The sequence below is a fragment of the Reyranella sp. genome, assembly GCF_052439685.1.
Lineage (GTDB): Bacteria > Pseudomonadota > Alphaproteobacteria > Reyranellales > Reyranellaceae > Reyranella.
The window spans coordinates 1-223,583 of sequence record NZ_JBQVQG010000001.1; the positions used below are offsets into that span (position 1 = coordinate 1).

220 protein-coding genes, 1 tRNA gene and 1 riboswitch (1 of these 222 running past the window's edge) are annotated in these 223,583 nt (G+C 65.9%); of the genes, 99 read left to right on the plus strand and 122 right to left on the minus strand.

Going from position 1 to position 223,583, the window contains the following annotated elements; all coding sequences use genetic code 11:
- The coding region (locus ACT6UX_RS00005) for a TonB family protein (protein ID WP_444773088.1) at positions 1–543 on the plus strand (543 nt) is incomplete at its 5' end.
- Positions 544–681: 138 nt separating this feature from the next.
- Here ACT6UX_RS00005 and ACT6UX_RS00010 read toward each other — a convergent pair.
- Complete coding sequence (locus ACT6UX_RS00010; RefSeq protein ID WP_444773089.1) at positions 682–1,407, minus strand: hypothetical protein; 726 nt, start codon at positions 1,405–1,407, stop codon at positions 682–684.
- A 91-nt stretch (positions 1,408–1,498) separates the two neighbouring features.
- Here ACT6UX_RS00010 and ACT6UX_RS00015 point away from each other — a divergent pair, with 91 nt between their 5' ends.
- From ACT6UX_RS00015 to ACT6UX_RS00025, 3 genes are all read left to right on the plus strand, one after another.
- The gene (locus ACT6UX_RS00015; protein ID WP_444773090.1) at positions 1,499–2,254 is read left to right on the plus strand and encodes a hypothetical protein; all 756 of its coding nucleotides are present in this window, start codon (positions 1,499–1,501) and stop codon (positions 2,252–2,254) included.
- 265 nt (positions 2,255–2,519) lie between these two features.
- Positions 2,520–2,720 (plus strand): hypothetical protein, encoded by a 201-nt coding sequence (locus tag ACT6UX_RS00020; RefSeq protein ID WP_444773091.1) that lies wholly within the window; start codon positions 2,520–2,522, stop codon positions 2,718–2,720.
- 255 nt (positions 2,721–2,975) lie between these two features.
- Positions 2,976–3,542, plus strand: coding sequence for a tyrosine-type recombinase/integrase (locus ACT6UX_RS00025; protein ID WP_444773092.1), 567 nt, complete (start codon positions 2,976–2,978; stop codon positions 3,540–3,542).
- Between the two features lie 27 nt (positions 3,543–3,569).
- Here the strand turns inward: ACT6UX_RS00025 and ACT6UX_RS00030 are convergent, their stop codons facing one another.
- Together ACT6UX_RS00030 and ACT6UX_RS00035 are read right to left on the minus strand one after the other, a co-directional pair.
- Complete coding sequence (locus tag ACT6UX_RS00030; RefSeq protein WP_444773093.1) at positions 3,570–4,580, minus strand: HNH endonuclease; 1,011 nt, start codon at positions 4,578–4,580, stop codon at positions 3,570–3,572.
- Between the two features lie 29 nt (positions 4,581–4,609).
- Positions 4,610–4,891, minus strand: a complete 282-nt coding sequence (locus tag ACT6UX_RS00035; RefSeq protein WP_444773094.1) for a hypothetical protein — start codon at positions 4,889–4,891, stop codon at positions 4,610–4,612.
- Between the two features lie 397 nt (positions 4,892–5,288).
- On the opposite strand from ACT6UX_RS00035, the gene ACT6UX_RS00040 reads away from it, so the two are divergent.
- Positions 5,289–5,732 carry a hypothetical protein gene (locus ACT6UX_RS00040; RefSeq protein WP_444773095.1) on the plus strand — a complete coding sequence of 148 codons (444 nt, stop codon included), beginning with the start codon at positions 5,289–5,291 and terminating at the stop codon, positions 5,730–5,732.
- Between the two features lie 49 nt (positions 5,733–5,781).
- Positions 5,782–6,066, plus strand: coding sequence for a tyrosine-type recombinase/integrase (locus ACT6UX_RS00045; RefSeq protein WP_444773096.1), 285 nt, complete (start codon positions 5,782–5,784; stop codon positions 6,064–6,066).
- A gap of 77 nt (positions 6,067–6,143) precedes the next feature.
- On the opposite strand, the gene ACT6UX_RS00050 is transcribed toward ACT6UX_RS00045, so the two are convergent.
- From ACT6UX_RS00050 to ACT6UX_RS00100, 11 genes are all read right to left on the minus strand, one after another.
- Positions 6,144–8,717, minus strand: coding sequence for an AAA-like domain-containing protein (locus ACT6UX_RS00050; RefSeq protein ID WP_444773097.1), 2,574 nt, complete (start codon positions 8,715–8,717; stop codon positions 6,144–6,146).
- A gap of 1 nt (position 8,718) precedes the next feature.
- Entirely contained in the window at positions 8,719–10,260 is a 1,542-nt protein-coding gene (locus ACT6UX_RS00055; protein ID WP_444773098.1) for an esterase/lipase family protein, read from the minus strand.
- A gap of 631 nt (positions 10,261–10,891) precedes the next feature.
- A complete protein-coding gene (locus ACT6UX_RS00060) occupies positions 10,892–12,334 on the minus strand; it encodes a homospermidine synthase (protein WP_444773099.1) in 1,443 nt (480 codons plus the stop codon).
- 95 nt (positions 12,335–12,429) lie between these two features.
- Entirely contained in the window at positions 12,430–13,560 is a 1,131-nt protein-coding gene (locus tag ACT6UX_RS00065) for a type III PLP-dependent enzyme (protein ID WP_444773100.1), read from the minus strand.
- A 428-nt stretch (positions 13,561–13,988) separates the two neighbouring features.
- Positions 13,989–15,251 carry an MFS transporter gene (locus tag ACT6UX_RS00070; RefSeq protein ID WP_444773101.1) on the minus strand — a complete coding sequence of 421 codons (1,263 nt, stop codon included), beginning with the start codon at positions 15,249–15,251 and terminating at the stop codon, positions 13,989–13,991.
- The gene (locus ACT6UX_RS00075) at positions 15,248–16,399 is read right to left on the minus strand and encodes a dATP pyrophosphohydrolase (protein WP_444773102.1); all 1,152 of its coding nucleotides are present in this window, start codon (positions 16,397–16,399) and stop codon (positions 15,248–15,250) included. Before ACT6UX_RS00075 ends, ACT6UX_RS00070 begins: the two co-directional genes overlap by 4 nt.
- Before the next feature lie 7 nt (positions 16,400–16,406).
- Positions 16,407–17,327 (minus strand): metallophosphoesterase family protein, encoded by a 921-nt coding sequence (locus tag ACT6UX_RS00080; RefSeq protein WP_444773103.1) that lies wholly within the window; start codon positions 17,325–17,327, stop codon positions 16,407–16,409.
- Positions 17,328–17,340: 13 nt separating this feature from the next.
- Complete coding sequence (gene spt, locus ACT6UX_RS00085) at positions 17,341–18,567, minus strand: serine palmitoyltransferase (protein ID WP_444773104.1); 1,227 nt, start codon at positions 18,565–18,567, stop codon at positions 17,341–17,343.
- Between the two features lie 2 nt (positions 18,568–18,569).
- A complete protein-coding gene (locus ACT6UX_RS00090) occupies positions 18,570–18,851 on the minus strand; it encodes an acyl carrier protein (protein WP_296329749.1) in 282 nt (93 codons plus the stop codon).
- 134 nt (positions 18,852–18,985) lie between these two features.
- Positions 18,986–19,906: an NAD-dependent epimerase/dehydratase family protein gene (locus ACT6UX_RS00095; protein WP_444773105.1), complete on the minus strand. Its 921-nt coding sequence runs from the start codon at positions 19,904–19,906 to the stop codon at positions 18,986–18,988.
- A gap of 9 nt (positions 19,907–19,915) precedes the next feature.
- Positions 19,916–21,655, minus strand: coding sequence for a fatty acyl-AMP ligase (locus ACT6UX_RS00100; RefSeq protein WP_444773106.1), 1,740 nt, complete (start codon positions 21,653–21,655; stop codon positions 19,916–19,918).
- A 197-nt stretch (positions 21,656–21,852) separates the two neighbouring features.
- Here ACT6UX_RS00100 and ACT6UX_RS00105 point away from each other — a divergent pair, with 197 nt between their 5' ends.
- The 3 genes from ACT6UX_RS00105 to hslO are packed head-to-tail and all read left to right on the plus strand — an operon-like array spanning position 21,853 to position 24,927.
- Positions 21,853–23,034: an aspartate aminotransferase family protein gene (locus ACT6UX_RS00105; RefSeq protein ID WP_444773107.1), complete on the plus strand. Its 1,182-nt coding sequence runs from the start codon at positions 21,853–21,855 to the stop codon at positions 23,032–23,034.
- A gap of 4 nt (positions 23,035–23,038) precedes the next feature.
- Positions 23,039–23,965, plus strand: coding sequence for an ornithine carbamoyltransferase (gene argF / locus ACT6UX_RS00110; protein WP_444773108.1), 927 nt, complete (start codon positions 23,039–23,041; stop codon positions 23,963–23,965).
- Positions 23,953–24,927, plus strand: a complete 975-nt coding sequence (gene hslO / locus ACT6UX_RS00115; RefSeq protein ID WP_444773109.1) for an Hsp33 family molecular chaperone HslO — start codon at positions 23,953–23,955, stop codon at positions 24,925–24,927. Before argF ends, hslO begins: the two co-directional genes overlap by 13 nt.
- A 75-nt stretch (positions 24,928–25,002) precedes the next feature.
- Here hslO and ACT6UX_RS00120 read toward each other — a convergent pair whose 3' ends face one another.
- The 9 genes from ACT6UX_RS00120 to ACT6UX_RS00160 all read right to left on the minus strand — a co-directional run bounded on the left by ACT6UX_RS00120 (position 25,003) and on the right by ACT6UX_RS00160 (position 33,954).
- Complete coding sequence (locus ACT6UX_RS00120; RefSeq protein WP_444773110.1) at positions 25,003–26,265, minus strand: ABC transporter substrate-binding protein; 1,263 nt, start codon at positions 26,263–26,265, stop codon at positions 25,003–25,005.
- Positions 26,266–26,311: 46 nt separating this feature from the next.
- Complete coding sequence (locus ACT6UX_RS00125) at positions 26,312–27,130, minus strand: carbohydrate ABC transporter permease (RefSeq protein WP_444773111.1); 819 nt, start codon at positions 27,128–27,130, stop codon at positions 26,312–26,314.
- Entirely contained in the window at positions 27,127–28,020 is an 894-nt protein-coding gene (locus tag ACT6UX_RS00130; protein WP_444773112.1) for a carbohydrate ABC transporter permease, read from the minus strand. The genes ACT6UX_RS00125 and ACT6UX_RS00130 overlap by 4 nt, the downstream gene beginning before the upstream one ends.
- A gap of 4 nt (positions 28,021–28,024) precedes the next feature.
- Positions 28,025–29,197, minus strand: coding sequence for an ABC transporter ATP-binding protein (locus ACT6UX_RS00135; RefSeq protein ID WP_444773113.1), 1,173 nt, complete (start codon positions 29,195–29,197; stop codon positions 28,025–28,027).
- Positions 29,194–30,234, minus strand: coding sequence for a TauD/TfdA family dioxygenase (locus ACT6UX_RS00140; RefSeq protein WP_444773114.1), 1,041 nt, complete (start codon positions 30,232–30,234; stop codon positions 29,194–29,196). Before ACT6UX_RS00140 ends, ACT6UX_RS00135 begins: the two co-directional genes overlap by 4 nt.
- 159 nt (positions 30,235–30,393) lie before the next feature.
- The gene (locus ACT6UX_RS00145; RefSeq protein ID WP_444773115.1) at positions 30,394–31,356 is read right to left on the minus strand and encodes a LysR family transcriptional regulator; all 963 of its coding nucleotides are present in this window, start codon (positions 31,354–31,356) and stop codon (positions 30,394–30,396) included.
- Positions 31,357–31,486: 130 nt separating this feature from the next.
- Entirely contained in the window at positions 31,487–31,924 is a 438-nt protein-coding gene (locus tag ACT6UX_RS00150; RefSeq protein WP_444773116.1) for a hypothetical protein, read from the minus strand.
- A gap of 159 nt (positions 31,925–32,083) precedes the next feature.
- Positions 32,084–33,214, minus strand: a complete 1,131-nt coding sequence (locus tag ACT6UX_RS00155) for a zinc-binding dehydrogenase (protein ID WP_444773117.1) — start codon at positions 33,212–33,214, stop codon at positions 32,084–32,086.
- Positions 33,211–33,954, minus strand: a complete 744-nt coding sequence (locus tag ACT6UX_RS00160) for an SDR family NAD(P)-dependent oxidoreductase (protein ID WP_444773118.1) — start codon at positions 33,952–33,954, stop codon at positions 33,211–33,213. The genes ACT6UX_RS00155 and ACT6UX_RS00160 overlap by 4 nt, the downstream gene beginning before the upstream one ends.
- A gap of 106 nt (positions 33,955–34,060) precedes the next feature.
- Here ACT6UX_RS00160 and ACT6UX_RS00165 point away from each other — a divergent pair, with 106 nt between their 5' ends.
- From ACT6UX_RS00165 to ACT6UX_RS00175, 3 genes are read left to right on the plus strand one after another with little or no spacing between them, the layout of a single operon-like run.
- Positions 34,061–37,468, plus strand: a complete 3,408-nt coding sequence (locus ACT6UX_RS00165; protein ID WP_444773119.1) for a transglutaminase family protein — start codon at positions 34,061–34,063, stop codon at positions 37,466–37,468.
- Positions 37,469–37,521: 53 nt separating this feature from the next.
- A complete protein-coding gene (locus ACT6UX_RS00170) occupies positions 37,522–40,023 on the plus strand; it encodes a circularly permuted type 2 ATP-grasp protein (RefSeq protein WP_444773120.1) in 2,502 nt (833 codons plus the stop codon).
- 2 nt (positions 40,024–40,025) lie between these two features.
- On the plus strand, positions 40,026–40,904 hold the full coding sequence (locus ACT6UX_RS00175; protein ID WP_444773121.1) for a transglutaminase family protein: 879 nt from the start codon (positions 40,026–40,028) through the stop codon (positions 40,902–40,904).
- 3 nt (positions 40,905–40,907) lie between these two features.
- Here the strand turns inward: ACT6UX_RS00175 and ACT6UX_RS00180 are convergent, their stop codons facing one another.
- Positions 40,908–41,768 carry an isocitrate lyase/PEP mutase family protein gene (locus ACT6UX_RS00180; RefSeq protein WP_444773122.1) on the minus strand — a complete coding sequence of 287 codons (861 nt, stop codon included), beginning with the start codon at positions 41,766–41,768 and terminating at the stop codon, positions 40,908–40,910.
- Between the two features lie 188 nt (positions 41,769–41,956).
- Between ACT6UX_RS00180 and ACT6UX_RS00185 the strand changes: the two genes are divergently transcribed.
- The 12 genes from ACT6UX_RS00185 to ACT6UX_RS00240 all read left to right on the plus strand — a co-directional run bounded on the left by ACT6UX_RS00185 (position 41,957) and on the right by ACT6UX_RS00240 (position 55,467).
- Positions 41,957–43,324, plus strand: a complete 1,368-nt coding sequence (locus ACT6UX_RS00185) for an MFS transporter (RefSeq protein WP_444773123.1) — start codon at positions 41,957–41,959, stop codon at positions 43,322–43,324.
- A gap of 28 nt (positions 43,325–43,352) precedes the next feature.
- Complete coding sequence (locus ACT6UX_RS00190) at positions 43,353–44,552, plus strand: acyl-CoA dehydrogenase family protein (protein WP_444773124.1); 1,200 nt, start codon at positions 43,353–43,355, stop codon at positions 44,550–44,552.
- 21 nt (positions 44,553–44,573) lie between these two features.
- Positions 44,574–44,999 carry a VOC family protein gene (locus ACT6UX_RS00195; protein WP_444773125.1) on the plus strand — a complete coding sequence of 142 codons (426 nt, stop codon included), beginning with the start codon at positions 44,574–44,576 and terminating at the stop codon, positions 44,997–44,999.
- Positions 44,999–46,882 (plus strand): alpha/beta hydrolase domain-containing protein, encoded by a 1,884-nt coding sequence (locus ACT6UX_RS00200; RefSeq protein ID WP_444773126.1) that lies wholly within the window; start codon positions 44,999–45,001, stop codon positions 46,880–46,882. The genes ACT6UX_RS00195 and ACT6UX_RS00200 overlap by 1 nt, the downstream gene beginning before the upstream one ends.
- 24 nt (positions 46,883–46,906) lie before the next feature.
- Positions 46,907–47,971: a ketopantoate reductase family protein gene (locus ACT6UX_RS00205; protein ID WP_444773127.1), complete on the plus strand. Its 1,065-nt coding sequence runs from the start codon at positions 46,907–46,909 to the stop codon at positions 47,969–47,971.
- 239 nt (positions 47,972–48,210) lie between these two features.
- Positions 48,211–49,785, plus strand: a complete 1,575-nt coding sequence (locus ACT6UX_RS00210; protein ID WP_444773671.1) for a TIGR04028 family ABC transporter substrate-binding protein — start codon at positions 48,211–48,213, stop codon at positions 49,783–49,785.
- Positions 49,786–49,799: 14 nt separating this feature from the next.
- Positions 49,800–50,744, plus strand: coding sequence for an ABC transporter permease (locus ACT6UX_RS00215; protein ID WP_444773128.1), 945 nt, complete (start codon positions 49,800–49,802; stop codon positions 50,742–50,744).
- Between the two features lie 23 nt (positions 50,745–50,767).
- A complete protein-coding gene (locus ACT6UX_RS00220) occupies positions 50,768–51,598 on the plus strand; it encodes an ABC transporter permease (protein WP_444773672.1) in 831 nt (276 codons plus the stop codon).
- Positions 51,595–53,259 (plus strand): dipeptide ABC transporter ATP-binding protein, encoded by a 1,665-nt coding sequence (locus ACT6UX_RS00225; RefSeq protein ID WP_444773129.1) that lies wholly within the window; start codon positions 51,595–51,597, stop codon positions 53,257–53,259. Before ACT6UX_RS00220 ends, ACT6UX_RS00225 begins: the two co-directional genes overlap by 4 nt.
- On the plus strand, positions 53,256–54,290 hold the full coding sequence (locus ACT6UX_RS00230; RefSeq protein WP_444773130.1) for a putative FMN-dependent luciferase-like monooxygenase: 1,035 nt from the start codon (positions 53,256–53,258) through the stop codon (positions 54,288–54,290). The genes ACT6UX_RS00225 and ACT6UX_RS00230 overlap by 4 nt, the downstream gene beginning before the upstream one ends.
- Positions 54,287–54,862, plus strand: coding sequence for a CMD domain protein (locus tag ACT6UX_RS00235; protein ID WP_444773131.1), 576 nt, complete (start codon positions 54,287–54,289; stop codon positions 54,860–54,862). Before ACT6UX_RS00230 ends, ACT6UX_RS00235 begins: the two co-directional genes overlap by 4 nt.
- Complete coding sequence (locus ACT6UX_RS00240; RefSeq protein ID WP_444773132.1) at positions 54,859–55,467, plus strand: alkylhydroperoxidase domain protein; 609 nt, start codon at positions 54,859–54,861, stop codon at positions 55,465–55,467. The genes ACT6UX_RS00235 and ACT6UX_RS00240 overlap by 4 nt, the downstream gene beginning before the upstream one ends.
- Before the next feature lie 72 nt (positions 55,468–55,539).
- Here ACT6UX_RS00240 and ACT6UX_RS00245 read toward each other — a convergent pair whose 3' ends face one another.
- The 8 genes from ACT6UX_RS00245 to ACT6UX_RS00280 all read right to left on the minus strand — a co-directional run bounded on the left by ACT6UX_RS00245 (position 55,540) and on the right by ACT6UX_RS00280 (position 63,536).
- Positions 55,540–55,974 (minus strand): hypothetical protein, encoded by a 435-nt coding sequence (locus tag ACT6UX_RS00245; RefSeq protein ID WP_444773133.1) that lies wholly within the window; start codon positions 55,972–55,974, stop codon positions 55,540–55,542.
- A 19-nt stretch (positions 55,975–55,993) separates the two neighbouring features.
- Entirely contained in the window at positions 55,994–57,610 is a 1,617-nt protein-coding gene (locus ACT6UX_RS00250; RefSeq protein WP_444773134.1) for a GMC family oxidoreductase, read from the minus strand.
- 31 nt (positions 57,611–57,641) lie between these two features.
- Positions 57,642–58,616 carry an ABC transporter ATP-binding protein gene (locus ACT6UX_RS00255; RefSeq protein WP_444773135.1) on the minus strand — a complete coding sequence of 325 codons (975 nt, stop codon included), beginning with the start codon at positions 58,614–58,616 and terminating at the stop codon, positions 57,642–57,644.
- Positions 58,609–59,598: an ABC transporter ATP-binding protein gene (locus tag ACT6UX_RS00260; protein ID WP_444773136.1), complete on the minus strand. Its 990-nt coding sequence runs from the start codon at positions 59,596–59,598 to the stop codon at positions 58,609–58,611. The genes ACT6UX_RS00255 and ACT6UX_RS00260 overlap by 8 nt, the downstream gene beginning before the upstream one ends.
- Positions 59,595–60,488: an ABC transporter permease gene (locus ACT6UX_RS00265; protein ID WP_298308533.1), complete on the minus strand. Its 894-nt coding sequence runs from the start codon at positions 60,486–60,488 to the stop codon at positions 59,595–59,597. Before ACT6UX_RS00265 ends, ACT6UX_RS00260 begins: the two co-directional genes overlap by 4 nt.
- Before the next feature lie 8 nt (positions 60,489–60,496).
- Entirely contained in the window at positions 60,497–61,444 is a 948-nt protein-coding gene (locus ACT6UX_RS00270) for an ABC transporter permease (protein ID WP_444773137.1), read from the minus strand.
- 28 nt (positions 61,445–61,472) lie between these two features.
- Positions 61,473–63,071 carry an ABC transporter substrate-binding protein gene (locus tag ACT6UX_RS00275; RefSeq protein WP_444773138.1) on the minus strand — a complete coding sequence of 533 codons (1,599 nt, stop codon included), beginning with the start codon at positions 63,069–63,071 and terminating at the stop codon, positions 61,473–61,475.
- An 87-nt stretch (positions 63,072–63,158) separates the two neighbouring features.
- Entirely contained in the window at positions 63,159–63,536 is a 378-nt protein-coding gene (locus ACT6UX_RS00280; protein ID WP_444773139.1) for a VOC family protein, read from the minus strand.
- 45 nt (positions 63,537–63,581) lie between these two features.
- On the opposite strand from ACT6UX_RS00280, the gene ACT6UX_RS00285 reads away from it, so the two are divergent.
- Both ACT6UX_RS00285 and ACT6UX_RS00290 read left to right on the plus strand, forming a co-directional pair.
- The gene (locus ACT6UX_RS00285; RefSeq protein ID WP_444773140.1) at positions 63,582–64,367 is read left to right on the plus strand and encodes an HpcH/HpaI aldolase family protein; all 786 of its coding nucleotides are present in this window, start codon (positions 63,582–63,584) and stop codon (positions 64,365–64,367) included.
- Between the two features lie 113 nt (positions 64,368–64,480).
- Positions 64,481–65,152, plus strand: a complete 672-nt coding sequence (locus tag ACT6UX_RS00290) for an imm11 family protein (RefSeq protein ID WP_444773673.1) — start codon at positions 64,481–64,483, stop codon at positions 65,150–65,152.
- 4 nt (positions 65,153–65,156) lie between these two features.
- Here ACT6UX_RS00290 and ACT6UX_RS00295 read toward each other — a convergent pair whose 3' ends face one another.
- On the minus strand, positions 65,157–66,809 hold the full coding sequence (locus ACT6UX_RS00295) for a thiamine pyrophosphate-binding protein (RefSeq protein WP_444773141.1): 1,653 nt from the start codon (positions 66,807–66,809) through the stop codon (positions 65,157–65,159).
- Between the two features lie 223 nt (positions 66,810–67,032).
- Here ACT6UX_RS00295 and ACT6UX_RS00300 point away from each other — a divergent pair, with 223 nt between their 5' ends.
- Positions 67,033–68,502 (plus strand): FAD/NAD(P)-binding protein, encoded by a 1,470-nt coding sequence (locus tag ACT6UX_RS00300; protein ID WP_444773142.1) that lies wholly within the window; start codon positions 67,033–67,035, stop codon positions 68,500–68,502.
- A 13-nt stretch (positions 68,503–68,515) separates the two neighbouring features.
- Positions 68,516–70,108: a GMC family oxidoreductase gene (locus ACT6UX_RS00305; protein ID WP_444773143.1), complete on the plus strand. Its 1,593-nt coding sequence runs from the start codon at positions 68,516–68,518 to the stop codon at positions 70,106–70,108.
- Between the two features lie 96 nt (positions 70,109–70,204).
- Here the strand turns inward: ACT6UX_RS00305 and ACT6UX_RS00310 are convergent, their stop codons facing one another.
- Both ACT6UX_RS00310 and ACT6UX_RS00315 read right to left on the minus strand, forming a co-directional pair.
- Entirely contained in the window at positions 70,205–71,230 is a 1,026-nt protein-coding gene (locus tag ACT6UX_RS00310) for an amino acid ABC transporter substrate-binding protein (protein WP_444773144.1), read from the minus strand.
- A gap of 22 nt (positions 71,231–71,252) precedes the next feature.
- A complete protein-coding gene (locus tag ACT6UX_RS00315; RefSeq protein ID WP_444773145.1) occupies positions 71,253–72,230 on the minus strand; it encodes a Bug family tripartite tricarboxylate transporter substrate binding protein in 978 nt (325 codons plus the stop codon).
- A 53-nt stretch (positions 72,231–72,283) separates the two neighbouring features.
- Here ACT6UX_RS00315 and ACT6UX_RS00320 point away from each other — a divergent pair, with 53 nt between their 5' ends.
- From ACT6UX_RS00320 to ACT6UX_RS00330, 3 genes are all read left to right on the plus strand, one after another.
- On the plus strand, positions 72,284–73,450 hold the full coding sequence (locus ACT6UX_RS00320) for an acyl-CoA dehydrogenase family protein (protein WP_444773146.1): 1,167 nt from the start codon (positions 72,284–72,286) through the stop codon (positions 73,448–73,450).
- 298 nt (positions 73,451–73,748) lie between these two features.
- Positions 73,749–74,537: a hypothetical protein gene (locus tag ACT6UX_RS00325; protein WP_444773147.1), complete on the plus strand. Its 789-nt coding sequence runs from the start codon at positions 73,749–73,751 to the stop codon at positions 74,535–74,537.
- 5 nt (positions 74,538–74,542) lie between these two features.
- Entirely contained in the window at positions 74,543–75,025 is a 483-nt protein-coding gene (locus tag ACT6UX_RS00330; RefSeq protein WP_444773148.1) for a DUF3237 domain-containing protein, read from the plus strand.
- Positions 75,026–75,039: 14 nt separating this feature from the next.
- On the opposite strand, the gene ACT6UX_RS00335 is transcribed toward ACT6UX_RS00330, so the two are convergent.
- The 3 genes from ACT6UX_RS00335 to ACT6UX_RS00345 all read right to left on the minus strand — a co-directional run bounded on the left by ACT6UX_RS00335 (position 75,040) and on the right by ACT6UX_RS00345 (position 78,493).
- Positions 75,040–76,887, minus strand: coding sequence for an ABC transporter ATP-binding protein/permease (locus tag ACT6UX_RS00335; RefSeq protein ID WP_444773149.1), 1,848 nt, complete (start codon positions 76,885–76,887; stop codon positions 75,040–75,042).
- On the minus strand, positions 76,888–77,685 hold the full coding sequence (locus tag ACT6UX_RS00340; protein ID WP_444773150.1) for a class II aldolase/adducin family protein: 798 nt from the start codon (positions 77,683–77,685) through the stop codon (positions 76,888–76,890). It abuts the gene before it with no gap.
- Positions 77,686–77,752: 67 nt separating this feature from the next.
- Complete coding sequence (locus ACT6UX_RS00345) at positions 77,753–78,493, minus strand: sulfite exporter TauE/SafE family protein (RefSeq protein WP_444773151.1); 741 nt, start codon at positions 78,491–78,493, stop codon at positions 77,753–77,755.
- Between the two features lie 88 nt (positions 78,494–78,581).
- On the opposite strand from ACT6UX_RS00345, the gene ACT6UX_RS00350 reads away from it, so the two are divergent.
- Positions 78,582–79,523 carry a LysR family transcriptional regulator gene (locus tag ACT6UX_RS00350; RefSeq protein WP_444773152.1) on the plus strand — a complete coding sequence of 314 codons (942 nt, stop codon included), beginning with the start codon at positions 78,582–78,584 and terminating at the stop codon, positions 79,521–79,523.
- Here ACT6UX_RS00350 and ACT6UX_RS00355 read toward each other — a convergent pair.
- Both ACT6UX_RS00355 and ACT6UX_RS00360 read right to left on the minus strand, forming a co-directional pair.
- Positions 79,477–80,112, minus strand: coding sequence for an NrsF family protein (locus ACT6UX_RS00355; RefSeq protein WP_444773153.1), 636 nt, complete (start codon positions 80,110–80,112; stop codon positions 79,477–79,479). The two genes, ACT6UX_RS00350 and ACT6UX_RS00355, sit on opposite strands and share 47 nt — an antisense overlap.
- Complete coding sequence (locus tag ACT6UX_RS00360; protein ID WP_444773154.1) at positions 80,109–80,657, minus strand: sigma-70 family RNA polymerase sigma factor; 549 nt, start codon at positions 80,655–80,657, stop codon at positions 80,109–80,111. Before ACT6UX_RS00360 ends, ACT6UX_RS00355 begins: the two co-directional genes overlap by 4 nt.
- A gap of 150 nt (positions 80,658–80,807) precedes the next feature.
- On the opposite strand from ACT6UX_RS00360, the gene ACT6UX_RS00365 reads away from it, so the two are divergent.
- The 4 genes from ACT6UX_RS00365 to ACT6UX_RS00380 are packed head-to-tail and all read left to right on the plus strand — an operon-like array spanning position 80,808 to position 83,191.
- Positions 80,808–81,098, plus strand: coding sequence for a BufA1 family periplasmic bufferin-type metallophore (locus ACT6UX_RS00365; protein WP_444773155.1), 291 nt, complete (start codon positions 80,808–80,810; stop codon positions 81,096–81,098).
- A gap of 11 nt (positions 81,099–81,109) precedes the next feature.
- The gene (gene bufB / locus ACT6UX_RS00370; RefSeq protein WP_444773156.1) at positions 81,110–81,964 is read left to right on the plus strand and encodes an MNIO family bufferin maturase; all 855 of its coding nucleotides are present in this window, start codon (positions 81,110–81,112) and stop codon (positions 81,962–81,964) included.
- Positions 81,948–82,745, plus strand: a complete 798-nt coding sequence (locus ACT6UX_RS00375; protein ID WP_444773157.1) for an HvfC/BufC N-terminal domain-containing protein — start codon at positions 81,948–81,950, stop codon at positions 82,743–82,745. Before bufB ends, ACT6UX_RS00375 begins: the two co-directional genes overlap by 17 nt.
- Positions 82,742–83,191, plus strand: coding sequence for a DoxX family protein (locus tag ACT6UX_RS00380; protein ID WP_444773158.1), 450 nt, complete (start codon positions 82,742–82,744; stop codon positions 83,189–83,191). The genes ACT6UX_RS00375 and ACT6UX_RS00380 overlap by 4 nt, the downstream gene beginning before the upstream one ends.
- Here ACT6UX_RS00380 and ACT6UX_RS00385 read toward each other — a convergent pair.
- The 16 genes from ACT6UX_RS00385 to ACT6UX_RS00460 all read right to left on the minus strand — a co-directional run bounded on the left by ACT6UX_RS00385 (position 83,169) and on the right by ACT6UX_RS00460 (position 97,326).
- Positions 83,169–83,648: an Lrp/AsnC family transcriptional regulator gene (locus tag ACT6UX_RS00385; protein WP_425069362.1), complete on the minus strand. Its 480-nt coding sequence runs from the start codon at positions 83,646–83,648 to the stop codon at positions 83,169–83,171. The two genes, ACT6UX_RS00380 and ACT6UX_RS00385, sit on opposite strands and share 23 nt — an antisense overlap.
- A 32-nt stretch (positions 83,649–83,680) precedes the next feature.
- Positions 83,681–83,953, minus strand: a complete 273-nt coding sequence (locus tag ACT6UX_RS00390) for a hypothetical protein (RefSeq protein ID WP_444773159.1) — start codon at positions 83,951–83,953, stop codon at positions 83,681–83,683.
- Between the two features lie 125 nt (positions 83,954–84,078).
- Positions 84,079–84,867, minus strand: a complete 789-nt coding sequence (soxA, locus tag ACT6UX_RS00395; protein ID WP_444773160.1) for a sulfur oxidation c-type cytochrome SoxA — start codon at positions 84,865–84,867, stop codon at positions 84,079–84,081.
- Positions 84,864–85,184: a thiosulfate oxidation carrier complex protein SoxZ gene (gene soxZ / locus ACT6UX_RS00400; protein WP_444773161.1), complete on the minus strand. Its 321-nt coding sequence runs from the start codon at positions 85,182–85,184 to the stop codon at positions 84,864–84,866. Before soxZ ends, soxA begins: the two co-directional genes overlap by 4 nt.
- Positions 85,184–85,627, minus strand: a complete 444-nt coding sequence (locus ACT6UX_RS00405) for a SoxY-related AACIE arm protein (RefSeq protein ID WP_444773162.1) — start codon at positions 85,625–85,627, stop codon at positions 85,184–85,186. Before ACT6UX_RS00405 ends, soxZ begins: the two co-directional genes overlap by 1 nt.
- Positions 85,628–86,062 (minus strand): sulfur oxidation c-type cytochrome SoxX, encoded by a 435-nt coding sequence (gene soxX / locus ACT6UX_RS00410; protein WP_444773163.1) that lies wholly within the window; start codon positions 86,060–86,062, stop codon positions 85,628–85,630.
- On the minus strand, positions 86,062–87,318 hold the full coding sequence (locus ACT6UX_RS00415; RefSeq protein WP_444773164.1) for an FCSD flavin-binding domain-containing protein: 1,257 nt from the start codon (positions 87,316–87,318) through the stop codon (positions 86,062–86,064). Before ACT6UX_RS00415 ends, soxX begins: the two co-directional genes overlap by 1 nt.
- Before the next feature lie 13 nt (positions 87,319–87,331).
- On the minus strand, positions 87,332–87,625 hold the full coding sequence (locus ACT6UX_RS00420; protein ID WP_444773165.1) for a c-type cytochrome: 294 nt from the start codon (positions 87,623–87,625) through the stop codon (positions 87,332–87,334).
- Entirely contained in the window at positions 87,625–89,796 is a 2,172-nt protein-coding gene (locus ACT6UX_RS00425) for a molybdopterin cofactor-binding domain-containing protein (RefSeq protein WP_444773166.1), read from the minus strand. Before ACT6UX_RS00425 ends, ACT6UX_RS00420 begins: the two co-directional genes overlap by 1 nt.
- Positions 89,797–89,811: 15 nt before the next feature.
- Entirely contained in the window at positions 89,812–90,261 is a 450-nt protein-coding gene (locus tag ACT6UX_RS00430) for a (2Fe-2S)-binding protein (RefSeq protein WP_444773167.1), read from the minus strand.
- Between the two features lie 98 nt (positions 90,262–90,359).
- Entirely contained in the window at positions 90,360–91,307 is a 948-nt protein-coding gene (locus ACT6UX_RS00435; RefSeq protein WP_444773168.1) for a dipeptidase, read from the minus strand.
- A 392-nt stretch (positions 91,308–91,699) separates the two neighbouring features.
- Positions 91,700–92,758, minus strand: coding sequence for a redoxin domain-containing protein (locus ACT6UX_RS00440; RefSeq protein WP_444773169.1), 1,059 nt, complete (start codon positions 92,756–92,758; stop codon positions 91,700–91,702).
- A 23-nt stretch (positions 92,759–92,781) separates the two neighbouring features.
- Positions 92,782–94,608, minus strand: coding sequence for a thiamine pyrophosphate-requiring protein (locus ACT6UX_RS00445; protein ID WP_444773674.1), 1,827 nt, complete (start codon positions 94,606–94,608; stop codon positions 92,782–92,784).
- Entirely contained in the window at positions 94,500–95,681 is a 1,182-nt protein-coding gene (locus tag ACT6UX_RS00450; protein ID WP_304853861.1) for a vWA domain-containing protein, read from the minus strand. The genes ACT6UX_RS00445 and ACT6UX_RS00450 overlap by 109 nt, the downstream gene beginning before the upstream one ends.
- A 22-nt stretch (positions 95,682–95,703) precedes the next feature.
- Positions 95,704–96,552: an AAA family ATPase gene (locus ACT6UX_RS00455; protein WP_422010002.1), complete on the minus strand. Its 849-nt coding sequence runs from the start codon at positions 96,550–96,552 to the stop codon at positions 95,704–95,706.
- A 78-nt stretch (positions 96,553–96,630) separates the two neighbouring features.
- Entirely contained in the window at positions 96,631–97,326 is a 696-nt protein-coding gene (locus ACT6UX_RS00460; RefSeq protein ID WP_444773170.1) for a cytochrome b/b6 domain-containing protein, read from the minus strand.
- A gap of 201 nt (positions 97,327–97,527) precedes the next feature.
- Between ACT6UX_RS00460 and ACT6UX_RS00465 the strand changes: the two genes are divergently transcribed.
- Positions 97,528–97,983 (plus strand): c-type cytochrome, encoded by a 456-nt coding sequence (locus ACT6UX_RS00465; RefSeq protein WP_444773171.1) that lies wholly within the window; start codon positions 97,528–97,530, stop codon positions 97,981–97,983.
- Positions 97,984–98,039: 56 nt separating this feature from the next.
- Here ACT6UX_RS00465 and ACT6UX_RS00470 read toward each other — a convergent pair whose 3' ends face one another.
- The 3 genes from ACT6UX_RS00470 to ACT6UX_RS00480 all read right to left on the minus strand — a co-directional run bounded on the left by ACT6UX_RS00470 (position 98,040) and on the right by ACT6UX_RS00480 (position 100,413).
- Complete coding sequence (locus ACT6UX_RS00470) at positions 98,040–98,690, minus strand: TetR/AcrR family transcriptional regulator (RefSeq protein ID WP_444773172.1); 651 nt, start codon at positions 98,688–98,690, stop codon at positions 98,040–98,042.
- Between the two features lie 470 nt (positions 98,691–99,160).
- The gene (locus ACT6UX_RS00475) at positions 99,161–100,036 is read right to left on the minus strand and encodes an alpha/beta fold hydrolase (RefSeq protein ID WP_444773173.1); all 876 of its coding nucleotides are present in this window, start codon (positions 100,034–100,036) and stop codon (positions 99,161–99,163) included.
- Positions 100,033–100,413 (minus strand): hypothetical protein, encoded by a 381-nt coding sequence (locus ACT6UX_RS00480; protein ID WP_444773174.1) that lies wholly within the window; start codon positions 100,411–100,413, stop codon positions 100,033–100,035. Before ACT6UX_RS00480 ends, ACT6UX_RS00475 begins: the two co-directional genes overlap by 4 nt.
- 103 nt (positions 100,414–100,516) lie before the next feature.
- On the opposite strand from ACT6UX_RS00480, the gene ACT6UX_RS00485 reads away from it, so the two are divergent.
- Genes ACT6UX_RS00485 through ACT6UX_RS00495 form a run of 3 tightly spaced genes read left to right on the plus strand, consistent with a single transcriptional unit; the run spans position 100,517 to position 102,695 of the window.
- Positions 100,517–101,014 carry a hypothetical protein gene (locus ACT6UX_RS00485; RefSeq protein WP_444773175.1) on the plus strand — a complete coding sequence of 166 codons (498 nt, stop codon included), beginning with the start codon at positions 100,517–100,519 and terminating at the stop codon, positions 101,012–101,014.
- A complete protein-coding gene (locus tag ACT6UX_RS00490; protein ID WP_444773176.1) occupies positions 101,011–102,216 on the plus strand; it encodes a tetratricopeptide repeat protein in 1,206 nt (401 codons plus the stop codon). The genes ACT6UX_RS00485 and ACT6UX_RS00490 overlap by 4 nt, the downstream gene beginning before the upstream one ends.
- A gap of 11 nt (positions 102,217–102,227) precedes the next feature.
- Complete coding sequence (locus ACT6UX_RS00495; protein WP_444773177.1) at positions 102,228–102,695, plus strand: MmcB family DNA repair protein; 468 nt, start codon at positions 102,228–102,230, stop codon at positions 102,693–102,695.
- Positions 102,696–102,698: 3 nt separating this feature from the next.
- Here ACT6UX_RS00495 and ACT6UX_RS00500 read toward each other — a convergent pair whose 3' ends face one another.
- The 5 genes from ACT6UX_RS00500 to ACT6UX_RS00520 all read right to left on the minus strand — a co-directional run bounded on the left by ACT6UX_RS00500 (position 102,699) and on the right by ACT6UX_RS00520 (position 109,517).
- Positions 102,699–104,795 (minus strand): peptidase domain-containing ABC transporter, encoded by a 2,097-nt coding sequence (locus ACT6UX_RS00500; protein ID WP_444773178.1) that lies wholly within the window; start codon positions 104,793–104,795, stop codon positions 102,699–102,701.
- Between the two features lie 188 nt (positions 104,796–104,983).
- Positions 104,984–106,270 carry a methionine adenosyltransferase gene (metK, locus tag ACT6UX_RS00505; RefSeq protein ID WP_444773179.1) on the minus strand — a complete coding sequence of 429 codons (1,287 nt, stop codon included), beginning with the start codon at positions 106,268–106,270 and terminating at the stop codon, positions 104,984–104,986.
- A 203-nt stretch (positions 106,271–106,473) separates the two neighbouring features.
- Positions 106,474–106,929 (minus strand): helix-turn-helix domain-containing protein, encoded by a 456-nt coding sequence (locus tag ACT6UX_RS00510; protein WP_298314622.1) that lies wholly within the window; start codon positions 106,927–106,929, stop codon positions 106,474–106,476.
- Positions 106,930–107,107: 178 nt separating this feature from the next.
- Entirely contained in the window at positions 107,108–108,628 is a 1,521-nt protein-coding gene (lnt, locus tag ACT6UX_RS00515; protein ID WP_444773180.1) for an apolipoprotein N-acyltransferase, read from the minus strand.
- A 13-nt stretch (positions 108,629–108,641) separates the two neighbouring features.
- The gene (locus ACT6UX_RS00520; RefSeq protein WP_444773181.1) at positions 108,642–109,517 is read right to left on the minus strand and encodes a hemolysin family protein; all 876 of its coding nucleotides are present in this window, start codon (positions 109,515–109,517) and stop codon (positions 108,642–108,644) included.
- 126 nt (positions 109,518–109,643) lie between these two features.
- Here ACT6UX_RS00520 and ACT6UX_RS00525 point away from each other — a divergent pair, with 126 nt between their 5' ends.
- On the plus strand, positions 109,644–110,474 hold the full coding sequence (locus ACT6UX_RS00525; protein ID WP_444773182.1) for an aldo/keto reductase: 831 nt from the start codon (positions 109,644–109,646) through the stop codon (positions 110,472–110,474).
- Positions 110,475–110,497: 23 nt separating this feature from the next.
- Here ACT6UX_RS00525 and ACT6UX_RS00530 read toward each other — a convergent pair whose 3' ends face one another.
- The 8 genes from ACT6UX_RS00530 to ACT6UX_RS00565 all read right to left on the minus strand — a co-directional run bounded on the left by ACT6UX_RS00530 (position 110,498) and on the right by ACT6UX_RS00565 (position 116,861).
- A complete protein-coding gene (locus ACT6UX_RS00530; RefSeq protein WP_444773183.1) occupies positions 110,498–111,055 on the minus strand; it encodes a hypothetical protein in 558 nt (185 codons plus the stop codon).
- A 38-nt stretch (positions 111,056–111,093) separates the two neighbouring features.
- Positions 111,094–111,693, minus strand: a complete 600-nt coding sequence (locus tag ACT6UX_RS00535; protein WP_444773184.1) for a hypothetical protein — start codon at positions 111,691–111,693, stop codon at positions 111,094–111,096.
- Positions 111,694–111,754: 61 nt separating this feature from the next.
- Positions 111,755–112,183: an rRNA maturation RNase YbeY gene (gene ybeY, locus ACT6UX_RS00540; RefSeq protein WP_444773185.1), complete on the minus strand. Its 429-nt coding sequence runs from the start codon at positions 112,181–112,183 to the stop codon at positions 111,755–111,757.
- 25 nt (positions 112,184–112,208) lie between these two features.
- Positions 112,209–113,138, minus strand: a complete 930-nt coding sequence (locus ACT6UX_RS00545; RefSeq protein ID WP_444773675.1) for a PhoH family protein — start codon at positions 113,136–113,138, stop codon at positions 112,209–112,211.
- 41 nt (positions 113,139–113,179) lie between these two features.
- Positions 113,180–114,592 (minus strand): tRNA (N6-isopentenyl adenosine(37)-C2)-methylthiotransferase MiaB, encoded by a 1,413-nt coding sequence (gene miaB / locus ACT6UX_RS00550; RefSeq protein ID WP_444773186.1) that lies wholly within the window; start codon positions 114,590–114,592, stop codon positions 113,180–113,182.
- Positions 114,593–114,652: 60 nt separating this feature from the next.
- On the minus strand, positions 114,653–115,522 hold the full coding sequence (locus tag ACT6UX_RS00555; RefSeq protein WP_444773187.1) for a lysophospholipid acyltransferase family protein: 870 nt from the start codon (positions 115,520–115,522) through the stop codon (positions 114,653–114,655).
- A complete protein-coding gene (locus ACT6UX_RS00560; RefSeq protein ID WP_444773188.1) occupies positions 115,515–116,291 on the minus strand; it encodes a GNAT family N-acetyltransferase in 777 nt (258 codons plus the stop codon). Before ACT6UX_RS00560 ends, ACT6UX_RS00555 begins: the two co-directional genes overlap by 8 nt.
- A 132-nt stretch (positions 116,292–116,423) precedes the next feature.
- Positions 116,424–116,861: a Fur family transcriptional regulator gene (locus ACT6UX_RS00565; protein WP_444773189.1), complete on the minus strand. Its 438-nt coding sequence runs from the start codon at positions 116,859–116,861 to the stop codon at positions 116,424–116,426.
- Positions 116,862–116,905: 44 nt separating this feature from the next.
- Here ACT6UX_RS00565 and ACT6UX_RS00570 point away from each other — a divergent pair, with 44 nt between their 5' ends.
- Positions 116,906–117,139 (plus strand): sulfurtransferase TusA family protein, encoded by a 234-nt coding sequence (locus tag ACT6UX_RS00570; protein ID WP_444773190.1) that lies wholly within the window; start codon positions 116,906–116,908, stop codon positions 117,137–117,139.
- Here ACT6UX_RS00570 and ACT6UX_RS00575 read toward each other — a convergent pair whose 3' ends face one another.
- Positions 117,140–117,610 (minus strand): GNAT family N-acetyltransferase, encoded by a 471-nt coding sequence (locus ACT6UX_RS00575; RefSeq protein ID WP_444773191.1) that lies wholly within the window; start codon positions 117,608–117,610, stop codon positions 117,140–117,142.
- Positions 117,610–118,284 carry a tRNA (adenosine(37)-N6)-threonylcarbamoyltransferase complex dimerization subunit type 1 TsaB gene (gene tsaB / locus ACT6UX_RS00580; RefSeq protein ID WP_444773192.1) on the minus strand — a complete coding sequence of 225 codons (675 nt, stop codon included), beginning with the start codon at positions 118,282–118,284 and terminating at the stop codon, positions 117,610–117,612. The genes ACT6UX_RS00575 and tsaB overlap by 1 nt, the downstream gene beginning before the upstream one ends.
- A gap of 57 nt (positions 118,285–118,341) precedes the next feature.
- Between tsaB and ddpX the strand changes: the two genes are divergently transcribed.
- Positions 118,342–118,899 carry a D-alanyl-D-alanine dipeptidase gene (gene ddpX / locus ACT6UX_RS00585; protein ID WP_444773193.1) on the plus strand — a complete coding sequence of 186 codons (558 nt, stop codon included), beginning with the start codon at positions 118,342–118,344 and terminating at the stop codon, positions 118,897–118,899.
- Positions 118,900–118,914: 15 nt separating this feature from the next.
- Here the strand turns inward: ddpX and ACT6UX_RS00590 are convergent, their stop codons facing one another.
- The 6 genes from ACT6UX_RS00590 to ACT6UX_RS00615 all read right to left on the minus strand — a co-directional run bounded on the left by ACT6UX_RS00590 (position 118,915) and on the right by ACT6UX_RS00615 (position 124,264).
- Positions 118,915–120,018 (minus strand): glucosaminidase domain-containing protein, encoded by a 1,104-nt coding sequence (locus ACT6UX_RS00590; protein WP_444773194.1) that lies wholly within the window; start codon positions 120,016–120,018, stop codon positions 118,915–118,917.
- A gap of 101 nt (positions 120,019–120,119) precedes the next feature.
- Positions 120,120–120,668, minus strand: a complete 549-nt coding sequence (locus ACT6UX_RS00595; RefSeq protein WP_444773195.1) for a NifU family protein — start codon at positions 120,666–120,668, stop codon at positions 120,120–120,122.
- 290 nt (positions 120,669–120,958) lie between these two features.
- Complete coding sequence (locus tag ACT6UX_RS00600) at positions 120,959–121,441, minus strand: universal stress protein (RefSeq protein ID WP_444773196.1); 483 nt, start codon at positions 121,439–121,441, stop codon at positions 120,959–120,961.
- Positions 121,442–121,457: 16 nt separating this feature from the next.
- Entirely contained in the window at positions 121,458–122,303 is an 846-nt protein-coding gene (locus ACT6UX_RS00605; RefSeq protein WP_444773197.1) for a TIGR02186 family protein, read from the minus strand.
- Positions 122,300–123,226 carry a sulfite exporter TauE/SafE family protein gene (locus ACT6UX_RS00610; RefSeq protein WP_444773198.1) on the minus strand — a complete coding sequence of 309 codons (927 nt, stop codon included), beginning with the start codon at positions 123,224–123,226 and terminating at the stop codon, positions 122,300–122,302. The genes ACT6UX_RS00605 and ACT6UX_RS00610 overlap by 4 nt, the downstream gene beginning before the upstream one ends.
- 6 nt (positions 123,227–123,232) lie before the next feature.
- Positions 123,233–124,264 carry a DUF2333 family protein gene (locus ACT6UX_RS00615; RefSeq protein WP_444773199.1) on the minus strand — a complete coding sequence of 344 codons (1,032 nt, stop codon included), beginning with the start codon at positions 124,262–124,264 and terminating at the stop codon, positions 123,233–123,235.
- Between the two features lie 83 nt (positions 124,265–124,347).
- Between ACT6UX_RS00615 and ACT6UX_RS00620 the strand changes: the two genes are divergently transcribed.
- The 4 genes from ACT6UX_RS00620 (at position 124,348) to ACT6UX_RS00635 (ending at position 127,435) form a co-directional block, all read left to right on the plus strand.
- Complete coding sequence (locus ACT6UX_RS00620) at positions 124,348–125,301, plus strand: alpha/beta hydrolase (RefSeq protein ID WP_444773200.1); 954 nt, start codon at positions 124,348–124,350, stop codon at positions 125,299–125,301.
- Between the two features lie 10 nt (positions 125,302–125,311).
- Positions 125,312–126,436 carry an MFS transporter gene (locus ACT6UX_RS00625; RefSeq protein ID WP_444773201.1) on the plus strand — a complete coding sequence of 375 codons (1,125 nt, stop codon included), beginning with the start codon at positions 125,312–125,314 and terminating at the stop codon, positions 126,434–126,436.
- A 61-nt stretch (positions 126,437–126,497) separates the two neighbouring features.
- Complete coding sequence (locus ACT6UX_RS00630; RefSeq protein WP_444773202.1) at positions 126,498–126,944, plus strand: MarR family winged helix-turn-helix transcriptional regulator; 447 nt, start codon at positions 126,498–126,500, stop codon at positions 126,942–126,944.
- The gene (locus ACT6UX_RS00635; protein ID WP_444773203.1) at positions 126,941–127,435 is read left to right on the plus strand and encodes an AAA family ATPase; all 495 of its coding nucleotides are present in this window, start codon (positions 126,941–126,943) and stop codon (positions 127,433–127,435) included. The genes ACT6UX_RS00630 and ACT6UX_RS00635 overlap by 4 nt, the downstream gene beginning before the upstream one ends.
- Here ACT6UX_RS00635 and gloB read toward each other — a convergent pair.
- Complete coding sequence (gloB, locus tag ACT6UX_RS00640; protein WP_444773204.1) at positions 127,432–128,208, minus strand: hydroxyacylglutathione hydrolase; 777 nt, start codon at positions 128,206–128,208, stop codon at positions 127,432–127,434. The two genes, ACT6UX_RS00635 and gloB, sit on opposite strands and share 4 nt — an antisense overlap.
- A gap of 72 nt (positions 128,209–128,280) precedes the next feature.
- Between gloB and ACT6UX_RS00645 the strand changes: the two genes are divergently transcribed.
- From ACT6UX_RS00645 to ACT6UX_RS00660, 4 genes are read left to right on the plus strand one after another with little or no spacing between them, the layout of a single operon-like run.
- Positions 128,281–129,066, plus strand: coding sequence for a class I SAM-dependent methyltransferase (locus tag ACT6UX_RS00645; RefSeq protein ID WP_444773205.1), 786 nt, complete (start codon positions 128,281–128,283; stop codon positions 129,064–129,066).
- A 21-nt stretch (positions 129,067–129,087) separates the two neighbouring features.
- A complete protein-coding gene (locus ACT6UX_RS00650) occupies positions 129,088–130,020 on the plus strand; it encodes a DUF1932 domain-containing protein (protein WP_444773206.1) in 933 nt (310 codons plus the stop codon).
- On the plus strand, positions 130,010–130,513 hold the full coding sequence (locus ACT6UX_RS00655; protein ID WP_444773207.1) for a YbaK/EbsC family protein: 504 nt from the start codon (positions 130,010–130,012) through the stop codon (positions 130,511–130,513). Before ACT6UX_RS00650 ends, ACT6UX_RS00655 begins: the two co-directional genes overlap by 11 nt.
- Positions 130,506–132,293 (plus strand): GNAT family N-acetyltransferase, encoded by a 1,788-nt coding sequence (locus ACT6UX_RS00660; protein ID WP_444773208.1) that lies wholly within the window; start codon positions 130,506–130,508, stop codon positions 132,291–132,293. Before ACT6UX_RS00655 ends, ACT6UX_RS00660 begins: the two co-directional genes overlap by 8 nt.
- Here ACT6UX_RS00660 and metW read toward each other — a convergent pair.
- Together metW and metX are read right to left on the minus strand one after the other, a co-directional pair.
- Positions 132,290–132,895, minus strand: coding sequence for a methionine biosynthesis protein MetW (gene metW, locus ACT6UX_RS00665; RefSeq protein ID WP_444773209.1), 606 nt, complete (start codon positions 132,893–132,895; stop codon positions 132,290–132,292). The genes ACT6UX_RS00660 and metW overlap by 4 nt on opposite strands.
- Complete coding sequence (metX, locus tag ACT6UX_RS00670) at positions 132,895–134,007, minus strand: homoserine O-acetyltransferase MetX (protein ID WP_444773676.1); 1,113 nt, start codon at positions 134,005–134,007, stop codon at positions 132,895–132,897. Before metX ends, metW begins: the two co-directional genes overlap by 1 nt.
- Before the next feature lie 102 nt (positions 134,008–134,109).
- Positions 134,110–134,185, minus strand: a riboswitch (SAM riboswitch).
- Positions 134,186–134,289: 104 nt separating this feature from the next.
- On the opposite strand from metX, the gene ACT6UX_RS00675 reads away from it, so the two are divergent.
- The 4 genes from ACT6UX_RS00675 to ACT6UX_RS00690 are packed head-to-tail and all read left to right on the plus strand — an operon-like array spanning position 134,290 to position 137,751.
- On the plus strand, positions 134,290–135,141 hold the full coding sequence (locus ACT6UX_RS00675; RefSeq protein WP_444773210.1) for a chorismate mutase: 852 nt from the start codon (positions 134,290–134,292) through the stop codon (positions 135,139–135,141).
- A 24-nt stretch (positions 135,142–135,165) separates the two neighbouring features.
- A complete protein-coding gene (gene hisC, locus ACT6UX_RS00680) occupies positions 135,166–136,254 on the plus strand; it encodes a histidinol-phosphate transaminase (protein ID WP_444773211.1) in 1,089 nt (362 codons plus the stop codon).
- Positions 136,251–137,135, plus strand: coding sequence for a prephenate/arogenate dehydrogenase family protein (locus ACT6UX_RS00685; RefSeq protein ID WP_444773212.1), 885 nt, complete (start codon positions 136,251–136,253; stop codon positions 137,133–137,135). Before hisC ends, ACT6UX_RS00685 begins: the two co-directional genes overlap by 4 nt.
- Position 137,136: 1 nt before the next feature.
- Entirely contained in the window at positions 137,137–137,751 is a 615-nt protein-coding gene (locus ACT6UX_RS00690) for a gamma-glutamylcyclotransferase (RefSeq protein ID WP_444773213.1), read from the plus strand.
- Here ACT6UX_RS00690 and ACT6UX_RS00695 read toward each other — a convergent pair.
- Positions 137,702–138,328 carry a TetR/AcrR family transcriptional regulator gene (locus tag ACT6UX_RS00695; RefSeq protein ID WP_444773214.1) on the minus strand — a complete coding sequence of 209 codons (627 nt, stop codon included), beginning with the start codon at positions 138,326–138,328 and terminating at the stop codon, positions 137,702–137,704. The genes ACT6UX_RS00690 and ACT6UX_RS00695 overlap by 50 nt on opposite strands.
- A 171-nt stretch (positions 138,329–138,499) precedes the next feature.
- Between ACT6UX_RS00695 and ACT6UX_RS00700 the strand changes: the two genes are divergently transcribed.
- Positions 138,500–139,654 (plus strand): trans-sulfuration enzyme family protein, encoded by a 1,155-nt coding sequence (locus ACT6UX_RS00700; RefSeq protein ID WP_444773215.1) that lies wholly within the window; start codon positions 138,500–138,502, stop codon positions 139,652–139,654.
- 31 nt (positions 139,655–139,685) lie between these two features.
- On the opposite strand, the gene ACT6UX_RS00705 is transcribed toward ACT6UX_RS00700, so the two are convergent.
- Positions 139,686–140,861, minus strand: a complete 1,176-nt coding sequence (locus ACT6UX_RS00705; protein WP_444773216.1) for an acyl-CoA dehydrogenase family protein — start codon at positions 140,859–140,861, stop codon at positions 139,686–139,688.
- 42 nt (positions 140,862–140,903) lie between these two features.
- Here ACT6UX_RS00705 and ACT6UX_RS00710 point away from each other — a divergent pair.
- The 3 genes from ACT6UX_RS00710 to ACT6UX_RS00720 all read left to right on the plus strand — a co-directional run bounded on the left by ACT6UX_RS00710 (position 140,904) and on the right by ACT6UX_RS00720 (position 143,870).
- Positions 140,904–140,978: transfer RNA gene (locus tag ACT6UX_RS00710), tRNA-Gly, on the plus strand.
- Between the two features lie 25 nt (positions 140,979–141,003).
- On the plus strand, positions 141,004–142,344 hold the full coding sequence (locus tag ACT6UX_RS00715; protein ID WP_444773217.1) for an enoyl-CoA hydratase/isomerase family protein: 1,341 nt from the start codon (positions 141,004–141,006) through the stop codon (positions 142,342–142,344).
- 191 nt (positions 142,345–142,535) lie between these two features.
- The gene (locus ACT6UX_RS00720; protein ID WP_444773218.1) at positions 142,536–143,870 is read left to right on the plus strand and encodes an IS1182 family transposase; all 1,335 of its coding nucleotides are present in this window, start codon (positions 142,536–142,538) and stop codon (positions 143,868–143,870) included.
- A 159-nt stretch (positions 143,871–144,029) separates the two neighbouring features.
- Here ACT6UX_RS00720 and ACT6UX_RS00725 read toward each other — a convergent pair whose 3' ends face one another.
- The 4 genes from ACT6UX_RS00725 to pyrC all read right to left on the minus strand — a co-directional run bounded on the left by ACT6UX_RS00725 (position 144,030) and on the right by pyrC (position 147,925).
- The gene (locus ACT6UX_RS00725) at positions 144,030–144,620 is read right to left on the minus strand and encodes an ActR/PrrA/RegA family redox response regulator transcription factor (protein ID WP_295133027.1); all 591 of its coding nucleotides are present in this window, start codon (positions 144,618–144,620) and stop codon (positions 144,030–144,032) included.
- 23 nt (positions 144,621–144,643) lie between these two features.
- Entirely contained in the window at positions 144,644–145,981 is a 1,338-nt protein-coding gene (locus tag ACT6UX_RS00730) for an ActS/PrrB/RegB family redox-sensitive histidine kinase (protein ID WP_444773219.1), read from the minus strand.
- A gap of 4 nt (positions 145,982–145,985) precedes the next feature.
- Positions 145,986–146,783 (minus strand): NUDIX hydrolase, encoded by a 798-nt coding sequence (locus ACT6UX_RS00735; RefSeq protein ID WP_444773220.1) that lies wholly within the window; start codon positions 146,781–146,783, stop codon positions 145,986–145,988.
- Between the two features lie 71 nt (positions 146,784–146,854).
- Positions 146,855–147,925, minus strand: a complete 1,071-nt coding sequence (pyrC, locus tag ACT6UX_RS00740) for a dihydroorotase (protein WP_444773221.1) — start codon at positions 147,923–147,925, stop codon at positions 146,855–146,857.
- A gap of 51 nt (positions 147,926–147,976) precedes the next feature.
- Between pyrC and ACT6UX_RS00745 the strand changes: the two genes are divergently transcribed.
- Complete coding sequence (locus ACT6UX_RS00745; RefSeq protein WP_444773222.1) at positions 147,977–149,032, plus strand: serine hydrolase domain-containing protein; 1,056 nt, start codon at positions 147,977–147,979, stop codon at positions 149,030–149,032.
- Entirely contained in the window at positions 149,029–149,931 is a 903-nt protein-coding gene (locus tag ACT6UX_RS00750; RefSeq protein WP_444773223.1) for an alpha/beta fold hydrolase, read from the plus strand. The genes ACT6UX_RS00745 and ACT6UX_RS00750 overlap by 4 nt, the downstream gene beginning before the upstream one ends.
- 183 nt (positions 149,932–150,114) lie before the next feature.
- On the opposite strand, the gene ACT6UX_RS00755 is transcribed toward ACT6UX_RS00750, so the two are convergent.
- The 3 genes from ACT6UX_RS00755 to ACT6UX_RS00765 form a co-directional block, all read right to left on the minus strand.
- A complete protein-coding gene (locus ACT6UX_RS00755; RefSeq protein ID WP_444773224.1) occupies positions 150,115–151,401 on the minus strand; it encodes a TRAP transporter large permease in 1,287 nt (428 codons plus the stop codon).
- A gap of 2 nt (positions 151,402–151,403) precedes the next feature.
- Positions 151,404–152,003, minus strand: a complete 600-nt coding sequence (locus tag ACT6UX_RS00760) for a TRAP transporter small permease subunit (RefSeq protein ID WP_444773225.1) — start codon at positions 152,001–152,003, stop codon at positions 151,404–151,406.
- A gap of 64 nt (positions 152,004–152,067) precedes the next feature.
- On the minus strand, positions 152,068–153,138 hold the full coding sequence (locus ACT6UX_RS00765) for a TRAP transporter substrate-binding protein (RefSeq protein WP_444773226.1): 1,071 nt from the start codon (positions 153,136–153,138) through the stop codon (positions 152,068–152,070).
- A 158-nt stretch (positions 153,139–153,296) separates the two neighbouring features.
- On the opposite strand from ACT6UX_RS00765, the gene ACT6UX_RS00770 reads away from it, so the two are divergent.
- Positions 153,297–154,265 (plus strand): WD40/YVTN/BNR-like repeat-containing protein, encoded by a 969-nt coding sequence (locus tag ACT6UX_RS00770; RefSeq protein WP_444773227.1) that lies wholly within the window; start codon positions 153,297–153,299, stop codon positions 154,263–154,265.
- A gap of 318 nt (positions 154,266–154,583) precedes the next feature.
- Positions 154,584–155,297, plus strand: a complete 714-nt coding sequence (locus tag ACT6UX_RS00775; protein WP_444773228.1) for an MBL fold metallo-hydrolase — start codon at positions 154,584–154,586, stop codon at positions 155,295–155,297.
- A 70-nt stretch (positions 155,298–155,367) separates the two neighbouring features.
- On the opposite strand, the gene ACT6UX_RS00780 is transcribed toward ACT6UX_RS00775, so the two are convergent.
- Positions 155,368–156,495, minus strand: a complete 1,128-nt coding sequence (locus ACT6UX_RS00780) for a hypothetical protein (protein WP_444773229.1) — start codon at positions 156,493–156,495, stop codon at positions 155,368–155,370.
- 369 nt (positions 156,496–156,864) lie between these two features.
- On the opposite strand from ACT6UX_RS00780, the gene ACT6UX_RS00785 reads away from it, so the two are divergent.
- Entirely contained in the window at positions 156,865–157,818 is a 954-nt protein-coding gene (locus ACT6UX_RS00785) for an aldo/keto reductase (protein ID WP_444773230.1), read from the plus strand.
- Between the two features lie 175 nt (positions 157,819–157,993).
- Here ACT6UX_RS00785 and ACT6UX_RS00790 read toward each other — a convergent pair whose 3' ends face one another.
- Positions 157,994–158,398, minus strand: coding sequence for a VOC family protein (locus ACT6UX_RS00790; RefSeq protein ID WP_444773231.1), 405 nt, complete (start codon positions 158,396–158,398; stop codon positions 157,994–157,996).
- A gap of 55 nt (positions 158,399–158,453) precedes the next feature.
- A complete protein-coding gene (locus ACT6UX_RS00795; RefSeq protein ID WP_444773232.1) occupies positions 158,454–158,645 on the minus strand; it encodes a hypothetical protein in 192 nt (63 codons plus the stop codon).
- 88 nt (positions 158,646–158,733) lie between these two features.
- Between ACT6UX_RS00795 and ACT6UX_RS00800 the strand changes: the two genes are divergently transcribed.
- Positions 158,734–159,198 carry an SRPBCC family protein gene (locus tag ACT6UX_RS00800; RefSeq protein ID WP_444773233.1) on the plus strand — a complete coding sequence of 155 codons (465 nt, stop codon included), beginning with the start codon at positions 158,734–158,736 and terminating at the stop codon, positions 159,196–159,198.
- A gap of 97 nt (positions 159,199–159,295) precedes the next feature.
- Here ACT6UX_RS00800 and queE read toward each other — a convergent pair whose 3' ends face one another.
- Both queE and ACT6UX_RS00810 read right to left on the minus strand, forming a co-directional pair.
- Entirely contained in the window at positions 159,296–160,021 is a 726-nt protein-coding gene (queE, locus tag ACT6UX_RS00805) for a 7-carboxy-7-deazaguanine synthase QueE (protein ID WP_444773234.1), read from the minus strand.
- Positions 160,018–160,545: a 6-pyruvoyl trahydropterin synthase family protein gene (locus tag ACT6UX_RS00810; protein WP_444773235.1), complete on the minus strand. Its 528-nt coding sequence runs from the start codon at positions 160,543–160,545 to the stop codon at positions 160,018–160,020. The genes queE and ACT6UX_RS00810 overlap by 4 nt, the downstream gene beginning before the upstream one ends.
- A gap of 275 nt (positions 160,546–160,820) precedes the next feature.
- Here ACT6UX_RS00810 and ACT6UX_RS00815 point away from each other — a divergent pair, with 275 nt between their 5' ends.
- The 3 genes from ACT6UX_RS00815 to ACT6UX_RS00825 all read left to right on the plus strand — a co-directional run bounded on the left by ACT6UX_RS00815 (position 160,821) and on the right by ACT6UX_RS00825 (position 162,585).
- A complete protein-coding gene (locus ACT6UX_RS00815) occupies positions 160,821–161,195 on the plus strand; it encodes a DUF805 domain-containing protein (protein WP_444773236.1) in 375 nt (124 codons plus the stop codon).
- An 84-nt stretch (positions 161,196–161,279) separates the two neighbouring features.
- Positions 161,280–161,987: a ribonuclease activity regulator RraA gene (locus tag ACT6UX_RS00820; RefSeq protein WP_298306599.1), complete on the plus strand. Its 708-nt coding sequence runs from the start codon at positions 161,280–161,282 to the stop codon at positions 161,985–161,987.
- A 25-nt stretch (positions 161,988–162,012) separates the two neighbouring features.
- The gene (locus tag ACT6UX_RS00825; protein WP_444773237.1) at positions 162,013–162,585 is read left to right on the plus strand and encodes a glutathione peroxidase; all 573 of its coding nucleotides are present in this window, start codon (positions 162,013–162,015) and stop codon (positions 162,583–162,585) included.
- 74 nt (positions 162,586–162,659) lie between these two features.
- Here ACT6UX_RS00825 and ACT6UX_RS00830 read toward each other — a convergent pair whose 3' ends face one another.
- Positions 162,660–162,959 carry a GIY-YIG nuclease family protein gene (locus ACT6UX_RS00830; protein ID WP_444773238.1) on the minus strand — a complete coding sequence of 100 codons (300 nt, stop codon included), beginning with the start codon at positions 162,957–162,959 and terminating at the stop codon, positions 162,660–162,662.
- Positions 162,960–163,171: 212 nt separating this feature from the next.
- Here ACT6UX_RS00830 and ACT6UX_RS00835 point away from each other — a divergent pair, with 212 nt between their 5' ends.
- The 4 genes from ACT6UX_RS00835 to ggt all read left to right on the plus strand — a co-directional run bounded on the left by ACT6UX_RS00835 (position 163,172) and on the right by ggt (position 167,087).
- Entirely contained in the window at positions 163,172–164,335 is a 1,164-nt protein-coding gene (locus tag ACT6UX_RS00835) for a phytanoyl-CoA dioxygenase family protein (protein WP_444773239.1), read from the plus strand.
- 4 nt (positions 164,336–164,339) lie between these two features.
- The gene (locus ACT6UX_RS00840) at positions 164,340–164,798 is read left to right on the plus strand and encodes a hypothetical protein (RefSeq protein ID WP_444773240.1); all 459 of its coding nucleotides are present in this window, start codon (positions 164,340–164,342) and stop codon (positions 164,796–164,798) included.
- A gap of 154 nt (positions 164,799–164,952) precedes the next feature.
- Entirely contained in the window at positions 164,953–165,222 is a 270-nt protein-coding gene (locus ACT6UX_RS00845) for a GIY-YIG nuclease family protein (RefSeq protein WP_444773677.1), read from the plus strand.
- A 179-nt stretch (positions 165,223–165,401) separates the two neighbouring features.
- Complete coding sequence (gene ggt, locus ACT6UX_RS00850; RefSeq protein WP_444773241.1) at positions 165,402–167,087, plus strand: gamma-glutamyltransferase; 1,686 nt, start codon at positions 165,402–165,404, stop codon at positions 167,085–167,087.
- A 182-nt stretch (positions 167,088–167,269) separates the two neighbouring features.
- Here ggt and ACT6UX_RS00855 read toward each other — a convergent pair whose 3' ends face one another.
- Positions 167,270–167,869 (minus strand): hypothetical protein, encoded by a 600-nt coding sequence (locus ACT6UX_RS00855; RefSeq protein WP_444773242.1) that lies wholly within the window; start codon positions 167,867–167,869, stop codon positions 167,270–167,272.
- Between the two features lie 225 nt (positions 167,870–168,094).
- Positions 168,095–168,844 carry an SDR family NAD(P)-dependent oxidoreductase gene (locus tag ACT6UX_RS00860; protein ID WP_444773243.1) on the minus strand — a complete coding sequence of 250 codons (750 nt, stop codon included), beginning with the start codon at positions 168,842–168,844 and terminating at the stop codon, positions 168,095–168,097.
- Positions 168,845–168,940: 96 nt separating this feature from the next.
- Between ACT6UX_RS00860 and ACT6UX_RS00865 the strand changes: the two genes are divergently transcribed.
- Positions 168,941–170,158, plus strand: coding sequence for an aspartate aminotransferase family protein (locus ACT6UX_RS00865; protein ID WP_444773244.1), 1,218 nt, complete (start codon positions 168,941–168,943; stop codon positions 170,156–170,158).
- Positions 170,159–170,519: 361 nt separating this feature from the next.
- Here ACT6UX_RS00865 and ACT6UX_RS00870 read toward each other — a convergent pair whose 3' ends face one another.
- Entirely contained in the window at positions 170,520–171,320 is an 801-nt protein-coding gene (locus ACT6UX_RS00870; RefSeq protein WP_444773245.1) for a glycoside hydrolase family 25 protein, read from the minus strand.
- Between the two features lie 11 nt (positions 171,321–171,331).
- On the minus strand, positions 171,332–171,775 hold the full coding sequence (locus ACT6UX_RS00875; RefSeq protein ID WP_444773246.1) for a hypothetical protein: 444 nt from the start codon (positions 171,773–171,775) through the stop codon (positions 171,332–171,334).
- 128 nt (positions 171,776–171,903) lie between these two features.
- On the opposite strand from ACT6UX_RS00875, the gene ACT6UX_RS00880 reads away from it, so the two are divergent.
- Complete coding sequence (locus ACT6UX_RS00880; RefSeq protein ID WP_444773247.1) at positions 171,904–173,499, plus strand: GMC family oxidoreductase; 1,596 nt, start codon at positions 171,904–171,906, stop codon at positions 173,497–173,499.
- Positions 173,500–173,731: 232 nt separating this feature from the next.
- Here the strand turns inward: ACT6UX_RS00880 and ACT6UX_RS00885 are convergent, their stop codons facing one another.
- Both ACT6UX_RS00885 and ACT6UX_RS00890 read right to left on the minus strand, forming a co-directional pair.
- The gene (locus ACT6UX_RS00885) at positions 173,732–175,036 is read right to left on the minus strand and encodes an HlyD family type I secretion periplasmic adaptor subunit (protein WP_444773248.1); all 1,305 of its coding nucleotides are present in this window, start codon (positions 175,034–175,036) and stop codon (positions 173,732–173,734) included.
- Positions 175,033–176,850, minus strand: coding sequence for a type I secretion system permease/ATPase (locus ACT6UX_RS00890; protein WP_444773249.1), 1,818 nt, complete (start codon positions 176,848–176,850; stop codon positions 175,033–175,035). The genes ACT6UX_RS00885 and ACT6UX_RS00890 overlap by 4 nt, the downstream gene beginning before the upstream one ends.
- Positions 176,851–177,123: 273 nt before the next feature.
- On the opposite strand from ACT6UX_RS00890, the gene ACT6UX_RS00895 reads away from it, so the two are divergent.
- Genes ACT6UX_RS00895 through ACT6UX_RS00905 form a run of 3 tightly spaced genes read left to right on the plus strand, consistent with a single transcriptional unit; the run spans position 177,124 to position 180,318 of the window.
- Positions 177,124–178,158: a glycosyltransferase family 2 protein gene (locus tag ACT6UX_RS00895; RefSeq protein WP_444773250.1), complete on the plus strand. Its 1,035-nt coding sequence runs from the start codon at positions 177,124–177,126 to the stop codon at positions 178,156–178,158.
- A 22-nt stretch (positions 178,159–178,180) separates the two neighbouring features.
- Complete coding sequence (locus tag ACT6UX_RS00900) at positions 178,181–179,071, plus strand: glycosyltransferase family A protein (RefSeq protein ID WP_444773251.1); 891 nt, start codon at positions 178,181–178,183, stop codon at positions 179,069–179,071.
- Positions 179,072–179,076: 5 nt separating this feature from the next.
- Positions 179,077–180,318, plus strand: coding sequence for a glycosyltransferase (locus ACT6UX_RS00905; protein ID WP_444773252.1), 1,242 nt, complete (start codon positions 179,077–179,079; stop codon positions 180,316–180,318).
- Here the strand turns inward: ACT6UX_RS00905 and ACT6UX_RS00910 are convergent.
- The gene (locus ACT6UX_RS00910; RefSeq protein ID WP_444773253.1) at positions 180,301–181,527 is read right to left on the minus strand and encodes a glycoside hydrolase family 5 protein; all 1,227 of its coding nucleotides are present in this window, start codon (positions 181,525–181,527) and stop codon (positions 180,301–180,303) included. The genes ACT6UX_RS00905 and ACT6UX_RS00910 overlap by 18 nt on opposite strands.
- Between ACT6UX_RS00910 and ACT6UX_RS00915 the strand changes: the two genes are divergently transcribed.
- Complete coding sequence (locus tag ACT6UX_RS00915) at positions 181,526–182,716, plus strand: GntT/GntP/DsdX family permease (protein WP_444773254.1); 1,191 nt, start codon at positions 181,526–181,528, stop codon at positions 182,714–182,716. The two genes, ACT6UX_RS00910 and ACT6UX_RS00915, sit on opposite strands and share 2 nt — an antisense overlap.
- An 89-nt stretch (positions 182,717–182,805) precedes the next feature.
- Here ACT6UX_RS00915 and ACT6UX_RS00920 read toward each other — a convergent pair whose 3' ends face one another.
- Complete coding sequence (locus ACT6UX_RS00920) at positions 182,806–184,569, minus strand: flavin-containing monooxygenase (RefSeq protein ID WP_444773255.1); 1,764 nt, start codon at positions 184,567–184,569, stop codon at positions 182,806–182,808.
- A gap of 20 nt (positions 184,570–184,589) precedes the next feature.
- Positions 184,590–185,564, minus strand: coding sequence for a Bug family tripartite tricarboxylate transporter substrate binding protein (locus ACT6UX_RS00925; protein ID WP_444773256.1), 975 nt, complete (start codon positions 185,562–185,564; stop codon positions 184,590–184,592).
- A 70-nt stretch (positions 185,565–185,634) separates the two neighbouring features.
- Here ACT6UX_RS00925 and ACT6UX_RS00930 point away from each other — a divergent pair, with 70 nt between their 5' ends.
- Both ACT6UX_RS00930 and ACT6UX_RS00935 read left to right on the plus strand, forming a co-directional pair.
- Positions 185,635–187,089, plus strand: a complete 1,455-nt coding sequence (locus tag ACT6UX_RS00930) for an MFS transporter (protein ID WP_444773257.1) — start codon at positions 185,635–185,637, stop codon at positions 187,087–187,089.
- Positions 187,090–187,141: 52 nt separating this feature from the next.
- On the plus strand, positions 187,142–188,356 hold the full coding sequence (locus ACT6UX_RS00935; RefSeq protein WP_444773258.1) for an MFS transporter: 1,215 nt from the start codon (positions 187,142–187,144) through the stop codon (positions 188,354–188,356).
- Between the two features lie 22 nt (positions 188,357–188,378).
- Here the strand turns inward: ACT6UX_RS00935 and ACT6UX_RS00940 are convergent, their stop codons facing one another.
- Positions 188,379–188,651, minus strand: a complete 273-nt coding sequence (locus tag ACT6UX_RS00940) for a hypothetical protein (protein WP_444773259.1) — start codon at positions 188,649–188,651, stop codon at positions 188,379–188,381.
- A gap of 219 nt (positions 188,652–188,870) precedes the next feature.
- Here ACT6UX_RS00940 and ACT6UX_RS00945 point away from each other — a divergent pair, with 219 nt between their 5' ends.
- The gene (locus ACT6UX_RS00945) at positions 188,871–189,542 is read left to right on the plus strand and encodes a TetR/AcrR family transcriptional regulator (protein WP_444773260.1); all 672 of its coding nucleotides are present in this window, start codon (positions 188,871–188,873) and stop codon (positions 189,540–189,542) included.
- Positions 189,543–189,626: 84 nt separating this feature from the next.
- Here the strand turns inward: ACT6UX_RS00945 and ACT6UX_RS00950 are convergent, their stop codons facing one another.
- Both ACT6UX_RS00950 and ACT6UX_RS00955 read right to left on the minus strand, forming a co-directional pair.
- A complete protein-coding gene (locus ACT6UX_RS00950; protein ID WP_444773261.1) occupies positions 189,627–189,842 on the minus strand; it encodes a hypothetical protein in 216 nt (71 codons plus the stop codon).
- 190 nt (positions 189,843–190,032) lie between these two features.
- On the minus strand, positions 190,033–190,245 hold the full coding sequence (locus ACT6UX_RS00955) for a cold-shock protein (protein WP_298311601.1): 213 nt from the start codon (positions 190,243–190,245) through the stop codon (positions 190,033–190,035).
- A gap of 275 nt (positions 190,246–190,520) precedes the next feature.
- Between ACT6UX_RS00955 and ACT6UX_RS00960 the strand changes: the two genes are divergently transcribed.
- Positions 190,521–191,972, plus strand: a complete 1,452-nt coding sequence (locus tag ACT6UX_RS00960; RefSeq protein WP_444773262.1) for an FAD-dependent monooxygenase — start codon at positions 190,521–190,523, stop codon at positions 191,970–191,972.
- 81 nt (positions 191,973–192,053) lie between these two features.
- Positions 192,054–192,485: a DUF3775 domain-containing protein gene (locus tag ACT6UX_RS00965; RefSeq protein WP_444773263.1), complete on the plus strand. Its 432-nt coding sequence runs from the start codon at positions 192,054–192,056 to the stop codon at positions 192,483–192,485.
- A gap of 7 nt (positions 192,486–192,492) precedes the next feature.
- Here the strand turns inward: ACT6UX_RS00965 and ACT6UX_RS00970 are convergent, their stop codons facing one another.
- The 3 genes from ACT6UX_RS00970 to ACT6UX_RS00980 all read right to left on the minus strand — a co-directional run bounded on the left by ACT6UX_RS00970 (position 192,493) and on the right by ACT6UX_RS00980 (position 194,072).
- Entirely contained in the window at positions 192,493–192,672 is a 180-nt protein-coding gene (locus ACT6UX_RS00970; protein WP_444773264.1) for a hypothetical protein, read from the minus strand.
- A gap of 61 nt (positions 192,673–192,733) precedes the next feature.
- Positions 192,734–193,174: an SET domain-containing protein gene (locus ACT6UX_RS00975; protein ID WP_444773265.1), complete on the minus strand. Its 441-nt coding sequence runs from the start codon at positions 193,172–193,174 to the stop codon at positions 192,734–192,736.
- A gap of 31 nt (positions 193,175–193,205) precedes the next feature.
- The gene (locus tag ACT6UX_RS00980) at positions 193,206–194,072 is read right to left on the minus strand and encodes an isocitrate lyase/PEP mutase family protein (protein WP_444773266.1); all 867 of its coding nucleotides are present in this window, start codon (positions 194,070–194,072) and stop codon (positions 193,206–193,208) included.
- A 155-nt stretch (positions 194,073–194,227) separates the two neighbouring features.
- On the opposite strand from ACT6UX_RS00980, the gene ACT6UX_RS00985 reads away from it, so the two are divergent.
- Positions 194,228–195,817, plus strand: a complete 1,590-nt coding sequence (locus ACT6UX_RS00985) for an ABC transporter substrate-binding protein (RefSeq protein ID WP_444773267.1) — start codon at positions 194,228–194,230, stop codon at positions 195,815–195,817.
- 7 nt (positions 195,818–195,824) lie between these two features.
- Here ACT6UX_RS00985 and ACT6UX_RS00990 read toward each other — a convergent pair whose 3' ends face one another.
- The 3 genes from ACT6UX_RS00990 to ACT6UX_RS01000 form a co-directional block, all read right to left on the minus strand.
- Positions 195,825–196,808 carry a quinone oxidoreductase family protein gene (locus ACT6UX_RS00990; RefSeq protein WP_444773268.1) on the minus strand — a complete coding sequence of 328 codons (984 nt, stop codon included), beginning with the start codon at positions 196,806–196,808 and terminating at the stop codon, positions 195,825–195,827.
- A 65-nt stretch (positions 196,809–196,873) separates the two neighbouring features.
- On the minus strand, positions 196,874–197,587 hold the full coding sequence (locus ACT6UX_RS00995; RefSeq protein ID WP_444773269.1) for a LytR/AlgR family response regulator transcription factor: 714 nt from the start codon (positions 197,585–197,587) through the stop codon (positions 196,874–196,876).
- The gene (locus ACT6UX_RS01000) at positions 197,575–198,663 is read right to left on the minus strand and encodes a sensor histidine kinase (protein WP_444773270.1); all 1,089 of its coding nucleotides are present in this window, start codon (positions 198,661–198,663) and stop codon (positions 197,575–197,577) included. The genes ACT6UX_RS00995 and ACT6UX_RS01000 overlap by 13 nt, the downstream gene beginning before the upstream one ends.
- A 204-nt stretch (positions 198,664–198,867) precedes the next feature.
- Here ACT6UX_RS01000 and ACT6UX_RS01005 point away from each other — a divergent pair, with 204 nt between their 5' ends.
- The 5 genes from ACT6UX_RS01005 to ACT6UX_RS01025 all read left to right on the plus strand — a co-directional run bounded on the left by ACT6UX_RS01005 (position 198,868) and on the right by ACT6UX_RS01025 (position 207,208).
- A complete protein-coding gene (locus ACT6UX_RS01005; protein ID WP_444773271.1) occupies positions 198,868–202,011 on the plus strand; it encodes a Calx-beta domain-containing protein in 3,144 nt (1,047 codons plus the stop codon).
- A gap of 103 nt (positions 202,012–202,114) precedes the next feature.
- The gene (locus ACT6UX_RS01010) at positions 202,115–203,245 is read left to right on the plus strand and encodes an acyl-CoA dehydrogenase family protein (RefSeq protein ID WP_444773272.1); all 1,131 of its coding nucleotides are present in this window, start codon (positions 202,115–202,117) and stop codon (positions 203,243–203,245) included.
- 11 nt (positions 203,246–203,256) lie between these two features.
- Positions 203,257–204,513, plus strand: a complete 1,257-nt coding sequence (locus ACT6UX_RS01015; RefSeq protein ID WP_444773273.1) for an acyl-CoA dehydrogenase family protein — start codon at positions 203,257–203,259, stop codon at positions 204,511–204,513.
- An 88-nt stretch (positions 204,514–204,601) separates the two neighbouring features.
- Entirely contained in the window at positions 204,602–206,251 is a 1,650-nt protein-coding gene (locus ACT6UX_RS01020; protein WP_444773274.1) for an amidohydrolase, read from the plus strand.
- A gap of 24 nt (positions 206,252–206,275) precedes the next feature.
- On the plus strand, positions 206,276–207,208 hold the full coding sequence (locus ACT6UX_RS01025) for a CobW family GTP-binding protein (protein ID WP_444773275.1): 933 nt from the start codon (positions 206,276–206,278) through the stop codon (positions 207,206–207,208).
- Here ACT6UX_RS01025 and ACT6UX_RS01030 read toward each other — a convergent pair.
- Positions 207,172–208,170: a D-2-hydroxyacid dehydrogenase gene (locus tag ACT6UX_RS01030; protein ID WP_444773276.1), complete on the minus strand. Its 999-nt coding sequence runs from the start codon at positions 208,168–208,170 to the stop codon at positions 207,172–207,174. The two genes, ACT6UX_RS01025 and ACT6UX_RS01030, sit on opposite strands and share 37 nt — an antisense overlap.
- Positions 208,171–208,223: 53 nt before the next feature.
- Here ACT6UX_RS01030 and ACT6UX_RS01035 point away from each other — a divergent pair, with 53 nt between their 5' ends.
- The gene (locus tag ACT6UX_RS01035) at positions 208,224–208,787 is read left to right on the plus strand and encodes a glutathione S-transferase family protein (RefSeq protein WP_444773277.1); all 564 of its coding nucleotides are present in this window, start codon (positions 208,224–208,226) and stop codon (positions 208,785–208,787) included.
- Between the two features lie 123 nt (positions 208,788–208,910).
- Here ACT6UX_RS01035 and ACT6UX_RS01040 read toward each other — a convergent pair whose 3' ends face one another.
- The 3 genes from ACT6UX_RS01040 to ACT6UX_RS01050 all read right to left on the minus strand — a co-directional run bounded on the left by ACT6UX_RS01040 (position 208,911) and on the right by ACT6UX_RS01050 (position 213,167).
- Positions 208,911–211,241, minus strand: coding sequence for a xanthine dehydrogenase family protein molybdopterin-binding subunit (locus ACT6UX_RS01040; RefSeq protein WP_444773278.1), 2,331 nt, complete (start codon positions 211,239–211,241; stop codon positions 208,911–208,913).
- 89 nt (positions 211,242–211,330) lie between these two features.
- The gene (locus ACT6UX_RS01045; protein ID WP_422009822.1) at positions 211,331–211,969 is read right to left on the minus strand and encodes an NIPSNAP family protein; all 639 of its coding nucleotides are present in this window, start codon (positions 211,967–211,969) and stop codon (positions 211,331–211,333) included.
- 13 nt (positions 211,970–211,982) lie between these two features.
- Entirely contained in the window at positions 211,983–213,167 is a 1,185-nt protein-coding gene (locus ACT6UX_RS01050) for a mandelate racemase/muconate lactonizing enzyme family protein (protein WP_444773279.1), read from the minus strand.
- A gap of 306 nt (positions 213,168–213,473) precedes the next feature.
- Between ACT6UX_RS01050 and ACT6UX_RS01055 the strand changes: the two genes are divergently transcribed.
- Positions 213,474–213,725 carry a hypothetical protein gene (locus ACT6UX_RS01055; protein WP_444773280.1) on the plus strand — a complete coding sequence of 84 codons (252 nt, stop codon included), beginning with the start codon at positions 213,474–213,476 and terminating at the stop codon, positions 213,723–213,725.
- Positions 213,726–213,891: 166 nt separating this feature from the next.
- Positions 213,892–214,917, plus strand: a complete 1,026-nt coding sequence (locus ACT6UX_RS01060) for a hypothetical protein (protein ID WP_444773281.1) — start codon at positions 213,892–213,894, stop codon at positions 214,915–214,917.
- 24 nt (positions 214,918–214,941) lie between these two features.
- Here the strand turns inward: ACT6UX_RS01060 and ACT6UX_RS01065 are convergent, their stop codons facing one another.
- Both ACT6UX_RS01065 and ACT6UX_RS01070 read right to left on the minus strand, forming a co-directional pair.
- Entirely contained in the window at positions 214,942–215,805 is an 864-nt protein-coding gene (locus ACT6UX_RS01065; RefSeq protein WP_444773282.1) for a transglutaminase family protein, read from the minus strand.
- A gap of 244 nt (positions 215,806–216,049) precedes the next feature.
- A complete protein-coding gene (locus tag ACT6UX_RS01070; RefSeq protein ID WP_444773283.1) occupies positions 216,050–216,235 on the minus strand; it encodes a hypothetical protein in 186 nt (61 codons plus the stop codon).
- Positions 216,236–216,434: 199 nt separating this feature from the next.
- Between ACT6UX_RS01070 and groL the strand changes: the two genes are divergently transcribed.
- From groL to ACT6UX_RS01105, 7 genes are all read left to right on the plus strand, one after another.
- Positions 216,435–218,105, plus strand: a complete 1,671-nt coding sequence (gene groL, locus ACT6UX_RS01075; protein WP_444773284.1) for a chaperonin GroEL — start codon at positions 216,435–216,437, stop codon at positions 218,103–218,105.
- A 46-nt stretch (positions 218,106–218,151) separates the two neighbouring features.
- The gene (locus ACT6UX_RS01080; protein WP_444773285.1) at positions 218,152–218,694 is read left to right on the plus strand and encodes a hypothetical protein; all 543 of its coding nucleotides are present in this window, start codon (positions 218,152–218,154) and stop codon (positions 218,692–218,694) included.
- A 210-nt stretch (positions 218,695–218,904) separates the two neighbouring features.
- Entirely contained in the window at positions 218,905–219,582 is a 678-nt protein-coding gene (locus tag ACT6UX_RS01085; protein WP_444773286.1) for a hypothetical protein, read from the plus strand.
- Between the two features lie 47 nt (positions 219,583–219,629).
- The gene (locus ACT6UX_RS01090) at positions 219,630–220,481 is read left to right on the plus strand and encodes a sulfite oxidase heme-binding subunit YedZ (protein ID WP_444773287.1); all 852 of its coding nucleotides are present in this window, start codon (positions 219,630–219,632) and stop codon (positions 220,479–220,481) included.
- Positions 220,482–220,493: 12 nt separating this feature from the next.
- Positions 220,494–221,180 carry a molybdate ABC transporter permease subunit gene (gene modB, locus ACT6UX_RS01095; RefSeq protein WP_444773288.1) on the plus strand — a complete coding sequence of 229 codons (687 nt, stop codon included), beginning with the start codon at positions 220,494–220,496 and terminating at the stop codon, positions 221,178–221,180.
- Entirely contained in the window at positions 221,177–222,238 is a 1,062-nt protein-coding gene (gene modC / locus ACT6UX_RS01100) for a molybdenum ABC transporter ATP-binding protein (protein WP_444773289.1), read from the plus strand. Before modB ends, modC begins: the two co-directional genes overlap by 4 nt.
- A gap of 55 nt (positions 222,239–222,293) precedes the next feature.
- Positions 222,294–223,583, plus strand: partial view of an FMN-binding glutamate synthase family protein gene (locus ACT6UX_RS01105; RefSeq protein ID WP_444773290.1) — the 5' portion only. The gene runs 333 nt beyond the window's last position; 1,290 of the gene's 1,623 nt are visible here — the first part of the coding sequence; its start codon is at positions 222,294–222,296; its stop codon lies off the right edge, out of view.

Sequence of the window (223,583 nt, forward strand, 5' to 3'; positions counted from 1 at the left end):
GAACAGGGTCTGAAGGTAGCGCCGCCGCCCCCGCAGCAGGCGGCTCCGGCAAAACCGGCCGAGCCCGCCCCGGCGCCAAAGCCCATGCCGCAACAGCAGGCGCTCGCGTCACCGCCGCGACCGCCGCCGCCTGCGCCCAAGCCGGCCTACAAGCCCTCGCCGCTCTCCACCGCGCCATCGCAGCGGCCGCCTTCCGCCTCCTCGGCCGAGCCGCCGACGCAGCATCGCTTCGTCAATCCGTCTGACACTTATGCGCGCGCCAAAGTCGCGGACAATTATCTCTCCGAGGTCCTGCGCAAGATCGTGGGTTACCGTTACACGTCGAACACCCAGAGACGGCAGGGCGTGACGGTCGTGCGGATCGTCATCGCCCGCGACGGCCGCCTGCTCGGTGCCACCGTCATCAGCTCGAGCGGCGAGCCGGAGTTCGACGAGGGCGTGTTGGCCGGTATCCACGCCGGCGCGCCCTATTCGCCGTTGCCCGACAACATCAAGGGCGCGAGCGCCCCGTTCGACCTGCCGCTGGTGTCGGTCAGGCGTTAGCAGGCTTTAGGAATGGGTTTTTTTGCAGGTGCCGGCGGGCAACATCGCCTCGTCAACGGTACCAGGATACCTGATTCAGGGGTGCGACTCTCGTTTCGATTGATTCGTTTATTTCGTTTGTTTCGTTTGGCACGGGCGTCATCGCTCGTAGTCCATCAGCTCGAACGTCTCGCGGCACGATTCGTAGATCGCCTGCTTCTGCTTCTCCGTCAGGATCTCCGCGGCAGGCCGGCGATCGGCACGCTGCACCGTCTTGGCGCGCGGCAGCTCGCCGTCGAACCGGAGTCCGGACTTCGCCAGAACCGCCTGGAATGAGGTGGGCAGGTCCTCCTGGCGGATGATCTCGTCGAGGGCGACGCTTCCGTCGATCGTATAGAGATTCCTGTTGTCGATCTCGTCGCGGGCGATGAGCTCGTCGAGCACGGGCTGGAAGTCGGCGGCGGGCCTCCCCATGAACCACATCTTGAAATAGGCCTGCGACACCGCCTTCTCGTAAGGGTGCCGTTCGATCGTCCACTTGTGGGCCTTCTGCCAGAACGCCTCGCCGAGCATGCGGCGCGCCAGGCTCGCCGGCATGTGGTTGTAGTACTCGTTGGCCGCGTGGCTGCCCTTCATCATCTCCCGGTAATCCGCCTCGTCGCCGCGATCGAGAATGCCCTCGTGGGCGCCCGTCGTTCCGGGCCCGACGCGGAAATTCTGCGGTCCGCGCCAGCCATGCGCCTGCCGGATCTTCTCGTCGTCGGGATGGATGGGCGTGATGATGTCGGCGTCGCCGCAAAGGCCGCTGAGCACCAGCTCGATCGCCGTACCGGCCGTCTTGCGGGTCTTGATGAAGATGAAGCCGTGTTCGAATGATGCGATCATGCCTGGCATGCCTCTCTGCTCGTCTGCCACCTGCGCTCGTTGCAGACCCTCACCCGGCGCCCGGCGATGGTGGGTCCGGGCATTCCTGCTGATGAAGCTCACCTTTTTCCTCGTCCCGGCGCAAGCGATGGCCCAGGCGAGCGCCGACAATCTGCAGAACCGGTCCAACGATCCACTGACGCCCAGGATGGCTTTCGAGTTTCACAACTATGCCCAGCCCGTGCTGGCGGAGCGGCCTTCGAGCGGTGCCGATCAGGGATATTTTCGCTTCGTCCTGCCCCATGCCCTGTTCGGCGTGGACCAGATGATGCGCGCCTCGATGCCGGTGGTGGCCAGCGCCTGGGACCCGGAGAAGGCGGTCAACGGCGTGGGCGACTTCACCGTCTTCGACCTGGCGGTCTTCTACTTCGGCTCCGTGAAGACCGGCGTCGGACCGCTGCTGGTCGTGCCGACGGCGAGCGCTCCCGCCCTCGGAACATCCAAATGGCAGGCGGGAGCGCAGGCAGTCGTCAGCGCGCCGCATTCCTGGGGCCTGACGACGCTCCTCGCCTCCTGGCAGCAGACCCTCGACGGCACGCTCCAGACGGTCACCGCGCAACCGCTGCTCTTCTACAATCTGGGCAACGGGTTCTACCTGCGATCCAGCGGCATCGCGTCGTTCGCCCTCGGCAGGAATGCCGTGGTCCCGGTCGGGTTGGGACTCGGCCGCGTCTTCGAGCTGCCCGGCGGCGCCAGCCTCAACACCTTCGTCGAGCCGCAATACTCGGTGATCCAGAGCGGCCCGGGTGTGCCCTCGTTTCAGGTCTTCGCCGGCGTGGTCGTCCAGCTCCCCATCAGATTTCGCTGACGGGACGAGCGTCAAGTTTCGGCGCCCGGCGTCGAGGCAATCCTGGACAGGGAATAGGACATGTCATCGGCGATGGCGGAGAGGAGTTGGACCTCCTCGTTTCGCGAATTGCAACGCTCACGCGCAAGGGCGACATCTGCCTCTCCGCATATGCGATGGCGTTGCTGGGCGGTACGCCAGCCGACAGCCGTCCACGCCGTTCCCCAGCCGCGCCATCGAGATCGGCGGTCAGGTCGGCTTCCACAATTTCACGCTGGATGCCACGGTGATCCAGAACGAGACCAAGGGCGATGCCATGGCGGGAATCGCTCGCGGTTTCGGGCTGGGCAGGGCCGGCGCGTCGGCGCTGATCCACTACGCCGCCGACCTCGGCGTCAACGCGCGCTTCATCGCTCAACTGCTCGTGCGACCGGCCGACACCTGGCTCCGCTATGACGGCCAGGAAGTCCTCAATCCGAAGCGATGAGCATTCGCCGACAATCCATCGAACACGGACGCCTATCGCGTTAGGGCTTGTCTATGGGAAGGGGCCTGCTGTTCCGAAGACAAAGAAGCGCACTGTCGCCCAGCTAGTAATACCTAATGAAGTTCGCATTTTCTTATGTTCTGCGCTAAGCCACTGAGATCACTGCATCTTCTGCAGTTGCCATTTCGGTCGCCCAATCAGAACATCAGAAACTACGCTGCAGCTTGCTGAAACATTATGTTTGGAGCTGCACACATGCCTCAAGCAAAGACGCTGACGCCGAAGGAGCTACGGAGGGTGCTGGACAGCATTGCCAGCAATTCTCACTCCGCTCGCAACAGACTGATGCTCCTCATGACCCACTGGGCTGGAATGCGGGTGGGAGAAGTGGCTTCTCTAAGCCTCCATGACATTCGCAACCCGGATGGGAGCGTAAAGCAAGAGATCCGGCTCGATGCAGCGCAAACCAAGGGCAAGTACGCTCGGGTTGTCTTTGTGAACGAACGGCTTCGCAAGGAGATTGGGCTGTACCTTCAGAAGATCGAGGTGAAGAGCGGTAGCCGCCCCCTCTTCAGTACGCAAAAGCGCGCCGCATTCTCGGCCAATACACTCTGCCAGACGATGAATGCGATTTACAGGCGCGCCGGGATCGAAGGTGCTACCAGTCACTCCGGCCGGCGAAGCTTCATCACCATGTTGGCAAGCAAAGGCATCGGCGTCCGAGTGCTGGCATCGCTAGCGGGACATCGATCGATTGCCACCACACAGGCCTATATCGACGTGAATGACGAAATGAAGCGAGCCGCTGTGGAACTAGCGTAAATTCGGCAGCATGCCATACACCACGACCTAGGTTCCGGCGCCTCGCAATCGATGGCGTTCAGCGTCCTTGTCTCCGTCTATGAAAACTTTTTCTCGGTGATGGGTAAGGTATTCGGCTAGTTTTGGCGACACCGTCCTGATCGACGCATTCCGATCAAACCAACTTGCCTTTTCCCTTGCCAACTTAGTTGAAACCATCATCGCGCCGTCGGCCGCGAATGTTATGAACCCTCTATCGAATAAAGCATCCAGGGTCGGTACGAGGAGTAGCCCATTCTCCGGATCGAGTCTTTCGATGTCATTTGAGGCACTCCAAGGCTTCACGTGCGAAGCTCTCAAGACACCAACAAACCCACAATCAGAGACCGCGCATTGATTGCCCCACTTCCTTAGGAGTGCATTCCGGTACTCGCCGTGTCCTAGACGTGCTTCAACTAGTCGTTCGACCGTCGTGGCTCCCTTGCCAGTTCCTTTCAATGTGGCAACGTCCCATTTTTCCTCAAAATCCCTTCGGGACGACGCGCTCAGCGCTGACGAAATGAAAGATGCTGCTCTGTGCGCAATCTTCAATCGATTACCGCTAAGGTATATTCCGAATTCAATGAAATCCGACTCGTCGATTTCTGAACCGTCCACATATGGAGAAGCCGAGTCAAATCGACTTAGGCCTTGCGGTGTTAGACTAGTGCCATCGTGGGCAATATCGGTCGGCCGCTCAAGAACTTTGTAATCTGAACTGTGAAGCCATGGAAGAACGGCTGCCAACTTAGCGGCAGTTTCTGTCTCGATAGCAACTTTGAGCTTATTCTTATTACTTGGATGGAAGACGCTATCTTCCCAAAGCACAATATTAGCATCGGGTTTCCCGGCTACTTGATACTTTCCAAGCCATACGTAGCGGTGTCCCTTCGGAGCATGCCGAGTAGAGCTCTTGGATTTGAACACTTTGAAGGTTCGCCCTAACATCTCCATCAGAAATACTCTTACATCCCCGGCCACAGGCTCCAGAAGGCTTCTCCCCATTTCATCCGTCTCCACTTAGCTGCTCTGCTCAGAGTCGTGTATCGTCATACATCCGTAGGTCCTGCAGGGCTCGGTGCAACCGAATGCATCTTTGCTGATAGGAACGACGAGATGTCGAAATAAACAAGCTCCCGCTGCCCCTCCACGAGAAGAGTTATGCAATCGTATGTCCGATCGCCATGGGCCACTAGCGCTTGCCTAACGAACTGTGGCTTTCCACCAAAGATTTGACCCAGGAACATTTCCTGAATTGCAACGCCTTGAGCACTGTCCTTGGCCACAATCACGATCGCATTTTCAAGGGAAGATCCGAGACGCTGCGCCATCTGCTTCCTCATCTCGCGCTTCAGACCACGCTACTAGCGGTTGCGATTTGCTCGCATCGGTGTTCTACCCATTGCCTTCGTCGAAGATCTATCTGCATTGCAAAAGAATGGTTTCGACAATAGATGGCTATGAGAGCAAGAGCCACTATCGACTCCAGGTGACGGCCAAAGCGACACTGGACTTCTCCTATAAGCCGATAACGGAAGACGCCCTTCAGACGATTGGAAAGGAAATCCAAGTGCTTCCCGAACACTTCGGCAAACTTCGCGCTGACGCGATGGAAGAAATCCACACGCGCTATCGTTAGGGCGGTGTATGCAACTATCATTCGCAGTAGCCGACCCCTCCGTCTTTTCGATTCGCTCCCATCAAGACTTTGCTAGCAGAAGGTCCGCGATGATCGTTCTGACCGTGACTGGCCTCGTTTTCGATCTCATTGGCGTGATGATGCTCGGCATCGATCTTGTTCGCATTCAAAAGCGACTCCGCGGCGATGCGGAAGACCGGCTTGGGGCCCTCAATGAGGTTGCCCAAGGCGCCGGCGGAACCGAAGCTTTCCTCAAGGCGATTTCGGGCGACTTCCGTGAATACTACCGCGATGAGGGCCGCTATATGCCTTCGGATGGCACTTTTGATTACCAGTCCGCCAAGCAAAGCCTTGATGAGTTGAAGGGTGGTGTATCCGATCTTGCTAATCATCTCGGGACGCTCGCCCGAATGCTAATGGTGAGTGTTGAAGGAGATCGAGAGACTGCAAAGATATCGCTGAATGTAAGCTATGGAGGCCTCGGCCTAATAGCGCTCGGCTTCCTCATGCAGATCGCCGGCTATTTCTGGTGATATTCTTCCTGGCAATGGTCCTGCGGGCGTAGCTTCATAGCTAGATGCGATGGCGACATGTGATCCGACCAAACCGCTCTTCAGCGCACAGAAGAGGTCTGCATTCTCAGCCAATACGCTCTGTCAGACGATGAACGCGATCTACAAGCGGGCCGGGATCGAGGGAGCAACCAGTCATTCTGGCCGCCGTAGCTTCATCACTACGCTAGCAAGCAAAGGCATCGGCGTGCGTGTCCTGGGCGCACTAGCCGCGCATCGTTCAATCGCAACGACCCAGGCCTACATAGACGTGAACGATGAGATGAAGCGGGCGGCAGTCGAACTAGCTGTATAGCTCTAGATAAACGTTGCGCCTAGATTGGACGCTTCTCATAGGCTGCTCGCGATCTGCGTTCGGGGCTAAGCACACAACTACACGAGGAGAACACAGTCACCATGCCGGATCTCTTGTTCGACTCGCTTGTATTTTCTCGCCAGGATCGTTCCATCCGCGTACCGAACCCGGACTATTGCATTTCGCCCGATCTTCCTCGGCGGCCGATCACGCAATTGCTCCCTCTTCGCGGATGCATAGATCGCATTGATTCTCTTTAGCATCGTCTCACTAGCCGCCTTACCGAAACCTCGTTCTAGAACCGGTAACGGAGCGTTCTTTAGAAAGAAATCAGCAAATAGTTCCGTTCGGAACCGTTCCCTTCGCGCGTTGAGAAATGAAATAGCGGAGTAGATCGCCAACCAAAGATGCACCAATTCGTAGTAAGGCGAGTAACCCACAACACTTTGTAAGATCTCCGCAGCTCGTTCAGCAGTGCTAATCTGGCGGCCATCGAAACCTACCAGTAGTATTGAATGAGCCGCTTCAAAATCTTCCTCAGAGAGCTTCCGCTGCTTGGCAGCCCAGTCAAACCGATCCAGAAACAACTGGATATATGTGCCGCTAGGTTGCGTTCTAACTATGTAGGCAAGTGCCAACCCGACGTTCTCGTCAAGAAGTGAAGTGCGCGCATCTATGATCTCTCTTAATACCTTGATATCAGATGGATTACTCTGCCCGCCCCAAATCTCCAGGCGAAGAGCATTTATACTGTCATTGGCGACCATTCCGCTCCGGATCGCATACGAAAGCAGGGCATCATATTCCTCATGCATATTCAATTGCGATGCCCAACTACCCAGCGATGCCACGACCTGACGCTCGACGCTCGCCAGCCGACTCGATGCCCCGGGTTCGATCGCAACTAAATGGCGGCAAGCAATTCCCAGATATTTGCGCCGCTCCTCATCATTGGTCAGCAGTCCCAGCAGCTCTTTAGCGCTTCGGAGCTTGATGCTGTCACTTCCTTCAACGATCGCATTCTTAAGAGCTTCGATGGAAAAAGCGTCCGATTGCTGCGCATGCAGTAACTGACCCAAGCTCAAATAGGAGTTGCCCAGCACCTCGGTGACGGTCCGCGCCTGTAGTGCGTCCCGCTTGTCCTCAACAAAGCGAACAGCCTCCTGTAGGGCATCGACAGACTGCCGGACAACATCATGCGGTTCTCGGAGACGGAGCAGGCAACCAGTAATCCTATACTTTGCAAAAGCGCGCTGATCCAAGTCACCGTCAGACGACGCCACTTTCGCGAACTCCGCGAGAGCCTTCTGGTCTTTTCCCATGTCCGCATGAATGCAGGCGCGAAGGAATGCCCCACTCATGCGCACGGCATAGGGACACGTCACATCTGCATCAAATGCATCGATGACGCCGAGTGCATCATCAAACCTATTAAGTCCAACCAGTACATGCGCGCGCTTCAGAAGATACTGGTGCCTAATCGTTAGGGGAACGACCGAGAGATTGACCTCGGTACCAAATACTCTTTCTGCTTCAGCGAAGTCGCTGGCCGCAAATAGGCTATCAAACCGAATCAGGGCGTCTGACGACGCGTCGGGAAGCGTGGACAGCCAATCCGGCGAGAGAGACTGGCGCACAATACTATTGCGCCACTCCACAACCATTTCACCCGTTACACTACGCGCGATTCCAGCCAGAAATAGCCGTGAGCGAATAATGTCGCTGATGCGCGCATAGTCTCCGCTGTGTAGTGCAACGACCGCCGAACGAAGATCACGATCATCAACGACGAGCGAGCGAATATGGTCAATCGGAGGAGAAGGCAGATCGGCGAAATATAGCCTCTCAACTATCGAATCTACGCTGTCGGGAGTAGGGTCCGCACCACTTAAAATCATGTCCTCGAGCTGCGAACAGATGTCCCAAATCATTCGAGGATTACCGGCCGTTCTTGCAAACAGCCTATCCAGCACGTCAGGGGCAAGCGCGAGGCTTGCTTTGTCCGCAAAGCTCGCCATCTCGGCGCGACTGAAGTCATCGAGTACAATCCGGTCGCCAATATTAAATGGCGAGATCGACCTATCCTTGATGAGTTCACGAGGTTCAGCAACGCCTGACAGAACGTAAGTTAGGCGCTGCAGAGATTTTAGGCCTTCATTTCCGCGCTCGAAATAGACGCTTCGAATCTGCGAAAAAATCGCATCGGAGAACGTACAACTCGCGAGCGAATCAACTTCGTCTAAAATTATTACTAGGCGTCCCGCTATTCTATTCAATATCGCCAGAAGGCATTTCTCGTAAGCGATCGCCGGCAGCCTTCCAGCTGAACTGACGCGAATTTCACGAATTTGCTCAGAGACTGCCGCTCGCAGTGCAAGATTGGCGTCAAGCACACGCTCGACCACGTACTCAAAAAAATCATTGAGAGTAGGAAGCCGTCTCGTTAGATCCAGATAGCAGAAAACATCATCTGCAGTCTGAAGGCGTCGCTTGGCGTTGAGCAGCAGATTTGTTTTGCCCATCTGCCTGGCCACAAGAACATATGGTGGTTTCCGCATATCAACGATTGCGCGCGCCAACTGCCTATCCGCATCTCGCTCCACATAGAGTGAATCGGGTATGATCGCGTAGGAAGAGAGTTTCTTCTGCATGCTACGCCAAGCCTCCTGATGCTCCCCTAAGGGATTGCGCTTGCTCCGCCTGCACAGCGGCCAACGCTCGATCCAATCTCTTTTCTGTATCGATGCTCAGTTCGCGAAAGACATTCTTGACGTATCGAGGATCACCTCCGCTAGCCGAACAAATGCGGTCAACCTCTTCCTTGGAAACCGGTATGGAGATCGAATGACAGAGACGTTCGACCAAGCGGCGTATGTCGACTGAGTCCCACTTGTCCATCTGAGCTGGTCGAATTACCTCAAGCAGTCTCCTCTCCTCCTCCGGGAGAAGGTCACTGGGACTAAAAAGAGAGCTGAACGCAAAACGTATTGATGCCCGCCCGTTCATTTTCTCAGCCAGTACAGCGGTCATGACGAAGCGCGCCATACCGGTTAGCACGCATTCGTCATCGGGAACCTCATCAAGTAAAACCGTCAGCGTCGTCGCACCAAATCGTTGACGCAGCACATCAAGCATCCACCCAATAGCGTCACTATTCTCAGGTGGCAGACCTGCCGGCTCACCCGAAGCTCGATGTACGATCTGCATCGCGAGGCTGCGCACGACTTCGGCTGCTGTTTGCGCGCCTTTGTGATTCGCTACTGAAAGATAAACTACGCGATGGTTGCGAAACAACGAATTGCGAAGCATGCAATTAGTCTTTCCGACTCCCGACGGGCCATGCACCCAAATCCCACTGTCAATTTGCTTCGCAACCGAGCGGTCAATCTCCCTTTCAATGTAATAAGGCTCGCACTGAAGGTCATACATGAAGAAGAGCGGATCCGGCGGCCCAGCAGGTGACGTATTTTTCGAACCAACCGCGTTTGCGATAGCTGTTCGGATTAGCTGATACGAAACCGAATCTATTGTGGCGGGCTTGATACAGCTTATGTGGCTATCTTCATGTAGATAGTGAGCCCGTCCGACTTTAGAGGAAAGAAGCGCTGAATCCTTTCCAACAATCCCATCGAGCAACGCCGCCACGCAGGAAATAGCAATCTGCTCTTCGATGCCGCTCTCTTTCCATCTGCGATTGAGGTTCTCGATATAATCTGAATCGGGCGCTAATTGACGAATTTGCTTCGACGTGAGGTTCAACCGCTCTCCTAGCGCCGCAAGATTCGCGCCCTTATTTGGCACCGCAAATAGAAGCGCAGATTTGATTCGATGCCCGCGGCCCTGTGCCAGTTCATTTAGCAAGTACTCCCGAATTACAAGTCCACCCATGCTGTGGCCCACAAGAACTAGGGGAGCATCAGGGCCGTGAACGGTATCGATATGCGTTCCGAGTCCGAGCGCCACATCCTGAATACGGATGGCCCTACGGAAAACGGGCCAATTCCGAACCCAGGGCAAGTACTTGATAACGGGCAACCAAGCTGCGAGCCCCGCCGCATACCGAAAAAAGTCGGCTCGAAAGTGGCCCTTCAGTTCAGCATCAGAATTCAAGAAGGCAGAGGTGGCGCCCCAGCTAGTTCCCGGATCGCCAAGCAACCCGTGAAGGAAGATCACTGAGATTTGGTTCTTTTTCATCCTGCCCCCTCGTTCAAAGGTCGAACATCACGGGGGAATTTGCAACCACGCACTCTCGCTTAAGCAGAGCGCGTACAAGGAATAGCGTGAGATCGCTGGTATTTGAGCCAGAAGGTTTGTTAGCCCTACTTATCGCCTTCGATTAGAGGCTTCGCAGGCGGCGGAGATGCGTCACCCGTCAACCACCGATCCCACAGATGCGCAAGCTTCGATGTAAACGTCACAATCGAATACTCGCTGCCCCCACACTCCCCGCATTTGGGGTTGGATCGGGCGAGTTCACTGATAATCTCATTGTTCATTTTGAACAGCCCGCCGGAATTGACTTCGGAGCTGATTAAAGCCCGATGTCCGCAGGACTTGCACTCCACGCCGACCATGGTCCCCTCCCCGATGCACCCACTAAACATGGTGTTTATTCCCTCTCGGTGAAGAGGCTTGCGGCAGGTATTATTCGGTCCTTGGGGATTGATTTGGTGACAGGGGAGCTGGAAGCGAGCTGTTATGGAGCGCGAAGAAGTACGGCGATAATTTCTCAAAGAACGGTGCGTGATCGAGCCAATCCAAACCTAGGCAAGACCTACGCACCGCTCAAATCAAGGGAAAACCCCCCAATATTTTCAATTACTTATTACACCACGCGGAAGTTCTTGAACTGCCAGGGGTCGGACTTGTCGAGGTCCTCGGGGAAGAGATCGCCGCGGCCCTGCAGCGGGGTCCAGTCGCTGTACTTGCCGACGACCGGGCCGAGATAGGGCATGCAGATCTCGAGGTTGCGCTGGAAGTCCATCTCGTCGGCCTCGACGACGCCCTCGTTCGGGTTCTCGAGCGCCCAGATGATTCCGGACAAGACGGGCGCCACGACCTGGATCGAGGTCGCGTTGTTGTAGGGCGCGAGCTTGCGTGCCTCGTTGATGTCGATCTGCGAGCCGTACCAGTAGGCGCCCTTCTTGTGGCCCATCAGCAGCACGCCGAGCTCGTCGCGGCCCGAGGTGACCTCGTCGACGATCAGGCGCTGGCGCTTCTGCTGCTTGAGGTTCTTTCCCGCGAGCTCGTGCATCGACATGATCGCCTGGTCGCACGGGTGATAGGCGTAGTGCACCGTCGGGCGATAGACGGCCTTCTTGCCGTCGTGGACGGTCAGGTAATCGGCGATCGAAATCGATTCGTTGTGCGTGATGATGTAGCCGTGGAACGGCCCCTCGATCGGCGTCCAGGTGCGCACCTGGGTGAGCAGGCCCGGACGGTTCAGGTAGATCGCCGCGTCGCAGCCGAAGGTGTGGCGCTTGCCGTCGGGCGGCAGCGTCTTCTCGTGCGTGCCCCAGCCCATCTCGGCGGGCTGGCCGCCCTCGGAGACGAAGCCATCGATCGACCAGGTGTTGACGAACTCGCCCACTTCCTTCGGCTGGGGCGAGACCTGCGTGTCGCGCTCGGCGATGTGGATCACCTTCACGCCGAGGCGCTGGGCGAGCTTGCCCCAGCCCTCGCGCGTGGTCGGCACCGCCGCCTTCACGCCGGTGTCGCGCGCCACGTTCATCAGCGCCTGCTTGGTGAAGTGCGAGACGAGGCCCGGATTAGCGCCATGGGCGACCACGGCCGTCGTGCCGCCCTTGTGACGGGCCTTGAGCTTCATCATCGTGTCGCGCAGCGCATAATTCGAGCGCCGCGAGACCGACAGGTTGGGATCCGAATAGCCGCCGGGCCAGGGCTCGATGCAGGTGTCGAGGTAGAGCACGCCCTTCTTCTGGCAGAGCTCGATCAGCGCCGTCGACGCGACCTCGACCGAGAGATTGACCAGGAAGTCGCCCTGGCCCAGGCGGTTGTCGAGGGTCGAGCGGACGTTCGACTCGGTCAGCCGCTTCTCGACGAACTCGACCCCGAAGCGCTCGGCCTCGTCCTCGCCGCCGCGCATGTCGTCGGTGATGATGGTGATCTGTTCGGGCTTGATGCCGATATGACGGAGGATCAGAGGCAGCACGCCCTGGCCGATCGAGCCGAAGCCCACCATGACCATGCGGCCATGGAAATCGAGGTACTTCTTCGTCGAGGGCTTGCGTGCAGTCTTCTTCGCCATTTCAGCGTCCCCGTTCCTTTGTTGAGCCGTCAGTAAAAACAGCAACGGGGCCTTTCTCAAGGCCCCGTCGTTCCGTACGCCCGAATTGTGTCAGTTCAGATGCAAACCGCCTTGAGCGGCGCGAAGCCATTGAACGCGACCGAGGAGTAGGTCGTCGTGTAGGCGCCGGTCGAGAGGATCTCGACCTTGTCGCCCGGCTTCAGGGACAGAGGCATTTTGTACTCCGTCTTTTCATAGAGGATGTCGGCCGAGTCGCAAGTCGGGCCGGCCAGGACCACGGGCCCCATGCGCGTGCCCTCGCCGGGCGTGCGCAGCCGGTACTTGATGCTCTCGTCCATCGTCTCGGCAAGGCCCGAGAACTTGCCGATGTCGAGGTAGACCCAGCGCTTGCGGTCTCCCGCCGCCTTGCGCGAGACCAGCACGACCTCGCTCTGGATCACACCGGCGTCGCCCACCATGGAACGGCCTGGCTCGATGATGACCTCGGGCATGCGATTGCCGAAATGGCGCACCAGCGCGCGGGTCACTGCCTCGCAATAGGCCTCGATGCCGCTCACCTCGGAGCGATAGCGCGCCGGGAAGCCGCCCCCCAGATTGACCATGCGCAGGTCGACACCGGCCTCGGCCAGCGCGAAGAACATCTGCGAGACCTGACCCAGCGCCCTGTCCCACTGATCGAGGTCGGTCTGCTGGCTGCCGACATGGAAGGAGATGCCATAGGCGTCGAGGCCCCAGTCCTTGGCCTTGCGCAGCAGGTCCTTCGCCATCTCGGGCGCGCAGCCGAACTTCTTGCTGAGCGGCCATTCGGCACCGCCGCAATCGACCAGCACGCGGCAGAACACGCGGGCGCCCGGCGCCACGCGGGCGAGCTTCTGCAGCTCCGCCTCGCTGTCGAAGGCGAACAGGCGCACGCCCTGCTGGTAGGCCCAGGCGATGTCCTTTTCCTTCTTGATCGTGTTGCCGAAGGAGACGCGGTCCATCGCGACGCCGGTCGCCTGGATCATCTCGATCTCGCCGCGGCTCGCGGTGTCGAACTTGGAGCCCGCCGTGGCGAGACGAGCCAGCACCTGTGCGGCCGGGTTGGCCTTCACGGCGTAGAAGATGTGCGCCGTCGGCAGCAGCTCGCGCATGCGGCGGAAATTGTTCTCGACCACGTCGAGGTCGATCACGAGGCAAGGCGTCTCGGGCTGCTGCTCGCGGAGATAACGGAAAATACGCTCGGTCATCGCTGGGGGGTTCCCCGTCTGGATAGTCAGTCTGTCGGAAGAGATCGAACAACGACGTACGGCGCCAGGCGTGGCGCGATACGTCAGCCGATACTCGACTGAGCTAAAATCCGTTTATGCGGCTGAGCGAGGAAGGAGGCCCGAGCGAGGGTCGGGCAAATGACATAATAGCGGGGAACGCGCCCCGCGCGGTAAGCAACCATCTCAGAAGCTCCTTCCCGGACCCGGCCCTCATTGCCCGAAAGCAAATTGGCCGGCACTGCCAAAAAGAACACTTTCCGTCGTTGCGTAACCACAGAGGGCCAGCGGCACGTGCGTTGGGCGTCTTGTACGGGTGCTATCTACAACTAATCGACATGGTTACAAGCGGAATCTGCCCCGCCCCGGCTTTTTCGATGCGCGCGTGACGCTGGCACGACGGGCGTGCGTCAGACGCGTGGCACCGAGGAGCCCGGGAGCTTGATCGACGCCGCCAGCACGGTGAGCGGGACCAGCATCACCACCGAGCCGATGAGCGCGGTGCGAACGTCGAAGAAGTTGGCGATCTTCCCCCACAGCAGCGCGCCCAGCACCATGGCGCCGAAGAACACCATCTGGTGGACCGCCATGCCACGCGCGCGCATGTAGTTCGGCAGGATCATCTGTACGGATGCGCCATTGTTGGCGATGACGGTGATCCAGCAGGCGCCGTTGATGGCAACGACCGCGCCGACCACGATCGGTGTCATGGCGAGCGCGGCGACCAGCGTGGCCGCCGCCGAGACGCCCATCGCCCAGATATTGGCGCGATCGGCGCCGAGCAGGCGGTTGACCGTCGGCAGCGAGAAGGCCGCGACGACGGCACCGGTGCCGAAGACGCCGTAGAGGATGCCGAAGGTGAATTCGTCGAGGCCCAGCTCGAAGCGGCCGATCACCGGCAGCAGCGTTCCCATGGCGATGCCGGGCACGAAGAAGCAGAGACCGCGGGCGAAGATCGCGCGCAGCTCGGCCGAGCCGCGGACGAAGGCGATGCCGGCGCGCGCCGCCTCACTCAAGGTCTCGCGGCGCTGGGCGGCGCGGGCCTCGGCCGGCCGCTTCCAGGCCCGCATGGCCAGGATGACGCCAACATAGGTGAAGGCATTGATGGCGAAGAGCAGGAAGACGCCGACCAGGCCCAACAGGAGCTGGCCGATGACCGGACCGATGGTGCGGGCGAGGTTGAAACCGGCGCTGTTGAGGGCGATGGCCGGGCGGAGCTGAGGGCCGGTCACGATCTCGGGCACCACGGCGTGCCACGCCGGCGCGTTCATCGCATTGCCCAGCCCCATGCAGAAGGACAGCGCCAGCAGGTTCCAGTGGTTGAGCTGGCCGAGGAAGGCCAGCACCGCCAGGGTCGCGGCCACGCCCATCATCCAGACCTGGCAGCCCATGATGTAGCGGCGACGGTCGAAACGGTCGGCCAGGATGCCGGCGAAGAAGCAGAACAGGAACATCGGCAGGGTGCCGGCAGCGGCCAGCAGGGCCACGAAGATCGGCTCCTGCGTCAGGCTGGTCATCTCCCAGGCGGCGCCCGTGGTCTGCATCCAGCCGCCGACGTTGGACATCAGGTTGGCGATCCACATCGCCAGGAACGACCGGTTGGCGAGCGGTGCGAAAGCGGAGGGCGGTTTCGGCGGCCGCGCGGGCGCCGGCCCAGGGATCGTTGGCTTCACCCTGCCAGCACCTTCTCGTAGATGCGGTGTGTCTTGTAATGCACCCCGCCGACCGAGCGGATGATGTTGTTGGTCGCCTTGTTGTCCTCGAGGATCCAGCCGAGCTCGGCCGAGGTCTTGCCCAGCCGCTTGCCATTCGCCCGCAGGGTATCGATGGCGATCATGGCGAGGCCGGCGCCCAGCAGCGGATGATTGCGGAACTTCTTCTTCACGCCCATCAGCGGCACGCGGGTGCTGCTGACGCCGGCGATCTTGAGGCGCCACAGCAGCTTGGCGAGCTTCAGGGGCCCGAGCTTGCCGTCGAATTCCTCTATCGCCTCGTAGAGGTTGGTGAGCGCCACGATGAAGGCCACGGTCTCGTCGTCGACATCCACGAACACCGCAAGCTCAGGGACAATCACCGGGCCGAAGGCTTTCGACGCGTGGTCGATCTCGGCCTGGGTGAAGGGCACGAAGCCCCAATTGTCGCTCCAGGCGTCGTTGAAGATGTTCACCAGGGTGCGCACTTCGGCGTCGAACATCTTCATGTTCGCCGTGCGCACCTTGACCCGGCCTTCCAGGCCGCCGCGCGCCAGCAGCTTGGCGCCGATCGTCTCCGGCGCGTTCTGGACGTCGTAATCGTAGGAGAAGACGTCCTTGGCCTTCACGTAGCCACAAGCCTCGACCCTCGGGCCGGCATAGGGCGGATCGTAGGGCACCATCAGGACGGGCCGGCTGTCGAAGCCGTGGATCAGCAGGCCCACCTCCTCGTTGACCGAGAGGCTGAACGGGCCGGTCGCCCGCTTCATGCCCTTGGCCAACAACCACGCCTCGGCCGCGACGAAGAGGGCGGCGAAGATCGCCGGATCGTCCTCGGCCACCAGGCAGCCGAAGTTCCCGGTACTGTCGGCGTAGCGTTCGAGATGGGCGCGGTCGATCTGCGCCGAAATGCGGCCGACAACCTTGTCGCCCCGCCGCGCCAGGAAGAAGCGGACCTCTACGTGCTCGAACAACGGGTTCTTGCCCGGCGTGAAGGCTTCCCGGCGCTCGAGGTCGAGCGGCGCGATATAGCCCTTGTGGCCGGCATAGAGGCGCCTCGGAAGCGCGATGAAGGCGTTCAGGTCGGCCTTGGATTCGACCGGGCTGACTTTGATGTCGGACGAAGCCATTGACGCCTCAGGCTGCCAGGGCGGCCGGCGCGCCGCCGTTGAAGACGATGCGGCCGTCGGGCTCGCACCCGGTCCCGTCGGCCTTGAGCGCGCGGATGTCGACGGCGATGCGCCAGCCCGCCGTCTCGCGCTCGATACCGATGAGATGATAGCGCGCGCGGCCGTACTTGCCGCCGGGCGCCGCCGACGCCGAAGTGACGCCGACCACCGGGATGGCCCCTTGGGGCCCCATGATGCGCGCGACTTCGCTGCGATGGTTGTGGCCGTGCAGCACGATCTCGCAACCGACCATGCGGATCATCGCCTGCAAGGCGACCGCATCGGTGAGCCGCTTGAAACGCGATTCGGTCGTGAGCGGCGGATGATGGATCATCACCACGCGGCAGAGCCCTTCCCGGCCAAGATCCTCGAGCAGCTTCCCGGCGGCGGCGATCTGCGCTTCCCCGAGGGTGCCGGTCGCGAAAAACGGCGGCTTCGGCGCGCCGCTGTTCAGGCCGACGAGCGCGACCGGTCCGCGCCGGCGCAGAGTCGGGAAGACTGTGAAGTCGGTGGCTGGCGGCTCGCCATCGCCCGCCATGTAGGCGCCCCACAGGCCGAGGCTCTCGCGCCACAGGGTAGCGACATAGACGTCGTGGTTACCCGGAACGATCGTGAGCCGGTCCGGCCCGCCGAGTGTGGCCAGCCACTGCGAGGCACGGGCGAACTCATCAGGCAGCGAAATGTTCACGAGATCGCCGGTGAGCGCGATGTGATCGGGCTTCTGCGCCTTGATGTCGGCCACGATGCCGGCCAGCGCCTCGGGGCGGTGGAGCTGCACGCGATTGCGCCACCAGTTGAAGTAGCCGGTGGCGCGCTTGCCCAGCAGATCGACGACGCGCGCCTGCGGCATCGGCAGATGCGGGTCGGACAGATGCGCGAGGGTGAACATGGTGGATACGCCCTTAGCGGGCGCCACCCACCACGCGCGGCGTGCGGTCTTCGAGGACGCCGAGCTGCCGGGCGATACCCGTCATGACCTCGATCATGTGCTCGAGCTGTTCCTTGGTGTGCACCGCGCAGACCGAGCAGCGCAGCAGCGAGACGCCGTTGGGCGTCGCGGGGGGCACGGCCACGTTCACGTAGATGCCGGCATCGAGCATTGCGCGCCAGAAGCCGATCGCGGTCATGCGGTTGGGCAGATGCACGCCGACCACCGGCCCGTGCTCGGGACCGAGCTTGAAGCCCTTGGCGGCCAGACCTTCGTAGAGCGTGGCGACGTTGGACCAGAGCTGCGTGCGCAGTTCGGGCTTGGCCTTCACGACCTTGAGGGCCTGGCGCACCGACGCCACGATCGACGGCGGCAGCGACGCCGTGAACATGTAGGAGCGCACCGTGACGCGCAGGATGTCGAAATCCGGATCGTCCGAGACGCAGTAGCCGCCGATGGCGCCCAGGGTCTTCGAGAAGGTGCCGACGATGAAGTGGCAGTCGTCGATCACGCCCGTCGATTCGCAGAGGCCGCGGCCGTTGTCGCCCAACGCGCCCAGTGAATGGGCCTCGTCGACGATCACATACGCCTTGTACTTCTTGCAGACGTCGATGAACTCGCGCAGCGGCGCGCTGTCGCCCAGCATCGAATAGATGCCTTCCAGCACGACCACTCGGTTGCCCGGACGGTCGCCCAGCCGGCGCAGGCGCGCCTCGAGGCTCGACGGGTCGTTGTGCTTGAAGCGAACGACCTCGGCCTGCGTCATCTTGCAGGCATCGTAGATCGAGGCATGGCTGTCGGCGTCGATCAGAAGCTGGTCGCCCTCGCCCGCGAGGGTCGAGATCAGACCGAGATTTGCCTGGTAGCCGGTCGTGAAGACCATGCAGTGCTTCTTGCCGTAGAACTCGGCGATTTCCTGCTCGAGCGCCACGTGCTCGGTATAGCTGCCGTTGGCGATGCGCGAGCCGGTCGTGCCGGTGCCCTCGGCACGGATCGCCTCGATGGCGGCTTCCATGCAGCTCGGGTCGAAGGTCAGGCCGAAATAATTGTTGGTGCCGACCAGCAGCATCTTGCGGCCGTTGATGATCGCCTCGGTCGGCGACAGCACCCGCTCCATGCGGATCTGGAACGGGTCGTAACCGGTGGTCCGAACGTCCCGATAGGCCTCGAGCAGGCCCGCATGCCGGTCGAACAGGCCCATGGCTAACGCCGGGCGCAGAGCTTCTGGATGGTGTCCGCGAGCTGGTCGACGGTGTGAATCTCGGCCACCACGTTCATGGGGATCGAGATGTCGAAATGATCCTCGAGCTCCATCACCATATCCATGATGGCGAGCGAATCGATGGTCAGGTCCTTGGCGATCACGGTGTCGCCCGTGATCGGCCGCTCGCCGGTCTGGAAAGGCGCCAGGTGACGACAGATCTCGCGAATGACCTCGCCACGCGACTGGCCGCTGACGCGGGCGCGTTCGAGGGTGTCGGTCATGCCGTCGGTTTCGACGATCATTTGATGGGCAGTGCGCAAAACGCTCTCCAGCGCCCGGGGGTGGGCGGTCACCTTGTGCCAGAAACAGCGATTCCTAGTGAAATGACAAATTGTTACGCCGTGTTTCACACGTCCTATAGCCAGTGCTTCGCGCGATACCACAAGATGGTGTCCCGGAAGCCGGACGTGAGGTCATAACGGGGCGCGTACCCGATCGCTGCGGCCAGCCGCCGGTCGGCCGCCGACCAGTCGGGATGGAAGATCTCGTTCACCTTTCCCCGGGTCAGTATCTGGGCTCCTGCCCCCAGGGCCTGCCGCAGCTCGTTCCAGCGGGCGATGCCGGCCATGACGCTCCGGGGCACGGCAAGGCGCCACGGCCGGCGACCCAGCGCCGAGCCGGCCGCCGCGGCCATGTCGGCATAGGTGTAGGTCCGGCCATCATCAATCTCGTAGGTCGAGTTCGCGGGTCGACGCTCGACGGTCAGCGCGAGAGCCTCCGCCAGGTCCGCGACATGGATGAGCGACAGGCGCGCTCCCGGCACCCGCGGCTGCGGGGCAATACCCGAGTTTAACGCTCGGAAATACGCCAAGGTCTCACGGTCGCCCGGCCCGTAGACAGCCGGCGCGCGCACGATCGTCCAGGGCCCGCTGCGGGTCGCCACCACTGCCTCTCCTGCGCGCTTGCTCGCGCCGTAGGCAGAGAGCTGCGGCTCGCGGGCGGCCAAAGAGGACAACAGGACCATGTGAGCGTCGGGTGCCAGCGCCGACAGGAGGGCCGCACTGTCCCGGTTGACCGGCAGGAAGTCCCGGTCGGTCCTCGCCTTGATCAGCCCGGCCGCATGGACCACCGCATCCACCCCGTCGACGAGCTGGCGCAGCGCGGACTCGGAGGAGAGATCGCCCAGGACGAGATCTGCGTCGACGCCGGCCAAAGACGGCAAGGGCGACCAGCGCCGGACCAGCAGACGCAATCGCCAACCGCGGCGCGCGAGGGCCGCCACGAGATGGGGGCCGACAAAGCCGGTGGCCCCGGTGACGGCGACCAGCCTGCCCATGGCGAGCGGTCAGGCCGCCTCGGGTTTGGGCGCGTAGAGGCCGGCGAGGTAGTTGGCCTTGGTCCGGGCGCGAGACAGTTTGCCGGACGAGGTGGTCGGCAGGCCCATGGTCGGCGGCACCAGCGCCACGTCGCAATCGACGGCGATCGCCTCGCGCACGGCGCCGGCGACGTCGCGGGCGAGATCGCTCCGCCCCTGCTCGCCCGAGACCCGCGCCAGCACGGCCACGACCACCCGTTCGCCTTCGCCGGTATCGATCGAGAAGGCCGCCGCGTCGCCATTCTTGACGACCCGCTTGGCCTCGATCGCCCATTCGATGTCCTGCGGCCAGACATTGCGGCCATTGACGATGATCAGGTCCTTGGCGCGGCCGGTGACGACGATCTCGCCGTCCAGCATGTAACCGAGGTCGCCGGTGTCGAGCCAGCCGTCCACCAGGACTTCCCGGCTGGCCTCCGGCTCGCCGAAATAGCCCGGCATGATGCTGGGACCCGACACGAAGATGCGACCGACCTCGCGATCGGCCAGCACCGCGCCGTCCGGACCGCGCACCTCGAGGCGATGGCCCGGCAGGACGCGGCCGCAGATCACGAAGCGGCGCGCGCGGCCATGGTCGGCGGGGTCCGCCGCCGGCACCGCGCGCTGGGTGTCGGCCAGCGCCGAACGGTCGACCGCATCGGTGCGCACGCCCGTGTCGTGCGGGCAGAAGGTGATGGCGAGGCAGACCTCGGCCATGCCGTAGCTCGGAATGAAGGCGGTCGCGTCGAAGCCGAACGGCTGAAAGGTCGTCGCGAAGCGCTCCAGCACGTCGGCCCGCACCATGTCGCCGCCGATGCCGGCGTGCCGCCAGCAGCGCAGATCGAGATCGGGCGGCACCTGTGCCGCTCCGCGCCGCACGGCGAGGTCGTAGCCGAAGCTCGGACTGTAGGAGATGGTGCTGCGGTTGCGCGAGATCAGGTTCAGCCACTGCATCGGCCGGCGGGCGAAGTCGCGCGGCGTCAGGTAGTCGATCGAGAGCTGGCTGGCCAGAGGTCCCATCAGGAACCCGATCAGGCCCATGTCATGATAGAGCGGCAACCAGCTTATGGCGCGATCGCCTTCGACGACGTCGAGGCCGGCCGGGCCGACCATGCCGGCGAGGTTGGCCATCAGGGCGCGCTGGGTGATCTGCACGCCGTGCGGATGCCGGGTGCTGCCCGAGGAGAACTGGATGTAGCAGAGATCGCCGGCGTCGAGCGGCCGCAGTTCGACCGGCTTCTCGGGGAGCGAATGGAGCACATCCATGCCGCCATGGAGGCGGACGGCAGGAAATTCCCGCGCCGCATCGGCCAGATAGCCCGCGAGATCGTCGAGACCCACCGCGGCGACGGCCCCGGACGCCGCGAACTGGCGGCGCAGCTGGTCGAGATAGGCGTCCTTGCCGCCGATCCCGACCGGAATGGAAACCGGCACGGGCAGCAGCCCGGCATACTGGGCGCCGAAGAAGGAATCGAAAAAGCCCGGCCAGGTGTCGGCCGTGATCAGAATGCGCTCGCCGCGCGCAAAGCCGGCGCCGATCAGCTTGCGGGCCACGACCTGCGCGCGCTCGCGGACATCGCGCCACGGCAAGGCCGAGAGCTGCTCGCCCTTGGCATTATAAAAGGTCACCCCCGTCTCGCCCTTCGCCGCATAGTCGAGCATCGCCGGCACGGAGGTGAAGCCGGCGGGCTGCAGGGGCAGCGTGGAATTGCGGGTGGGCAGCACTTTCATCGGAAGGCGGGTCTCCTAGCAGAGGGGTCGAAGCCCCTCAAGACGGCCGCCGCCGGCCGGCCGGCCCAAGTTGACACACCCCGACCCCGGTAAGATAGTGCCCGCCCCTCGCCAAAACCCGGAGTTTCCAGCCCGGAATCGTCGGATCGGCGGGGGTTTTTTGATTTTGAGGGAGGCTCGCTGTGATTACGGCTGTGATGCCGACGTACGGTCGCAAGGACGTCGTGTTCGAACGCGGAGAGGGTAACTATCTCTACGCGGTGGACGGCCGACGTTACCTGGACTTCACGTCCGGTATCGCCGTGAACGCGCTGGGCCACTGCCATCCCTATCTGGTCAAGGCGCTGACCGAGCAGGGCTCCAAGCTCTGGCACACGTCGAACCTGTTCCGCGTCGGTAACGGCGAGAAGCTGGCCAAGCGGCTGGTCGAGAATTCGTTCGCCGACACGATGTTCTTCTGCAACTCGGGCGCCGAGGCGATCGAGGGCGGCATCAAGCTTATCCGCAAGTATCAGTACATGAACGGCCAGCCGCAGCGGTACAAGATCATCGCTTTCCAGGCGGCGTTCCACGGCCGCCTGCTGAACGCCCTCGCCGCCACCGGCAACGAGAAGTATCTCGAAGGCTTCGGGCCGCCGGCGCCCGGCTATCGCCACGCGCCGCTGAACAACACCAACGTCGTCCGCGACATGATCGACGACGAGACCGCCGGCATCCTGGTCGAGCCGATCCAGGGCGAAGGCGGCATCCGCGCCACGACCACGCAGTTCCTGAAGGACCTGCGCGCCATCTGCGACGAGTTCGGCCTGCTGCTGTTCTACGACGAAATCCACACGGGTTTCGGCCGGACCGGCAAATTGTGGGGCTATGACTGGTCGGGCGTGAAGCCCGATGTCGCGGCGATCGCCAAGGGCATGGGCGGCGGTTTCCCGATCGGCGCCTTCATGGCGACCGAGAAGGCGGCGGTCGGCATGGTCCCCGGCACGCACGGCTCGACCTATGGCGGCAATCCGCTGGCCACTGGTGTCGCCAATGCGGTGCTCGACATCCTGCTGGCACCCGGCTTCATCGAGGACGTGCGCGAAAAGGGCGAGTACCTGAAGGGCAAGCTCGAGGAACTCTGCCGCCGCCACCCGACGGTGTTCGTCGAGCAGCGCGGCATGGGCTTCCTGCAGGGCCTGCAGTGCGCCCCGTCGGTCCCCGTGGGCGACATGGTGAACAAGCTGCAGTCGCTGGGACTCCTCGTTCCGCCGGCCGGCGAGAACGTGGTGCGCATCTTCCCGGCGCTGATCGCCGACAAAGCGGCCCTCGACGAGGGCATCGCGCTCCTGGAGCAAGCGGCGGAAGCGTTCGAGGCGGCGCCGAAGGCGGCCGAGTAGGCCGATGGTGACCCCCAAGCACTTTCTCGACCTCGACCAGGTCGATCCCAAGACGCTTCGCCAGATCCTGGATCGCGGCAAGGCGATGAAAAAGGCGCGGGCCAATGGCGGGCATGACCAGCCGCTGGCCGGCAAGACGCTCGCCATGATCTTCGAAAAGCCTTCGACACGCACCCGCGTGTCGTTCGAGGTGGGCATGCGCGAACTCGGCGGCCAGACGATCATGCTGGGCCGCGGCGACACCCAGCTCGGTCGCGGCGAGACGATCGCCGATACCGCGCGCGTGCTCAGCCGCTACGTCGACATCATCATGATGCGCACCACCGTCGAGGATAAACTCCTCGAGATGGCGAAATATGCGACCGTGCCGGTGATCAACGGACTGACCGACAAGACGCATCCCTGCCAGCTGATGGCCGACGTCATGACCTACGAGGAGCATCGCGGCTCCATCGAAGGCAAGTCGGTGGTCTGGTCCGGCGACGGCAACAACATGGCGACGTCGTGGATCCATGCCGCGGTCCAGTTCGACTTCGAGCTGCGCATTGCCTGCCCGCCCGAGCTGAAGCCGCCAGCGGACGTGGTCCAGTGGGCCGAGAAGTCCAAGGGCCGCATCTCGATCGGTCACGACCCCGAGAAGCTGGTGAAGGACGCCGACTGCGTCGTCACCGACACCTGGGTGTCGATGGGCGACGAGGATCCCGACAGCCCGAGCGCCGCGCGACGCCACAATCTGCTGCGCTCGTATCAGGTCGACAAGCACCTGATGAAGCAGGCCAAGAAGGACGCGATCTTCATGCACTGCCTGCCCGCGCATCGCGGCGAGGAAGTGACCGCCGAGGTGATCGACGGTCCGCAGTCGGTCGTGTTCGACGAAGCCGAGAACCGCCTCCACGCCCAGAAGAGCATTCTGGCCTGGTGCCTGTCTTGAATTCGCCATCGGGAGGATCTCCTTCCGATGACTGGGATCGCGTCCTCCCCTTCCAGCTGGACGCGCTCGGCGTGCGCGGGCGGCTGGTCCGGCTGGGCCCCGTCCTCGACGAGGTGATCGAACGCCACGGCTATCCCCTGGCCGTGGCGCGGCCGCTGGCCGAATCGATGGTGCTGTGCGCCACGCTCGCCACCTCGCTGAAATACGACGGCATCTTCACTCTCCAGCTCACGGGCGACGGACCGATCCGCCTGCTCGTGACCGACCTCACCAGCGACGGTGCGCTGCGCGGCTACGCGCAGTTCGACTCATGGAAACTCGCCATCGCGCTGGGCAGCGGCAACGAGGATGTTCCCGACGGCTACATCCCCAAACTGTTCGGCCAGGGCCGCCTCACCTTCACCGTCGACCAGGGTCAGTATACGGAGCGCTACCAGGGCGTGGTGCCGCTTGAGGGTGCGACGCTGGCGGACTGCGCCCACACCTATTTCCGCCAGTCCGAGCAGCTGCCGACCGGCATCAAGATCACGGCACGCCGCGACGACACGGGCGGCGGACACCGCTGGCATGCAGCCTCCCTCATGGTGCAGCAGATGCCCGAGTTCGACGCCGGCCGGCTGGACGTCGATGCCGAGCAGCGCGAGGACGACTGGCGCAAGGCCGTGATCCTGATGGCCTCGGCCACCGAGAAGGAAATGCTCGATCCGGCATTACCCGGCACCACCCTGCTGCACCGCCTGTTCCATCAGGAGCAGCCCAGGGTCTTCGAACGGCGCACCTTTGAAGCGCGCTGCCGCTGCAGCCGCGAGCGCATCGACAACGTGCTGCGCTCGATTCGCCGTGAGGAACTGGGCGACCTGCGCGACAAGACCGGCCGCGTCTCGGTGAAGTGCGAGTTCTGCTCGACCGAGTACACCTACGACGACGGCGACCTCGACCGCGTCTACACTGAGGTCGCTTAGATCACGACGACAGGGACGGGCGTTCAGGCCCATCCCCGGCGAAGGATCATGGCGGATGGTCGAAGACCGTCCGCGCTATTTTGGCAGCAGCGCCTGTACCTGCGTGACGGACCGCTTCAACGCCTCCTCCGGCGTGGCCTTGCCTGCCACGACCGACTCCATGACGTCGTAGATCACTTGGATCGCCTTGAGGCTGTTCTCGCCCGGGAAGCCGAGCCAGGCCGTCGTGCGCGCCCGTTGTGAGATGGCCGTGCGCATGTTGGGATTGTTCGCGTAGTAGTTGCCCAGTAGTTCGGGTGTATCGATTGCGATCTGGTTCGACGGCATGTAGCCGATATGGCGGACCATGATCGTCTGGCCGATCGGGCCGGCCGCGAACTTGATGAACTCCCAGGCCGCGGCCTGTTTGGCCGGGTCCTTCGCGAGGATCATCATCGTCGCGCCACCCGAGACGATCTTCGAATCGGGTCGCGGGCTGGGGAACGGCGCAGTGCCCAGCTCGAAGCGGTTGCCGATCTTGCTCGTGAAGCTGTTCACGCGCGCCGACGAAGACATATAGAATCCGATCTGGCCGGCAATGAAGGCCTGGGTCGCCTGTTCGTCGGTGAAGTTCGGCATGCCGCCCTCTCTTACGAGGTCGCGCAAAATTTCAAAGGTCTTGAGACCCGCCGGCGTATCGAAGCCGACCTTCTTCCCATCGGACGACAGCATCTGGCCATCGTGCGTGAACAGCAACTCCTGCCAGAGATAGTTGCCCGTCGTCGTCCACACCATGTAGGAACCATGGGTGTTGCTGGCGGCCTCATTGATCCTGTGCGCAAGCGCAAGCAGCTCGGGCCACGTTTTCGGCGGCAGGGCGGGATCGCCGCCCGCCTTGCGCAGCAGGTCTGCGTTGAAATAGAGGATCGGCGTCGAGAGCGCGAACGGCATGCCGTAGAGCTTGCCGTTCACGAGGCCGGTCGAGATCATGCCCGGCACGTAGCCCTGCTTTTCCCAATCCGCTTCCTTCGCCACGAAGCCGTCGAGAGCAACCGCGAGTTTGCGATCGACGAAGAGGTGCATGAGGTTGGTGCCGTTGAAGGCCACGTCCGGCATGCTGCCCGTTACGGCGCCGCGCAGCACGGCACTCGCAGTCTCCTCGTAGGCCTTGGTCGGCGCAAGGAGCTTCACTTGGATATCCGGCCGTTTCGCGGCGAACGCCTTCACGATCTCCTCGATCGGAGCCTGGTAGAGGTAGGGCTGCGGATAGAGCACGGTGATCTCGATTGCGCCGGCGCCGCGCATGCTCGCGAACACGAGCAGCAGTGTGGCGGAAACGAGGAAGAGCAGCCGCTTCATGAGAGAACTCGCTGGTTGTGAGAAATGAACACGGGACCGGCCTGCTTCACTTCGAGCCCAGCCAGGTCATGCCGTCGAGGAAGCGCCGCTGAGCCAGGACGAACAGGACGAGCAGCGGTGCTGCGATCATGAGCGCGCCGGCCAGCAGAGGGCCGTAGTCCGAACCGATTTCCTGGACCTGGAACAGCATCACGCCGAAAGGCGGAGTGGCCTTTGCACCAGACGTCACCACGACCGACGGCCAGAGGAGGTCGTTCCAGTGCGCCACGAGGGAGATGATGACGAGCGCCCCGATCGCTGGCGATATCATCGGCACGAGCAACCGGACCAGGATTTCGCCTTCGCCCAAACCGTCGAGTCGCGCCGCCTCGATCATCTCGTCGGGAACCCGAAGAAAGGCCTGCCGCAGCAGGAAGATGCCGAGCGGTGAGATCGTCCAGGGCAGGATGAGGCCGGCATAGGTGTCGATCAGCCCGACCCCTGCCGCCATGATGAAGAGCGGCAGCGCCAGCGCCGCCGGCGGAACCACCAGCCCCACCAGCACGGCCAGCCAGATTAGGCCCAGCCCCGGCACGCGGGCCTTTGCCAGCACGTAGGCCGAAGGAATCGCGACCAGAAGCTGGCACGCGATGATCGCAACACAGACGAACACTCCATTGGCCAGAAAGTGCAGCAATGGCGAGGCCGTGAGCGCGCGGGCATAGTTCTCGAAGCCGATCCAGCGGCTGGGCAGGAGATGAAACTGCGGCGAGAAGACATCCTCAGCGGGGAGCAGCGAGATCCGGATCGCCCACAGCAGCGGCAGCAACACCAGAACAGCGCCACTGACGAGCACGAAATGCCGCGCGAAACGGGCTGAGGTCATCGGGAACGTCCCGTGCGCGTCGCATAGAGCTGAACCAAACTCAGCGCCAGAACGACCGTGATGAAAAGGACCGTCGCGGCCGCCGCCAGGTTGGTTCGAAACAGAGAGAACGCTTCCTGATAGATGAAGTACAGCGCGACCAGTGTCGCCTTCTCCGGGCCGCCGCGCGTGATGATCGCAACCGTGTCGAAGACACGCAATGCGTGGATCGAGCTGAAGATGAGAACGAAAACGGTGATCGGCGCGAGATGTGGCAAGGTCACATGCCATAGCCGGTCGACAACCGAGCCGCGCCCGTCGAGTGCCACCGCCTCGACCAGCTCGTGCGGCACGGTCTTGAGACCCGCGAGGAAGAACAGCATTGCGAATCCTGCTTCGCTCCAGATACCGATCACCGCCAGCGTAGGCAGCGCCGCGTGCGGGTCCTGCAGCCAGTTGCCCGGCGCAAAGCCCAGCAGGCGCAGGATCTGCGGCACGGCGCCGACCGAAGGGCTGAGCAGCATCTGCCAGGCGACGGACATTGCCGCGAGGGTCGCCACCGATGGCAGAAAGAAGATCATGCGATAGAGCGCCTGCCCGCGGCCGCACTCGGCGATCAGCAGCGCCACGGCGAGCCCCATGAGAGTGGTGACCGGGACCACGAGGCCGACATAGCGGACGGTGTTCCAGACCGCGATCTGGAAGTCCTGATCCTCAAGCAACGTGCGAAAGGTCTCGAGACCCACGAACTGAGGAGGACCGCCGCCGAGATGCCAGTCGGTGAAGGCCGTAGCAGTCACGAGCGCCAGGGGGGCCAGTATCATGACGGCCAGCAGCAGCACTGCCGGCGCGAGCATAAGATAGGGGCCGGCACCGGAATTCCGCCGCGACCGAATCTGCTCCTCAGCCACGAGCCTAGGCCGCCATCGCCACGGGTAGTCCGGCAAGCCGTGAGCCATCCTCGGCGAAGTACAGAGCATCATCGGCGGAAATCGAGACGCAGACCTCGTCGCCGGGCTGGAACGCAAGGGCTCGACTGGCACGGGCAACGAGGACCACGGCATTGCCATCTCGGCCGGCGAGATGGACGAGGCCGTCATGTCCGTGATCCTCGATCCGCGCGACCCGCAGCAGAGGCCTGCTGTCGTCCTGCCCGCCGGCGATCCGCACCTGCTCGGGCCGAATTGCCACGCTTACCGCCTGGCCCGCCGAAGCGCTGAGCCGGACATCGAAGACGAAGCCGGCGGCGTGCACGCGACCCGCCGCGTCGGTCGCGCCGTCCAGGACGTTGATCGTCGGCGTGCCGACGAAGCGCGCGACCGCGAGAGAGACGGGATTGCGATAGATCTCCGCCGGCGTTCCGAACTGGGCAACCCGACCTCCGAGCATCACTGCGACGCGGTCGGAAATTGCCAACGCCTCACCCTGGTCGTGCGTGACGAAGACGCACGCGACCCCGAAGGCTCGCTGGATCTGCACGATCTCGTCACGCGCTTGCACCCGGACCTTGGCATCGAGGCTGGAGAGAGGCTCGTCCAGCAGAAGCAACCGGCTGTCGCGCACCAGGGCGCGGCCGATTGCAACGCGTTGCCGCTGCCCACCGGACAGCCGCGCGGGCACGCGGTCGATCACGCCTCCGATGTCGAGGCGGGCGGCGATATCGTCGACCGCGCCGTCGATCTCGCGCTCGATCGACCGCACCGACGCCGAGAGACGCAACGGTCCGAGCAGTCGTTGGAGCCGGGTCAGCCGGCGGGCGCGCAGCGGCAGGGCGATGTTCTGACGGCCGGTGAGATGCGGGTAGAGGGCCAGCGACTGGAAGACCATCGCCACGTTACGTGCCCCCGGCGGCAGGCCGGAGACATCGCGCGCCCCGATCTGCACCGTGCCGCGGTCGGCTTGCTCCAGGCCGGCGACGATCCGCAAGAGAGTCGACTTTCCGCAGCCCGAGGGGCCGACCAGGCTCACGATCTCACCCTCGCCGACGGCAAGATCGATGTCCGCCAGCACGGATCCCGAGCCGAACGACTTGCAGACACCTCGTATGCTGAGAGCCGACGCGCTGCCCTCGACGCTCCGCCTGGTCACGCGAAGGCCGGGGTCATGGGTTCCATCGGAATGGTGAGTGCCTTGCGGTCGGGAATGTTGACCCCCCCGCGCACCGTGCCGCGCTCGATATGGACCCAGCGCTCGGCGATCGCGGGATGCAGCTCGCGGCCGTCTGGTAGTGAAATCCAGATGCGCATGAGGTGGCGCTTCTTGGCGGGATCCGGCCCATCCTCAAACGGCGTACGAGAGTGGAATACGACGTGGTTATGCACGAACTGGAAGTCACCCGCTTCGAACGGAATCTTCACCGAGAAGGCCGGGTCGCTGCAGATCGAGAAGAAAAGTTCTGCTGCCTGCCACTGCTGCCCGGTCATGGGTGGCGCCTCGGTGAAGCGGCGAGCTGATTTGAGGTACTCGAGCAGAGGCGCGTATCCGGTGAAGGTGCCGCTCTGCCACATGAACACCGGAATGTGCATCCAGGGGAACTTGCCTTCCGGCACTTCGCCGCGGCGATCGACCGTGACCGGCTGGTAGAGCGTACGGCAGAGATCGGGCGCCAGACGCATCATCTCGTCGTGCACGGCGATGGCGCTGACCAGCGCGCTCTCGCCCCCGGCCATCGCGGTATGCAGGCAGCAAAGGCCGACCACATCGCAGGAGTCCGAATGAAACGACAGGCCGGCTGAGGTCTGGGTCAGGCGCTTGTTGTAGTCGTCGACCTTCGTCCCGATGTCGATGACGTGGCCGATCATGTGGCCGTTGCGATTCTGCGGAACGATGTCGCCGAGATGCGAGGCCAGCCCCCAGTACATGCGCATGATCGTGTCGCGATCGTACTTGTGCACCGGCAAGCCGCGCAGATAGCCGAAGCCGTAGCGATCCATGATGTCTGCACGCAGGACGGCGATCTTTGCCGCGAGGGTCGGCAGGGGGAAATGCTCGCGGCGCAGATCGAGGATGTCACCGGCCTCGGTCCTTGAGTGGCCGGCCGCCGCCTCCAGCTCGGCCACTTCCTGATCCGTCAGATGGTGGATCCACGAATTGTCCGCAGCAAGATCGGCGCTCTTCCAAGCCAACCGGCCTCCGATCGGACCTGGCGCCGGGTCGAGCCCGGGCATGCTGTTCGGTTGGTTCAAGACCTCGCCTCCAAGCGCGTGAAACGTCGACGCACGGAAACTAAGGGGCGGAGAATACGCTTTGATAACAAAGCCAGAGGCCTAGCTTATCGCAAGGTATCACCGATTCTTATCCGGCCACGCCCATGGGGCACGTTCCTGCTGGTACGCCGCCGACGCACGGATTTCCGACAAGAGAGTGCGCAATCCGGAGTCGAGCACCTTGTCGGTGCGCAGTACAAGCGAAAGGCGGCGGCGCACGGGCTGCGCAAGGGGGCGGCGCACGATCGTGTCAGGCATCGATCTCGTTGCCAGATCCGGAATCAGCGACACACCCAGGCCAGCCCCCACCAACACCTTGATGGCCTCGATGCTGCCAAGCTCCATGATGGGAATGGGACTGACGCCCCCCACCCGAAACCAAGCGTTGACGACGTCCCGCGTACCGCCGGCCGGGTCGAACAGGATCAGCGGCAGGTGCGAGAAACTCCGCGGCTGCAACAGGTCTGGAAGCTGAGTTTCCAGTCGCTTCGGCAGGATGGCGACCAACTCGTCGTCGAAGACATGCTCCAGGTGGATCGAAGGATTCGACTTGAGCTCGTCCGCAGTCACCAATCCGACATCGATCGCGCCCTCCTCGACGCCGGACACGATATCCGACGTGTTGCCCGTCACCACGACCAGCTGCAGGTTCGGCATTGAGGCCTGAGCACGTGCCAACGGTTCAGGCAGGAAATGAATGCAAGCCGTGGCGCCCGTACCCAGGCGGACCAAGCCCGTATCGGCGTCACGGAACGGAGCAATGGCTGGCTCGATTTGATCGAGCGCGGCAAAAGCGCGCCGCACGGGCTCGAGCATCGCGCGACCAGAAGGCGTCGGGAGCATGCGGATACCGACCCGTTCGATCAGGCGAACGCGCAGCAGCGTCTCCAGCTCCTGCAGCTGCTGACTTACGGCTGGCTGCGTGACTCCCAGGCTACGCGCAGCCATCGAGGCACTGCCATTCTGGGCGGTTAGCAGAAAAGCGCGCAATTGGCGCAAGGTGATAGCCGCCTTTGCGTTACTCCTCGGTCTGATCGCCACGGTCGAGACTCGTTCGCTCGCAACTTCGGGTGCGCGCAGTTGCGGGCCGATCCCGCGATCATCATAAGCAAGATTGAAGCACAGCCCCGAGAACCTCTTATGACGATCCGCGCCACGAGACGATGCTCAGTCAAAGCACAGTGGCAGAGGCTGATGCTCTCAGATGTACATAGGCGAGATAGTTGGCTTCATGCCATTTGGCATGGAACTTCCGCGCCAGATCTTCCAGTGCGTCACGCGACATCGCGTCTCTGGTCTCCACAAGGAAGCGACGGAGCTGGCCAGCCTTAATGACGTCGATGCCCGAGATTCGCGACTGGCAAACCACAATGGCTTCCAGGGCAATCTTCTTCTGCGCCAGGGACCAAGCCTGGACGCGCTCCACTTCCGGAGGCCGCCCACTTGATGTCCGCAGGAACGATCCCAGCACATGCTCCAGCGGGAGCATCTCGGCCTCGCTTGGGGCGAGAGCGCCGGTGCCGTCATCGGCAATGTAAATCCGCTCCCCGTTGATTTCCAATTCCCTGCCGAGCAAGCGTCGGATAATGGGTGCCAACCGCGCGATCATCGTCGGATGCTAGGCTACTCACGTTTCACCTGGATGATCGCAAGAGCGACGGCGCTTTATGCGCCCCATAAGATAAAGTGATTGCAAGACCGCGCGCCATGCCCACGCCGTTGCCGCAGGGGCCGAGCATGCCATCACGCTCAGGGCGACGGTTGATGGCTATCCGTTCGGCATCAGTACCTGCCGGACCGTGGCGACATCCTGCAGCCGGTCGAAGCCCTCGTTGAGCTGATCGAAGCCGATGCGCTGGCTGACCATGCGGTCGACCGGCAGCTTGCCCTGCTGGTAGAGCGCGATGAAGCGCGGGATGTCCCGCACCGGCACGCAACTGCCCATGTAGGAGCCCTTGATCGTCTTCTCCTCGCTGACGAGGCCGCTCTGCCTGAAAGAGAAGTCGGCGGCGATCGGGGAGAGGCCCGCCGTGACCGTCGTGCCGCCCCAGCGCGTCACCAGATAGGCCGTCTCCATCGCCTTGATGGTGCCGGCGAGATCGAAGGCGTAGTCGACGCCGCCGTTGGTGAGATCGCGCACCTGCGTGACATGGTCGACGTCCTTGGCATTCACCGTGTCCGTCGCGCCGAGCTGTCGGGCGAGGCCGAGCTTCTCGTCGGAGAGGTCGATGGCCACGATGCGGCCGGCACCCGCGAGTACCGCGCCCATCAGGCCGCTCAAGCCCACACCACCGAGGCCGACAATGGCCACCGAACTGCCCGGCTCGATCTTGCCGGTGTTCACGACCGCGCCCACGCCCGTCACGACGGCGCAGCCGAACAGGGCGGCGACGTCGAGCGGCAGGCTGCGGTCGATGACCACGATCGAGCCGCGATCGACCACGGCATATTCGGCGTAGCAGGAAACGCCCGAGTGATGGTTCACAGGCTTGCCGTCCATGTGCAGACGGTGATGGCCCGAGAGCAGCTGGCCCGCGGCGCGCGGACTGATCGAGCGCTCGCAGATATAAGGTCGGCCTTCGAGGCAACGCCGGCAACGGCCACAGCTCACGTTGAAAGTGAAGCAGACATGGTCGCCAACCTTCACATCGTGCACGCCGGAACCCACCTCGACGATCTCGCCCGAGCCCTCATGGCCCAGCACGATCGGCACGGGGCGCGGCCGGTCGCCGTTGATCAGCGACAGGTCGGAATGGCAGAGGCCCCCTCCCCCCACCTTGACCAGGACTTCGCCCTCGCCCGGCGGGTCGAGATCGACCTCGACGACCTGGATGGGCTTTGACTTCGCGAAGGGGCGGGGCGCACCGCAGACCGTGAGAACGCCGGCTTTCATCTTCATGCGATTCCTCCATCGACCCGGACCAGCGATCCGGTGGTGAAACTCGATTTGCTCGACGCGAGATAGAGTGCGGCCGTCACGATTTCCTCCGGCTGGCCACTTCTCTTGAGGGCCGCCGTGGGATTGGCCTTGTGCTCCTCCGGCCAGCCCTTGGACACGTCGGTCAGGAAGCGGCCCGGCGAGATCGTGTTCACCCTCACCTTCGGCCCGTATTCGAAGGCGAAGGCCTCAGTGAGGGCGTTGAGCGCCGCCTTGGCGCCGGCATAGGGTGCGATCTGCGGGCGCGGACGCAGGGCGCCGGCGCTGGAGACGTTGATGATCGAGCCGCCCTCGCCCGCCGCCATGCGGCTGCCGACCAGCGACATCAGGCGGAACGGCGCCTTGAAGTTCAGCGACACGATGCGGTCGAAGAGCTGCTCCGAGGTCTCCAACGACGAGGGGGCGAGCGGCGAGGAGCCGGCATTGTTCACCAGGATGTCGATCTTCCCGAAGGCCGCGTAGGCCGCCTCCACCATGCCGTCGAGTTCCTGCCAGTTGGCGACGTTGCAGGCATAGGTTGCCGCCTTGCGGCCCATCGTCCGTACCTCCGCCGCGACCTTGTCGCAGGTCTCCAGCTTGCGGCTGGTGATGAAGATGTCGGCACCGTGCTCGGCGAAGGCCTTCACCATCTGGTAGCCCAGCCCGCGGCTGCCGCCGGTAACGAGGGCAACCTTGCCCGTGAGGTCGAAGTGATTGGTCATGAAAGCGCCCAGTCAAAAAAGGATCATGACAGAAGCATAGCGCCACTTCCTTGCGTAGTGGCATGTCACTTGCTTAGTCTGTCTCGGAGCGAAACAGCAGGCCGTCATGAGCATCCACGTCGCGCTGCATCATCGGACGACCTATCGGTACGACCGACCCATCGAACTGGGGCCGCAGATCGTGCGTCTGCGTCCGGCACCCCATAGCCGGACCCCCGTCATTTCCTATTCGCTGAAGGTCACCCCGGCCCAGCATTTCATCAACTGGCAGCAGGATCCGCAGGGAAACCACCTCGCCCGGCTGGTCTTTCCCGAGAAGACCGACCTTTTCGAGGTTACCGTCGACCTGGTGGCCGACATGTCGGTCATCAATCCCTTCGACTTCTTCCTCGAACCCGCGGCGGAGACATGGCCCTTCGCCTACGACCCGGCGCTTGCCGAGGAGATCGCGCCGTTCCGCAAGCTGGAACCGCTCGGGCCGAAACTGTCGGCCTGGCTCGCCACGGTCGACCGCAAGGAACAACGCACCATCGATTTCATCGTCGGCCTCAATGCCCGGCTGCAGCAGGAGATCGGCTACATCGTACGGATGGAGCCCGGCGTGCAGAGCTGCGAGGAGACCCTCGCCAGCACCAAGGGGTCGTGCCGCGACACCGGCTGGCTGCTGGTCATGATCATGCGCCACCTGGGCTTCGCCGCGCGGTTCGCGTCGGGCTACCTGATCCAGCTCGTGGCCGACGAGAAGCCGCTCGAGGGGCCCGACGGGCCGACACACGATTTCACCGACCTCCACGCCTGGTGCGAGGTCTACCTGCCGGGCGCCGGCTGGATCGGGCTCGACCCGACCTCGGGCCTGCTGACGGGCGAAGGACACATCCCGCTCGCCTGCACGCCCGAGCCATCGAGCGCGGCTCCGATCGAAGGCGCGATCGAGAAGGCCGAAGTCGAGTTCGAGCATGCGATGACGGTGTCGCGCGTGCGTGAGACGCCGCGCACCACCAAGCCCTACACCGACGAACAGTGGGCCACCCTGCTCAAAGTGGGCGAAGCGATCGAACTCGATATCGGCAAGCATGACGTGCGCCTCACCATGGGTGGAGAGCCGACCTTCGTGTCGGTCGACGACATGGACGGTCCGGAATGGAACACGCTGGCGCTCGGCCCCGAGAAGCGGCGGCTGGCCGGCGTGCTGTTCCGCAAGCTCGCGAATCGTTTCGCGACGGGACCGCTGCTGCATTTCGGCCAGGGCAAATGGTATCCCGGCGAACAACTGCCGCGCTGGGCGCTTGGTTGCTACTGGCGCAAGGACGGCGAACCGATCTGGCGAAACCCGCAACTCTATGCGCTGGAATCCAAGCCGGTCGGCGCCACGGTCGAGGCCGCGCACCGCTTCGCGCTCGCCTTCGCGCAGCGCCTCCAGCTCGATCCCGACTACCTTTTCCCAGCTTACGAGGACACCTGGTACTATCTGTGGCGCGAGCGGCGCCTGCCCAGCAACATCGTGGTCGACGAGGCCAAGGTGAAGGATCCGCTGGAGCGCGAGCGCCTGGCGCGCGTCTTCGAGAAAGGGCTCGAAAGCTCGGTCGGCTACGTGCTGCCGGTTATTCGGGATCAAAATGGGCGCGACCATAACGGGCGCAGTAACGGGCATGGCCCCGGACAAGGGCATGCGCCGCGCTGGAAGAGCGGCCCGTGGTTCCTGCGTTCCGAGAAGTGCTACCTGATTCCCGGCGACTCCGCGATCGGCTACCGCCTGCCGCTCGATTCGCTGCCCTGGGCGGCACCCGGCGACACCGACATCATCGTGCAGCCCGACCCAATGGCGCCGCATCCCGACCTGCCGCCGCTCGACGCCTTCCGGCGCGCGCCGGTGCTGCGCCGCCAGGAGCCGGGCCTCGCGGTCGATACGGCCGGCGATGCCGAGGCGCGTCGCGAGGCGTGGCGCCGTGCGCTGGCGCCCAACACGGGATCAGGCCCCGCCATCGGCATGTCGGCCGCCGGGATCGTGCGCACCGCGATGGCTTTCGAGCCGCGCGACGGACATCTCCACGTCTTCATGCCGCCGACAGAGCGCATGGAGGATTATCTCGACCTCGTGACGGCGCTCGAGGACACCGCCGAGGAACTGGGCCAGCCGATCTTCCTCGAAGGCTACACACCGCCCAACGATCCGCGCGTGCTGAACTTCAGCGTCACGCCCGATCCCGGCGTGATCGAGGTCAACATTCACCCCTCGGCGAACTGGACCGATCTCGTGGAACGCACGGAGATCGTCTACGAGGAAGCGCGCACGACCAGGCTCGGGGCGCAGAAATTCATGATCGACGGGCGCCACACCGGCACCGGCGGCGGCAACCATTTCGTGCTGGGCGGACCGACGGCCGCCGATTCGCCGATGCTGCGTCGGCCCGATCTCTTGAAGAGCCTTCTGGGCTATTGGCTCAACCACCCCTCGCTCTCCTATCTCTTCTCGGGCCTGTTCATCGGCCCGACCAGCCAGCACCCGCGTGTGGACGAAGCGCGCAACGATGCGCTGCACGAGCTGGAGATCGCCTTCAAACAGATCGCGCCGGGCCGCCAGACTCCGCCGTGGCTGGTCGACCGCGTGTTCCGCAACCTGCTGGTTGACGCGACCGGCAATGCCCATCGCACCGAGTTCTGCATCGACAAGCTCTTCACGCCCGACGCCGCAGCCGGCCGTCGCGGCCTGCTCGAGCTGCGCGCCTTCGAGATGCCGCCGCATTGGCGCATGAGTGTGGCGCAGCAGGCGCTATTGCGTGGTCTGGTCGCCAGGTTCTGGGACCGTCCCTACGAGCGGCCGCTCAGCCGCTGGGGCACGCGCCTGCATGACGATTTCATGCTGCCGCATTTCGTGTGGCAGGACTTCAACGATGTGCTCTCCGACCTCGGCGAGGCAGGTTACGATTTCGCACCCGAGTGGTTCGCCCCGCATTTCGAGTTTCGCTTCCCGCGGCTCGGCGAAGTGGCGCAGCGCGGGCTCGAACTCGAGCTGCGGCACGCGCTGGAGCCGTGGCACGTGCTGGGCGAGGAGCCGGGCGGCGGCGGCACGGTGCGCTACGTCGATTCCACCGTCGAGCGGCTGCAGGTCAAGGTCGCCGGCCTCAACGACCAACGTCATGTCATCGCCTGCAACGGCTGGAAACTGCCGCTGCGCGCCACCGGCACGGCCGGTGAATACGTGGCCGGCGTGCGTTATCGCGCGTGGGCGGCAGCGAACTCGCTGCACCCGACGATCGGCGTGCATGCGCCCCTCACCTTCGACATCCACGATACGTGGAGCGGCCGATCGATCGGCGGCTGCACCTATCACGTGGCCCATCCGGGCGGCCGCAACTACGACCGCATGCCTGTCAATGCCAACGAGGCCGAAGCGCGCCGCCGAGCCCGCTTCTTCGCCATCGGACATACCGGCGGCCCCGCGCCGGAACCGCGGCCGCTCGACAATCCCGAGCATCCGCTGACGCTCGACCTGCGGCGGGCCGAGGGCCTATAGTCGCCCGCCTCACAGGCAGTCCATCGTTCGCTTCCTCATTTGTTTCCGGGCCCATGGAGTCGTTGCGCGGCCTCTCTTCCTCGCCGGCGAGCGCGTACGACGAACTGGTCACCGGCCAGAAGTCGATCCGCTATCACTGGCAAGGCATCCTGAGCGTCATCCGCTCGCTGCCCAATGGGCTTGGCGAGCGGGTCGAAAGCGCGCGTCGGCAGCTCGAGGAGTCGGGAGCGACCGTCAACCTGCTGGACGATCGCGGCGCTGCCCGCTGGACTTTCGACCCCCTGCCGATGGTCATCACGCCCGACGAATGGGCGGGCATCGAAGCCGGCCTGATTCAGCGCGCCAAACTGCTCGACGGGGTGCTGGCCGATGTCTATGGCCCGCAGACGCTCCTGAAGCAGCAGCTCCTGCCGCCGATGCTGGTCCACGCCAACCGGCACTTTCTGCGACCGGCCCGGGTCACCGACGGCGCCGCGCCGAGCCGGTTCCTCGGCAACTATGCGGTCGACCTGGTGCGACTGAGCAACGGTCGCTGGCACGTCCTGGCCGACCATACCGAGCTTCCGGCGGGCGTGGGTTACGCCCTCGAAATGCGGCGCGTGCTGGCGCGCAGCCTGCCGGAGGCCTTCCGCTCCATTCCCGTCCGCCATCTCCGGCCCTTCGTCGACCGCTGGCACGAGTCTCTGCGCTCGATGGCCCCGCCCGCCGTCTCGCAGCCCAACATGGCGGTTCTGACGCCGGGCTCGCTCTCGGCCACCTATTTCGAGCACGTCTATCTGTCGCGCATACTGGGCGTTCCACTGGTCGAAGGCGGCGACATGGTCGCGCGCGACGGCAAGGTTTCGATCAAGACGCTGGCCGGTCTCCGCTCCGTGCATGTGCTGCTGCGGCGCCTCGACAGCGCCTTCGCCGACCCGCTGGAATTGCGTGCCGATTCCGCGCTGGGCGTCACCGGCCTGGTGGAGGCAACGCGCAGCGGTAACATCTCGCTCGCCAATGCGCTGGGATCGGGGGTCGTCGAGACTCCCGCGATGATGCCCTTTCTCGAACGCCTGAGCGAACACCTGCTGGGCGAGAAGCTGCGGATGCCATCGCTCGACGTCTGGTGGCTGGGTGAGCCGGCGGCGCTGCGCTTCGCGCTGGCCAATCTCGACCTCATGATCGTGCGCCCCTGCCTCGCCCAGGACCGTGAGCCCATCGTCGTGGGCATGCTGGAGCCGGCCGAGCGAGCGGCGTTGGTCGAGCGTATCCGAGCCCAGCCCGGCCAGTATGTCGCCCAGTATCCCATGACGCCGTCGCTCACGCCGAAGTGGGACGGGCAGTCGCTGGTGCCGTCCGCCGTCGTGCTGCGGGCCTTCGTCGTCGCCGACCACGACACCTATCACGTGCTGCCAGGCGGCCTCGCCCGCGAGCCCGAGGGCGACACCGCCCTGCGCTCGCTGAACCGCCTGCACGGCACGCTGAAGGACGTCTGGGTGCTGGCCGAGGACGCGGCCGACGTGCAACTGCCGACCACCCGGCGTTTTCACCAGCTCGCCGTCGAGCGCGGCACTGCCGACCTGCAGAGCCGCGTCGCCGACAATCTCTTCTGGCTCGGCCGCTACATCGAGCGTCTGGACAACGATGCGCGCCTGCTGCGCACCACGGCGGCGCGTGTGGCGCAGGGTGCCGTGGGTCCACGCGATGCCGTCGAACTGAGGCTACTCGGCCGGCTGCTCGACACGACCAACCTGATGGATCACTCGTCGGCCCTGGCGCCGCCGGAGAGCGCCTTGTTCCAGCAGGGTCTGGCAGGCGTCGCAGCCGACGATCGCGGCCTCGCCACCGTGCTGGATGGCATCCAGCGGCTCACCGCCACGATGCGCGACCGTTTCTCCGTCGACATGACGACGGCCGCCGGTCCGGAGATGGTCGAGGTCCGCAAGCGTCTGCTGGCGGCGCGCGGCAACCTCGATCGGCTGCTGGCCGCGCTGGACGAGATCGTGCGCTTCGTCGCCACGCTGTCGGGTCTGGCGCAGGAGAACATGACGCGCGGTACCGGCTGGCGATTCCTGGATCTCGGCCGGCGTATCGAACGCGGGCTGCACGTGCTGACCGCAGCGCTGAGCCCTTTCACCCAATCTCCGATCGACTGGTACGCCGCGATGCGCCTGGCGCTCGAACTGTGCGACAGCACCATCACCTATCGCACGCGCTATCTCGGGCAGCTGCAGCCGGCCCCCGTGCTCGATCTCGTCATGCTCGACGACGCCAACCCGCGCGGCCTGGTGTTCCAGCTTCGCACCATCAAGGGACATCTCGACTATCTGGCGCGCGCCTCGGGCGTCCGGGTCGCCGCCCTTCCGGACTCTCTGGAAGCGGATCTGGAAGCCGTCGTTCGTCAGTTCGGCGGCGACGAGCAGGCGTGGCGCCACGAAGGGCTGGCGCTCGCCATGCTGCGCGACGTCGCATCGGACACCGAACAGCAGCTCGACAAGCTCTCGGAGGCCCTCACGCGCGCCTACTTCTCCCACGTGCCGGCGGCCCAGGCCGTGGGTTCCTCGGGTGGTGACTGATCGTGCAGTACCTGCTCTCGCACCGCACGACCTACACCTACGCCAGCACGGTCGACTCGGCTCATCACATCGCGCACCTGCGCGCCCGCAACTTCCCCGGGCAGAAGGTCACCGCGATCGGCATCGGCACCAACCCGGCGCCGGCGCTCGCCGCGCAGCATGTCGACCATTTCGGCAACCTCATCGACATCTACCGCATCGACAAGCCGCACACGCGCTTCGACATCGAGGTGCGGGCCGAAGTCGACGTGCGCTTCCCCGAGCCCCCGGCCGCCGGCTCCACCCCGGCCTGGGAAGACATTAGATCGACGCTTCTAGGGAGCGGATTTCCCAAGTCCGTCGAGGCCAGCGAATTCACCTATGAGTCGCCGCTGGTCCCGAGCGTCGAGGCATTGCGTGCCTATGGCGCGCAATCCTTCACGCCCGGACGCCCCATCCTCGAAGCGGCGCGCGAGCTGACCTCGCGCATCAGGGCGGACTTCGAATATCACCCCGGCGCTACCGACATCTCGACACCGCTCGCCGACGTCTTCGCCGGCAAGGCCGGAGTTTGCCAGGATTTCGCCCATGTCGAGATCGCCGCCCTGCGCGCCCACGGTCTCGCGGCAGGCTACGTCTCGGGATACATCCGCACGATCCATTCGAGAGACGAACTCGCCTTGCGCGGCGCCGATGCGAGCCATGCCTGGGTGGCGGTGTGGTGCGGCCCGGAGGCCGGGTGGATCCATCTCGACCCGACCAACGACCTGGTCGCACACGAGGATCACGTCGCTGTGGCCTGGGGCCGCGACTTCTCCGACGTGAGCCCGCTGCGCGGCGTCATCCTGGGCGGCGACTCTCATTCCTACGGCGTCGCCGTCACACTCGTTCCGACAGGCTGACGCTCAACCGCCAAGGAACTCCTTGGTCCAGCGGGTATAGTCGGCGTCGCGCGTGACCTTCTTCATGAGATCCGGACTGGCCACGCCCAGCAGCTTCGAAGGCTGCGTGCCGTCGCGCAGTGCCTTCAGCGTATCGTACACGGCCTTCACCGCTGCGGCGAACGGCTGGTGGCCCTGCAGGGCGATGCGGACGCGGCGCGCCCCGAGATAGGCAAGGTCGGTGAGATCGCCGGACACGCCGCCGAGAATGATCGGCAGGGTGGTCGCTTCCGAGATCGCGTCGAGTTCGGCGCGCGTGCGGACGCCGACGAAGAACAGCGCATCGACACCGGCGGCCTCATAGGCCTTGCCGCGGGCGATCGCATCCTCGAGCCCGGTGATGGTGATCGCGCTGGTGCGGCCGGCGACGCAAAGGGCCGGGTCCTGCCGCCCGCCGAGTGCAGCCTTCATCTTGGCGACGCCCTCGTCGATCGAGATCAACCGCGGCGCGGTGGTCCCGTAGGGCGTCGGCAGATCGGTATCTTCCAGGCTGAGGCCGCACACGCCCGCGGTCTCGAGTTCCTCGACGGTACGGCGGGCGTTCAGCGCGTTGCCGTAGCCATGGTCGGCATCGACCATGAGCGGCAGACCGCCCGCCCGGTTGATGCGGTAGGCCTGGCCCGCGAACTCGCTCAAGGTGAGTACGATGAGGTCGGGGGCGCCCAGCACGGTCATGGAGGCGACGGAACCCGCGAACATGCCGATCTCGAAGCCGAGATCTTCGGCGATGCGGGCAGAGATCGGATCGAACACCGATCCCGGATGGATACAGCGGTCGCCGGCGAGCAGCGCCCGAAAACGTTTCCGACGGTCGGTCCAATGCATGACGATCTCCCCCAATGTGCTTTCTCTTTAGCAAAGGAGGGGGCTGCCATGCAGCGATGCATTTCGACGGGCAAACAGGGCACAGGCCGCGTCTTGCCGGTCGCGCGCCCCGAGGCGTAGCGTGACGGGCAGGACGCGATGAAGTGCGCGGCATCCGTCCCAAAACAAAAGCGCACGGGGGAAATGCCATGTTCGACGTTCTCGACCGGCAGACCAGACTGACCGGCAACCAGAAGAAGATCATCGCCGCGGCGGTGATCGGCGACGCACTCGAATTCTTCGACTATTTCCTGATCGGCTTCGTCCTCGCCTTCCTGATCGGCCCGTGGAAGCTCACCTTCGGGCAGTCGGCCATCGTGCTCCTGTCGTCGGGCATCGGCGCCATCCTCGGCGCCTATATCTGGGGCTGGCTCGCCGACCGCATCGGCCGCCGCAAGGTATTCATCGGCACGGTGCTGAACTTCTCGATCGCCACCGGCCTCCTCTACTTCACGCCCGAGAACGGCTGGATCTACATCACCATCATGCGCTTCTTCGTGGGCTTCGGCGTCGGCGGCCTCTATTGCGTCGACCTTCCGCTGGTCCAGGAGTTCGTGCCGGCGCGCAAGCGCGGCTGGGTCGGCGGTCTGGTCACCTGCGTGATCCCCCTCGGCGTCGGCCTCGGTGCAGTGCTGGGCGCCTTCATGGGTGCAGACCAGTGGCGCCTGCTGTTCGCGATCGGCGTGCTGCCGTCGCTCGTGGTCCTCCTGGTTCGCCTGTGGGTGCCGGAATCGCCGGTCTGGCTGGTCCGCCAGGGCCGTTACGAAGAGGCCCGCAAGTCGCTGGCCTGGGCACTGCAGATGAAGCCCGAGTCGCTGCCCCTGCCCACGGCCCCGATCGTCGAACCGCCCAAGGCGAGCTGGTTCGAGCTCTTCAAGTATCCCCGCAGCCTGCTCGTGTCGTGGCTCGGCAATGCCGGCGCGCAGACGGGCGTGTATGGCGTCACCCTGTGGGCGCCGTCGCTGTTCGTGCTGCTGCTGAAAGTGACGCCTCAGGAAGCCGCCAAGATGATGATCCTGCTCACCGTCATGGGCTTCCTCGGCCGGCTGTCCTTTTCCTATCTGTCAGACAAGATCGGACGTCGTGCGGGCGGCGGGCTGATCGGGCTCGGCGCCGGCGTCCTCATCATCGTGGCGGGCTACAACTACAATGCCACGATCATGGGCATGTCGGCCCTGTGGCTGATCCTGGCGCTGGCCTTCTTCTTCGCCGACGGCGGCTTCGCGATCGTGGGTCCCTATGCCGCCGAGGTCTGGCCGTCGCATCTGCGGACCACCGGCATGGGCTCGGCCTATGGATTCGGCGGCATCGGCAAGATCATCGGGCCGCTTGGCCTCGCGCTGATCGTGGGATCGAACAACTACCTCAAGCCCGACGTGCCGCTGCCCGAGATCCCGATCGCCTTTCTCTATCTCGGCTGCTGGTTCCTGATGGCCGGGGTGGTCTATTATTTCTTCGGACTGGAGACCAAGGGCAAGTCGATCGCGCAGATCGACAGGGAACTGGCTCCCGCCTGATGCGCACGCATTTTCGAAGAGGATGATCGTGGATACGCTGATCCCGTCCGCCGCCGACCTCGCCGGCGATCCCACCGTGATCTCCCGCGCCGAGGCCGTCCGGCCAGCCGTCGAGGCCGCGTCCAACGAAATCGAGGAGACGCGCCGGCTGCCGCCGGCGCTGCTCGCCAAGCTTCACGAGGCACAGCTGTTCCGGCTGCTGCTGCCGAGATCGTCGAACGGGATCGAGACCGATCCCGTGACCTTCTTCCATGTCATCGAGACGATCGCCCGCGGCGATGCCTCGACCGCCTGGTGCCTGAGCCAGGCCGGCGGCTGCGCCATGTCGGCGGCCTATCTCGACCTGCCGGTGGCGCGCGCGATCTTCGGCGACGATCCCCGTGCCGTGCTGGCCTGGGGGCCGGGTCCCAAGGTCAGGGCGATCGAGTGCGAAGGTGGGTACAAAGTGACCGGTGTCTGGGCCTTCGCGTCCGGTGGCCGGCACGCCACCTGGCTCGGCGCCCACTGCCCGATCTTCAAGGCCGACGGCTCGCCGCGACTCGACGAGAACGGCCGGCAGCAGGAGCGCACCATGCTGGTGCGCACCGGCGACGTTCAGTGGACGGACATCTGGAACACGGTCGGCCTGCGCGGTACGGCGAGCGACCAGTTCGCGCTCGACGATTTCTTCGTGCGCGCCGACCATTCGATCACCCGCGACTTCGAGCTCGAATGCCGGGAGGCCGGCCCGCTCTACAGGATGGGTGCCGGCACCTGCTATCAGGTCGGCTTCGCGGGCGTGGCCTGCGGTATCGCCCGCGGCGCACTCGACTGCTTCCTCGACGTCGCGCGCAACAAGGTCCCACGCGGCCTCAAGAGTCCGCTGCGCGACAATGCCGTTGTGCAATCCAACCTGGCGCAGGCCGAGGTCAATCTCCGGGCCGCCCGTGCCTTCGTGCTGCAGTCGATGGCCTCCATCTGGAAGGACCTCTCGGCCGGCAACAAGATCACCATCGAGCAGCGCATCACCGTCCGCATGGCCGCGACCAACGCCATCCACAAGGCCAAGGACGCCGTCGACTTCGCCTACAATGCGGCGGGCGCCACGGCGATCTTCGAGAACCATCCGCTGCAACGCCGCTTCCGCGACATCCATACCGTGACCCAGCAGCTGCAGGGCCGGCTTTCCCATTTCGAAACGGTGGGCGCCTGGATGATGGGTGCCGACGCCGATCTCACTTTCGTCTGACCTGATCCCCGGAGACCGACCATGCCGCTTGGCCCCCTTCAGCACTACACGATCGAGCCGTCCGACCTCGAAGCTACCAAGAACTTCTATTGCGACGTGCTCGGCCTCGAGAACGGCGACCGTCCGCCGCTCGGCTTCCCCGGCTACTGGCTGTATTCCGGCGGCGTGGCCACCGTGCACCTGCTGGGCGAGCGCAAGCCACGCGAGGGCATCGTGGTGCGCGGCACCGCGAAAAAGTTCGACGACACCGGTCGCTTCGATCACATCGCCTTCGCCGCCAGCGACCTGCCCGGCGTGCGCAAGCGCCTGCAGTCGAAGAACGTGAAATTCCGCGAGCAGATCGTGCCGCGCACCGGCGCGGCCCAGATTTTCCTCTACGACCCCGATGGCGTCGGCGTGGAGCTGAACTTCCCGGCCGAAGAGGTCCAGGCGGAAGCCAGGGCCTAGTGCTTCTCTCGCTCGAGATCGAGAAAGTCGAGCCCCTCGCCGACGGTGCCCCGTTCGGCGAGGCCGGGGCCTATGAGCGCGTCATCGCCGTCGCGCGCGGCGAGGTCGATCCGACGCTGCCCGCCAATAGAGGCATCGCCCTGATCGACAAGGCGCCGCGCAATGCCGCCGGCAAAGTCGAGTACACGACCAGCGTCTTCATGCTGCGGCCCAAGAATTCTTCACGCGGCAACGCGCGCATCCTCTACGAGGTCAACAATCGCGGCCGCAAGATGCTGTTCGGCAACATCGCCGACGGCCCTCAGGGCGTGAACGATCCGAAGACGCCGGCCGATCTCGGCAACGCCTTCCCATTGCGGCTCGGCTACACGATCGTCTGGTCGGGCTGGGATCCCGATGCGCCGCGCGCCAACATGGGTCTCGCCCTGACGGCGCCGATCGCGACGAACAACGGCCAGCCGATCGTGCAGACGGTTCGCGAGGAGTGGGTATCCGGCACACGCCTCGGCGCTCTGGAGACGTTCAAGCTCTCGCACGAGGTCGCCACACTGGAACAACCCCGCGCGCGCCTGACCGTGCGCGAGCGCGCCGACGACGAGCCGCGAGAGTTGCCGCTGAACCAGTGGTCATTCATCGATACCCGCTCGATCAAGCTGCGCGAAGGCACGAAGCCGAAGCCGGGCTTCCTCTACGAATTCCACTACGAAGCGAAGAACCCCAAGGTGCAGGGGCTGGGCTTCGCGGCGACACGCGACGTAGTGAGCTGGCTGCGTCACTCGCCCGAGGCGATGAAGGCCACGGGCCGACCCATGACGCATGCGCTGGCCATCGGCTTCTCCCAGGCCGGCCGCTATCTGCGCAACCACATCTCCGAAGGCTTCAACCGCGACGAACAGGGCCGCCGCGTGTTCGACGGCATTCTGAGCCACATCGCCGGTGTCGGCCGCGTGTTCTTCAATACGCCGTTCGCCCAGCCGGCGCGCACCAACACCCAGCACGAGGATCACGGCTTCCCCGAGAACGAATTCCCCTTCTCGACGGCGCTGCTCAGTGATCCACTGACGGGCAAGAGCGGCTCGTTGTTCCGCAGCGACGGCAGCGATCCGCTGCTGATCGAGACCAACACTTCGACAGAATACTGGCAGAAGGGCGCCTCGCTGCTGCACACCGATTCGCTGGGCAGCCGGGACGTGACGCTGCCCGAGAACTCGCGCGTCTACATGATCGCGGGCACGCAGCATGGCGGGCGCGCCGGCGCCACGACCGATCCAGGCCCGAACCTCAATCCGCGCAACCCGCACAATCCGATGCCGGCGATCCGGGCCCTGCTGGTCGCGCTCGACGAATGGGTCGTGTCGGGCAAGGCGCCGCCGCCCAGCCGCGTGCCGACGCTGGCTGCCGGCACATTGGTCGAGCCCGACAAGACCGGCTTTCCCGCCGTGCCCGGTGCCGCGATCGTGCGTACCACCAACGTCGTGGCGCCTCCCGGCGACTGGATAAGGCCCGTCGCTCCCGACAAGACCTATCGCACCCTGGTCAGCAGGGTCGACGCCGACGGCAACGAGGTCGCGGGCATTCGCCTGCCCGACATCGCCGTGCCGCTCGCGACCTATACCGGCTGGAACGAGTACAAGCCGCCCTACCCCACCGGCGAGATCGCCGACCGCGACGGCAGCTGCCTGCCCCTGCCGATCGACAAGGCCGCGCGCGATGCCGCGGATGATCCGCGCCCCTCTATCGCCGAACGCTACAGAAGCGGCCCCGATTACGTCGCGAGGGTCCAGGCGGCCGTCACGCAACTTATGGCCGACCGGCTGCTGCTGGCCGAGGACGCCGAACGCTATCTCGACCGCGCGCGCAACGAGCCGCGCGTCGCACCTTAACAATCAGCCTATAGGGAGATCAGGATGGGTAAGCGAATCGCAGTCGTTGGCACGGGAGCCTTGGGCGGCTATGTCGGCGGCTATCTCGCGCATGCTGGCCACGACGTCACCCTCATCGACTTCTGGCCGGAGAATATCGAGATCATCCGCAAGCGCGGCCTCGAACTCGACGGCGTGACGCCGGAAGAGAAGTTCACCGTCACCAAGGCCAAGACCATGCATCTCACGGAGATGCAGGACCTGTCGCGCCAGAAGCCGATCGACATCGCCTTCGTGTCGATGAAGTCCTACGACACCGAATGGGCGACCGCGCTGATCAAGCAGTATCTGGCCCCCGACGGCTACGTCGTGTCGCTGCAGAACTGCCTCAACGAAGAGCGCATCGCGGGCGTCGTCGGCTGGGGCAAGACGGTCGGCATGGTCGCCTCGCTGATCTCGGTCGACATGTACGAGGCTGGCAAGATCCGCCGCACGGTCTCGAAGGGTGGCGACAAGCACACCGTGTTCCGCGTCGGCGAGGTCCATGGCCGCATCACCAAGCGGGTCGAGGAACTGCGCGAGATGGTGGGCATGATCGACAGCGCCAAGACCACGACCAACCTGTGGGGCGAGCGTTGGTCGAAGCTCTGCCAGAACGGCATGAAGAACGGCGTCTCGGCCGCCACCGGCATGACCGGCACCGACTGCGACCGCAACGACGCCGTGCGTCGCTTCTCGATCAAGCTGGGTGGCGAAGCGGTGAGGGTCGGCCAGGCGCTGGGCTATCACATCGAGAAGATCGGCAAGTTCGAACCCGAACTGCTGGCGCGCGCTTCAGAGGACGACAAGGCCGCGCTCGACGAGGTCGAGGCGATCCTGCGGCCCGGCTCCAACACCAATCCCAATCCCCGCGCCGACATCCAGCGCCCCTCGATGGCCCAGGACATCATCAAGGGCCGTCGCACCGAGATCGAGTTCATGAACGGCTACATCGCCGATCGCGGCGACTTCATCGGCGTGAAGGCGCCGACCCACGCCAAGCTCACCGAGATCGTGAAGAAGGTGGAGCGGAAGGAGCTGACGCCGTCCGCCGCGCTTCTCGGCGGATAGTTTTTCCTCTGGCGGACGCGACGGACGACAAGTCCTGCTCCGGCGCGCCGCCTATTTTGGCAATCTGCTCTGTGTAATTGCCGCGACCCGGCAGCCATATATCCGGCTCGCACGGCGAGATTCGGCCTAAATTCTGCATGGCGATTCCCGTGCCCTAAAGGCTCGAGGGGGGTGTCGTGATTCAGGTGAAGTACCAGCGGTTTCTGGCCGGCGCGTTGGCGTCACTCGCATCCATCGCCGTGCTCGCGGGAGGCGTGGCTGCGCAGACCGCAGTCACAAAGGGCGGGACGCTGATCTATCTGGAGCAGCAGCCCCATACGAACCTTTATCCGCCGGCCGGGGGCTTCTATCCCAACGGCGGCGTGCTGAACCAGATCACCGACAAGCTCACCTACCAGAATCCCAAGACGCTCGAGATCGAGCCGTGGATCGCCGAGAGCTGGACGGTCAATGCCGACGCCACCGAATACACGTTCAAGATCCGGCCGGGCGTCACTTTCTCCGACGGCACGCCGCTCGACGCCGCGGCGGTCGCCAAGAACTTCGACACTTACGGGCTCGGCAACAAGGCGCTGAAGCAGCCGGTTTCCGAGGTCATCACCAACTACAAGGGCAGCGAGGTCGTCGATCCGCTGACCGTGAAGTTCTTCTTCACCAAGCCGTCGGTCGGCTTCCTGCAGGGCACGTCGGTGATCGGCTCTGGCCTGGTGTCGCTGAAGACGCTGGCTCTGCCGTTCGACGCGCTGGGTGACGCCACCAAGATCATCGGCTCCGGCCCGTTCGTCGTTAAGAGCGAGGTGCTGGGCCGCGAGCTCGTGATGGAAGCGCGCAAGGACTACAAATGGGGCCCGGCCAAGCTTGCCCATCAGGGCCGCGCCAACCTCGACGGCATCAAGTACGTCGTGACGCCCGAGGATAGCGTGCGCATCGGCGCGCTGCTGGCCGGCCAGGCCAACGTCATCCGCCAAGTCCAAGCCTATGACGAGAAGCAGGTCCAGTCCAAGGGCTACGTCATCTACGCCGCCTCCACGCGCGGCGTGAACAACACGGTCGTGTTCCGGCCCGACAATCCCCTAGTCTCCGACATCCGCGTGCGCAAGGCGCTGCTGCATGCGACCAACGCCAAGGAAATCGTGGCGACGCTGTTCTCGGCCAACTATCCGCAGGCCAAGTCGATCATCGCCTCGACCGCGCAGGGCTATGTCGACCAGTCGGCCAAGCTTGCCTACGACCCGGCGCTGGCCGCCAAGCTGCTCGACGAGGCCGGCTGGACGATCGGGCCGAAGGGCCTGCGCCAGAAGGACGGCAAGGAGCTGGTGCTTCAGGCGTACGAATCGCCGCCGCAACCGCAGAACAAGGAGACGCTGCAGCTCGTCGCCCAGCAATGGGCCAAGGTCGGGGTGAAACTGAATGTACTGGCGGGCGATGCCGGCAGCAGGGTCGCCGACAGCCTCGACCCGGCCAAGACGCCCGTCGCGCCGGCCATGGTCGGGCGCGCCGATCCCGACGTGATCCGCAGCCAGTACTATCCGACAACGCGCAACGCGCTGCTGCAGAAGGGTGGCGTCAGTAAAAAGGTCCAGACCTTCGTCGATGAGAAGCTGAACACGCTGCTCGAGGAGATCGCCGCCGCCACCGATCCGGTGAAGCGCATCGCGCTGGTGGGCGAGGTGCAGGCGTATGTCATCGACCAAGGCTATGTGATCCCGATCTTCGAGGAGCCGCAGGCCTTCGCCGCGTCGCCGAAGGTGAAGGACTTCACCTTCGAGGCCGTCGGCCGGCCGAGCTTTTACGCCACCTGGATCGCCAAATAGGCGCAGGACACGACATGGCACGCTACCTCCTGGGGCGAGTCGGCCAGGCTCTGGCCGTGCTGGCGCTCACCTTCACGGCCGCCTTCCTGCTGCTGCAGGTGCTGCCGGGCGATGCGATCATGATCAAGTTCATGAGCCCCGACATGGGTCTCTCGGCTGACCAGATCGCCGAGATCCGCGCCTCCTACGGCGCGGATCGCCCACTATGGGAACGCTACCTCACGACCGTCGGCAACTTCCTCACCGGCAATTTCGGCATCTCGATCCAGGCGGGTGTGCCGGTCAGCCAGCAACTCGCGACCAACCTGCCGTCCACGCTACTGCTCGCATCGCTCGCCTTCGCCGCGGCCCTGATCCTGACGATCCTCCTCGCCACCGTCTCGAACATGGTGGGCATGGAATGGCTGCGGGCCGGGCTGCAGTCCCTGCCGTCGCTGTTCGTTTCCGTGCCCGTCTTCTGGCTCGGCATCATGCTGATCCAGATCTTCTCGTTCCAGCTCGGGCTGGTCTCCGTCATCAGCCCCGGTCCGGTCGAGAAGCTCGTCCTGCCCGTGCTGACGCTCGCCATCCCGATTTCCGCCCCGCTGGCGCAGATCCTGATGCGCAACATCGACCAGGTGCTGGCGCAGCCCTTCGTGGCCGTCGCCCGCGCGAAAGGCGCTTCGCGCAACTGGGTGCTGTGGCGACACGTGGCACGCAACGCCATCATGCCGACGCTCACCATCGCCGGCGTTCTGTTCGGCGAGTTGCTGGCCGGCGCGGTGGTCACCGAGGCGGTGTTCGGCCTGAGCGGCCTCGGCGGGCTCACCTACCAGGCCGTGGGCAACCACGACACGGCGGTGCTGCAGGCCATCGTCGTGATCTCGGCACTGGCCTTCGTCACGATCAACCTGATCGTCGACCTGCTCTATCCGGTGCTCGACCCCCGACTTGGCACCAAGGGGGGAGCCGCGACATGACCGCAGAAACCGCAACCGGCACGATGGCCGACGCTCCCGGCCGCTGGACCACACGGTTCAAGCGCGTGCCGGTGACATTGGCCCTGGCCTGGGCCGTCGTGTTCATCGTCCTCGCCTGGGCCGCCCTGCCGTCGCTCTTCACCGGCTACAGCGGCACGGAAGGCGTGCCGGGCGAACAGCTCCGGCCGCCCAGCGCCGAGCACGTGCTGGGCACCGACGGGCTGGGACGCGACGTCTATGCCCGCATCGTCTACGGCGCGCGGCATTCGCTGTCCGGCGCCTTCGTCGCCGTCACCGTGGGATTGATCCTCGGCACCCTGCTCGGCCTGATCGCCGGCGCGCGCGGCGGCTGGATCGACGCGGTGATCATGCGTCTGGTCGATTCGATGCTCGCCGTGCCGTCGCTTTTGCTTTCGCTCAGCATCATCGTCCTGCTGGGCTTCGGCACCATCAATGTCGCCATCGCGGTCGGCGCCGTCTCCATCGCCCGCTTCGCGCGCCTCGCGCGGTCGGAAGTCGTGCGGGTGCGGCGCAGCGAATATGTCGAGGCGGCGTACGGCAGCGGCGGCACCTTCTGGGCCGTGCTCTACCGTCACGTCCTGCCCAACTCGCTCACGTCGGTGATCGCGCTGGCGGCGCTTCAGTTCGGCTCGGCCATCCTCGCCATTTCGACGCTGGGCTTCCTGGGCTACGGCGCACCGCCGCCGACACCGGAATGGGGCCTGCTGATCGCCGAGGGCCGCAACTACCTGTCGCGCGCCTGGTGGCTCACCGCCGCGCCGGGCCTCGTCGTCGTGCTGGTCGTGCTGTCGGCCGACCGCATCAGCAAAGCGCTGGGCAGGACCGCGCCATGACCGTCACCCCCATCCTCCAGGTCGACGATCTGGCGATTGCCTACAAGACGGGCGACCGCGAGCAGCGGGTCGTGCACGGTGTCTCCTTCAGCGTCGCGCCCGGCGAGGTCGTGGCGCTGGTGGGCGAATCCGGCTCCGGCAAAACCACGACCGCCCAGGCGACGCTCGGCCTGCTGGCTGGTAACGGCCGGGTCGAGAGCGGCACGATCCGCCTCAACGGCACCGACATCACGAACTGGTCGCAGAAGCGGCTGGATTCCATCCGCGGCGCCGTCGTCAGCCTGATCCCGCAGGATCCCGGCAGCTCGCTCAATCCGGTGCGCACGATCGGCTCACAGCTCGCCGAAGTCCTCCAGATCCACAAGCGCGGCGACCGCAGGGCGATCCACGCGCGCGTCATCGAGCTGTTGGAGCGGGTCGGCCTGACTCCGGCCGAGATGCGCGCCCGTCAGTATCCGCACGAGCTCTCCGGCGGCATGAAGCAGCGGGTGCTGATCGCCATCGCCGTGGCGCTGAAGCCAGCGCTGATCGTGGCCGACGAGCCGACGAGCGCGCTCGACGTCACGGTGCAACGGCGCATCCTCGACCTGATCGACGAGCTGCGCCGCGAGAGCGGTACGGCGGTGCTGCTGGTGACCCACGATCTCGGCGTCGCCGCCGATCGGGCCGACCGGCTGGTGGTGCTACAGAACGGGCGCATCCAGGAACAGGGAGGCGTCAAGGAAGTGCTGGCCGCTCCGCGCAGCGCCTATACGCGCCGCCTGCTGGCCGACGCTCCATCGCTCGGCAAGCCGCGGCCGGCACGGCCCGGGATCGAGAGTCAGGACTTCGCCATCGAGGTCACCGGACTGACGCACGATTTCACGGTGACCGGTGGCGAGGCCAAGTCGTTCCGCGCCGTCGACAATGTGTCGTTCAAGGTCCGGCGCGGCACGACGCACGCGATCGTGGGCGAATCGGGCTCGGGCAAGACCACGGCGATCCGCAGCATCGTCGGCTTCATCAAGCCCACGGCGGGCCGCATCCTGGTCGACGGCGTCGATCTCACCACCCTGAAGGGCGAGAAGCTGCGACAGTTCCGCAAGCACATCCAGCTCGTCTACCAGAACCCCTTCGGCTCGCTCGATCCGCGCCAGACCATCGCCCGCATCGTTGAGGAGCCGCTGCTGAACTTCGAGTCGATCCCCGCCGCGGATCGCGCCCGCAAGGTGCGCGACATGCTGGCCAGGGTCGGACTCTCGGAGAGTTTCCTCGAACGCCATCCGCGCGCACTGTCGGGCGGCCAGCGGCAGAGGGTCGCCATCGCCCGCGCCCTCGTCCTCGATCCGCGCGTGCTGGTGCTCGACGAGGCGGTTTCCGCGCTCGATGTCACCGTGCAGGCCCAGATCCTCTCGCTGCTCGATGAGCTGCAAAAAACGCTCGGCCTCACCTACCTGTTCGTCTCGCACGATCTCGCCGTCGTGCGGCAGATCTCCGACACGGTCTCGGTGATGCACAAGGGCCGGCAGGTCGACGGCGGCCCGATCGAAACCGTCTTCGGCCGGCCCGACAGCGCCTATACGCGCGAGCTGATCGACGCGATTCCCGGCCGCAGCCTGCCGGTGCCCGGTGTGCCCGTCCTTGCCGTCCCGTCCGAAAATCCTCCAAGGTTGAGCCCATGACCACGTTTCCGATCAAGCGCCTCGGCTTCTTCACCCGCCTGCTCGACCAGGTCGACGCCGCCGAACGCTACCGTCTCGCGACGGAGCAGATCGTGCAGGCCGAGAAATGCGGCTTCGATTCGGCCTGGATCGCCCAGCACCATTTCCACGAGGGCGAAGGCGGCCTGCCGGCCCCCTTCGTCTTCCTGGCCCATGCGGCGGCCCATACGTCGCGCATCCGACTTGGTACCGGCATCGTTACCCTGCCGCTGGAACTGCCGATCCGCGTCGCCGAGGATGCCGTCGTCACCGACCTGATGAGCGGCGGACGCCTCGAAGTCGGCGTCGGACCGGGCGGCAACATGACGGCTTTCACCGCCTTCGGCCTCGAAAGCGACCAGCGGCATGCGCTGTTCGATCACAACCTCGCCCTGCTGAGGGCCGCCTGGTCAGGTGGCCCGCTGCCCGGCGGCGACAAGCTCTATCCGCCGAACCCGACTCTGGTCGATCGCATCTGGCAGGCGACCTTCACCGTGCCGGGCGCGCGGCGCGCCGGCCTGGCGGGTGACGGGCTGATGCTGTCGCGCACCCAGCCGCGCCCTCTCGAAGCGCCGCAGGCTTCGCTGGCCGATATCCAGAATCCGATGCTGGACGCCTATCTGGAGGCACTGCCCAAGGGGGTGGAACCGCGCATCCTCGCCTCGCGCACCATCTTCGTGGCGGACGACCGCAACGAAGCGATGCGGCTGGCTGAAATCGGCCTGTCCCGCCTGCGCCACCGGTTGGCGGCCACCGGAAACTTCACCTCGGGCAGCCTGGTCGGCGACCTGATCAGGGCCATGGACGTTCACATCGGCACGCCGGACGACGTGATCGCCTCGCTGCAGGCCGACTCGACCCTGCAACGCTCGACCGACCTCACGATGCAGGTTCACTCGATCGATCCGCCGCACCCGTATATCCTTCGGTCGATCGAACTGTTCGCCGAAAAGGTCGCGCCTGCATTGGGCTGGGCGCCGGAAATCAAAGCGGGGACGAGACAAGTCGCATGACAGACGTGATCGACAGCCTGGTGGGTATCGCACCCGGCTCCAAGCTGGACGCGATACGCGCCCAGCGCATCGAAGCGCGCAAGCACGCGCAGGCGAGCTTCACTTCGCTGTTCGAGCCAAAGGAGCTGGGCGGCGTCACCAGCGACGAGCGCCACGCCATCGCGTCGTTCGTCGCGGGCTTGCACGGCGAGCCGAAGACGGATGCCTTCTATGCGGCCAAGCTGCCCGCCAATCTGCGCAGCGGCGTCGCCGCTGAAGTTGCAGCCGCGAAGACCAAGGGTCCTTACGGTCATTTTCCCAAAGGGCCGCTTTCGGTCGAGGACACACCGGGTCCGACCTGGAAGGTGAGCGACGCCGGACGCGCAGCACTGGGTCCGCGCCTCGCCGCCGCCTTCGAGCATACGCACATGCTGGTGTTCCATCCGCGCGACGCGTCGGCCGCATCGCTGCAGTCGCTACTCGATGCCGGTTGGTCGACCGACGACATCGTGACGGTCTCCCAGCTCGTCTCCTTCCTGTCCTACCAGATCCGGGTCGTGGCCGGCCTGGGCGTCCTCGCGAGCACCCTATGAGCACCGACAAGACCCTGACGCCGCCGCCGCACACCGAGCCGGTCGTCTTCACCCGCGACATGCTCGACTGGCTGCCCTGGCTCGAGCCGATGGCGGAAGCCGACATGACCGAGCACCACATCAAGAGCCTGGTCGATGCGGCGCGCGTCAAGTCGCCCTACTTCCGGCTGCTGGCGCGCGATCCCGATGTGCTGGAAGCGCGCACGCGGACCGACAAGGACATCTTCTACAATCCCGAGGCCGGCCTGCCGCGGGCCGAGCGCGAGCTCGCGGCGGCGGCGACGTCTCGCCTGAACGGCTGCATCTATTGCGCCTCGGTGCATGCGCGCTTTGCCGCGACCTACTCCAAGCGGGTCGACGACGTGCAGCGCCTGCTCGACGAAGGCGTCGAGGCCAGGCTCGACGAACGCTGGGAGGCGATCGTCGCTGCATCGGTGGCACTCACGGCCCTGCCGATGACCTTCGGCAAGGACCATGTCGAGCGCTTGCGCGCCGTCGGCCTCGACGATGCGGCCATTGCCGACCTGATCGGCGCGGCCTCGTTCTTCAACTGGGCCAATCGCCTGATGCTCTCGCTGGGCGTGCCGGCGACACAGCCGAAGTAGCTCCTCGGCCCTTCGTCCAAAGAAAAACGCCCGGCGGATCGCTCTGCCGGGCGTTTCGATGTCAGGCCGTCCTCAGTAGGGCAGGCCGTAGTAACCCGGATTGCCCCACTCGCCCCAATCCCAGTCGCTGTCGACGGCATTGTCCATGCCGGTCGGGCTGTAGGGATCGTCCTGGTAGTTGGCCCTCATTGCCGTGGAGATCATCTGCTTCGACGCCTCCTTGATGTAGGCGTTGTAGTTGTCCTGCGTGCCCATGTAGAGGCAGCCGCACATCGTCGGGTCGGCGTAGACCCACACCGGCTTGCCCTGCCATGTCTTGCGAACGAGCTTGTGCGGCGGCAGCTTCTTGAACGAGGCCGTCTGGCCGGGCGTCTTCAGCGAGACGACCTTGAAGCCCGAATCGGCCAGCATGTCGCGCTTCGACTCGGTCTTCGGATCGTAGCCGTGACAGGCCGCCACCAGGCCGCCGATCGCCAGCACGGCGAGAATGGACCTCACAGGCTTCATCAAGTCCCCCATTTCAGCCTCAGGCGGCGGCCTTGAGGCCCGCCTTGGCATCCTCTTTGATCATGTCCGCGCCCTTCTCGGCAACCATGATCGTGGGCGCATTGGTGTTGCCCGAGGGCACGGTCGGCATGATCGAGGCGTCGATCACCCGCAGCCCGGCGATCCCGTGGACCCGCAGCCGGTCGTCGACCACGGCCATCGGATCCGAGCCCATCTTGCAGGTCCCGATGACGTGATAGGTCGTCTGGCCGTTGCCGCGGGCGAAGCTCAGCCACTCGTCGTAGCTCTGCACCTTGTCGCCGGGATTGTTCTCGAAGGCGATGTACTTCGACATCGACGGATGCGAGACGATCTTGCGGGCGATCTGCATGCCGGCGACCGTCGCGTCGCGGTCGATCTGGGCCGACAGGAAGTTCGGCCGGATGGCCGGCGCGCTGCCCGGGATCGCCGACTTGATGTGGATCGAACCGCGCGAGTCGGGCCGGCACTGGCCGATGACCACCGTCATGCCGGGCTCGCGCTCGAGATCGCGCTTCTGCGCCGTATCGTAGCTGGCATGCGCCATGTGGAACTGCATGTCGGGCGATTCGAGGCCCGGCCGCGTGCGCACGAAGCCGTAGACGACGCCGGCGGTGAGTGCGAGCGCACCGCGGCCCGTCGTGTAGTAGCGCACGACTTCCTTCATGAGGTTGATGCCGCGCGTGCGCTCGTTCAGCGTGATCGGCAGCTTCACCCTCCAGTTCATGCGCGGCGCGAAGTGGTCGCCATAATTCTCGCCGACACCCTTCAGCTCGTGCTTCACCTCGATGCCGTGGCTGCGCAGAAGCTCCGGCTGGCCGATGCCCGAATGCTCCAGCACGCCGGGCGACTGCACCGCGCCGCACGAGACGATGACCTCGCGCCCGCAACGGGCCTCCTTCGCCTGGCCGTGCACGCTGTAGGAGACGCCGACGCAGCGCTTGCCCTCGAGGATCAGCTTGTTGACCAGCGCGTCGGTCTCGATGGTGAGGTTGGGGCGCGAGCGGATGGGATCGAGGAAGGCGCGCGCCGTCGACTGGCGCTTGCCGTTCTTCATCGTCACCTGGAAGTAGCCGAAGCCTTCCTGGTTGCCGTTGTTGTAGTCGGCGTTCTTCGGGTAACCGCTCGCTTCGGCCGCATCGATGAAGGCATCGCACAGCTCGTGGGTGTCGCACATCTGCGCCACGTTCAGCGGGCCGCCGCGGCCGCGGCTGTCGTCGCCGCCCGGCTGGTAATTCTCCGACTTCTTGAAGTAGGGCAGGACCTGCGAATAGGACCAGCCGCGGTTGCCGAACTGCCCCCACGTGTCGTAGTCGAGCGGCTGGCCGCGCACGTAGAGCATGCCGTTGATCGAACTCGAGCCTCCCAGCGTGCGGCCGCGCGGGCAAGGTATGCTACGCCCGGCCATGCCCTCTTCCGGCTCCATCTGGAAGTTCCAGTTGAACTTGTCGTGGTTCAGCAGTCGGGTGAAGCCGGCCGGAATGTCGATCCACATCGACTTGTCGCGCGGCCCGGCTTCCAGCAGCAGGACCTTGACGTTGGCATCCTCGGTCAGGCGGTTGGCCAGCACGCAACCGGCGGACCCGCCGCCCACGATGATGTAGTCCCAATTGGCCATGGCGTTTCTGTCTCCCTTTTCGGGAGACAGTCTAGCGCAGATGGCAGGAAACGTGATGCCCCGGTGCGATTTCGCGCAGCGGTGGCGACTCCACCTTGCAGCGTTCCACGGCATACGGGCAGCGCGTGTGGAAATGGCAGCCCGACGGCGGCTTCACCGGGCTGGGCACGTCGCCCTGGAGTACGATCTTCTTCCGCTTGATCGCGGGATCCGGCACCGGCACGGCGGCCAGCAGGGCCTCCGTATAGGGGTGCTGGGCATTGGTGAAGATCGCTCGCGTGTCGGCATATTCGACGATGCGGCCGAGATACATGACCGCGATCTGGTGGCTGATATGCTCCACCACCGCCAGGTTGTGCGAGATGAACAGGTAGGAGAGCCGGCGCTCCGCCTGCAGCTCCATCAGGAGGTTGATGACCTGCGCCTGGATCGAAACGTCGAGCGCCGAGACTGGCTCGTCGCCCACGATCAGCTTCGGCCCGAGTGCCAGGGCGCGGGCGATGCCGATGCGCTGTCGCTGGCCGCCCGAGAACTGGTGCGGATAGTTCTTCATCTGCGCCGGGCGCAGGCCGACCCGGGCAAACAGCGCGGACACCTGCTCCTGGCGCTCCTTGGCGTTGGCGACCCCATGGACCAGCAGCGGCTCGCCCACGATGTCGCCTGCCGTCATGCGCGGGTTGAGGGACGAGAACGGGTCCTGGAAGATGATCTGCATCTCCCGCCGGTAGGGCCGCAGATCGGCCTTCGACAGGCCCATGATCTCCCGGCCCTCGACCTTGATCGACCCCGATGTCGGCTCGACCAGACGCATGGCGGCACGGCCCGCCGTGGTCTTGCCGCAGCCCGACTCGCCCACCAGACCGAGCGTCTCGCCGGCGCGCACGGTGAAGGTGACGCCATCCACGGCATAGACCTGGCCGACCGTGCGGCGCAGCAGGCCCTTCTTTACCGGGAAGTGCTTCTTGAGGTCCTTGACCTCGATGACGGGGGGATTTGCGCTAACCATGTGTGTGCCAGCAGGCGGCCCAGTGACCGGGCTGCTTCTCCTCATAGGCCGGACGTTCGCTGCGACACTTGTCGTCCGCCCTGCTGCAGCGGGGCGCGAAGGCGCACCCGGGTGGCAGGTCGAACAGCGGTGGCACGATGCCGGGAATTTCCTGCAGACGTTCGTTGGTGCGATCGGTCTGCCCGCGCATCAGGTCGAGACGCGGGATCGAGTTCATCAGACCCACCGTGTAGGGGTGAAGCGGCCTGGCGAACAGCTCGCCCACGGTCGCTTCCTCGACCTTGCGGCCGGCATACATGACGATGACCCGGTGCGCGGTCTCGGCCACGACTCCGAGATCGTGCGTAATCAGGAGGACCGCCGCGCTGAACTCGCGCTGCAACTCGACGATCAGCTCCAGGATCTGCGCCTGGATGGTGACGTCGAGCGCGGTCGTCGGCTCGTCGGCGATCAGCACCTTGGGATTGCAGGCCAGCGCCATGGCGATCATCGCGCGCTGGCGCATGCCGCCCGACAGCTGGTGCGGATATTCCTTGGCGCGCTGCGTCGGCTCGGGGATGCGGACCAGGTCCAGCATCTCGATCGCCCGCTTCATCGCCTGCTTGCGGTCCATGTCGCGGTGCAGGATCAGCGCTTCGGAAATCTGCTTGCCGATCGTCATCACCGGGTTGAGCGACGTCATCGGCTCCTGGAAGATCATCGAGATCTCGTTGCCGCGCACGTCGCGCATCTCCTCCTCGGAGATCTTGAGCAAGTCGCGGCCGGCGAGCTTGATCGAGCCGGACACGATGCGTCCCGGCGGATCCGGGATCAGCCGCATCAGCGAGAGCGCGGTCATGCTCTTGCCGCAGCCGGATTCACCGACGATGGCCAGGGTTTCACCGGCGGCAACCTCGAAGTCGACGCCGTCGACCGCCTTGACGATTCCCTGGCGCGTGTAGAACCACGTGCCGAGATCCGACACTTCCAAAAGAGAACTCATGTACGCTGTCTCGGGTCGAGGATGTCGCGCAGGGCGTCGCCCAGCAGGTTGGTGCCGAACACCGTGAGGCTGATGGCGACACCGGGGAAGATCACGAGCCACGGCGCCGTGCGGACATACTCCGCCGCCGATTCCGAGAGCATGCGGCCCCATGACGGATAGGGCTCGGGAATGCCGAGGCCGAGGAAGGAAAGCGACGCCTCGGTCAGGATCGCCGAGCCGAGCTGGGCGGTGCCGAGGACGATCAGCGGCGCCAGCGTGTTGGGCAGGACATGCCGGAGGGCGATGCGCATTTCCCCCATGCCGATGGCCCGGGCGGCCTCGACGAAGGGCTGCTCGCGCAGCGACAGGGTGCTCGACCGCACGACGCGCGCCACGCTGGGCACCAGCGGGATCGCAATCGCGATGATCGTGTTCTCCAGCGACGGCCCGAGTGACGCCGCCATGACCAGGGCCATCACCAGCAGCGGCAGCGACTGCATGATGTCCATCACGCGCTGGGTCGCGAGATCGATCCAGCCACCGACGAAGCCGGACAGCAGGCCGATCAGCACACCCAGGATGCCGCCCAGCAGGGTGGCGCCGACGGCCACGGCGAGCGAGATGCGCGCGCCGTAGACGATGCGGCTGAACATGTCGCGGCCCATGAAGTCGGCGCCCAACCAGTAGGTGCCGCCCGGTGCGGCCAGCGAGGCGCGCGAGTTGGTCGACAGCGGATCGTGCGGCGCGATGACGTTGGCGAACAGCGCCGTCACCACGAAGAGCAGCACGAGGAGTGCGCCCACCGCGCCGAGCGGATAGCGCCGGGCGAGGAAGCCAGCCTGGCTCCAGAAGCCCGTTACGTTGGCGCCGGCCTTGGCCAGCGCGGCATCATGGTCGATGACAGCCATGGGTGCCCTCAGTCCGCGTACTTGATGCGAGGGTCGAGCGCCATGTAGGCCATGTCGACCAGGAAATTAACGACGACCACGCAAAAGGCGATGAGCATCACCAGGTTCTGCACGATCGGATAGTCGCGCCACAGGATGGCCTCGACGAGAAAGCGTGCCACGCCCGGGATGTTGAACACCGTCTCCGTCACGATCAGGCCGCCGACGAGGAACGCTGCCTCGATGCCGATGATGGTGACGACCGGCAGCAGCGCGTTGCGCAGCGCATGCTCGTAGTTGACCGTGGTCTGCGACGCGCCCTTGGAGCGCGCCGTCCGGATATAGTCCTGCCGCAGCACCTCGAGCATGGAGGATCTCGTCAGACGCATGATCAACGCCGAACTTCGGAATCCGACGGCGGCCGCCGGAATACTGAGCAACAGTAACTCGTCGATGAAACCTCGCGGCTCGTTCGTATAGATCGGGATCATGCCGAACCACTGGACCGACGCCATGAGGATCAGCAGGCCGAGCCAGAAGGACGGAAGCGACAGGCCGCTCAGGCTGATGATGCGCAGCAGATAGTCGATTGCCGAATTCTGTCTCACGGCGCTGATGACGCCGAGCGGCACGCCGAGGATGACCGAGAAGAACAGCGCCAAGCCCGCCAGCTTGGCGCTGATCGGGATGCGTGGCGCGATCTCCTCGAGGGCGGGTCGCTCCGACACGTAGGCGAAGCCCAGGTCGCCGCGCACCAGACCGCCGATCCACTGCAGGTATTGATCGAAGATCGGCCGGTCGAGGCCAAGCTCGGCCGCGATCTTGGCCTTCTCCTTGGGATCGGCGATGCCCGCCGAATCCACCAGGATGTCGGCGATGTTTCCGGGCACCAGGCGCAGCATGACGAAGATGAGCACCGACATCCCGAAGAGAGTCAGAACCATCAACAGTACGCGGCGGGTAAGATACGCTCCCATCCTCGTCGTGCCTCCTTACGCTCAGGCGTTACTTGTCGAGCCAGACGTCTTCGAGACGCCAGCCGTTGTAGATGCTGTTGTGCTGCAGCACGAGGTTCTTCACGGCCGGCGCCCAGCAGGTGTTCGCGACGCCATGCGAGATCGGCGGACGCGCCGCGTCCTTGAGCAGGGCCTGCTCGATCTTCGTCACCATGGCCTTGCGCTTGTTCACGTCAGTCTCGGCGGACTGCTCGTCGATCATCTTGTCGATCTCGGGATTCTTGTACGCCGTGTAGTTGCGGTCCGACGTGCTGTAGAAGTTTTCGTAGAACACGCCGTCAGGATCGTCGAGGCCGGCGCCGGTCAGGTTGAGACCGACCTGATAGTTCTTCTGCTGGATCTTGTTGTACCAGATCGTCGTGTCGATCGGCTCGAGCTCGGCATCGATGTAGATCTGCTTCAGCTGATCGATCAGGATGACGGCCGGGTCGCGATAGATGGCGATGTTGCGCGTCGCCACCTTGATCTTCAGCGGCTTGTCCGGCCCGTAGCCCAGCTCCTTCATGATCCCGCGGGCGATCTCGCGGTTCTTGTCAGTGTCGGGTCCGAAGCCGGGAAGCTTCTCGAGTTCGTCCTGCGTCATGCCCCAGACGCCGGCCGGCGGCGGCAGCATGGTCGCACCGCGCAGGTCGTTCCCCTGGGTGAGGATGTCGCTGAACGGCTTGCGGTCGAGCGAATAGACGAGCGCCTCACGCAGCTTGGGATTGTCGAACGGAGGGGCGTCGCGATTGACCAGCAGGTTGGTGTGCACGTTGGTCGGACGCGCCTCGCAGATCGCATCCTTCTTCTGCTCCTTCACGTCCTTAAGAAGGGGGAAGGTGATGTCGGAATCGAAGGTGAGATCATACTCGCCGGCGACGAAGCCCAGCACGCGGGTACTGCGGTTCGGCACGATCTTGAACTCGATGGCATCGAGGTAGGGCCGCCCCTTCTTCCAATAGTCGGGATTGCGAACCAGCTTGATGGCCTCGTTGCGCTTGAACTCGGCAACCTTGAACGGGCCGGTGCCGATCGGCTTCGAACGCATCGCCCGCGAATCGACATGGCACGGATAGACCGGCGAATAGCCCGCCGCCAGCATCGACAGGAACGAGGGCTGCTGGCGCTCGAGCGTGAAGGTCACCTCGTTGTCGCCGTTGGTCGCGACGTCCTTCAGGTTTTTGTACCAGACCTTGCGCGGGTTCTTGCGGATCATCTCCTGCTTGTCGTCAGCCCCGCGCAGGGCGTCCCACGTGCACTTCACGTCCTTGGACGAGAAGGGCTTGCCGTCGTGCCACTTCACGCCGCTGCGCAGCTTGAAGGTGAGCTTCGTCTTGTCATCGTTCCACGACCAACTCTCGGCGAGCTCCGGCACGATCTTCTCGGGACTGTTGATCTTCTCCTTCGGGTCGAACATCACAAGATTGTTGAAGACGGACATGAACGGCATGTTCGTCGAGATCGTCGCTTCCTCGTGAATCGAGGCACTCGGCGGATTGTCACGATGAGACACGCGGAGCGTCCCGCCCTGCTTCTGGGCAAAGGCAGGAGCAGATAAGACGACGGCGGCCACGAGGCCGCCGGCAATGGTTGCCAGGCGATTTCGCATTTTCATCCTCCCAGAGTCACGCTCGTTGGCGTGTTTGTTCTTCCCCGTTGCCCGGCAGGCTATCACATCATGTGAGTTGGCCAAGCCTTAAAGCGCCGGACCTTTGAGTTCTATCTGGTTCCCTTCCGGATCATGGAAATAGACCGAGGGGCCTGTGCCTTCCGCGCCGTAGCGCTGAACCGTTTCGCCGACCGATATCCCGAGCGGCGCGAGCCGCATGACGATGGCGTCACGATCGAATTGCTCAATGCGGAAGCACAAATGGTCCATGTTTCGCGCCGTCACCTGCTCATTGTTGGCAACGAGGTCGAGCATCGAAGCGCCCGCTCGCATCTGTACGAGTTGGAGCGTGTCGATACGCCGCTCCTCGCGAAAGCCCAGCGCCTGTTCGTAGAAGCGCACCATCCCGGCCAGATCCCGCACGCGCAGTACGACATGGTCGATCCGTTCGACTTTGAAGGTCATGGCGAATAGCCTCCTCCGGGCAACAACGCATCCATGGAGAAGAGAATGGCGTTCGCAGTCAATGCCGCCAAGGCGCGCCTGAAGAAGAACGAGCTGTCGATCGGCATCGGCATCCGGCTGGTCCGCAACGTCGACATCGTGAAAGTGATGAAGGCGGCGGGCTTCGATTGGCTGTTCATCGACCTTGAACACGGATCGATGTCGATCGAGACGGCCTGCGAGATCGCCATCGCCGCGCAGGATTCCGGAATCGCGCCGATCGTGCGTGTGCCGTATGGCGAACTCACCATGGCGACGAGGGTACTCGACGGCGGAGCCTTGGGCATCGTCGTCCCGCATGTCGACACGCCGGAGGAGGCGAAGGAGATCGCCGACAAATTGCGCTATCCGCCACGCGGCCACCGCTCGGTGGGCGGCGGCCAGGCCCAGTTCGACTACGAACCGATGCCGCTCGGCGAGATGACGACCAAGTCGGACGAGAACACGCTGATCGTCGTGATGATCGAGACGCCGAAGGCGGTCGAGAATGCCGAGGCGATCGCCGCGGTCCCGGGCATCGACTGTCTGCTCGTTGGGTCGAGCGACCTCTCGATGGAAATGGGCATCCCGGGCGACACCGGCAATCCGAAGGTCCAGGCCGCCGTCGACAAGGTCGTCGCCGCTTGCGCGAAGCACGGCAAGTGGCCCGGCATGGGCGGCGCCTATACCGAGGAGCTGCTCAAGCTCTACACCGACAAGGGCATGAAGTTCATGCTCTCAGGCAACGACCTGCCGATGCTGACCGGCGCTGCCCGTGCGCACCAGGCGAAGGTCAGGGCGTTTCAGAAGTGAACTGGCGGGAGCTGGGCCTTGGGCCAGCGAGGGACTTCCAGCTCCTGATACCGTCGTCCTACGGCAACACCCTCAAGGCCTCGGGCCCGGTCGGCCCCCGCCCCGACATACGCATGGTCGGGGCGCAGGACGAATGTGCACCGAGCAGACTGCCTCGGTGGGTTGCCGAGATGAAGTTCACCTTCCGGCGGATGTCCCATCCTCTGCCGGAAATGGACGGCCAGGAGATTGTCCAGAACGTCTACCACTACGACGATTTCTTCATCGCTTCAGAGACGATAAGGAATTTCCTAGTAAGGATCGCTGGGGGCGAGGCGGAAGTCGTTCGGGTCGACGTCCGCCACGACGATGGAAGGTCACCGCGCGAAGCCTACTTCGCGGTGAAAATTCTGCGCACGATCGACTGCATCGATCTTACGAGATCCATGGCCAATCGTGGCTATGTCGGCTTGAACGAGGACCTCGTTCCCTTCGAACAGGATCTTACCTCGCTCCACCTCACATCCGAGCTGGCATCGGAGTTCGCGAACGTCGATGGGGCGAAGTACGTCTCGTGCCCGCGCTGGCAGCGTGCCAAGTCAATCACGCTGATCGAGAGTCGAATACCTGCCGACACGACGGTGTTCCGGCCCGCGTTCTGGCCGGGCCACCTGATCGCGACGAAAGATTTCGACTCCGAACTTGCAAGCCTCTGCTCGGGTGTTTCGTTGGGATACTGCTCCTGGCGACTTCCCCTTTCCGACCCTCACGGCGCTCACATGCGGCTCATGAAGGACCTCAGGTAGCGCCCTACCGCTTCCCCTCGATCTCGATCTCGACGAGGTGCGGCTTGCCGGACTTGAAGGCAGCTTCGACGGCCGCCTTGATGTCGTCGGCCTTGGCGACGTAGGTGCCGGCGACGCCCATGCCCTTGGCGAGGTCGACGAAGCCCATGGTCGGGCCGGTCAGGTCCATGTGCATGTAGGGCTTGTTCGACTTCACGTCGAAGCGCGTGCGATAGGCGTCGATATTGTGCTTGAGCACGCGGTACTCCCGGTTCGCCAGGATGATGAACACGATCGGCAGTTCGTGATGCGCCGCGGTCCACAGCGCCTGGATCGAGTACATCGACGAGCCGTCGCCCGACACGCAGAGGATCGGGCGCTTGGTCTGCGCGACCGCCACGCCGATGGCGCCGGCCAGCCCCTGACCGATGCCGCCGCCGCGACCGCTATAGTAGTCGCCAGGTCCCTTGAAGGTGAAGGTCTTGAAGAGGTCGAGGTTGGCGGTGATCGTCTCGTCGACCACGACGACATCCTTCGGCGAGCCGGCGCGGATCTCGGCCATGGCGCGGGCCATTGAGGTCGGGGTGCGCGACCAGGCCTTTTCCACCCGCGCCTTCTGCGCGGCATCGTCGTCCGCTTTGCGCGCTTTCATCGCCTCGTTGCGCTTCGCCGCGGCGGCCGCATCGACGCCGGTCAGCGCCGTATCGAGCGCTTCGAGCGCCGCACCCGCATCGGCCACCACACCGGCATCGAGCGCGAAATTGTAGGCGAGCCGCGAGGGGCCCGCCTCGATCTGAAGCAGCTTGGTGCCGGCGGCGAAAGGCGAGCCCGGGGCGTACCAGACTTCTTCGAAGAACGGCCCGCCCACCATCAGAACGAGATCGTTGTCGGCCAGCTGCTTGGCCACGCCCGGCGCATCGAAGGCCAGCGTGCCGCGATAGGCCGGATGATCGGTCGGGAAGGAGTTCTGCCCGCGCAATCCCTCGAACCACACTTGGGCGCCGATCTTCTCGACGAGCTTGACCAGTGTCTTGTCCGCACCGGCGCGGGCAACCTCGTCACCGGCCACGATAGCCGGATTCTTCGAGGCCGCCAGCAGCTTCGCCATTGCAGCAATACCGGCCGGATCGGGACGGGTCGCGGTGTAGGAATGTCCGGGCTTACCAGGCGGGATGGCGGTCTCCTGCTCCATCACGTCGATCGGCAGGGCAACGAAGACCGGACCAGCCGGCGCTTCGTTGGCGATCTTGAAGGCGCGCTGGAGGATCGGCCCCAACTCGTCGGCGCGCTCGACCTGCACGCTCCACTTCGTCACGGGTGCCGCGATCGACGCGAGGTCATGGCCAAGCACGGGATCGCGCAGGCGCATGCGCGTGTCCTGCTGGCCGGCCGTCACCACCATCGGCGAGTTGTTCTTCAGCGCGCTGTAGATCGCGCCGATCGCGTTGCCGAGGCCCGGCGCCACATGGAGGTTCACGAAGGCTGTCTTGCCGCTGGCCTGGGCGTAGAAGTTGGCCGCACCGGTAGCGACGCCCTCGTGGAGGTGGACGATGTAGTCGAGCTGCGGATAGTCGGGCAGCGAATCGAGCAGCGGGCTTTCGGTCGTCCCGGGGTTGCCGAAGATCCGGTCGACTCCATGATTGATCAGTGTCTCCAACAGAACCTGACGTCCGCGCATCCCATACTCTCCCTTTCACTTTCCATGCTCCGGCCGGGCGTTCGTCGCCGTCCGGATCGGCGATCAGCCTGGATAGTACCGGGGCTGAGGCGCCAGTGGCATCCGGAGTTGGCGCCGACGGCCGTCCAATTCCTCCCCGTGATACGACAGGCCGCAGAGGCACGGCAGTTCAATCATCGGGGCGGCCCTGCTAAGGAAATGTGTGGAGGGTCGGAAGCACGGCATGGATGGAATTGTCGAGCGGCATTCGGCGGGACTGGACGAACTGGAGAAAGTTGCGCGCCACGATCTGGCGCGGTTGAACTATCCGCCGGCCAACTGGGTGCCGGACAGAACCGGCCCTGACGGAAAGCCCGTCCTCGACGTCCTGATTGTCGGCGCCGGCATGTGCGGCCAAACCGTCGGCTGGGGCCTGCTGCGCGAAGGCATCCGCAACATCCGCGTGATCGAGCGCAATCGCCACGGCCAGGAAGGGCCGTGGAATACGACGGCGCGCATGCCGACCCTGCGCTCGCCCAAGCACCTCACCGGTCCCGATCTCGGCGTGCCGTCCCTCACCTTCCGCGCCTGGTACGAGGCCCAGCACGGCGCCGATGGCTGGGAAAAGCTCTACAAGATCCCGCGCCTGGACTGGCTCTCCTATCTCCTGTGGGTCCGAAAGGTCGTCGACCTGAAGGTCGAGAACGGCGTGTCGCTGCTCAAGGTCGAGGCCGCCGGCGACTTCCTGCAGGCGAGCCTGTCGACGGGCGAGACCATTCTCGTGCGCAAGATCGTGCTGGCCAATGGCCGCGACGGATCGGGCGGCTTCCGCTGGCCGTCTCTCCCGTCGTTCGATCCGCAAGATCCTTCTCGCGAAACCCGCGTCTATCACACCCTGGAAGAGATCGATTTCACCAAGCTCAAGGGCAAGCGCCTCGGCATCCTGGGCGTGCTCGCGACGGCGATCGACAATGCCTGCACGGCGCTGGAAGCCGGCGCGCGCGAGGCGATCTGCTACGCACGGCGACCGCACCTGCCGCAGGTCAACAAGTCGAAGGGCGTGTCCTTTCCCGGTTTCCAGCGCGGCCAGGGCATGCTGGACGACGACTGGCGCTGGAAGATCTACACCTACATGCTGGCCGCCGGCTCGCCGCCGCCTCATGAATCCGTGCTGCGGGCACAGAAGCTGCCGGGCTTCGCCTTCCGCTTCGCCGAGCCCTGGCTGGACATGGTCATCGACGCCGACGGCGTCACCGTCAAGACGGCCAAGGCCACCGAGCGCTTCGATGCCGTGCTGATCGGCACCGGCTTCGACATCGATCTGGCGCGGCGGCCGGAACTCGCTTCGTTTGCCGACAATGTCACCTTGTGGGCCGACCGGCGCACGCCTGTCGAGGCACAGACCAACGCGGAAGCCGCACGCTATCCCTATCTTGGCCCCGGCTTCGAGCTGATGGAGAAGGTGCCGGGCCGGACGCCACTCTTGGGCGACATCCATCTGTTCAACTGGGGCAGCATCCTCAGTCATGGCGCGCTGGCCGGTGACATTCCCGGACTTTTCGTCGGCTCGACGCGCCTCGTGCAATCGATCTCGCATGCGCTGTTCCGCGAAGACGTCGAGACGCACGTACGGAACATGCACGCTCAGGAAGACCCGGAACTCGCACCGACCGACTATTTCGTGCCGCGCGAAAAGCGATCCGGCACGCTCTGAAAGGGAGAGAAACATGCAGGCGGATTATGTCGTCGTCGGCGCGGGATCGGCGGGCTGCACCGTTGCGGCGCGCCTCAGCGAGACCGGCGCGTCGGTGATCCTGCTCGAGGCCGGCCCCAGCGACTGGCACCCGATGATCCACATCCCGGCCGGCATCCGCTCGCTGATCCGCAACCCGCTGGTGAACTGGAACTACACGACCGAGCCGGAGAAGGGTTCGGGCGATCGCCGCATCGAGTGGCCGCGCGGACGAACGCTGGGCGGTTCGAGCTCGATCAACGGCATGCTCTATGTGCGCGGTGCGCCGGCCGACTTCGACAACTGGGCGCAGATGGGCTGCCGCGGTTGGAGCTACGACGACGTGCTGCCCTACTTCATGAAGTCCGAGCAGTACGTACAAGGTGGCGACAAGGAGGTGCGCGGCCAGGACGGCCCGCTCAAGGTCGAGGACTATCGTACCATCCTGCCTCTCACCCACCGCTTCGTCGAAGGCGCGCAGCAGGCCGGCATGCCGTTCAATCCCGACCTCAACGGCAAGACGCGACAGGGGGTCGGCTATTCGCAGATGACCCGACGCGGCCGCTGGCGCGGCTCGACGGCCCAGACCTATCTCCGTGAAGCGCGCGCCCGCCCGAACCTGCGCGTCGAGACCGATGCCCAGGGCGGTAAACTCATGTTCGAGGGCAAGCGCTGCGTCGGCGTCACCTTCCAGCGCGGCGGCAAGCTCACCGAGGTGCGGGCCAACCGCGAGGTCATCGTCGCGGGCGGCGCCGTCAACTCACCGCATATCCTGCAGATTTCCGGCATCGGGCCGGCGGCGCATCTACAATCGCTCGGCATCCCGGTGGTGCACGACCTGCCCGGCGTCGGCGCCAACCTGATCGACCACTATGTCGTGCGCGTCGTGCATCGCGTGAAGGGCGCCGAGACCGTCAACGAGGTCTCGCGCTTCCCGCGCGTGCTGCCGGAGATCCTGCGCTTCGCCTTCACCGGCCGTGGCGCGCTCACCTTCGGCGTGACGACGGCACAGGTCTTCTGCGACAGCCGCGAGGGCCTCGCCTCGCCCGACCTGCAGTTGCTGTTCACACCCGGCAGCTCGCATCCGATCAAGTTCGGCCAGCTCGACGAACAGCCGGGCATGAGCTGCGTCGTCTGCGTCGTGAAACCCGACAGCCGCGGCACCATCATGGCGGCCTCGTCAGATCCCTTCGCGCGCCCGCACATCAAGCCGAACTATCTCAGCACACATACCGACGAGCTGGCCTTGCTGGGCGGCTTTCGACATACCCGCCGCATCTTCGCCGCGCCTGCGCTCACCCAGCACAGCGAGGGCGAGATCCAGCCCGGTCCCGATGTGAAGACCGATGCCGACCTGCTGGCCTATGCCCGCCGCGCCGGCAACACGCTCTACCACCCGGTCGGCACCTGCCGGATGGGCGAGGATCCGCGCGCCGTCGTCGATTCGCGCCTGCGCGTGCACGGCATCCAGGGCCTCCGGGTCATCGACGCCTCGGTGATGCCGACCCTGACGACCGGCAACACCAACGCGCCCACCATCATGATCGGCGAAAAGGGCGCGGCGATGATCCGCGAGGATGCGCGCTGAAGCTTTGAACGGATCAACAAGGAAAATTCCCCGTCGTCTCGATGGGAGCTTTTCAAACGCAGAGGCCTTCGGCAACGCGACCGGACTTTGCCCGTCCTAGCGGATCGGCGGCGCGTACTGCAGGCCGCCCTGGGTCCACAGCGCGTTCTGGCCGCGCGGAATCTTCAGCAATGAGCCCGAGCCGACATTGCGCTCGAAGCTCTCGCCGTAATTACCGACCTGTTTGACGATGTTGTAGACCCACTTCTCGTCGACTCCGAGCGCCTTGCCCATGCCGGGGGTGACGCCGAGGATGCGCTTGATCGAGGGATTGTCGCTCTTCAGCATCTCGTCGACGTTCTTCGAGGTGATGCCGGCCTCCTCGGCCTCGACCATCGCGAACTGTGTCCAGCGCACGATGTCCTCGAACTGGTTGTCGCCGTGGCGCACGACCGGTCCCAGCGGCTCTTTCGAGATGACTTCGGGCAACACGACATAGTCGTCGGGATTCGGCGCATTGGCGACGCGCGTGGCGTAGAGGCGTGCCTGGTCCCCCGAATAGGCATCGCACCGACCAGTGAAGAAGGCACTGCGGCTCTGGTCGGGATCCTCGAACAGAACCGGCTTGAAGCTCATCTTGTTGGTGCGGAAATAGTCGGCGATGTTGAGCTCCGACGTGCTGCCGGTCAGGACGCAGATCGAGGCGCCGTTCAGCTCCTTGGCACTCTTCACCCCGAGCTTCTTCGGCACCATGAAGCCCTGGCCGTCATAGTAGGTGACGCCGACGAAATCGAGGCCGAGCGCGGTGTCGCGAGTCAGGGTCCAGGTCGAGTTGTTCGACAGGAGGTCGACTTCACCCGCCTGCAACGCCGTGAAGCGCTGCTGGCCGGACAGCGGCACGTACTTCACCTTTTCGGAGTCACCGAAGAGGGCGGCGGAAACGGCACGGCAGATGTCGACATTCATGCCCGTCCACTTGCCCTGATTGTCGACCGTCATGAAACCGGCAATGCCGCCCACGGCGACGCCGCAGACGAGCTGCCCGCGCGCCCGTACGGCGTCGAGGTCCTTGCCGGCCATGGCATGGCCCGACTGAAGGACCGTGGCGGTCCCGAGTGCCAATGAAAGCAGTATCCTTCGCATCGCCCGTCTCCTCGTCGCTCGATCACTCGATCTTGGCGCCCACCGACTTTACGACGTCGGCCCACTTGGCGCGATCTCGCGCGACCGTCGCCTGGAACTGCTCGATCGTCTCGTAGCGTGGCGTGTTGCCGAGTTCGACCAGCTTCTTCTGGACTTCGGGATCGGCGAGCGCCGCCTTGATCGCCAGGTTCATCTTCTGTGCAATCGCAGAGTCGAGCCCCTTGGGCGCGAAGAGGCCGAACCAGGTATAGCTCTCGAAGCCCGGCAGGCCCGCCTCGTCGATCGTCGGCACGTCGGGAATCGCCGGCACCCGCTTCTTCGTCGAGACGCCGAGCAACCTCATCTTGCCGGCCGCCGCCTGCGGCATCGCGATCTGCACCTGGGCGAAGATGCAGCAGGTGTCGCCGTTCAGGACGGACTGGATGGCGTCCGGCGAACCCTTGTAGGGCACATGCACCATGTCGAGCCCGGCCTTGGCGGTGAACTCGGCGAACGCGAGATGCGTGCCGGCGCCGTTGCCGGTCGAGGCATAGTTGTATTTGCCGGGGGCAGCCTTCACCTTGGCGATGAAGTCCTTCACGTCCCGGGCGTCGATCGCCTTGGGATTGATCGCCAGCACGTTCGAGACGTCGACGAGGGTCGAGATCGGCGTGAAGTCCTTCTCGACCTCGAACGGCAGCTTGCTGTAGAGGGCGGCATTGATGCCGTGCGTGCCGGCCGTGCCCAGCAGGAACGTGTAGCCGTCAGGCTTGGCTTTCGCGACGAAGTCGGAGGCTACGTTGCCGCCGGCGCCTGCCTTGTAATCGATCACGATGCGCTGCCCGAGGGCTTTGTCGAGCAAGGGCTGGAGGATACGCGCGACCACATCGGTGCCGGAACCCGGAGGGAAGCCCATGACGATGTTGATGGGCCGGGTCGGCCAATCCTGTGCCGCCGCCGGGAAAACGGCAGATGCCGCATAGAGAAAAAGCGCTGTAGCGCCAAGCAGGATTCTGCGCACTGTGATCTCCTCGAAGTTCGTTACGATGCCGATGCAAGAAACGGGGAAATGACATGGGTTACATGACCGACGAGCGCCGCATGATCCAGGAAACGGCGCGCGCCTTCGTCATGAAGGAAGTGCTGCCGGTCGCCAACAGGCTCGACCCGGAGAAGGGCGACATCCCGCCGGAGCTGATCCAGAAGCTGGCCGACATGGGTTATTTCGGCATCGTCATCCCCGAGCAGTATGGCGGCCTGGGCCTCGGCGTCTTCGAATACTGCCTGATCACAGAGGAGCTGGCGCGCGGCTGGATGAGCGTGGCCTCGATCATCGCCCGCGGCAATGGCCTCAGCGCCGGTCGCGGCATGACCGAGGCCCAGCGGGCGGTCTTTCTGCCTCGCGCCGCGCGCGGTGAATTTCTCGGCGCCGCCGCCATGTCCGAACCCAATGTCGGCTCCGACCTCGGCAGCATCGCCTGCCGCGCCCGCAGGGACGGCGACGACTGGGTGATCACGGGCAACAAGTACTGGTGCACCTTCGCCGATGGCGCCGACTACATCATGCTGGTCGCCCGCACCTCCGACGCGCCCGACCCCAAGCGCAAGCATGTCGGCCTCTCCTCCTTCCTGATTGAGAAGCCACGCGGCACTCTGCCCGAGGGCGTGAAGGGCGCGCCCATTCCCAAGATCGGCTATTTCGGCTGGAAGACTTGGGAATTGGCCTTCGACGAGTGCCGGCTGCCCGGCTCGGCCCTGATCGGCGAGGAAGGCCGCGCCTTCTATTACATCTCGGCCGGGCTCGAGCGCGCGCGCGCCCACACCGCCGCGCGCGCGATCGGGCTCGCCCGCGGTGCGCTCGAGGACGCCACCGCCTATGCCCAGGAGCGTCGTCAGTTCGGCCAGGCGATCGGCGATTTCCAGAACACGCGCTTTCGCCTTGCCCGCATGGCGACTGAGATCGAGGCAGCGCGCCAGCTCATGTACTTCGTCTGTGACGAGATCGACCAGAAGCGCCGCTGCGACAAGGAGGCGGCCATGGTGAAATTCTTCGCGTCCGAGATGGCAGAGCGCGTGACGTCCGAGGCGCTGCAGGTGTTCGGCGGTGCGGGCTACACCACCCTGCATGCGGTCGAGCGCTACTGGCGCGATGCCCGCCTCACCAAGATCTTCGAAGGCACGTCGGAGATCCAGCAGCGCATCATCTCCGATCATCTGCTCGGCAAACCCAACGCCGGCTGAGTGGACTCCGACAATTTGCAACGCCGCGCGCCGTGCAACTGGATGGCGCGCGGCGGACTCTCTAGAGTGGAATGACGTTCAAGAGCGTATCCGCGGAGAGTTATGCATGCTGGGGGGCACTTTTTCGCTTCGACACTTGATATGCGTCGGGGCGTGTCTGCTGAGTTCGGCCTGTGCCAGTACGCAGCTGAACTACAATACCGCGGACCTCGCTTCCTCGCTGAACTCCCTGACGAAGAGGCAGATCTTCTTCAACCTTTCCCAGGCGATCGACGATCCCGAATTCGTTCCTTCGCAGGTGACGATCTCGATCGGCGTAGCCCAGACGGCCAATTCCGTCTCGCCGTCGATCAGCGTGCCTCTGGGACCTTCCCTGGCGACGGCGACCCGCCTGACGAGCGGCGGAGGTCGCCCGACCGCCCAGACCACCAGCACCCTGGGAGCTGCCAGTCCCTCACTGGGCGTTCAGGTGACGGATGCCTGGAACCAGAGCTGGACGATGGTCCCGGCCAATTCGTCCAACCAGCTGGGTCGTCTGCGCACGCTCTACCAGTATGCCACCGGAACGCTGCCCCACGCCGATCCCAACACCGCGCTCAGCCAGGAAGAGGCTGAGAAGCAGTTTCTCTGCGAATACCCCCTCCAGGCCCAGGCGGTCTCGCCGCAGTCGGGAAACGTGATCTTCAAACTTTATGGCTGCAGGGACAATCATGCGGGCCCCTTGCGTCCGCGCGTTATCCACGCCGACCCGACCTTCACCCAGGGGCCCAACTGCATCGTGTGCATCGACGATCTCAATGCGTCCAGCCTTCGCCCCTACGTCAATCCAAACCTGAAATACCATTTCATCCGCTCTGCGGACGAGAAGACCGGGGATCTGGTCAGGGTCGGCTCTTATGGGTCGAAGGACTTTTACGTGTGCGGAGTCTCCGGGGGAAAATGTCCCGCCGTGCCCGGACAGAACGCATTCGATGGGCGCAAGGCGTTCAGCGATTTCATCCTGTTCGTCTATGAAGCCATGAGCATTCCCGCCGCCACGGGAAGCGGCCGTTCGACCGGCGGCTCGTTCGTCTATTCGGTCAGGTGACGCTGATGGCCGACGTTGACACTTTCATTGCAGCACCACCGGCGCTCCGCTTCGCCTTCGCCATCAAGGCCAAGGTGGGTCCGGTACAGGATCTCGGCCAGACCGCCCGTGGTCACCGGCGCATCATCGACATCCTGGGCGGCGAGGTGCAGGGCCCGCGTCTCGCAGGAGAAATCCTGCCCGGCGGCGCCGACTGGCAGATCGTCCGGCCCGACGGCACGATCGAAGTAGTGGCGCGCTACACGATCCGCAGCAGTTCAGGCGCCCTCGTCTACGTGCAGAACGAGGGCCTGCGAGTCGCGAGCCCGGACATTCTTGCGCGCATGGCCCAAGGGGAGTTGCCGCCGCCCGGCAGCTACCACTTCCGGACGGCACCGCGCTTCGAGACGGCGGAACCCTCGCTCCAGTGGCTCGAGCGGGCGACCTTCGTCGGCGTGGCCACGCGCGCGCCCGACCGGATCGCGATCGGCTTCCACGAGGTTCTCTGACTCAAAAGCTGATATCAGCGACCCAGAAGGTTGGCTCGCAGGGTGGCCCAGAACCCCGGGTCGCGCGGCGCAGCCCGGCTGGCCGCCGCCATCTTGCGATAGAGATCGCCCAGCGACCTCTGGCTGGCATCGGCCCGGAGCCTGGTGCCGTCGGCGCCGGCCTCAAGCGTCAGTTCTCGCGTGTGAAAGACTTCAAGTCCGGGGCGATGGCCGATACTGACGACCGATGTCTCCGGCAGTTCCTCGATCAGGAGTTTCATGACGTTCTCCTGGCCCGCCTCGTCGAGAGCCGAAGTGGCCTCGTCCATGAAGATCCAATCGGGCCTATGGACCAGCACCCGGGCAAAGGCCACGCGCTGCTGCTCGCCGCCGGACAGTATGTGATCCCATCGCTCCGTTTCGTCGAGGCGGTCGCGGAGATGGTCGAGGCCGACCTTGTGCAACATGTCCTTCAGCGCCTCGTCGTCGATTCCGCCCTCGGGCTCGGCCGGGTAGAGCATCGCGTCCCGAAGGGTGCCCAGCGGGAAATACGGCTTCTGCGGCATGAACGTGATCGCGCCGGTGGGCAGGTGGATGGCGCCTCTGCCCCAAGGCCAGACTCCGGCAACCGCCCGCATGATCGTGCTTTTGCCGCTGCCTGATTTGCCGCGGATCAGGACCCTTTCCGCCCGCTGGATCTCAACCTCCGCCTCGGCGACCAGCATCTGGCCGTTGGGGCGGGCAACGCCCAGTTCACGCATGAGCAGGCGGTCCGAATCGCCCGCAGGGTGGACCACGATCCGGGCCTCGTCGGTCGCCTCGCTGCTTTCCTCGAGGTCGGTCAGGGCCACATGGAGATGCACCACGCGATCGGTCGACGCCCGCCATTCCGCGAACTTCGGGAAATTGTCGATCAGCCAGGACAGCGCCCACTGCACACTGGAGAAGGCCTGCGCCGTCTGCATCAGTCCACCCAGCGCTATCTCGCCGCCGAGATAGCGCGGCAGCGCCACGATCAGCGGCACGATGGGGGCGAGGTAGGCGAGCGAACTGGTGAGCAGGGAGAGATTTCCCTGGCCGCGGGTCTGCACGTTCCAGGCTGAACGCAGGTCGTAGAGCGAGCCGCGCAAACGCTCGCGCTCGTCGTCCTCGCCGCGCATCAGGGCGATGCCTTCGGCATGTTCGCGCGCCCGCGTCAGGCCGGAGCGGAAGTCGGCCTCGCGACTCTGACGGACATTGCCGGCATGGATCAGGCCGCGCCCCAGGAAGTAGGTGAGCAGCGAGCCGATAAGGGCGTAGGCGACGGCCGCCCACACCATGTAGCCCGACAGGGCGAACTCCAGGCCGAACAACCTGATCGGCATCGTGCCCGATAGGACCCACAGCACACTGAGGAAAGTGACGAGCTGCAGCACGCACTGCAGGATGCTCTGCGCGAACTCGACGGCGAGTTCGGTCGAGACACGGATATCCTCGGCGATGCGCCCGTCGGGATTGTCGACTTCGTCGGCCAGCATGCCGAGTTGGTACTGCCGGCCGGCATTGAGCCAGCGCAGCACCGTCACGTGCGACAGCCAGGAGCGCCAGTTGATCTGAAGCCGCCGCTTGACGTGGAGCTGGATCGCCACTGCGACGCCCGCCGAAACGACGATGGCGGCCAGTACCCACAGAAGCCGCATGAGCTCGACCACGTCACGCTTGTCGAGCGCATTGAAGAAGTCGCGGTTCCAGATGTTGAGCCACAGGGCGATGCCGACATTGGCAACGCCGAGAATCAGGAGGCCGCCGGTGAGCATCCAGGCGACGGCACGGTATCCCGGGGCCGTCCAGTATCCACTGGCGACGGCCGCGAAGGCGCGTACGGAGCTGTGCGGTGTATCCAATCAGTCGCGGAAGCCCGGATCGATCCGGTCGAGCTTCCGCAGGAGCGCCGGCCAGTCCAGCAGGCCGAACGGCCGCCGGGTCTTCGGCTGGTAGTTCACGTAGGTCGCCTCGACCACCTCGGCCGGGACGTCGATCAGCTTCGTGTTGCACGACATGGCCGCGATCTGCGTCTTGCAGCTCAGCTCCAGCCGATGCATGGCGTTGAACGCCTCGGGGATCGTCGCACCGGTCGTCAACAGGCCATGGTTGCGCAGGATCATCGCGTTGTTGTCGCCCAGGCTCGCCACCAGCGCCTCGCGAGCGGCAAGGTCGAGAACGACGCCATCAAAATCGTGATAGCTGATCCTGGCGAAGCGCATCGAGGTCTGCGTGTTGGGCAGGAGACCGCATTCCATCGTCGAGACCGCCATGCCCGGCCAGGTGTGAGTGTGGATCACGCAGCCGACATCGGGCTTCGCCATGTGAATGGCGCTGTGGATCACGAAGCCGGCGCGGTTGACGCCGTACTCGAGGCCGCCGTCGAACTCCGGCTTGGCGAGGATGTTACCCTCGTGGTCGATCTTCAGCAGGCTCGACGCCGTGATCTCTTCGTAGAGCAATCCATAGGCATTGATTAGGAAAGCGTCGTGCTCACCCGGCACCCGTACGGAGATATGGTTCGCGATCAGATCGGACATGCCGTACAGGTCGATGAGGCGATAGCACGCGGCCAGATCGACGCGTGCCTGCCACTCCTCTGGCGAGACATTGGACCGGAGGTTGGCAACCTTTGAAGTCTTGAGGGCGTGCACGGCCATGGAAACGCTCCAGGAATTAAACGGTTCCGGAAGCTAGACCCGGCCTCCGCGATCGTCCATCGACCGCTCAAACCAGCCCGCGCGCTGCGAGATAGGCACCCAGCGCCACAAGCCCGGCGAAGAACCACAGCCGGAACGTGGCTGGCGACAAACGCAGGCGCACGGCCTGCCCCAGTCGCATCCCCACCAGAGCCACGGCGACGCCACCTACCGATGGCCAGGCGAGTCCGGCATCGAGGTCGACACTGCGTGCGAGGGTAGCGGCGAGAGCCAGGGTCGACACGGTGAATGACAGGCCCAGGGCCTGAACCAGCTCATCCTTTGTGAGACCGATCGCCTGGAGGTAGGGCACCGCGGGAATGACGAAGACTCCCGTGGCGGCTGTGATCGCGCCCGTGCTCGCCCCGGCGAGCGGCCCCATCCACGTTTCCAGCTCCGGCGGCACGACGAGTTTCAGCGCAGCCAGGCCGATCACGGCGTAGGCGATCAACGCGATCCCGAGCGCCGCCGCGCCATACGCTCCGCCCAGCCCCGACAGGAAGGCTGCGCCCGCCCACGTCCCGAGGCAGACACCGACGTTCAGAGGCCATAGTCGTCGCAGGAGAGACTTGAGATGCGGCCCGTCCACCATCTGCCAGACGTTGGTGACGAGCGATGGCAGGATGAGCAATGCCGCCGCCTCGACCGGCGACAGGACCAGGGCCAGCAGGCCCATCGAAATGGTGGGAAGACCGAGCCCGATGACACCTTTGGCGAACCCGGCGAGCACGAAGATGGTGAGGACGAAAGCGAGGATGGAAGGGCCCATGAGGCAGCCTTGGCCGCCAGCCGCTTGCTTCGCAATGCGGAGAATCCAGAGTATGCCTTCGGAATATCCGGAGGCAGAGGAGACTTCCATGCGCTTCGATCTCATCGACCTGCGGCTGTTCCTGCACGTGACGCAAACCGGCAGCATCACGCGGGGCGCCGAGCGGGCACACATCGCCCTGGCGTCAGCCAGTGCGCGGATCCGCGGCATGGAGGATGTGCTCGGCGTTCCCCTGCTGAAGCGCGGACGCCGTGGCGTCGAACCGACCGACGCGGGCCGCAGCTTGCTCGACCACGCCCGCATCGTGCTGCAGCAGATCGAGACGATGCGCGGCGACCTTGGCGCCTATTCGCGCGGCCTGAAAGGCAGCATCCGCATCCTCGCCAATACCTCGGCTCTCTCGGAGCATCTGCCGGCGCTGTTGGCGCCCTTCCTCGCCGCCAATCCGACGATCGACATCGACCTCGAGGATCGCGAGAGCCGGGCGATCGGTGCCGCCATCGCCGCCGGCGATGCCGATATCGGCATCGGATCGCAGGCCGCTTCTGCTCCGGGACTGGAGAGCCATCCCTTCCGCATCGACCGGCTGGTCCTCGCCGTGCCGGCCGGACATCGACTGGCGAGGAAGCGGCAGACGGGTTTTGCCGAGCTGCTCGAGCTGGATTTCGTGGGCCTGCCGCGCGGCACCGCGCTCGACGAGCACGTCGCCATGCAGGCCGCCCGCATCGGCCGCGCGCTGCGGCTGCGCGTCCGGGTCAGCAGCCTCGATACTGTCTGCGCCATGGTCGCAGCGGGCGTCGGCGTCGCGATCGTGCCGGAGGCAACCGTCTCGCGCCACCGTCGCGCTCTGCCGCTTGCCACCGTCCGACTCTCCGAGACCTGGGCGATGCGCGAGCTCGCTCTCCATGTCCGCGACTCACGGCGACTTGCGAAGCCCGCGCGGCGGCTTTTCGAAGCCCTGCTCGAGGTGGGCGAAAGACCCGCTACCAGCGCAGCAGGCGGCGCCCGATGGCAGCGCCGACGAGCATGACGGGGATCGCGGCCAGCGTGTACCAGGTAAGAACGAACAGCGGCGAGTCGTCGAAGCAGTGGAATGCGTAGATGACCGCGGCGGCCGCGGCGGCAAGGGCACCGCAAGCGGCACCGGCCAGGGCCGGAGAAGCCGGCGCCGCGCGACGCAACGCCAGCAGCAGCGCCGTCAGAGGCGCAAGCGCAAAGAGCGGGATGGCCGTCAGGCACACGAGCGCGTTGCTGCCGACCAGACGCGCCTCCCAGGTCCCGGCCGGAAGCACAGCGAGTTCGGTCCCCAGTGCGGCCACCGCGATGAGGAGAACCGGCAGCACGGCCCAGCGCCACTGTACGGTGATCACCGGCCGCGCCATGGCAAGACAGGCGGCAGAGGCCGCCACCAGGGCCGACAGCACCAAGCCGAGCTTGGCGTCGAACCGCCAGGTCGCGAAGGCAGCCGCCAGATCGACTCGCGGCTTAAATTCCACTGCAAAGATCACGAGCGAAACCGCCGCGCCCGCCAGGAGCGCCTGCCCCACGGAGCGTCCGAGCGGCCTCGCAGATCCGACACGGTCGGCGACCAGGGATGCTACGAGCTGTTCGGTTCTCATGTCCTGTCCTTGCGATAGACCTCGGCCAGCGCGCGAAGAGCGCGATGCAGCGTGACCCGGACGGCGCCCTCGCTCATGCCCAGCCGTACCCCGACGTCCCGGGCAGTCTGCCCCTCGATGGAGATACCTTCGACGATCCGCCGCTGGCGCTCGGGCAGGCCGGCCAGCATCTGCCGCGTGTCGAGGGCGCTTCCCGCTTCCGCAGACGCAGGAGCGGCGAGCGTCTCGGAATGGTCGTCGATGTTGACGTGATCGGTGAAGCCGCGGCGGCGCAGATGGTCGACCAGCTTGTGGTGCGCGATCGCGCGCAGCCAGGGTTGCAGCGGCTGGGTCTCGTCCCATGTGTCGCGCTTCAGATGCATGGCCAGCAAAGTCTCCTGCACGATGTCTTCGCAATCCGCGTTCGGCCGACCGGCCGCCGCCAGCCCGCGCGACGCCACCGCGCGTAACCACGACGCGACGCGGAGCAGCAGGCGCCGGTACGCCTCGTCGTCCCCTTTCCGGGCCGCCCGCATCAGCGCGGAGAGATCTTCCGGATCGGACAACGGGCCTACTCTTCACGCATTCGTGTTGGATGGAGAGAACATTACAGGCGCTTTGGCGAAAAAAGAAAGTGGGGCGTCTGTAACGACGATGCACATACCTCCGAATGACCTCTTGCGAGCCGAGATTGGCTCAAGAGCCCGGAGGACTTCATGATCAATCGTACCACCACGGCAGCCCTTGCCGCCGCCGTCGCTGCTGCCGCCCTGATGTCGACCGGCGCCAGCGCCCAGACCGCCAACACCGACAAGGAGAAGTGCTACGGCGTCTCGATGGCGGGCAAGAACGATTGTGCGGCCACCGGCAACAATTCCTGCGCCGGCCAGTCCAAGGCCGACTACGACGCCAAGGCCTGGAAGTACGTGGCCAAAGGCTCCTGCGCCACCATGGAGGTCACCCTCAAGGACGGCATGAAGCGCAAGGGCGCCCTGACGCCCATGTAAGGGGCCTCGTCGTGACGGCGGATCGCCTGCTTCGTGCCGGTGCCGGGCTGAAGTCCGAACACCAGCGGCACATTCTCGAAGCCCGGCCCGATATCGGCTGGTTCGAGGTCCATGCCGAGAACTACATGGGAGCCGGCGGTCCGCCGCATCACTTCCTGGAGCGTGTCCGCGCGCTCTATCCGCTGTCGATCCACGGCGTGGGTCTGTCGATCGGATCGGCCGACGGCATGGCGCCCGGCCATCTCGCCCGCCTGAAGACTGTGGTGGAGCGCTACCAGCCCGCCATCGTCTCGGAGCATCTCGCCTGGTCGACCCACGACGGGACCTTTCTCAACGATCTCCTGCCGCTTCCATACACGGAAGCCACCTTGTCTCTGGTGACACGCCATGTCGACGAGGCCCAGACGGTGCTCGGAAGGCGCCTCCTCATCGAAAATCCCTCGACCTATCTTCGCTTCGACGGGGAAGAAATGCCGGAGACGGATTTCCTGCGCGCGCTGGCCCAGCGCAGCGGCTGCGGATTGCTGCTCGACATCAACAACGTCGTGGTCTCCGCGGCCAATCACGGTTTCGATCCACACACCTATCTCGCAAGCTTTCCGCATGAGCATGTCGGCGAGATCCATCTCGCCGGTCACGCCGTACTCGAAAGCGGCGGCGAGACGCTGCTCGTGGATACGCACGATCGGACCGTCTCTCCGCAGGTCTGGTCCCTCTTTCAGGACGTAATCGCGCGCCGGGGCGCCCACCCCACGCTGATCGAGTGGGACTCCGACGTGCCCGCCTGGCCCGACCTCGAGGCCGAAGTCCGCCAGGCCCAGTCGCTTCTGCAGACCGCCGGAGGGCTCGATGCCCGCGCAGCCTGACGGCGCCGCTCTCGCCGACCTGCAGCACCGTTTTACCGGAGCCGTTCTGCAGAGCCGTCTTTCGGTGCCCGCTGGCATCCGACGCGAGGTCCGGTCCAATCACGAGCGGCGATTCGGCGTCTACCGCAACAACGTGAAGGCCAGTCTGGCCGCCGCCCTGGCGGCACGGTTTCCGGTAGTGGCACGTCTGGTCGGCGATGATTTCTTCACCGCCATGGCGCTGGTCTTCATCGAGCGCCATCCGCCGCGCTCGCCCGTCCTCGCCGAGTATGGCGCCGCCTTCGCGACCTTTCTCGAGCGATTCGATCCGGCGGCCAGCCTGCCTTACTTGCCCGACATCGCCCGGCTGGAATGGGCGCGTCACGTCGCCTTTCACAGCGCCGACACTGATCCCGCCGACCTCGCCCAGCTCGCGGAGCTGCCTCCGGAAGCGCTGGGCTCCGTGAGGATCGGCCTGCATCCCGCCATGGCCGTCATCGCCTCGCCGTGGCCCATCGTCTCTGTCTGGACCACGAATACCTATGACGCGACGCCCGAGGCGCCGGCAGCCGACTGGACGGGTGAGACGGCGCTGGTGACGCGGCCCCATCTCGACGTGCTCGTCCAACGGCTTCCGCCGGGCACCGACCTGCTGGTGGCCGCACTGGCGCAGGAGATTGCGCTGGGCGCTGCCGCCGACGCGGTATCCCGCACCCAAGAGGGTTTCGATCTCGCCACGGCACTGTCGACTCTGTTCAGCGCCGGCGCCGTCGCAATCCTGTCCCAAGGATCGTCTTCATGATCGCTCTGCTCTGGCGTCTCGACTCGCTGCTGTCGCGCATCCCGCACGAGCTGCTGGCCCTCCTCGCCCGCCTCTCCGTCGGCACGATCTTCCTGCGCTCGGGCCTGCTGAAGCTCGACGGCTGGGCCGACGGCACCACTCTCACGCTGTTTCGTGAAGAGTACAGGCTACCGCTGCTTTCGCCCGAGCTCGCTTCCTATCTTGCGACGGGCGCGGAGCTCGGCCTGCCGATCCTGCTGTTCCTCGGCCTGTTCACGCGACCGGCGGCGCTGGCCCTGCTGTGCATGACCCTGGTGATCGAGGTCTTCGTCTATCCCAACGCCTTCGACTCGCATGGGGTCTGGGCGGTGGCGCTGCTCTATCTCGCCAAGTTCGGGCCGGGCAGGCTGGCGCTCGACCGCCTCCTCTTCGCGCGCGAGATGCCTAGCGCTTACGGACGGGCTTGAGATCGGAGACGATCGGATAGGCCGTCGTCGACTTCACGCGCTCCATGGAGAAGCGCGAGGTCACGTTCTTGAGCGGCATCGTGTCGATCAGCTTCTTGTAGAACAGATCGTAGGCCTGCATGTCGGGAACCGCGACGCGCAGCATGTAATCGATGTCGCCCGCCATGCGATGGAACTCCATGACCTCGGGCATCGCCGTGACCGTGCTGGCGAACTTGGAGAGCCAGGCCGAGGAATGGTCGCCGGTCTCGATCGAAACGAACACGGTCAATCCCACGCCGATCGACTCGGGCGAGATCAGCGCCACCCGCTTCAGGATGACGCCTGACTTCTCCAGCCGCTGGATGCGCTTCCAGCAGGGGCTTTGCGAAAGACCGACCCGATGGGCGATCTGCGCCAGCGAAAGGCTCGCATCCTCCTGGAGGAGCGCCACGATCTTCTTGTCGATGGCATCCATGTTCATCAATCCGTCAACGCGGTGTGGCCAGTCTAGACCGGAAGCGACTCCAGGCGCACCGGCGCGCCCAGCCGCTCGGAGAGCACGATGGCGATCGCCTCGACATCGCCATCCACGGGCCCTGCATAATTCACGAGCCGGGGCGGCGCCCCATCAAACCAGGACAGACGCCACGCGCCGGCCTCGCACATCAGCGTGCCCACGACGCGCCCCTGCGCGGAGATCGTCCAGAGGGCAGGCTCTTCGTAGGCCGCCTGGAGCAGGCGCGCCGCCCGGGCGACGAGGGTGCTGGCAAAGCTGAGCATGCCGGAACTGTACGGGCGCGTTCGCTACTGCAGCAATGAAACGGTCGGTCGAATCGGGCGGCCGCAATGACAGGAACAGCTCCAGCACGCGTCCTTGGGAGAATATTTTCCCGGCATGGCCCCTTTCAGGGCCGAACGGCCGGCGTCTCCAGCTTCAGCCCCTTGGCCCGCTCCATCAGATAGAGCTCAAGGGCCGTGTATTCGGGTGAGTCGAGCGGCCAGGCTGCGGCGCGGATGCCGACGAGGCAGTTGCGCAGCCTCCGCTTGAGAGAGCCCAGCGCCTGCCACTCCAGCCGATAGATGGGATAGCCCGTGGGATGGGCCTCCGGAATGGCGATGCCCGCGAGCTTCTTTCCGGCATTGTCGTCATGGCAGATCGCGCAGGAGAGATTGAGCTGGCCCTGCCGGCGGCGATAGATCTCCGCTCCTTGCGCGCGAAAGGCTTCGAGGCGCGGGTCGTCGGGCGGCGCGATGGGCAGGCCGCGCGACTGGTGCGCGACAAAGGCGGCGAGCGCCAGCAGGTCGCGGTTCTCGGGCGGCAGCGGCTCGGCCTTCTGATGCTCCATGCGGCAGAGGTTGATGCGGCCTTCGAGATCGACCGGCCGGTCGCCCCTTTGCGGGATCGCCGGATAGCGGGTGGCAGTGCCCTTCATGGTGGTGGCATCAGCACCATGGCAGTCGGCACAGGATTTGTTCGAGACGCCCGCGGCCTTTGCCCAGAGCTGGCCACCGAGCTGAACGAATAGCATGCCGGGATTGGCCGTGTCGTCGTCCTGCATCTTCTGCAACGCCTCACTCATGTCCTGATAGCCAGACCTCCGTTTGTCGGCACCGGATTGGCTGCCGACCTGGGCCACCGCGTAGGAGGTCGCAAATACCAGGCCGAGCCCGATGACGAGGAATTGCCTCGTCATTCGACGGCGATGTCGACCCGATGCTCGGCGGCGAAGCCTTCGTCGCCGGTCCAGCGCAGGACAACCGTGCCGCTGTCGTTCGCCCGGGCAAAAAAAGACACGAAGGGATTGGCGGCGATCGCCGGCGACATGTCCATCGCGAAGATCTCGGCGCCGTTCCAGGTTGCGGTGAAACGCTCGATGATGTTGCGCGGGATGATGCGGCCGTTCGGGCCGGGCCGGAAGCCGGTCTCCATCGGATGCATGATCAGCGCCTTGATCTCGACGACGTCGCCACGCTTGGCGGTCTTCGGCGCGTTCACGAGGATGTTCGACATCAGGGCGACTCCTCGAGGCAGGCGGCCAGGGTCACGATCACGTCGGCGCCGGCGCTCCAGAACTTGCCGTCGCTGGTCTCGGCGATCGCCACGATCCGCTGGCTGTCGCCGAGCTTGATGCGCGTGCCCATGATCGCCTTGCCGTTGCGCGGGCCGAGACGCGCGGAAAAGACATTGGGCTGCGGGTTCTTCTCGTTGAAGACATGGATCGCCTTCACATGGTCGGCTTCCGTCATCGGGCTTTCGACCGAAACGGTTAGCGACACGGTGCTGCCGTTCTCGACCAACGGCGGCACGTCGAGCTTGATCCTGCCTTCTGTCGGGGTGGCGTTCCCGATGACCTTCTTGATCGCCTCGGCCATGGCATCGGGCGTCGCGGCCGCGGGGCCGAGCGGCAGGACGACGATCGCGGCAGTGCCGGCAAGGAAAAGACGTCGATCCATTCAATCCTTCAGCGTGACGAGATAGGCCACGACATCCTCGACCTGTGTGGCGGTCAGGATCGTCTTGCCCTCGAAGTTGCGGGCGATCCGGTGCAGGCCCCGGGTCCGGTAATAGGCCGGCATGATCGTGTCGGCATTGAGACGCGACCCATCGACGATCCGCAGGCGCAGCTGCCCTTCCGACCAGCGCGAGCCCGCGCGGGCGAGGCTGGGCGCGAGGTCGCCCTGGAAGCGCTCCTCGGCGATCGGACCGGAGTGGCAGAGCAGGCAGAGGCCGACGCTGCGGTTGGCGACGATCCCCCGGCCACGCGCCGCATCGCCCGGCTGCCCCGTGAGCGAGTGCGGGATCGAATCGCCGACGATCTGGGGATCGACCTGTTGCGCCGTGGCAGGACAGGCCAGGAGCGCCAGAGCGAGGGCGACGAGGCTGCGCATCAGCCGAACGTCTCGGCGGTGAGGGTGCGGAACCAGCTCGACGCGTAGAGCGCCTCCTGGCCGCGCAGGCCGCCCACGGCCACGAGGGGACTGGTGCCGCCAGCGCCGGGAATGTCGGTAAGCTGGCCCTTGTCGGGGCGATAGACGCCGGCGATCGAGATACCGTAGTCGGCCGCGACAAGACTGTAGCAGGTGTTGATCAGGATCGGATCCTGCGGCTTGTCGCCGGCCAACAGCTTCACAATCGCAGCGGCGCAGACCTTGGCCTGGGCATTGGCCGCGAAGGCCGACTTGGGCATGCCGCCCATGATCGCCGCATCGCCCAGTACGTGGATATTGGGCCGCAGGGTCGATTCGAAGGCGACGGGCTCGACCGGGCACCAGCCGGTACGGTCGGCAACACCTGCCTGGGCTGCGATGGCGCCGGCCTTCTGCGGCGGGATCACGTTGGCCACCGTGGCCTTGTGCGCCCCGAACTCCGTCGTGAGCGTCAGGGTCGTGGGATCGACCGAAATTACTTTGCCGCCCTGGCTGAGCGGCACCCACTCGATCGTGCCCGGGTAGAGCTCGGCCCAGCCGTTCTGGAACAGGCGCTGCTTGGAGAAGGCATCCTTGGAATCGAGTAGCAACAGCTTGGATTTCGGCTTCCAGACCTTCAGCCAGTAGGCGATCAGGCTGGCGCGTTCGTAGGGCCCGGGAGGGCAACGGAAAGGATTGGCCGGTGCCGACAGGACGACCAGCCCGCCATCGTCCATCGCCTGAAGCTGCCGCCGCAGAAGTACGGTTTGCGCCCCGGCCTTCCAGGCGTGTGGCATCTTCTCGGACGCAGACTCGTCGTAGCCGGGAATGGCGTTCCAGTTGAAATCGATGCCGGGGGACATGATCAGCCGGTCGTAGGAAAGCTTGTTGCCGTCGGCCAGCGTTACCGTCTTGGCCTCTGGATCGACCACGGTTGCCCTTGTCTCGGCAACGGTGACGCCAGCGCTCTTGATGCCGTCGTACCGGAACTGCTGCTGGTCGATTTCGCGCAGGTTCGCGAGCACGGAATTGCTGAAGGGACAGGAGGTGTAGACGGGATTGGGCTCGACCAGGGTGACGTCGAGCGCCGGCTGCAGGACCTTCACCGTGCGCGCCGCGGTGGCGCCACCGAAGCCGCCGCCGATCACCACGACCCTGGCCTTGCGCTGCGCCGAGACGACGGCAGGCGCGAGCCCTGCCGCAGCGGTGATCTTCAGGAAATGACGGCGCGTCGCCATGCCTGCTGCGTCCCTATTCCGGCTGCGCGGCGAACCAGGCCGCGATGGCCTCGGTCTGCGCATCGTCGAAACCTTTGGCGATGCGGCCCATCACGCTCGAGGGCCAGGCGCCGCTGCGATATTCGCGCATGAAGGTGACGATGTCCTCGGTCTTGCGGCCGGCAATGCGCGGGATCACCGAATCCGCCACCTTCTTCGGGGCATGACAGCCAGTGCACGAGCTGGCGCCCGGCGGCGCATCAGCCGCCGTTGCCGGGCTGGCCAGCAGGATCATGCTGGCCAGGCCCGGCAGCAGCGCTCGATGCATCAGGCGCCCTTCTTCAGGTCATTGTTCATCAGCGGCAGGTTGCGCACCCGTTTGCCCGTCGCCTTGGCGATCGCGTTCAACACCGCGGGCGCCGCGACCGCGATGGTCGGCTCGCCGACGCCGCCCCAGAAGTCGTGGGTCGGCACCAGGACCGTCTCGACGTCGGGCATCTCGTCGATGCGCATCACGTTGTAGCTGTCGAAGTTGGTCTGCTCGACCGCGCCGTCCTTCACGGTGATCTCGCCGTACAAGGCTGCCGACAGGCCATAGACGAACGAGCCCGCGACCTGGCGGTCGATCTGCGCCGGATTGACCACATGGCCCGGGTTGGTGGCCGCCGTGATCTTGTGGATCTTGAGCTGGCCATCGGGACTCACCGAAACCTCGGCGACGCCGGCGACGTAGCTCCCATAGCCCATGACTTGCGAGATGCCATGGAAGCGGCCCTCGGGCAGCGGCTTGCCGTAGCCCGCTCTGTCGCAGGCGGCCTTCAGCACCGCCGCCCACTTGGGCTTCAGATACTTCAGGCGATAGGCCAGCGGATCCTGGCCCGCTGCCGCCGCCAGCTCGTCCATGAAGCATTCCATGTAGACGGCGTTCTGGTTCACGTTTACGCCGCGCCAGAAGCCCGCCGTGATGTGCGGATTGCGCATGGCATGATCGATCATGAGGTTCGGGATGTCGTAGCCGTAGGCCGCCTCGACACCGGACTGCATGAACCCCTGGAAAGTGGCGGGATCCATGCCGTTCACGAGGTTCTGCGGCAGCAGCGAGGCGAGGATCGACTGGCCCGAGATCCGGACGTGCAGGCCGACCAGGTTGCCCTGGGCGTCGAGCCCGGCCGTCATCTTGGCCATCGTCGTGGGATGGTACTGGCAGTGCGTCATGTCCTCTTCGCGCGACCAGATGAGCTTGATCGGCGTGCCGGGCATCTCCTTGGCCGCGAGCACGGCCTGCCGCACATAGTCGGAGCGACCGCGCCGGCCGAAGCCGCCACCCAGCATGAGCTTGTAGACCTCGCACTTGGCGATCGGCAGGCCGGCCGCTTCCGACGCCGCGGCGAGCGCGGCCTCGCCGTTCTGCGTGCCGCACCAGACCTCGCACTTCTCCGGCGTGAAGCGCGCCGTGGCGTTCATCGGCTCCATGGTGACATGGTGCTGGTAGGGGAAGCTGTAGACGGCCTCGACCTTCTTGGCGGCCCCCTCGATCGCCTTCTGGGCATCGCCCGCCTTGTTGCCGACGAAGGCTTCCTTGGCGTCGAGGCCCTCCTTCAGCGTGGCCTTGATCGTCTCGGTCGAGACCTTGCCGAGATCACCGACGTTCCAGTTCGTCGTGACGGCGTCGAGCGCTGTCTTGGCCTGCCAGTAGGTGTCGGCCACGACCACGACGGCGTTCCCGTCGATCGCGAAGATCTTCTTCACGCCCGGCATCTTCTCGGCCTTGCTGGCATCGAAGTCCTTGAGCTTGCCGCCGATCACCGGGCAAGCGCGCACGGTCGCGTTGAGCAGGCCCGGCATCGTGTAGTCCATGCCGTACATCTGCTTGCCCGTGACCTTGTCGACCGTGTCGAGCCGCTTGAGCGGCTTGCCGGCGATCTTCCAGTCCTTCGGGTCCTTGAGCTTCACGTCCTTCGGCGGCTCGAGCTGCGCCGCTGCCGCCGCGACCGCGCCATAGGTCAGCGTCTTGCCCGACGCCTTGTGCGTGATGGTGCTGTTGGCCGCGCTGCATTCGGCGGCCGGCACGCTCCATTGCTTCGCCGCGGCGGCGATCAACATCTCTCGGGCAATGGCGCCGCCCTCGCGGACATATTGCTGGCTCTCGCGGATGCCGCGGCTGCCGCCGGTCGAGAAGTTCTTCCAGACGCGGTTGCGCTTCAGGTTCTCGCCGGGCGTCGGATATTCCCAGGACACCTTGTTCCAGTCGCAGTCGAGTTCCTCGGCCACGAGCTGGCAGAGGCCGGTGAGTGTGCCCTGCCCCATCTCGGAGCGGGCGACGCGGATCACCACCTTGTCGTCGGGATGGATGACCACCCAGGCATTCAGCTCCTTGACGGACTGGGCATGCGCCACGTTTTCGTCGAAAGGCAAGTGGAAGCCGAGCGAGAAGCCACCGGCGACAGCAGCGCCGCTGATCAGGAAGCCGCGACGGCCGAGCGAAGTCTGGATCGTCATGATACGTCCCTCCCCTTAGGCCTTGGCGGCGGCGTGGATGGCGGCGCGGACCTGCTGGTAGGTGCCACAGCGGCAGATGTTGGTCATCGCCTCGTCGATGTCGGCATCGGTCGGGTTGGGCTTGGCGGCGAGCAGCGCCGTTGCCGCCATGACCATGCCGCTCTGGCAGTAGCCGCACTGGGGCACGTCGAGTTCGACCCAGGCTTTCTGTATCTTGTTCAGCATGCCGTTCTCAGCGACCGCTTCGATGGTGACGACCTTCTGCGTGCCGACGGCATTCACGGGAATGCTGCACGACCGGACGGGCGCCCCGTCGATATGGACCGTGCACGAACCGCACTGCGCGATGCCGCAGCCATACTTGGTGCCGGTCAGCCCAAGCTGTTCGCGCAGCACCCAGAGAAGTGGCGTTTCCGGACCGGCAGTGTATTCGACCGCCTTGCCGTTGATGTTGAGGACAGCCATCCCAGCCTCCCGTTGTTCAGGAAATGTGGAAATAGCCTAGCCCAGCGCGCGCTCGACCGCCTGACAGACAAGCTGCATTCACGGAGGTGTGATGGCAGTCAGCCCACGCTGGCTTCGAACACGCGGCGGAAATTGCCGCCCAGCAGTTTTGCCGTCTCTTCTTCGTTGAATTTCGTGCGCAGGGCGGCTGCCAATTGGGGCAGATCGGCATAGCTCGGCATCGCGCTCGCTCCGAGAAGGCCGAGCTGATCGGTGCCGAGGCCGACATGATCGATGCCGACGACATCGACCATCTTTGCGAAGCCATCGGTCGCATAGGTGACAATATTGGGGAAATAGCCGGCGACGGGCCAGATGCCGATGATCCCGCCCGTTGCGGCGACGGCCTTCGCGTGGTCCGGCAGAATCCGCCGCGTCCAGGCAGCGGGGCGAGTGGTGAGCGAAGTGTGCGAGAGGACGAGCGGTTTGGTCGTGGCCGCAGCCGCCTTCTTCACGCCCTCGAAGGTGGCGTGCGCGACATCGACCACGATACCCAGTGCATTACAGCGACGAATCACGTCGGCGCCAAATGCCGTTAGCCCGTCATGCACGCTGGGCTCGGTCTGGATGTCGCCGAGCTCGTTGGGCCGGTAGTGCGTGAGCTGCAGATGACGCAGCGCCCAGCGCTGATACGCTTCGTCGAGTCTTTCGATCCGGCCCTCGAGGAAATCGGCGCCCTCCGACGCGACGATCAGCGAAGGCCGGCCCGCCCGCGCCGTCCGCAGCTCTGCCGAGGTCCGGATGATCGGCATCCCCTGTTCGCGCGCCAGCGCATGGAGCGCCGGGAAGGCGCGTTGGCTGAATGCGTAGAGCTCGCCCGGATGAGGATCGCGACCGGGCCTGAGGCGCCCGCCAGTAAGTTTGATGATGGGTGAATCGGAAACGACGGCCAGCGATATGACCGACACGCCGCCCTGCCGCATCGGATCGGCGACGGCCGAGGAAAAACCGCGACCGAAGCTCATCTGCGTCAAGTTGCCGGCGTGACTGTGGAGGTCGACGGCCATGCCCTCCGTCGCCTGGGCCATCGCAGGCACTGGCAGGCAGAAGAGCGGGCTCGAGGCGATCAAGGCTCGGCGCGTTACGCCCTTCACCGGCTCAGCTTCATGCAACTGGAAGCGCCAGCCCTTGGCATCGGACGATACGTGCCACGTGCCGCTCAGCCGCAGCGCACCGTTGGCGATCTTCATCGGCTGTCGGGTGAGTACTTCGACGACCGCCAGCGGGTTGTTGGGCACACAACCCTGGCAGCAGCCAGGTTCCGCCATCATCAGGAAGCCAGCAGTGTCGCCCCACGCGCGCGAGCCGAGGGCGAAGCCCGTGATCTCGACGCGCTTGCCGTGTGCTCTGTCAGCGCGCGGCTTCCCGAGGTCGGTCCACGAGAGGCGCATCGGCGGCTCTACAGTTTGGCCGGCGGATAATAGGGGCGATCGCCAAGCGCCTGTACGCGCTTCCAGAACTCCAGACCCGAAGCCTTTCCGACCTCGTCGAGGTCGGCCGCCTGGCGCCACAGGCTCCACGATTCGGGATGCAGGCGGCTCGCCTCCGCCATCTGCAGGTCGCCTTCGGCCGCGCGGCCGTTCGCGCGCAGCCAAAGCCCCAGTCGGAAACGTGTCCGCGCTTCGGCGATTTCGACCGTGACCTTCGGCAGGCCCGCGCGCGCTTCGTCGGCCGGCAACGCATGCGCGCCGGTCGCGACCCAGGCGCGCACCGCGTCGAGATAGGCCTGCCGCGCCGCCAGGCGCTCGGCCTGATCCTCCGGAGTCATGGTGCGCGTCGTGAGATCCATGCGCCGGAAATGATCGGTCGAGCCCGCCGTCTCGGGCGGCCGTGCGATCCGGCCCTCCTCGTCGATCCAGATCGCCTGCGGCACGTTCACGAGATTGTAGAGGTCCTCGAGCCGATGCTCGGTGTCGATCAACTGCCAGTAGGACGACTTCGCCTGCTCGATCCACGGACGCGCATGCTCGGCGCCGCGGCTTTCCTGCGCCACGGCCACGACCATGAACCCCTTGTCCTTCAGTTCTTCGTAGAGGGCCTGCCACACGGGCAAGTCAAAGCGGCAGCCTCACCAACTGGCCCAGGTGGCAAGGAACACTTTCCGCCCGCGCAACTGCGACAGCGAACGCGGCACGCCATCGAGGTCCGGCAAGGTGAAGTCCGGCGCCCCGAGCCCTTCGAATGCGGCGTTGCGCTCCTCGGCTGGCGCGCCCAGTGCCCACACGTCGCGCGCTTCGCTCGCGACCACCGGACCGCCCAGCTTCTTCCAGAAGGCTTCGAGGTCGACCTCATTGGGCGCGAGCGTGGAAGCGGGCAGCGGAACGCACAGATCGTCGCGACACATGCCTTCCGGCTTCAGCGTCCAACCCGTGACCCTCTCGGCATCGACGGGACTGATCCAGAGGCCGTCATGCACCGCGACGTCGTGCTCACCCGTGGGCGTCAGGATTTTCGTCATCGCAGCCAGCCTCCCTTTCCGACTCACTTGGGCGTCGAGATCGTCACTTCCTTCGAGGTGATGAACTCCAGCAGCACCGGCACGCCCTTCTGGGTCTGCTCGATGCCGCGCTTGATCGCCGGGATGATGTCCTCCGGCCTGGTGATGCGCTCGCCATAGCCGCCGAAGGCCCGCGCCATGGCGGCGTAGTCGCCCGAGATGTCGGTCGAACGGTACTTCTCGGTCGACACCTTCATGATGTGCAGCTCGATCGCCATCGAGAAGTTGTTGAGCAGGATCGACATGATCGGAATGCGCTCGCGCACCGCCGTCTCGAAATCCATGCCGGTGAAGCCGATCGCGGCATCGCCCCAGACATTGATGCAGAGCTTGTCGGGGCAAGCGAGCTTGGCGCCCATGGCGAGGCCGAGCCCGTAGCCCAGCTGCGTGGTCTTGCCCCAGCCGATGTAGGTGTGCGGCGCGGTCGTCTTCCAGAACGGCGAGAGCTGGTCGCGTGGGCTGCCGGCGTCGTGGGTGATGATGGTATTGGCCTTGTCGACCGTGTGCTGCAGGTCCCAGAGCACGCGGTAGGGATTGAGCGGCGCCTCGTTGTTGGTGAGCTTGGGCATCCACTCCTTCAGCCACTCGTCGGCGATCGGCTTGATCTCAGCCACGACCGGCGCGGCATCGCGCTTCTTAGCCCCGACCAGCTTGCTGCACTCGTCGATCATGGCGCGCAGCGCGAGCTTGGCGTCGCCGATCAGGCCGTACTGGCAGCGCACGTCCTTGTTCAGGTGGTTGGGATCGAGCGTGGTGTGGATCACCGTCTTGCCCTTCGGCATCGAGATGCCGAAGTTGGTCTCGGTGAAGGAGCAGCCGATGCCGAACAGCACGTCGCACTTGTCGAGGAAGTGGCGGACCTGCCGCGGATAGGCGCGGCCGCCTGAGCCCAGCGAGAGCGGATGGGTCTCGTCGAAGCTGCTCTTGCCCTGCAGCGACGTGCAGACGGGAATCGCCAGCAACTCGGCCAGTTCCTTCAGCTCGTCATAGGCCTCGGCCCAGTGCACGCCGTGGCCGGCATAGATGACGGGGCGCCTGGCCTCGACCAGCACCCTGGCGGCTTCCTTCACGGCAGCCGGATCGGGGCCGTAACGCGTCGGCTTGATCGGCTCGTAAGTCAGCGGATCGGGCGCGTCCTCGCCATTGGCCTCGGCCGGGAACTCGATGATCACCGGCGATCCGCGGCCGTTGCGCAGAAGGCTGAAGGCCCGGCGCATGACGTTCTCGATGTCGGCGCCCGAGGTAATGGGCTCGGCATGCTTGGCGACATGCGCCATGGTGATGGTCGAGTTGAAGTTCGGCGGCACGTGCGCGATGCGGCGCGGATAGCCGGCCGGAATGACCAGCAGCGGCACCGATTCACCGTAGGCCTGGGCCACGCCGCCATAGGCGTTTTCGGAGCCCGGACCGCTCTGCATGCAGAACACGCCCATCTTGCGGCCCTTGGTCATGCGCGACATGGCGTCGGCCATGTGCAGGCCGATACGCTCCTGGCGTACGATGATCGGCCGGATGTCGATCGCGGCACAGTGTTCGATCAGATGGTTGACGGGATAGGCGAAGAGATACTCGACCCCCTCGCGCTTCAGGATTTCCGCGACGGCCGGGCCGGTCTTCATCTTCGTTTCTCCCTCTGGTCGGGGGGCGCGCCACTTAAGAGCGGAGGTTACTCCGCTCGCAGTGGCGCGCGCCGAGCGCTCGTCTACTTGTTCAGTTCCTTCATCGCGCTGTCGAGGCCGCCCAGGGTGAGCGGGAACATGCGATTGCTGGTCAGCTGCTGCAGCAGCTGGATCGACGGCGTGTAGCTCCAGTGCCGCTCTGGCACCGGGTTCAGCCACGCCATGCTGCGATAGGTATCGGCAACGCGTTGGATCCAGACCTGGCCCGCTTCCTCGTTCCAGTGCTCCACCGAGCCGCCGGGATAGGCGATCTCATAGGGGCTCATCGAGGCGTCGCCGACGAACAGCACCTTGTAGTCGGGCGGATAGGTATGGAGCATCTGGGCCGTCGAGAAGGTGTCGACGTGACGGCGGCGGTTGTCCTTCCACAGCTTCTCGTAGAGGCAGTTGTGGAAGTAGAAGAATTCGAGGTGCTTGAACTCCGAGCGGGCCGCCGAGAACAGCTCCTCGCAGACGCGAATATGCGCATCCATCGAACCGCCGATGTCGAACAGGATCAGCAGCTTCACCTTGTTCCGCCGCTCCGGCACCATCTTGATGTCGAGGTAGCCGGCATTGCGCGCCGTCGACCGGATCGTGTCGGGCATGTCGAGCTCGACCTCGGCACCCTCGCGCGCGAACTTGCGCAGGCGGCGCAGCGCGATCTTGATGTTGCGCGTGCCGATCTCGACCGTGTCGTCGAGGTTCTTGTACTCGCGCTTGTCCCACACCTTGACGGCGCGGCCCTCGCGGCCTTTGTCCTGGCCGATGCGCACGCCCTCGGGATTGAAGCCGTAGGCACCGAACGGCGAGGTGCCGGCGGTGCCGATCCACTTGCTGCCGCCCTGGTGCCGCTTCTGCTGCTCCTCGAGACGCTTCTTGAGCGTCTCCATGAGCTTCTCCCAGCCGCCCATCGACTCGATCTGCTTCTTCTCCTCTTCGGTGAGAAGCTTCTCGGCCAGCTTGCGCAGCCATTCCTCGGGGATCTCGGCTGCCACGCCCTCGGGGGGCAACGCCTCGAGCCCCTTGAAGACGGTGCCGAACACGCGGTCGAACTTGTCGAGGTTGCGCTCGTCCTTCACCAGCGCGGCGCGCGACAGATAGTAGAAGTCGTCGACGCTGTAGTCGGCGACTCCCTTGTCCATCGCATCCATCAGGGAGAGATATTCCTTGATGGAAACCGGCAGCTTGGCGTTGCGCAGCTCGAGGAAGAAGTTGATGAACATCGCGTCCTCCTCTCAGCAGTGATTACTGGCGCTGCTCCCGCCGCGCCATGAACGCCAGACGCTCGAACAGATGCACGTCCTGTTCGTTCTTGAGCAGCGCGCCATGCAGCGGCGGAATGAGCTGCTTGGAGTCCTTGGAGCGCAGCGATTCGGGCGACATGTCTTCGACCATCAGCAGCTTCAGCCAGTCGAGAAGCTCGGACGTCGACGGCTTCTTCTTGAGGCCCGGCACTTCGCGGATGTCGTAGAACACGTTCAGCGCCTCGCGCAGCAGGTTGCGCTGCAGGTCGGGGAAGTGGACGTCGACGATCTGCGTCATGGTCTCGCGATCGGGGAAGCGGATGTAGTGGAAGAAGCAGCGGCGCAGGAAGGCGTCCGGCAGCTCCTTCTCGTTGTTCGAGGTGATCATCACGATCGGGCGCTCGGTCGCCTTGATGGTCTGCTGCGTTTCGTAGACGTAGAATTCCATGCGATCCAGTTCCTGGAGCAGATCGTTCGGGAACTCGATGTCGGCCTTGTCGATCTCGTCGATCAGCAGGATCGGGCGCACCGGGGCGGTAAAGCCCTCCCACAGCTTGCCCTTCTTGATGTAGTTGCCGATGTCCTTCACGCGCTCGTCGCCGAGCTGGCTGTCGCGCAGGCGCGAGACGGCGTCGTACTCGTAGAGGCCCTGCTGCGCCTTGGTGGTCGACTTGATGTGCCACTCGATGATCGGCGCATTCAGCGCCTTGGCAACTTCATGCGCGAGGACCGTCTTGCCGGTGCCGGGCTCACCCTTGATGAGCAGCGGACGCTGCAGCGCGATCGCCGCGTTCACCGCCACGCGCAGGTCGTCGCTGGCAACGTAGGAGTCGGTACCGGTAAATTTCATGGTGCAAAATCCAAATTTCACTGTGGTTAAAGCCACCCTAGAGGGGCGGTTTCAGGCCAGCAAGGCCGCCCGACCAGGTCAGCCGCCCGCGCGGACGATGAAATAGACCAAAGCGGCACAGGCGAGCAGGACAGACATCGCAAGGCGGCTCGATGCGAAGGCGAGCCGCGGTGCGGGGGCGCCCGGTTCGACCGCCTGCTCGATGCGCTTGCGACCGGTGATCATGGCGCCGATCAGATTGTGCCGCTTCCAGACGAGGTAGAGGACGACGGCGGCGACATGGGCCGCCACCAGGATGAGCAGGACGTTGATCCACCAGGCATGGAAATCGGTGGCCCGCTCGACCCACTTGTCGGCGACCTTCAGCGCAAGAGGTCCGTTCACCATGCCGGTATCGGTGTCGGCACTGAAGAGACCGGTCACGACCTGGGCCAGTACGGCGAAGAGCAGGACGAGCACCATGGCGCCCCCCACCGGATTGTGCCCGACATCGCACGGGCCCTCCTTGCGGAACAGATGCGCGACATGAGCGAAAGCGGCCCGGGGCCCCTTGAGGAAGCTCGTGAAGCGCGCGGTGGTGCTGCCGACGAAGCCCCACACGAGGCGAAAGAGCAAAAGGGTTAGGATGGCGTAGCCCGACCAGAAATGGAGCTGCATCCAGTCGCCCCCGGCGCGCCCGCTGAAATACGAGGTCGCCATCAGCGCAACGAGCAACCAGTGGAACAGCCGGACGGGCACGTCCCAGACGAGAATCTTGTCGCTCTTGCCGGCCATCCGTCATCATCTCCTTGCGAGGGGCCAGAATAGTCGAAACCCGGGGGCTTTAGGCAAGGACTCACCAGGGACCACCACACGCAGTCGTGATGGATCGTGGTCTGCACGCCCATTCGCTTTCAGCGCCAACCTCTGCAACAAATAGGTCGTCGGCGAGGCATAAATTGCCGGGCGACCGTAGAATGCGAAGGGGATGGGCTTATGAGGAAGACTTTGGTGATAGCGTTGGTCGGCGCGTTGGCCGCCGGTGCGATGGTGGGCGGCGCGACGATCGCGATGGCCCAGGGCGACGTGATCGCGCAGCGCAAGGACAATCGCAAGCAGACGGCGGCCGCGATGCGCGCCATCAAGGCGATCGTCGATGCCAAGGGACCGACCGCGGGCGCCGTCGAGCAGGCCGCGAAACTCAAGACCCTCGAAGCATCCTTCGTGAAGATGTTTCCGGCCGGCTCGGACAAGGGCGAGACCCGAGCCCTGCCGGCCATCTGGACCGACTGGGCCGGCTTCGAAGCGGCCAGCAAGGCGGCCGACGCAGCCTACGACAAGCTCGCGACAGCGGCCGGCTCGGGCAATGCCGAAGCGCTGGCAACGGCCTTTGCCGACACCGGCAAGACCTGCGGTGCCTGCCACCAGAAGTTCCAGGCAAAGGCCAAGTAGGCCTTTCTGCTGCGGTACATCAGGGCGGCGGTCTTCCGTCGCCCTTTTTCCGGGCCTCAGGCCGCCGTGGATGCCGGAAGCGAACCGGCAAGGGCCTGTTGCACGATCGTCTCGGCCGTGAAGCGCCAGGTCCTCGATGCGCGCATCGGCGACAGGCGCTGGCGCTCACGCAAGTTCATCCAGCTGTCGAAGCCGAAGGCCCGATCGAGTGAATCGAGCCCGGCGAGGCGTGCCTCGGGCTCGAGCGATTCGAGTTCGGCGGCAAACCAAACGGCGAGTCGCTCGCGCAGAACCTGCCGCAGGCGCGCCACGCCGGCGCCGATGGCCGGCGCCGTGCGGCGCACACGGTCGGCGAAGCTCCATAGCGGAAGCCACTCCTCGAACAACTGCGCCCTGTCCGAGACCAGAAGTGTGATTCGATTTGCCAGCGGCGCCGCCGGATCGACCGGTCGATCGGCGCTGAATGCTCGACTGACGGCGAGCTCGAAGGCCGCCGTGTAAAGGTCGGACAGGTTGGGGAAGTGCTGAGCAAGGGTCCGGCTCGAAAGCCCGGCGATCATGGCGACGGCACCCGCAGATGGCTCGGCATCCCCCGTATGGACGAGATCCAGCGTCGCCTGGATCAGGGAGCGCCGAATGCTCTGCCCCTTGATGATGCGTTCATCCCGCACATTGGACACATCGAGGGGGAAGCCGACAATTCTCATTGGGACCGATCGAAATTTTTTCTGCGCGTGTCGGCGACACTAGTCAGCCGGCGATTTCAGGGTAACTTGCATTAATGCATATCTTGCAGATTGAACCTCCAGCAATACCGGCATCAGCCAAGACTGTGATAAGCGTTTTGGGGATGTCTATAACTGCACCCAGCCGGCAACAATGCTCCAGCCCCCAGGCAGCATGACGATGATCGCCAAAATACGAAAGGCCGATCGCTTGGGGAACGATCGGCCTTCCTATGAGCCCGCTTGGGTGTGGGTTGTCGAAGCCCTGGGTGTGTGTGGGAAAGGCTTCGGTAAGCGGCTTGGGGAGCCGCCAGCGGGCTTGGTCTCGTGATTACTGTACCGCAGCCGGCTGGGCGCGGTACTTGCAATAACGCATATCTACGACCGAACGATCAAAAGAATGCCCAACGATTTCCGGCAACCCTCCAACTCAGCTAGTCCAAAAGGGTAATTCAGGAAGTGGATGGCTCCCCGCGCGAAAGACCCGCGATGGTGGCAAGAATTGGCCGGAGATGCTCGAGGAAGCGATCCGGATCCTCGCTCATCGGAAAATGGCCGAGGCCTGGCATGATCGAACAGCTGGCGCCCGGGACAATGGCGGCAACCTCCTCCGTCTCGGCGGGCGAGCACGAATAGTCGTACTCGCCGGTCAGCAGGTGGAGCGGGCAGCGGCGCGTATCGATGGTGGCGATGCGCTCTCGAAGGTCGCCGTCGACCTTGTAGAAATGCAGATCGCCTTTGAAGACGCCGGGACCGCCCTGCATGTAGTGCCACAGCGTCTCCCAGCGATGCTCGCTGGGCGCATCGGGTCCCACGAGCCCCGAAACGATGCCCGCGCAGACCTCCCCGCCATGGACGTCCGCGTGGTGGAGCCAGTCGGTATCGTAGTAGGGCGCGACATGGGCAGAGGCCTGCAGGCCGATCAGAGCGCGAAAGCGGTCCGCGTGCGTCGCCGCGAGATTGAGCACGACACGCCCCCCGATCGAACAGCCCATGACCACCGGCCGGTGCAGCGACAGCGCATCGGCGAAGGCCACGACGAAGGCGGTGTAGAAATCCCTCGTAAGCCGGTATTCCTCGCGCTCGAAGCCGGCGGGTGGCGAGGATTTGCCGTGCCAGGGCATGTCGAAGGCAATGACGCGAAAGCGCCTGGTGATCGCCTCATCGTTCAGCACGCCGCGATACTGCCGTCCATCGGCACCCGCCGTGTGCAGGCAGATCAGCGGGATACCTTCTCCCGCCTCCTCGAAGTAGACGCGGTAGCGCCGTCCCTCGAACTCGAGCGACAGATAGCGACCGACGATCGGCTCGAACCGGGCGTTCGTCATGGCGTCACTCCCCCTGCCGCTTGGGCAGCCCGGGGCGCTTCGAGCACGCCCTTGATGTAGAGCAGGTTGGCCATCAGCGGCTGCAGGTCCCCCTCGAATTTCATCAGGCCCCGGCGCACCAGTGCGAGCAGATCGTGGTCGCCCGGCGCCGGCCGCGGTCGCCAGAAGCGCTCCCAACTCGCCTCATCGGCCCGCAGGGCGAAGCGCCAGGACGGCATGACGAGTGGACCTGAATCGATCCTCTCGATCCGGCCCCGCAGCACGTGTACCAGCCAGCTCCGCGGATGTGCCTCCACCAGAAAAGCCCCCGTGAAATGGCGGCCGCGCCGGACCAGGGCCGCGTCGCGGTTCACAAGGTCGGCAAGTTGTTCGAGCATGCTCCTCCCCTTCTGTGGGCCGCGTTTCGTGTTTCGGCCTCATTTCCATGCTAGACGATTTGCCATTCCGCCAATATCCGCCGTGCTTTCCGGGAGCCTCTCCGTGCACTTCGCTCGTTCCGCCCGCGCCCTTCTGCCCCTCGCCGGGGCCGCCCTGTTGCTCGCTGCCGCCGTCCAGCCGGCCGCCGCCGACCTCGAGCAAGCGGTCAAGGCGCTGCAGGCGGGCGATGTCGTGACGGCGGAGAAGGAACTGCAGCTTCTTGCGAAGGAGCGCGATCCGCGCGCCCAGTTCGTGCTCGGGCTCTACATCTACGGCAATGCCGAATCGAAGCTGTTTGACATCAACAAGGCGACCCCCCTGCTCCTCGATGCGTCGGAGCGCGGCTACCTGCCGGCCATGATTCCGCTGGCAGGCGCCTATGCCGAAGGCAAGGGCGTACCGAAGAGCCTGTTCGAGGCCTATAAGTGGTGCGCCATCGCCGAACGCTGGAACGTTCCCAACGCCAGCCTGGCGCTCGAGCAGGCCGGCCGCGAACTGCCGGCCGCTGAGGTCGAGAAGGCCAAGGCCGCGGCGGCGGCCTACACCTTCAAGACCAAATGATCGCCGCGCGATCGGCGCTCGCCGCGGCTCTGGTGGCCGCGAGCGCCGTCGCGCAGGCCCAGCAGCCGCCCGACGCGTCGGACGTCGCGCCATCGCTGCGTCCGGCCGTGGCCGCGTATCGTCAGGGTGACATCGCCACCGCCGAGCGCACCTTACGCTCCCTCGGCGCTCCCTCGGCCGACTCCGAGGCCTGGCTGGGCGCCGTGCTACTCGACCGCGGCAACAAGGCGGAGGGGCTGAGGCTGATCCAGCGCGCTGCCGATGCCGGCTCCGCCGAGGGCCAGCACCGGCTGGCGCTGATCTTCATCACGGGCGACGCCGGTCAGGCTCGCGATCCCGCGCGGGCCGTCGAGCTCTTCGCCAAGGCGGCAGCGCAGGGACACCGCCGGGCGCAGCTCAATCTCGGCACGCTCTATCTTCGGGGCCAAGGAGTTCAGCGCGACCTGATTCAGGCGCGCGCGTGGCTCGAGCAGGCCGCCATGGATGGTGACGTTTACGCGACCTACGCTTTGGCGCGTGCCATGTCCGAAAGCGCCCCGCCGGTATCCGCCGATTCGACACGCGCGGCCGATCTCTTCCGCCGGGCCGCCGAGAAGGGTCACATGCGCGCCGCTCTTCGCTACGGCCTGGCGCTGGCCGAAGGGTCGGGCGTCAAACAGGACCTTGCCGCCGCCCAGCGCTGGCTGATCCAGGCGCAGCAGAATGGTGTGCCCGAAGCGGCACTCGCCCTGGGCGACATGGCGGTCCGTACGCCGGCGACGCGCGACAAGGCGGCCAACGAGAAGATCCTGAAATCGGCCATCAGCTGGTACCAGGCGGCCGCCGGGGCCGGCGTGCCGTCGGGTCAGTTCAAGCTCGCCAATGCCTATCTCGCCGGCTCCGGCGTCGCGCGGGATCCCGTGCAGGCCCAGTTCTGGTACTCACGCGCCGCCCAGCAGGGATTGCCGGAGGCGCAGCAGGCGCTGGGCGTCATGCTGCTTACGGGCGTCACCGGCACCATGGACCCGGTCGAAGCCTTCAAGTGGCTTTACCTCGCCGAACGTGGCGGTCATCCGGAAGCCCGCGCCGTTCGGGAAAAGGCGGGGGACAAGGTGGCCGATCGCGACCGCAAGCGCGGCGAGGCATTGGCACAGGCCTTCAAGCCCACCTTCGAACTGCCGAGCGACGAGAGCCTGCCCCGGCTCGTCCCGGTCCGTCGCTGACGTGCAGGCCCGTGGACGCCACGCAGAACGTCGCGCGCCAGGCGCGTCCTGACATCACCCTCGCAGTCTGCCGCGGGGCCTGCCGGCTGATGCGTCAGACCGGCCGGTCGGTCCTGCGCGAGCTGCCTCTGCCCGACGGGCGACGCGCCGACATCATGGCGATCGCCGGCAGCGGCGAGCTCACGATCGTCGAGGTGAAATCGTCGATCGAGGACTGGCGCGTCGACCAGAAATGGCCCGACTACCTCGCCTGGTGCGACCTCCTCTACTTTGCCGTGCCCGTCGATTTTCCGCAGGCGCTGATTGCGGAGGAAGTCGGCCTGATCGTCGCCGACGCCTATGGGGCTGACATCCTGCGCCATCCAATCCGGCGCCCGGTCGCGGCGGCGCGGCGCAAGGCTCTCCTCGTCGACTGCGCCCGCCTCGCCTCCGAGCGCCTGGCGCGCCTCGAAGATCCCGAGTTCGTCGACTTCGTCTGACCCTCAGCCGGACATCGGGCGCGCCGCCCCGCGACTGGCCTCGGCCATGCGGATGCGAGCATAGGCCATCACCTCGGTCGGCGGGCCGATGCGCTCGACGCGGCCGTCCATCACCAGCGCAACGCGGTCGGCAATAGCGAGCGGCGCCAGTCGGTGCGTGATCATGATGACGGTCCGCCCGCGCGTGTTGGCCTTGAGCTGGCGCAGGAGCTGCTCCTCGGTGGCGGGATCGAGGGCGCTGGTCGCTTCGTCGAGAATCAGGATGCGCGGATTGCGGATCAACGCCCGGGCGATGCAGAGGAGCTGGCGCTGGCCCGTCGACAGGCCCTGCCCACGCTCGCCCAGCACGGTGTTGTAGCCCTGCGGCAGGCGCTGGATGAAGTCGTGGGCGCCGACGAACTTCGCGACGGCGACGACGCGGCCGGGATCCTTGTCCGCAACGCCCATCGCGATGTTCTCGCGCACCGTCCCGGTAAAGAGCTGAACGTCCTGCGGCACCGCACCGATCTGCGCCCGAAGTTGCGCCGGCGAGATATGGGCGATGTCGGTACCGTCGACCAGGACGCGACCGTCAGCCGGGCTGACCAGGCCCTGCACCAGGTTGGCAATGGTGGTCTTGCCCGAACCGGAGGGGCCAACGATACCGACGATCTCTCCCGCCGCCACGGTCAGATCGGCCTCGCGCAGGATGGGCGCGCCGCGCTCGTGGGCACGGTAGGTCACGCGTTCGAGCGTAATCTCGCCGGACAGGGCTGGCATCGGCGCGAACTCCCCCGGCGGCGCCTCAGGCGTCTCGTGCATCAGCGCGTCGACGCGCTTGAACGCAGCACTCACGCCCTGGAGCTGATGCCAGGCGCCCGCCAGCTGCCGCATCGGCTGCAGCGCCCGCGCCGCCAGCATGTTGGCGGCGATGAGCGCGCCGATCGTCAGGCGCTGGTCGGCAATCTCCGCGACACCGACCATCACGATGACGAGAGATGTCACGAGCTGGAGCGTGCCAGAGGCGCTCGCAGCGATACTGGCGAGGTAATTGGCCCGCAGGCTGCTGCGGGCCGACTGCTCGACCCGCGTCTGCCAGCGCTTCTCGACTTCGGCTTCCAGCCCAAGCGCCTTGATCGTCGCGGCGTTGGCTACTGTCTCCGTCAGCGTCGAACTCTTGGCGGCCAGCGCCTGGAAATTCTCGTCCGCCAGGCGCCGCTGCGCGCGATGAGCCGCAAGCGACACGCCGACCAGCACCGGAATGGCGAAAGCGGTAATCAGGCCCAGAGTCGTGCTGATCACGAAGGTGGCGATCAGGAAGAGGGCGACGAACAGCAGATCGATCGCGAGCACCGGCAGCTGCCCCGTCAGGAAGCCGCGCAGCACGTCGAGCTGGCGCAGCCGCTCGGCGATGACGCCGGATGGGGTGCGCTCGAAATGCCGATAGGGCAAGGCCATCAGGTGATGCAGCACCTCGGCGCTCATCAGCGCGTCGAGTCGCGCGCCCGTCCTGGCCGACAGCCAGCCACGCGCCACGCGCAGCCCGAAATCGGCGGCGTAGGCGAGGAGCATGCCCGCACAGAGCATCAGCATCACCGAGGACAGGCCCGCCGGCGGCTGGCGACCGATCACCAGGTTCACCACCAGCATCATGAAGAGCGGCGTGAGGAGGGCCAGCAGGTTGATGGCGAACGACGCAGCGGCGAGCTTGAACACGACCGGCCGCACACGCGCCCAGAGCGGCGCATACCATTGATCCGCCCGGCGCGGGCCCAGCGGCTGGCGCAGCAACAGCGCGCGCGAACCGAGCGTGCCGACCTCTCGGGCCGCCACTTGCCAGACGCGACCCACGACGACATCGAGGATAGTCCAGGTGTCGGCGCGGCCCGAGACCACGACATGGACGCGACCGTCGGCCGCGAGGAGCGCGAAGGGCAGAGGCAGTTCGTCGAGCGGACGCGATGCGAACTCGATCGCCTCGCTCTCGAGGCCGAGCCGCACCGCCGCGCTCAGAAACGACGCCTCGTCGAGGCCTGCCACCGGTACCGCAGTCAGGCGACGGATATCGGCTTCACTGACGGGCCGGCCCACCTGCTGAGCGATGTAAAGCAGGGCCCTCATCAAGGAATCGACGCGGGAGCGGCCGCCATCGTCCCACACGGACTGCTGCTGGAAGCCTCCGTTCTCGAGGGGAGCCATACCCAAGGGTACCAGAAATACCCCTGAATTCAATTGTCTAGGGGCATCTCCTAAAGCAAAGGGCGCGCAACTCGCGCTGCGCGCCCTTCGTTCGTGAAGACCGAAAGGATCTAGCGGGCGCTGAAAGCGCGCTTCAGCTCGGCCACCAGGTCGGTGCGTTCCCAGGAAAAGCCGCCGTCCTTCTCGGGCTTGCGACCGAAATGGCCATAGGCGGCCGTGCGCTGGTAGATCGGCTTGTTGAGCTGCAGCGACCGGCGGATGTTGGTCGGGCGCAGCGGGAAGAGTTCCGAGAGGACCTTCTCGAGCTTGCGCTCGTCGACCTTGCCGGTGCCCTCGGTGTTCACATAGAGCGACATCGGATCGGCGACTCCGATCGCGTAGGCGACCTGGATCAGGCAGCGGTCGGCGAGGCCGGCGGCAACCACGTTCTTGGCCAGGTAGCGCGCGGCGTAGGCAGCCGAGCGATCGACCTTGGTCGGATCCTTGCCGGAGAAAGCGCCGCCGCCATGGGGCGCATAGCCGCCGTAGGTGTCGACGATGATCTTGCGGCCGGTGAGACCGCAATCGCCGTCGGGACCGCCAACGACGAAGTTGCCGGTCGGATTGACGAAGAAGTCAGACGCCTTCTTGGGCATCCAGCCCTTGGGCAGCGACTTCTCGACGTGGCCCGCGATCATCTCGCGGACCATGGCGGAGTTGTACTTCTTGCCCTTGGCGGTCGTCTCGCGATGTTGCGTGGACACCACGACCTTGGTGGCGCCGACGGCCTTGCCGTCGACGTAACGTACCGTCACCTGGCTCTTGGCGTCGGGCTGCAGGTCGCCGAGTTCACCCGACCGGCGGGCCTTGCTCAGTACTTCGAGAATCTTGTGAGAGAAGAAGATCGGAGCGGGCATGAACGAGCCCTTCTCGTATTCCTCGCTGTCGCGGCAGGCGAAGCCGAACATCAGGCCCTGGTCGCCCGCGCCTTCCTGCTCGCCGAGATTGCCGCCTTTCTTCTTGGCATCGACGCCCATCGCGATGTCGGGCGACTGGCCGTGCAGCAGCACCTCGACGTCGGCGCCGTGGAAGGAGAAGCCGTCCTGATCGTAGCCGATGTCGCGCACGACGTTGCGCGCGATCTCGCCGATCGCCTCGCGATTGACGACGGTGTTCTTGCCGTACTTCTTCATGTACGGCTCGGAGGCGCGGCCTTCGCCGGCGATCACGATCTTGTTGGTGGTGACCAGCGTCTCGCAGCCAAGGCGGGTATTGGCGTGGCTGTCGTCGGCATGGCCGAGCTTCACGTCATTGGCGATGAAGGCGTCCAGGATCGCGTCGGAAATCTGGTCCGCGACCTTGTCCGGATGGCCTTCCGAAACCGACTCACTGGTGAAGATATAGTCCTTGAGCGCCAACGATCCCTCCCAAAGTGCACTGGACTCCGGGCAGGGCGGATGGTGCCGCCAACGTCCGGCTTAGCCTTTGTTTGCGCGGTGGCAAGTCGTCCAAATCCGTCCGCGGCGATCCCGACCATCGGGATCGCGCTCCGTTAAAACCTCAAAATTCAGCCGAGCGCAAGAGGATCGCAGGGCGAACGCCTCCGTCTTCCATCCCGGCGCTAGCGACCCTTGCGCGCACCGACCGTTTCGGCGTGGCTCGCCACGCCCACGGCTTTCACCATCTCGAAGATGCGCTTGCGCACTTTGCTCTCGCGAATCTTGTAATAGGCGCGCACGAGCTCGAGGGTCTCGCGCTTGATCAGCGGATCCTTCTCCTGTTCGAAGGGCGTGCCGGCTTCGCCGAAGCCCTTGCGCCCGCGCCCCGACATCGGGCGGCCTGCCAGCGCATTCGAAGGCATTTCGTCGAAGAAGTAGGACACGGGCACGTCCAGCACCTTGGCGAATTCGAACAGTCGGCTCGAGCCGATGCGGTTCGATCCACGTTCGTACTTCTGGATCTGCTGGAAGGTGAGGCCGACCGCCGTCCCGAGCTTTTCCTGGCTCATGCCGAGGAGAGTGCGCCGCTGGCGCATGCGCGCTCCGACATGGACATCAACGGGATGCGATCTCGCCATGGATTCCCCTGCTCCTTCCCAGATCAAATATCCAATGAACGCCGATAGGGCCGAATAGTGGCCGAATGGCGTGCAGCACCCGCTGCCATGACCTCTTGTGCAAAAATGCATATCTACACGCGCAGGCTGCATATTACCTAGCGCCGTCCTCACTGGAATGCAAGCCGCTCGTCGGAGCTTAAGGCTTTGAATTGTTTGTTTTTTCAGTTGATGTGTAGCGAGACAATGCCACGAGGAGGGCAACCGCGAGCATCAGGAGGACCATCAGTGCACCGTCGCCCCAGCGGCCATAAGGAGTGGGGCCGCGCGCGGGAGGGATCGCATGATCGATGACGCCTTCCTGCTGCATGTCGAGCGCCGCCAGAACCCGTCCATGGGCATCGATGACCGCTGACACGCCCGTATTGGCGGCTCTGAGCATCGGCAGCCCCTCCTCCACGGCGCGCAGCCGGGCGCTGGCGAGGTGCTGGTAGGGACCACTCGAGAGACCGAACCAGGCGTCGTTGGTCACGTTCAGGAGCCACCGCGGCCGGGCGCCGGGCCCGGTGACCGCGGCCGGAAAGATCACCTCGTAGCAGATGATCGGCGAGAAGGATGGCAGGCGCGGCACATCCAGCGTAGCGCGCGATTCACCGACCTCGAACGAGCCGCGACCGATGAAGCCGGCCACCGGGGCGAGCTGTTTGTGGAACGGAATGTACTCGCCGAGGGGAACGAGGTGGACCTTGTCGTAAGTCGCGACGATCTTGCCGGTGCCGTCAATGACCAGCAGTGAATTCCAGACGCCGTCCTCGCGATTGCGGGTCCCGCGCGCCGCCCCGGTCAGGAGATAGCCGTCCGGGGGGACGGCCGTTGCCATGTATTCGAGCGCCGCCGAGCCCGGTTCGACGATGAAGGGCGGCGCCGTCTCGGGCCAGATCACGGCCGCCAGCCCGTCGAAGCCGGGGCGGCGGCTCATCTCCACGAGTTTGGCCATGTGCTGCGCGCGCAGCTCAGGCCGCCATTTTTCCGCCTGGAGCGTGTTGGGCTGGACGATCCTCACCAGCGGTCCACTCGGCGCCTCGATGGGCGTCATCGCCGCCTGGCCTGCGAAGCCCGCAGCGCCGACGACGATGAGAGCAAGGAGCGACGCCCGCCAGCCGGCCGCCGGCGCGGCCAGGATCATGAAGGTCAGCAGGCCGAGTCCGTAGACGCCGAACAATGCCGCACCCTGCAGAAGCGGTGTGGCGAAGGCCCAGACATGGCCGAGCGGATTCCATGAATAGCCGGTGAAGAGGTGCCCTCGCAGCCATTCCGCGATCGTCCAGGCGATGGCGAGCAGGAGCAGGCGGCAATATCGGCCGCCCGAAGACGGCCAGCGCCGGGCGACCCATTTCGCCGCCCCCGCGGCCATCCCCGGGAAGAAGCCGAGGAGCGCCGCCAATCCGACGACGATCGGTGGGCCAAGCAGCGCGAAATCCGCGGGCGGCACGAAGAAGGCCTCGACGATCCAGTAGGATCCAACGGCGAAATGGCCCGTCCCCCAGGCCCATCCGCGCAACAGGGCGCTCTTCGGCCCGGGCGCGGTGTCCCACAACCAGACGAAGGCCACGATGCCGAGTACGGCCAGCGGCAGCCAGTGCAGCGGCGGCATGGCGAGTGCGGCGAGCGCGCCGGCCAGAAAGGCGACGCCCGCGGCGCGCCAGCTCGTGAGGGTCATCGCATCCGATCGGTTATTTGGCGGCGGGCACCGTCGTCGGCGCCCGGACCCGCAGGCGGCGGATCCGTCTCGGATCGACGTCGAGAATTTCGAACTCGATACCCGACGGATGGCGGACGACCTCGCCTCGCTCGGGAATGCGCCCGAGCAGCGAGAAGATCAGCCCGCCGACTGTGTCGATCTCCCGCCGTTCGTCTTCGGACAGGACCTTGCCGATCTCCTCCTCGAGAAGTTCGATGGGGGTGCGGCCATTGACGTCGATCGTGCCATCGACGCGACGGGCGACGGTCGGGGTCTGCGCGACGTCGTGTTCGTCCTCGATCTCGCCGACGATCTCCTCGACCAGATCCTCGATGGTGAGAAGCCCGTCGGTGCCGCCGAACTCGTCCACCACGAGCGCCATGTGGGTGCGCGAACGGCGCATGTCGAGCAGCATGTCGAGCACCGGCAGGGTCGGCGCCACGAACACGACGCGCCGTAGAATGTCGCGAAGATTGAACTTCTTGGACGTGCCCCAGTAGGCCAGCACGTCCTTGATGTGGATCATGCCGATCACGTCGTCGAGCGACTCGCGGTAGATCGGATAGCGCGAATGCGCCTCGGCCTGGATCAGCCGCACCACCTCGTCGAGCGGCGTGTCGGCGGCGATGCCCACGATGTCGACCCGGGGCACCATGACGTCGGCGACGGTCTTGTCGCGCAGCTTCAGGATGTTGGCCAGCAGGACCCGCTGGTCCTCGCTGATCGGGGTATCGCTCTCGGGCGTCTCCTCGATCAGCTCCTCGATGGCTTCACGAACCGCTTCGTTCTTCTCGCGGCGGCGGAGGCGCCGGAGGATGGCGCGCAGCAAACCGCCGCTCGACGGGACATCGGGAACCGGCGATGTCACCGGGGTGGCGAGAAGCTCAGTCGACGAAGCCGGGCTGAAGCCCGGCCTGGTACTGTGCGCTGTGGAGTCAGGCATGGCTGGTAAGATAGGCTATCGGCCCCGCGTTGCAATCCATGGAAGTTCCCTATGCGTTCCTGCAAGCTGCCTTCCGGAGCGGAAATGCCGGTGCTGGGCCTCGGCACCTGGCGCATGGGCGAGACCGGGCGCCGGCGCGCCGAGGAACTCGATGCTCTGAAGTATGGCCTCGATCTCGGCTATCCGATGATCGACACGGCGGAAATGTACGGTGAAGGCGGCGCCGAGGAGATCGTGGGCGATGCGCTGGCGGGTCGCAGTATCCGGCCGTTCATCGTGAGCAAGGTCTACCCGCACAACGCCTCGCGCGCCGGCACCATCGCCGCCTGCGAGCGCAGCCTCAAGCGTATGCGGCTCGATCGGATCGATCTGTACCTGCTGCACTGGCGCGGCGGCGCGCCGATCGAGGAGACGTTCGAGGCGTTTTACAAGTTGAGGAACGCCGGAAAGATCGGCGATTTCGGCGTCAGCAATTTCGACCTCGACGACATGGAAGATGCCGCCGGTCTCGACAAAGGGCTGACCGGTACCAACCAGGTTCTCTACTGCCTGTCGCGCCGCGGACCGGAGTTCGACCTGCTGCCCTGGATGCGCAAGCGCTCGATCCCGCTGATGGCCTATTCTCCGCTCGACCAGGGCGAATTGCTGCGCAAGGCGCCTCTCCGGAAGATCGCCGACGAGGTCGGCTGCACGCCGGCCCAGCTGGCGCTGGCCTGGCTGTTCGCGCAGCCCGGCGTCGTCACAATTCCGAAGTCATCCACCCGAGAGCGCGTGAAGGAAAATTTCGCGGCCCTCGACGTGAAGCTGCCCCCGAAGATCCTCGCCGACCTCGACCGCGCCTTCCCGCCGCCCAGGACGAAGCAGCCGCTCGAGATGCTCTGAAAACCAGCGACCGTCCTTTTTGATCAGCGGACCGGGAGGCAAATAGCCGGCGGGCAAGTCGTGGGCTGAGCGATCTCTATGTCGGGATTGATCTGCTGACGACCTGTTTGTGCGTTGGTCACGATCTGCTTCCGTTCGTACCCCTGGTTTATCTTGAGGGCATAACCGTCGACATCGGTTTGAAGCGGCAACAATTCTCCGGCCGCCAGCGTCTGGGTGGCAGGCGCAATCTTCTGCAGAAGCGCCTTGCCGTCGATCGGCTCCCACGCGAACGAGTACTGGCCGGGCGCCACATCGAAGATCATTGCCTGGCCCGGGTTCATCGAGCCGATGCGAACCTCGTTCACGGAAAGCCGGATGGAATAGTTGCGCGGCCGATAATTACCATCGCCATCTATCCGTCCGCCGTTGAAGACGATCAAGCGGGCCCTGTCGGCCGGCGGCTTTTCAAGATTGAGCGCCGCCTTCGTCGCCGCAGGGCTGGCCGGCGAAGAGGGCAGGCTGCGGAAAGGATCGCTACAGCCGGAGGTCGCCAAACCGCCAGCGATTGCCGCGACGAGCATCCCGCCCGCACGCAACAAGGACCGTCGAACTTCTCTCATCGTCCGGGTCTGTACGGCTAAAGGCAGAGCGACGGCGGACAATCGGACGGCCTGACGACCATGATATCCTTGGCAATCCGCAACTGAACCTGGCCGCCGTCCTTGGGCGCTAAATTGTAGTTGCGAACGTCCCTGTTCACTTGAGGAATCTTGTAACGCTTGTCGACGAACAGGTCGTTGTCATACCAAGTGCTCAGCAGAAGAAGACCGCCGCCATTCAGATTGCGAACGTTGGGTTCTGCCTTCGAGAGGGAATCCGCTCCCTGTTTGTATTCGATCCAGCGGAATGAATACTGACCGGGCGCAAGATCAAAGACCATCGCTTCCAGGCCGTTCAGGGTGCCGATCTTCGTATCATTCACGTAGATGTCGCCCGCCTTGTAGTGCGGCCCGATATAGGAGCCACCCGTGCCGGTGTAGCGCCAGTTGTCGCCGCTGAAGATGATGACGCGGGCCCGATCGGGCGGCGGTGGCTGCAACAGCGTCGCGGCTTGCGTCAGAGTCGCATCAGCCTGGACCGGTTGAACGCTCTTGGCAGGTGGCCCACAGGCAGCGATCAAAAGGGGAGCAGCGATTGCAGCGAGAATTTTTCCGAGAGCCGTCAGGCTACAATGCATACTCTGCCTTCGCACAATTAAGTGTGCGAAATATCACAAATACAATTCGCAATATCAACAACTACGCATAGGGATCGGCGATCCCGAGTTTCGCCAGGATGCGGCGCTCCAACGCCTCCATGCGCTCGGCGTCGGCCTCGCCCGTCTCGTGGTCGTAGCCCAGCAGATGCAGGGTGCCGTGCACGACGAGATGGGTGAAGTGGTCGGCCGCCGACTTGTGCTGCTCGCGCGCCTCGCGCCACACGGTCTGGCGCGCCAGAACCATGTCGCCCAGGAAGTCGCGTTCCCCGGACGGATAGGAGAGGACGTTGGTGGGCTTGTCCTTCTTGCGGTCCCGCGCATTGAGAGCGCGCACGCCCTTGTCGGCTTCCAAGGCGACGTTGAGCAAACGGCGACCGCGGCGGCGCGCGCCGGCGAAGGCCGCCCGCGCCGCGCGCTTCGCAAGCCGCTCGGCATCCGGCAATGCCTCGGTCCAGCGCTCGTCCAGCACGACGACCGTGCAGCGGAGCGAAGGCTTAGGCTTTGGTTTTCTTGTCGCGGGCATCGTAGGCGTTGACGATGCGGGTCACGAGGTCGTGGCGCACGACATCCTGGGCGGTGAGGCGCACGAAGCGCACGCCTTCGACATCGACCAGCGTCTCGACCGCATCATTGAGGCCCGACTTCTGGTTGTTGGGCAGATCGGTCTGGCTGGGATCGCCGGTTATGACCATGCGCGAGCCTTCGCCGAGACGCGTCAGGAACATGCGCATCTGCATGGGCGTCGTGTTCTGCGCCTCGTCGAGGATGACGTAGCAGTGCGCGAGCGTCCGACCACGCATGAAGGCAAGCGGGGCAATCTCGATCTCGCCGGATTCCATGCGATGGGCGATCTGCTCCGGCGGGATCATGTCGTGCAGCGCGTCGTAGAGCGGCCGCAGGTAAGGATCGATCTTTTCCTTCATGTCGCCGGGCAGGAAGCCCAGCCGCTCGCCGGCCTCGACGGCCGGGCGCGACAGCACGATGCGCTCGACCTTGCCGGCCAGCAGCAGCATGACGCCCATGGCGACCGCGAGATAGGTCTTGCCGCTGCCGGCGGGGCCCAGTGCGAACACCATGTCGCGCTCGCGCAGCGCCGTCAGATAGCCGCGCTGACCGGGCGTGCGCGCCTGGATGGTGCGTTTGCGCGTGCGGATGCTCTCGGCATCGCCGCCTTCGGCGCCGCTGCGCGCGAAGCGCACGGCCGCATCGATGTCGGCACCCTCGATCGTGAGGCCACGCTTCAGCCGCTCGTAGAGGCCGGAGATCGCCTTCTGCGCAATGGCCGCATCGTCGGGCGTGCCGGAGATGGCAAGCTGGTTGCCGCGCGCGCTCAACTGAACGTTGGCGAGCTGCTCGATGCGCACCAGGTTGCGGTCATGATTGCCATACAGAACGGCAAGCAAGGCGTTGTCGTCGAAGGTCATGCGCCGAACGTCGGCGGCGCGCGTACCGGCGACCGGGTCGCTCACGCGGCGACCTCAACCGGACCAACGACGATTTCGCCGGAAAGACTGTTGGCGTAGCCCTCGATCAGGCGGACGTCGACGATGTGGCTGAACAGCCGCGGATTTCCCTGGACGTAGACCGACTGCAGCCACGGCGTCTTGCCCATGATCTGGCCGGGTTTGCGTCCTGACTCGGCGAACAGCACCGGTACGATGGTACCGGCCTTCGACTCGTTGAAGTCGCGCGCCTGTTTCGCGACGAGGGCCTGGAGAGCCGCAAGACGCGCCACCTTGACGTTCTCCGGCACCTGATCGACCAGCGCCGCCCCGGGTGTGCCCGGCCGGCGGCTGTAACGGAAGGCATAGGCCGAGGCGAAGCCCACCTGTTCGATCAGCCGCATCGTGTCGTCGAAATCGGCATCGCTTTCCCCTGGAAAGCCAACGATGAAGTCGGACGACAACGCGAGGTCGGAACGGGCGTTGCGCAGGCGCTCGACGATGCGCAGGTAGAGATCGCGGTCGTGGCGGCGATTCATCGCTTCGAGGATACGGTTCGATCCCGACTGCACCGGCAGGTGCAGGTACGGCATGAGCTGCGGAACATCGCCATGCGCGGCGATGAGGTCGTCGTCCATGTCGCGCGGATGGGAGGTCATGTACCGCAGGCGGGCAAGACCGTCGATCTCGCCGATTGCCCGCACCAGACGCGCGAGCGACCAGGTCGAGCCGTCGGGGCCTTCGCCATGATAGGCATTGACGTTCTGACCGAGCAGCGTGAGTTCGAGCGCGCCCGCTTCGATCAGCTGGCGGGCTTCGGCAAGCACGGCGGCGACCGGCCGCGAATACTCCATACCGCGCGTGTAGGGCACGACGCAGAAGGTGCAGAACTTGTCGCAGCCTTCCTGGATGGAGAGAAACGCGGAGCCCGCCCGAATCCCCTGCGGCGACGGCAGGTGGTCGAACTTGCTCTCGGCGGGAAATTCCGTGTCGAGAACGCCAGCACCCGGCTGCCGCTTCCCGGGATCGACGCCGGCAGCCTTGCGCGCGACCTGCGCCAGCAATTCGGGAAGACGATGATAGGCTTGCGAGCCCACGACGATATCGACCGCCGGCTGGCGCCGGATGATCTCCTCGCCCTCGGCCTGCGCCACGCAGCCGGCCACGGCGATGGTGAGGTCGCGGCCCTCTGCCCGGCGCTCGGTCTTGACGGCGCGCAGACGGCCCAGCTCGGAATAGACCTTTTCGGAGGCGTGCTCGCGGATGTGGCAGGTGTTCAGCACGACCAGATCGGCCTGCTCGGGCCCTTCGGCCAGGGCATAGCCCAGCGGCCGCAGGACGTCGGCCATGCGGTCGGAGTCATAGACATTCATCTGGCAGCCATAGGTGCGGATGAACACGCGCTTGGGCTGCCCGTCGGTGCGGACGTCCTTCATCGGTCTCCGGTGCTGGAACGGCGGGTTTCTATCACCGGTGTCCCCCAGGGTCGAGGGGTGTCAGGACGGGGAGCCGGTCGGCGCCGGCTCGGTCAGGGAAGGCATCAGCTCGGGCCGGCCCGAATTCGCTGCCTGGACGCCGGCGGAGACCTGCCGATAGCAGTATTCCGCGAGCTTCTTACGGTCACCCAGCAGCTCGATGTCGATCGGCGGGAAGAAGGTCACGACCGCCTGCGTCTCGCCGAGGCAGACCATCTGCCAGAGATGCGGCACCAGATCGAGATCACCGAACCAGGCGAACAGCGGCCGCCAGTAGCGGCCGAGCGGAATGCCGTCGAGACGGGTGTAGGAGATCGCCACCGGCTGCACCACGATCGGTCGGTCGTCGCGCCGCAGCTGCGCAACGCCGAACAGGGCGCTGCGGAACGGCAGCACGCGCGTCCCGTCGCTGCTGGTGCCCTCCGGGAACAGCATCAGGTTGTCGCCCGTGTTCAGCCGCTTCATCATCTCGTCGCGGCTGTCGCTGGTCTTGTTCGAGCGCCGCTCGACGAAGATGGTGCGCTGCGCCTTGGCGAGCGTGCTGAAGAAGGGCCAGGTCGCCACCTCGGCCTTGGCCACGAAGCAGCCCGGAATGAGACCGCCCAGGACCTCGATGTCGAGATAGGAGACGTGGTTGCACACGAAGAGCGTCGGCGTGACGGTCGAACGCTCGCCGTTGACCTTCACCTTGATGCCGAGGATCAGGCAGACCGTCCGGTGATACATTACCGGCAGCCAGCGAATGACGGGCGTGATTCGAAAGGCGAGCGCCAGCAGATGGAACGGCAGCATCACCAGCGTGAGCAGCAGATAGCTCAGGAGCCGAAATGCGCCGCGCAAGGGAGAGCCGATCCAGGTCGCGGCCAGCGGAGCCCCGGCCGCGCTACTCACGCATTCCGCGTTCGTAGTGGCGGATGTACTTCTCCGTCACCAACTCGGTCTTCACGATGATGAAGACATCGGTACTGTTGAAGTCGTGGTCGATCACCGCACCGTCGCCGACGAAGCCACCGAGCCGCAGGTAGCCCTTGATCAGCGGCGGGACACGCGCCATCGCCTTGCGCGGGTCGTAGCTGCCGGGTTCGAGCATATCCATCTTCACGTAGCGGTGCGGCTGCGCCCGTACGCGGATCTCCGGCGGTGCGAGATGGTGGTGGTAGAGGTAGGACAGCGCCTGCGCATGCTGCGCCGGATCGGTGCCCGGAATGCTCGCGCAGCCGAACATCACCTGGATATTGTAGTGATAGGCGTAGAGCGCGATGCCGCGCCACAGCATCTGCATGGTCGCGGTGTTGCGCGCATCGCGGGCGATGCAGGAACGGCCGAGTTCCAGGACCTCGCCCGGATAGTCGATCATCTTCTGGATGTCGTACTCGGCCGACGAATAGAACCGGCCCACCTTCGCCGCGGCAGACCTGCGGATCAGGCGATAGGTGCCCACGATGCCTTGCGGCCCTTCGCCGCGACGGCGGTCGAGCACCAGCAGATGGTCGCAAACCTCGTCGAAGGGATCGAAATCGCGGCCGATCGACTTCATCTCAGCGGAGGGCTGAGCCGACATTTCCTCGTAGAAGACGCGGTAACGCAAAGCCTGCGCCGCCTCGATCTCGGCGGCCGTCTGGGCGAGACGAACCTCGAAGTCGCCGGCGACGACCTGCACGATGTCCCGATTCGAGACAGGCGGTCCAAGAAGCTCAGCTTCGCTGTCAACGCGGTCAATGCGCATGTGTCATCCGCAAGGGGGCCGCCCCGATCATGGGCCCATTATCGGGCTGCCGATGGGCTCGTCCACTTATTTTTGGCGGTCGGATTTTCCATCCAGGGGAACGCCGTACAGTTCGAGGCGATGACCGACGAGCCGATATCCGGCCTTCTCGGCGATCCTGCGCTGAAGCTCCTCGATCTCGTCGTTGTGGAACTCCACGACCTTGCCGCTCTGGATGTCGATCAGGTGATCGTGGTGCTCGTCCGGCGTCTCCTCGTAGCGCGCCCGGCCATCGCCGAAATCGTGCTTGGCGAGGATCCCCGCCTCTTCGAACAGCCTCACCGTCCGATACACCGTGGCGATGGAGATGTTTGGATCGATCGCCGTCGCGCGACGATGCACGGCTTCCACGTCGGGATGATCCGACGCATCCGACAGGACGCGCGCGATGACGCGTCGCTGGTCGGTCATTTTGAGGCCGCGCTCTGCGCATAGGAGTTCGAGCTTTGATTTCCTGTCAGGCATGCCGTGCTACCCTACACCGGCCGGCGTTCTCGGTATAGTTGGACATGTCCCTACCCGCTGACCATGACATCGACATTACCGGCGAGGTCTGCCCCATGACCTTCGTACGGACGAAGCTCAGGCTGGAACGCATGAATCCGGGGGAAACCCTCGCGGTTCGCCTGCGTGGCGAGGAGCCGTTGCGAAATGTCCCTCGCGCCGCAAGGGATGAAGGCCACACCGTCCTGGGCATCGAGACCGACGGGGATATCCACATCGTCACCATCCGCCGGCTCTGATCAGGTGAGATTGAGACGCATGACGAGCGCATCGGCGGGCGGACGGTTCCGGCGGGGATAATAGGCGGCGCGACGCCCCACCGACTGGAAGCCCATCGATCCGTAGAGGGCGAGGGCAGCGGGATTATCGGCACCGACTTCGAGAAAAAGCGTACGGGCGCGCTCCGCCTGGATCCTCTCGACGATGGCACCCAGCAATTGGCGGGCAGCGCCACGACGGCGATGGGCGGGATCCACGGCGATGGTGAGCAACTCGGCCTCCCCCGCAACGATCCGGCAGATCGCCATGCCGATGTCGGCACCGGCTTCCATCAGCAGCAAGCCCGCCACCCCCGGCGATGCGAGCAGGCCCGCAATGTCGGCCCGGGACCAGCCACGCTCGCCCATCGGCTCGAACGCCTCGCGATGGAGATTCGACGTCCGGTCGAGGTCGAGGGCGCGCATCGGAACGAGAACGAAGCCCTTGCCCATCACTCCACCGTGCGGCGCGCGCCGTTCGGCAGGGTGATGTTCACGCCGCGCAGATAAAGCGGGCGCGGCAGGCCCTCGGTCCGGTTTCGCGCGGCCCATGCCTCGATGCCGGTTTCGCCGGCCAGCCGTCCAAGCACCACCGGATCCGGCGGTCCCTCCCGCTCGCTCGCGTCGATGCCAGCGGATTGCAGCGTCCTGACGAGCGGCTCGACGTCCTTCCCAACGATAAGGCACCTCTGGCCGGCAAGGCGGGCAGCAAGATTCTCGGCCGTTGTGGCGAAGGGCGCAGGATCGTCGCCGATCGCGCAGAACCAGTCACCGAGCTTGGTGTCGATGGCGGCAACCACCAGCCGGTCGCTCGCGGGCGCCTGCGCCTGCAACACCGCCGTCGTGGCGATCCCGGCCAGGGGCAGCCCCAACCCGACCGCCAGTCCGCGTGCCGCCGACAGACCGACCCGCACACCCGTGAAGCTGCCCGGCCCGATGGTGACCGCAACGAGATCGAGGTCCGCCTTCGACACACGCACCTTGGCCAATGCCGCTGCGATCGCCGGCAGCAGCCGCGCCGCCTGGTCCCGCCCCTCCTCGAACAGGCTCGCCAGGGAAATGCCGTCCCGCACGATTGCGACGCCCTGCCCGCTCACCGCGCAGTCGAAGGCAAGTATGGTGCTCATGCCACTCCTTCACGCAGGACACTGGCGTCTATGGGAACGGCTGGGCATTGTGCTGTCATGAAGCTGGACCTTGTAGCGATCGCGCCGCCCGATTTCGACGTCGACGTCACGCTGGCGTATGCGACGACGGCAAATCTAACGGGACAGCCGATCTATCGAAACGCCGAATGCTGGCTGCATCGCGAGGCGGCCGAGAGGCTGGCGGCTGCGATCGAACTCGCCCGGCCGCTTGGCCTCAGGCTGCGCATCTTCGACGCGCTGCGGCCGGTAGAAGCGCAGTGGGCCTTGTGGAACGTGAACCCTGACCCTGAATTCCTCGCCGATCCCCGCCGCGGCTCGCCGCATTCGCGGGGTGCCGCGGTCGATCTCAGCCTGCTCGACGCGCAAGGCAAGGAACTCGACATGGGAACGGCGTTCGATGCCTTCACGCCGCTGTCGCATCACGGGCGGACGGATATCTCCGTCGAGGCCCAGCGCAACCGCCTGCTGCTGATGGGCCTGATGACGACGGCGGGCTGGGATTTCTATCGCAACGAATGGTGGCACTATCAGCTGTTCGACGCGCGACGTTATCCGCTCGTCGCCAACGCCGATCTGCCGCGGCCGATGATGTAGTCGTGCCGGGCTTCCTCAGAAGCCCGACAGCTTGGCCTTGTCGAAGTCGCGCAGATCGTTCTCTCGCATGATCTGCCGCACGAACTGGACATACTCCTGGCCGCGTTCCGAATACCGAAGCAGCGCGCCGATCAGACGGAAGCCGTCGGGATCCTCCCCGCGCTCGCGCATCGCAGCCCGCTGGTTGCGGAACCCGGCATAGGCGGGATGGGTATTGAGATTGGCGATGTAGGCCTCTGTCGCCTCGCCCACGTCGGTGAACGGTTGGGGCATGCCAGCGCCGGGCTTCCAAGGCACCGAGACACTGTGGCGGCCGACTGACTGGATCTGGCCGTACAGGGCGTTACCGGTGCGAGCCGCGAACGAGGTGCCCCAGCCCGATTCGACGCCGCCCTGCGCGATCGCCATGGAGGGCGGGACGATATCGACGCGACGCGCCAACTCATCGATCTTCTCGACCGGCGCGTCATAGCGTTCGGCGAGGTCCTCCAGCCAGACGCGTTCGATTGCCGTCAGCATCTGCGGCGTAGAGACGAGCTTGTCTCGCAGATAGAGCAGTTGTTCGCGATCCGCGAGCACCCGCTGGTTGACCTCGAGTATCACCGGCAGCAACGCCGTGATGAAGAGCATCTTGCGTTCGCTTCCATCCTTGCTGCCGAGATCGGCAGGCACCCGGTCGACCTTGACCGGCGGCACCGCCTCGCCCTGGCGGATATCGGTCAAGGTATAGGAAACGTCGCGGAAGAAACCGGCGAGTTCATCGGCCGTGCGCGGGCTGATGGCGCGGACCTGAACCTGACGGCGCACCGCGTTGCCCGGCGCCGCAAAGCGACCATGGCCGCCCGCACCCTCGTGCGTCGAACGATAGGCGACGTCGTCGGGCTCGCTCACCTCATGCCGCACGAACATGATTGCGGCGGGTTCCAAGTCGACCATCTGCAGCGGGGCCGGCTCGGCCTCCTGCGCATAGGCGCTCCCGACACCCAGGGAAACATAGGGGACATCCGGCGACGGCAACGGCTTGTAGAAGCCGACGCCCGTCGCAAGGACCGCCGCCCACGCGGCGGGAAAAGCATAGTTGCGCCCACGCTCAATCGCGGGCCGTAACGTCAATCGCATACCACACTCTTCATGATCGTTTGTCGCAAAGACGGCCCATCGCGCGGCCCCATAGGGGCCGCGTGCACCATCCCAACGCGTACGCTTGTGCGAAAACGGCCCTACTGGGCCGCCTGGACTTCCACGACTTCCGGCACGTAGTGCTTCAGAAGATTCTCAATTCCCATTTTCAACGTGGCCGTCGAGCTCGGGCAACCCGAGCAGGAGCCCTGCATGTGCAGGTAGACGATGCCATCGCGAAAATCGTGAAACACGATATCGCCGCCATCCTGGGCCACCGCGGGCCGGACGCGGGTGTCGAGAAGTTCCTTGATCTGGGCGACGACTTCATCGTCGTCGGCCGCAACCGCCGCAGCGGCGTCGCTGTCGGCGATCACCGGATCACCCGACGTGAAATGCTCCATGATGCCGCCGAGGATCGACGGCTTCATGATCTGCCAATCCCGATCGGCCGTCTTGGTGACGGTCACGAAGTCGGAGCCGAAGAACACGCGCTCGACGCCCTCTACCGCGAACAGCCTCTTGGCAAGCGGTGACGGCGTGGCGGCCTCGACGTTGGCGAAATCCGCCGTCCCCTTCTCCATGACCACCCGACCAGGGAGAAACTTCAGGGTCGACGGATTGGGCGTCTGCTCGGTCTGGATAAACAAACCTACCTCCGGTTCGAATGCTTCGGGCCGAAACCCTCGGCATCGCTCAGGCTGGGGATCAGGACGTCTCCATCCCCACTCGATGGCTTCGGACGTAGGAACCGGTTGCAAGCCGATCAAGATGATTCTTGAGTGGCACTGTATAAATGTTATGGAATATCGGAAGATTATTTAATCTTCTCAAGATATTACATTGCGAAATGTCCACCGCAACCCTTTTGCTTCAATTGTACGCAAAGAAGATTTTAAGCGCAGATCGCCGCAGAAGCCCCATCATGTTTTTGCGCGAATCATGAAATCGCGTCGACCTCCGCCTCGGTGAGGACACCGGGAACGATCGTCAAAGGGATCCGAAGCTGTCCTCCCGCCTTGCCGGTGAAGGCGGTTACCAAGGGACCTGGCCCGTCGCTGCCCGAGGCGCTGCCGAGGACGAGGACCGAGATCGAACGGTCTTCGGCGAGGAGCTTCGCGAGTTCGTCCCGGCTCTTGCCTTCGCGGATATAGATCGACGGCGGCTGGCCCGTCATGGAGACCGCCTCATCGGCATACCGGGCCACCGCAGTCTCGGCCTGCTGGCGCGCTTCCTCGCGCATCAGCTCGACCACCGATCCCCACTGCTGACCTTCGGGCGGATCCATGACGTACAACATGGCAACCCGGCCGCCGGTGCGCTTGGCGCGGCGGCAGGCATAGCGAAGGGCGTTGCGCATCTCCGGGCTCTCGTCGACCACGACAAGGAAAACACGCTCGCCGGACTTGAGCTGCTCGTTCATGCCTCTTCCCCCTGTTCTAGAGACGCCGCATGACCGCGCCGCCGAGATATCCGACCAGCAGCGCCATCAGGATGGCCCCCAACCCATACAGGGCGCCCTCGTGCGCCGACCAGCCCGCGAGCTGCGCACTGAAGCCGACCTTGCCGACCGGCAGCGGCCGCGAGATGGCTGCAACGATCTTCCCCTCGCGCAGCAGATAGACCCGGATGTCGTAGACGCCTTCCGGCAGCCGTGACGGAAACGGCAGGTCGACCCGGAACAGGCGGCCAGCCTGGACCGTCACCTGCCCGATGGCCGCAGGGTAAAGCCCCTCCCGTCGTTTCACCTCGACCAGGCCGGCGCGGAAGCGCGCGAGTTCCGCGGCATCGCGCGGCGTCGCCGGCTTCAGACTGGCCAGCCGGTCCTCGAGCGACAGGATCTCACCGCCCGCACCACGCGCCAGCAGGCGCTGCAGCGGCTGGCTGGCGGCGATGGCGTAATAGGCCGGAACATCGTCGAACGCCTGCCGTCCGGTATTGAGCCAGATCCCCATGAACCGCTGCTTGCGCATCACCGTCTCGCGCGCCGGCGGACCGGCCACGACGACCACGATCTCGCCGGGCGGGTCGAACATGCCGAACAGCAGGATGCTCTCACCCTGGAAGGCCGAGGTGATCGACACGCGGGCGAGCGAAAGATCCACGATCAGGTCGGGGGTGGTGGGCTCCGTCGGGACCGAGGGTGGTACGGTCGCGTCAGGGGGACCGCCGATGCCCGGGGTCGCCAAACCGCCCGGCGCCGGCTCCAGACGCGGCCCCTGCGCCAGGACGTCGGTCGCGCCGGCCAGAAGCGCGAAACCGGCGAGCAGGCCGAGCCATCTCACGGCAGCACCTCGCGGGAACCGAGCGAATAGAGCGAGCTCGGCGTACGCAGCAGTTCTGTCAGGAGCTCGGCCGCGACCGCCAGGATCAGCACCGACATCAGCGCCCGCAGCGCGACTCCGGGCAGCTTGGCGGCGATGCGAGCACCGATCGGAGCGCCTACGACGCCGCCCAGGATCAGCAACAGCGCCAGGACGACGTCGACGGTTCCGTTGGTCGCGGCCTGCAGGAAGGTGACGTTGGCCGCGACGAACAGGATCTGGAAGTTCGACGTGCCGATCACTACCGCCGTCGGCATGCCGAGCAGGTAGATCATCGCGGGCACCAGCACGAAGCCGCCGCCCACGCCGAGGATCGCCGACAGCACGCCGATGATGAAGCCCAGCCCGAGCGGCAGCAGGGCGCTGATGTAGAGCTTGGACTTGTAGAAGCGCAGCTTCAGCGGCAGCCGGTGCACCAGATAGTGGCTGTGCAGCTTGCCGCGCGGTCCCTCGGGATTGCGCTTGCGCTTGAAATAGGTGCTCAGGCTCTCCGCCAGCATGAGCAGGCCGATCGTCGACAGCATCACGACGTAGAGCACCGCGATCACGAAATCGATCTGCCCGATGCGCTTCAGGTAGGTGAACAGCCACACGCCGCCCGACGAGCCGAGCATGCCGCCTGCCAGCAGAACCAGCCCCATGCGGAGATCGACATTGCCGCGCCGCCACTGAACCTGCAGCGAGGAGATCGAGTTGGCGACCACCTGATTGGCCTGGCTGGCGACCGCGACGGCCGGCGGGATGCCGACGAAGATCAGCAGCGGCGTGGCGAGAAATCCCCCCCCGACGCCGAACATGCCCGAGAGAAGGCCCGCTGCGGCGCCGAGGCCCAGCAGCAGGAACACGTTCATCGAAAGCTCGGCGATGGGGAGATAGATCTCCACGCGACGCTACTTCAGCAGGATGTTGGTGATCTCGCGCAGCTGCGTGCGCGCGCGCAGCAGATAGAAGCCCTGCGCGAGCAGGTGGTTGGGGATCAGCAGCGCATCGGGATAGCCGTTCCACACCACCCACGGGTCGAGCTGGGCGGCGATGCGGAAAGTGTCGACCGTGCCGTTCCAGGCGGTGGTGAGTTCGCGGTCACGGATGACGTTCTGGAAGTCCACGCCGAGATCGCGCAGCAGCAGGTAGTAGACGTAGAGGCGGCCCTTGTTGAAGTAGAAGATGTCGTCGCACCTCGAGTCGAAGAGGTCGCCGGCCTTCTCGATGACATGCTGGTCGATGGCCGCCGAATCCGAGCCGAGATCGTTGGCGATGCGGTCGAGCAGTGCCTGCAGATTGTCGGCCCGCCGCTCGAACACCGCCTGTCCCGTTCCCAGGCGCTTGTTGTAGGCCATCAGCCTGTCGCGGCCGGCGCGGTACTTCTGGGCCGAAGTCGTGGAGGGCAGCAACGACACGCTGGGCTGCCACAGCCAGATGTTGGGCTGTTCGTTCAGGAAGCCGCGCGCCTGCTCGAGGTCGCGGTCGGTCTGGCTCGAGCCGCGCGTACGGCCGAGCTGGTCCATCAGCTCCGTGCTGAAGCGGCCCAGCGCCGACATGATGCCGCGCTGGAAGTTGGGCATGTTGTCGAGCAGCCCCGCCGGCGTGAGGAACGGCATCATCGGCGTCCAGGTGTGGACGTCGACCTCGCGGGTGACGAGGTCGGCCGCGGTGGCGACGGCCTTGCTTTCGCCTGGTGCAACGCTGCGCGCCGCGAACTGCGGATCGTCGTCGATATCCTCCGTCACCAGCGCGCCGACCGGATAGTAGAGGATGAGCAGTGCGAGGACGATGCGCCATGTCCACTTCCAGACGGTGCGACCGCCTGACGAGGGGGCGGACGGCGAACGACCCGGGCGCCATCCCCGCACGCGATCCCAGCTTCGCCGCCACCAGGCAGGCTTGGCTGAGGAAGGTGCGCTGTAGTCCGGTTCGAATGTCATGGCACACCTTACCATTCGCCTCGTGACGAAACAGGGGCGCAGCCTGCTAGAGTGTGCGGAATGTTTTCAATGGAGTGGGTGGAATGGCTCTCGATCCGGAATCCCAGCGGCTGATCGACCTCATGGCGGCGGCAGACCGCCCGGCCTGGAACACGCTGAGCCCGCAAGCCGCCCGCGATCTCTATCTTTCCCTGCGCCCCGGCGCCCAGGGCCCCCGCCCCGCCGACGTGACGGTCGCGGATCGCACCATCCCCGGCCCGGCGGGAGAGCTGCCCGTCCGGATCTATCGCCCGGCATCGGCCGCCGCCGACGCCCTGCTGCCGGCGCTGGTCTATGCGCATGGCGGCGGCTGGGTGTTCGGCAATCTCGACAGCCATGACGTGCTCTGCGCCCAGCTCGCTCTGGAAGCCGGCATCGCGGTGATACACGTCGATTATCGCCTGGCGCCCGAGGCCCGCTTTCCCGGCGCCTTCGACGATGTCGTGGCAGCGTTGCAATGGGTGGCCGCTCACGGCGCCTCGGTCGGCATCGACCCGGCACGCCTCGCCATCGGGGGCGACAGTGCCGGCGGCAACCTCGCCGCCGCGGTCTCGATCTGGGCGCGCGACAATGCCGGGCCGAAGCTCCTGATGCAGCTTCTCGCCTACCCGGTGACCGATGCCGTCGCCCGTGCCGAATCCTACCGGCATTTCGAGGACGGCTACGGGCTGAACGCCGCCACCATGGAATGGTTCTTCGACCATTACACGCCCGACAAACCGAGCCGCGGCGACTGGCGCGTCTCGCCGCTGCGCGCCGCCTCGCTGGCCGGCCTGCCGCCGGCCCTGGTCGTCACGGCCGGCTACGATCCGCTGCGCGACGAAGGCCGCGCCTATGCCTGGCGCCTGCAGCAGGAAGGCACGCAGGCCGACCTGGTCGAGTTCGGCGGCATGCTGCACGGGTTCCTGAGCTCGCCGATGCTGCTGCACGGCGCCCGGCGCGGCACGACGCTCTGCGCTGCCGCCCTGCGCGAGGCGCTGGTGCTGCGCGCCCAGTGACGACGAGAGCATGACCGCCGCCGCCTCTCGCGGCGCCGCGCCGGTCGGCATGGCGCTGCCGGGGCTGGTGATCGCCGTCTGCATGATCGGCGACACGCTGCTCTATGCGGTGCTGCCGCTCTACCATGAACAGTTCGGCCTCTCGCTGGCGATGGTCGGCGTGCTGCTGTCGCTCAACCGCTGGATCCGCCTGCTCGCGAATTCGGGTGTCGCCCATCTCGGAGAGCGCATCGGCCCGCACGCGTTGATGATTGCGGCAGCCGTCGGTTCGGCCGTCTCGACGACCGTCTATGGCCTGATCGAAGACCCGACGGCGCAGGTGCTGGCGCGCATCCTCTGGGGCATCTCCTACGCGTCGCTCAATCTCGCCACGCTCGCTTACGCCGTGAGCGACCGCGCCAATGCCGGAAAACGGGTGGGCACGAGCCGCGCCGCCATCGGTCTCGTCCAGGCGATGTCGCTGGTCGGCGGCGCCTGGATCGTGCTCGAACTCGGCGCGCGCTCGGTGTTCCTGATCTACGGCGCTCTCACCCTGATCGCGCTTGGCGCCGCGATCCTCCTGCCACGCCTGCCGCCCGAACCGGTTGCGAAGAAGGGCCTCAAGCTGCCGATCCCCCATCGCCTGGAGGTGTGGGGATTCGTCATGGGCTTCGCGGGCGACGGCGTCTTCCTGCTGACGCTCGCCTTCCTGATGAAGGATTCGATCACCTCCGTCGCACCCGTGATGGCGACGGCGATGCTGCTGGCCCTGCGCTGGCTGGTCGAGGTCACGACCGGGCCGATCGGCGGCTGGATCGGCGACCGTTTCGGCGCGCGGCGCATCGCCATCGCGAATGCAGCGCTTCTGGTCGGCGGCTTCGTGCTGATCGCGGCCGACCATGAGCTTCTGGGCGCCCTGATGATCGTGACGACGCGGGGCATGTTCAACACGCTGATCCCCGTTCTGGTGATCGAGCGCGGCCACGGCACCGTCCTTTCCAGCCAGGCGAGCTATTCGACCTGGCGCGACTTCGGTGCCGCCGTGGGGCCGCTGACCGCCCCGTGGCTGTTCCTCACCGTGCCGCAGGCGCCGCTTTACGCGGCCCTTGCGCTGGCTCTCGGCCTGAGCGGCTATTTCTGCCTCGTGAGGCGCTGAAAGGTCCCGATCTATTTCTAATATGCTTGCATGTGGAAAGATATCGGCCTATATCGCGCCGATGACCAGCCCTTCCTTCTCCGCCACCCTGAACCTGCTCCGCGCCACCGCGCGCCTCGAAGAGCGCTTTGCCGGCGAACTCGGCTCCGTGCACGGGCTCGCCCTCAAGGAGGTGCTGCTGCTGATGCACCTTGAACGGGCCCCCCTGAAGCGACTGAGCCGCGTCGACCTCGCCAAGCGGCTGCATGTCAGCCCCTCGACCGTGACCCGCATGACCAGTCCGCTCGAGAAGCTGGGTTGTGTGGGCCGCGAAGCCGATCCGCGCGACGCCCGCCTCGCCTATGTCGTGCTGACCGAGGCCGGCCAGCGGCTGGTCGGCGAGGCGCGGGCGACGCTGGAGCGCATGGCCGCCGACCTGTTCCGCGACCGTTGGGCAAAGGCGGAGATCACGACCCTGGCCGATTTGCTGGGGCGGCTCACCGCCGGCCAGCCGGGAGACCTCGCATGATGCATCTCATCTGCGGCTCGACCGGCGCCGGAAAGACCACTTATGCGAACGAGCTGCGCCAGCAGCTGGGGGCGCTGCATCTGTCGATCGACGACTGGATGGTGACGCTGTTCGCGGCCGACATGCCTCCGCAGGGCAGCTGGCCCTGGATCGAGGAGCGCCTGCTGCGCTGCGAGCGGCAGATCCTCGTGACCGCGCTGCAGGCCGCCCGCATGACCGTACCCTCGATCCTCGACCTCGGCCTTCAGCGCGTCGATCAGCGCCGACGTGTTGCGGAACGGGCGGCGGCGGCCGGACTCCGCGTCCAATTGCATTTCCTCGATGTCGATGCCGACGAACGCTGGCGCCGCGTGGAACAACGCAACGAGCAGCAGGGCGACACCTTCCGCCTGAAGGTCACGCGCCCGATGTTCGATTTCATCGAGACGATCTGGCAGCCGCCGACCGACGATGAAATGTCAGTCCTCGACGGTGTACGCATCGCGGCCTAGCGGAACACGTCCTTGCGGTGACGCACCTCGGCGAACACCGAGACGGGATCGCTGCCGGCGAGGCCGACCGCGGCCTGGACAGCCGGCACATCGACGCGCAGGAACGGATTGGTGGCCTTTTCCTCGCCGAGCAGCGACGGCACGGTGGCCTCGCCTCGGGCGCGCGCGGCATCGATGGCGGACGAACGCTCGATCAAAGCCTTGTTCGACTGCTCGATCGTCACGGCGAAGCGGGCGTTCGATTGCGTGTATTCATGCGCACAATAGACGCGCATCTCGTCGGGCAGGGCGCGCAGCCGGCTGAGCGACGTCCAGAACTGCTGCGGCGTGCCTTCGAACATGCGCCCGCACCCGAGCGCGAACAGCGTGTCGCCGCAGAACAACGCCTTCTGGTCGCGGAAGGCATAGGCGATGTGGCCGCTGGTGTGGCCCGGCACGAAGAAGATCTCCGCCTCGGCCTCGCCGAACCGGTAACGGTCGCCGTCGTCCACTTCGACGTCGATGCCGGGGATGCGCGCACGGTCCTGGCGCAGGCCGACGATGGTACAGCCGGTCGCCTTTTTGATCTCGAGGTTGCCGCCCACGTGATCGCCGTGGTGGTGGGTGTTCAGGATGTGGGTGATCTTCCAGCGGCGCTTTTCCGCCTCCGCAAGCACGGGGGCTGCCACGGCCGGATCGACGACGGCCACGGCACCGCTCTGCGGCTCCCGCATCAACCACACGTAATTGTCATTCAGGACCGGAATACGGACAATGTCTAGCGTTGTGCTCATGATGCAAGGCTAGCAGAGCTGACTTGCGCCGGCCATGGTCCGCCGCCGCTGCTTTCTGCTACAGTCCCGAGCATGTGGAGCAACGTCCTCGACCTTGAGGAATTCTACGGCAGCACGCTCGGCCAGATGACCCAGCGGCTCCTGCGCACGCGCCTGCGCGAAGTCTGGCCGAACGTGCGCGGCGAGACGGTGCTGGGCCTCGGCTATGCGCAACCGTTGCTGCGTCCCTTCATGGAAGAGGCGGCGCGCACACTTTCCTTCATGCCCGCCCAGCAGGGGGTCACGCGCTGGCCACGCGAGGGACGCAACCTCGCGACCCTGGTCGACGAGCTCGACCTGCCGCTGCCCGACCGCTCCGTCGACCGGGTCGTGCTGGTCCATGCCGTCGAATGCACCGAGCAGCTGCGCCCGCTGCTGCGCGAGATCTGGCGCGTGATGGCCGATGGCGGCCGCATGATCGTCGTGGCGCCGAGCCGCACCGGCTTCTGGTCTCAGATCGACCGTTCGCCCTTCTATCAGGGCCATCCCTATTCGACGGGCCAGCTCAACGCGCTGCTGCGCGCCAATATGTTCGCCCCGCTGCGCCAGACGCGCGCGCTTTATATGCCGCCGACGCGGTCGCGACTCATGATGCGCATGGCGCCGACCCTCGAGCGCTTCGGCCAGCGCTGGCTCGCCCGCTTCGGCGGCGTCAACGTCATCGAATCGGGCAAGCAGCTCTATGCCGGCATTGCCGAGCGCAGCCAGCCGCAAGCCGTTCCGGTGCGGCCGAAGCTGAGGGTCGCCAGTTCGCGTGACACGCCGCAGGTTGTTGGCGCCGCACGCAAAGCCGAGGATGGCGACAAGCCCTCCTCCTGATCTTCCGAAAGAAAGAACGACATGTCATTCGCTCCGCGCGTCATCGCGCTGCTGGGTTTTGGCGAAGCCGGTTCGGCGATCGCCCGTGGTCTTGCGGCCGAGACGGGATGGCGCGGGCCTTCGAAGCCCGGTGACAATGCCCCGCGCCGCGTCATCGCCATCGACACCGCCCTCGACAAGGACCCGCGCGGCACGGCGCTGGGCAAGGTCGCGCGCGGCCTCGATGTCGCGATCGCCGATGGCTACACCGAAGCGCTGAGCGAAGCCGATCTCGTGATCTCTGCCGTTCAGGGCGAGCATGCCCTCTCGGCGGCGCAGTCCGCCGCGCCGCTCCTGAAGAAGGGCGCGCACTATCTCGACCTCTGCACCGTCACCGGCAAGATGTCGGACGAGGACCGCGCCGAGATCGAGAAGGGCGCGGGTCGCTACATCGACATCGCCGTCATGGGCGGCTTCTTCAAGCAGGGCATCAAGGCGCCGATGCTGGTGGCGGGCGAGGATGCCGCCGACGCCGTTGCCTGGATGAATGCCAACGGCTTCGTCGCAACCTTGCTCGGGCCGAAGCCCGGCAGCGCGTCGTCGGTGAAGATGCTGCGCAGCACGCTCGTGAAGGGCATCGAGGCGTTGGGCGTCGAGGCGCTGGTCGCCGCGCAGCGGCAAGGCATCCTCGACGAGGTGCTGGGTTGCCTGGGCGATGCCGATTCGATGGGGCTCGCCGGCTTCATCACCATGCTGGTGCAGACCCATGTCGTTCATGCCCATCGCCGCTGGGAGGAGATGGGACTGGTCGCCCAGACGCTGCGCGAGACCGGCGTCGATCCGCTGATGACGGAAGTCATCGAGAAGAGCCATCGCCGTACCGTCGATGCCCACATCGCGCCGGCCGATGGCCAGGTGCCGAGCCTCGAAGAAGCGCTCAGGATTCTCTCGGACAAGGTGATCCGTGGGCACTGAGATCGGGGCGGGTGAAGTCTTCGACCGGCTGGTAACGCTTCTCACCGATGCCAAGGCGAAGTTTCGCATCATCGAGCACGCCCACGAGGGTAAGTCGGAAGCGATCAGCGCCATTCGTGGCAACCGTCCCGACCAGGCCGCCAAGGCCATGGTGCTCGACGTGCGCGGCGGTGGCGGCGGCAAGCGCCACGTGCTTGCCATCCTGCCGGGCAGCCGCAAGCTGGACTTCGCCGCCGTCGCCGCTCTCTTCGAGGCCCGCAAGTGCGGCTTCGCCTCGCCGGACACGGCGCAGGCGCTGACCGGCTGCGTCATGGGTGCGGTCCCGCCCTTCGCGCTCGATCCCACCCTTTCGATCGTGGTCGAGGAAGACCTGCTCGCCAACGAGACGCTTTTCTTCAATGCCGGCCGGCTCGACCGCTCGATGGAGCTCGACACGAAGGACTGGCTGGCGATCGCCAAACCGCGCCTCGCCCGGATCGCCGTTCGTGACTGAGACCTGGAGCTTCGGCCCCGTCAGCGAGGCCGACTTCGAACCGCTTCTGGCCCTGCGCACCGACGTGATGCGCGAGCATCTCGAACGGGTCGGCCGCTACACGCCCGAGCGATCACGCCGCATGTTCCGCGGACATTTCGACGAGCCGGGCACGCGATTGATTGTTCAGGAAGGTGTCCGCCTCGGCTGCGTCGGCTTTCGCCGAAGCGACGAGGAAATCCGCATCGATTCGTTCTATCTCGACCGCCGCCTGCACGGCTCGGGCCTCGGCACGTCCGTCCTGAAAGCGCTGCTGGCCGAAGCCGATGCCGCCGGTCTGCCCGTACGTCTCGAAGTGCTGAACGGCAGCCCGGCCGATCGCTTCTACCTGCGCCACGGCTTCGTGAAGCTGAGGGAAGATGAGATCGAGGGCTTCTACGAGAGACCCGCCGCTGGCCGAGCAATCGCCGCGCTGCGGCCGCGCGGTCGCGGTCATCAGTTCGTCTTCTACGGCGACGCCTGTTCCGGCGTGGCCGGCGCCCTGCACGAACGCACCTTCGCCGGCGTCAACGCGGCCGTGCGGCAGCTCGCGCCGGCGCCCGAATTCATCCTGTTCCTGGGCGACGAAATCGCGGGTTACACGGCCGACGCCGATTCGCTGCACCGTCAGTGGCGGCACTGGCTCGACCAGGAGATGGGCTGGCTCGACCGCCGTGCGACCCCGATGTGGCACACGACCAGCAACCACGCGACCTACGATGCGATGAGCGAGGCGGTGTTCCGCGAGGTGCACGACCACCTGCCGCGCAACGGGCCTCCCGGACAGGAAGGCCTGTCCTACTGGGTGCGGCGCGGCGACCTGCTGCTGGTGTTCGTCCATACGCTGTGGACCGGCCTCGGCGGAGAGGGACACGTCGAGACGGACTGGCTTCGCGACGTCCTTTGCCACCATGCCGATGCCCGCCACAAGATCGTCGCGGGCCATCATCCAGTCCATCCGGTGAACGGCTTCGCCGGCGCCTATCAGCGCGATATCGGCCCGGAGCACGCGACCACCTTCTGGAACCTGCTGATCGAGAACGGGGTGCTGGCCTATCTGTGCGGCCACATCCTGGCCTTCGACGTTCAGGTCCATCGCGGGGTGCTGCAGATCTGTACCGCGGGCGCCGGCACCGCCCACCGCATGCCGGAGGGGATCGAGTATCTCCATGCCGTCCAGGCGGCGCTGGATGACGCCGGCCTGCGCTATCAGGTGTTCGATGCCGACGGCGTGATTCGCGAGAGCCTATCTTGGCCCCTGGAGGTGCCGCCCGTCGAGCAGTGGCGGCGTCTGGCGGAAGCCCGTTTCGGGAGGGACAGGATTGCGGCCTTCCGCTTCACCGGCCGCACCGCCGCTGCGGGCACAAGCACCGCCCAGACCTTCATGGCGGCGTACCGGCCCGGCCTGCGCGCGCCCTTCTGGGTCGGCCTTGGCGGGCCAGCGCAACGCCTGATGGTGATCCTGGAACCGGAGCCCGGGCGCAGCCCGCACTATTGGCTAGGTCCGCCGGTGACGGCCGATGCGCCGTTCGACATCCAGTTGCTCGTCCATCCCGCAATGGGACCCGGTGGCCTGCTCTATCGCCTGTCCGGCGATGACGCCTGGACGTCCCTGTCGGCTGCCTCCGCCTGGGGCGCCGAGCGCCTGCATTGGCCCGATCGCTGGAGTATCGGCCAAGGCCCGCAGGGTCGGGGCGATCGGCCATTCCTCGGGGCCGACCTCGCGATCTCGGCCACCACTTTCGATCCTGGCGAGGCTTAACCGCGCCTCAACATGAACACCGCCTGTTCGCCGATCAGGTTGGCGAGAAGCGGCGGCAGGGTGATACGGCGGCTCTTGCTGTTGAGCACGATACCGCGCTCGATGCGCACGCCCATGGTGCGGCAGAGCGCCCGGAAATCGTCGATGCTGCAGAGATGGATGTTGGGCGTGTCGTACCATTTGTGGGGCAGCGACGCGGTCTCGGGCATGCGGCCGCCGAACACCAGCCGCAATCTCACCTGCCAGTGTGCGAAGTTGGGAAAGGACACGATGGCGTGCTTGCCGACGCGTAGCATCTGTCTCAGCACCTCGCGCGGTTCGCGCGTGGCCTGCAGCGTCTGACTCAAAATCACATAGTCGAACGCATCGTCGGGATAGCCCCGCAGGTCGGCGTCGGCATCACCCTGGATGACCGACAGGCCGTTGGCGACGCAGGCATTCACGCCGGCCTGGCTCAGTTCCATGCCGCGGGCATCGACTCCCTTGGCATTCATGAGATGGGCCAGCAGCGCCCCGTCGCCGCAGCCGACGTCGAGCGCGCGGGTTCCGGGCTCCACCATGTCGGCGATGAGCTGCAGGTCGACGCGGATCGGGGCGTTCATCAGTGGGCACTCCGGAGGCCGCGGACCGTGGCGGCGCCCTTGAGGAAGCCCGAGAGGGTTCGGAACATCTCCGGCTCGTCGAGCAGGAAGGCATCATGGCCCTTGTCGCTGTCGACCTCGACGAACGACACGTTGGCGGCCGCAGCATTGAGCGCGTGCACGACGGCGCGACTCTCACGCGTCGGGAACAGCCAGTCGCTGGTGAAGGACATCAGGCAGAAGCGCGTGGCGGTGCCCTTGAAGGCATTGGCGAGCACGCCGCCATGCGCGCCCGCGAGGTCGAAATAGTCCATCGCGCGCGTGATGTAGAGATAGCTGTTGGCATCGAAGCGGTCGACGAAGGTCGACCCCTGGTGGCGCAGGTAGCTCTCGACCTGGAAATCGGCGTCGAAGCCGAAGCCCAGCGCGTCGCGATTCTGCAGGGAGCGGCCGAACTTGCGCTGCAGGGCCTGCTCCGAGAGGTAGGTGATGTGCGCCGTCATGCGGGCGACGGCGAGGCCGCGCGCCGGGTTGGTCTGATGCAGGCGATAGTCGCCGCCCTTCCAGTCGGGATCGGCCATGATCGCCTGACGGCCGACCTCGTGGAACGCGATGTTCTGCGCCGAATGATGGGCGGCGCAGGCGATCGGTACGGCCGAGAAGACGCGCTTGGGATAGCTCGCGGCCCATTCGAGGACCTGCATGCCGCCCATCGAGCCGCCGATCACGCAGAAGAGGTCGGGAATGCCGAGATGATCGAGCAGCGCCGCCTGCGCCCGCACCATGTCGCCGATGGTCACGACCGGAAAATGCAGGTTCCACGGCTGGCCGGTCGTGGGGTCATGGGCCTGCGGGCCGGTCGTGCCCATGCAGTGGCCGAGCACGTTGATGCAGATGATGAAATAGCGTTCGGGATCGAGGATCTTGCCCGTCCCGATCAGGCTCTCCCACCACCCTTCCTTGCCGGTGACGGGATGACGATCGGCGACGAACTGATCGCAGGTCAGCGGATGGCAGACCAGGACGGCGTTCGACTTCGCGTCGTTCAGCGTACCGTAGGTCTGGTAGGCCACCCGGTAGGGGCCGAGATCGACGCCGCAATCGAGGCGCAACGGCCGGTCCACGCCCAGGATCGCGTGGCGGCACTGGGCGAGCGCCTTGCGTTCGGCATCGGTGAGGTCGTCGAGCACTGCCCACTCCAACGAAAAAGCCCCCGACCGGAAAGGACGGGGGCTTTTTCGAGCACTCCGACCTTTTAGCGGTGTTTAACGTGGCCGCAAGCCGGTCGGCTCAAATTCCACGGAGAGGCTCTATACGGTCGCGGATGGCGGGAGGCAAGCCTCTTGCGGCTTGTTTGCCTTTACGCGGGCCGTGCGGACGTAGTATCGCCGCTGCGCACAGGAAAAAACGGCCTTATGGACGCTCCCAGTCTCGACAGCTTGCGGCAGGAAATCGACGCCATCGATACCGACTTGCACGGCCTGATCCGCCGTCGCGCGGAGGTCGTCGAGCATATCTCCGCAGCCAAACCGGCGGGTGGCCTCGCCCTGCGCCCGGGACGTGAAGCGCAGGTGCTGCGCAAACGGATGGCGGCGCACGACGGCCGGTTTCCGTCCGGTGCGGTCTATCGCATGTGGCGAGAGATGATGAGCGCCTTCACGCTGATCCAGACGCCCGGACTCAAGATCGCGATCTGCCGGCCGGACGACCAGCCCGGCTACTGGGACCTCGCCCGCGACCATTTCGGTTGCCAGATCCCGTTCGTCGCCCACGACACGCCGGCCGGGGTCCTGTCCGCGGTGCGCGCCGGACCGACGACCATCGGCATCGTGCCGGCGCCGCTCGAAACGGATTCGACCCCTTGGTGGCCCCTGCTGGCCGGCAAGGACACGACCCTGCCGACCGTGGTGGCCCGTCTTCCGTTCCTCGCCATGCCGAATGCACGGGCGCGCGGAATCTCGGCCTTCGTGCTGGCCCGAATCGACGCCGAACCGAGCGGTTCGGATCGCGCCCTGCTCTCGGTCGAAGCGAAGAACGGCCTGAGCCGGGATCGTATCGCCGCTGCGGTCGCCAAGGCCGGCCTGCCGGCCTTCACGTCGGCGCTGGACCAGGTCGTGGCCGGGGTGCATCACTACCTCGTCGAGGTGCCGGGCGTGATCGCAGACGACGATCCGCGCCTGCGCGACCTCGAAACGGCCCTGGGACTGGAAAAGGGCTGTGCGGCCGCCATCGGTGCCTATGCCGTGCCGATCGACGCCAAACCGTGATCTGAACTTTCTGAGGAGACTGGCATGAGCGCGCTCACCCCGCGTCCGGGCATCATGAAGATCGCGCCCTATGTGCCGGGCAAGGACTCGATCGACGGCAAGGAGACGATCGCCAAGCTGTCGTCCAACGAGGGCGCGCTGGGGCCGTCGCCCAAGGCGATGGCGGCCTATGCCAAGGCCGCGGCCGATCTGCATCGCTATCCCGACGGCGACACCGCGAACCTGCGCAAGGCGCTGGGCCGCCACTACGGCCTCGATCCGGCCCGCATCGTCTGCGGCGCCGGCTCCGACGAGATCCTGAACCTGCTGGTCCGGGCCTACTGCGGTCCCGGCGACGAGCTGCTCTACAGCCAGTACGGCTTCCTGATGTACGCGATCAACGCGCTGGGTGTCGGCGCGACTCCGGTCGCAGCGCCGGCCAGGGAGTATGGCAGCGACATCGATGCCATGCTGGCGGCGGTGACGGACAAGACGCGCATCGTCTGCCTCGCCAATCCGAACAATCCGACCGGCACCTATGTCACCAAGGACGATGTGCGCCGCCTGCATGCCGGCCTGCCGAAGAACGTGCTGCTGATCATCGATGCGGCCTATGCCGAGTATGTCAGCAGGAACGATTATGACTCGGGCGTCGAGCTGGTCGACCAGGCCGAGAACGTGGTGATGACCCGCACTTTCTCGAAGATCTACGGCCTGGGTGGATTGCGTCTCGGCTGGATGTACGGCCCGGCCGGAATCGTCGACGTGATGAGCCGGCTGCGCCAGCCGTTCAACGTCAACTCGGCCGCGCAGATCGCGGGCATCGCGGCACTCGACGACATCGCCCACGCCGACGCCAGCCGCACCAACAACGACATCTGGCTGCCGTGGCTCAGCACCGAGCTCACGAAGCTTGGGCTCGAGCCGGTGCCGAGCGTCGGCAACTTCCTACTGGTCGGTTTCGGCTCGAAGGAGCGCGCGGTCGCGGCCAACGACTGGCTGATGAACGACGGTTTGATCCCGCGCCTGGTCGCGGGCTACGGCCTGCCCGAGCATCTGCGCATCACGGTCGGGACCGAGGCCGAGGTGAAGGCGGTGCAGGCCTCGCTGGCCCGCTTCGTGGCGGCGAAATGACCGCCCCCCTGTTCGACAAGATCGCGCTGATCGGCATCGGCCTGATCGGCGGCTCGATCGCACTCGAGGCCCGCAAGCGCGGCCTGGCCAGGACGATCGTGGCCGCGACGCGCAGCCCCGAGACGGCGGCCCTCGCCAACAAGCTGAAGCTCGCCGACCATTGCGGCACCGATCTCGCGGAAGCCTGCCGGGATGCCGACCTCGTGATCGTCTGCACGCCGGTCGGCGCCTGCGGGCCCGCCACCAAGGCCATCGCATCGAGCCTGAAGCCGGGCTGCATCGTCTCCGATGTCGGCTCGGTGAAGCAGACCGTGATCGCCGACATGGCGCCGCACATCCCGAAGGGCGTGCATTTCGTGCCGGCCCATCCGGTCGCCGGCACCGAGAATTCCGGCCCCGAAGCGGCGCTGCTCGATCTGTTCCAGGGCCGCTGGTGCATCGTGACACCGCTGCCCGACAGCGACGAGGCTGCCGTCGCCCGGCTCGAAGCCTTCTGGAAGGGTCTCGGCAGTCAGGTCGAGCGCATCGACCCGAAGGACCATGACCGCATCCTGGCCATCACCTCGCACCTGCCGCACCTGATCGCCTACACGATCGTGGGCACCGCCGACGATCTCGGCGGCCACCTCAACAGCGAGATCCTGAAGTTCGCCGCCGGCGGCTTCCGCGACTTCACGCGCATCGCCGCCTCCGATCCCACCATGTGGCGCGACGTGTTCATGAACAATCGCGAGGCCGTTCTCGAAGTGCTCCAGCGCTTCCAGGAAGACCTTTTCTACCTGCAGCGCGCCATCCGCTGGGGCGAGGGCGACAAGCTGTTCGACCTATTCACGCGCACGCGCGAAATCCGCCGCGCCCTGATCCACCTCAACCAGGCCTAGGGTGGGCGCGCCGGCGGCAAAGTCCTCGACCCAGCCCGAGTGGGTCTTCGGCTACGGCTCGCTGATGTGGAACCCGGGATTCGCGACGCCGGAAACGCAGGCCGCACGGCTCCAGGGCTGGCACCGCGCCTTCTGCATCTATTCGGAACACTATCGCGGCACGCCCGAAAAGCCGGGGCTCATGCTCGGCCTGCTGCCGGGCGGCTCCTGCCGGGGCCTGGCGCACCGGCTGCCCGCCGCCGCCTACGACGCGGTGCGGCGATATCTGATCCATCGTGAGATCGATAACGACGGCGTGTACGTCGAGACGGTTCGGCCGATCCGGCTCGACGACGGGCAGGTCGTGCCGTCCCTCGTGTATCTCGCCGATCGCTCCCACCGGCAATTCGCCGGGAAGCTGCCGGAAGCGGAGGCGCTCCGCCTGATCCGACAGGGCCAGGGCGCCACCGGCACCAGCCTCGACTACGTACAGAACACCGTCACCCATCTCGGCGAGCTGGGCCTCAGCGACCGCTCGCTCGAGAGGCTGGCCCGCGCCGCCGCTGGCGGCGCCGGGCCTTGGGACGTCAGTGGCGGGCGGCCTCGGTCGCGAACACCGACTTCACGACGAAGCTGAGTTCGTCGCGCGCCTGCTCGATCGACAGGCCGAGGCGCTGGCGCAGGACCACCCAGCTTTCCGGTGCGATGGCCAGGGCCAGGGCGGTCAGGGTCCGCTGACGCGACTCTGCCGGCAGTGCCGCCAGCTCCAGCGCGAACGACTGGGAGAGATGCGCGGTGTTGGCGCTGTAGATCTGGGAGATCATGTCGGCCGCTTCCGGCGACCGGCGTTGCAGCGTCTCGACGAAGGTCCACATCGGACGGAGCTGCTCGTAGCGGTCGGCGCACTGATTGATCAGGCTGGCGACGCGCTGCTCGACCGGACCGGCGGACGCGAGTTCCGGCGCCTCCCCGACCAGGGCGGCCAGCACGCGGCCGAGGACGGCGACGTAGAGTTCGGCGGTGTCCGCAAAGTGCTGGAACACGGTGCGGGCGGAGACTCCGGCCATCTGGGCGATGTCGCGCACGATCGGCGCGACCTGCCCCGCCGCAGCGAGGGCCAGGGCGGAGGCGACGATCGACTCGCGCGTGCGGGCGACGCGGTCACCGCGACCGGCCGTGTTGAGCTGCTTCGTGTGCAGGGTCTGACCGTCCATTTCCTGACTCCCCAGCGAGTGTTTGCCGTCTTGTCGGCAACCTTGCCGATCTTAAAGATGACGCAAGCAAATCACTATATATGAAGCTACTACTGCATCCTCATTTCAAGTACTGCGATGCGCTATAAAAGCGCGATCGACGTAAGTTTTGTGTAAGCCGACGGTGCCCCGATGTCCGAGAAAGTCTTTGCTCCTGCGTCCCTCGCCGCCCAGGCGATGGGATGGATCGACCCGGTCACCAAGGCCGTCGTGCCGCCAATCCATATGGCGAGCACCTATCTGCGCGACGAGGACAACGGCTATCGCTCGGGACGCATCTACGCGCGCGCCGATAATCCCACATTCGACCAGGCTGAAGCAACGCTCACGGCGCTCGAAGGTGGCGCGAAGTCGCTGATCTTCTCCTCGGGCATGAGTGCCGCCACCGCCTGCTTTCTCGCCCTCTCGCCGGGTGACCATGTAGTGACTTCCAAAGTCATGTACTGGGCGCTGCGCAACTGGCTGATGACCTTCGCGACGCAGTGGGGCCTCAAGGTCGAGTTCGTCGACACCGACAAGACCGACGAGGTCGCGGCGGCGGTGAAGCCAGGGATCACCAAGCTCGTCTGGATCGAGACGCCGGCCAATCCGACCTGGAGCGTGTCCGATATCGGAGCGATCGCCGACATCGCCCACAAGGCCGGCGCGCTGCTCGGCGTCGATTCGACTGTCGCGACGCCCGTCCTGACACGACCGATCGAGCATGGCGCCGACATCGTCATGCACTCGGCCACCAAGTACCTGAACGGACATTCCGACATAATCGCCGGCGCGCTCACCGGTGCGCGCGACGATGCCTATTGGGCAAAGCTGCGCACCATCCGCGCGCAGCTCGGCACCATTCTCGGCCAGACCGAGGCGTGGCTGCTGATGCGAGGCATGCGCACCTTGTTCCCGCGCGTCGCCTGGGCCTGCAAGTCGGCCCAGAGCCTCGCCGAAAAGTTCGCCGAGCATCCGATGGTGGAGGAGGTCCTCTATCCCGGCCTGCCCTCCTTCGCCGGCCATGCGGCGGCGGCAAAGCAGATGACAGGCGGCTTCGGCGGCATGCTGTCGGTGCGGGTGAAGGGCGGCGAGCGCGCGGCCATCGCCACGGCGGCGCGCGTCGATCTCTGGAAGCGGGCCACGTCGCTGGGCGGCGTCGAGAGCCTGATCGAGCACCGCGCCAGCATCGAGGGCCCGGGCACCCCCTGCCCGCCCGATTTGCTGCGCCTGTCGGTCGGCGTCGAGGAGAGCAGCGACCTGTTCGACGATCTCGATCAGGCGCTGAAGCGCGCGCACAACGCTTAGAAAAGACTCCGTCGTCGAGACGACGGGATTTTTATTGGGCCTTCGCTCCAAACACCGAGGCGAGGCCGGCGCCGATGCGCTCGTTCATCATCTCGATCGAGCCATCGGTGTAGGCGGCGATCTTGGCGCCCGCGAGATGTCGCGCGAGCGGATAGTCGGCGCGCAGGCCATTGGCGCCCATCGCCTGGATGCAGTCGGCGATGCGCTGCACGGCCATGTCGGTCGCAAACTTCTTGGCGTGCGCCGCCGGCAGCACGGCGTCGGCACCCTCGTCGATCAGGCGGGCGGCGCGATAGCAGAGCAGGCGCGCGGCTTCGAGATCGGTCGCGGCGTCGACCAGCTTCCAGCGCACGCCCTGATGCTCGATCACCGGCTGCCCGAACGTCCTGCGCTGCTGCGTGTAGCGCACGGCGGTTTCCAGCGAAGCCTGCAACATGCCGCAGCACATGGCCGCAACATAGGCGCGGGCGCCGTTGATGCCGGCCAGTGCCGCCTTGAAGGCCTTGCCCGGCGGATGCAACACCGCCTCGTCGGGCGCGAAATAGTCGATCAACCGGAAACCACCGACGCCGATCGCGTGGCCGCCATGCAGTTCGAACGGCTTCTCGCGATGAAAGCCCGGCCGCTCCGCCTCGATGGCGAGGCAGATGATGCCGCGATAGCCCTGCGCCTTGTCGGTCTGCGCGTAGGCGACCGACAAACCAGCCACCGCAGCATTGGTGATCCAGGCCTTGGCGCCGTTCACCTTCCAGCCGCCCTCGACCCGGACGGCTTCCATTTCGAGGCCGCCGAAATCGCTGCCGACACCGGGTTCGCTGAGACCCGCGCAACCGATCAGCTCGCCGGTCAGCATCCGCGGCAGCAGGCGCGCGACCTGGGCCGGCTGGCCGTCGCGGGCGAAGCGCGCGCAGGCATTGTGATGGTTGATCAGCGCGAAGGCGAAGGCGAAGTCGTGCCGCGCGATCTCCTCGAAGGCGCGCAGCTTGCAGGAGAAGGACAGGCCCTGCCCGCCATGCTTCTTCGCCAGCTCGATCGTGTTGAGGCCGAGGGCGCAGGCCGCCTGGATGGTCTCGAGCGGATAGCGGCGCTCCCATTCCCAGCGCGCGGCGTTGGGGGCCACATGTTCTTCGGCAAAAGCCTTGGCGCGCGCCACGACGGCGCGCTCTTCGGGGGTGAGGACTTCATCGAGCATGTTCCTGAGATACACGATTGGACCTCCGGTGCAACGGCGGGCTAGAATGGACCCAATGCGGGTGTAGCTCAGGGGTAGAGCGTCGGCTTCCCAAGCCGTAGGTCGCGGGTTCGAATCCCGTCGCCCGCTCCAAGATTTTTCGGGCAGGAACGTCGTGATGGATGGTGTGGCACCGGCGCCGGTCGTGGCCAGCGGCGACTTCGCGGCCGACACGGCCGCCTTCTCTGTCTATTGGCGCGACACGACGGAACGTCTCTCCCGCCTGCCCGCCAAGCCGGACCGCGACGCCGCCACCTACGACCAGGCCGAGTCCCTCAAGCAGGCCGCCCGCGAGGCCCGCTTCGCCTTCCTGCGCCGCCACGCCCGTACGCTCTACGACCGGCTGACCGACAACCGCGCCAAGTTCGTGCGCATCGAGCGGCTGGTCTATGACGCCGCCGCCCTCGTGCCCGGCCTCGCGCCGACGCAAGCCCAGGTCGCGGCCGAAGCCGAATTACGCCAGTCCGAGAAGGACGGCGTGGAGATCGACCAGGGGATCCTCTGCAACCAGTTCCTCGCCGATCCCGAGTGCGGCCTGCACCTCTGCCACGCCATGCTGCTGCCGCGCGAGGAATCGGCAGAGGCGCTGGCGAAGTTCCAGCGCGACGGCAGCCTCGACCTCGGCTGCGCCAGGGTCGAGCGCCAGGGCAAGGCGGCGGTGCTGCTATTGTCCAACCGACGCTTCCTCAATTCGGAAGACAATGCGACCCAGGCCGCCACGGAGATCGGCGCCGACGTCTGCATCCTCGACCGGCAGAGCGAGGTCGCGGTGCTGCGCGGCGACGTGGTGCCGGAGGGCAAGTATGCCGGCCGCCGCGTCTACAATGCCGGCATCAACCTCACGCACCTCTATTACGGCAAGATCCCGTTCCTGTGGTTCCTGATCCGCGACATGGGGTTCGTGAACAAGATGTTCCGCGGCCTCGCGCGACCGGACGTGGCCCCCGATGAAGTCGCGGGCGATTCGATCGAGAAGCTGTGGATCTCGGCGGTCGAGACCTTCGCCATCGGCGGCGGCTGCCAGATCCTGCTGGCGACCGACTTCAACATCGCCGGCCGCGATGCCTACATGACCTTGCCGGCGCGCAAGGAAGGCATCATCCCGGCGATGGCGAACCTGCGCCTGTCCCGCTTCGTCGGCGACCGGCTGGCGCGCCAGGCGATCATGTACGAGCGCCGCATCGAGTGCGATTCGGAGGTCGGCCGCATGATCTGCGACGAGGTCGTGGCGCCGGAGGAGATCGACGAAACCATCGTGCGCGTGATCGACCGGCTGACCGGATCGGGCGCGGTCGGCGCCATCGGCAACCGCCGCGCGCTGCGGCTCGGCGTCGAGCCGCTCGACACGTTCCGCCGCTACGCCGCGCTCTATGCCCGCGAGCAGGCCTACTGCCACTTCAGCCCGGCGCTGATCTCGAATCTGGAGCAGTACTGGAACGCCGCGAGCCGCCGGGCATAGTGGTCATTCCACAAATGACCTCATCCTGAGGAGCGGTCCGCAGGACCGCGTCTCGAAGGATGGGAACGCGCACCATGTCTGTGGCCCATCCTTCGAGACGGCCCTTCGGGCCTCCTCAGAATTTGTGAATCTTTGTCTTTCGGATGCACGTCGGGGATGATTCCATCGAAGCGAATTTGGTGGAGGTGTTGATGCCGGAGAAGGACTTGTTCGGTGGTCTTCCGGAACAGTCGGTGGCGAAGGCGGAGCCCAGCTCCGGCAAGCCGCGGATGCGCGAACCGGAGCGCCGGCAGGTGGAACTTCGGCCGGTAGACCTCGACAGCCTTCTGGCCGCGGATCATCCGGCGCGTGTGATCTGGCGCTATGTCGAGCGGTTGGACCTGAAGGTGCTGGAAGACGCGATCGGGGCGCGAGAGCACACGCCGGGCCAGGCTCCGGCGAGCCCGCGTCTTCTGCTGGCGCTGTGGCTCTATGCGACGAGCCAGGGCGTGGGCAGCGCGCGTGCGCTGGAGCGGCTGTGCGCGAGCCACGATGCCTATCGGTGGCTGTGCGGGGGAGTGAGCGTGAACTATCACGGTCTGGCCGACTTCCGCAGCGGTCATGGCGAACTGCTGGATCGGCTTCTGACGCACAATATCGCGGCGCTCATGGCGGACGATGTGATCGAGCTTGCCGAGGTGGTGCAGGACGGGGTTCGGGTGCGGGCGGGCGCGGGCGCGTCTTCGTTCCGCCGCCGGCAGAGCCTGCACAAGCACCTGAAGAAGGCGCGCCGACTGGTCGAGTACCTGAAGCGGGAGATCGACGAGGACCCCGACGCCAGCAACCGGCGCATCAAGGCGGCCCAGGAGCGGGCCGCACGCGAGCGCGAGCAGCGCGTGGCGGCGGCGCTCGACAAGCTGGCCGAGATCGAGGCCGAACGGGAGCGACGCGGCAAGACCAACAAGAAGCAGGTGGCCAAGCAGAAAGAGCCTCGCACCTCGACCACCGATTCCCAGGCGCGCGTCATGAAGATGGCCGATGGCGGCTTCCGGCCGGCCTACAACTGCCAGATCGGCACGGTGGCCGAAGGCCAGATCGTGCTCGATGTCGCCATCGACACCACAGGCTCGGACCGCGGCCTGCTGCGGCCCATGCTCGAGCGGCTGGAGGAGCGCTATGAGAGCCTTCCGCGGCGCCATCTGGTCGACGGCGGCTTCCATAAGAACGACGATACCGAATGGGCCGCTGGCGAAGGCGTTCTCGTCTACGGACCGACCACCCGGAACAAGCACAAGAGCGATCCCTATGCGCCGCGGCCCAAGGACGGCCCCGGCGTTGCCGCCTGGCGCCGGCGCATGCGAAGCCCGCACGGCAAGGGCGTCTACAAACGACGGGCGATGGGCGAGTGCATCAACGCCCGCTTCCGGCAGTGGGGCCTGCGCCAGTTCACCGTGCGCGGCGTTCACAAGGTCAAGGCGGTCCTGCTCTGGTTCGCCCTCGCCAACAACATCATCGCCGGGCATCGCCTCACGACAGCCAAGGCATGACCAGGCCGTTCCGCGGTCTGCACGGCTGCGGGCACCAACCCCGGCCCAGACAACAACGGCGCCCGGCGTACCTGCCCGCGCGAAGCCACCCCCAGAGCTTGCCCAATACGCTCACAAGCTCTCAGGATGAGGTTTGGGGGGTAACGCGAGACGGAACCCTCAGTGCTCGCGCGGGGCGTGCTTGCCCAGGATCCGCTGCAGGGTGCGGCGATGCATGTTGAGGCGGCGCGCGGTCTCGGAGACGTTGCGGTCGCATTGCTCGAACACCCGCTGGATATGCTCCCAGCGCACGCGGTCGGCCGACATCGGATTGCTGGGCGGCGGCGGCAGCTTGCGGCCGTGCGCGGTCAGCGCCTGCTCGATCGCGTCAGCATCGGCCGGCTTGGCGAGATAGTCGACGGCGCCCTCCTTCACGGCGGCCACCGCCGTCGCGATGTTGCCGTAGCCCGTCAGGACGACGATCCGGATATCGGGACGCGCCTGGCGCAGCGGCCCGACGAGCTCCAGCCCGTTGCCGTCGGCCAGCCGCAGGTCGAGCACGGCAAAGGCGGGCGGCCGGGCGGTCTGGGCCAGCGCTTCGGCCACGGAGCCCACGGCGGTGACGATGAAACCGCGTTGCTCGAGCGCACGCGCAATACGGTTGCGGAAAGCTGCATCATCGTCGGCGATCAGCAAGGTACGGTCCTTGTTGTTCGTCGTGCCGGCGATCACAGGCGACAAGGGGCGCGGGGCGCCGCTGTCCTGGGTCATGGCGACTCCTTCGACATCGGCCGCTATGTAGCCTTGAAGACGGGATTTGGCCAGCGCACCGAAACGGCGGCCCCGCCGCCCGTGTCGCTGCGGTTGCCGAAGGTCACGTTGGCGCCCGTGCGCTCCAGCAGCGTCTTGGCGATGAAGACGCCCAGGCCCATATGGCCCCCCTGCCCCTGGCGGGTCGAAATGAACGGCGTGCCGAGCTCGTCGAGCAGCGCCTCGGAGAAGCCCGGCCCGTCGTCCACGACCTCGACCTCCGACCATTCGGTCGTCCAGCGTGTGGCGACGCGGACCTCGCGCCGGGCGAAGGATACGGCGTTCTGCACGATGTTTCCGATGCCCTGCATGATCTCCGGGCTGCGCAGCTGGATCGGCGCCGTCTTCGGGACGCCGTCGCCGACCGGGCCGGCCTCGAAGGCGATGGCAATCTCCTCGCGCGCGTAGTTCTGCGCCGCGGCCTCGATCAGCGCCGGCAGCGGGACCAGCGTATAGGAATCCGAGACGTCCCCCGCGGGATCGGTCGAGAGCCGCGCCAGGATGGAGCGGCAGCGCTCGGATTCGGCGGCCAGCAGCTCGACATCCTCGCGCAACGGGTCGTCGACCTCGATCTCGCGCTGCATCTCCTTGGTGATCACGGCGATCGTCGAGAGCGGCGAGCCGAGCTCGTGGGCGGCCGCAGCCGCCAGCGCCCCCAGGGCCGAGAGCTGCTGCTCGCGCGCGAGTGCGGCCTGCGCGGCGGCCAGCGCATCGGCCATCTGGCGCGCCTCCTCGGCCGTCCGCCAGCCGTAGAGCGTGATCAGCATGGTCGTGAGCGACAGGCCGGCCCAGACGCCGACCTGATAGATGTCGGGCAGGTCGGGCGGCGGGCCCCGCCACGGCAGCGGCTGATAGAACAGCCCCAGCACCGCGATGCTCGCGATCGTGAGCAGGGTGAGCGCGACGTTGCTCGCCAGCGACAGGATGGTCGCGCCGATGGCGACGGGCGCCAGCAGCAGCAGCGAGAACGGATTGCCGAGACCGCCCGTGAGATAGAGCAGCACGGCGAGCTGCAGGATGTCGAAGGCGAGGAAGATCGCCGCCTCGCGATCGTCGATGCGCGCCGAGCCCGGCCGGCCGATGCTGACGGTGAGGTTGAGCAGGGCCGAGAGCGCGATCGTGCCGCCGACCGCCAGGACCGGCATGCCGAAGCCCAGGCCCCAGTGCACGACGGCGGCCGTGAAGGCCTGGCCCGCCACCGCCCCCCAGCGGATGAGGACGAGCGTGCGCAGGCGCACGCCGCCGCGCGGCAGAACGGTCACGATGCCGGTGCGCGGCGGGGAAACGGCGGAGGCGCGGGCGTCGTCGTCACGCACCGCCACGATCCTATTCCTCGATCATCAGGTGCTTGCGATGCACCGTCGTGAAGAGCGGGATCCTGCGCTGCACCTTGCGGTCCGGCGGTTCCTTCACCAGCCGGCCGATCTCGCCCAGGATCAGCCCGGTGATGGTCGGCAGCGGCAGCTCGCGCGCCTCGTCGAGCTGCACCCAGCGGATGTCGCCCATCTCGCTCGAATGACGGATATCACCCGACGCATCCTCGGCCCGCGCCATGAAGAAGCGGGCATTGAAGCGGCGCGGCCGGCCGGGCGGCGTCACCGCGCGCGCGATCAGGTCGAGACAGTCGAGCGCCGGCGCCATGCCCTGGTCGAGGAAGCCCTTCCAGTGCTCGCCATAGTCCTTCTTCGGCGCGCCGCCCTGGAGGGGCTTGCCCAGCATCAGGCCGCTCTCCTCGAAGGTCTCGCGCACCGCGGCGACGGCGAGCGCCCGCGCACGCTGCGCGGAGGCGGCGCGCATCAGGCGCTCGTTGACGAAGGGATCGAGCGAGGTCGCGACCGGAACGCGCGCATCGTCGGGATCGACCCTGCCACCCGGGAAGACGTAGCGGTTGGGCATGAAGGCGTGGGCGGCGGCGCGGCAGCCCATCAGCACCTCCGGCGTGTCGCCCTTCATGCGCACCAGGATCAAGGTCGCGGCATCGCGCGGCCGCAAATACGGGTAGATCTTGTCGATCTGCTCGACCGGCCGCTCGCTGCCGGGCTTCAGGGGGACTTTGGGGGCTTCGTCGTAGCCTTTGTCGGTGCCGCGGACGACGGCGCCTTCGGGAATGCCTCTTTTGCTCATGACAGCAAAGTTAAAGGGTCATTCACCCCAACGCGAGCGGCATTTGATAAACCCGTCGTCTCGACCGGAGCCTAGAAGCTCCACTCGACCGGCGTGTCGGGGCGGAAGACGGTGATGTCTTTGCCGCCGCCGGGGACCGCCACGATTTCGGGGATGTCGAGCGGCCTGGCGTGCAGCGTGATCCGCTCCTCGTTTGGCGGCAGGCCGTAGAAACGCGGGCCGTTCAGCGAGGCGAAGGCTTCGAGATGGGCGAGCGCGCCCTCCTCGGCGAAGACCTGGGTGTAAACCTGCATCGCCACCGGCGCATTGAACACGCCGGCACAGCCGCAGGCGCATTCCTTGGTGTCGGTCGTGTGCGGTGCGGTATCGGTGCCGAGGAAGAACTGTGTCCCGCCCGAGGTCGCCGCCCTCCGCAGAGCGAGACGATGCTCCTCGCGCTTGGCGATCGGCAGGCAGTAGAAGTGCGGACGGATGCCGCCCTTGAAGATCGCATTGCGGTTGTAGCTCAGGTGATGCGGCGTGATCGTGCCGCCCATGCGGCCCGGGTTGGCCTCGACGAACGCGACGCCCTCGCGGGTCGTGATGTGCTCCAGCACGATCTTCAGCCCCTCGTGCCGCTTCAGCAGCGGCGCCAGCACCTTGTCCAGAAACACCGCCTCGCGGTCGAAGATGTCGACCTCGGGATCGGTCACCTCGCCATGGACCAGGAGCGGCATGCCGGCCTTCTCCATTGCCTCCAGCCCTTTGGCGACGCGGTCCATCGAGGTCACGCCGTGCGCCGAATTGGTCGTGGCATGGGCCGGATAGAGCTTGGCCGCGACCCACACGCCTTCCGCCTTGCCGCGCGCCAGCTCGGCCGGATCGGCGCCGTCGGTCAGGTAGCAGGTCATCAGCGGCTCGAAGTTCAGCGCCGCCGGCACCGCGGCGCGGATGCGCTCGCGATAGGCACTGGCCTCGGCGACCCTGGTCACCGGCGGCACCAGGTTGGGCATGATGATGGCCCGGCCGAACTGGCGGGCGGTGTGCACGGCGCAGGCCGCCAGCATCGCGCCGTCGCGCAGGTGGACGTGCCAGTCGTCGGGACGGCGGATGGTGATCGACGCGGGGTTCGCAGATGTGGGGGTCGGATTTGCGGAGGCCATGATGCGCTTTCTACGCTTGCTCCCGGACGGGCTCCAATGTTGATTGAGGGCATGAACGACCTGAATGACGCCGTCGCCTTCGCCCTGGCCGCCCAGTCCAACTGGCCCGCCAGCATGTTCATGCCCGACGGGCAGTTCGTGATGACCTCCGATTCCGGCGAGAAAGCCCCCGACAACGAGGTGCTGGGGCCGGTGACGCCGCGCGGCGGGCCGGCGGGCCTCGTCTATCGCGGCGGCGACAAGATCGCCGAATGGGGCGACGTCGACCGCGCCGACATGACCTTCAGCGTCGCCAAGAGCTACCTCGCCTTGCTGGCCGGGCTGGCGCTGGGCGACGGGCTGATCAAGAGCCTCGACGACAAGGTCGCCGACTATGCGCTCGATGACGGCTTCACCAGCGAGCAGAACCGCGACATCACCTGGCGCCACCTGCTGACCCAGACCAGCGAATGGTCGGGCACCGTCTTCGGCAAGGAGGACCGCATCGACCATAATCGCGTGGTCGGCGTCGCCGTCGCCGACGCGCCCAAGGGCACGCGCCGCGCGATGAAGCAGCCCGGGACGTTCTACGAATACAACGACGTGCGGGTAAACCGCCTGTCGCGCTCGCTGCTGCAGGTCTTCCGCGAGCCGCTGCCGCAGGTCCTGAAGCGCCGCATCATGGATCCGATCGGCGGCTCGCAGGGCTGGAAGTGGGACGGCTATCGCAATTCCTACGACACGATCGACGGCAAGCAGATGCTGTCGGTGCCGGGCGGCGGCCACTGGGGCGGCGGCATCGTCATCTCGGCGCGCGACCTGTCGCTGATGGGCCGGCTGGTGGCGCAGGGCGGTGTGTGGGACGGCAAGCGCATCCTGCCCGAGGGCTGGACAAGTGAGCTGGTGAAGCCCTGCCCGGTCGCGCCGTTCTACGGGCTGATGTGGTGGCTCAACACCGGCCGCCGGCAGTTCGCCGCCGCGTCCGAGAGCAGCTTCTTCGCGCTGGGCTGGGGCAGCCACATCGTCTGGATCGATCCCGAGAACGACCTCGTGACGGTGCTGCGCTGGATCGACCGCAAGAAGGCGCCGGAATTCGTCGAGCGCCTGCTGGGGGCGATCAAGGCATGAGTCTGGATTTCTCCGCCGTCCCCCGAATGGAGGATGGCCGCACTGCCGCCGAACATATCGAAGAGGTCGCCGCGAAATCGGAGATCGTGCGCGTGCCCATGGGCCCGCGCAGCGCCGGCGGCACCGGCACGATGATGTGGCACGTCTTCGGCGCTTCAGCCGACAAGCCGATCCTGCTGCTGTTCCATGGCGGCTCGGGCTCGTGGATCCACTGGATCCGCAACGTCCTGCCGCTCTCCGAGCATTTCAGCGTCTATGCCGCCGACCTGCCGGGGCTCGGCGACAGCGACCCGCCCGACGACGTGAACGACATCTGGTCGGTGACGCACTGCGTCGAAGCGGCGATGAAGGCGCTGCTGCCGAAGGACAAACCGTTCGCCATCGCCGGCTTCTCGTTCGGCGGCATGGTCTCCGGCCACATCGCCACGCTCTTTCAGGACCGCATCGAGCGCATCGCGCTGGTCGGCGCCGGCGGCCTCAAGGCCACGCGCAAGCCCGGCCCCAAGCTGCACAAGCTTCTGGCCGAAATGCCGCCCGAGACGCTGGCGGCCGAGGCGCGGCGCAATCTCGAGATCCTGATGCTGCACGACCCGAAGAACGTCGACGGCATCGCGATCCACATGCAGATCCTGAACACCACGCGCGCCAGGACGCGCAGCCGCATCATGGGCCAGGCCTTCAAGCTGAGTGAGGTCCTGCCGCGGGTGAAGACGCCGCTCACCGGCCTCTGGGGCGAGTTCGATTCGACGACCTATCCGCACATCCAGGAACGCATCGACCTCTTCCGCGCCCTGCAGCCCGACTTCGAGATGAACGTCATTCCCGGCGCCGGCCATTGGGTCGCCTATGAAGCGGCGGACGCGTTCAATGCGAAGCTGATCGAGGTGCTGAAGCCGTAAGGGAAAAGTCTAGCCCACCCACCTCATCCTGAGGAGGTCGCGCAGCGACCGTCTCGAAGGATGGGCAACAGGCGCGGTGCTCGTGCCCACCCTTCGAGACGCGGTCCTGCGGACCGCTCCTCAGGGTGAGGTCGATGTTGGGTGAATCGACCGATTGAATTCCGGCCGGAAGAACTCGATCCGTCACCCCATCACCCAGCGCGGCAGGCCGAGCGCGATGTCGGGGAAGGCCATGAGCAGCAGGATCAGCCCGAACATCGCGGCCACGAACGGCAGGGCGCCGCGGATCACGTCGGCGATGGCGCCTGTCGAACGCAGGCTCTGCACGACATAGAGGTTGAGGCCGACCGGCGGCGTGACCAGCGCCGCCTCGATCAGGATGGTGAGCACGATCCCCCACCAGATCGGATCCCAGCCCAGGCCGACCACGATCGGGAACACAAAGGGGGTCGTCAGGATCATCATGGAGATGGTCTCCATGAAGCAGCCGAGGATCAGGTAGAACACGATCAGCAGCAGCATGGTCCCGACCTTGCCGAGGCCGAGCGCGTCGATCGCCTTGGCCACGCCGTCGGTGACGCCGATGTTGGCCAGCACGAAATTCAGGAACTGCGCGGCGATGATGATCAGCATGATCATCGCCGTCGTCCGCATCGTGCCTTCGAACACCGCCTTGATCATCGGCCAGGACAGCGCGCGCTCCCAGGCGGCCAGCACGAGCGCCGCGAAGACGCCCATCGAGGCCGCTTCCGTGGGCGTCGCCCAGCCGGCATAGATCGAGCCGACGACGACGCCGAAGATGAACAGCGGCGCCACCAGGTCCTTCAGGCTGCGCAGCCGGTCGCGCCAGCTGGTCTCCACCGGCGTGCCGCCCTTGGCCGGCCAGACCAGGCAGTAGACCAGGATGATGGACATGAAGAAGCCGGTGAGCAGGAGGCCGGGGATCATGCCCGCCAGATAGAGTCGCGGCACCGAGGTCTGGGTCAGCAGCCCGTAGAGGATGAAGTTGATCGACGGCGGAATGAGGATGCCCAGCGTGCCGCCGGCCGCCAGCGTGCCGAGGAACAGCGGCTCGTCGTAGCGGCGGATCGCGACCTGCGGCAGGGCCACGACGCCGACCGTGGCGGCCGTGGCGACGCTCGAGCCCGAGGTCGCCGCGAACATCGCGCAGGTGCCGATGTTGGCGTGCATCAGGCCGCCCGGCAGCCACGAGAGCCAGGTCGCGATCGCGGCATAGACGCGATGGGCGATGCCCGAGCGCAGCAGGATCTCGCCCAGCATCACGAACATCGGGATCGCGATCAGGATGTATTCGGAGCTGGCGTTCCACACGATGTCGCCCATCGCGAGGTAGAGCGGGATCGACGAGAAGAACTGGTTGAGCGCGAGGCCCAGCACGCCCATCACGGCGGCGACCGGAACGCTGACCGCCAGCAGGGCAACGAGGAGAAGGAGCGCGGTGCCGAGCATCGTTACCTCTTCGCGGTCGTGTTCGAGGTGGCGATCCCCAGCGAGCCCAGCTCGCCCTTTACCTCTTCGTCCTGCGACGGCACGCCGATGGTTGCCGAAACGGTGCCGAGGTCGCCGCGCACCAGGGCGAGCAGGCTGCGCAGGAAGGCGAGCCCGGTGACGGCCAGGAACAGCACGAAGCCGGCGAACCACGGCGCCTGCGGCCAGGCCAGCGGAATGCGCAGCGGCGTGTTGGAGCGGTTCCCGCCGCTGAGGTTGTCGAGGAAGATCTCGCCGCTGCGGTCGACGATGGCCAGGACGAGGACCGCGAGGCCCGCGATCGCCACCAGGTCGAACGCCGCCCGGGCCCGCGGCCCGAGCGCGCCATAGAGCACGTCGATGCGGACATGGCCGCGCGTCACCAGCACGTGCGCCAGCGACCACGAGGTGCCGACCGCGAACAGATAGGCGGCGATCTCGTCGGAGCCCGAGAAGGCGAAGGCGAGCAGCTTGCGGCTGATCACCTCGACCGTGACCACGACCGAAGCCAGCAGGATCATGGCGCCGCCGGCCCACGCCCCCCAGAGGGCGACGACCGATGCGCCGCGCCACAGACGTTCCATATGCGCTTCCCGAGCCTGAGCTTGCCGCGAGGAGGTGTGCGGCGGGGCCGCGGCCCCGCTGCCGTTAGTTCGCCTTGGCGACGAGGCCGTAGCGCTTGCCGACCAGCTCGGTCCACTTGGCCGCGCACTCGGCGCCGCAGCGCTTGGCCCATTCGGGCAGCACGACGTCGTTCAGCGCCTTCTTGATCAGGACGCGGTCGGCGTCCGTCGGCATCACCAGCTTCAGCTTGGCCGGCGGGCCGACCGAGCACGGGCCGTTACCGGTGTCGCAGGCGATGCCTTCCTTGGTGTCGGCCTCGACGCTGGCCCAGGCCGCCTCTTCGAGCTTCTTGAACTGGCCCGTCATGAACTCCTGGGTCGGCTTGGAGAGCTTGTTCCAGCTGTTCAGGTTTATGGAGACGAAGCCCGCGGTGTAGCCCAGCGACACGTCGACGACGGTCTTCACCACTTCCGGCCACTTGGCCTGGTATCCCGGCAGGGTGCCGGTGATGCCGCAGTCGACGACGCCCTTCTCCAGCGCCGGCACGACCTCGCCGAACGGAATGGTGACCGCCGAGCCGCCCAGCGCCTTGACCAGGTCTGACTGCGAGACGCCCTGCACCCGCACCTTCTTGCCCTTGATGTCGGCCAGGCTGGAAATCTCGTCGCGGCAGAAGAACACCTGCTGCGGGAAGGCGAAGGTCGACACGATCATCGAGCCGAACTTGTCGCGCATCACCTTCTGCATCTCGGGCATCCAGGCGTTCAGGATCTCGCGCTGCTGGGCCACGCTGGTCGCCACGCCGGAAATGTCCGAGCCCTCGAAGATGGCGGCGCCGTCGTCGACATAGATCGGCAGCGCATGGGCCACGTCATAGACGCCGGTCTTCAGCAGCCGCAGCACCTCGGTGCCCTTGAGGTTGAGCTCGGTGATCGACTTGATGTTGCCGGTCAGCTTGCCGCCCGAGGCCGCGCCGAGCTGCTCGCTCCAGAACGGGGCCTCGACCTTCTTGTTGATGTTGAGGAAGTTCCACGTGCCGATGACGTTGAACTTCTTGGTATCGAGCTGCGCCGGCGCGGCTGTCTGCGCCGAAGCGATGCCATTGCTGCCGACGACCAACGCCGCCGCCATTCCGAGAAGTGCGGTGAATTTCATCTATGACTCCCTGTTCCGCGCCTTTGACCCCGCGCGGTTGCCGGGCGACTCTCGTTCAATTCGCCGGGGGAGGCAAGGGCACGGCCCGGACGGAGCGGCTTGCCTGCGGGGCCGGGGCTCTCGACTATGGGTCCATCGAACAAGAACGGGAGGAAACGATGCCCAACCTGCTCTGCGTCGGCACGGCCGGCATGTCGGTGTGGTTCAGCCGCGACGACGGCGAGACCTGGATCCGGCCCTATATCGAATCCGGCCTCTATCTCGAGGCGAGGGTCTGGGCGCTCTCGGCGCATCCCAAAAGGCCCGGCGAGGTCCTGGCCGGCACCGACTCAGGCCTCTACCGCTGGAACGAGACCGACCAGAAATGGACGCACCTGCCCTCGGTCCTCGACGATTACGACATCTGGGCGATGGCGCAGGCGCCGGACGATCCCTACACGATCGTGGTCGGCACCCAGCCCGCCGCCATCTTCGTCTCGACCGACGGCGGCAAGAGCTTCACCCAAGCGCAAGGCACCTTCGCCGACGCCTGCATCTTCGTGGGCAAGCCGCGCATCACGCAGATCCTGTTCGATCCCGTGGACAAGGACACGCTGTGGGCCGGCGTCGAGATCGACGGCGTGCACCGCTCGACCGATCGCGGCCGCAGCTGGAAGAAGGTCGGCCAGGGCATCAACTCCGAGGACATCCATGGCCTCGCGGTCATCCAGAACGGATCGAAGCTGGTCTACGCCACGACCAACCGCGGCCTGAACCTGAGCCGCGACAATGGCGAGACCTTCGCGTTCCAGGAACTCGACTCGCCCTGGCAGTACACCCGCACCATCGCAGCCCGCGCCGACGGCGACGCGACGGTGTTCCTGACCAACGGCAACGGCCCGCCGGGCTCGACCGGCCGGCTGCTGCGCAGCACCGACCATGGCGCGCACTGGCAGGACGCCAACCTGCCGGGCGACCTCAACTCGACGCCGTGGACGGTGGCGACGCATCCCTCGAACCCGAAGCTGATCTTCGTCTGCTCCAACCTCGGCCAACTCTTCCGCTCGACCGACGGCGGCGACACCTGGACCAAGCTCCCCCGCGAGTTCGGCGAGGTCCGCAGCACGATCTGGCAACCGCTGCCGTGAGCACCCACCCGCCCGCACCCGCTCCCACACCCACGCCCGAGCCCGAGCCCACCCCACCCCCTCATCCTGAGGAGCGCCGCGAAGCGGCGCGTCTCGAAGGATGGGCAACAGGCGAGGTGCGCGTGCCCACCCTTCGAGACCCTCACTGCGTTCGCTCCTCAGGGTGAGGTGTTTTTTTGAAGCCCCCGCGCGCAACATTGTTGCGCGAACGGTTCTCACACAGAGGGCGCGGCATTCATTTCGACTGTTTCGTTTATTTCGTTTGTTTCGTTTATCGGCCAGAACTTCGACCTTCAGCCCCTGCCATAGGAGACCGCGATGAAAACCACCGTCGCCGAGATCGCCCCGAACATCTACCGGCTCTCGACCTTCGTGAACGCCGTCGGACCGACCGGCTTCACCTTCAACCAGTTCCTGATCGACGCCGACGAGCCGCTGCTCTTCCACTACGGCCAGCGCAGCCTCTTCCCGCTGATCGTCGAGGCGGTGAAGACCGTGATCCCACTCGAGAAACTGCGCTGGACGACCTGCTCCCACGTCGAGGGCGACGAAAGCGGCGCGCTCAACCAGTGGCTCGCCGCCGCGCCCAACGCCCAGCCGGCGCACGGTGAACTCGGCTGCAACATCTGGCTCGCCGACATGGCCGACCGCCCGCCGCGCGCGCTCAAGGACAACGAGGTGCTCGACCTCGGCGGCAAGCGCGTCCGCTGGCTCGACACGCCGCACGTCCCGCACAACTGGGACGCCGGCCTGATCTACGAGGAGACGACCGGCACGCTGTTCAGCAGCGACCTCTTCACCCAGACCGGCCCCGCCGATCCCACCACCGAAAGCGACATCGTCGCCCCCGCCATCGCGGTCGCCGAGCGCCTGCCCTTCATGCCGCCGACGCCGATGGCCGAGCCGACGCTACGCCGACTGGCCGCACTGAAGCCGACGACGATCGCGCTGATGCATGGGCCGACGTTCAAGGGCGATGGGGCGGCGGCGCTGGAGAGGTTGGCGGGTCACTATGCCAGCCAAGTTTCATAGAGATCTAGGCGACGCGCATGTCCAATAGCGTTTATTTATCAGCATGATTCGATTTATTGCAAACGACAGCTCAAGATGCCGTTCGCCCTCCAACACCTGCTGCAAAGTCATCAGCCCTCTTGACGACAGCAGAAGTCATTGCTCGCTCCGCAATGCCGCACAGCGCTCCGATCAAGAGCGCCGAGGAAGGACTATTGGCGACGTCACTCTTAAATCCACCAATTACTATCTCGACGGCAGAAGTTAAGAACAGGAGACCAACTACAAAAGTCAATGCGATCATAAAAATGATCCGCATTGCTGGCCGTAGTCGATCTTCTTCCAAGACAGCAAGATCCGTAAAGGAAAGCACTACCCGTCGCAGGGAAAATGAAAGCCAAGTCCCAATAGCCGTGCCTGTAGCGAGAAGAAAGAAGTTACGTGACGCATCAAGGACAGTATCCGGAAACAGAGACTTAACAATAAAATAGGCGACTACATTCACACTAATCGCGACTAGCGCCCACATCCCCAAATTTGCCACATATGCGTTCTTAACGTGACCAGCTTCTCGCGTTACGAATTCGTCTCGCAGTCCAGCAAGGGCGCGCCTACCGAGTTCTATTTGCGTCGGGTTCGAGCCTTCCAAACCAACACAAGCAATGCCATCCAATGCACGAAGGTATTCGTTTAACCGACTACGCGCATCTGTTCCCTTGCGTTCGGTCAACACCACTCGGATGACCGCAAGAGCACGATCAACCTCGACTTTGAAATCTTGCTTGTCCGACGGAATATGTACATCGTGAGTCCTGATTTCCAAGTCCCGAACAAGTCCGTCCTTATCGAGGAGCGATTTAACCGAGAATGGAATGGCAGAAAGTTGGTCGCAACGCTCGGTGTATACACCAAACATTTCCAATGATTGGTCACGGAGCCTTAAACACTCCTGCTGACGAAACTCCCCTTCCGTTTGATTGAGGCAAGACGCGTTTTCCCGCAGTCGTTTTGCTATATCACTGCGATAGCTAATTAACTGCTTGCCTATCTCCGATTGATCATCAGGAATTCCCTGTCTCTCAAGCCTGTCCAAGAGAGAGTGCACACATGCCAAGTATGCCTTTTCGGCGTCAGTAAGATCACCTTCGTCAGCGACCTTACACTTAAAGTCGCCGTCAAAACGTTCAGACACCTCAATAGTAAAGAGAGAGCTTTTCATTTGAAGCGGGTCGCAGACTTCAGCTGCCCTTCTTCTTTGGTTTCTCGCCGGGGTAAGGACGCGGACCGCGGTCGCGATTCGTAATTAAAGTAGATTTTTCTTCATTGAGTGGTCGAGGACGAGGTTGCGAGTCGTCACGCTTCTGAAGCGGCTTGTCGATAGGCGTCTTATATTTCTTATCTTCCATGCTCGCCCCCAACATCTTTCTGAGAACAACACATTGAATGCTTCGCCGCTAACTTTTGCAACCCATAAAATGCTCGAAGCTCAGAGGCCCAAGCGAAACATAGGAATTCTTTCACCACATTAATAAGAGTTAGCAGGATGCGACGTGCTATCTCCGAGCGAGACTTGGACAGGAACACCCCAATGCACTTCCAACCCCTCGGAACCACCGGCCTCACCGTCTCCGTCGCCGGGCTCGGGTGCGGCGGCAACAGCCGGCTGGGGCTGGGGCGCGGGGCGAGTTTCGACGAGTGCGTGGGGGTCGCGCGGGCGGCGATCGATCTGGGGGTGAACTTCCTCGATACGGCCGAGGTCTACGGGACCGAGGAGATCGTGGGCGCGGCGGTGAAGGCCTATGACCGCGACAAGCTCGTGATCTCGACCAAGGCGCTGTTCAAGACCGAGGACACGGCGGAGACGGTGACGCAGAAGGTCGAGGCGTCGCTGAAGCGGCTCGGGCTCGACCATGTCGACGTCTTCCATTTCCACGCGGTCGGGCCGGCGGCCTACGAGCATCATCGCGACGTGCTGGCGCCGGCGCTGCTGCGGCTCAAGGAGCAGGGCAAGGTGCGCCATGTCGGCCTCACCGAGACGGGGCCACGCGATCCCGAGCAGGCGATGCTGGCGCGCGCCGCCCTGGAGGCGCCGTGGGAGGTGATCATGCTGGCCTACAGCCTGGTGAACCAGGGCGCGCGCACCAGGGTGTTCCCGGCGACCGTGCGGCGCGGCATCGGCACGCTGCTGATGTTCGTCGTGCGCAACATCTTCAGCAACGACGCCTACCGCCGCGCCGTGTTCGCCAAGCTGGTCGAGGACGGGCGGCTCGACGCCTCGGTGGTGGCCGACGGCGACCCGCTCGCCTTCCTCGTGAGCGAGGGCGGCGCGGCGAGCATCACCGATGCGGCCTATCGCTATGCCCGCCACGAGCAGGGCGCCGACGTCATCCTGTTCGGCACCGGCAACCGGGCGCACGTGAAGGCCAATATCGAGTCGATCCTGCGGCCGCCGCTGCCCGCGCCGGTGGTCGAGCGGCTGCACCGGACGTTCGGGCACTTGAGCGGCGTCGGGCTCGACCTGCCGGGGCCGGTGACGGCCTGAGGCGGACGCTCCAACAACGACCTCACCCTGAGGAGCGGTCCAACGGACCGCGTCTCGAAGGGTCGGCACGCGCACCGCGCCTGTTGCCCATCCTTCGAGACGCCCGCCTGCGGCGGGCTCCTCAGGATGAGGTTGGGGGCTGTGGATGCGGACTGTGCGTGCGCAGGCGGCCCCCTCACCCCGGGAAGTACACGACCTCGAGCTTGAGGCCGTCGGGATCGGCCAGGAAGACGGCATGGTAGCCGGCGCCGTATTGCGGATAGTCGGCGGGCGGATCGAGGATGGTGGCGCCCTGCTGCTTCATCAGCGCATGGGCGGCCGCGACGTCGGCACGGTCGGCGGCGCGGAAGGCGAGATGATGCAGCCCGGCGGCGGTGCGATCGTGCGGACGGTCCGAGCGGGCGGCGCGCAGGGCGACGCCGGCGATGAGTCGGCCGTCCGGCGCGAGATCCCAGACATGCAGCGCGGCCTCCTGCTTCACGCGGCGATAGCCCAGGAAGGAGAGCAGCGCGTCGTAGAACGGCGCGGACACCGCGAGATCGCGCACGGTGAGGTCGATGTGGTGCACGATTCCGCGCATGGGCTTCTCCGGGTCAGCGAGGACCCTTCAAAGGCCCGGCGGCCGCGAAGTTCCGTCAGTCCGCGTCGCGGACCACGAAGCGGGCCTGGCGGACTTCCTCGGCCGACCAGCCGTCGGCCTGCATGCGGGCGCGGGCGCGGTCGACATAGTCCTGCTCGAAGATCGGGGCGTTCACGAAGCCCAGCACGATCGAATAGGAGCGGAGAAATTCGTCGCGCAGGAAGACGTCGATGAGCTTGGTCGGCACGACGGAACTAATGCCAGCCAATAGTGAACCTATTTTGAAGGCGGCCGCCGCGCGGGGGAGACTGCGCGCCCCAGGAGGAGCAGACCCCATGACGACCGAGACCACGACCGAGACCGGAACCGTCCGCCTGCACCGCGTGCTGACCGCCCCGCCCGAGCGCATCTACCGCGCCTTCCTCGACGCCCACGCCCTGGCCAAGTGGCTGCCGCCACACGGCTTCACCGGCCACGTCCACGAAATGGACGCGCGCGAGGGCGGCGGCTACCACATGACCTTCACCAACTTCTCGTCGGGCAACAGCCATTCCTTCGGCGGCACATTCGTCGAGCTGGTGCCCAACGAGCGCATCCGCCACACCGACAAATTCGACGATCCCAACCTGCCCGGCGAGATGCAGACCACGATCGTCCTGCGCAAGGTGATGGTCGGCACCGAGATCGAGATCGTCCAGGAGGGCATCCCCGCCGTCATCCCGACCGAGGCGTGTTACCTCGGCTGGCAGGAGTCGCTGACCTTGCTGGCGCAGCTGGTGCAGCCGGAGATTCCGGGGTGATGCCGAGCCGGTCGCTCATTGGAGCGCGCCACTCCCGTGGCGCTCATACCTTGCTCGAGCGCCACGGGAGTGGCGCGCTCCCCTGAAAGACTTCGCGCTACACCCCGCGCTCGTTGCCCCAGGCGAGCACGTGCAGTTGCGGCAGCACCGTCGCGGCGAACCAACGGTCCTGCGCCACGCGATCGACCAGCCAGCGGAAGCGGGCCATGAGTCCTTTCTGGTCGACGCCGTCGCGGCCGGCCTCGTTGGGTTCGCCGGGCGTGTGGTTGCCGACGGAGAGGTAGACCGGCAGCGACGGATGGCGCGCGGCGGCGGTGCGGGCGAAGGCGTAGTCGGCCTCGTCGAACACCGCGACCTTGAGCACCGTCTGCGGACCGCCGCTTGCGGCGGCGAGGCAGGCGTCGAAGGCGTGCCAGTCGGTCTCCATGCCGGACGAAGGCGGCTTGGGCGAGAGGACGAGATGGTCGAGCGTGGCGAACCAGGCGGCGGCGACGCTGCCCTGGGTCTCCATCGCGAAGCGATGGCCGCGCCGGTGGCCCTGCTCGATCAGCGGCGCCAGCGGCTGGATCGCGGGATTGCCGCCGGAGATCGTCACCAGCACCGGCGTGTCCCCCGTCAGCTCCGCGACCTTCGCGAGGATGTCCGCCGGCTCCATCCTTGACCAGTCGTGGCGATATTCCGGCAGCACGGCATAGAGCGTGTCGCACCAGGAGCAGCGATAGTCGCAGCCGCCGGTGCGCACGAACACGGTCGGCTTGCCGATCAGCGCGCCCTCGCCCTGCACCGTGGGCCCGAAGATCTCGGAGATGCGGATCGTGCTCATGACGCGAAATCGTTGATGCTGTCGTCGGCCCGTTGCCACCAGCCGCCGCCGTCATGCGCGGGCAGCATTTCGGCCGGATCGCCGGCGAGCGTCACCGCGTTGGTCGGCGTCTCCTCGACCGTGAGTTCGACGCAGCGCAGCCCGGTGCCGTCGGCGGCGAGGAAGGCGCCGAGCTTGGCCATCAGGCAGGCGGCCAGCATCTCGGTCGTCGGATCGCCCGGCGTCACCAGCAGGCGGCCGAGCCGCTGGGGCTCGTGGGCGCGGAACCAGTCGATCATCGGGTCGCCCGCGCCGAGCTGGAAGGCGTGGTCGACCTGGTCGTCGACGAAGCGGTGCCAGCGCGCCTTGGCGCGGTCGAACGGCACGACCATGTTGGCGCCGCCGTCGAGCCGCCGCGGCGCGACGGACTGGAGACGGGCGATCACCTGTTCGTTGTGACCGTGGGGAATGGCGCATTTGCCGGCGGGATCGGCGATCAGCCGGTGGGCCATGCTGTAGCGCCGGGTGAAGACGAGGCTGAACATCAGCCGCGCGCGCCGGCTGCGAGGACGATCATCGGGAACTCCTGTTTTGACCGGGTGGGTCTGCGACCGGGCCGGCGCGGGACGCCGACGGGCCCCTTCTGCCCCAGCGCGGCGGCCGGGGGAAGCCGCCCCGGACGCGGCATGGTGCCGTCTCTTCGTGAGGTGTGAATCGCCAGCCGCGATATGTGGATCAATCGCAGTCGGCCGGTGCGCACGGCCTGATAAAGCGCCACACTCAAAAATGCTCGGATAACGAGCATCGGGGGAAACTAAAATTGAAGCGTCTACTGTTCAGCTTCCAGGGCCGCCTCAATCGCGCGCCCTACTGGTACGTGCATCTCGTCATCTTTCTCGTCGAGGTCGCCTTCCTTGCCGCCCTCATGATCCCGGCAGTACTCGCAAACGACGCCGGGATGCTGGCGAATTCGGCCGTGGCGGCAAACATCGTGGGCGCGTTGCTGTTTCTTCCACTGTTCTGGATCAGTCTTGCCGTGACGGTGAAGCGCTGCCACGACCGCGACAAGTCGGGCTGGTTCATCTTCATCGTGCTGGTGCCGGTGATCGGCGCGATCTGGTTCCTGATCGAAATCGGCTTGTTGCCCGGCACACGCGCCCCCAACCGGTTTGGCCCCGATCCGCTGGAAGACTGACGTTTCCTCAATCGGTCGTTTCCGTGTCGCGGCGCGTCGCCTATTCTCCGCCCGACCTCGAAATTGCAGAGAAACGGAGACACCGTGCAGACGACGCCGCTTTCGAAAGAGCTCAAGGACACCCTGTCGAAGATCACCACGGCCAGCATCACGACGATCCTGCTGAAGAAGGGGCTGCGCAACGTCTGGATGCGCGGCACGCGGCCGATCAAGCCGGGCCAGGGCCGTCTCGTGGGACGCGCCTTCACCCTGCGCTTCGTGCCGGCCCGCGAGGATCTGGCCACGCCGGCGAGCTGGTCGTCGCCGATCTCGACCCGCGCCGCCATCGAGGCGATGCCGGAAGGCGCGATCGTCGTGGCCGACGCGATGGGCGTCACCGATGCCGGCATCTTCGGCGACATCCTGTGCGCGCGCATGGTCAAGAAGAACGTCGCCGGCCTGATCACCGACGGCGTGGTGCGCGACATTGCGGGCGTGCTGGGCACCGGCCTGCCGGTCTGGTGCCAGGGCGCCGCGGCGCCGCCCTCGGTCGCCGGCCTCACCTTCGTGAGCTGGCAGGAGCCGATCGGCTGCGGCGGCGTGGCGGTGTTCCCCGACGACGTGGTCGTGGTCGACGATGACGGCGCGGTGCTGATCCCCCAGGCGCTGGTCGAGGCGGTCGCCCAGGAAGGCACCGAGCAGGAGCGGCTCGAAGGCTGGATCATGTCCGAGGTCGAGCGCGGCGTCGCCCTGCCCGGCCTCTATCCGCCGAACGACGAAGCCAAGGCGCGCTACGCCGCGACCAAGAAGTAAGCGCGGGCAAACGAAGGTCAGCCTCATGAAGGTCCTTCGCATGCTGGCCTTCGCCGTCGCGGGCGCGCTGCTGTCGGCGACGGCCTGGTCGCAGGCCGGCCGCCAGGCGGTCGACTGGCCCGCCGTGTCGCTCGAATCGATCGGCGGCGGGCCGCTGCCCACGCCTGCCTATGCGGGCAAGGTCGTGCTGCTGGTCAACACGGCTTCCCTCTGCGGCTTCACCGGCCAGTACAAGGGGCTGGAGGCGCTGTGGCGGCGCTACAAGGACAAGGGCCTCGTGGTGCTGGGCGTGCCGTCGAACGATTTCGGCGGCCAGGAGCCCGGCAGCAACGCAGAGATCAAGCGCTTCTGCGAGGCGAGCTTCGACGTCACCTTTCCACTGGCCGACAAGCAGATCGTGACCGGCGCCAACGCCCATCCGCTCTATCGCTGGGCCGCGGCGCAGACCGGCACGATCGGCACGCCGAGCTGGAACTTCCACAAGATCCTGATCGGCCGCGACGGACGGGTGATCGACTGGTTCACCGCGGTGAGCGGCACCGGCCCGAAGCTCGAACGTGCCATCGAGGCGGCGCTGTCCCGCCTATCCTCATCCTGAGGCAATTTAAGGAGTTACCTCATCCTGAGGAGCGCCGCGAAGCGGCGCGTCTCGAAGGATGGGCAACGGCCCGGTTATTTGCCACCTCTTCTCGCGAGCGCCCGAAGCGCCCCGAAATCGCCCCTGATCAGGGCTTCCTTCTTGGCGCGCGACCAGCCCTTGATTTGCCTTTCGACCGAGATTGCATCGGTGATGTTCAGAAAATGCTCCGACCAAACGATGACCACTGGCAGACGTTTGGCGGTATAGCCGCCGAAAGTCCCGCTATTGTGCTCGGAAAAACGCCGCTCCAGGCCTCGACGCGCCGAGCCGACATAGTAGCTGCCGTCCGAACAGCGAAGCATGTAGACGTGCGCTCCGACTTCGTTGTCCATAGTCCAGCGAGCTCGACCTTTGCCCATCCTTCGAGACGCGGCCTGCGGCCGCTCCTCAGGATGAGGTAATTTTTTGGATCAGTTCAATTCATTTCCGGTCAGCATGAGGTTGGTATTTGAGCCGCAGAGCGGGTGACTGCAGCGGCAGGATTTGGCTGCAGGCAAAAGGCCGCGCTATCGTCGGCTCCTAAAAATATAATGGAGACGTCCCGATGGCGATGGCCGAAGCCGCTGCCCCCCTGACTGCCGAAGACCATGCCCGCACGATGGCCGAATACAGCCGCGCCGGCGAAGAGCGCGCGCGGGCGCTGGGCAATCGCGGGCCGATCCGGCTCGATGCCAACGGCCGGCTTGCGCAGGACATCCTCGACGCCTACTGGACGCACGGCTTCTACGTCTTCGAGGGCGTGGCCGGACCGGAGGAGCTGGCCGAGCTGCGCGCCGACGTCGATGCCATCCTCGAGCGTGCGCCGGTCGAACCGGGCGCCGCGGTCGACCGTCACGGCCGCCCGGCCTTCGGCGAGGGCGTGCTGAAGCCGCCCTATCGCTGGGCCAAACCACTCAGCGACCCGCTCGGCGGCACGACGAAGAACAACGGCCGCCATCCGGTGGCGATGAGCCAGCCGACCCTCAGCGAGGACGCGCCCGCCTGGACCGTCGAGCTGCTCGACGGCAACCTCTACCTGATGAACGCCGCGTTCCGGCTCTACGGCCATCCCGGCCTGCTGGCCGCCGCCGCTGCGATCCTCGGCGACGACTTCGTGCCCTACAACGAGGTGACCTTCATCAAGGAAGCCGGCCTCGGCCCGTCGGTCGCCTGGCACCAGGACGGCACGACCCATTGGGACGCCGCCGACTGGGACATGGGCGCCCACGGCTTCAACTTCATGACCCAGCTCTATCCCAGCACGGCGGGCAACTGCGTCTGGGTGCTGCCGGGCAGCCACCGCCACGGCAAGGCCGACATCCGCAAACTGGTCGCCGAGAGCGGCTCCGACCGAATCGCGGGCGCGGTGCCGATGCTGGTCGGCGCCGGCGACACGATCGTCACCAACCGCCAGCTGCTGCACGGCTCCTTCGCCAACTCCTCGCCCGACCGCCGGGTGACGCTCAACGCCGGCTTCTTCCCGCGCCGCCGCGTGCTCAACGTCACGACGAAGCGGCTGACCGGCGAGACCGTGACCTATAACGGCGAGCGCATCGACCAGCGGCTGCGCATCCTGCTGCTGGCGATCGACGCGCGCCGCCAGCGCTTCCCGCAGGAGAAGAGCCATGTCTATCGCCCGCTCGCCGACCGCCAGGACGAGAACCGCTGGAGCGAGGCGATGCGCGAGGCGGTGCTGAAGAACTACAACCAGCTCGACATGTTCATCTGACGGGATGCGGTTCGGACTCTGCCTCCTGCTCCTGCTCGCCGCTTTGCCCGCATGGGCACAGGCGCAGGCGCAGGCGCAGGACCCCGAACCGCTCCTGAACGACGACGACGTCGCCGCCTATTGCCTCGGCGTGAACGGCCAGCTCGCCGAGCGCTTCCGCCAGATGCAGCTCTGGGGCTGCGGCAAGGCGGCGGGGATGCAATGGTGCCGCGACGCCAAGGCCTCGGCACCCGAGGCGATGCGGGCCCGCGAGCGGCTGGTCATCCGCTTTGCCAACGTGCTGACCCGCAAGGGCCTTTTAGACGTCGAGCGCCCGCCCGAATCGCGCGCCCGCCTCAGCCGCATCGTCTCCGACGGCACGACCGACACCCGCGCCTGCTTCAACCCCAAGGGCGACCGCAACGAGGCCGCCTGCGAGCGGCTGCAGCGTTGCGAGGAAGCAGAGCAGCGCGTGGAACAGTAGTCGCCGCCTCGCCGACCAAGCTCACCTCGCGAGGTTGAGCGGAAATGAATTGAATCGCTCCAAACACTGACCTCATCCTGAGGACCGTCTCGAAGGATGGGCAAAGGACGAGCTGGTCGGAACCTTGGACAACGAGGACGGAGCCCACGTCTACATGCTTCGCTGCTCAGACGGCAGCTACTATGTCGGCTCGGCGCGTCGAGGCCTGGAACGGCGCCTTTCCGAGCACAATAGCGGCGCGTTCGGCGGCTATACGTCGAAACGTCTGCCCGTGGCCATTGTCTGGTCGGAGCATTTCCTGAACATCACCGATGCGATCACGGTCGAAAGGCAAATCAAAGGCTGGTCGCGCGCCAAGAAGGAAGCCCTGATCAGGGGCAATTTCGGAGCGCTTCGGGTGCTCGCGAAAAGAGGTGGCAAATGACGGGGATCGTTGCCCATCCTTCGAGACGCGCCCCTGCGGGGCGCTCCTCAGGATGAGGTAAGTGCGTGGGATCGGATCTATCAATTCATTTCCGGCCGGGCTCTTAGGGTGAGGTGAATGGGTAGCCGCCGCCCCAGCCGCGTGCGAGATTTCGGACCACAGATTCAGCGAGGACACGGATGACCCAGTCGACATGGCGCGAGCGCGCGGGCACGCAATTCACCTGCGAGAAGCAGCCGGCGCACGGGCCCGCGGGCATGGCGGTCTCCAACCATCCGCTGGCCTCGGCGGCGGGCCTGGAGATGCTGGCGGCCGGCGGCAATGCGGTCGACGCGGCCGTGGCCATGCAGTTCGCGCTGACCGTGGTCGAGCCGATGATGGTCGGGCTGATCGGCGGCACGACCTGCCACATCCGCCTGGCCGACGGCAGCCATCGCATCCTCGACGGCATGAGCGCCGTGCCGCAGATGGGCCATCCCGACATGTACAGACCGGTCCCCGACGCCGCGCCCGAAGTCTACGACGTCGAGGGGCAGGAGAACCTGGTCGGGCCGAAGTCGGTCGCGACGCCGGGCTCGCTGCGCGCCTGGTGTATGGCACTGGAGCGCTTCGGCACGATGAGCCTGGCCGACGTGATGCAGCCCGCCATCCGCCACGCCGCGCGCGGCTTCGCGGTGACGCCCTATCTCTCGGACTGTATCAAGGATGCCGGCGCCGACCTGCTGAAGGACAAGCTCGCCGCCGCCCTCCTCCTGCCCAACGGCACGCCGCTCAAGCCCGGCGAGAGACTCGTTCAGGGACAGTATGCCGAGGCGCTGACGCTGGTCTCGCAGCAGGGCGAGAAGGCGCTGCATGGCGGCCCGCTGGGCGACCTGCTCGTCGAATGCATGGAGAAGACCGGCGGCTTCGTGCGCCGCGACGATCTTACCAGCTACAAGGTCGAAGAGCGCGCGCCGATCCGCGGCCACTATCGCGGCTGGGAGATTTTAGGCCCGCCGCCGCCCGCCGCCTCGGGCGTGCACATCGCCCAGATGCTGAACATCCTCGAAGCCTACGACATCGCGAAGATGGGCTTCGGCACCGTCGACACGCTGCACCTCTTGGCCGAGGTGCTGAAGATCGCCTTCGCCGACCGCGCCGAGGCGAGCGGCGATCCGGACTTCGTGAAGGTGCCGGTCGAGCGCATCGTGAGCCGCGACTATGCCGACCAGCGCCGCAAGCTGCTGGACATCGCCCGCGCCACGCAATGGACGGGTGGACTACAAGCCGCCGAAGGCCAGGACACGACCCACCTCACCGTGGCCGACGGCAAGGGCAACGTCGTCAGCACGACGCAGACCATCAACAGCCTGTTCGGCGCGCGCTTCATCGTGCCCGGCACCGGCATGATCCCCAACAACTACATGAACAACTACGACCCGCGCCGCGGCAATGCGCTGTCGATCGCGCCGGGCAAGCGGGTCACCACCTCGATGTCGCCGATGATGGCGCTCAAGGGCGGCAAGGTGCGCTATGCGCTGGGCCTGCCCGGCGGCCGCAAGATCTTCCCCTCGGCGCTGCAGGCCCTGCTCAACCTGATCGACCACGGCATGGCGCTGCAGGAAGCCGTCGAGGCACCGCGTATCTGGACCGAGGGCCCCGTCCTGGAAGTCGAGCACGGCATCCCCGCCCCGGTCCGCCAGGGTCTCGAAGCCCGCGGCCACACCCTCAAGATCATGCCGACCGTGGCCGGCGGCATGAACGCCATCCAGTTCCACGACGACGGCACGATGACCGGCGCCGCCTGCTGGCGCGCCGATGGCACGGCGGCGGCGCTGGGGGGTGGCTTGGCAAGGGCGGGGGTCAGGTTCGTGTTACCGGGTTAGGGTCCGGTCGATCGAGTTGATCGATCTTCTCCCCATTCAAATGGGAAATATCCGGTTAACGCACTATCACGTTGTTCATAGTTTAAGCCCGCGCGGCAGGCCAACAACAGATGGCTTCCCATTTGGAATGGGAAAGAAGACGCAAAAGGACAAGTGCGAAACTCGTATCACTGCACTAGCCCTCAAACCAAAGGTTCATCCAGCCAGCCCTCTTTAAGCACGATGTCCGGGGGCGGGTGCAATATATTGCTAATTCCCATCTCAATACGCTGACACGTTAGACGATAGCGTGTCTTGGCGTTTGTTAGATCTGCGTGATCGCCGTCAGCCTCGCGTCCGCCGGGCCCCAAAAATTTATAGCCATGTGGTCTGTCGGGAAACTGAAGATGGGCGCAGGCGTTCCCCACCACCTGAAGGTCGAAACTCAGCGGGCGCCGCGAGTGAGCAAATGTGTTCCTTATAAAACGAATCAAGTTCAAATCATCCCGCGTCACGGGACCGATAAGCTCTAACGCATATGCCAGCGCGATCTTGCTGCTAAAGTTGCTGAGAATACCCTCTGAACCGTAGAGGCGCTTGCGATCAGTAGAATTAAGTCCTTGCCGTAGCTTGGCCTCAAACAGCCGATGTAGAGCATTCTCGACGTTAATTGAGTGCAGAAGTGCAAATGCGCGGTCGCTGGCGCTCCACAGCTCATCTTGGTGCGCAGGGAAATCCAGACTGGTCATCCAGTCATTGGCGTATTCACGCAGTGCCCGTATGTATGCAGGCTCCTTAGCCATGGCATTCTCCCCCGATGAACAACTAAGGAAGCGACGCCACCCAGCAGCGTGATGCCCTGTTGTTGCGGCTGTTGAAGTCGCCCCCTCGACCGCGTCCCACGCGTGAGCGCGGCGAGGCGAAGCCTATGGGGAAAGCCGGAGCTGGGTCGAATCCCAAGACGCCGCGCGGGAGAAATAGGCGCTGCGGCACCATCTTCACGAGCAAGCGCCGCAATCCGTCACGCGTCAGTGAAACACCCGGCCCGAATCTATGACAAGCGTCTGACCCGTCGTGCTGTTGGTCCGACACATCGTGACGACCTGGTCGGCGCAGTCGTCCTTGTCGGCGGGCTTGCCCAGCAGCGAGGCGCTGGCGTTCTTCGCGACGACCTCGGGGCGCAGGTTCGCCGTGGCGCGGGTGCCTTCGAGCAGGCCCGGCGCCACGCAGTTCACCAGCACCTCGGGCGCGAGCGCCACGGCCATGCACTTGGTGAGGTGGATGAGGCCCGCCTTTGAAACCGCGTAGGCGATCGAGGAGCCGGTGGGGCCCAGCCCCGCGACCGAGGCGATGTTGACGATGCGGCCTTCGCCCTGGCGCTTCATCACGGGACCGACGGCCTTGGTGAGCAGCATCGGGCCGGTCAGGTTGATGTCGATGATCTTCGTCCATTCCTCGTAGGTGAGGCCGTCGAGATCGGTGAAGGGGATCGACTTGTTATAGGCCGCGTCGTTCACGAGGATGTCGAGCCGGCCGAAGCGCTTCACCACCTCGTCGACCAGCCGGTCGACCTGGTCGCGCTGCGTCACGTCGCAGGCGAAGGCGGCGGCGGTGACCTGGTGCCGTTCGAGATCGCGCGCCACGCCCTCGGCCTGGTCCTTGCTCTGCGCATAGACGACGGCGATGTGGCAGCCCTCGGCCGCCAGCGCGTGACAGATGCGCTGGCCCAGCCCGCCATTGCCGCCGGTGACGACGGCCACCTTCCCCTTGAGATCCATCCGTTTCCCCCGTGGCTGCCCTGCGACCCGTGCCGGGTGCAGGCTCTCGCTCGTGCGGTATATTAGGCCAGTTCACAGCGTAGCGGAGCCCGTTCGATGTCCCTCACAGCCGACCAGAAATTGCGACAGCGCGCCCAGCAGGTCATTCCCGGCGGCATGTACGGGCACCTGCGCAGCGACCGGCTGCCCGAGGGCTATCCGCAGTTCTTCGAACGCGGCGAGGGCTGTCACCTGTGGGACGTGAACGGCAAGCGCTATGTCGACTTCATGTGCAGCTGGGGCCCGATCGTGGTCGGCCACGGCAATCCGGTGGTGGCCGAGGCGGTGGCGCGGCAGATGGCGGCGGGCGATTGCCTGAACGGCCCGTCGGAGCGGCTGGTCGAGCTGGCCGAGCGGCTGGTCGGGCTGATCCCGCATGCCGACTGGGCGCTGTTCGGCAAGAACGGCACCGATGCCACGACGACCTGCGTGACCCTGGCGCGTGCCGCCTCGGGCAAGCGCAAGATCCTGGTGGCCGAGGGCGCCTATCACGGCGCCATCCCGTGGTGCTCGCCGAACCCGTACGGCGTGACGCCCGAGGATCGCGCCCACATGCTGACCTACAAATTCAACGACACCGGCAGCCTCGAGAGCGCCGTGCAGCGCGCCGGCGACGACCTGGCCGGCATCGTCGTCTCCGCCTTCAAGCACGATTTCGGCAAGGACCAGGAGATGCCGGATGCGGCCTTCGCCCGCCGCGCGCGCGAACTGTGCGACGCCAACGACGCGGCGCTGATCGTCGACGACGTGCGCGCCGGCTTCCGGCTGACGATGCGCGGCAGCTGGGACCTGGTCGGCGTGCAGCCCGACCTCAGCGCCTGGAGCAAGGCGATCGCCAACGGCCATGCGCTGGCCGCCGTGACCGGCAACGACCGCTATCGCGAGGCCGCGTCGAAGCTCTATGTCACCGGTTCGTTCTGGTGCAGCGCCGTGTCGATGGCCGCGGCGCTGGCGACGCTCGACGTGCTGGAGAGCACGGACGGGCCGGCGCACATGCGCGCCATGGGCCAGCGTCTGCGCGACGGCATCGCGGCGCAGTCGGCCGAGTTCGGCATCGGCGTGCGCCAGAGCGGCCCGCCGCAGATGCCGACGATCCTGTTCGACAACGATCCCGACACCGAGAAGGGCAACTTCTTCACCGTCGAGGCGCTGAAGCACGGCGCCTACCTGCACCCGCGCCACAACATGTTCCTGTCGACCGCCCACACCGAAGCCGACATCGACTTCGCGCTGGAAGCGACCCGCAAGGCGTTCGCGGCGCTCGCGACGCGGTGAACTGCACGACCCCGAACACCCTCATCCTGAGAGGCTGGCCGGAAATGAATGCAGCTAAAGCAAGAGGCTATGAACAGCCCCAATAACCTCATCCTGAGGAGCCGTGCGCAGCACGGCGTCTCGAAGGATGGGAACGCGCACCCCGCCTGTGGCCCATCCTTCGAGACGCGCCGCTTCGCGGCGCTCCTCAGGATGAGGTTGGTGTTGAAAGCCTCTACCCCCGCCCGCCGTTCTTCCGGAAGCGGCTCAGGCTGGCGGCGCGTTAGAACCAGCTTCCTCCCCATTCAAATGGGGAGGTGTCGGCGTCTCGCGGCTTGTAACCAAGCCGCTTAGCCGACGGACAGGCCGAGCGAGGCTCGGCCTACCGCCCGCCGTTCTTCCACCACCGGTTCAGGCTGGCGACGTCGCCGTTGTACATGTTGCGGTCGCAGTGGCCGACGCCTTCGACGTGCCGCGGTTCGCTGCCGTAGGCGAAGTTCTGCGAGGTCTCGTCGGCGACGTATTGCCAGAGCTTCCAGCCGCGATCCGCCCAGGCCATGGGAAGGCGCGGCGTCTCGCGATAGTCGGCCAGCCACAGGTCGCAGCGCGCCAGGATCGAGCCCGGACGGATGCTGGCGCCGAGGCTGATGCGGCGGCGGCCGTAGATCTCGCCGTCGGCCCAGGCGGGATGGGAGTAGAGCATCGGCAGCCGGCCGGTGGCCTTCTGCACCGCCAGCACGAAGGCCTCGGCCTGGTCGAGCCGCATCGTGTTGCGCGGGTTGGCGTCATTCGGTTCGAGGTCGAGCGCCATCACGGTCTGCGGGCCGGGCTGGCAGGCCGACAGGAACGAGGCCGCCTGCTGCTCACCCGAATACTGGCGCGTGCCGAAATGATAGCCGCCCCACAGCAGGCCGGCCGCCTCGGCCTGGCGCCGCCGCGGCGTGTAGGACGGGTCGAACCAGTCGCCGCCCTCGGTCACCTTGTGGATGACGGCCAGGATGTTGCTGCGGCGGACCGCGGCGAAGCTGGTGACCGTCACGTTGTGGCTGATGTCGATCACCGCATCGAGGCCAGGCCGCGTCTGGCCCGGGGCGTAGGCCACAGGCTGGGTCGGCTGGCCGCCGCAGCCGGCCAGCGCCGGCAAAGCGAGGCCGCCCGCCAGCATGCTTCTCCGTGAGATCATCGAAGGGAGTCCTATTTGGCTTTCTTCAGCACGTTCGTGGCGGCGACGGAAACGCCGGCGCGGTTCTCGGTATAGAAGAGTTCGAGCGTGCCGTCGTCGAGAAGCGTGCCTTCGATGGCCGAACCGCCCTGCCCGATCATGCGCACGCGCTTTCCGTCCGAGCCGATGACGCCGATGATCGGCTCCGCCTTCGACTCGGAAGACAGCGTGCCCCAGAACCGGCCCTCGTCCTGGCCGTCGATGCGCACCGTGATCTTCAGTTCGACCAGGCGGTTGCCGTCGACGATGGTCGAGGGCGCGGTCACCGGAAAGTGAGCCGGGAGGCCGCTCACGATGCTCTTGTTGGTGCCCGTCCAGGTGCCCGTCATGTCCGGCCCGGCCGGCTGAGCGACCGCGATGCCGGCGGCACAGGCGAGGGAAAGGCCGAGGGGAAGCAGGAGGGAGACACCACGCATGGCTTTTTCCTTCGAGGTTGTCGGGGGCCGCATCATGCCCAAACATCGGCCCGCGTAAAGCCGGGCCATCGTCGCGTCAATCGTCGCGGCAATCGACAGGCGGGGTGCGCCGCGGGATACTGAGGGTAATGGAATACGACTATATCGTCGTCGGTGCCGGTTCGGCAGGCGCCGTCGTCGCCAACAGGCTGTCGGCCGACCCGCGCCACAAGGTGCTGCTGCTGGAAGCCGGCCCTGCCGATCACCCCTGGACCCGCATTCCCGTCGGCTATTCGCGGTTGATCACCAACCCGGCGGTCAACTGGCTTTACAGTTCCGAGCCCGAGGCCAGCACCAACGGCCGCCGCATCCCGGTGCCGCGCGGAAAGCTGCTCGGCGGCTCCAGCGCCATCAACGGCCTCGCCTTCGTGCGCGGCCAGGCGCAGGACTTCGACACCTGGGCGCAGATGGGCAATCAGGGCTGGGCCTACGAGGACGTCCTCCCCTTCTTCAAGCGCATGGAAAGCTATCCGGAAGGCGACGAGCGCTTTCGCGGCCGTTCGGGCCCGCTCAAGGTCACGAACCCCGCGCCGGCCAATCCGCTCTACGCCACGGTGATCAAGGCGGCCGGCGAGGTCGGGATCCCGCACAACCCCGACTACAACGGGGCAAAGCAGGACGGCATCGCCATGAGCCAGGCCACCATCGCCTCCGGCTGGCGCATGAGCACGGCCCGCTGCTATCTCGATCCGGCCAAGCGGCGGCCCAACCTGCGGATCGAGACCGCGGCGCTGGCCGAAACACTCTTGCTCGACGGCAAGCGTTGCACCGGCGTGCGCTATTCGGTCGGCGGCGAGGCGCGCGAGGCGCGGGCCGGCCGCGCCGTCGTGGTGAGCGGCGGGTCGATCAACTCGCCGCAGCTTCTCGAACTGTCGGGAATCGGCCAGCCGGAGCGGCTGCGCGACCTCGGCATCGAGGTCCGCCACGCATTGCCGGGCGTCGGCGAAAATCTGCGCGAGCATTATGCGCCGCGCACGCGATGGACCATCGGCCAACGCGGCGTCACCTTCAACGATCGCGGCCGCGGGCTCGGCCTGGTGCACCAGGCGCTGCGCTGGGCGGCCAACCGCGACAGTCTGCTCTCGATGGTCGGTGCGCCGTTGCGCGCCTTCGTGCGCTCGCGCGACGGGCTCGAAGCGCCCGACCTGCTGCTGGGCTGGGTGCCGATGTTCACCGAGGCGGGGCCGCGGGGCCCGCGGATCGCCCGGCAGTCCGGCATCTCCTGCTATGCCCATCCGATGCGGCCCGAGAGCAAGGGCACCATCCATATCGTCTCGGCCGATCCGAAGCGGCCGCCGGAGATCCGCTACAATTTCCTGTCGGCGCCGGTCGACGGCGAGCTGACCGTGCGCGCCGTGCGCATCGCGCGCGCCATCATGACCGCGCCGGCGATGGCGCCGCTGCAGGTCGCCGAGATCGCACCGGGACCCGGCGGCGACAGCGACGCGGAGATCCTCGACTGGGTACGCCAGGCCGCCGAGACGACCTATCACCCGGTCGGCACGTGCAAGATGGGCTCCGACCCGATGGCCGTCGTCGATGCGCGGCTGCGCGTCCACGGGATCGAGGGGCTCCGGATCGCCGACGCCTCGATCATGCCGGCACTGACCTCCGGCAACACCAACGCACCCTCGATCATGATCGGCGAGAAGGCGGCGGACATGGTGTTGCGGGATACGGTTTAAGGCCCATCCGATTCAAGTTATCCGCACATCCTCATCCTGAGGAGCATGCCGAAGGCGTGCGTCTCGAAGGATGGGCAACAAACGCGGTGCTCGTGCCCATGCTTCGAGACGGCTGCTGCGCAGCCTCCTCAGCATGAGGTTAGTATTGGTGATTCTGTCGCGCTCAGACTTCAACGCCCGCGGAACGCTCGCGCGATGAGGTTAGTATTGGTGATTCTGTCGCGCTCAGACTTCAACGCCCGCGGAACGCTCGCGCGAGCTGGTCGCTGAGCGGCTTGACCAGGAACGAGGCCACGGTGCGCGGCGTGGTCTGGATGAAGGCTTCGACCGGCATGCCGGCCAGCAGGTGCAGTCCCTCGAGACGGGAGAGTTCGCCTTCGGAAACGCGAATGCGCACGGAGTAATAGGGCTCCGTCGCCCTGTCCTCCTGCGTGACGTCGGCCCCGATATGGACCACCTCGCCATCGACCTCGGGCGTCGTGCGCTGGTTGAACGCGGCGAAGCGCAGGACGGCGTGCTGGCCGACATGGATCTGGTCGATGTCCTGCGGCACGACCTTGGCATCGACGATCAGCGCGTCGGAGTCCGGCACGATCAGCATGAGCGGCTCGCCGGCCTGGACGACGCCGCCCACGGTGTGGACGTTGCGCTGGAACACCTTGCCGTCCTGCGGCGCCACGAGATCGATGCGCTTCAGCTGATCCTCGGCCGAGACGCGGCGCTCGCTCATCTCGGATTTCTTGGCGCGGATCTCGGCCAGTTCCTTGCCGACCTCGGTGGCGAGATCCTGGTCGATCTGGTGGATCTTGAGTTCGAGCTCGGCGATGCGGCCCCGGCTCTGCGCCAGGGAGGCGACCAGGGCGGATCGCTCGCCCTCCATGCGGGCGGAATCGCGCTCGAGCGTGGTGACGCGGCTGATCGGCACGAGATTCTGCTTCCACAGCACGCGAACGCCCTCCAGCTCCTGAGCGAGCAGCTTCAGTTCCTTGCCCTTGGCGACTTCCTGCGCCTCCGTGCCTTCGATCTGGAGATTGAGCTGCTTGATCTGTTCCTTGAGCTGGGCCTTCTGGCCGTCACGCGCCGTCCGGCGCATCTCGAACAGCTTCTGTTCGCCGGTCATCAGGCGCGCGATCTCCGGATCCCCCGCCCGCGAGGTCAGCTCCGGCGGAAACTCGACGACCTTGTCGTTGTCCCGCTCCGCCTCGAAACGCGCCTGGCGGGCGGCCAGCTCGTCGAGCGACTTGGTCACGATGCCGAGATTGGCCTTGGCCTGGGTGCCGTCGAGCCGGACGACGACGTCGCCCTGCTTGACCTTGTCGCCTTCCTTGACGAGCAACTCGCCGACGACGCCGCCGGTCGGGTGCTGGATCTTCTTCACGTTGGTGTCGACGACGAGTTTGCCGGGCGCGATCACCGCGCCGGACAGTTGTGTCGTGGCCGCCCAGCCCCCGACCCCGAACACGAGGAGGAGGCAGGCGGCGACGCCGACCAGGAGGGGTTTGCGGGTGATGGCCGGGATCGACACGGGCGGAGTCATGACGGCTCCCGCGGGCGAACGACCGGCATCCGAAGGGGAGACGGCGGGGCGCCCGCCGCCTGGGCGCCCGCCGCCTGGGCGGCGGCGGCCTGGGCGGCGCCGGTCTGAGGCGCCGCGGCCTTCAGCGTCTCGCGCAGGACGGCGTCCTTCGGCCCGAAGGCCTGCTGCCGGCCGCCACGCATCACCATGAGCTGGTCCACGGCGGCCAGGGCGCTCGGCCGGTGGGCGACGACGATGGCGATACCGCCGCGTGCCCGCACCGACATGATGGCCCGGGTCAGGGCTTCCTCGCCGTCATGGTCGAGGCTGGAATTGGGCTCGTCCAGCACCACGAGGAAGGGATCGCCGTAGAGCGCCCTCGCCAGGCCCACACGCTGCCGCTGTCCGGCCGACAGGGCGGTGCCGCCCTCGCCCATCTCGGTCTCGTAGCCGTTGGGCAGGCCGAGAATCAGCTCATGCACGCCGGCAGCCTGCGCCGCCGCGATCACCTTGGTGGCGTCGGGTTCGGGCTCCAGGCGGGCGATGTTCTGTGCGACCGTGCCGGCGAACAGCTCCATGTCCTGCGGCAGGTAGCCGATATGCTCGCCCAGCGCTTCGGACGACCACTGGTCCAGGGTGGCGCCGTCGATCCGGATCTTGCCGGCCACGGGCTGCCATACGCCCACGAGGGCGCGTACGAGGGACGATTTCCCGGACGCGCTGGGGCCGATGATGCCCAGCCCCTGCCCGGCCTTGAGGGTGAGCGCGATGTCACGGGCCACCAGCATGTTCACGCCCGGCGGCGCCACGCTGACCGCTTCGACCGACAGCGATGCCTTGGGCCTCGGCAGCTGCAGCATGTTGCGGTCGGCCGGGATTCGCGCCAGCAGGTTGTTGAGACGGTGCCAGCTCTGTCGTGCCGAGACGAAGACCCGCCACTGGGCGATCACCTGCTCGACCGGCGCGAGCGCCCGCGCCGAGAGGATCGAGCCGGCAATGATGATGCCCGCCGTCGCCTGCTGCTTGATCACGAGATAGGCGCCGACCGCCAGTACGGCGGACTGCAGCGCCATGCGCAGCGCGCGCGAGAAGCTTCCCATGCCGCCGGTGATGTCGCCGGCCCGCTGATGGGCGTCGACGTAGCGACGCCCATAGTCCGACCACTGGCGGGCGAAGCGGCCGACCATGCCCATCGCATGCAGGACCTCCGAATTGCGGCGACTCGCTTCAGCCAGGCTGTTCCGCCGGCTGGAGAGCGACGAGAGTTCGATCGACGGCTGGCGGATCTTGACCTCGGTCATGAAGGTGATGGCCACCAGGATCAAGGCACCCACCGTCGCCGTGAGCCCGAGCAGCGGATGAAACAGGTAGCAGATGCCGAGATAGAGCGGCATCCAGGGCAGGTCGAACAGTGCCGCCGGACCGGTCCCCGACATGAAGCCGCGGATCTGGTCGAGATCGCGAACCGGCTCGAAACCGTTCATCTGCGGCGCCCGCAGCGGCAGCTTGACCAGAAGTTGGTAGATTCGCCGGTCCATCGTCTCGGCGAACCCGCCGGCGATCCGGATCAGGACGCGGTTGCGGACGATGTCGAGGATGGCCTGGAAACCGTAGAGGCCGAGAGCGAGAAGGCAGAGCGCCACCAGGGTGGGAACGCTGCGACTCGGCAGCACCCGGTCGTAGACCTGGAGCATGAAGAACGAGCCGGTGAGATATAGAATGTTCAGGACGGCGGTGAACAGCGCCACGCCCAGATAGGACGTCCGGCATGACCGCAATGCCTCCGCCAGTTCCGTCCGTGGCGATCCTGCTGCTGGAGAAGGGGCTCGCGTCATGTCGTTCGTCACGTCCTAGTCAGCCGCCCCTGCCGTCCCTCGACGGCAGGCGGGAGACCCGTAGCATTCGCCCAGCGCGGCTGTCTCGCCCTTTTGACTGCAAAAGCCGCGTTGGCGGAGATTTCACGGGGCCGACATAATGGGGAATCGCAACCTTCGACCATCGTGATGGCGGCTTGAGGTTGCAGCGCGCACGATCGTCGACCATCTTCAGGCCGCCGCATATTCCGTGCGATCGCCAGCCTTCAATTTAAGCAGACGGAAACGGTCAGCATGCCTTCAGCACCTCCGGTCGGTGTGGTGATTGCCAACTACAACAACGGCGCCTTCGTGGGGAGAGCCATCGAGTCGGTCGCCCGCCAGTCCTGCCGAAACCTTCGCACGCTCGTCGTCGACGATGCCTCGACGGACAATTCCGACGAAGAGATTCGCCAGTGCCTGTCGCGTCTCGGCGATTCAAGATTCGACTATGTCCGCCTGGACACCAATGTCGGACAGACCGGCGCGATCAAACGCGGACTCGCGCAGTTGGACACGCCTTTCGTCGGCTTCCTGGATTCCGACGACATCTGGTATGAAAATTTCATAGAGCGGCATCTGTGCGTTCATATGAATGCCGACTTCCCCGTCGCCCTCACCTACTGCGATTCGCACATCATCGACGCCGATGACCGTGCGCTGGCGGGCACTGCCTGGTGGTTCGAGCATGGCGTCAGGGGCCACAGCGGCATCGACCCCGCAATGGCACCGACGATCGACACCACGACCGGCCAGTTCTCCTTTCCCAGGAGCGGGCGGCTGACCATGCATCCGCACTGGACGGCGCTCAGCGCCACGAACAGCATGGCGAGCATGATGTTCCGGCGCAGCTTCGTGGACCTTGTGCTCGTCGTCCCCGACCAGGACCTGAGACTCTACCTCGACTACTACCTGTCGACCTTCGCCGGCCTGCTGACGGGCTCGATCGCCATTCACGATGCCCTGTATGGCTATCGCATGCACGGCTCCAACAAACATTCGAACGCCACGGTCATGGGCGGCGCGTATAACTCCTCGACCAAGGACTGGGGACCGATCAGCAGCCACATCCTCCAGCTGGTGCAGCGCGTCCTCGACCAGGAAGCCTCCTCCATCCGGGCCTCCTTCGGCGAGTGGCGTCACGCCCATTCGCAGGCGCTGGTGAAGCGAGCGCTCGATGCCCGCTCGACCGGCAGCAGGGGCTCGTGGATCCGCTTCCTCGACTCGCTATCGACCGGAACACGGAACGTGCTCGGTCGCGCTCGTTCATTCATGGGCGAACGACGATGACGCTCGGCGCGCTGGAGGCGGCGTGACAGGAAGAAGCCTCGACAGCGCCGTCTTCGTCGGCACGGCCCGTGACTGTGCCCGCTGGCTGCCGGACGTTCTCGCCAATCTCGCGAAGCTGTCGCAGCTCTACGATCGGACGGCCTTCATTTTCGCCGTCAGCGACGCAACCGACGCCACCGCCACCCTGTTACGGAACTGGATGGGTAAGGAACGGGCAGGGAAGGTTCTCGATCTCGGCGAGCTCGCCGGACGGTTCGAGCTGCGGACCGAACGCATCGCTTTCGCGCGCAACGCCTGCCTGGAAGAAGTGCGCGGCTCCGCTTTCGCGGAATACGGCCACCTGGTCGTCGCGGACATGGACGACGTCCTCGCCGCACCACTCGACCTCGGGTCCTATGTCCGAGCAGCCGAATGGCTCGACGCTTCACCCGACCGGGCCGCCGTGTTCGCGAGCGCCTCCCCCTGTTACTACGACATCTGGGCGCTCCGGCATCCAACCTGGTGCCCGCACGATTGCTGGCACCGGATCTGGGGACGGCCGAGCGGCGAATCGTTCGAGGCCGCCAAGTTCCGTGAAGTCTTCGCCCGCCAGATCGTATTGCCGCCACAGATGGAACCGATCGAGGTTCGCTCGGCGTTCGGCGGGCTGGGGCTTTACCGCATGCCCTATGCGCTGAACGCGAGGTATCTCGGCCTCGACGCCGAGGGACGCGAAGTCTCGGAGCATGTCGCCTTCAACGAGGCGATCGCAAGCGCCGGCGGCCGCCTGTTCGTCTTCCCCGACCTGCAGGTCCGGGCGCCACAGCAGCATCTCTACAATGCCAGCGAATTCGGCTTGCGATGGCGTGCCACGATGCGGCTGCGCCAGGCCATGGAGCGCTATCGTCCCGCCTGGCGCGCGCTCCAACGGTGATGACGATGAAGACGCTCATCGTCGATCCGGCCATCCATTCCCGCGGCGGGCATCATTACGCCGCGATAGACCGGTTGCAGGCCGAGCTTGCCGGGCTGGGGATCGACGCCCCCTGCCTCGGCTCCATCGCCGCCACGCCAGACGTCGCGCGCGCGCTCGACTGTACGGCCGTCTTCACGGGGCCGGTGTATGGCCGCGACTATGCCAGCCCCAGAGAGTTCGAGGGGCGAGTCGCCCAGACGAGTCGCGAACTGGCGCGCGCCCTGAAACATCCTGGCAGTTGGCCCGATATCCTGATCCTGCCCTGCTGCGATCAGGTACTCGCTGCCTCCGTGGCGCGCGTGTTGAGGCGCCACCCGCTGAAGCCTCCGCCTCAGGTGCTGATGTGGCTGCTCTATGGGCCCCATCACCAGCTCGCGCCGTACAATCCCGCCTCGATCCCCTGTCATGACGAGGCGCGCCGTGGCTTCACCGCCCTTCTCGCGGCCCTCGGCGACCGGCGGCATCTCACCGCCTACAGCGAGACGGAAGCCATGGCCGCGTTCTATCGCAAGCTGCTGCCCTTCGACGTCGGCGTCGCATCGGGTGCCGGTATCGCCCTGCCGTCCTCGCCCCTGGAATCGCCTTCGGACACGACCGATCATCCTCATCTGACGATCGCCGGATTCGCCAATCGTTCGAAGGGCTACCGTCTGCTGCCCGAGGCGATCCCACGGCTGCTGCAACGTCATCCGACGTCGCGCTTCACGGTTCATGGGATCGTCGCGGGATCGGATGCCGAGGACGAGAGCTGGATCTTCGACGATCTGGAAAAGCTCGGGCCGCGCGTCGACATACGCAGGGGCGTGCTGTCCGACGAAGACTATATCGACCTGCTTTCCCGTACCGACCTGCTGCTGCTTCCATACGATCCCGAGTCCTACAGCGCACGCGGCTCGGGAATGTCCAACGAGGCGCGACGCATGGGCATCCCCATCGTGGCGCCTGCGGACTGCGCCTTCGCGTGGCCCGCCTTCGAGGAAGGGCACGGCGTTGCCATGTCCCGCTACAGTCCGGATGGGCTCGCCGAGGCCACGGTCGACGCTCTGAGCCGGCTGGATACCCTGAAAGCCCGGGCCTCGTCGGCTGCCGTCACGGCGAAGGACTCCCTGCGCGACATTCTGGAGGCCACCGTCGAGGCTGCGCGCGCGCGTCCGCATCACGGAGCCACCCACGCCCTGCGTCGTCTGCTAGGGGCTGCCCCTTAAGCCGAGCGACGCAAGATAGGACCAGCGCACCGTGCCATTGTGCAGCCGGATGCCGTCGAGATATTGCCCGGTGGCCCGGTCCACCACCTCCTCGGACGGCCTCTCCTTCAGAGTGCCATCGGCGTAGGCCACGATCTCGTTCCAGCCATCGGGCCGCGGGATCGACACGATGGTCGATTGCGTATCGAGGTTCTTGTAGGTCCAGAAGGACCAGCCGATCCCGTGCATCTCGTGCAGGCGACGAAACTCCTCGTTCCATTCGTCATTGAGTTCCCCTGTCTCGCCGAGGAACAGCGGCACGTCGTAGAAGTTCGCAAAGTTCAGGTGCCGCTGGATCGCATCGCGCTGCGTCGAGGCCCAGAACGAATGATAGGTATAGGCGAGATTGCGCGCGAAGGGCCGCCCGAGCATGGCGAAGCTGGAGCTCCACTGGCCGCCCGCCAGGATCACGATGCGCTCGGGATCGACCTCGCGGATCGCCGCCGTCGTCCGCTTGTAGAACGGCTCCAGCCGCGCGTTCAGGGTCGCCACGTCGTGGTACGGGGCGATCGGCTCGTTCAGGATGTCGTAGCCCAGGATCGTGGGATTGCCGCGATAGCGCTGCGCGATTGCCCGCCACAGCTTCACGGTGAGATCGCGGTCGCGCCGCACGTAGAACATCAGCGGATAGCCCGGCCCGTCATCATGGTTGATCCCGGTCTGGCCACCGGGCGCCGCGTGCAGGTCGGGAATCACGTACAGGCCGGCGGCGGCGGCCCAGCCGACCACCCGGTCGAGCAGCGGCCAGCCATCGCCGCCCAGTTCACCGTCGGCGGTCATGAACAACCGCCAGTGCAGCGGAATCCGCACCATGTTGAAGCCGACCGCCTTGATGAAGCGGATGTCGTCCTCGGTAACATAGGCGTCACGATACTGCCGCCAGAACCGTGCGGCGCGCTCCGGCCCCAGAAGCCGGTCGAAGGCGCCATAGATCTGGCGCGGCGACTTCGCGACCTCGAACTTGAACATGTAGCCTTCCGGCATCAGCCAGTTGCCGAGGCTGATTCCCTTGAGGCGCAGGATGCGACCGTTTGGCTCGACGAAATTCTTGCCCTCGATCCGGACCAACGCCTCGGCATGGAGGGGCGCGACATAACCAAGCAACATCAGGAGAGCGACGAGGAGGCGCATGACGGGACTGTAGCAGGACACTAAGGTTCGCTCCGTCATGATTCTCGCCTCGCTTCTTCTGCCGATGGCGGTCGCCGCCATCGTCTTCCTCATCCAGCGCGTCCGCCTGCCCGTCTTTCTCGCGATCATGGCCACCGTGGTCGTCTACGGCATCGCCGCCGACATGACCTTCGACTCGGTCGGCAAGGCGTTCGGGCTGGGTTTCACGGCGGCACTGGAACAGACGGGCCTGCTGGTCGTCGCGGGAGCGCTGGTCGGAGGTCTGGTCCTGCGCACGCCGCTCGGCACAGGAACCTCGGCGGCGGCCGGTCTGGTAGCGGGCCTTGGAGCCTCGGCGCCGGCCGGGCTGGCGCTCCTGCAGCCGGCAGGGCAGGACGCTCCGCGGCGTGCGCTGGGCCTCGCGCTCACCTTGCTCGCGGTCGCCGCGCTCCTGGCGCCGTCGCCGCTCGCCGTCGCTGCCGCCTCGGTGATGAAAGCCGGCCTCTGGAGCGGGTTCATGCTCGCCCTGCCTGTTACCGCGGTCGCCGTGGCACTGGGCTGGTGGCACGTGGCGCGGCAGGTCCCCTCCCAGCCGACCGAAGGACAGCTCTCCTGGGCCTGGCTCTGCATCGGCATCCCGCTCGGGCTGCTGTTCCTGCAGTCGGTGGCGCAGATGCCAAGCGAACCTCTGGGCAGGGGCGGCGCTCGCGAATTCTACATCGGTATTTCCAGGCCGTTGATGCTGACGGCCATCGCCGTCACCCTGGCGGTCCTGTTCGCACGGCGCTGGGAGCCTTCGGTCCTGGCCGGCCGGTCGTGGGCGCCACTTCTCCTGGCGGTCGGTGCATCGGGCGGCCTCGCCCGGGTATTCGACGAGACCGGCATGTCGGAGCTGCTGGCAGAATATGCGCTGCACCCGCGCTACGGGGTGCTGACGCCGTTCCTGGCCGCGGCCATCGTGAAGACGATGCAGGGCAATTCGCTCACCGCCGTCCTCACGGCCTCGGGCATGGTCGAGCCGATGCTGCCGGCGCTCGGCCTCGACAGCGCCTCGGGCCGCGCCATCGCGGCCGCGGCCGTGGGTGCGGGATCGATGGCGATCTGCCACGTCAACGACCCGTTCTTCTGGATCGCAGCCCATATGGGCCGGCTCTCGCCCGGCCGCGCCCTCTACGTGATCTCGCTGGGCAGCGCCGTCATGGCAATCGGCGCCCTGATCGTGATCGCGGCGATCCGTCAGTTCATTTAGATCGGGACGAAGTCAGATCATCAAGTCCGTCGTCTCGACCGAAGCGCGGAGTGGCGAGACGGCGGATCTCATTGGTGTCGAGACTCCCGTCATCCCGCGATGAGCCCCTCCTCGCGGGCCTTGATCTGCAAGGCGAGGTAGCGCGAATAGATGCGGCATTGGGCAAGGCTGCCGGCGATGAACCACAGGCCGGGCTGCGGCGTCGGCTTGAACATGTTGGCGAGTTCGCCGCCGGCATCGAAGCCCCAGACCGGACCGATCCGATCGGCCACCGCGTCGCCCAGGAAGGCCCGCACCGTTTCCTGCTGGTTCTTGTAGCCGGTGGCGACCACTACCAGTTCGGCCTCGCGCAGGGTGCCGTCCTTGAGGCGCACGCCGCCGGCCTCGAACCCTGCGATGTCGTCGTACTGCAGCAGCTTGATTCGCCCCTCGACGATCATGTCGGAGCAGCCGACGTTGAAGTAGTAACCACCGCCGCGGCGCAGATACATCATCTGGAAGCCGGTATCGTCCTCGCCATAGGTGAGGCGGAAGCCGCGCTTCTCCAGTCCCGCCAGGAGATCGCGGTCGACCTGGCGCATCTCGGCGGTCGAGAGCTGGTAGGCGCGCCGCATCACCGCATAGGGCGAGGCGGCGGCCAGCAGGTCGCAATCCTCGAACGGCAGGCCTTCGGTGTAGATCGCATAGACCTTCTGGGCCTCCCGGATCGACACGACGTAGGTCGGGCTGCGCTGTACCAGGGTCACATCGGCGCCGCTGGCGCAGAGATCCTGCGCCACGTCGTGGCCGCTGTTGCCGGTGCCGACCACGATCGCCTTGCGCCCCTTCCAGTCCACGCCGTTCGTATAGGCCCCGGAATGCATCACCGTGCCGGCAAACGAATCGAGACCCGGCAGCGATGGCTTGACCGGAATGGCGCTGACGCCGGTGGCGAAGACGACATGGCGCGGATGCAGCTCGCGCTCCGTCCCGTCGCCGCGCTTCAGGCTCACCGTCCACCGTTGAGCGGCCTCGTCATAGCGGCCCGAGGTGAGCTCTGTGTCGGTCCAGTAGTTGAGGTCGAGATTCTCGACATAGGCCTCGAACCAGTTCGCCAGCTTGTCCTTGGGAATGAACACCGGAAAGGTCGAGGGGAACGGCATCAGCGGCAGGTGATTGACGTGCACCTCGTTATGCAGGGTGAGCGAATGATAGCGCCGCCGCCAGTTGTCGCCGATGCGTTGATGGCGATCGACGATCAGCGTATCGACGCCCAACGCCCGCAGGCGCGCGCCGGTCGCCAGACCTGCCTGACCGCCGCCGACCACGAGCACGGCCGGATCGCGATCCTCATAGGCCTGTGCCTTCCGGCGCTGGTCGAGCCAGTTGTCGCCGCCGAAGTCGCGACTGTAGCGCTCGGCATCGCTCAGCTCGCGCGGCCTCCCGTCGGGCCAGCCTTGCAACTCCTCGAGCGTGGTGAGCAGCGACCAGGCCCGCCACGCGCCATCGGACTCGACGAGGCGCACGACGGCGTTGGCATGGCCGAAGGCGGTTTCGAATTCGAAGATCGCCTCGATGCACTCGATGCCGGCCCGCTTCACGCGACGCGGCGGCGTGCGCGCGGCGGGGATCTCCACATCCTTCGCGGCGGTGCGTGTCAGCACCGGCACCAGAGCCGCCTCGATCGCCCCCCGCCCGGAACGGGTGACGACGTCCCAGGTGAAGGCCAGCACGTCGCGCCAATGGCCGTCGGGCATGAACGTCGCCGCGATGGAAGCGGCATCCCGAGCCTGAAGCGCGGCCCCGAATGAATCGAGCCAACGCGTGGCGATCTCTCCGGCCTCGTCAGGAACTTCGGCAAACTGTACGGACATCAAACTACTCCCGAAGAAAATCAGTCGAGCTTCACGCCCGAGGCCTTGACCGCGGGCTCCCAGAGCTTGCGGTCCTCGGCCAGGAACCGGTCGAAACCGGCACGGCCGGGCGGCGGCAGGTCGAGCCCGAGATCGTCGTTCCAGCGCTTCTGGATCACGGGCGACTTCAGCGCCTCGGCGATCGCGGCCTCGAGCCTGGCCAGGATCGGTTCGGGCGTGCCGGCCGGTGCGCCGATCCCGTACCACGAGGTGGCGACATAACCCGGCACGGTCTCGGCGATGGCCGGGATGTCGGGTGCAGCCTTGGAGCGCTGGGCCGAGGTGACGCCCAGCCCCTTGAGCTTTCCGCCGCGGACCTGCGGCAGCATCGAGGGCATGTTGGCGAACATCATGTTCACCACGCCCGCCATCAGGTCGGAATAGACCGGGCCGGCGCCCTTGTAGGGGACATGGATGATGTCGACCCCGGCCATCTTCTTGAACAGCTCGCCGCTCAGGTGCAGCGACGTGCCGGGGCCCGACGAGGCAAAGGAATACTTGCCCGGCTCCTTCTTGCAGAGCGCAATCAGCTCGGCGACGTTGTTGGCCGGCAGCGACGGCGTCACGCCCAGCAGGTTGGCAAGGAGCGCGACGCGCGAGACCGCCACGATGTCCTTGTCCGGATTATAGGGCAGCCTCGAATAGAGCATCGGGTTCAGCGTATGGCTGGCCACCGAGATGAGGCCGATCGTGTAGCCGTCGGGGGCCGCCCGCGCGAGTTCGACCGTGCCGATGTTGCCGCCCGCGCCGCCCTTGTTCTCGACGACGAAGCTTTGGCCAAGCGAACGCGAAAGCTGTTCGCACATCAGACGGCTCACCGTGTCGGTGCCGCCGCCCGCCGCAAAGGGACAGATGAACTTCACGGTCCTGGTGGGCCACGCCCCCTGGCCCCGTGCAACGGCGGGAACGATCGACGGCGCGGCAAGGGCCGCGACGAGCAGGCTCCGTCTCTTCATGGCGTTTCCCCGATTTGTGTTTTTTTCTTTTTAGACACCGCAGCGTAACCTCGCTGGGTAATCTGTCCAGATGGCTGAACCTCGAAGCGTCCAGGGCTATATCGACCAGACCCCGTCATGGCCCGACGGGACGCCGACCCCCAGTGTGCCGATGACCCAGATGCAGTGGCGCATCTGGACGCTCGCAACCGCCGGAAAGTTCTTCGAAGGCCTGGTCGTATTCATGACCGGCGTCGCCTTGCCGCTGATCGTCGAGGAATTCGGTCTTTCGCCCACCGGCAAGGGCCTGGTGAGCGCCGCCACCCTGGCCGGCATCATGATCGGCGCCATCGCGCTGGGCGGCCTGGCCGACACCTACGGTCGCCGCCGCATGTTCGTGATCGAAATGCTGGTCTTCGTCGTCTTCCTGGCCGGCCTGACCGTCGCACCGAGCTTCGGCTGGCTGGTCTTCTTCCTGTTCGGCGTCGGCCTGGCGCTGGGTTGCGACTACCCCACCGCGCACCTCGTGATCTCGGAGAGCATTCCCAGCCGCGACCGCGGCAAGCTGGTGCTGGGCGCCTTCGCCTTCCAGGCGATTGGCGCGCTCGTCGGCACGGCACTGGGCTTCGTGATCCTGACCTTCGATGCCTCGCTCGATGCCTGGCGCTGGATGTACGCCATGGCGATCGTACCGGCCGCGTTCTTGGTGTTCGCCCGGCTGTTCGTGAGCGACAGCGGCCAGTGGCTCGTGAGCCGCGGCCGCCACGCCGAGGCGGAGCGCGAGCTGCGGCGCCTCCTGAAGCGCAGCCCGCAATACCCCAAGCAGGTGCGTCTGGCCGAGGGTGCCTCTTCTGCCACCCGTGGCCATCACCGGCATGGACGCTGGGGCGAGCTCTTCAACCGGAAGAACCGGCGCGCCACGATCCTGGCTTCCGTGCCCTGGTTCCTGCAGGACCTCGGGACCTACGGCATCGGCATCTTCACGCCGACGATCCTCGCCCACACGATCGGGCACGAGGTCGTGAAGGCCCACAACGTCACGGCGATCATCGCCCGCGATCTCCAAGGGGCAAAGGGTGCGGCCCTGGTCGACATCTTGCTGATCGTGGGCATCCTCGCCGCCGTGCTGATGTCCGACAGGGTGGGCCGGATCCGACTCCAGGTGCTGGGCTTCCTCGGCTGCGCCGCCGGGCTCGCCATGGCCGCGCTGCAATCCCATGTCGAGGAGCCGGCGCGCACGATGCTGCTGTTCGGCGGCTTCATGCTGTTCAACTTCATGACCAACCTCGGGCCCAACGCGCAGACCTATCTGCTGGCCGGCGAGGTCTTCCCGACCCATATCCGAGGCAAGGGAGCGGGCTTCGCCGCCGCCTTCGCCAAGATGGGGGCAGTGCTGACGGCCTTCATCTTCCCGGTGATCCTGGCCGACGCGGGGACCGACTTCCTGCTGACCGCCCTCGTCTTCACATCCCTGCTCGGCGCGCTGGTCACCTGGTGGTTTCGCATCGAGACGGCAGGCGTCAATCTGGAGGAGATCGGGCGCTAAAAATCGGCTGCCGGGCTTCGCCTCGCGGTGAGGGACGGGTAACCTCCGGTCAATGGACTCGCCGATCCGGGAGCTGTTGCGCTCGCCCGACTTCCTGAGACTGTGGCTGGTCGGCGCCTTCGCCAATGCGATGCGCTGGCTGGAGCTGCTGGCGTCTGGCCTTTTCGCGTGGGAGGTCACGCACTCCGCCTTCGCCGTCACGGTCGTGGTCGCCTTGCGGCAGATTCCGCAGCTCCTGTTCGGCGCCTTCGCTGGCGCCATCTCCGAAGCGGTGAACCGCAAGCTGATCTTCATGCTGGCGCTCGTGGTGCCGGCCCTGATCTCGACCCTGCTCGCCTCGCTCGCCGTCGCGGGCCACCTCGAAGTCTGGCATGTGGCGCTGGGCAACCTCGTCTCCGGCACGATGTGGTCGACCGAAATGTCGACCCGCCGGCGCATGGTCGGCGAGGTCGCCGGTCCGCACCGGATCGTCAACGCCATCGCGCTCGACAGCGTCACCTCGGCGGCGACGCGCGCGGTGGGGCCGCTGCTGGGCGGCATCGCCTTCGAATGGCTGGGCATGAAGGGTGCCTACACCCTCACCGCCCTGGTGCAATTCGCCGGCGCCTTCGCGATCGCGGGCCTCGCCCACGCGCAGGTGACGCGGCGGCTCGACCTCGTGCGCATTCCCCACGACATCGCCGAAGGGCTGCGCTTCGCCTGGACGCGGCCCACCATCCTGCTGGTGTTCGGCGTCACCATCGTCACCAACGCTTTCGCCTTCGCCTATTCGGGCCTGGTGGCACCGCTCGGCCAAGGCGAGTTCCATGTTTCGCCGGCCCTGGTCGGGCTGCTGGCGGCCGGCGAGCCTCTGGGCGCGCTGATGGGCGGTGCGCTGATTGCGGCGGGCCTCCTGCGCATGGACCGGCGGCTCGCCTTTGCCGGCGGCGCGGCGCTGTTCATGGTCGCGCTCATCTTCATGGCGCTGTCGCCGTCCTACTGGCTGGCCTTCGCCCTGCTGGTGATCGGCGGCTTCGGAACGGCGGGTTTCGGCAACATGCAGTCGACCCTGATGCTGACCGAGGCCCCGCCCGAGATGCGTTCCCGGCTGATGGGCGTCGTTACGGTGTGCATCGGGACAGGCCCGCTCGGACAGCTCGCGGCCGGCGCGCTGTCCGACGAACTCGGCACCCGAGGCGCCGTTGTCGTGATGGCGGTCGCCGGGCTCGTGCTCACCGGCGCCATGGTGCTGGCGCTGCGCAGAAGACCGGCGCCACCAGGGTCGTGAAGACGGCCTTACGGCCGAGCGGTCACTTCAAGAGCTTCAGGCACTCACCGGCCGCTTCGGCGGCAGCGCGGGCGGTGTCGCGGGACATCGAGCCGCCCATCACCATGGGGCGGGCGACGCTGGTGAGGGCATCCTTGATGTTGGTCTGGGGCGTCATGGTGGGCGCGACCTTGCCGTAGAGCAGCTGCCCGTCCTTGGAGAGCTGAGCCGAGCAGGCCGCGGCGGCAGCCTGGTCGGCCTGGGCAGCGGCGGGCAGAAGGGAGAGGCCGAGCAGGGGCAGAAGGATACGACGCATGACTTAAGCTTCCTCGAAAATCCAGTTCGTGGTCACTATAGCGACTCTTCGGATGGGAAAGCACAGACGTTCCGTCGCGCCTGTCGGTGCTGCAGGCGTTCGATCATCTGACATGATAATCCGTTAAATATTCATGGACCCCGCGGCGGAACGGCGGCATGAATGACGCAGAAATTTGAACGGCACCCGCAACTTTAGAGGGTTTAAGGAGTGGATCCGGTGCAGGACGGCGACCCTATAATCGCGATCCAACCCGAGGCACTACCGCCGAAGCCGCGTCGCGTGGACGGCCGGGCGCTCCGCAGCGAGCGCACCAAACAGATCATCATCGAAGCCTATCTGGAATTGCTGAACGAGGGGCCGCAGTTGCCCACGGCGGCGCAGATTGCCCGACGCGCCGGCTATTCCGTGCGATCGGTCTTCGAGCGCTTCGATGATCTTCTGGCTCTTACCATCGCCGCAGCCGACTATGCCTTTGCCGAGACAATAGCCCGCGCCATTCGTCAAGACCGGAGCGGCACCCGGATCGAACGCCTGCACGCCAATGTCGAGAGGCGTTCCAGCATCTGCGAGCGCTGGCTCCCGCTATGGCGGGTTCTGCTGCATCATCAGACCGAATCGGAACTGGTAAGCGAGCGCATCAGACAGATTCGCGACGTGACGTGGAGAGGCCTGGCGCTGAACTATCATGCCGAACTTGCCCCGCTGCCGGAGGTCGAACGAAAGATATTGCTGATCGCGCTGGAGCAACTGACGGACTTCGAAAGCTGGGGCCGCACGCGCGAGCGCCATGGCCTGTCGGTCGCCGAAGCGCGCAAGGCCTGGATCACGGCGATCGACCGTCTGCTGCCTCCCACTCCACCGGACCAGGCGCAAGCAGCAACTGCATGACGGTTGCGGGATTTACGCCGCGATAGCTGCCCTTCACCGAGTTGAAGGAAGTGCCGAGGCGGAACGCTTCGCCCGAGTAGAGAGTCAGGCGCGCACGAGGGTCTTGATCGCGAGCACGGGCTTGCCGGACTTCTCGGCGACCTCGCGATCCTGCTCCGCGATGATTTCGCGGGCGGGCAGATCCTTCTCGAGCCCTTCGAGGGCTTCGAGCGGGACGCGCCGGTTGGAGCGCTGGCTGCCGTCTTCGTAGGTGACGTTGAACAGCACGTACTCCGTACGCTTGCTGGATTTCTTGGCCATGGGGCCTCCATATCGGTTCAGGTCCGTCGACCACGAGGGCGTGTCTCGGCGTTCCCCGTCGGAAATGCGTAGAGAAGTGCTGCGTCTCGCGGGCCAACTCGCCCGAAAGGCAATGAAAAACCCCGCACCCAGAGGGTGCGGGGTCATCTCAAGTCGCTGAACGTGGCCGCCGTTACCGGCAGCCGCGCGATCAGCCGACCGACTTCAGGTTGTCGGCCGACATCTTGCCGCTGCGACGATCGGAGACGAGTTCATACTCGACCTTCTGACCTTCGTTGAGCGTGCCCATGCCGGCGCGCTCGACGGCGCTGATGTGCACGAAGGCATCGGCACCGCCGTTGTCCGGCTGGATGAAGCCGAAGCCCTTCTGAATATTGAACCACTTCACGGTTCCCGTCGCCATGGGTAACCCTTTCACTACTTTAGATATGCTGAACCGCGCGGCGTCCCACAGAAAAAACAAAGGGAACGCGCAGCCGGCCGTCGAATTCGCACTGGTTTTCGGGATCAAAGTTCGTGGAGCGGGCTGCCGGCGAAACCGGAAACGCGGACCAAAATCGTCTGTCCGTCTATCGACCGCCTGCATATGGCCTTTTGCCGGGGGTTTTGCAAGGACCGATTGGCCGCAGTGCGAAGCGCGGCTAGGCTCGATCCGACGTGTCGTGCAGGGAGAATATCTTGGCGGATCATCCCAAAGTGCTCATCTCGGGCGCAGGCCCGGTCGGCCTCACGCTCGCCAACGAGCTCGTCCGCCACGGTATCCCCGTTCGAATCGTCGACAAGGCAGTGCAACGGACCGACAAGTCGAAGGCGCTCGTCCTGTGGAGCCGCTCACTCGAACTTTTCGACGACGCCGGCTATGTCACCGGCTTCCTGGCTGCCGGCATGCCGGCACACGGCGCCCGGATCTCGACCGGCACGCAGGTCGTCGCCGAGGTGTCGTTCGGCGTGATCGACAGCCGCTTCGCCTATGCGCTGATGATCGCGCAAAGCGAAACCGAGCGCGTCCTCGAGGAGCGACTGGCCGCTTCCGGCGTGACGGTCGAGCGCGAGGTCGAACTGACCGGGTTCACCGACACGGGCTCGTCGGTCGAAGCCAGGCTCGCGAAAACGAACGGCGCACGTGAAACCGTCGAAACGGAATGGCTGATCGGCTGCGACGGTGCCCATTCGGCGGTGCGGCATGGGCTCGGCTTCGAGTTCGAGGGCTCGACGCTGCAGTCGCATTGGGCGCTGGCCGATGGACATATCTCTGGCCTCAGCCCTGGCGACCATCTGCACATCTTCTGGCACCGTGACGGCATCCTGGCCTTCTTTCCCATCGCGGCCGATCGCTGGCGGGTGATCGCCGATCTCGGACCGGCCAGGGACTCCGACACGCATCCCGACCCGACGCTCGATCAGATCAACGAGCTGATCGCGCGCCGCGGTTCGCCCGGCATCGTGATGTCCGACCCGGTGTGGCTGGCCGCCTTCCGCATCAACGAGCGCAAGGTCAGGGACTATTCGAGAGGCCGCGTGTTCCTGGCGGGCGACGCGGCGCACATCCACAGCCCGGCGGGTGGCCAGGGCATGAATACCGGCATGCAGGACGCCTTCAATCTCGCCTGGAAACTCGCGCTCGTCATCGAGGGGGCCGCTAAACCGTTCCTGCTCGACAGCTATTCGCGGGAGCGCAGCGCCGTCGGTGACCGCGTGCTGAGGAATGCCGGGCTGATGACCGAAGCCGCAACGCTCAGGAATCCGCTCCTGCAGGATGTGCGGAATGCGATCCTGCGGTTTGCCACGGGCTTCCCACAGATCCGGCACAGGGTCGCCGACCAGCTTGCCGAGATGGATATCGGCTATCCGGACAGTCCCCTGACCGCGCACGCCGCCGGATTCTCCGACGGCCCGAAGCCCGGGCAACGCTGGCCGCAGCGGCTCCCCGACGGCATGGGCGGCCGCAAGTTCACCGCATGGGGTCCGGCCGTCGTCGTGACGGCCCTTGCTGACAAATTTCCCCGGCTGGTGGTGGCTGTCCCCGGGGGTCACACGCTGCGGCTCATCCGGCCCGATGGCTATGTCGGCTTCGCGGGATCATCCGCGGACTCCGCACGCGCCGAAGCCTATCTGGCGGCTCTGGTCTGATGTCATCGGATCGACCTTCCGGAACGTATCGGAGGGCCAATCGTTGGACGGCCTGACCTGCAGACCCTCTGGAGACGCTTGATGTCCGACGGCCTCACGAACCCGCCCGCGATCGCGATCGCGACCGACATGGTGTGCCATATCATCGTGAAGGCACGGGAATTCGACGTTCAGGACGTCGAGACGGATCCCGATTCAGCCTCGAATGCTGCCGACGATGGCGGGATTTCGATCCTGGAAGAGCATGAGGACGATCCCACCGAGGCCGAACTCGTCGCCTTCATCGAGGCCCTCGACGAGGACGAGAAGGTCGATCTCGTGGCCTTGTTGTGGCTCGGCCGGGGCGACGGCGACCTCGAGGACTGGGAAGATCTGCGCATCCAGGCCCGCGACTCGCGCAACGACCGGACCTCGGCCTATCTCCTGGGGCAGCCCCTGCTCGCCGACCATCTGGCTGACGGTCTGTCCGCGCTAGGCCTGTCCTGCGAGGATTTCGAGAAGGACCACCTGTAGCTTCCGCTCAGGGCATCGTTCCGTGCGGCCGCTTTTCTCCCGGCCGCACGCGCCGATCCTCATCTTCAGGCCTGACGGTCCGTGCCGTGTCTCCGTCGCGTGAGGGCACGCGCTCCTCGATATCCGTCCTGCCGTCGATCTCGCCGTTGGCCCGTTCGCGGGCTTTGGGGTCCCGATCCTGGTTCATCTCGTCCTCCTCGTTGGGAAGCGAACGGGGAGGCACGCAACGGGTTGCCGAGACCGTTGCCTCAGCGGCGACGGCGCGGTTTCGGCTGCGATGAGGCCGGGACGACCTCGTCACGGTCGAGATTGTCGTGATGCTCGTCCATGAGCCGGTAGTCCATGGTGAGCTCCTCGCCGGCCTCGATGTCGCGCAGGGCGTAGTAGGTCACGTCGCCGTCATCGGAGCCGATGTTGGGATCGGCAGAGTGGTTCATGTACCAGCCGGTCGAAATGCGCAGGAAATCAAGCGGGACCCAGTACCCGCGCGCGGTTCGGATACCGAAGCGCTTGATGAGCTGCACCTGCGGCGAGGCATGAGCCCTCGCGGCAGGGATGAAACGGCTGTCCTTGCCGTCCCACACCCGGACCAGCTCGTCCTTCTTGATGTCGATGTCGGCGAAGCAGCCGAGACCGTGAATCGAGGAGGCACCGAGATAGACGAACGCCTTGCTGGTCTTGCGCTTCATGGAGGGCTGACTTTCGTAGAGGCGGCGGACGTCAGCTCTTCACGATGAACGGCTTGGCCGCGGCATCGTAATCGGCATAGCCCAGCGTCGTGCGCAGATCGGCCGGCGACAGGGCGCTCTTGCTCTCCGCTTCTCCGGCCTTGAGCGCCGCCAGTCCCGCCTTCATGCCGGCGGCGGCCGGCGACAGCATGCCGGTCGGATAGGTACCGATCTTGAAGCCAAGCTTCGCAGCCTCCGTCTGTGACGGCGTGGCGCGCGGCGCGCCGGGCGACAGGACGGCAAAGGACGGACGGCCCTTGGCGGCGGCGATCCCGCGCCGGATCTCCTCGTCATCGGCCGGCGAGTCGAGAAACAGGATGTCGGCGCCCTCCTCGACATACATCTCGATGCGCGCCACGGCCTCGTCGATACCCTGCGTCGGCCGGCAGTCGGTGCGCGCCAGGACGAGGATGCCCGACTCCTTCGCTGCCTGGACGGCGGCGCGGATCTTCATGCGCGCTTCCTCGCGCGGCAGGCAGGGCTTGCCGGCGGCCGTGAGCGCGCGCGGCGTGATCTTGTCCTCGATGAGCACCGCGGCGGCACCGGCGCGGCCATAGGCGCTGACCGTGCGCTGCACGTTCATCGCATTGCCGTAGCCGTGATCGCCATCGGCCAGGACCAGCAGGTCGGGCGCCGCGCTGTGCACCATGTTGAAGGAATCGAACATCTCGCCAAACGAGACGAGGTCGAGATCGGGACCGCCCAGGCGGCTGGCGGCCACGCAAGAGCCCGAGAGGAACGCCGTCTTGAAGCCCTCGCCATAGGTCAGCTTCGCGGTGAGCCCGTCCCACACGGCCGGCATGACGACGAGGCCGGGCTCGGCCAGCAGGGCGCGCAGACGCTGGGGGGCAGTGGTCAAGACGATCTCCTCGGATTCGCTGAAAGGCGGCGGACGATAGCAGACCAGGAAGCCGGGTCGACACCACGACCGCCTGCGGTCTAGGCTCTCATTCGCACTGCAATCCCACGGAGACCACAGCACCAACAACAAGACATCATCGGAGGAAACAAAGAATGAAAGCCGACAAGACGCGTTTCGTTTCGGTCTTCCTCGCCGCCGGCCTTATCGGCTGGTCCGGAGCCTCATGGGCGCAGAAAAGCGGCGGCACGCTGCGCATACAGCATATGGACACGCCACCGAGCGCCTCCATCCACGAGGAGTCGACCGTCTCGGTCGCCGTCCCCTTCATGGCGATCTACAACAACCTCGTCGTCTTCGATCAGAACGTTCCGAAGAACAGCCTCGACTCCATCGTGCCCGACCTCGCGACGGGCTGGGAAACGAAGGATGGCGGGCGCAAGCTGGTCTTCACGACCCGCGACGGCGTGAAGTGGCACGACGGCAAGCCCTTCTCGGCAGCCGATGTCGCCTGCACGTTCGAACTCATCCTCACGCCCGACCGACTGCGCCGCAATCCGCGCAGCGCCTGGTACGGCAACGTCGAAAAGGTGACCGCCGACGGCCCGACGGAGGTGACCTTCCACCTGAAGCAGCCGCAACCTTCGCTGCTCGCATTGCTAGCCTCCGGTTACACGCCGATCTATCCGTGCCACGTGCCGGCCGCCGACATGCGGCGCAAACCGGTCGGGACCGGCCCGTTCAAGCTGGCCGACTTCAGAATGAACGAGGGCATCAAGCTGGTGAAAAACCCGGACTACTGGAAGCCGGGTCGCCCCTATCTCGATGCCATCGAGTTCTCGATCATCCCCGATCGCTCGACGCGGATGCTGTCCTTCGTCGCCGGCAAGTTCGACATGACCTTTCCGGCCGACGTCACCGTGCCGCTCCTGAAGAACATCAAGCGCGACGCGCCCCAGGCGCAATGCACCATGCGCGAGAGCGGCGTCAGCACCAACCTGATCGTCAATCGCGAAGTCGCGCCCTTCGACGATCCGAAGATCCGCCGCGCCATGGCGCTGACGCTCGACCGCGAGGCCTTCATCAGGATCCTGAGCGAAGGAGAAGGCAAGATGGGCGGCGCCCTGCTGCCGCCGCCGGACGGCGTCTGGGGCCTGCCTCCGGAGAAGCTGGAGGGCCTCATCGGCTATGGCGACGTGGACAAGGCGCGCGAAGAAGCAAGGGCGCTGATGAGCCAGGCGGGCTACGGACCCGACAAGCGGCTGAAGCTCAAGGTCAGCACCCGCAACATCGCCACCTACAAGGACCCGGCGGTGATCCTCATCGACCAGCTCAAGCAGATCTGGATCGATGCCGAACTCGAGATCATCGACACGACGATCTACTACAACCGCGTCTTCAAGAAGGATTACGTCGTCGCGCTCAACCTCACCGGCAGCGCGGTCGACGATCCGGACGTGACGCTGTTCGAGGGCTATGCCTGCGGCTCGCTGCGCAACTACAACAACTACTGCGACCCGGAGATGACCAAGCTCTTCGAGGAGCAGTCGCGCGAAACCGACCGCAGGAAGCGACAGGAGCTGGTCTGGGCGATCGACCGGAAGCTTCAGGAGGACGTGGCGCGGCCGATCATCAGCCACGGCCGCATCGCCGGATGCTGGCAGCCGCACGTCAAGAACGTGACGCTGCACATCAACAGCATCTACAACAACTGGCGCTTCGAGGACGTCTGGATCGATCGCTGACTTCGGGTCAGCCGGTGGCCTTCAACAGCAGCTTGCCGGCGACACCCCGACCCTCGAGGCGACGGTGCATCTCCGCCGCCTCGGCCAGCGGAAACACACCCTCGATGGGCACCTTGAGCCAACCTTCGACGAGGCCAGCCAGCACCTGCTCGACCCCCTCCCGCCACTCGGCCGACGACTGGTCGATATGGCCGAGATGCAGGCGGGTGAAGGTCTGGGAGCGCGGCAGGATGCGCTCGCGGATGTTCTTGAACGGCTGCCCCTCGGCCTCGCCGATGCTGATGATATGACCCAGCATCTTCACGACGCCGAACGTGCGGTCGAGCATGGTGGCACCATAGGAATCGATGGCGAGATCGACACCCTTGCCGCCGGTGAAATCGAGCACCGCGCGCTCGAAATCCTCCTGAGAGGTCACGACGACCCGCGAGGCGCCATAGGCCAGCGCCCTGGCCTCCTTGCCCGGCGTGCCGGTCGTGCCGATCACGCGCGCGCCGGCATGGACCGCGAGCTGGGTGCACATCAGCCCGACGCCGCCGCCGATCGCATTGACCAGCACGGTATCGCCGGGCCCGATGCCGCCATGGATCGTCCACATCATGTGCCAGGCGGTCAGCGCCTGGATGGGAAAGGCCGCGCCCACGTCGAGGCCGACGGCCTCCGGCAGCTTGATCAGGCCCTTCGCCGACGCGACGCACTTCTCGGCATAGGCGCCGCCCTTCTCGGGGAAGGTCGCGACGCGATCGCCCACCTCGACGCCCGTCACGCCGGGGCCTAGCGCGGCCACCGTCCCCGAGACCTCGAAACCCAGCACCATCGGATAGGTCATGGGGTGCGGGTAGATGCCCACGCGAACCTGCGTGTCGGCCCAGTTGCAGCCGGCATAGGCGACGTCGAGCAGGACCTCGCCCGCGCCGGGCACAGGATCGGGCAGATCGGCCAGCACGAGTTGCTCGGGGCCTCCGGTGGCATGGATGACGACGGCCTTCATAGGGTCCCTCCCGCGATGTTTGCGGCGAGAGACTTGCAGCTTCGGTGCCAGATCGACCCGGACGGTTAGCCTTTTTCCGCCAGCACCTCGCGCAAGCGGGCGGTCGCGGCGCGACCGATGACGAGCGGGTCGGTCATGCCCTCGAGGACGAGGCGGCTGGTCGATCGTGTCGGCGCGTCGACGCGGCGCAAGCGGTCGCGATTGATCATCACCGACCGGCCCAATCGCACGAACGAGCCGGACGGCAGCACCTCTTCGAAATGCGCCAGCGTCCGCAGGATCATCACCGGCGGCTGCCCGGCCACGAACACGCGCACGAAGTCGCCGTCGGCACAGAGTGCCACGATCTCCGTCGGCGCGACGAGCAGGGTCCGGCGGGGCGTCCTGAGTTCGATCGTCCCGGCGGCCGGCGGCACCGCCTGCAGGGCGATCTGCCGCGCCGCGCGCACCAGCGCCCGCTCCAGGCGCGCCGGCTCCACCGGTTTGAGCAGGAAATCGACGGCTTCGACCGCGAAGGCATCGACCGCGTGCTCGGCATAGGCCGTCACGAAGACCACGATGGGCGGCCGTTCCAGCGAGTCGAGAAGGTCGAAGCCGTCCCGGCCGCCGCCCAGCTCGATGTCGAGGAGCACGAGGTCGGGCTGCGTGCTCGCGACCTGACCGCGCGCGGCATCGGTACTGTCGGCCTCACCGACGATCTCCACCTCGGGATGGGCCGCCAGCAGCCGCCGCAGGGCGCTGCGCGCGAGCGGCTCGTCGTCGACGATCAGGACCCGCACGGCTCGCCCCTGAGTTCGAGCGTCGCGATCACTCTCTTGTCCCCGGCATGCTCGCCGATCTCGGTTAAGCTGAAGGCATGCCGGTCCGGATAGTGAAGCGCGAGACGACGGCGCACATTTTCCACCCCGATGCCGGGGCGCCGGCGGCGTGGCGAGCGCCGCGTCGTGTCGAGGATGCCGTTATTCTGGATCTCGACATGGAGCGTATCGCCGGCAAGGCGGATGTCGACGCGGAGGTCGAGGCCATCGTCGCGCCGACCGTGCTTCACGGCATTCTCCACCAGTGGCTGCAGCAGGAAGCTCGCGATGCGCCACGACGCGGCCTCGGGCATCACGTCGAGACGCGTGTGCAGGCGGTTGCCGAAGCGCGCCCTCTGGACGCCGAGATAGGCCATCAAGCCGGCAACCTCGTTCGAAACCGTTACGACCGTGTGATCGATTCCGTCGAGCGAATGACGCAGGTAGGCGGTGAGATTGCGCAGCATCTCGAGAGCCGCTGCCGGATGCTCGGGGATCTCCTCGGCGACCCCGTTCAGGGCATTGAAGAGAAAGTGCGGGTCGAGTTGAAGTCGCAGCTGCTCGAGTTCGGCCCGCAGGGTCTCGGCCTGCGCCCGCATCGCCTTGCGATGCTCGGCCTGCTCCGCCAGTTCGGCGCGCAGCCAGAAATAGGCGAGGCTCCATCCCGCCAGGACGAAGAAATAATGCACGAGCGGGATGAGGAATTCCTCGGTCCCGCGCCGGTCGGGCGTCACGAGCCAGGGAAGGGCCTCGTGAGCGACCACGATCGCGGTTGCCGTCACCAGCGCGCCGAGAAGCGAAAGCAGGCCGATCAGCGCCATGCCCCCGAGCGACACACGGGCCTTGAAGCGTCGCGAGACGTAGACGCTGTGCATCGCGGTCGAGATCGCGACGAGGCAAAGAAGGATGAGCCCCGTGCGGGCGAAGGCGACGCCGTAGCTATGGAAGGCTACGCGCTGCGCCATGACGTTGACGATCGCGAAGAGTCCCCATCCCGCAAGCTGGGCCTGCCAGAACAGGGGCAGGCCGTTCCACCGGGCAAGCAGGAAAGCGGACAAAAGCGTGAACTCCGGAGGGCGCAGCGGAAGTCTGGCGGAAGATTGGGCATTTGGCGAAGCGAGGCAAGCGCCACCCTTCCCGACGCGGGTCAGCGCCGTTCGCCGAGTTTCCTGCCGCGTTCACCGACTAGGGCCGCGACTGCGGATTTACGGCCCGAGAGTCGATGGCAACCTTGCATCCAGGCAACCGAGCGGAGGTAGGCAATGGCGACGGTGAAGTACGCGATCAAGGACAATTGGGGCTCGGGCTTCATCGGCAACATGACGGTCGACGGCGGCACGTCGGGGACCCATGGCTGGACGGTCGAGTTCGACGCCGGCTTCGCCATCACGAACATCTGGGGTGCCGAGATCGTCAGCCATGTCGGCACGCACTACGTCCTGCGCAACGCCTCGTACAATGCGAACGTCTCACCCGGCGGCAACATCACCTTCGGCTTCCAGGCGACCCCTGGTGCGACCGGCGGCACGGCGGCGACCGGCCTGTCGCTGAACGGCGACGGCAGCGTGCCGGCGCCGGTCCTGCCGACGCTCTCGGTCGGCGACGCGTCGATCGTCGAAGGTAACAGCGGCACCAAACAGATGGTCTTCACGGTCAGCCTCTCCAAGGCCGCCACCGGACCGGTGAAGGTCGACTTCGCGACCGCCAATGGCACCGCGACGGCCGGCCAGGACTATGTCGCCAAATCCGGCACGCTCACCTTCGCAGCCGGCGAGACGCAGAAGACGGTCAGCGTCACAGTCAATGGCGACACGGCGATCGAAAACAACGAGACGCTGAAGATAAACCTCACCTCCGCGACCGGTGCCACGATCGCCAACGGTGCCGCGACCGGCACGATCGTGAACGACGATGCACGGATTTCAGTTGCCGACGCCACGGTGACGGAAGGAAACAACGGTACCAGCAACCTGACCTTCACCGTCACGCTGTCCGCCGCGGCTTCCGGACCGGTCACGGTCGCCTACGCCACCAGCGACGTCTCGGCCAAGTCGGGCCAGGATTACATCGCCCAGACGGGCACACTGACCTTTGCCGTCGGCGAAACCTCGAAGGTCGTCAATGTCCAGGTGAAGGGCGACACGGTGGTCGAGGCCAATGAGACCCTGAGACTCACTTTGTCGTCGCCGACCGGCGCCACGATCAATGACGGCGTGGCCATCGGCACCGTCGTCAACGACGACACGGTGCCCTTGCCTTCGCTGTCGGTCAACGACGCTTCGTCGGCCGAGGGCAGCGCAGCGGTGTCCGGACACTCGACCTTCACCGTAAGCTTGTCCTCCGCTGCCACAGGCCCGGTGACCGTGCGGTTCGCCACGGCCGACGGCACAGCCGTGGCCGGCAGCGACTACGTTGCCCAGTCCGGCACGCTCACCTTCGCCGCCGGCGAAACGCAGAAGACGATCCAGATCGCCACGATCGGCGATGCGATCGTCGAGGCCGACGAAAGCTTCAGCCTCGTTCTCTCGAGCGCCAGCGGCGCCACCATCGCCGACGCGACCGGCATCGGCACGATCGTCAACGACGACGTGGCTTCGCCTGGGTTGCCGACACTCGGCATCTCCGATGCGTCGGTCATCGAGGGCAATCCCGGCGGCGGCGCGGCGCCCGGCTGGCTCAGCACCTCGGGCAACCAGATCGTCGATTCGGCTGGCCACACGGTGCAGATCGCCGGCGTGAACTGGTTCGGCTTCGAGTCCTCGACGCTCGCGCCGCATGGGCTGTGGACGCGCGGCTACAAGGACATGATGGACCAGATGGTCGATCTGGGTTTCAACACCATCCGCCTGCCCTTCTCCAGCGAGATGCTGCACACCGGCGCGGCGCCCAACGGCATCGACTTCAACAAGAATCCCGACCTCAAGGGTCTGTCGGCGCTGCAAATCATGGATAAGATCGTCGATTATGCCGGCGAGCTCGGCCTGAAGATCATCCTCGACCATCATCGCAGCAACTCAGGCGCTGGCACGTCGGATAACGGCCTCTGGTACGACAGCCAGTACACGCAGGCAGCCTGGGTCGCCGACTGGAAGATGCTGGCGGCGCGCTATGCCGACGACCCCACCGTCATCGGCGCGGACCTGCACAACGAGCCGTATAACGGCACCTGGGGCGGCGGCGGCGCCAAGGACTGGGCGCTGGCGGCCGAAACCGCGGGAAATGCCATCGGCACGGTCAATGCCAACTGGCTGATCTTCGTCGAGGGCGTCGGAACGTACAAAGGCGAGAGCTACTGGTGGGGCGGCAACCTGATGGGCGTGCGCGACCGGCCGATCGACCTCGCGCTCGACGACAAGCTGGTCTATTCGGCGCACGATTATCCCAACTCGGTCTACAAGCAGCCGTGGTTTCAGGGCGCCGACTTCCCCGCGAACCTGCCCGCCAAGTTCGATCAGATGTGGGGCTACATCTACAAGGAAGGCATCGCACCGGTGTGGATCGGCGAATTCGGCACCAAGCTGGTCGACCCGAAGGATGCGCCGTGGCTGGACGCGATCACCTCCTATCTGGGCGGCGACTTCAACAATGACGGCACATCCGACCTGGCGCCCGGTCAGAAGGGGCCGAGCTGGACCTTCTGGTCGTGGAATCCCAACTCCGGCGATACCGGCGGCATCCTGACCGACAACTGGACCGGCGTGAACCAGACCAAGATGGGCTACCTGACGCCCATCGAATACCAGTTCCACGAGGATGCGCCGGGCGACGGCGGGACGCCGAGCGGTCCGACGGCGAGTTTCGTGCTGACCCTCTCGGAGGCCGCGACGCACGAAGTGACCGTCGACTACCAGACCGTCTATGGCGAGGCGGGGGCGGCGGACTTCATCGCCAGCAACGGCCACGTCACCTTCGCGGTCGGCGAGCAGAGCAAGACGATCACGATCGAGATCACGCCCGACAGACTGGTCGAAGGCAACGAACATTTCGGTGTCGTGCTGACCAATGCGGTGGGCGCCACCATCTCGCGCGCCACCGGCACCGCCACCATCGTCGACGATGATACGGCAGTGACTCCGACTCCGCCCCCGACCTCGACGCCGGGTTCGGACGACGTCGATGCCGTCTTCGCGATCGTCAATTCCTGGTCGGGCGGCTTTAACGGCAGCGTGACGCTCGAGAACGACGGTGCGGACGCGGTCAACGGCTGGCAGGTCAAGATCGAGACCAGCAACCAGATCACCGACATCTGGAATGCCGTCATCGTGTCGCACGATTCGAGCGGATACGTCGTCGGCAACGCCTCGTACAACGGAACCATCGCCCACGACGGCGAGACGAGCTTCGGCTTCGTGGCGACGGGCGCACAAGATCCGTCGTCGGTCCACATCGACCTGCTGCACGCCTGAGCGCGGCTGCATCGGCGGCGTCTCGCCCTGCAGTTCCCGACGCGTGGCGGGAGCTTCCGGTCATCCCTCCCAGTGCCTAAAATCGGCGCTGGGAGGATTTTCGATGAAGTTCAGTTTCTCCGGCGAGCAGGAAGAATTCAGGACCAGCCTGCGGCGGTTTCTCGGCGAGCGCTCGCCCACCAAGGAGGTGCGGCGCCTGATGGAAACCGATGCCGGCTTCGAGCCCGCCGCCTGGCGCAAGCTCAATACCGAACTCGGCCTGACCGCGGTGCGTATCCCCGAGGCCTATGGCGGACAGGGCTTCGGCTTCGGCGAACTCGGCATCGTGCTGGAAGAGATGGGCCGGGCGCTGCTCTGCGCGCCGTTCTTCTCGACGGCCGTTCTCGCCACCGGCGCAATCCTGAACGCCGGCACCGAAGACCAGAAGCAGGCCCTGCTCCCGGGCATCGCCGCGGGCGACACGATCGCCACGCTGGCCTGGGTCGAGGACCCCGCCCATTGGGAGGGCGCCGCCACCCGGATGACGGCCACGCAAACCGGAAGCACCTGGAAGCTCGACGGTCACAAGAGCTACGTGCTGGACGGCCACACCGCCGATCTCATCGTCGTGCTGGCGCGCACCGCCGGCAGTTCGGGCGATGAGGGCCTCTCGCTGTTCACCGTCAAGGGCGATGCCAAGGGGCTGGAGCGGCGGAACCTCAAGGTGATGGATCCGACGCGCAAGCTGGCGCGGCTCGACTTCAAGGGCGTCGAGGCGACGCTGCTGGGCGACGCCGGAGCCGCGGCGGCGCCGTTCGCCCGCACCCTGGTCGAAGCATCGGTGTGTCTCGCCAACGAGATGGCCGGCGTTTCCGAGCGGCTGCGCGAGGACGCGCTGGCCTATGCCCAGATGCGCATGCAGTTCGGCCGGCCGATCGCCTCCTTCCAGTCGATGAAGCACAAGCATGCCGACATGCTGGTGGACGTCGAACTGGCGAAGTCGGCCGCCTATTACGCGGCCGCGGCGCTCGACGAAGGCGACGAGGACATCGTAGCCGTCGCGTCGATCGCCAAGGCCGCGGCCAGTGAGGCCGCCCTGCAGACTGCCGTTCATGCCATCCAGATCCATGGCGGCATCGGCTTCACCTGGGACAACGACACCCATCTCTGGTTCAAGCGCGCCAAGAGTTCGGAGGTGCTGCTGGGCGATGCCCATCACCACCGCGAGCAGATGATGCAGCACTGGGCCGCCTGAGGAGCAGGAAGATGAGCGAACTCACCGAAGACTCCGTCCGCGCCGAAGTCCGCGCCTGGCTGGAAGCCAACTGGAACCCCGAGCTGGGCCTCGTCGAATGGCGCAACAAGCTGGCCGATTCCGGCTGGGGCGTCCCGGGCTGGCCGAAGGAATGGTATGGCCGCGACCTGCCGGCCGGCCTCGTGCCCGTGGTCGACGAGGAATTCGCCCGCATCGGCGCGATCGGCGTCGCCAAGGCGGGCATCCGCACCCTGGCCGCCGCCACCATCCTGGCGCACGGCACCGACCTCCATAAGGAGAAGTACCTGCGCCGCATCCTGACCGGCGAGGATACGTGGTGCCAGCTGTTCAGCGAGCCGGGCTCCGGCTCCGACGTGGCGGGCGCCGTCACCCGCGCCGAGATGAAGGGCAACAAGTGGATCGTGAACGGCCAGAAGGTCTGGACGACCTCGGCCCATCACGCGCACTGGGGCCTGCTGCTGGCCCGGACCGACTGGGACCAGACCAAGCACAAGGGCCTCTCCTACTTCATCATCGACATGCACCAGCCCGGCGTGAACGTGCAGCCGCTGAAGCAGATGAACGGCCATGCCTCGTTCAACCAGGTGTTCCTCACCGACGCCGTGGTCGAACCGGAATTCCTGGTCGCCAACGTAGGCGACGGCTGGGCCGTGACGACGACGACCCTGATGCATGAGCGTCGCGGCGCCGACGGACTGCGCAGCTGGGCGATGGGTTCGGACCGCAAGGGCCGCGCCTACGACGAGGAGCGGGCCGAGATCGCGACCACGATGGAGCCCTACAAGTGGTATCCGCAGCGCGCGGGCCGGGTCGATCTGATCCTGCAGCGCGCCCAGGAGACTGGCCTCATCGACGATCCGGTGGTGCGCCAGGAGATCGCCCGCGTGCTGGTCATGTCCAAGGCCGCCGAATGGACGGCCCGCCGGGCGCGTGCGGCCGCCCAGCAGGGCAAGCCGCAGGGTCCCGAGGGCTCGCTCGGCAAGCTGGTCTCGAGCCACGTCGCCCGCGCCGCGGCGCGCGTGCACACGCAGCTCTCCGGCGCCGACGCGCTGCTGTCGGGCTCCGACAGTCCGATGAACGGCGTGATCGCGGAAATCCTGGTCTCGGTCCCGGCGACGTCGATCGCCGGCGGCACCGACGAGATCCAGCGCAACATCATCTCCGAGCGCGTCCTCAAGATGCCCAAGGAGCCGAGCATCGACACCACCAAGCCGTTCCGCGACGTGCCGCGGAACATGGTCAGATAAGGCGACCGACGGCGGTATCGTTTGATATCGCCGTCGCTTTTCTCACTACCGATTGGCCTCGCGCCGCGTGACCGCTACTGTCCGGTGCATGACACCGAGCCCGATCACGATCTTCCGCGCCCGCCGCATCCTCACCATGAACCCCGCCCGTCCCGAGGCCACGCATGTGGCCGTTCGCGAGGGCCGCATCCTGGGCGTCGGCCCGCTGGAGGAGCTTGCCGGCTGGGGCACCTACACGCTCGACGACCGCTTCGCCGACAAGGTGCTGATGCCGGGCTTCGTCGAGGGTCACAGCCACGCCGCCGAAGGCACGTTCTGGCGCTACACCTATCTCGGTCGCTTCGACCGCATGGATCCCGAGGGCAAGGTATGGCCTGGCGCCGAGTCCATCGAGGACGTGGTGGCACGCCTGCAGGAAGCCGAACGCCAGTTGGGCTCGCCCACGGAATCTCTGGCCGGCTGGGGACTGGATCCGATCTACTACGGCGACCGCCGCGTCGAGCGCGCCGACTTCGATCGCGTCTCGACCACGCGCGCGGTCGGCGTGATGCATGCGAGCGGCCACATCTTCAACGTGAACACTCGCGCGCTGGAGCTGGCCGGCCTGCTGCGGCCGGGCGTCAATCATCCGGGCATTCCGCTTGGGCCCGACGGCCTGCCGACCGGTGAGCTGAAGGGCCCCGAGGCGATGACCATCGTCGGCGCCCATATCGGCTTCGACCGCGAAGCGCTGGCCAACGACGAGAACGGCTTGCGCCGCTTCGGCAAGCTCTGCGTGCGCCAGGGTGTCACCACCGCGACCGATCTCGCGAACCTGCTGCCGGACGATGCCGTGTCGATGATGGCCCGCGTCACCGGCGAAGCGGGCTTCCCGGTGCGCATCGTGTCGTTCCGCCGCTTCCAGGCGCTGACGCCCGAGCAGGCAGTCGACATCGCCGTGAAGCTCAAGGCCAGGTCGACCGACCGGCTCCGGCTGGGCGCCATCAAGCTGTTCGTCGACGGTTCGATCCAGGGCTTCTCGGCGCGGCTGCGCTGGCCGGGCTACTATAACGGCGCACCGAACGGCCTGTGGTACACGCCGCCAGAGGCGATCGCCGGCCTCTACAAACTGGCGCTCGGGAAGGGCGTGCTGGTGCACAGCCATACCAACGGCGACCAGGCAACCGAGATGGCGCTCGACTGTCTCGAAGGCGCGCTGCTCGACCAGCCGGCCCGCGACCACCGCTTCACCCTGCAGCACTGCCAGCTGGCCGATGCCGCCCAGTTCCGCCGCATGGCGCGTCTCGGCATGTGCGCCAACCTGTTCCCCAATCACCACTTCTACTGGGGTGACCAGCATTACGAGACGACGGTCGGCCCGGAACGCGCCATGCGCATGAACGCCTGCGCGACGGCGCTGGCCAGCGGCGTGCCGCTCGCCATTCATTCCGACGCGCCGGTGACGCCGCTCGGCCCGCTCTTCACCGCCTGGGGCGCCGTCAACCGTCTCACCGCCAGCGGCCGCGTGCTGGGCACCAGCGAGCGTATCTCGGTGGCCGATGCGCTACGCACGATCACCCTGGGCGCCGCCTGGACCTTGAAACTCGACGGTGAGGTCGGCTCCATCGAGTGCGGCAAGCGCGCCGATTTCGCGGTGCTCGAGGACGATCCGCTGGAAATCGCGCCGGAGAAGCTGAAGGACGTGCGCATCTGGGGCACGGTCCAGGGCGGTCGCTCCTTCCCCGCAAATGGGGTGTGAGGGGCGGGGCGTGAGGAAAGGGCCGTGAGCGGGGCGCGGCTGCCGGTCACGGTGATCGGCGGCTATCTCGGCACCGGCAAGACGACCCTGGTCAACCGCCTGCTGCGCGCCGCCGACGGCCAGAAGCTTGCCGTCCTGGTCAACGATTTCGGTGCGACGCCGATCGACCGCGACCTCATCGTGTCGTCGAACGGCGACACGCTGGAAATCTCCGGCGGCTGCGTGTGCTGCAGCTATGGCTCCGATCTCATGGACACGCTGATGACGCTCCCCGTCCAGCGGCCGGACGTCGAGCGCGTGGTGCTCGAAACCAGCGGTGTCGCCCTGCCCGGCATGGTGGCCAGCGCCGTCACGCTCCTGGCGCCCTATCGCATCGACGGCATCGTCGTGATGGTCGATGTCGAGACGGTCCGGACGATGGCCGAAGACGCCTATCTCGGCGACACGATCACACGACAGCTCAGCGCCGCCGATCTCGTCGTCGCCAATCGCTGCGATCTCGTCGACGACGCCTCGCTTCAGCAGACCCTCGCCTGGCTGGCCCTGCAGAGTCCGTCGGCTCAGATTCTGGCGGCGATCCGGGCCGATATCGCGCCCGACCTGCTGCTGGGATTACGCGACGGCGCCCTGCCCCGTTTGTCCGCGACACTCGCCACGCCCGGCGCCCCTGACGCGGCTTCGCTCTACGAATCGCTCGAAGTGGACGTCCCTGAAGACATCGACGTCAGCGACCTCGGCCGGCGCCTCAGCGCACCCGGCACGGGCGTGCTGCGCGCAAAGGGCATCCTGAACGGGGTCGCGCTGCACGTCGTCGGCCGGCGCTTCGAAATCGATGCGGCCCCTGCCGGCGCGAAACCGGGCAGGCTGGTGGTGATCGGCCTGCGGGCGCGCCTCGACCGCCGCGCCGTGGAGCAGGCGCTTCAGCCGAGATTGTCGACGTCGTTGCGCAGCGCCTGACCGGCGCGAAAGCGCGCCAGGTTGTCGAGGAAGATGCCGAAGATCGCCTCGTTCTGACCCAGCGAATGGCTGGCGGTGTGCGGCGACACAAGCACGTTGGGCAGACCCCACAACGGCGAGGCCGCATCGAGCGGCTCGCGCTCGAACACGTCGAGATAGGCGCCGGCCAGCCTGCCGCTCTGCAAGGCGGCAATGACGTCTGTCTCCACCGCGATCTCGCCACGCGCGACGTTGATCAGATGGGCGCCTTCGGGCATCGCGGCAAAGGCCGCCGCATTGGCGATGCCGCGCGTCACCGGCGAGGCCGGGCAGCACAGGATCAGCCAGTCGGCCTGCGGCAGCACTTCGTGCAACTGCTCATAGGCGACGACCTTCTCGCACGGCTCCACGGGCTCGGCCGTCCGGCGCACGCCGATCGTGCGTATCCCCAGCATCGCGAGCAGCGAGGCGATGTTGCGGCCGATCGGCCCCATGCCGACGATGACGGCGCATTGCCCCGCCAGGTCGCGCGGTGAGCGCTCGGCCAGGCGCGGCTCCCAGGCATGGCGGCGCTGCGCGTCCGCGAGCAGCGGGAAACGCCGGTTGATCGCGATCACGGCCCCCAGCGTGCTGTGCGCCACGGTGACCGCCGTGGCGCCCGAGGCGGTCGTCACCTTCACGCCCCGCGCCCGCAGCTCGCGATAGATCGGGCGCTCGGCGCCGGCCGGATGGATCTGCAGCCATTTCAGGTTCGGGGACTTTCGCACCACCGTGTCGAAGCCCTGCAGCTCGGGAGTCGGATGGGTCGGGCTGGATTTGCCCGTGACCTCTCGGGTCATGAAGGCGATGTCGGCAGCGCTGGGACCCTCGGCCGCCAGCGCCTCCTCGGCGGTCAGGAAAGACAGCGTGCCCGGCGGAACGGCGGCCGCGATGCGCTCGCCCCAGATACGCTGCGCGTGGGACGACAACAGAAGCGTGATCATGCCGGCAGGATAACCAACCTTCGACCGCGATGACAGGCGTGGTACGGTTGGCCATGCTCACCCTGTATTACTCGCCCGGCTCCAGCTCCATGGCAGCCCACATCGCCCTCCACGAAGTCGGCGCTTCGTTCGACAAGCATGCGGTGTCGGTGCCGCGCAAGGAAACGCGCACCGCCGAATTCCTTGCCGTCAATCCGGCGGGCAAGGTGCCGGTGCTGATGATCGACGGTCGCCCGCTCACCGAAGTGGCCGGCATCCTCTACTACCTCGCGCGCACCTATCCGGCGGCCGGCCTGCTGCCGGCGGGCGACATCGAGGCCGAAGCCCAGGCGATCTCGTGGATGTCCTACGTCGCCTCGACCATCCATCCGGCGATCCGGCAGGGCGTCGCGGAAGCGCGCGAGCTCTATGCCGTGGCCGACAAGCGACTGGGCGACCGGACGTGGATCCTGGGCGATCGCTATTCGATCGCCGACATCCACCTGTTCCGCGTCTATTGGCGCTTCCGCGATCAGCTCGAGCGCCAGCCGGGCGAGTTCCCCGCGCTGGAGGCCCACCATGCCCGCATGCTGGAGCGCCCCGCCGTCAAGAAGACGATCGAGATCGAGAAGGCCTGAACGCCTCATTGGAGCGCGCCACTGCGAGCGGAGTAACCTCCGCTCTGAAGTGGCGCTCCTCCTTGCTTATCGACGAAGCTTGAGCGCCACTGGAGTGGCGCGCTCCGTTGAGCGGCTTCGTCTCTAAACCGCGTTCAGCGCCCGCCAGACCTTCTCCGGCGTGGCCGGCATGTCGATGTGCTTGCCACCCAGCGCATCGACGATCGCGTTCATGATCGACGGTAGCGCGCCCGCACAGCCCGCTTCGCCGCAGCCTTTCACGCCCAGCGTGTTGGTCTTGGCCGGCACGGGATGGCTCTGGATGGTGAAGCTCGGCGCATCCTGGGCCCGCGGCAGGGCATAGTCGGTGAAGGAGCCGGTCAGCAGCTGGCCCTGCTCGTCATAGACGGTGCGCTCCATGATCGCCTGGCCGAGCCCCTGCACGACTCCGCCATGCGCCTGGCCCTCGACCAGCAGCGGATTGATGACCGTGCCGAAGTCGTTGACCATGAAATAGCGCACCAGCTCGATCGTGCCGGTGTCCGGATCGATCTCGACCTCGCAGACATGGCAGCCGTTGGGGAACGACGAGGGTGGCGTGTCGGAAACATGCGCCACGTCGAGCGTCTGCGGCACGTCTTCCGGCAGGGCGAGCCCGTCGCGCAGCTTCTGCGCCAGCTCGAGGATGCCGATGCTGCGATCCGTGCCGGCGATCTTGAAGCGCCCCTTGTCGAATTCCATGTCGGCCACCGACGCTTCGAGCACATGCGCGGCGATCTGCTTGCCCTGGTCGATCACCTTGCGGCTGGCTTCGAGAAAGGCTTCCGCCCCCACCAGCGCCGAGCGCGAACCGCCGGTGCCGCCACCCGCCTTGAGCTGGTCGCTGTCGCCCTGCAGCAGCTTGAAGCGCTCGAAGGGAATGCCCAGCAGGCCGGTCAGGACCTGCGCAAAGGCCGAGGCATGGCCCTGACCGTAATCGAGCGTGCCACTCAGCATGGTGACGTCGCCATCGGGCTCGAAGCGGATACCGCCATGCTCCTTGCCGGCCGGCGCCGTCACTTCGAGATAGCTGCCGACGCCACGGCCGCGCAGCTTGCCGCGCTTCGCACTCTCCGCCTTGCGGGCCGCGAAGCCCTCCCAGTCCGAGATCTGCAACGTCTCGTCGAGGATGGCGCGGAACTCACCCGAATCGTAGAGATTGTTGGCCGGCGACTTGTACGGCATCTGCTCCGGCGCGATGTGATTGCGTCGCCGCAGCTCGATGCCGTCGATGCCCATCTCGCGCGCCGCCGTATCGATCAGGCGCTCCATGAAATAGTTGCCCTCGGGGCGGCCGGCGCCGCGATAGGCGGCGATCGGCGTGCAGTTGGTGAAGACGATCTTGGAATTCACCTCCATCGCCGGCGTCCGGTAGACGTCGATCAGGTTCTTCACCGCATTCGTCGTGGCCGGCATCGGCGGATAGATGTAGGCGCCGGCATTGCCGTAGCCGGTGAGCCGCACCGCGAGGAATTTGCCGTCCTTGTCGAGCGCCAGCTCGGCGACGCGTTCGTGGTCTCGACCATGATGATCCGACAGGAAGCTCTCGGATCGCTCGTCGGTCCACTTCACCGGCCGGCCGAGCGTCTTTGCCGCGAGCAGCAGCGGCGCATATTCCGGATAGGGCGGCGCCTTCATGCCGAACGAACCGCCGACATTGCCGGTCAGGACATGGAGCTTGTCGGGCGTGACCTTGAGCACGTCCTTGGCGAGGCCGCCGCGCAGGCCGAACACGCCCTGGCAGCCGACGTTCAGCACCCAGCGGTCCTTGGCCGTGTCGTAGGAGCCGATGGCCGAGCGCGGCTCCATGGCATTGACCACGATGCGCTGGGAATCGATCTTGAGTGTCGTCACGTGCGCGGCCTCGGCGAAGCCCTTGGCGACGGCCTCGGCATTGCCGAAATGGAAATCGAGCACGAGGTTGCCCGGCGCTTCGGCATGGATCTGCGGCGCGCCTTCGGCCAGTGCGGCTTCGGGGCTGGTCACGGCCGGCAGCTCCTCGATGTCGAGCATCACCGCTTCCGCCGCATCCTTCGCCTGGACCGCCGTTTCCGCCACGACGACGGCCACGACTTCGCCCACGAAGCGCACCTTGTCCTTGGCCAGCGACCAGCGCGGCGGCGTCTTCATCGGCGTGCCGTCCCGCTGCGGGATGTTGAGCGGGCACATCAGCGGCCCGAAACCGGCCTCGTCGAGATCGGCGGCGGTCAGGATCAGGAGCACGCCGGGCATGCCCTTGGCCTCGGACGTGTCGATGCCCTTCAGCATTCCGTGCGCGTTGCGGCTGCGCACCATCACCGCATGGGCCTGGCCCGGAAGATTGATGTCGTCGGTGTAGCGGCCCTGGCCGCGCAGGAGGATCGGATCCTCCTTGCGCGTCACCGGCTGGCCGACGCCGAACTTCACGAAGGCAAGACTGTCGTCGAACGTATCCATGCGCCGGTCCTCGCAATTTCCAAGCCACCACCCCCGGGAATCGCTCCCCGGGGGTGTTCGTTTCGGCCGTCTCGTTTGTGTCGCTTGTTCTATTTCAGCGGCGAATAGTTGGTCGGCAGCAACAGGGTGGAGTGCATCTCCTGCAGCTTGGCCGGGCCCTTGGCGAGATAGGCCTGCCACGCCGGATCCTTCATGGCCGCGGCGCGGGCCTCGAAGCGCTCCTGCAGGTTCTTGTAGCGCCAGAGATGGATCCACTCGTTGGGCTGCGGGAACTCGCCGGTCCAGGCGCCCCAGATCGGCGAGTACTTCTCGCGCGCCGCCTGGACTTCCTTGAAGTCCTTGCCGTACTGCACCGCGCCGCCCAGGCCGCAGCGATAGATGCGCAGCTCGTAGATGTTGCCGGTCGTGCCGTCGTCCGGCCTGATGTCGACCACGGGGTTCATCAGGCGCAGGTCCTGGCGGACGACGCAGGTCCGCACGATCGGCAGGTACTTCTCGGTCCAGTCCTTGTTCTTCTGCAGCTCGGTGCGCAGGCGCGTACGCTCTTCGAAGCTGTCGTACTTCCACAGATGCCAGATCTGGTTCAGGGCGCCGAACTCCGACGTCCAGTAGCCGTGGTTGACGCCGTAATTGTTGCCGCGCGCCGGACGGCCGATCGTCTCGGCGGCCTTGAGATATTCCGGCATCTTGCCGGGCGCCAGCGTGTAGGTGCGAAACTCGTAGACCATGTCTTCAGTCCTCTCAGGGATGCGGGTTCTTCGGCGGATGCGCCTTGACCGCCTCCTCGTTGATGTCGGCACCCCAGCCGGGCCGGGTGGGCACGATCAGTTCGCCATTCTGGATCACCGGCGGGTGAGTCACCACATCGTCCTTCCACGGCACGTCGTCGATATCGATTTCCATGATGCGGAAGTTCGGCATGGCGGCGCACAGATGCGCGCTCATCAGGGTCGACATGTGGCCGTAGAAATTATGCGGTGCGCAGTTGATCTCGTAGGCCTCGGCCATCGACGCGATCTTCAGCGACTCCGCGAGCCCGTTCCACGGCACGTCGATGATCGACACGTCGATCGAACGGTTCTCGAAGTAGGGCCGGAACTGGCGGCGGCCGAACAGCGATTCGCAGGAGGCGATGGGCATCGAGGCGCGGTCGCGGATCAGGCGCAGCCCCTCGGGATCGTAGGAATCGATCTCCATCCAGAAGAGATTGTAGGGCTCGCAGGCGCGCGCGACCTTGATGTAACCCTCGGTCTTGAAGTTGAAGTTGGTGTCGAGAAGGATGCCCATCTCATGGCCGGCGCCTTGCCGGAAGGCCGCGAGACCATCGGAGATCGCGCCGAGCACGGCGCCGTCGGCATTGAGTTCGGGCCCGCCGGGGCTCCTGCCGAAACCCGGCTGGTACATGTTCGGCGGATCGAGATCGAAGCGGAAGATGTTGGTCTTCAGGGCTCGGAAGCCACGCTCCTTCACATACCGGCCGAGCTTCACCAGATCGTCGAGCGAGCGCACCGGCTCGACACCCATGACCTCGGCATTGCGGAACCGGTAGCTGCCGCAATGCGACCAGTAGAGCGGCAGGCGATCGCGCACCGGCCCGCCGAACAGCTCGCAGACGGGGATGCCCAGCGCCTTGGCCTTGACGTCGATCAGCGCGTTCTCGATCGCGGCCATCGCCTGCTGGTTGATGCCGCCCGGCGCCTGGCGGGTGATCGCATAGAGCGTCGACATGATGCGCTCGACGGGGCGCGGATCCTGGCCGATCAGCCCCTGCGCCATGCGCCGGATGACGGCCGTGAGGCCGGCGCTGCCATAGCCTTCATTGTATTCGGACCAGCCGACCAGCCCGTCATCGGTCATGATCTTGAGAAAGGAGAAGTCGCGCCAACCGGCGTCGCAATGCAGATCCTCGATCCTGGCGATTTTCATGTTCTTGTTCCTCCCGAAGAACCCGAAGCATAGACCAGACGGCAGCTGCGGCGGGACTAAACAATGCCTTTAGAAACAAGGGTCCGCTGCGCGCCAAACGTGACCAAGCTGAGAATCGCATGATCCTGTCCGGCTCCCACAGGCGGGCCGCGACATCGACGACGACAAGTGATGTGGATATCGCGATGAAGAGTGTCGACGGCGGTCTCGCCGATCTGACATAGGATGAAGCAGCAGCGCGCCACGAAGCCGAACGCATCGGGCGCCGCAAATTCGCAGCAGTCGCGAGACGCCCAGGAGTCGCCAATGTCTACGCCTTCCGTTCCGGACAACCGTGCACGCGCCTTCTGCGCCGCTCTCGCGGAAGAAACGTCCGGCATGTCGGCCGGCTCCTGGCGGATGCTCGATACCGTCGCGTCACGCATGCGTCTCGGCTTCTTCGAAGTCGAGGCGATCGCGAAGGATTGCGCGCGACGCGGTTGGACACAGCTCGCAGCGGATACGGTCCGGCTCAAGGAAGAAGGCCGGGCTGTCGTCCTCCAGGGCCGGCGCGCCTAGACAGGCGGCTACCGATCGGCAGGGCAACGCCATACGCCGCGTGCGTCCGCCCGATGAGCCCGGAGCATAGCAGGCGCGGGCTGCGCCTCCCATTTGTCACGGCAATTCACCGCCCGGCGGCGATTTGCCGATTGTGAATTGAGTGCCGGGAGGGCACGGGCTTGGCATGCGCTCCAACAAGCCGGTGAACATGGACATCGATCAGCTTCGGGGATGGGCGTCGATCATGGACAAGGCCATGATCGTGAGCCTCGTCGCCACCATCCTGGCCGTGTCGGCGCTGGGCATTACGACCTTCCTGTCGTTCCGCTATGGCGGCGCCGTGCGCGCTCACGAACAGTCGGCGCTCGATCACTACAAGGGGCTGGAAAGCCAGGCCGCCCAGCACGAGCGCGAAGCATCGGCGGCGCGCGAGAAGCTCGCCACCCTCGAAGGGGAGATCGCCACCGCGCAGGGCCGCGCGGCAACGCTCGAACAGGAGGTCTCGCTGGCCCGGGAGCAGGCCGCGACCCTCGCGCAGCAGGCCGACAGGGCACGCGAACGGGCCGCCGCGTTCGAGCAGGCCGCGCGCGAGGCGACCGAGCGCGCGACGCGGACACCGCGCGAGAGTGCGCCCGCCCCCGAAGCCGCGCGCAACCCGCTGTTCGATGCCGCCGAGATCCGCCGGCGTCTCGCCGACCTCGGCAAGCTGGTGAGGGACGCCACGATGCGGGCCCCCGAAGCGACAGAAGAGCCGCGCACTGAAAAGCCGACGGAAGTCACGGCCCCAGCCCCGGCAGAGCCGGCCCCGCCACCGCCGCCATCGCCCTTCGTCGCGAGCCTGCAACGCTACAGTGGGACCAAGGCCGCCCTGTTCCTGCTGGGCCAGATCTCAGACGCCCCGGCCATCGGTGCGACGATTTCCGCCGATCTCGGCCTCGCCGGTTGGTTGCCCGAAACCTGGACGTGGGGCGGCGTGGCCGGCATTTTCGGCGTCGTCGTGCTGGTCCGGGATGGCAGCGATCCGGCGACGCACGAGGCCGCCGCCGCTCTCGTGGACGCGCTGGGCGCTGCCGGCTTCAACGCAAGCAAGGGAGACTGGCCGGCAAACTGGGGCCGGTTCCGCGGCACCCTGAACGGGCCGCAGACACCCAGCCCGACCGACGCCGCCATCCGCATCGTCGTCGGAGAGAAGGCGCGCAAGGGCTCCTGATCCCGGGCGCGCCCGACGCCGCTGTCAGACAGGTGCGACGCTGAGATCGACCCAGAGACCGCGATAGGCGTCGCTGGCGCCGATGAAGGAGCCCGACACCGGGGTCACCTGCCAGATCTCCCGCGCCACCGCGACCGGGATCAGGTTGGCCCCGCCGACGCTGCGGTTGGTCGGATCGAAGGTGATCCAGCCGGCGCCCGGCACATAGACCTCGGCCCAGGCATGCGTGGAGTCGGCTTCGTAATTCCCCGTCGCCCGATCCGGCCTGAACAGGTAACCGGAGCAGAGCCGCGCACCGAAGCGCAGACAGCGTGCCGCCTCGACGAACAGCACCGCGAGGTCGCGGCAGGAGCCCAGCCCACGCGCCAGGGTCTCCAGCGGCGCCTGCGTCCCTTCGCTCTCGCGGCTCTGATAGCGGATCTGCTGGGCAACCCCGGAGCTGAGGTCCTTCAGCAGAGACAGCGTGTCCGTGGGGTCGCTGCGCACGAACTCCTTGGCCCAGGCCAGCAACCTGCGCTCGGCATCAGCATATTGCGGCACCACCAGCGCCCCCAGGTCACGCCAGTCGGCATCGGTATAGGCGAAGGGATAGCGCGTCGCGACGGCGGCGATGTCGAACACCGGCCATGGATCGACGCCCAGCGTGAGCACCGCCTCGCTGTCGACCACCAGCCGGTCGGTGAGCCCCTCGAAGCCCGCCGTCGCCACCGCATTGCCGAACACGTCATGCGCCCAGGTCACGGTGGCCGCCGGCGTCACCGTGACCTCGTGCGAGACCAGCCGCAGCTCCCTGCTCTCGCGCGGCCGCAGCATCATCCGGTGCGGCCCCAGCTGGACGGGTGCGTGGTAGAGGTAGGTGGTGCGGTGGTGAATCCTGAGGCTAAGCAAGTGGACCTTCGTCAAGCGACCGGGAGATGAGCTTGAGGCACGAGCCGCGGCCTACCGTATTGGGATGCGCCAGGGTCAGCGCGGGGATGTGGTCGAAAGCCGGCTCGGTCGCGGTGTCCAGTATGCCGCTGCGACAGGTGTCGACCCTACGCCCAAACGGCCGCTGAGTCCGGGCAAATCGCTGTCCTCTGCCGGCGAAGCGTCCCCCGGAAGCAGCAAACGAAAGAGGCATGGTGGGCTGGCCTCATGGAATCCCGCCGGGTCCACTTTTCGCCCGATAGTCTTCGAGGGCGCACAGTGCGGATGCCCAGAGCCCCCGCGCCGCTTCCACAACCTGCACGTCATGAAAGCTTTCGAGGCGCAAGTACCGCCCTTGAGCGTCCTGCTCGGCCTTTTCGAGGCGCTCCAGCTCCGGATCAATTTCGGTCATTCCCACTCAAAGCACGGCGGAAATCGACGTTGCACAGGATTTGAAACATCGCCGCAGCCACCCCGGCATCGCAAGTCGAAGAATATCCTCGCCATTGCCCTCCTTCGGCACCATCTTGTGAGCAGGTGCCGCACCGCGGCTTCGATCAGGTCTGCCTTCAGACCGACCCATTCAGAACACCTCCCGGGGGCGAAACGCCATGTCTGCTAAGGAAGTCCGCTTCGGCGGCGACGCGCGCGCGCGCATGATGCGCGGGGTCGACATGCTGGCCGATTCCGTGAAGGTCACGCTCGGGCCGAAGGGCCGCAACGTCGTGTTGGCCAAATCCTACGGCGCGCCGCGCATCACCAAGGACGGCGTCACCGTCGCCAAGGAGATCGATCTCTCCGATCGCTTCGAGAACATGGGCGCCCAGCTCGTCCGCGAGGTCGCGACCCGCACCTCCGACAATGCCGGCGATGGCACCACCACCGCCACCGTGCTCGCCCAGGCGATCACGCGGGAAGGCCTGAGATCAGTCGCCGCCGGCATGAACCCGATGGACCTCAAGCGCGGCATCGACCTCGCCGCCGACCGGGTGATCGAAGAACTGAAGCGTCGCGCCCGCAAGGTCTCGACCAGCGAGGAGATCGCCCAGGTCGGCACCGTGTCGGCGAACGGCGACAAGGCGATCGGCAAGATGATCGCCGAGGCCATGAAGAAGGTCGGCAATGACGGCGTCATCACCATCGAGGAGGCCACGACGCTCGATTCCGAGCTCGAGATCGTCGAGGGCATGCAGTTCGACCGTGGTTACCTCTCGCCCTACTTCGTGACCAATGCCGCCAAGATGAGCTGCGAACTCGAAAATCCCTACATCCTGATCCACGACAAGAAGCTCAGCGGACTTTCGACCGTGCTGCCGCTGCTCGAGCTGGTGGCGCAATCGGGCCGGCCGCTGTTGATCCTCGCCGAGGATATCGACGCCGAGGTGCTGGCCACGCTGGTGGTGAACAAGCTGCGCGGCGGCCTCAAGGTCGCGGCCGTCAAGGCGCCGGGCTTCGGCGATCGCCGCAAGGACATGCTGGGCGACATCGCGATCCTCACGGCGGCGCAGGAGATCTCCGAGGATCTCGGCACCAAGCTCGAGGGCGTGACTCTCGAGATGCTGGGCACCGCCAAGCGCGTTCATATCGACAAGGACAACACCACCATCGTCGACGGCGCCGGCAAGAAGAAGGACATCGCGTCCCGCGTGGCGCAGATCCGCGCCCAGATCGACAAGGTCGAGTCCGACTACGACCGCGAGAAGCTGCAGGAGCGGCTGGCCAAGCTCGCGGGAGGCGTCGCCATCATCAAGGTGGGCGGCGGCTCGGAGTTCGCGGTCAAGGAGAAGAAGGATCGCGTCGAGGACGCCATGCACGCCACCAAGGCGGCGGTCGAGGAGGGCGTGGTCGCCGGCGGCGGTGCCGCTTTGCTCTATGCCACCCGCGCGCTGAAGGACTGCCGCGGCGCCAATCCCGACCAGCAGGCCGGCATCGACATCGTGCGCCGCGCGCTGCAGGCGCCGGTGCGCCAGATCGCCCGGAATGCCGGGCATGACGGTGCGGTGATCGCCGGCCACATGCTCGAGCAGAAGGACGCGAACTTCGGCTTCGATGCCCAGAAAGGCGAGTATGGCGACATGATCAAGGCCGGCATCATCGACCCGGTGAAGATCGTCCGCACCGCGTTGCAGGGGGCCGCCTCCGTGGCCGGCCTGCTCGTCACCACCGAGGCGATGATCGCCGAACTGCCCGGCGAGGCTGGCGGCCCCGGCGGCATGGGCGGCGGCGGCATGGGTGGAATGGGCGGCGGCATGGGGGGCATGGGTGGAGGCATGGGCTTCTAGCCCGTGCCTCACGGTCGCGAACAGGCAAACTCAAGCCGGAGGCCCGATGACCCTGCGTCCGGAATATTCCCTCGGCCACTCGGCCTATAACGGCTTTCTCTTCGGGTCGCTGGGCCAGGACGCGGCGGGCACGGAGGTCACCGTGCTCTCTGCCCTGTCGCGGCTGGGCATCGATCCGTGGCAGGAGGCGGCGCGTCTCGCGGGCCTGCCGCGCGACGCGGCGGCCGAGGCTTTGGCCGCCACCATCCTTCGACTGCCTGACGGGACGCTCGCGGCGAGTGAGGCCACAAAGATCGCGGCCCGCCTGGTTGCGTTGCTGCCCAAGGGCGCCGTCGCCGAAATCCCGCAGACAGAAGAGGCCCGCGGCGCCTTGCTGGAAGCGGCCATCCTGTCCGAGCGGGAGGGCCAGAAGGCAAGGAAGGGCGCGCCGGCGACCGCAGCGCGAGGCGCCACCTTGAAGCCCAAAGCGGGTCTCGCGACCTGGCTGATGTGGGGAGCGGTGGCCCTGGCGTTCTACTTCCTGCTGGTGCAGCTCACACCCAGCCGCAACCTCGAATCCGAGCAACATGAGACCTCGCAGAGCTCCTGACGGCAAACCGTGAGACGTTCACGAGGAATGGTTCGACACCTTCGACGAACGCCCACCTCAAGTGAGGGCGGGAGCACATGCCTCTCAGCCTTCGCGAGCCGGTGCCCAGGGAGCGACGGTCGGCGGGATAGACGTCCGGAAAGATGTAACTGCGGCGCCGCAAAATGCTAGGCTGCCCAGCCATCCGGAGCATCCACGACAGGAGTTATGATGTCCCTCCTCGGCAAGGGAATGCTGCTCACGTTCACTGACGTATCGGCGCGCGACGAGCGCGATTACAACGAGTGGTACAATCGCGAGCATATCGACGATCGCGTGAACCTGCCGGGGTTCCATCGTGGCCGACGCTACGCCGCTGTGCGCGGGACACCGAGATACCTTGCGGTCTACGAATGCGACAGCGTCGCCGTCCTCGGCACGCCGAACTATCTCCAGACGCTGGACCACCAGACGCCGTGGAGCCAGAGGGTGATGGCGCGCTTCACGCACTTCACCCGACTGACGCTTCGCATCCAGGTCGACCAGACGCACGGGGTGGGCGCGGCGGTGGCGACGGTGCGCTTCGTGCCGGACCCGCACCGTCGCAAGGCACTCGTCGAGTTCCTGTCCACGGAGATCCTGCCGAAGCTGATCGCGCGTCCGGGCGTCCTGGGCGCGGCGGTCGGCGAGAACGACCTCGAGGTGATGCATGCTCCCCTGCAGGACAAGAGCATGGATCATCCCCGCGCCGACGAATCCGAATGGGTCGCCCTGATCGAGGGCGCCGACGCTGCCGCCGTGGGGGCCGCCGCTCGCTCCCTGTTCACGACGTCGCGGCTGCGGCCCTTCGGAGTCGAGGCGGCGCCCGCGATCGCCACCTGGCGCTTCCTGTTCGGCAACCAGCGATGACATATCTTTGACCCGCTGTTGATCGAGCAATCGCATAGGGTCCCCGCGTGTCCAATCAACGCATCATCTTCTGGCTGAGGTTCGCGACGCTGATCGCCCTCTGCCTGCCCGCCGTGGATCTGGTCTGGCGCTGGTATACCGGCGATCTCGAACCGCGCGCCGTGACGCTCGCAACGCACATCACCGGCGACTGGGCCGTTGTGTTCCTGCTGGTCTCCCTGGCGCTGACGCCGGCGCGCGCGGTCTTCGACTGGTCGCCGCTGATCCATATCCGGCGACGGGTCGGCGTGGCGGCCGCGCTCTATGCCGTGGCCCACCTCCTGATCTACGTGCTCGACCAGAAATGGAACCTGATCGTCGTCGCCACGGAGATCGTGAAGCGCTTCTATCTCACCATCGGCTTCGTGGCGCTCCTCGCCTTGGTGGCGCTGGCGATCACCTCGACCAATGGCTGGCAGAAGCGGCTGAAGCGCGGCTGGAAGCGCCTGCACTGGCTGGTCTATCCGGCCGTCGCGCTGGCCCTGCTGCACTTCTTCATCCAGTCCAAGGTCAAGATCGGCGAGGCCGCCTTCGCCGCCGGACTGTTCGCCTGGCTGATGCTGTGGCGCGTGCTGCCCGCGTCGCTGCGCAAGGGCTTCGCCGGCCTGCTCCTGCTCGCCATCGGAGCGACGGCGATCACGGCGGTTTTCGAGGCGTCGTGGTACGGGCTGGTGAACGGGATCGACCCGATGAGGGTGCTGGCCGCCAACCTCGATCCCGAGCTGGTGCCGCGGCCGGCGCAGAAGGTGCTGGCGGTCTCCCTGCTGGTGATCGTGCTGGTCGCGCTGCGCCGCGGACTCGCTGCGGCGACCGGGCTCTGGACGCAGCGCTATATCCGAAGGACTATATCGCCTTCCTGATCGGAAGAGGACATGACTCCGGACGAATGGACGGCCGTACGGCTGAGCCTCCTGATCGCCACCACGGCGACGCTGTGCAGCCTGCCGGTCGGCATCGCCGTTGCCTGGCTGCTGGCGCGCAAGCGCTTCTGGGGCAAGAGCCTTCTCGACACGCTGGTCCACCTGCCGCTCATCCTGCCGCCGGTCGTCACCGGCTACCTGCTGCTGCTGTCGTTCGGCCGGCGCGGCCCGATCGGCGGTTTCCTGGCGGAGGAATTCGGCATCGTCTTCTCCTTCCGCTGGACCGGCGCGGCGCTGGCCTGCGCCGTCATGGGCTTTCCGCTGCTGGTGCGCGCCATTCGCCTGTCCATCGAGGCCGTCGACCAGCGCCTCGAAGCGGCTGCGGGCACCCTGGGCGCCAACCCGCTCTGGGTCTTCGCCACCGTCACCCTGCCGCTTTGCCTGCCCGGCATCATTGCCGGCGCGATCCTGGCCTTCGCCAAGTCGATGGGCGAGTTCGGCGCCACCATCACCTTCGTTTCCAACATTCCCGGCGAAACGCAGACGCTGCCGGCCCTGATCTACACCCTGACCCAGGTGCCGGGCGGCGACGCCGCCGCGATGCGGCTCACCCTGGTGTCGATCGCCATCTCGATGCTGGCGCTGCTCGGGTCCGAACTTCTGGCCAAGCGCATCGGCGCACGGCGGCAGACGGCATGAGCCTCGAGGTCGACGTCGATCACAGGCGCGGCCAGTTCAGGCTCCAGGCCCGCTTCACGGCCGCGCCGGGACTGACGGCCCTGTTCGGCCGCTCGGGCTCCGGCAAGACCAGCCTGGTCAGCATCGTCGGCGGACTGATCCGCCCGGACCATGGCAGGATCGCCATCGACGGTCAGGCCCTCATCGACACCGAGCACGGCCTTTTCGTGCCCGCGCACAAGAGGCGCATCGGCTATGTCTTTCAGGACAGCCGCCTGTTCCCGCATCTCAGCGTGCGGCGCAACCTGCTCTACGGGCGCTGGTTCGCGCGCGGCAGCGGCGGCGCGGCAGCCGATCTCGGCTCGGTGGTCGAGCTGCTGGGCATCGGCCATCTGCTGGAGCGTCATCCGGAATCGCTGTCGGGCGGCGAGAAGCAGAGGGTCGCCATCGGCCGGGCCCTGCTCGCGCGGCCGCGGCTGGTCCTCATGGACGAGCCCCTCGCCTCGCTCGACGAAGCGCGGCGCGCCGAGATCCTGCCCTACATCGAACGGCTGCGCGACGAAGCCGGCGTGCCGATCCTCTATGTCAGCCACTCGGTCGCCGAGGTGGCGCGGCTCGCCACCACGGTGGTGATCATGAGCGACGGCACGGTGACGGCCGTCGGGCCTGTCCAGGACATCCTGCCGATGGCCGACGCCACCGATGGCGGCGCCGTGCTGGACGCCAGGATCGTCCGCCACGACGAGACGTTCCACCTCTCGGTTCTGGAAAGTGCCGCGGGCGAACTGCAGGTGCCGCGCCTCAATGCGCCGGTCGGCGCGCCGGTCCGTGCCTATATCCGCTCCCGCGACGTGATGCTGAGCCTGCAGCCGCCCGTCGACATCAGCGCGCTGAACGTGCTGGCCGGGAAGATCGCGTCGATCAGCCCGACGACCCGTGCGCAGGCCGATATCCGCCTGGACTGCAACGGCGCCGTCCTGATGGCCCGACTCACCGCCAAATCGGTCGATCGGCTGGCGCTGGCCCCCGGGCGGCCGGTTTACGCGGTCGTCAAGAGCGTGTCATTCGAACGCAGTTAAGTGCGATAGAGTGATGGTGGGCACCCGGCCCGCCCATGAAGCCTGAGGGAACCGAATGAAATCGATGCCGCTGCCGCTCACGCCGCGATTCATCACCTGGACGCTGGCGACGACCTTCGCCGTTCTGCTGGGCATCGCCTGGGCCGTCGATCCCCGCTCGTGGTGGATCGGCGTCGGGTTCGCCCTTGCCCTCTTCCTGGCCCTTGTCGGCCTCTATGACTATTTCCAGACCAGGCACGCGGTGCTGCGCAACTATCCGATCGCGGCGCACATGCGCTTCATCTTCGAGGCGATCCGGCCCGAGATGCGCCAGTATTTCTTCGAGGGCGAGAAGGACGGCCTGCCGTTTCCGCGCGACCGGCGCGCGATCGTCTATCAGCGGGCCAAGCTGGTGCTGGACGTGCGGCCGTTCGGCACCAACTACGACGTCTATGCCGAGGGCTACGAGTGGATGACGCACTCGATCTCGCCGACGCCGGTCAGCCGGGAGCCGTTCCGCATCTCCATCGGCGGGCCCGACTGCACGCAGCCCTATTCCGCCTCGATCTTCAACATCTCGGCGATGAGCTTCGGCGCGCTCAGCGCCAACGCCATCCGCGCCCTGAACGGCGGCGCCAAGCTCGGCGGCTTCGCCCACGATACCGGTGAGGGCGGCTACAGCCCCTATCACCGCGAGGGCGGCGGCGACATCATCTGGGAGATCGGCTCCGGCTATTTCGGTGCCCGTAACGCCGACGGTACCTTCTCGGCCGAGCGGTTCGCGGCCGGAGCGGCCAACCCGCAGGTCAGGATGGTCGAGCTGAAGCTCAGCCAGGGCGCCAAGCCCGGCCATGGCGGCGTGCTCCCTGCGCCCAAGGTCAGCGAGGAGATCGCCCTGACGCGCGGCGTGCCGGTCGGCGAGGACTGCATCTCTCCCTCCCACCACACGGCGTTCTCGACACCCATCGAGATGATGAAATTCATCGCCGAGATGCGCCGCCTTTCGGGCGGCAAGCCCGCCGGCTTCAAGCTCTGCGTCGGCCACGAATGGGAGTTCCTGGCGATCTGCAAGGCGATGCTGGAGACCGGCATCTATCCCGACTTCATCGTCGTCGACGGCAAGGAGGGCGGCACCGGCGCCGCGCCCATGGAGTTCCTCGACCATGTCGGCAAGCCGATGCGTCAGGGGCTGCACCTCGTGCAGAATGCCCTGGTGGGAATCGGCGCCCGCCACCGGATCAAGATCGGTGTCGCCGGAAAGATCATCACCGCCTTCGACATCATCCGGGCGATGGCGCTGGGCGCCGACTGGTGCAACTCGGCGCGCGGCTTCATGTTCGCAGTAGGCTGCATCCAGTCCCAGTCC

What these genes read in the sequence shown, in the direction of transcription:
- ACT6UX_RS00010 (WP_444773089.1), bottom strand. Translation starts at nt 1,407, where the DNA reads ATGATCGCATCATTCGAACACGGCTTCATCTTCATCAAGACCCGCAAG.
- ACT6UX_RS00015 (WP_444773090.1), top strand. Translation starts at nt 1,499, where the DNA reads ATGAAGCTCACCTTTTTCCTCGTCCCGGCGCAAGCGATGGCCCAGGCG.
- ACT6UX_RS00025 (WP_444773092.1), top strand. Translation starts at nt 2,976, where the DNA reads ATGCCTCAAGCAAAGACGCTGACGCCGAAGGAGCTACGGAGGGTGCTG.
- ACT6UX_RS00035 (WP_444773094.1), bottom strand. Translation starts at nt 4,891, where the DNA reads ATGGCGCAGCGTCTCGGATCTTCCCTTGAAAATGCGATCGTGATTGTG.
- ACT6UX_RS00040 (WP_444773095.1), top strand. Translation starts at nt 5,289, where the DNA reads ATGATCGTTCTGACCGTGACTGGCCTCGTTTTCGATCTCATTGGCGTG.
- ACT6UX_RS00045 (WP_444773096.1), top strand. Translation starts at nt 5,782, where the DNA reads ATGGCGACATGTGATCCGACCAAACCGCTCTTCAGCGCACAGAAGAGG.
- ACT6UX_RS00050 (WP_444773097.1), bottom strand. Translation starts at nt 8,717, where the DNA reads ATGCAGAAGAAACTCTCTTCCTACGCGATCATACCCGATTCACTCTAT.
- ACT6UX_RS00055 (WP_444773098.1), bottom strand. Translation starts at nt 10,260, where the DNA reads ATGAAAAAGAACCAAATCTCAGTGATCTTCCTTCACGGGTTGCTTGGC.
- ACT6UX_RS00060 (WP_444773099.1), bottom strand. Translation starts at nt 12,334, where the DNA reads ATGGCGAAGAAGACTGCACGCAAGCCCTCGACGAAGAAGTACCTCGAT.
- ACT6UX_RS00065 (WP_444773100.1), bottom strand. Translation starts at nt 13,560, where the DNA reads ATGACCGAGCGTATTTTCCGTTATCTCCGCGAGCAGCAGCCCGAGACG.
- ACT6UX_RS00075 (WP_444773102.1), bottom strand. Translation starts at nt 16,399, where the DNA reads ATGGCTTCGTCCGACATCAAAGTCAGCCCGGTCGAATCCAAGGCCGAC.
- ACT6UX_RS00080 (WP_444773103.1), bottom strand. Translation starts at nt 17,327, where the DNA reads ATGTTCACCCTCGCGCATCTGTCCGACCCGCATCTGCCGATGCCGCAG.
- spt (WP_444773104.1), bottom strand. Translation starts at nt 18,567, where the DNA reads ATGGGCCTGTTCGACCGGCATGCGGGCCTGCTCGAGGCCTATCGGGAC.
- ACT6UX_RS00090 (WP_296329749.1), bottom strand. Translation starts at nt 18,851, where the DNA reads ATGACCGACACCCTCGAACGCGCCCGCGTCAGCGGCCAGTCGCGTGGC.
- ACT6UX_RS00095 (WP_444773105.1), bottom strand. Translation starts at nt 19,906, where the DNA reads ATGGGCAGGCTGGTCGCCGTCACCGGGGCCACCGGCTTTGTCGGCCCC.
- ACT6UX_RS00100 (WP_444773106.1), bottom strand. Translation starts at nt 21,655, where the DNA reads ATGAAAGTGCTGCCCACCCGCAATTCCACGCTGCCCCTGCAGCCCGCC.
- ACT6UX_RS00105 (WP_444773107.1), top strand. Translation starts at nt 21,853, where the DNA reads ATGCCGACGTACGGTCGCAAGGACGTCGTGTTCGAACGCGGAGAGGGT.
- argF (WP_444773108.1), top strand. Translation starts at nt 23,039, where the DNA reads ATGGTGACCCCCAAGCACTTTCTCGACCTCGACCAGGTCGATCCCAAG.
- ACT6UX_RS00120 (WP_444773110.1), bottom strand. Translation starts at nt 26,265, where the DNA reads ATGAAGCGGCTGCTCTTCCTCGTTTCCGCCACACTGCTGCTCGTGTTC.
- ACT6UX_RS00125 (WP_444773111.1), bottom strand. Translation starts at nt 27,130, where the DNA reads ATGACCTCAGCCCGTTTCGCGCGGCATTTCGTGCTCGTCAGTGGCGCT.
- ACT6UX_RS00150 (WP_444773116.1), bottom strand. Translation starts at nt 31,924, where the DNA reads ATGATCGCGCGGTTGGCACCCATTATCCGACGCTTGCTCGGCAGGGAA.
- ACT6UX_RS00155 (WP_444773117.1), bottom strand. Translation starts at nt 33,214, where the DNA reads ATGAAGATGAAAGCCGGCGTTCTCACGGTCTGCGGTGCGCCCCGCCCC.
- ACT6UX_RS00160 (WP_444773118.1), bottom strand. Translation starts at nt 33,954, where the DNA reads ATGACCAATCACTTCGACCTCACGGGCAAGGTTGCCCTCGTTACCGGC.
- ACT6UX_RS00165 (WP_444773119.1), top strand. Translation starts at nt 34,061, where the DNA reads ATGAGCATCCACGTCGCGCTGCATCATCGGACGACCTATCGGTACGAC.
- ACT6UX_RS00170 (WP_444773120.1), top strand. Translation starts at nt 37,522, where the DNA reads ATGGAGTCGTTGCGCGGCCTCTCTTCCTCGCCGGCGAGCGCGTACGAC.
- ACT6UX_RS00180 (WP_444773122.1), bottom strand. Translation starts at nt 41,768, where the DNA reads ATGCATTGGACCGACCGTCGGAAACGTTTTCGGGCGCTGCTCGCCGGC.
- ACT6UX_RS00185 (WP_444773123.1), top strand. Translation starts at nt 41,957, where the DNA reads ATGTTCGACGTTCTCGACCGGCAGACCAGACTGACCGGCAACCAGAAG.
- ACT6UX_RS00195 (WP_444773125.1), top strand. Translation starts at nt 44,574, where the DNA reads ATGCCGCTTGGCCCCCTTCAGCACTACACGATCGAGCCGTCCGACCTC.
- ACT6UX_RS00205 (WP_444773127.1), top strand. Translation starts at nt 46,907, where the DNA reads ATGGGTAAGCGAATCGCAGTCGTTGGCACGGGAGCCTTGGGCGGCTAT.
- ACT6UX_RS00215 (WP_444773128.1), top strand. Translation starts at nt 49,800, where the DNA reads ATGGCACGCTACCTCCTGGGGCGAGTCGGCCAGGCTCTGGCCGTGCTG.
- ACT6UX_RS00220 (WP_444773672.1), top strand. Translation starts at nt 50,768, where the DNA reads ATGGCCGACGCTCCCGGCCGCTGGACCACACGGTTCAAGCGCGTGCCG.
- ACT6UX_RS00225 (WP_444773129.1), top strand. Translation starts at nt 51,595, where the DNA reads ATGACCGTCACCCCCATCCTCCAGGTCGACGATCTGGCGATTGCCTAC.
- ACT6UX_RS00230 (WP_444773130.1), top strand. Translation starts at nt 53,256, where the DNA reads ATGACCACGTTTCCGATCAAGCGCCTCGGCTTCTTCACCCGCCTGCTC.
- ACT6UX_RS00235 (WP_444773131.1), top strand. Translation starts at nt 54,287, where the DNA reads ATGACAGACGTGATCGACAGCCTGGTGGGTATCGCACCCGGCTCCAAG.
- ACT6UX_RS00240 (WP_444773132.1), top strand. Translation starts at nt 54,859, where the DNA reads ATGAGCACCGACAAGACCCTGACGCCGCCGCCGCACACCGAGCCGGTC.
- ACT6UX_RS00245 (WP_444773133.1), bottom strand. Translation starts at nt 55,974, where the DNA reads ATGAAGCCTGTGAGGTCCATTCTCGCCGTGCTGGCGATCGGCGGCCTG.
- ACT6UX_RS00250 (WP_444773134.1), bottom strand. Translation starts at nt 57,610, where the DNA reads ATGGCCAATTGGGACTACATCATCGTGGGCGGCGGGTCCGCCGGTTGC.
- ACT6UX_RS00255 (WP_444773135.1), bottom strand. Translation starts at nt 58,616, where the DNA reads ATGGTTAGCGCAAATCCCCCCGTCATCGAGGTCAAGGACCTCAAGAAG.
- ACT6UX_RS00260 (WP_444773136.1), bottom strand. Translation starts at nt 59,598, where the DNA reads ATGAGTTCTCTTTTGGAAGTGTCGGATCTCGGCACGTGGTTCTACACG.
- ACT6UX_RS00265 (WP_298308533.1), bottom strand. Translation starts at nt 60,488, where the DNA reads ATGGCTGTCATCGACCATGATGCCGCGCTGGCCAAGGCCGGCGCCAAC.
- ACT6UX_RS00270 (WP_444773137.1), bottom strand. Translation starts at nt 61,444, where the DNA reads ATGGGAGCGTATCTTACCCGCCGCGTACTGTTGATGGTTCTGACTCTC.
- ACT6UX_RS00275 (WP_444773138.1), bottom strand. Translation starts at nt 63,071, where the DNA reads ATGCGAAATCGCCTGGCAACCATTGCCGGCGGCCTCGTGGCCGCCGTC.
- ACT6UX_RS00280 (WP_444773139.1), bottom strand. Translation starts at nt 63,536, where the DNA reads ATGACCTTCAAAGTCGAACGGATCGACCATGTCGTACTGCGCGTGCGG.
- ACT6UX_RS00285 (WP_444773140.1), top strand. Translation starts at nt 63,582, where the DNA reads ATGGCGTTCGCAGTCAATGCCGCCAAGGCGCGCCTGAAGAAGAACGAG.
- ACT6UX_RS00290 (WP_444773673.1), top strand. Translation starts at nt 64,481, where the DNA reads ATGGTCGGGGCGCAGGACGAATGTGCACCGAGCAGACTGCCTCGGTGG.
- ACT6UX_RS00295 (WP_444773141.1), bottom strand. Translation starts at nt 66,809, where the DNA reads ATGCGCGGACGTCAGGTTCTGTTGGAGACACTGATCAATCATGGAGTC.
- ACT6UX_RS00300 (WP_444773142.1), top strand. Translation starts at nt 67,033, where the DNA reads ATGGATGGAATTGTCGAGCGGCATTCGGCGGGACTGGACGAACTGGAG.
- ACT6UX_RS00305 (WP_444773143.1), top strand. Translation starts at nt 68,516, where the DNA reads ATGCAGGCGGATTATGTCGTCGTCGGCGCGGGATCGGCGGGCTGCACC.
- ACT6UX_RS00310 (WP_444773144.1), bottom strand. Translation starts at nt 71,230, where the DNA reads ATGCGAAGGATACTGCTTTCATTGGCACTCGGGACCGCCACGGTCCTT.
- ACT6UX_RS00320 (WP_444773146.1), top strand. Translation starts at nt 72,284, where the DNA reads ATGGGTTACATGACCGACGAGCGCCGCATGATCCAGGAAACGGCGCGC.
- ACT6UX_RS00330 (WP_444773148.1), top strand. Translation starts at nt 74,543, where the DNA reads ATGGCCGACGTTGACACTTTCATTGCAGCACCACCGGCGCTCCGCTTC.
- ACT6UX_RS00340 (WP_444773150.1), bottom strand. Translation starts at nt 77,685, where the DNA reads ATGGCCGTGCACGCCCTCAAGACTTCAAAGGTTGCCAACCTCCGGTCC.
- ACT6UX_RS00345 (WP_444773151.1), bottom strand. Translation starts at nt 78,493, where the DNA reads ATGGGCCCTTCCATCCTCGCTTTCGTCCTCACCATCTTCGTGCTCGCC.
- ACT6UX_RS00350 (WP_444773152.1), top strand. Translation starts at nt 78,582, where the DNA reads ATGCGCTTCGATCTCATCGACCTGCGGCTGTTCCTGCACGTGACGCAA.
- ACT6UX_RS00355 (WP_444773153.1), bottom strand. Translation starts at nt 80,112, where the DNA reads ATGAGAACCGAACAGCTCGTAGCATCCCTGGTCGCCGACCGTGTCGGA.
- ACT6UX_RS00365 (WP_444773155.1), top strand. Translation starts at nt 80,808, where the DNA reads ATGATCAATCGTACCACCACGGCAGCCCTTGCCGCCGCCGTCGCTGCT.
- ACT6UX_RS00375 (WP_444773157.1), top strand. Translation starts at nt 81,948, where the DNA reads ATGCCCGCGCAGCCTGACGGCGCCGCTCTCGCCGACCTGCAGCACCGT.
- ACT6UX_RS00380 (WP_444773158.1), top strand. Translation starts at nt 82,742, where the DNA reads ATGATCGCTCTGCTCTGGCGTCTCGACTCGCTGCTGTCGCGCATCCCG.
- ACT6UX_RS00385 (WP_425069362.1), bottom strand. Translation starts at nt 83,648, where the DNA reads ATGGATGCCATCGACAAGAAGATCGTGGCGCTCCTCCAGGAGGATGCG.
- ACT6UX_RS00390 (WP_444773159.1), bottom strand. Translation starts at nt 83,953, where the DNA reads ATGCTCAGCTTTGCCAGCACCCTCGTCGCCCGGGCGGCGCGCCTGCTC.
- soxA (WP_444773160.1), bottom strand. Translation starts at nt 84,867, where the DNA reads ATGACGAGGCAATTCCTCGTCATCGGGCTCGGCCTGGTATTTGCGACC.
- soxZ (WP_444773161.1), bottom strand. Translation starts at nt 85,184, where the DNA reads ATGTCGAACATCCTCGTGAACGCGCCGAAGACCGCCAAGCGTGGCGAC.
- ACT6UX_RS00405 (WP_444773162.1), bottom strand. Translation starts at nt 85,627, where the DNA reads ATGGATCGACGTCTTTTCCTTGCCGGCACTGCCGCGATCGTCGTCCTG.
- soxX (WP_444773163.1), bottom strand. Translation starts at nt 86,062, where the DNA reads ATGCGCAGCCTCGTCGCCCTCGCTCTGGCGCTCCTGGCCTGTCCTGCC.
- ACT6UX_RS00415 (WP_444773164.1), bottom strand. Translation starts at nt 87,318, where the DNA reads ATGGCGACGCGCCGTCATTTCCTGAAGATCACCGCTGCGGCAGGGCTC.
- ACT6UX_RS00420 (WP_444773165.1), bottom strand. Translation starts at nt 87,625, where the DNA reads ATGCATCGAGCGCTGCTGCCGGGCCTGGCCAGCATGATCCTGCTGGCC.
- ACT6UX_RS00425 (WP_444773166.1), bottom strand. Translation starts at nt 89,796, where the DNA reads ATGACGATCCAGACTTCGCTCGGCCGTCGCGGCTTCCTGATCAGCGGC.
- ACT6UX_RS00430 (WP_444773167.1), bottom strand. Translation starts at nt 90,261, where the DNA reads ATGGCTGTCCTCAACATCAACGGCAAGGCGGTCGAATACACTGCCGGT.
- ACT6UX_RS00435 (WP_444773168.1), bottom strand. Translation starts at nt 91,307, where the DNA reads ATGGCCGTCGACCTCCACAGTCACGCCGGCAACTTGACGCAGATGAGC.
- ACT6UX_RS00450 (WP_304853861.1), bottom strand. Translation starts at nt 95,681, where the DNA reads ATGTTCATCAACTTCTTCCTCGAGCTGCGCAACGCCAAGCTGCCGGTT.
- ACT6UX_RS00455 (WP_422010002.1), bottom strand. Translation starts at nt 96,552, where the DNA reads ATGAAATTTACCGGTACCGACTCCTACGTTGCCAGCGACGACCTGCGC.
- ACT6UX_RS00460 (WP_444773170.1), bottom strand. Translation starts at nt 97,326, where the DNA reads ATGGCCGGCAAGAGCGACAAGATTCTCGTCTGGGACGTGCCCGTCCGG.
- ACT6UX_RS00465 (WP_444773171.1), top strand. Translation starts at nt 97,528, where the DNA reads ATGAGGAAGACTTTGGTGATAGCGTTGGTCGGCGCGTTGGCCGCCGGT.
- ACT6UX_RS00470 (WP_444773172.1), bottom strand. Translation starts at nt 98,690, where the DNA reads ATGAGAATTGTCGGCTTCCCCCTCGATGTGTCCAATGTGCGGGATGAA.
- ACT6UX_RS00475 (WP_444773173.1), bottom strand. Translation starts at nt 100,036, where the DNA reads ATGACGAACGCCCGGTTCGAGCCGATCGTCGGTCGCTATCTGTCGCTC.
- ACT6UX_RS00480 (WP_444773174.1), bottom strand. Translation starts at nt 100,413, where the DNA reads ATGCTCGAACAACTTGCCGACCTTGTGAACCGCGACGCGGCCCTGGTC.
- ACT6UX_RS00490 (WP_444773176.1), top strand. Translation starts at nt 101,011, where the DNA reads ATGATCGCCGCGCGATCGGCGCTCGCCGCGGCTCTGGTGGCCGCGAGC.
- ACT6UX_RS00500 (WP_444773178.1), bottom strand. Translation starts at nt 104,795, where the DNA reads ATGAGGGCCCTGCTTTACATCGCTCAGCAGGTGGGCCGGCCCGTCAGT.
- ACT6UX_RS00510 (WP_298314622.1), bottom strand. Translation starts at nt 106,929, where the DNA reads ATGGCGAGATCGCATCCCGTTGATGTCCATGTCGGAGCGCGCATGCGC.
- lnt (WP_444773180.1), bottom strand. Translation starts at nt 108,628, where the DNA reads ATGACCCTCACGAGCTGGCGCGCCGCGGGCGTCGCCTTTCTGGCCGGC.
- ACT6UX_RS00525 (WP_444773182.1), top strand. Translation starts at nt 109,644, where the DNA reads ATGCGTTCCTGCAAGCTGCCTTCCGGAGCGGAAATGCCGGTGCTGGGC.
- ACT6UX_RS00535 (WP_444773184.1), bottom strand. Translation starts at nt 111,693, where the DNA reads ATGCATTGTAGCCTGACGGCTCTCGGAAAAATTCTCGCTGCAATCGCT.
- ACT6UX_RS00545 (WP_444773675.1), bottom strand. Translation starts at nt 113,138, where the DNA reads ATGACCTTCGACGACAACGCCTTGCTTGCCGTTCTGTATGGCAATCAT.
- miaB (WP_444773186.1), bottom strand. Translation starts at nt 114,592, where the DNA reads ATGAAGGACGTCCGCACCGACGGGCAGCCCAAGCGCGTGTTCATCCGC.
- ACT6UX_RS00565 (WP_444773189.1), bottom strand. Translation starts at nt 116,861, where the DNA reads ATGCCTGACAGGAAATCAAAGCTCGAACTCCTATGCGCAGAGCGCGGC.
- ACT6UX_RS00570 (WP_444773190.1), top strand. Translation starts at nt 116,906, where the DNA reads ATGTCCCTACCCGCTGACCATGACATCGACATTACCGGCGAGGTCTGC.
- ACT6UX_RS00575 (WP_444773191.1), bottom strand. Translation starts at nt 117,610, where the DNA reads ATGGGCAAGGGCTTCGTTCTCGTTCCGATGCGCGCCCTCGACCTCGAC.
- tsaB (WP_444773192.1), bottom strand. Translation starts at nt 118,284, where the DNA reads ATGAGCACCATACTTGCCTTCGACTGCGCGGTGAGCGGGCAGGGCGTC.
- ddpX (WP_444773193.1), top strand. Translation starts at nt 118,342, where the DNA reads ATGAAGCTGGACCTTGTAGCGATCGCGCCGCCCGATTTCGACGTCGAC.
- ACT6UX_RS00590 (WP_444773194.1), bottom strand. Translation starts at nt 120,018, where the DNA reads ATGCGATTGACGTTACGGCCCGCGATTGAGCGTGGGCGCAACTATGCT.
- ACT6UX_RS00600 (WP_444773196.1), bottom strand. Translation starts at nt 121,441, where the DNA reads ATGAACGAGCAGCTCAAGTCCGGCGAGCGTGTTTTCCTTGTCGTGGTC.
- ACT6UX_RS00615 (WP_444773199.1), bottom strand. Translation starts at nt 124,264, where the DNA reads ATGACATTCGAACCGGACTACAGCGCACCTTCCTCAGCCAAGCCTGCC.
- ACT6UX_RS00620 (WP_444773200.1), top strand. Translation starts at nt 124,348, where the DNA reads ATGGCTCTCGATCCGGAATCCCAGCGGCTGATCGACCTCATGGCGGCG.
- ACT6UX_RS00625 (WP_444773201.1), top strand. Translation starts at nt 125,312, where the DNA reads ATGACCGCCGCCGCCTCTCGCGGCGCCGCGCCGGTCGGCATGGCGCTG.
- ACT6UX_RS00630 (WP_444773202.1), top strand. Translation starts at nt 126,498, where the DNA reads ATGACCAGCCCTTCCTTCTCCGCCACCCTGAACCTGCTCCGCGCCACC.
- ACT6UX_RS00635 (WP_444773203.1), top strand. Translation starts at nt 126,941, where the DNA reads ATGATGCATCTCATCTGCGGCTCGACCGGCGCCGGAAAGACCACTTAT.
- gloB (WP_444773204.1), bottom strand. Translation starts at nt 128,208, where the DNA reads ATGAGCACAACGCTAGACATTGTCCGTATTCCGGTCCTGAATGACAAT.
- ACT6UX_RS00645 (WP_444773205.1), top strand. Translation starts at nt 128,281, where the DNA reads ATGTGGAGCAACGTCCTCGACCTTGAGGAATTCTACGGCAGCACGCTC.
- ACT6UX_RS00650 (WP_444773206.1), top strand. Translation starts at nt 129,088, where the DNA reads ATGTCATTCGCTCCGCGCGTCATCGCGCTGCTGGGTTTTGGCGAAGCC.
- metW (WP_444773209.1), bottom strand. Translation starts at nt 132,895, where the DNA reads ATGAACGCCCCGATCCGCGTCGACCTGCAGCTCATCGCCGACATGGTG.
- ACT6UX_RS00675 (WP_444773210.1), top strand. Translation starts at nt 134,290, where the DNA reads ATGGACGCTCCCAGTCTCGACAGCTTGCGGCAGGAAATCGACGCCATC.
- hisC (WP_444773211.1), top strand. Translation starts at nt 135,166, where the DNA reads ATGAGCGCGCTCACCCCGCGTCCGGGCATCATGAAGATCGCGCCCTAT.
- ACT6UX_RS00685 (WP_444773212.1), top strand. Translation starts at nt 136,251, where the DNA reads ATGACCGCCCCCCTGTTCGACAAGATCGCGCTGATCGGCATCGGCCTG.
- ACT6UX_RS00695 (WP_444773214.1), bottom strand. Translation starts at nt 138,328, where the DNA reads ATGGACGGTCAGACCCTGCACACGAAGCAGCTCAACACGGCCGGTCGC.
- ACT6UX_RS00700 (WP_444773215.1), top strand. Translation starts at nt 138,500, where the DNA reads ATGTCCGAGAAAGTCTTTGCTCCTGCGTCCCTCGCCGCCCAGGCGATG.
- ACT6UX_RS00715 (WP_444773217.1), top strand. Translation starts at nt 141,004, where the DNA reads ATGGATGGTGTGGCACCGGCGCCGGTCGTGGCCAGCGGCGACTTCGCG.
- ACT6UX_RS00720 (WP_444773218.1), top strand. Translation starts at nt 142,536, where the DNA reads ATGCCGGAGAAGGACTTGTTCGGTGGTCTTCCGGAACAGTCGGTGGCG.
- ACT6UX_RS00725 (WP_295133027.1), bottom strand. Translation starts at nt 144,620, where the DNA reads ATGACCCAGGACAGCGGCGCCCCGCGCCCCTTGTCGCCTGTGATCGCC.
- ACT6UX_RS00735 (WP_444773220.1), bottom strand. Translation starts at nt 146,783, where the DNA reads ATGAGCAAAAGAGGCATTCCCGAAGGCGCCGTCGTCCGCGGCACCGAC.
- pyrC (WP_444773221.1), bottom strand. Translation starts at nt 147,925, where the DNA reads ATGGCCTCCGCAAATCCGACCCCCACATCTGCGAACCCCGCGTCGATC.
- ACT6UX_RS00745 (WP_444773222.1), top strand. Translation starts at nt 147,977, where the DNA reads ATGAACGACCTGAATGACGCCGTCGCCTTCGCCCTGGCCGCCCAGTCC.
- ACT6UX_RS00750 (WP_444773223.1), top strand. Translation starts at nt 149,029, where the DNA reads ATGAGTCTGGATTTCTCCGCCGTCCCCCGAATGGAGGATGGCCGCACT.
- ACT6UX_RS00755 (WP_444773224.1), bottom strand. Translation starts at nt 151,401, where the DNA reads ATGCTCGGCACCGCGCTCCTTCTCCTCGTTGCCCTGCTGGCGGTCAGC.
- ACT6UX_RS00760 (WP_444773225.1), bottom strand. Translation starts at nt 152,003, where the DNA reads ATGGAACGTCTGTGGCGCGGCGCATCGGTCGTCGCCCTCTGGGGGGCG.
- ACT6UX_RS00765 (WP_444773226.1), bottom strand. Translation starts at nt 153,138, where the DNA reads ATGAAATTCACCGCACTTCTCGGAATGGCGGCGGCGTTGGTCGTCGGC.
- ACT6UX_RS00770 (WP_444773227.1), top strand. Translation starts at nt 153,297, where the DNA reads ATGCCCAACCTGCTCTGCGTCGGCACGGCCGGCATGTCGGTGTGGTTC.
- ACT6UX_RS00775 (WP_444773228.1), top strand. Translation starts at nt 154,584, where the DNA reads ATGAAAACCACCGTCGCCGAGATCGCCCCGAACATCTACCGGCTCTCG.
- ACT6UX_RS00780 (WP_444773229.1), bottom strand. Translation starts at nt 156,495, where the DNA reads ATGAAAAGCTCTCTCTTTACTATTGAGGTGTCTGAACGTTTTGACGGC.
- ACT6UX_RS00785 (WP_444773230.1), top strand. Translation starts at nt 156,865, where the DNA reads ATGCACTTCCAACCCCTCGGAACCACCGGCCTCACCGTCTCCGTCGCC.
- ACT6UX_RS00790 (WP_444773231.1), bottom strand. Translation starts at nt 158,398, where the DNA reads ATGCGCGGAATCGTGCACCACATCGACCTCACCGTGCGCGATCTCGCG.
- ACT6UX_RS00800 (WP_444773233.1), top strand. Translation starts at nt 158,734, where the DNA reads ATGACGACCGAGACCACGACCGAGACCGGAACCGTCCGCCTGCACCGC.
- queE (WP_444773234.1), bottom strand. Translation starts at nt 160,021, where the DNA reads ATGAGCACGATCCGCATCTCCGAGATCTTCGGGCCCACGGTGCAGGGC.
- ACT6UX_RS00810 (WP_444773235.1), bottom strand. Translation starts at nt 160,545, where the DNA reads ATGTTCAGCCTCGTCTTCACCCGGCGCTACAGCATGGCCCACCGGCTG.
- ACT6UX_RS00825 (WP_444773237.1), top strand. Translation starts at nt 162,013, where the DNA reads ATGAAGGTCCTTCGCATGCTGGCCTTCGCCGTCGCGGGCGCGCTGCTG.
- ACT6UX_RS00830 (WP_444773238.1), bottom strand. Translation starts at nt 162,959, where the DNA reads ATGGACAACGAAGTCGGAGCGCACGTCTACATGCTTCGCTGTTCGGAC.
- ACT6UX_RS00835 (WP_444773239.1), top strand. Translation starts at nt 163,172, where the DNA reads ATGGCGATGGCCGAAGCCGCTGCCCCCCTGACTGCCGAAGACCATGCC.
- ACT6UX_RS00840 (WP_444773240.1), top strand. Translation starts at nt 164,340, where the DNA reads ATGCGGTTCGGACTCTGCCTCCTGCTCCTGCTCGCCGCTTTGCCCGCA.
- ACT6UX_RS00845 (WP_444773677.1), top strand. Translation starts at nt 164,953, where the DNA reads ATGCTTCGCTGCTCAGACGGCAGCTACTATGTCGGCTCGGCGCGTCGA.
- ggt (WP_444773241.1), top strand. Translation starts at nt 165,402, where the DNA reads ATGACCCAGTCGACATGGCGCGAGCGCGCGGGCACGCAATTCACCTGC.
- ACT6UX_RS00855 (WP_444773242.1), bottom strand. Translation starts at nt 167,869, where the DNA reads ATGGCTAAGGAGCCTGCATACATACGGGCACTGCGTGAATACGCCAAT.
- ACT6UX_RS00860 (WP_444773243.1), bottom strand. Translation starts at nt 168,844, where the DNA reads ATGGATCTCAAGGGGAAGGTGGCCGTCGTCACCGGCGGCAATGGCGGG.
- ACT6UX_RS00865 (WP_444773244.1), top strand. Translation starts at nt 168,941, where the DNA reads ATGTCCCTCACAGCCGACCAGAAATTGCGACAGCGCGCCCAGCAGGTC.
- ACT6UX_RS00870 (WP_444773245.1), bottom strand. Translation starts at nt 171,320, where the DNA reads ATGATCTCACGGAGAAGCATGCTGGCGGGCGGCCTCGCTTTGCCGGCG.
- ACT6UX_RS00875 (WP_444773246.1), bottom strand. Translation starts at nt 171,775, where the DNA reads ATGCGTGGTGTCTCCCTCCTGCTTCCCCTCGGCCTTTCCCTCGCCTGT.
- ACT6UX_RS00880 (WP_444773247.1), top strand. Translation starts at nt 171,904, where the DNA reads ATGGAATACGACTATATCGTCGTCGGTGCCGGTTCGGCAGGCGCCGTC.
- ACT6UX_RS00885 (WP_444773248.1), bottom strand. Translation starts at nt 175,036, where the DNA reads ATGACTCCGCCCGTGTCGATCCCGGCCATCACCCGCAAACCCCTCCTG.
- ACT6UX_RS00890 (WP_444773249.1), bottom strand. Translation starts at nt 176,850, where the DNA reads ATGACGCGAGCCCCTTCTCCAGCAGCAGGATCGCCACGGACGGAACTG.
- ACT6UX_RS00895 (WP_444773250.1), top strand. Translation starts at nt 177,124, where the DNA reads ATGCCTTCAGCACCTCCGGTCGGTGTGGTGATTGCCAACTACAACAAC.
- ACT6UX_RS00905 (WP_444773252.1), top strand. Translation starts at nt 179,077, where the DNA reads ATGAAGACGCTCATCGTCGATCCGGCCATCCATTCCCGCGGCGGGCAT.
- ACT6UX_RS00915 (WP_444773254.1), top strand. Translation starts at nt 181,526, where the DNA reads ATGATTCTCGCCTCGCTTCTTCTGCCGATGGCGGTCGCCGCCATCGTC.
- ACT6UX_RS00910 (WP_444773253.1), bottom strand. Translation starts at nt 181,527, where the DNA reads ATGACGGAGCGAACCTTAGTGTCCTGCTACAGTCCCGTCATGCGCCTC.
- ACT6UX_RS00920 (WP_444773255.1), bottom strand. Translation starts at nt 184,569, where the DNA reads ATGTCCGTACAGTTTGCCGAAGTTCCTGACGAGGCCGGAGAGATCGCC.
- ACT6UX_RS00925 (WP_444773256.1), bottom strand. Translation starts at nt 185,564, where the DNA reads ATGAAGAGACGGAGCCTGCTCGTCGCGGCCCTTGCCGCGCCGTCGATC.
- ACT6UX_RS00930 (WP_444773257.1), top strand. Translation starts at nt 185,635, where the DNA reads ATGGCTGAACCTCGAAGCGTCCAGGGCTATATCGACCAGACCCCGTCA.
- ACT6UX_RS00935 (WP_444773258.1), top strand. Translation starts at nt 187,142, where the DNA reads ATGGACTCGCCGATCCGGGAGCTGTTGCGCTCGCCCGACTTCCTGAGA.
- ACT6UX_RS00940 (WP_444773259.1), bottom strand. Translation starts at nt 188,651, where the DNA reads ATGCGTCGTATCCTTCTGCCCCTGCTCGGCCTCTCCCTTCTGCCCGCC.
- ACT6UX_RS00950 (WP_444773261.1), bottom strand. Translation starts at nt 189,842, where the DNA reads ATGGCCAAGAAATCCAGCAAGCGTACGGAGTACGTGCTGTTCAACGTC.
- ACT6UX_RS00955 (WP_298311601.1), bottom strand. Translation starts at nt 190,245, where the DNA reads ATGGCGACGGGAACCGTGAAGTGGTTCAATATTCAGAAGGGCTTCGGC.
- ACT6UX_RS00965 (WP_444773263.1), top strand. Translation starts at nt 192,054, where the DNA reads ATGTCCGACGGCCTCACGAACCCGCCCGCGATCGCGATCGCGACCGAC.
- ACT6UX_RS00970 (WP_444773264.1), bottom strand. Translation starts at nt 192,672, where the DNA reads ATGAACCAGGATCGGGACCCCAAAGCCCGCGAACGGGCCAACGGCGAG.
- ACT6UX_RS00975 (WP_444773265.1), bottom strand. Translation starts at nt 193,174, where the DNA reads ATGAAGCGCAAGACCAGCAAGGCGTTCGTCTATCTCGGTGCCTCCTCG.
- ACT6UX_RS00985 (WP_444773267.1), top strand. Translation starts at nt 194,228, where the DNA reads ATGAAAGCCGACAAGACGCGTTTCGTTTCGGTCTTCCTCGCCGCCGGC.
- ACT6UX_RS00990 (WP_444773268.1), bottom strand. Translation starts at nt 196,808, where the DNA reads ATGAAGGCCGTCGTCATCCATGCCACCGGAGGCCCCGAGCAACTCGTG.
- ACT6UX_RS01005 (WP_444773271.1), top strand. Translation starts at nt 198,868, where the DNA reads ATGGCGACGGTGAAGTACGCGATCAAGGACAATTGGGGCTCGGGCTTC.
- ACT6UX_RS01010 (WP_444773272.1), top strand. Translation starts at nt 202,115, where the DNA reads ATGAAGTTCAGTTTCTCCGGCGAGCAGGAAGAATTCAGGACCAGCCTG.
- ACT6UX_RS01015 (WP_444773273.1), top strand. Translation starts at nt 203,257, where the DNA reads ATGAGCGAACTCACCGAAGACTCCGTCCGCGCCGAAGTCCGCGCCTGG.
- ACT6UX_RS01020 (WP_444773274.1), top strand. Translation starts at nt 204,602, where the DNA reads ATGACACCGAGCCCGATCACGATCTTCCGCGCCCGCCGCATCCTCACC.
- ACT6UX_RS01030 (WP_444773276.1), bottom strand. Translation starts at nt 208,170, where the DNA reads ATGATCACGCTTCTGTTGTCGTCCCACGCGCAGCGTATCTGGGGCGAG.
- ACT6UX_RS01035 (WP_444773277.1), top strand. Translation starts at nt 208,224, where the DNA reads ATGCTCACCCTGTATTACTCGCCCGGCTCCAGCTCCATGGCAGCCCAC.
- ACT6UX_RS01040 (WP_444773278.1), bottom strand. Translation starts at nt 211,241, where the DNA reads ATGGATACGTTCGACGACAGTCTTGCCTTCGTGAAGTTCGGCGTCGGC.
- ACT6UX_RS01045 (WP_422009822.1), bottom strand. Translation starts at nt 211,969, where the DNA reads ATGGTCTACGAGTTTCGCACCTACACGCTGGCGCCCGGCAAGATGCCG.
- ACT6UX_RS01050 (WP_444773279.1), bottom strand. Translation starts at nt 213,167, where the DNA reads ATGAAAATCGCCAGGATCGAGGATCTGCATTGCGACGCCGGTTGGCGC.
- ACT6UX_RS01055 (WP_444773280.1), top strand. Translation starts at nt 213,474, where the DNA reads ATGTCTACGCCTTCCGTTCCGGACAACCGTGCACGCGCCTTCTGCGCC.
- ACT6UX_RS01060 (WP_444773281.1), top strand. Translation starts at nt 213,892, where the DNA reads ATGCGCTCCAACAAGCCGGTGAACATGGACATCGATCAGCTTCGGGGA.
- ACT6UX_RS01070 (WP_444773283.1), bottom strand. Translation starts at nt 216,235, where the DNA reads ATGACCGAAATTGATCCGGAGCTGGAGCGCCTCGAAAAGGCCGAGCAG.
- groL (WP_444773284.1), top strand. Translation starts at nt 216,435, where the DNA reads ATGTCTGCTAAGGAAGTCCGCTTCGGCGGCGACGCGCGCGCGCGCATG.
- ACT6UX_RS01080 (WP_444773285.1), top strand. Translation starts at nt 218,152, where the DNA reads ATGACCCTGCGTCCGGAATATTCCCTCGGCCACTCGGCCTATAACGGC.
- ACT6UX_RS01085 (WP_444773286.1), top strand. Translation starts at nt 218,905, where the DNA reads ATGTCCCTCCTCGGCAAGGGAATGCTGCTCACGTTCACTGACGTATCG.
- modB (WP_444773288.1), top strand. Translation starts at nt 220,494, where the DNA reads ATGACTCCGGACGAATGGACGGCCGTACGGCTGAGCCTCCTGATCGCC.
- modC (WP_444773289.1), top strand. Translation starts at nt 221,177, where the DNA reads ATGAGCCTCGAGGTCGACGTCGATCACAGGCGCGGCCAGTTCAGGCTC.